Source organism: Corynebacterium breve, from assembly GCF_030252165.1.
In the GTDB taxonomy this organism is placed as follows: domain Bacteria; phylum Actinomycetota; class Actinomycetes; order Mycobacteriales; family Mycobacteriaceae; genus Corynebacterium; species Corynebacterium breve.
The window spans coordinates 2064572-2295257 of sequence record NZ_CP126969.1 but is presented as its reverse complement, the minus strand read 5'-3'; the positions used below and the strand labels follow the sequence as shown (position 1 = coordinate 2295257).

Sequence of the window (230686 nt, the reverse complement as noted above, 5' to 3'; positions counted from 1 at the left end):
TGGTGTCGTTGGATAGTGCTGGGGCGGTGTCGGAGAGTTCGTCGACGGTCATTTGAATGCCCGGTGCGATAGTCATGCGGGCTTTGTAATCGGCGTCGATGTCGCCTTCAACACGGTACGAAAGCTCCCACTCGCCCGCCCACGATTGGCCCGATTCCAAGGTCATCGTGGCATCGAACATGCCCGGCAAGCTTGGGGATTCTTCGACGGTGATCTCTGCGCCGTTGAGCTGATGCGTGCCTTGGGTCAAATCAAGAGTGTCTCCCTCGGGTCCGGCAATCATCGGAATGAGCTGACCTGGTTCAGTCCGGGTCAGTGGCACTGCAGAGAGACGTACCGGGCTGGTGGAATTGTCGAGAACGAACGAGAAGATATCGTTGACGGACTGTTGCTCTTCGGTTGTACCGGGAGCCGGAATCAAGGAGCGGAATGCATCGTAGAGCGCGACGGCATCGGTACCAGCATTGAAGAATGCGCCGTTGGCCGGAGCACCAGTGCATTCGTCGCCCTCCGCGATACTGCGCAAGAGCTCTTCGGGGGATTCGTCGTTACGCGGCAATAGGCCGACCGTGAAAATCTGTATGTTTGCGCGACGCAAGTCCGCGATTGGGCTGTCGGCAGAACAAATCGACTCGCGGGCGGTGCCGTCGGCGCTCGCATCGCCGGGAACAGTGAGCAAACCGTCGGTGAAGAACAAGACGACCTGGCAGGCGTTCGGATCCGAGTGCGCGCCGAAATCACGCAGTACGCCAGAAAAAGCGTCCTCGTACATGGTATAGCCATCGTTGTTGCGATCGCGGGCATCCTCCAGAGCTGCAGTGAGGTCTCCGGGATTGTTCTTCACGTTGACCCAGTCGCCGTAGGTCTCTGGATCAGAGCGGTAGCCTTCGCCGAAGCCGGCGAGTTTCACATTCACGTCCGCATCAAGGTCGGTGGCCATCAACGACAATTGCGAGACTAGGTCCAACGCGGAATCAACGCGAATATTCTCAGGGTCGGTAGGTTCGCCACCGCCACCGCCACGAAGCGAGCCAGACTCGTCCAGCACCACCATTACGTCAGCATTCTTGGTGTTCGCCACGCAAGAACCAAACTGCGCCAGGGCGTTCTCGCGCTGCATCGAACGTTCGCCGGGCTGTGCAGCAGCAAAGCCAGGAGCGACGATGACAGTCGCTGCGAGGGCGGCTGTGGCGATGCGCTTAAGCTGCTTGAAAGAAGTCATTGTTTTCCTCACGATCGCTAACCACCGAATGCTTTGCCAAACCAGAAAGCGATCTGAATCGCCGAAACAATCACGCCAATCACGCCCAAACCAAGTGCTGCGCGCACAACAAATGTTTGCAACGTATTGGAGATATAGAATGACTCCGCCTGCCTGCGCGTATCGATCAGTGTGTAGAAGCCAAGCAAGATAAACGTCAAGACACCCGCCAGGAACCACGCAGTGAGCGAGAGCCAAAGCCAAGCCGACTCAGTCGACGTAGAAGTAACGCCCGTGATGATCGTGAACACGATTCCCGCCACTGCAGTCAGTGCCGCGCCGAGAGCAGGCAACCACGGGCCAGCGGAAGCCGATAGAGCCGAGGTTGAGCCTGGTTGCGGAAAGCTGCTTTGCGACGAACCGTCAGGTACCCCGAAAGCTGGTACCCCAGTGCTTTGCGAGTCGGAAGGGAGGCTGAAGGGCGCGCCTGAAGACGAGACCGGTCCGGGTTGGCTCGGTGGTGGAGTAAACCCGCCATCGTGGTGGGGTTCTGGCGGGGTAAAAGGATTCGTCATCCAAGTCCTTCCTCGACGCGGTGTGCGCAAGAATCTAACGGCACGACGACACATGAAAACGGACTATTCTGGTGCCACTCCCTGTTGAGGTCAATAGCGGTTATGCATGTGAAGCCAAGACGAAGATAAGGCTAGTAGAGTTGCGCTTACATTTCTCTGGAAACTGTACTGGCGATCGCGTATGCAGGAGTTTTTCACCTCGTTTTCGCTTTGAAGTACCCCCGAAACGTATATCGAATCGGATTCGCGACCATCGAGCATGTTCAATTATGGCCCCGCGATGGGGGAATAACTTTTAACCAGGCGAAACTAAAGCTGAGTGGCTCGATCGCGCAACTCTTGCGCTGACTCCACCTCTTGCGCCATTTCAAGGTGTTCTGCGGCCTGTAGAAATAAACTCTTTGCGTTGGCTATTTGGCCAGCCCCTTCATTCAGCTCTGCGAGGCGGAATTTCAACCGATATACAGCCATGTGCTCGTTAAAGCCACTTTCAGTGGTGAGCGGCATCTTATGTAAGCCCTCGATGAGGATTCCCGCCTGGCGGGAAGGGTCCCCGGCCACTTCAAACAAATCCGAAAGCAAACGGATCGCCTTCTCGATTTCCCAATAGTCTTTCGCCTCCTCAGCAAACTTCAATGACTGTTGCGCGTGAGTGAACGATTTGGAAAAATCTTCCTGATTGAAAAAGATTTTGCCCATGCGATGAGCAGCAATTGAAAGTGAGACAGGGTCTGCGAGCCTCGATAGCGCCAGTTGAAGAGCTTTTAGCTCCTCTGCCTCGTCAACTTCGATCAAGTGGAGAGTGCGCACGAACTCAAAGAGGAGTTCCTGGATCAGGTCGTCGTCGTAAAGCTGTGTGATATCAGTGAACTCACCGTCTTCGTCAAACATTGCCCACATCACGGCGCTGGAGCTGATTGATTGTGCGCCTTTAGCATTGTCAAGTGCATAACGGCTGTCCCGCAGAGTAAACAAAAGTCGGATGTACACAGGGTATTCGGAACTGCGCATACTAATGTTGAGATTCGTGCTGAGCGCGTCGAAAAAGTCAATGACGTCTTCATGTCGATTGTTCTCATGGAGCGCTGAAACTGCCCTGTACATCTGCTCCCAAGTACCTTCTGGCAGAAACTCATTCCCGTAGTGAGTGGCCAAATGCAATGCAACAGTGTGATCGACGCGGGCGATCCGCGGATTGATGGACTGTGCAGTTTCTTGCAGCTGGAAAGCGATGCGGCTGAGGCTCTCCGACATTGCAGGTGCCCCACGTCGCGCAATGTAAATTGCCCTGTCAGCGAACACTTCGTAGCAAGGGTCAGTACTCGTTGCCAGGGATGACATCGAACCTAGCATTATCCCGCAACTGAGAGATGAAAAGGAGCGTTCTGCGACGCCATATCCCGCCAAGAGCTGAGCTGCCGTGGCCAACGAGTGCGGGTTGCCCGTGCGATGCCAATCACTGAATGCTTCGTCAACGTCGGGGAATCTACTGGGCGTTGTAGAAGCGAGAGAATCGTAGAGCTCCACGGATAGCTGGGAAAGTGGTGCTGCAGCGCTGGTCACAAAAGAACTCCGATCCGCTGGGATTTCTGAAATACGTTTCATTAGTTTAGCTCAGGTGTCCACAATATTTGCCCATATGAGGTGTATCACATTTGTGGTAATTTGCGCGCAAGAAGGGCCATGGACAACCTGGATACGAAAGCCTGCGATCTCCTAGCTCAAGCCATCAGCAGCGCACACCGCCGCGCCGGGAATCACGGTGGTCACCCCGACTTCTCTCGCTGAGCTTGACGACGATACCCTCGTCGTTTCCCTCGAAGAGCCGGCGTTGGCGTTGGTCGCGGCGGAGGTTGAAGGTGTTCGTCTGATCGACAATATGATCCTTGCTTAGACTTGCTTACGCAAAACCGTCTGGAAAACCAGACGCTTTTGTAGAAGCCAGCTAAGGTACCTGACATTCCCAAGCTTAGTTCAGGTGGGGTCGACCGCCGGACATCTGCATGCAAGCGAAGAGAGTATCATTCGGCGCGCTCCATGTCGGCAGCCTGGTTATTGAACCTTAGTAGGGCTGACGCGGTGGAATGGTACCAATAAAAGCACTGCCGAAATGGTGAATCCGTTATGGGCAAAAGGGAAATTCCTTGACACTTTACAACCGACGTGCTTGCCAGATTGTTCGCAAAAAGAGTCGTAACCATGATCGATACCTATCCGGTATCGGGTCGCATGAATAGGTATTTCTCTTTGAGTTCAGCTGTACGTAGCATCACACATCAAGAAATAGACGTAAGTCACAAAATGAAAATACCGTGTGGCGTGTCATAGGAGTTGGAGTTAGAGATGGACGCAGTTCTTAAGCAACTAGGAAAGATTCCCGGAGCGCTGATGGTGCTTCCGCTTTTCGCGGGCGCCCTTGTCAATACCTTTTACCCTCAGGCTCTTGAAATTGGAAGTTTCACGACTGCACTGTTTAAGGAGGGCGCTGCCGTACTGATCGCATTGTTCTTTGTTTCGGTTGGTTCACAAATAAGCATCAAGTCTGCGCTACCGTCGCTTGAAAAAGGGGTAATTTTAACTGTTTCTAAGTTTGCAATCGCAGTTGCCCTCGGATTGTTTGTTGCTTTCGTAATGCCGAATGGAACTTTATGGGGGCTGTTGCCCCTGGCGATCATTGCGGCGATGTCCAACTCCAATGGGTCACTCTATGTCGCTCTAACTTCGCAGTACGGTTCCAAGACGGATAAAGGAGCGATTTCTGTCCTGTCAGTGAATGACGGGCCATTTCTAACGATGGTGGCGCTAGGTGCAGCTGGTCTGGCTGAGTTTCCGCTGACAGCGTTGTTTGCTGCGGTGTTCCCAATGATCTTGGGATTCATTCTAGGAAATACATCGAGCTTGACGCGAGAGTTCCTAGCACCAGGTGAGAAATTGATTATCCCGTTTGTCGCGTTCGCGTTGGGTGCTGGGATCGATTTCCGCGTTCTGGTGACATCTGGTGCCATCGGCATTTTGCTCGGACTGGTGACAGTCGCAGTTTCTGGTGGCGTATGCGTACTTCTCGTCTATGTGTGGCATCGTGTTCGGCGACATCCACGACCTACTCGCAATGTCATATCGGGAGCTGCTGAATCTGCCGTCGCAGGAAACGCTATTGCGACACCGGCAGCGATCGCTTCGATCGACTCAACCTACTTAGCGATCCAGAATGAGGCAACGGCCCAGATTGCCGCTGCTGTTGTTGTAACCGCATTTGTTACCCCATTCTTGGTTTCCTGGCTTGCAGCGAAGCAGAAAACTATCGGGATCAGTGTGGAGGCAGAGAATTTGTATCACGATGATCGCGAACAGTTCGAGGAAATCCATTCTTTGGACCAAAGTCTTAACTCTGAAGATGTATTTGAAGGCAAGAAAACTCAAGTCGGCTCGCGGGCTGAGTCGCCAGTCTTCGACTAATTAAGTGTTGAATCCTTCTGGCAAAAGAAGGTTAATCAGAACTCGCATCGCTAGAACCCGCTATCACTCTTTGCATCAATGAGTCAATGTAGGAGTGAAGCGGGTTTTCTAGGCCTTTGCGCCAGGCTAACGCGAGATCTATAGAAGGCAAACCAGGCAGCTGTTGGTACACAAGCGAAGAATCGTTGAGCGGGTAGGCATATTCGGGAATGAATCCAATTCCGATTCCAGCAGTAACCAATGCAAGAAACGTTGACGTCTCTTGGACCTTTGTGATTCTGCGTGGAACGATTCGTCTAAAGATGCCGTCGGCGTCTAGAACCCTGGCGGCAGCCGTGCTTGACTCATACGCTACAAAATCCTCGCCTTGCAGATCTTTGAGTGTTGGCGATTTCCCACCAGTCAACAACCGGTGATGACGTGGCATCGCGAGTACGAATCGATCAGAACGTAATACTTTTGCTTCGATCAGGGGGTTTTCAGAAGGTAGGCGAACTACCGCAAAATCAAGTTCGCCATGAATCAAGGATCGCTCAACGTTTGGGGCAACCATTTCCCCATGTACCTCTATAGAAAGATGTGGCCTCTCTACTGATGCAACGCGAAGTACTTCGGGCATGATTTGATAGGAAGCTGTCCCAACGAATCCGATGCGTACTGAAATTGGTTCTTGTTGACCAAAAGTTGACAATGCAGTCTTCAAATCGTCTACTTCTCGAACAATTTGCTTCGCCCGTGGGAGGAGGAATGAACCCGCGGGTGTCAACGAAACTGACCGTGAACTTCGGTCAAACAAAGTCACTTCCAGTTCGCTTTCAAACTTCCTTATGGCGTTAGAAAGGGGCGGTTGAGACATGTGCAATCGCTGCGCCGCGTACCCGAAGTGGAGTTCTTCGGCGACGGCAATGAAGTATTGCAACTGGCGAAAATCCATTGTTAGTAATTCTATGTTCGAAGCTGGAGGATGCTAGCAATTACAAGCGGCCCGCGTCTTCTCTAGGTACGATTCGCACCATCCTAGAGCAGTGTAGCGTTCGTGAGTTTATTGAATCGACACGTAAAACCTTTAGCTGGAGTCTAACAGGAACCCAAATGTGTTTGTTGCTGTCAGTCCCAGCACGGAGTATGACGTTTGTGGCCTGCACGAAAGCAAAAGAGCTAGCAATTGCTGTTGTATTGGAAGTCATAGTGTTTGTATTTGTTCCAACCAGCAGGCTTCGCTACCGCAGCAGAGGGCGCGACCAGAAAATAAGCGCACCACCTGCGAGCATGGCAAGGAGTCCCATCATCAGTAAAGTGCCGGGGATGTATCCGGCATCCACGATCACTGCTCCCAGGGCGGAACCGGTAGCGATGCCCACCTGGTAGGTGACCACGTAGATCGATGAAGCACGGTCTTGGTTCTCGCTTCCGGCGTGCAAAAAATGGTCGTGGCCACTGTGGGGAGAGCGCCGTAGCCGATTCCGAAGACGGTGATCATGACACCGATCAGTACAACGGCCAGCGCACCCGAAACGCTAAATGCTGCGAAACCGAGAACCGCAGCGACGACCAGCATCACTGGCACGAAGACATTGAGTCTGATCATGCGGCGATCTACCAGGCGAGTCGCCACGAGAACTCCGACGATGCCGAAGGTGCCGAATGCTGCCAGACCAACCGGGACGAAGCTTGGGCCCGCCGAGACCTCGACGATGAGGCCGAGGAATGTATACGCGGCAAATGCGGCCGTGACAACCAGGCCGACGTAAATGGCAAGCGAGGGGAGAGCGCTTCGTCGAGAAGCTGTTTTGTCGCGCGAGGGTGAGATGAGCGCTGGCATCGTCGGCAAGCTCAAAAACAGCGCGGCAACGGCAACCGCAATGAGAATGCCAAGCAGCCATGTCGTCGTGCGCCACCCGAGGATTCCGCCGAAAAATGATGCCAGTGGTGAGCCGATAACCAGCGCCATCGTTGAGCCCAGGGACACTAGGCCGATTGCTTTTCCAGCTGAACCCGCCGGGGCGAGGCGTGCGGCCATGGCGTTGACCAGGGACCAAAATAGGCCGTGGGTAAGAGCCGCAGTGGCCCTAGCGACGACGAGCACCGCGTAGTTCGGGGCCGTGGCCTGCAGGACAATGCCTGCGAGCAGGAACCCCAGCGTGGCGATGAACAAAGGCTTGCGATTCCAGGTACGCGTGAAGTACATAATCGGGATGGTCACCACCGCAACGATGCCGGCATATACCGTCATGAGCAGGCCGATCTGCCCTTCGGTGACATTCAGATCGCGTGACATCGGGGTGATCAGGCCGACGGCGAACATCTCGAAAGTGACGTAAACAAACGCGGCGAAACCCATCGCGGTGAGCGGGAGAAATGGAAACTTTGTGTGGCGCACGCGCCCAACGGTACGATCTTTCAACGTGTGAGGCGAAAGGTAGCCGGTGAGTGTCGGCGATAACGCGGCAAAGATGTAATGTGTCTCGCCTCACATTATGGGTAGGATGGGGCCATGGACAACCTGGATACCAAAGCCCGCGACTTACTAGCCAAAGCCATCAACAGCGCGCACGGCCGCGCCGCCAAGATCATCATCAACGAGGGGCACCTCCGCCAGACTGCAATCGCGTTGGCAAAGGGCACGGAAACTTCCGAGCACAACGCACCAAAATGTGAATCAGTACTGGTTCTCATGGGTGAAATCGCGATCGGTGATGCCATCGTGGGTGAAGGCGAGTTCTTCGTGCCAGACGCAGACCGTCGCACGGTAACCGCCAACGAGCACTCAGTCTACTTACTCACCACTGTGGTTTAGGCGCTTGCTTATCGACGATGCCGCCTGCTTCGCAAAAGGACTCACACCCATGATGGTGTCTGCGCCGGGGCCATTGGCCTGGGAGAATCCGATGAGATAAAGCCCTTCGACCTTCGGTGCGTAGCCGTTGAGGAGGTGGCGCACGGGACCAACCGACGGGCGGAAACCGGTGCACCAGATGAGATGGTCGACGTCGAGCTCATCGAGGCTGTCCACCATCGGGGTGGCTTTCAAGCGGCCTTCATTGCGGGCTCGCAGCACCGGCGGAACCATCACGATATCTCCCAGGTTCTCCACGCCACCGGGGTCTGCTTCACCGCGGGAAATCGCCAGGTAGCGTTCGCGATTGCGTTTAAACAGCACTGAGCCGTCCACGTCATCGGGCATCCAGCGTGGCTCGTGGGTGGTCAGCCAGATGACATCTGCAACTTCGGTTAGTTCTGCCGCGATCTGTGCACCGGAGTTAGCACCGCCCACCACTGCCACCCGAGTCCCGCGGAAAGTGTCTTTGCCTGGGTAGTTTGCCGAATGCCACATCTGGCCTGTGATCGAACCCGGCACCGCAGGCACAAATGGGGACGACCAATTGCCGGTTGCCATCACTACGTTATCGGCTGTGTACACCTGCTTCTGCCCAGAGGACACCACGCCTGCTGTGACCTCGAAAAGCTCCCCGTTGTGGTCAACCTTGCTCACGTTCACCGGCCTGCGAATATCAAACTTATAGCGCTCTTCCCAGGCAGTAAAATAGTCAATCACATGGTCGCGAGGCGGAAAACCGTCATAGGCTGGCATCGGCATCCCGGGCAGGTTGGAAAACCCGGCGGAGGAAAACAACGTCAGCGATTCCCAATACTGTTGCCACGCGCCACCCGGGCCGAGCTGGTTGTCCAATAGCACTGGCTCGATGCCCAGTTTTCGCAAGTAGTACGCGGTGGCGAGACCGGCCTGACCAGCACCGACGATGACGGCTGGGAAATCACTCATACTGCAATGCTAGTCCAATTGGGGACCAATGCGATCGTCCGCGACCTGGTCCCGACACTTCGGGCCGATTGAGTACTATCTTTATCGTGCCTTTTCAACCTCAACCGTGGACTTCCCGGCACACCGGCAAGACCTATCCGACGATCACACAGTTCGACCGCACTCATCTCGCGGCTGTAGTACTGGTCATCATCGTGTCCGGAATCCTGGTTGTAACGGTGAAAAGATTGCCGAAATCAGTTGTGAAGTCCGCGCGTATGGTCGCCGGCGCCATAATGGGGATCCTCGTCGTGGCGTATTACTCGTATGTATTGCACCCATCGCGCATTGTGTGGGATGAGACCGCGCCATTCCACGTCAGTGATTGCCTCCGGGTGATCACTCCGCTCGCGGTGGCCACCGGCAACCCAACCGCCACCGGATTGTCGTACTACTGGGGCACGCTGCTGAACTCGATGGCGTTGCTTACCCCGGACATGGCGTACGTCCTCGACCGGCCCCGCCTTCAGGAACTCGCCTACTGGTACTTCCACGCGGTTGCGCTTGTGGCCCCGGTGGTCCTCACATTCGGCCTTGGCTACCGTCCAAGCTGGCGCGATTGGCGTATTACCTGCGGAATTAGTGTTGTGTGGGCTGTGTTTTCCGCCAATATGAATAAGCGCACCGGCGGGAACTACAGCTTCCTTGCCGGCAAACCGCGTGGTGTCTCCATCCTCGATTTCTTCGGCCCGTGGCCCGTGTACCTAATCATTTTGTCACCGGTCGTCGGCGCAATCTGGGCGGCGATGACGTGGGTGTGGCCTCAGAATCGTCGATAGGCAAGCTGCGCGATTGCGCTTGGCACGGCGTCCGCAATTTTGCTTGCCGACGACACCCCCGCCCCAAACTCCGTCTGCGCCGACAAATGGGCTGCTCGGGCGTGCACAGTGACAGCCTGGGACAACGAATACTGCGATGCTTTGGGAAACTCGGCTCCGGCGCGGGCCATGAATGCACCCATGAGTCCTGCGAGAACATCGCCGGACCCTGGTGTTGCGGCCCATGAGTTTCCGGCGTCGACGATATGGACGTGCGTCTGCACGTCATCGCAAGGCTGCTCGACAATGATGGTCGCGCGACCTTTGCGCAACACGGCGCACCCGAGATGCTGGGCCATTGCTTCGGTCTCCGCCAAGCGATCACCAGGAGCAAGACCGAGTGCTTCGCGCAGGCGGACGAACTCGCCGTCGTGCGGGGTGAGCACCGTGATTGCTTCACGACGAGTCAGCTGTTTCTGAAGCTCAGCACTTTCTGCGATCAGCGTGATGCCGTCGGCATCGATGAGCAGCGGCGTATCGCGAGCAAGCAACTCGGCCAGCTCGTCAGTGCGGTCGGTCCCGGCACCGGGGCCGAAGACCCAGGCTTGGACCTGGCCAGCGTCGGCAAGCGTTTCGGTGACCACTACCTCCGGGTGCGCGCGGACCACCTCAAGAGCTTGTGGGCCGACGTAACGCACCATCGCCGGGGTGGCGTTGACAGCACCTGCGGTCGCGAGGATCGCCGCGCCGGGATACTTGCCACTGCCAGCACGAATTCCGACGACTCCGCCGGTGTACTTATCATCGTGCGGGCCAGGTTCGTAGTGATTCACGTTCTCATGGCTCAGGGGCGAGATGCCGTCCGGCCAGGCGTGATCAGGAACGATCGCCCGCGAGCCCAGGTAGGCGAGCTCACCTTTGCCGAGGTTGCTGTGCAGTTCGTCGGAAAGTTTGTGCCCCGGGATTTCGATGTCCGACAGCAACTGGATGCCGCATTCTGGTGCGAGTGCGTGGGCACGGCGCCACCCACCGAATGTCACCGTGACGTCGGCTTCGACGTGTATGTCATAGGCTTCACCGGTGTCCGCGTTGACTCCGCTGGGCACATCGACGGACAGAATGTCCACGTACCAGGCCTTGAGCGCTTTGAGGACTTCGCCCACTTCTTCGCTGAGGCCGCCGCGGCCGCCGATGCCGGTGATTCCGTCGATTGCGAGCTTGTAGTGCCGGGGATCGATGGTGTCCGCAGTTGGGTTCTGCAAAAGCGTCTGGCCACCCAGACGGTTTTGCAGAAGCGAACCGTGATGACTCTCCCCCGAGGTCAGCCAAACATCTACCGGGTGGCCTGCCCGCGCCAACTCCGCGCCGGCGTATAAAGCGTCACCGCCGTTTCCGCCGCTACCAGCGAGAATAAGCACGCGGTTGCGGTCGTCGACGTGCTCGGAAACCCAATGCTCAGGCCATTCGAGCATTGCCTGGGCAACCTCGAAAACGGCATGAGCAGCGGACTGCATCAGCTGATCGGGAAACCCCTGTGCGTCAAGCAGTGGCTTTTCGGCGGCACGAATTTCGTCGGCAGTGAAGAGGTAGCTCATACCCCCGACACTAGCGTTGTTGGCACGACGGGCACCAGAACAAATTGCGCCCCTCCATCACCTTTTCCATGATCGGCGCCCCGCACACATAACACGGCAGCCCTGCACGTCGATACACGTACACTTCGCCACCGTGATCATCTTTGCGAGGTTCCCTTCCCATCGCCTCGGGCAGGTGCTCGTCGCGCACAGTGTCGATGCGCCCGCGTTCCACGCCGATGCGCATGAGGTGAACGAGGTCGGCCCAGATTTCGTCGAAAAGCTCAGTGCTTAACGACGACCCCGCCGCGAAAGGCGACACCCCCAAGCGAAAGAGTGTCTCTGCGCGGTAGATATTGCCCACGCCTGCGAAGTATTTCTGATCCATCAGGAGCGATCCGATACTGCGCTTGGAGCGCTTCACACGCGGCCACAATTCCGCAGGGCGGGCGTCAGCGCGAAGTGGATCTTCACCGGTACGATCCACGATCGCTTGCATTTCTGCGTCGGTGATGAGGCGACAGAATTGGGGGCCGCGCAAATTGGCGGCCTGCGTGTCGGTGGCGATGCGCAGTCGCATTTGTCCCCAATAGTCTTCCAGCGGCTCGAATCGGAGGGTGCCGATGAGACCGAGGTGGATGTAGACGATGTGCTCTGGGTGATCGATGTCAAAATCAACGAAGAGGTGCTTGCCAAAGGTCTCAGCGCGGGCGATGGAGTGTTCGTCGAGAAGCGCTGCTTCCGCGGCAAACCGCCCTTGCGGGCTGGTGACCTGCAGGTCTTTGCCGCGGAAGTCTTCGTTCAGCGTGTTGGCAAGGCGGTGGATGACGTGACCTTCAGGCATGAAGGTCAGTCTATCCATGCTGCCTAGTCTTGATGAATCGGCTCCGGCGTGACGACGATCCCGTCAGCGTCTGCGTAGACGAAGTGGTCCGGGTGGAATGTGATTCCACCGAACGAGACGGAAGCGTCCACGTGGCCAATGCCTTCCTTGGAGGATTTGCGCGGATTGGTGCCCAGCGCCTTCACGCCAAGGTCCATCTCGGCGACAGCTGCTGAGTCGCGGATCGCGCCGTGGATGATGACACCCGCCCAGCCGTTCTTCACTGCGGCTGCGGCGATCATGTCACCCATCAACGCGGTGTGTACGCTTCCGTAACCGTCCACGACGAGCACTCCACCAGGATTCGGGCTGTTGAGAATCTTCTTTACTAGCCCGTTGTCTTGGAAGCAGCTCACTGTGGTGATCGGGCCGCAAAAAGTGGTCTTGCCGCCGTAGTTGTTGAACTGAGTATCGCAGCTTTGGATGTTATCGCCGTACACGTCAGCGATATCAGCGGTTAGCATGCAGGATTCCATGAGTGTTCTCTTTCTGTGTGGAAAATGGCGAAAGGGAGGCTCGCGTTACCGCGACCTCCCTATCTGGCCTCTCTGGGCCCATCGTTAGACGGTGTCTAGTGAGAAACTAGAACTGGCCTTCCTCGGTGGAGCCCTTCAGTGCGGTGGTGGAGGAGTTTGGATCCACGGTGGTTGCAATGTTGTCGAAGTAGCCTGCACCAACCTCGCGCTGGTGCTTGACAGCGGTGAAGCCGCGCTCTTCTGCTGCCTTGAACTCGCGGTTCTGCAGGTCGACGAAGGAGGTCATGCCGTCGCGTGCGTAGCCGTAAGCCAGGTCGAACATGGAGTAGTTGAGTGCGTGGAAGCCAGCCAGGGTGATGAACTGGAAGGTGAAGCCCATTGCGCCGAGTTCCTTCTGGAACTTTGCGATCTCGTCTGCGTCGAGGTGTGCGGACCAGTTGAAGGATGGGGAGCAGTTGTAGGAGAGCAGCTGGTCTGGGAACTCAGACTTGACGCCCTCTGCGAACTTCTTCGCCAGCTCGAGGTCTGGGGTACCGGTCTCCATCCAGATCATGTCTGCGTATGGAGCGTAGGACTTCGCACGAGCGATGCAAGGCTCCAGGCCGTTCTGTACCTGGTAGTAGCCCTCTGCGGTGCGGTCGCCGGTGATGAATGGCTTGTCGCGCTCATCAACGTCGGAGGTGATCAGGGTTGCAGCCTCAGCGTCGGTACGAGCGATGATGACGGTTGGGGTGTTAGCAACGTCTGCTGCCAGGCGAGCGGAGGTCAGGGTGCGGATGTGCTGCTGGGTTGGGATCAGAACCTTGCCGCCGAGGTGGCCACACTTCTTCTCGGATGCGAGCTGGTCTTCCCAGTGGGTACCTGCTGCACCAGCGTTGATCATTGCCTTCTGCAGTTCGTATACGTTCAGTGCGCCACCGAAGCCAGCCTCACCGTCAGCAACGATTGGAACGAGCCAGTTGTCAACGGAGTCGTCGCCCTCGACGCGGGAGATCTCGTCTGCGCGAAGCAGTGCGTTGTTGATGCGGCGAACAACGTTAGGAACGGAGTTTGCTGGGTACAGGGACTGGTCTGGGTAGGTGTGGCCGGAAAGGTTTGCGTCACCAGCTACCTGCCAACCGGAGAGGTAAACAGCCTTCAGGCCACCGCGGACCTGCTGAACTGCCTGGTTACCGGTGAGTGCGCCCAGTGCGTTGATGTAGTGGCCGTCGCCCTTGGTTACTTCCTCCCAGAGGATTTCAGCGCCGCGACGTGCGAGGGTGTGCTCCTCGATGACCTGGCCCTGCAGTGCTTCAACCTGCTCTGCGGTGTAGTTGCGGGTGATGCCTTCCCAGCGTGGGTTGGTGTCCCAATCCTTCTGGATTTCTGCTGCGGTACGTGCCTGTCCGGTGGTGGTCATGGATTGTCCTTTCCTCAAGGGATTAAAGGGAGTATGTGTGAAGAATTACCCGTGATCGTTTCGTGTGAATCACGTCACGACCGTTGAGGTCTTGATAGCTAGTATCCACAGATGACCTAGGTCACGTCAATGATGTGGTGATGTTAGTTTTCGTGTGGGGGGATATGGCCATTTTTGCTAAGTTTGCGAAGAAATAAAAGGACTAGACCAGAATTAAATACGCTGTATATAGCGGTCTAGTTGCAGATTTAGCAAAGCTAGTAAGTATTACTTACAATTCTGCTACTTGAAATTCGGGCATCTTTCCACAGCGTTATGTGGGAGTTCGGGGGTGCCTGAACGTGGTGTGCGACTCGAATCATTTACCCCGTGACCCGCATCACTTAGTCTTGGGGCCATACCTCCCCAAGATTTCTTTCCGAAAGGACCCTGCAATGACTGCAATGAACCCGAATGGTTTCGAGGATCGCACCGAGCGTGTTGAAGCAGCTGGCCTCCAGGTAGCTCGCCCACTTTACGACTTTGTCAACGGCACCCTCTTGCCTGCGATCAACATCGAAGCCGAGGGCTTCTGGGCACAGTTCGCCCAGTACCTGAAGGATCTGACCCCGCGTAACCGCGAACTGCTGGCACGCCGCGACGAGCTGCAGACCACCCTGGACCAGCACTACCGCGACAACCCTGGCCAGCCAGATCCAGCAGAGCACGAGCAGTTCCTGCGCGAAATCGGCTACCTGGTCGAACGTCCTGAAGACACCCCGATCCGCACCACCAACGTCGACGAAGAGTTCTCCACCATCGCCGGCCCACAGCTGGTCGTTCCGATCACCAACGCACGTTTCGCGATCAACGCAGCGAACGCTCGCTGGGGCTCCCTCTACGATGCGCTCTACGCAACCGACGTCATCTCCGAGGAAGGCGGCGCCGAGCAGGGCAAGGGTTACAACCCAGTCCGCGGCGACCGCGTCATCGCTTGGTCTCGCACGCTTCTCGACGAAATCGCACGCCTGAATGGAACCTCCCACGCAAAGGTAGAGAAGTACGATGTCACCGACGGCACCCTCAAGGTCACCGTCGCTGGCGAGCAGTTCGAGCTGGAAGACCCAGAGAACTACGTTGGCTACCAGGGCGACATCGAGAACCCAACCGGCATCGTCCTGCGCCATCACGGCCTGCACGCGATCATCAAGATCGACCCAGAGCACCCAGTAGGCAAGACCGACAAGGCTGGCGTTTGCGACGTCATCCTCGAAGCAGCCGTCTCCGCCATCATGGACTTTGAAGACTCCGTTGCAGCAGTTGACGGCACCGACAAGACCCTGGGTTACCAGACCTGGTACGGCCTGAACACCGGCAACATCTCCGAGACCGTGACCAAGGGTGAGAAGACCTTTGAGCGCGTGCTTTCCGACGACGTCCGCTACAACGCAAAGGACGGCTCCGAAGGCCGCCTTCATGGTCGTTCCATGCTCCTGTGCCGCAACGTTGGCCACCTGATGACCAACCCAGCGATTCTGATCGACGGCGAAGAGGTCTTCGAAGGTCTCATGGACGCAGTCATCACCGTCGCCGCAGCACTGCCTGGCCTGGACATGGCCAACGAGCGCCGCAATTCCCGCACCGGCTCCATCTACATCGTGAAGCCAAAGCAGCACGGCCCAGAGGAAGTTGCCTTCACCAACGAGATCTTTGCCCGCGTGGAAAAGATCCTCGGCCTGGAGGAGTACACCGTCAAGGTCGGCGTCATGGACGAAGAGCGTCGCACCTCCGTCAACTTGGATGCCTGCATCGTTGAGGCTGCAGACCGCCTGGTATTCATCAACACCGGCTTCCTCGACCGCACCGGCGACGAGATCCACACCTCTATGCAGGCAGGCGCCATGGTTCGCAAGGCTGACATGCAGACCTCCCCATGGAAGCAGGCTTACGAGGATAACAACGTCGATGCTGGTCTGGCACACGCGCTGCCAGGAAAGGCACAGATTGGTAAGGGCATGTGGGCTGCAACCGAGCTCATGGCAGACATGGTGAAGACCAAGATCGGCCAGCCACGCGAAGGCGCAAACACCGCCTGGGTTCCTTCCCCAACCGGCGCAACCCTGCACGCAACCCACTACCACTTGGTCGATGTCGTCGGCGTCCAGGACAACCTGCGCTCCCAGGGCCGCCGCGAGCGTTTCCACGAGCTGCTCACCGTCCCAGTCTCCCCGGACACCAACTGGTCCGAGGCGGAGAAGCGCGAAGAGCTGGACAACAACTGCCAGTCCATCCTGGGCTATGTTGTCCGCTGGGTCGAACAGGGTGTCGGCTGCTCCAAGGTTCCAGACATTCACGACATCGACCTGATGGAAGACCGCGCAACCCTGCGTATCTCTTCCCAGCTGCTGGCTAACTGGATGACTCACGGCATCGTCAGCGAGCAGGATATCGTCGAGGCGCTGGAGCGTATGGCAGTAGTCGTCGATAAGCAGAACGAGGGCGATCCGTTCTACAAGCCAATGGCCGCTGACTTCGAAGCATCCATCGGTTTCCAGGCTGCGAAGGACCTGATCCTGAAGGGCACCGAGTCTCCATCTGGCTACACTGAGCCGATCCTGCACGCGCGTCGTCGCGAGTTCAAGCAGCGCGAAAACCTCGCGTAATTTGCGGCTTAATATTTACCCGGTCATGTGCGGTACTATGGCCGGGTAAATATTACCTGTAGTTGGGGAGGCCACTCGCCATGCCGCACCGCATCGGATTCGATCGGGAACGTTATATCCACATGCAATCCGAGCAGATCAACGCGCGACGCGCTGAGATTGGCGGCAAGCTCTACCTGGAGATGGGCGGCAAGCTTTTCGACGACTTCCATGCCTCCCGCGTCTTGCCCGGATTCACTCCGGATAACAAGATCGCCATGCTGGAGCGCATCAAAGACGATGTGGAAATCATCGTCTGCATCAATGCCCATGATCTGACCCGACAGAAGAAGCGGGCAGACTTGGGCATTACTTATGAAGACGATGTACTGCGCCTGGTCGATGTGTTCCGCGACCGCGGATTCCTAGTGAACAACGTCGTCATGACGCAGCTGGAAAGTGGCAACGAACAGGCCGAAGCGTTCATTGATCGCCTCAACCGTCTCGGGCTGACCACCGCACGCCACCACGTTATCCCTGGCTATCCCACCGACACCAAGCGCATCGTATCTGCGGACGGCTTCGGAGCCAACGACTACGTGGAAACCACTCGCGACGTTATCGTCATGACCGCGCCAGGACCCGGCTCCGGCAAGCTGGCCACCTGCCTCTCGCAGGTTTACCACGAGCACGAGCGCGGCATCCCTGCGGGTTACGCCAAATTTGAGACGTTTCCCATCTGGAACCTCCCCCTCGAGCATCCTGTCAACCTTGCCTACGAAGCTGCCACCGCAGACCTTGACGACATCAACGTCATCGACCCGTACCACCTCGCCGCGTACAACGAGCAGGTCACCAGCTACAATCGCGACGTCGAGGTATTCCCGCTACTCAAGGCGCTGCTAGAGAAGGTCACCGGCACCACCCCGTACCATTCTCCAACCGACATGGGCGTGAATATGGCGGGCCATTGCATCTCCGACGACTCCGCCTGTCGCGAGGCTGCACGTCAGGAGATCATCCGCCGCTACTTCAAAGCGCTTGTCGACGAGCGCCGCGAAGACACAGACGACACCGTCAGCTCCCGCATCGCCCTAGTCATGCAGAAAGCCGGCTGCACTGAGGACGAGCGACGCGTGATCGCCCCAGCGCGCGAGATCGCCGAGACCACCGGCCAACCGGGCGCAGCCCTGGAGCTTCCCGATGGCACGATCGTCACCGGCAAGACCTCCGAGCTGCTCGGTCCTTCCGCTGCGGTGTTGCTGAACGCGCTGAAGTACCTTGCCGGAATCGACAAGGAAACCCTCCTGCTTTCGCCGGAATCAATCGAGCCGATCCAGACGCTGAAGACCACCCACCTCGGTTCGTCGAACCCGCGCCTCCACACCGACGAGGTTCTCATTGCGCTGAGTGTCTCTGCAGCTCACAACGATGAGTCCCGCCAGGCGCTCGCGCAGCTGAAAACGCTTGCGGGCTGCGACGCGCACACCACCACCATCCTGGGAAGTGTCGACGAAGGCATCTTCCGCAACCTGGGCGTCCTAGTCACCTGTGATCCGCAGTACTGGCGAAAGCGTTTGTACCACAAGCGGTAAGGTGGAGTGCCATGGCAACCAGAATTGAACTTGTCGAGTTCATCGGTGGGCACTCCGTCCTCTTGGAGGCCGGCTCCACCGATGTCGAGGCCACCATCATCGATGCCGGCTACATCCCCAGCGGCTACTTCTGGGAGCGGGTCGCCGTCTGGCTCATCGAACGCGATGATGTCCCCGCCGAGCTCAGCCTCGAATGCTCCGCCAACCTCTTTTCCGCCAGCGGCTTGCAGGAGCCCGCGGAAAAACTGCGGGAAAAGCTTGTCACTCTCACCGCAGATTCGGCCGCGTTACGCTCGCTTATCGACGACGCCAAAGCCCACGATTTCACCCTCGAGTTTTAGCCGACAATTCTTCCTTCTAGCAGCTGTCGCCGCTTTTATTCAGGCGTACTGTGGATCTTGTCCTGATCCGGATTTTTGTAAAGTACGCCTCCTTACAAGGTGAGGCGAAGAGGAGATTGAGTTCAGTGTAAATCAATAACGTGGCAGTTCTCGGGGCGGGAGTCCTCGGTGCCCAGATCGCTTTCTGTACCGCACACGCGGGGTTCAACGTAGTGTCGTGGGACATCAGCGACGAGGCGTTGGCAGCAGCGAAGACTCGCTTCGAGGGGATCGCGCAGCAGTACAACGCCGAGATGCCTGAGGCCACCGATCAGGCGGTTGCGGACGCACTAAATCGCATCACTTTGACAACTGATCTGGAAGAAGCCGCAAAGCGGGCCGATCTTGTCATCGAGGCGGTTCCAGAGAACATCGACATCAAGCGCGACGTTTGGTCCAAGGTGGGAGCTGCGGCTCCAGAGCACACCATCTTTGCCACAAACACCTCCACGCTGCTGCCGAGCTCCTTTGCCGATGCTTGTGGATACCCAGAGCGGTTCTTGGCATTGCACTTTGCCAACCACATCTGGATTCAGAACACCGCTGAGGTCATGCCACATGCGGGTACACGTCCTGAGCTCGTTGACCAAGTAGCGGCGTTCGCCGAGCAGATCAAGATGGTTCCGATCCGCCTTCGCAAGGAACAGCCAGGCTACGTCCTGAACACCTTGCTAGTTCCATTCCTGCAGGCGGGCCAGTACCTCTTTGCCAATGGCGTTGCTGATCCGGCTGACATCGACATGAACTGGCGCAACTCCACCGGCGCTCCTTCTGGTCCATTCCAGATCATGGATCGCGTCGGTTTGCGCACCGTGCTGGCAGTGCGCAAATCTCACGGCGCGCCGTCGCAGCCGTGGGAGGAGACCTTTGTGAAGTTCCTTGAGGACAAGATTGCCGAAGGAAAGACCGGCGCCGAGGCGGGCGAGGGTTTCTACCGCTATGACGACAACGGCCGCATTATCGGCTAGTGGCAACCGTGATAGTAGGGAAGAGTCCTGCTAGGTACTAAGATTGCGAGTATGTCGCAATCCAAGATTCTTCTCTACTACCAGTTCCGCCCGATCCCTGATCCTGAGGCGGTACGACTGTGGCAGCGTGATCTGTGCGAGTCGCTCAACCTCTACGGTCGCATCTTGATCTCTGAGCACGGCATCAACGGAACCGTTGGTGGCGATATGGAAGATTGCAAGAAGTACGCCAAAAAGACCAAAGAGTATTTCCGGGGTATGGAGTACAAGTGGTCCGAGGGCGGTCGCGAGGACTTTCCCAAGCTCTCGGTCAAGGTGCGCGACGAAATCGTTGCCTTCAATGCCGCCGGCGAGCTCAAAGTTGACGAACACGGCGTGATGGGCGGAGGCCAGCACCTAAAGCCCGAGGAAGTCAACGAGCTCGTCGAAAAGTACGGCGACGAGGTCGTGTTTTTCGATGGCCGCAATGCGCGTGAGGCAGAGATCGGTAAGTTCAAAAATGCCGTGGTCCCCGATGTTGAGACCTCCCACGACTTCATCGCCGAGCTGGAATCCGGCAAATACGACTGGATGAAGGACAAGAAAGTCATCTCGTACTGCACCGGCGGCATCCGTTGCGAGATTCTCTCCGCGCTGATGAAGAACCGTGGATTTGAGGACGTCTACCAAATCGACGGCGGCATTGTCCGTTACGGCGAGAAATTCGGCAACAAGGGTTTGTGGGAGGGCTCGCTATTCATCTTCGACGGTCGCATGCACACCCAGTTCGGCGATCCAGATGACCCGAACTACATTCAGCTGGGCCATTGCGTCCACTGCGATGCGCCGACGAACCAGTTCCGTAACTGCAGCAACGAGCCACACCACCGCCAGCAATACCTGTCATGTGACGAGTGCTGGGAATCCAACCCTTACTGCAAGGACTGCTCAGACAAGATGGCGGAATCAACCAGCTAATTGGCCAGATCCGTGGCGATCATCCCGACAGTAGTGATCAGCCACATCATGGTGAAGGGCAAAAGGGGCAGCCAGAAAACGCCCATCCATGGCATCCAGCGCTCGTAGCGGTTCAGCTTGCGCACCATGATCACCGCACAGCCGAGCAGCGCCGCCACGGGTGGGATCGAAGTGAGCACGGCCCACCACATCCGCTGGGAACCGCTGCACAGCCAGGTTGCCTCGCCGGCGGTGCATAAGTCGCCACCTACTAGGCGGAAAACCAACGCCAGCACGCCTGCAAAAACCAGCGTGACGACGATCGACCACACCATATACTTGATCGCCTGGCGCGTCGAAGCTTGGTTGCGCTGCGCTACCTCCAGCGGATCTGGCTGGTCAGCTAACTCATCAAAGCTGGCAGGCTCCGGTCGAACACGATTGGAATAGTCGTACTCCGAGGAAAGATCATTCTCTGGGTGAGTCATGCCTCCACCTTAGGGCGTTGTCGCCGGCGAGATCATCACGGGGACGGGCACATGGCGCAAGAACTCGTTGGCGCTAGATCCGACGAAGACGCGTTCCAAAGTGCCCAGCGGTTGCGACGACATGCAGATCAGGTCGCCTTTCTTCCATTTCAGCGCGTCGACGGCGTTGGCCCAGCCCTTTCCGGCACCCACCTCGGTGATCACTTCGAGGGATTCATGCGCTGCGATCACGCGGTCCCGGGCGAGGTCGAGCATGCCCAATGCTTGCTCATGCCAATCGTCGATAAGCTCTGTTGCGATATCTCCACCCTTGCTCAGGGTGACCTCGCCGATTCCGGTCGGAGAAAATGCGATGATGCGTAGGGGAACTTCCAGGTAGGTTGCCAATTCGGAGGCGAACATGAGGCCGGGGGAGCTCTCGTTGCAGCGTTCGTCGACGAAAGCGAAGTTGACGCGGTTGATGCCCTTTTTAGAGAGCTTTACTTTGCGTGGTGCAAGCCCCAACGTGGTGGGGGAGGAGTGCATCAGCGCGTCGGCGGCCGATCCTGCGAGGAAGCGTCCTTTCGAAGCGGCGGCGTTTGATCCGACCAAGATGATGTCGGCGTCGAAACGCTCTGCTTCGTCGCTGAGCATTGTGGCTTCGTTTTGTCCGTCGGCAAGCGTCGAGAATTCCTTGGCCCAGTACTTGCGTGGCAGTTCCACCTGCTTAAGAGCATTTTCTACAGCGGAGGCGCAGGCCTGGGACTCCTTTTTATGCCACTTCTTGTATTTCTTGCCCAAGACACCGATCGACGCTGGCCACGGGCGAAGCAGCGTGGACACCACACGGACGCTGATGGGCAGGCTGCGCCCCAGCCACGCCGCAAACTCGAGCGCCTCGTTGTCGCCCGAATTCGTGTCTAGGGGGTTCCAGGCGACGAGGACGCGAAGGGGGACGCGAAAAGGCAGGGCGAATCGCTCGTTCTGCTCCTGAGGTAAAGCGCTTGGGTCAAGTGTCATAAGCTCTGCGAACTAGAGAAGTACAGTATGCACTCTCTATTATCACTGCTTACTCCGACTTATTTGAAATCTGTGCTGTGTTATAGGTCTCTGCCAGCGTGTTTATCACGTCGGCGAGTTCGTCGGCCTTGCGCAGGTTTTCGTCGTCAAGCGTGGCGATCATCTCGGCGAGAAAGCGGGTGCGCTCTTCGCCGACGCGCTTTAGTTCCTTTTCTCCCAGGGCGGTCAGTTCAACGCGTACGCCGCGACGATCCGTCTCCTCGCGGATTCGACGGACCAAATCGCGCTGCTCCAACTGGTGGAGGGCGTTTGAAGCTGTGGGCATGCGGATGCCCTCTTCCTGGGCAACCTGGCTAATACGTGACGGGCCGTTCTGATGCAGTCTGGCCATGATCGACAATTGCGGACCAGTCAGGTCCGACTGGTCCGCAATGCGGAAATAAGTCACGTAGAGCTTGGTCATCGACGGACGGATCCGTCGCGCGATATCCATGGGGTCAATGGTGTTCTCAGGGGTTGCCATGACACCCATTGTAGACATACTTCGCTAGGCGAAACTTAGCCTTGCGAGGAATTGATGTAAGCTTCCAGCTCGGCGCGAGCCTCCTCGTCGCCCATCTGAACTGGCGGGGACTTCATCAGGTATGCCGAAGCCGGCAGGATCGGGCCCGCATCGCCGTTGTCCAGTGCGATCTTGGCGGCACGCAGCGCATCAATGATGATGCCTGCGGAGTTCGGTGCGTCCCACACCTCAAGCTTGTACTCGAGGTTCAGCGGAACCTCGCCGAACGCGGTGCCCTCGAGGCGGACGTATGCCCATTTGCGGTCATCCAACCAGGCAACGTAGTCGGATGGGCCGATGTGTACGTTGCGGTCCTCCTTCTTGCCCGCCAGCGGGGAATCGTGGAGGTTGGAGGTGACAGCCTGGGTCTTGGAGATCTTCTTGGACTCAAGGCGATCGCGATCCAGCATGTTCATAAAGTCCATGTTGCCGCCGACGTTGAGCTGCATGGTGCGATCCAGGCGCACGCCACGGTCTTCGAAGAGCTTTGCCATGACGCGGTGGGTGATGGTCGCGCCAACCTGGCTCTTGATATCGTCGCCGACGATAGGGACTCCGGCGTCCTTAAACTTCTGTGCCCATTCTGGGTCGGAAGCGATGAAGACTGGCAAAGCGTTGACAAACGCGCACTGCGCGTCGATGGCTGCTTGGGCGTAGAACTTGTCAGCCTCCTCAGAACCTACCGGGAGGTAGGAGACCAAAACGTCGACCTTCTCGTCCTTGAGAACCTGGACAACGTCGACAGGCGCCGCCGGAGATTCCTCGATGGTCTGCAGGTAGTGGTAACCCAAGCCGTCCAGGGTTGGGCCACGCTGGACGGTAACGCCCGTGGTAGGGATGTCTGCGATCTTGATGGTGTTGTTCTCGCTGGCCTCGGTGGCCTCTGCGAGATCGACGCCGACCTTAGCGGCATCGACATCAAATGCCGCGACGAACTCAATGTCGTTGACATGGTAGTCACCGAATTGAACGTGCATCAGGCCGGGGACCTTCTCGTCCGCCGGGGTATTGCGGTAGAACTCGACACCCTGGATCAGCGAGGTTGCACAGTTTCCGACGCCAGCAATGGCGACACGAATTTTGCTCACTTGGGAAATCCCTTCAGCTAAAGAAATGAACAGGTGCGAGCCTAGGGATTCTGAACAGAAAAAGCCCGTCAGAAGTGGGGAAACCGTCTGGTTAATCGATCAAGTAGGATGGAAAGCCATGTTATTCTACGGTCAGCATGTATCCCACGAGTGGGAGCGAAGGAATCTCTTGCGCAACTTTGCCGCGGGCAGAATCAAACGCGCTGACATCTGCGATGCTGACTTCCTTCTAGTCACCGCGTCGGAATATCACGGTGAACCATCCCGTCGGCCGTGCCCTGTGTGTGAGAAGACGATGAATAACGTGCGATGGATTTATGGCGAGCAACTTGGTCGTCGTTCAGGCACCGCCCGCAGTGCAGAAGAAATCGAAACTATCGCAGCGGAGGCGGGGCCGATCACCGTGCATCGCGTCGAAGTCTGCCCGCATTGCCGCTGGAACCATTTGCTGGAAGAATCCGTCGCGCAGTGGCATCCCGGTCCGGGCAATAATACAGAAGAAAAGTATTAGTCAAACCGATTCCCTACTAAGGTATGAAGACAGTACTCTGCAGAGAGACAGATTCATTTCTGCGGAGATTAATTAACATGCAAAAATTCCCCAGGTACAGCTAGGAACTACTACGTGGCTGAGACAGATAACGAACAAGGCACCTCGCACTCTTCGAAGAACGCGAGCACCAAGCCGAAAGGCAAGCGCAAGGGATTCCGAGCCCTTTGGGCGACACTGGCCGTCATTGTGCTGCTCATGATTGCGATCCCGCTCGGCGCGTTTGGCTATGCCTACGTCAAGGTTGACGTGCCTGAACCAGGCGAGCTGCAGACCGCGCAGGTATCGACGATCTACGCATCCGACTCCGCAACCGAATTGGCGCGTCTGGTTCCTCCCGAGGGCAATCGTCGTCAAGTAACCCTTGATGCGATCCCGACGCACGTGCAGGACGCAGTCTTGGCAGCAGAAGACCGCGAGTTCTGGACCAACCAGGGCTTTTCCTTCACCGGCTTTACCCGCGCGGTTATTGGCCAGCTCACGGGCAATTCCTCGGCTGGTGGCGGATCGACGATTACGCAGCAGTACGTCAAGAACGCGTTGGTGGGTAACGAACACTCCTACGTGCGTAAGGCACGCGAGCTTGTGTACTCCGTCAAGATGACCAACGAGTGGTCCAAGGAAGAGATTCTTCAGGCATACCTGAACACCGTCTACTTCGGGCGCAACGCGTACGGCATTGAGGCAGCATCGCACGCTTACTACAACAAGCCAGCCAATGAGCTGAGCGTTGAAGAAGGAGCGCTGCTGGCAGCCTTGATTCAGCTCCCTAGCCAGCTTGATCCGTGGAGTGACCGCGAAGGCGCTGAGACCCGTTGGAACTACGTGCTCGATGGCATGGTCGACATGAAGGTCCTTGAAGAGGGGCAGCGCGCCGGGATGGCGTTTCCAGAGACGCGCGACCCGGCCGAGTACTCCGCCTACACCGAAGCAAGTGGCCCGAACGGCATGATCAAGAATCAGGTGATCCGGGAGCTTGAGCTGATCGGGATTACCGAAGAAGACGTGACCAACCGTGGTCTGCAGATTACGACCACGATTGACAACACCGTGCAGCAGGCGGCGATCGAAGCGTCCCATGACAACCTTTCACCGCTACAGGAGGATGCACGAGCGGCGGTGGTCGCGATTGAACCGGGCACCGGTGCAGTACGTGGTTACTACGGCGGCGACGATGCGAGCGGCTGGGACTACGCCGATGCAGCGCTGCAAACTGGTTCGACGTTCAAGATCTTCGGCCTTGCCGCGGCCTTGCAGCAAGGCATCCCGTTGGATACGTATTACTCTTCCGACCCAGTGACTTTGCCTGGCGATATCGAAGTGACTAACCACAACAACACCGGTGGTGGAAGCCAACCGATCTCGGAGGCGTTGAAGAGATCCTTCAATACCTCATTCATCCGTTTGCAGGACGACCTGACAAACGGTACTCAAGACACCGCCGATATGGCGCACGCGCTGGGTATCGCCCGCGAGTTGCCGGGTATCCCGGAGACCCTGACAGAAAATGGCGAGCAGCCTTATGAAGGCATCGTCTTAGGCCAGTACCAATCACGTGCGATTGACATGGCTACTGCAGTGGCAACCCTGACCAACCACGGCGTGTGGCATCCGACGCACTTCGTCGAAAAGGTAGAAACCGTTGACGGAGAAGTGCTGTACCAGTTCGATCCTGGCTACTCCGAGCGTCGCGTGAACTCGCAGGTTGCCGACGCGACGATCAACGCTATGGAGCCGATCGCGGCGTACTCCAACGGTGCCCTCGCGGGTGGTCGCTACTCTGCGGCGAAGACCGGTACGGCGCAGCTAGGTGATACCGGCTTGAACAAGGACACATGGATGGTGGGCTCGACCCCGCAGCTGGCGGTCGCTGTCTGGGTGGGTACTGCTGACAACACCACCGCCATCTTTAACGAGTGGGGTGGAAATATGTACGGCTCCGGCGCTCCGACGAAGATTTGGAAGAGTGTCTTGGACCGTTCCCTGGAGGGGCAGGAATTCATGAGCTTCCCGGATGCTCCACCAGTTACCTGGGGCGCAAGTTCCATGTCGTTCGGTGGGGGATACGTTCCACCAGCGACGACGTATGCCCCAGCACCAACTGCGCCGGCGCGACAATCGTCCTCTGCAGCACCTGCTCCTGTAGAACCGCCGGCCGAAGAGCCACCGGCCGAGGAACCGCCAGCAGAAGAACCAGCTCCGACCGAGGAACCGCCAGCAGAAGAACCAGCTCCGGCACCAGAGCCCGTTCCTGAGGTCCCGGAAGTTCCAGACATTCAGATCCCAGATCTTGACTTGCTGATTCCTAACGGAGGCGGGCTGTAGTGTCCTCCAATAAGGTGATCTGGCCACACCCAGCTAACCGTGTTCAACCTGCGCGCACCGAACCGATGGCGCAGGGTGTAGTGGAGTTTCTCGGTGGCCCCTTAGGCAGATTCGCCGAAGTGGGTCGTTCTCGGGTGTGGACTCCACTTCGTGCGCTCATCGCAATCGCGTGGGTCTTCGTGTCGTTCGGCGTCTTGAGCAAGGCGAACTGCGCGGGCGGCATCAAAACCGAGAATGGCATGGCTCTGAACTGGGCAGGAAACCGCCAGTACACCTCTTTCTGCTACAACGACATCACCCCGCTCTACGAGGGGCGCGGACTTAATGAGCCCGGCTTTGTCTATGCCTACTCCTGGACGGAGGGCGACCTCACCCGCTACATGGAGTACCCCGTGCTTGCCGGGCTTTTCCAAGGTGCAATGGGCTGGATTACCAGAAATACCTATGCGCTTGTCGACGATTTCCTCCCCGCAGCGGGCTGGTACTTCTATCTGACAGCACTGGTCTTGGCGATCATGTGGGTGTGTACCATCCGCATGGTGGCGGAACTAGCGGGCAACCGAATCTGGGATACCGTCTTGGTAGCCGCATCGCCACTTCTGATCGTCCACGCGTTTACCAACTGGGACATTCCGTCCATCATGTTGCTCACCGGCGCGCTCCTCGCTGCCCGCAACAAGCGCTACTGGCTGGCAGGTGTATTGATCGGTGCCGGAACCGCGGTGAAACTTTGGCCACTATTCGTCCTTGGCGCGTACCTCATTGTTGCGATCCGCCGCCGAAAGTTCATGCCTTTTGTCAAGATGCTCATCAGCGCGGTAGTGACCTGGTTGGTTGTCAATGTGCCCATTATGCTGACCTACCCTGATGCATGGCGCGAATTCACCCGACTAAACTCCGAACGCAGCTGGGAGTGGACCACGATCTACGCGGTGATTGCCCGCGCCACGGATTGGGCAGGGTTCGACGGCGGAGCAACCCCACCGGTCATCCTCAATAGTGTGTCATTCTTGCTGTTTGCAGGTTCGTGCCTGGCGATTTTCCTGCTCGGCTTACAAGCAAAGGACACTCCGCGAGTAGCAGAATTGCTCTTTCTGATCGTCGCCGCCTTTCTGCTGTTCAACAAGGTATGGAGCCCGCAGTACTCGTTGTGGTTGGTCATCCCAGCAGCGCTCGCGCTGCCTCGCTGGCGCCTGCTTTTCGCATGGATGACAGTTGACATGATGGTGTGGCCAATCCTGATGTGGCACATGATGGGCACCGACAACAAGGGTGCTCCAGGGGAACTGCTCAATCTCATCATCCTTGTTCGGGATGGCTTTATCATCGCGCTGGTCGTGCTCGTCGTCATGCAGATCCTGGGACGCATCCCAGACAAGGTGGCTGATGCACACTACGGCCACGACCCTCTACTGACCACCCCAGATGTGTGGGGGAAAAAGGACTCATCATGCTCACCGCAACAACCGTTCTCGGGATCATCTCCATCCTCATCTCCTTCGTCCTCTTTGCCACGACCTTCTACACCGTGATGAAAAAGGCGCCGTGGCAGGTGTCGGTGGCACTCGGCGTGGTGGCGTTCCTCTTCATGACGGTTATTCCGGTGACCTTGGCGGTATTTTTTGCGGTTCCGGAAGGCTCTCATTAGATAACCAATTGATGAAAGTTCATTAATTGTTCTTGATGTGATGTTTGGCCCCACCTAACGTGGATAGTGAAGAAACCAGTTATCCACCGAAAGGACCAACAACTCATGAAGCGTTTATTAGCACTCTCCGCAGCAACGATCCTTACCGCGACGGGCCTCGTCGCGTGCGGCGACGACGCATCTCAAACCGCCGAGAACGCCGGATCCGCAGTGGAAACCGCAACCAGCGTTGTCGCCTCTGAAGCGCAGGAAGCAGGCGACGCCGCGAGTTCCGCCGTCGACGATGCAACCGCGCAGAACGACGACAACCAAAACGACGACAAAAACGACGACCAGATGGAAGACAAGGCCGAGCAGGAGCTGCAGCAGTTCGCAGGCGCCGAGCCAGCCGAAGGCGTCCCTGGTGAGGTCTCCGGCTACACCGATTACGCCAAGCAGGAGCTTCAAAACGAAGGCGTAACAGAGGACGAGGTCACCCAGGTCGTTCAGGCGGCCAAGAACCAGGATCCGAACGCTGAAGTCGAGTGGGACGACAGCGGTTACTGGGAGATCGAGTTCAACGACATCGACGTGGACATCCGCCCAGATGGTGTCGTCCATGAGGTCGATCGCTAAAGAAAGATTGCTTTACGACGAATGCGTCGTCGACAAGCGCGAAATCGCTCCAGGCAACCAGCTTGGGGCGATTTTCTCCTGCTCAGCTCATGGGGTACTCTGGGGTGGTTGCTTGACGCAACGAACCCTCCTGCTATCACCACAGACGGTGATGGCCGAAACCAATAACAAGACCATAGGAGGTGATGAGGTCCGTGCGTCACTACGAAGTAATGATCATCCTTGACCCGCTACAGGATGAGCGCACCGTTGCCCCGTCCCTGGATAAGTATCTAGAGAACGTCCGCAAGGACAAGGGAACGGTAGAAAAGGTTGATGTGTGGGGTAAGCGCCGTCTTGCCTACCCGATCAACAAGAAGGACGAAGGCATCTACGCAGTAGTTAACCTCGTGTGCGAGGCTGACACCGTTGCAGAGCTCGACCGTGTTCTTAACCTGAGCGAGACCGTCCTGCGAACCAAGGTTCTGCGAACCGACAAGTAAGAACGGATACTGGTAGAACAGCCAGTAGAAGGCTCTGGGTCCCACAGATATCTTGAACGCAAGAATGTAAGAAAGGCGAAAGAACATGGCACAAGGAGATACTCCAATCACCGTCGTCGGCAACCTCGTTGCTGACCCTGAACTCCGCTTCACCCCGTCGGGTGCAGCAGTGGCAAATTTCCGTATCGCATCCACCCCACGCACTTTCAACCGAGAGAGCAACCAGTGGGAAGATGGCGAAGCTCTGTTCCTTACCTGCAACATTTGGCGTCAAGCAGCCGAGAACGTCGCGGAATCCCTGACAAAGGGCATGCGCGTTATCGTCAACGGTCGCTTGAAGCAGCGTTCGTACCAAACCCGCGAGGGTGAAAACCGCACCGTTTTCGAAGTCGAAGTCGACGAGGTAGGCCCTTCCCTGCGTTACGCATCAGCATCAGTTAACCGCAACCCACGTGAGGGTGGCTCTGGCGGCAACTGGGGCGGCGGAAACCAGGGCGGTGGCCAGCAGCAGTCGCAAGGCGGCTTTGGTGGCGGCGCGCAACAAGGTAACACCGGTGGCTTTGGTGGCGGACAGCAGTCCAACGCCGGCGGCTTCGGCGGCGGCCAGCCTCAGGGCGGCAACCAGCAGAACCAGCAGCCACAGAATGATCCGTGGAACTCCGCTCCACCCGCCGGAGGATTCGGCGGGGCAGACGACGAGCCTCCGTTCTAAAACGACATTTAAGTTCAACGAAGAATTCAACAGAAAGGTTAGGGATCATGAAGCTGATCCTCACCGCTGCCGTTGATAACCTTGGCGCTCCCGGCGAAATTGTCGAAGTCAAGGACGGCTACGGACGTAACTACCTGCTTCCACGCGGCCTGGCAATCGTTGCCACCCGTGGTGCTGAGAAGCAGATTCAGGGCATTCAGCGTGCCCAGGAGGCTCGTGCAGTGCGCGACCTCGACCATGCAAAGGAACTGCGCACCCAGCTTGATCAGCTGACTGGTGTGGCCGTCAAGGTTGCTACCTCCGATGAAGGCAAGCTGTTCGGCTCCGTGAAGGCAGCTGATATCGCAGACGCGATCGTTGCAGCTAACGGTCCTGCATTGGACAAGCGCATCATCGACCTGCCTAAGGGCTTGGTCAAGAAGACCGGTAACTACCAGGTCAAGGTCCAGCTCCACCCAGAGGTGGAGGCAAAGGTGAACTTCGCGGTCGAAGGCAAGTAACAACACTTTGCTTATCGACGACCCGTCGCGCCCAACCGGCCGATAGGTCCAACGACAACAGCTTAAGAGTAGGGTTCCACACATGTGAGGTGTGTGGAACCCTACTCTTTTTCTACGTTGCGCAAAACCGTCTGGAAAACCAGACGGTTTTGCAGAAGGTAACAAAAGTTAGGTTCTACCTGGGTCGGTGACGTCGACCATAAACTGGGCAATAGTTTCCGGATCGGCGAGGAAATCGCGAAGTGCCCGATACGCGGTAGTAGTCTCCAGTGTTGGTGTGGAGAAGGTAGCGTCGTCGTCAAGCTCGATGATGTGTGCATTGGGGAGTGCCAACAGAATCGGTGAATGTGTCACCATGATGACCTGCGCGCCGTCGCGGGTGATATCCGCGAGAAGCGCAAGTAAGGCCATTTGGCGTATCGCAGAGAGTCCCGATTCAGGTTCGTCGAGCAGGTAGAGCCCGTTTGCGTGGAATGTTTGCGCGATGTGCATCACCGATTCTCCATGCGACATATGGTGCAGGTTAGTGGCGTTGGGTGCGCTATTTCCGTACCGAGTGGCCATGGCGAAGTGGGACTCGCCTCTTAGGAAATATCCCTCTTTTGCGTGAAGTCCCAAAGTTACGGTTGCCAGTCCATATAGAGGATCGAACGGGCCAGCGCGATCGAAGCCGAGGGGACCGCCGATGAGATTGAACCCGTAGCTTCGGGCGATTCCCTCTAGAAGGGTTGATTTGCCGACACCGGCGTCGCCGGTGAAGATCGTGATCGGTGAGTTGAATTCGAAGGTGCCGATTCTTTTGAGGACTTGAACGGCCGGGACATCGTGAACCCAGCTAGGGATCTTGTGAGACGCCAGGGGTCGAGTGCGAAGTCGATACTGCGTAATAGCTCTCATTGATCATCTCCGAGGAGGTAGCGAATAGTTCCGTGAGGGTCGTCGATAAGTTCGCGGTGTGCAATCACTGCCTCGCATAAGTTGAACGCTGTGGCTTGAAGTCCATTCTCCACGGACAAGATGTGTGCTCCGGGGATTCCGAGTAGGACAGGAGAGTGAGTAGCCATGATGATTTGTGAACCGCCTTTGGCCAGGTGGTACAGGATTCCAAGGAGCTCTAGTTGCCGAAAAACTGACAAACCATCCTCGGGCTCGTCGAGGAAAAAGAGTCCCTGGGAACCAAGGCGATAACGGAAGACGCGCATTAGGGATTGGCCGTGGCTTAGCGTAGGCAAGTCATTCAGTGGGTCGATCATGGAGGCGTAAAAATTGGCGAGATTAAGAAAGGATTCGCCGCGCACAAAGAAGACATCCCGCGGGTTCTCTCGCCGAGTGCAGACCACATGTTGGGAGAGGGGTGAGTGGGATTCCGGGGTCGTCGAAAAGCGTGCATGTTTGCTCCCGCCTTCGGAGTTTGCTCCCATTGCTGCAGCGAGTGCCTCGACAACGGTGGATTTCCCAGTCCCGTTCTCGCCGGTGAAGATCGTGATCGGCTCCGTAAACTCTAGAGGCCGCTTGATGATTGTTTGCACGACAGGCAGTTTGCGTACGTAGGCCGGCAGGTTCTGGGGCTGGTCAATGCGTGCGCGGGTGAGGAACATAATCCCAGGATAGAAGCGTATGTGCAGAAGATGCTCGTTCTTGTGGATAAAAACCTTGTGTTCACCTTGAGTTAACCGATTTATCCGCAAAATAGGAGTTAGAAAAACGGTTCTTATGTTCCTAACATACGCACTGGTCTCAAGGTTATTCACCGTTTCCTTGGAACCTTTCACAACTAAGATAATCCTTCTACCTGCGGGAAGTGGAAAGATAGTAAGCTCGGGGACGGGGTTATCCACAAGTTATCCACAAGTGCGGGGCGACAGTACGATTGCGCGACCGGCATCCATGGAAGTTATCCACAGGCATCTGTGGAAAAGAGGATTTCTTAACCTATTTTCAGACCCGTTGGGCCACTGTGAACAGCGCTTGTGAATGGACTTTCGGGATCAGAACATGAGTATGATGAGCCGAGGAGAAAGGGGCTACACGATGTCTTCGACGGAGAATGCTGCAAGTTTTGATGATGGTTTTGTTCTGCCACCGGAACCGCCAGAGTCGCAGGAGAACGATTACGGACGCCGTGAAAGTTACCGCAAGAAGGACAACTTCAATCGTCAAGATAAGGAAATGCTGGAGTATCGGCAGCCTCCCCATGACCGCCAGGCTGAAATGGGCGTTCTCGGTTCGCTCCTGATGAGCCCGCAGACTGTTCTGGATGTCATTGAAGAGCTAGACGCCGAGGACTTTTACTTCCCTGCGCACCAGATGATCTATCAAGCTGTGCTGGACTTGTACTCGCAAGGGATCGAAGGTGACGCCGTGATCGTGGCGGGTCGCCTCGATGGCCTTAATCAATTGGAGCGCGTAGGTGGTGCTCCTTTCCTGCACACGTTGATGCATGACGTCCCAACCCCGGCGAATGCCCATTACTACGCAAAGATTGTGGCCGAAAAATCGGTCCTGCGGCAATTGGTCAACGCAGGCACACGAGTGGTGCAGATGGGCTATGACGGCACCGAGGGGATGGAGGTGGAGAATGTCGTCGACCGTGCACAGCAGGAAGTGTTCGCGGTGGCGCAGTCGCGTCAGACCGAGGATTATTCAAAGCTTTCCGACCTTTTGCAGCCAACAGTCACTGAGTTGACCAAGATTCAAAACGGCGGTGATGAGAACGGCGTGCCAACAGGCTTCGTCGACCTTGACAAGCTAACGAATGGCCTCCGCCCTGGCCAGATGATTATTATCGCGGCTCGCCCCGGTGTGGGTAAGTCAACACTCGCGCTGGACTTCATGCGCTCGGCTTCGATCCACCACGGCAAATCGTCGGTCATCTTCTCGCTGGAGATGGGTGGCACCGAGATCGTGATGCGCCTTCTTAGCGCGGAGACGGAGATTAAGCTCTCGTCGATGCGTGCAGGCACGATGGAAGAGGCGGAGTGGGAAAAGCTCACCACACGGTTGGGTGAAATCCAGGACGCACCGATCTTTATTGATGATTCACCGAACCTCACCATGATGGAGATCCGCTCGAAAGCGCGTCGCCTGAAGCAGCAGCACGGCCTGGACTTGGTCGTGCTCGACTATCTGCAGCTGATGAGCTCGGGCAAGAAGGTCGAGTCTCGACAGCAGGAGGTTTCGGAGTTCTCGCGTCAAATGAAGCTATTGGCCAAGGAGCTCGAGGTGCCGGTGATCGCCATTTCGCAGCTGAACCGTGGTCCTGAGTCGCGCAACGACAAGAAGCCTCAGCTGGCAGACCTTCGTGAGTCGGGCTCGCTGGAGCAGGACGCCGACATGGTGTTCCTGCTCTACCGCCCCGATTCGCAAGACCCTGACGACGAGCGCGCTGGCGAGGCCGACATCATCATCGCGAAGCACCGTGGTGGCCCAATCGGCACCGTCCCGGTGGCGCACCAGCTGCATTACTCACGCTTTGTCAACATGGCCCGGGGGTAGTGACCCAGATCACTTATCCACCCCCTTCAGTGACCGGCGACAATCCGGAATCTTAAGTTTTCCCAGGTCGCTGCTACCTATGTATCTAAATCGAGAGTTAGGTTTGCCTTACCAACGGTGCCACCCGCGCTTCTCGACCCTATTATTGGGAACAGAAAGAAGGGAGAATCACCGTGACTATTCGCTCGCTTAACGACGCATCCCCGGCATGTGCAACCACCATGGCACGTCTCGATGACTCCATCACCGTTGCCCACACCAACACCTCGACGATGCTGCTGAACATGCCGCGTTCGATCGATGAACTGGAAGAGGCAACTCAAAGCCAGGGATTTTTCACCAAGTTTAAGAACCTGTTCGCCTAATACCGCACACCTCGAGCTTATCGACGACCACCTGCCCAGGTAGTCGTCGATAAGCGTCTTTAATCCAGCACCTTTCCGCGTTGTTCCGGCAAGGTAAATGCAGCGAGTGCCGCGATTGCAAACGCACTTGCAAATACCGTGAACACTGCGGTTTGGCCGCCGAACACCAGAAGTGGTGGGACAACCAGTGGCGCGATGATCGAGCCCACGCGTCCGAACGCGGCAGCGGCACCAGTTCCGGTCGCGCGGATTTCGACAGGATAGAGCTCGGGGCCGATCGCGTACAGCGCGCCCCATGCGCCGAGGTTGAAAAACGAGAGCAGGCAACCGGCTGCGATGATCTGCCACTCGGCACCGGCCATGCCGTACAGGGCCGCTGATGCAGCGGAACCGACGAGGAAGGTCGCGAGCGTGATGCGACGCCCCCATACCTCGATAAGCCATGCCGCGATGGCGTATCCCGGCAGCTGAGCCAGCGTGATGATCAGCGTGAAAGTAAATGAGCGCACAAGCGTAAAACCCTGGTCGACAAGCAGCGACGGGATCCACGTGAACGCGCCGTAGTAAGACAGGGATACACCGAACCAGACGATCCAGAATGCCAGGGTGCGCTTCCACATCGCAGCCGACCAGATGCCACCATCCGGTAGGTTTTCCTCCTCGAGCGCTTCGGACTGGTCGTAATCCGCGGGATCCACGCCTTCCTCGAAGTCCTGAACGATGGCTTCGGCTTCGTCGTGGCGCCCCTTCGCCTCCAAGAAACGGACTGACTCCGGCATGTGCATCCGGACGTAGATCGCGTAGAACGCTGGTACAGCTCCCAATGCGAGGCCCCAGCGCCAGCCATTATCGCCCTCGGCCACGACAAACGTGCCGATCACCGCGGCGAGGATCCATCCCACTGCCCAGAAAGATTCCAGCCAAACGACCATGCGCCCACGCACCTTGCGCGGAGCGAACTCGCTCACCAAGGTCGAGGCAACGGGGAGTTCTGCTCCTAGGCCAAGGCCGGTGAAGAAGCGGAAGAGCATCAACACTGCGACCGAGCCTGCGAGCGCCGACGCGCCCGTTGCGATGCCGTAGATCAGGAGCGTCAAGGCGAATACGTGACGACGACCAATCTTGTCAGCCAGCAGGCCACCGAGTGAGGCGCCAATGGCCATGCCAACGAAGCCCACCGAGGCGATCCAGCTTGTCGTGGTCTTATCGAGCTCCCAATGGACGGCAAGAGCGGCGATGACAAACGACACCAGGCCGACGTCCATCGCGTCGAGTGCCCAACCGATGCCGGAGCCGACGAGGAGTTTCCTATGCATCTTTGTTACCGGCAGCCGGTCGAGGCGGTCGGTGCGGGAGAGCTCTTGGCTCTGTTGCTTTGCGGTCATGCTCAAGGATTATAAGCCGGTAATACTGACCTGTTTCCTTAGGTACATAGTTTTCGCCCCAGAGTCGATTACTGACGGAAGTTTCTCAACCTCAGGGAATTGGTCACAACAAATACGGACGAGAACGCCATCGCAATTCCAGCCAGCATCGGGTTCAACCAACCGATGGCCGCAACAGGGATGAGGACGACGTTGTAGGCGAATGCCCAGAACAGATTTCCTTTGATCGTGGACAAGGTCTTTCTTGACAGGCGAATCGCATCGCCCGCCGAGCGCAAGTCGTTGTTCATCAAGGTGATATCCGACGCCTCAATCGCCACATCGGTACCCGCACCCATCGCGAGGCCCAAGTCTGCAGTGGCTAAAGCGGCAGCGTCATTAACACCATCGCCAACCATCGCCACGTGCTTACCCTCTCCTTGTAGGGATGCGACAACAGACACCTTGTCTTCCGGCATGACCCCGGCAATCACGTGGTCGGGGGAGATTCCCACCTCCGCCGCCACAGCCTGCGCCGCGCCCCGATTATCTCCGGTGAGCAGATAAGGCGTCAGCCCCAGATTTTCAAACTGTGCCACCGCCTCGCGCGATGTTTCCTTTACGGTATCGCGCACGGTGATCACGCCGAGCACTTCGCTTTCCGACGACACCACCACCGGCGTCGCTCCCGATTCCTGAGCCGCGACGAATGCCTCCTGCAACTCGCCAAGCTCCTCTGTTGGGCGGCCCACGGTGATACGTTGGCCGTCAACCATGCCCGACACGCCTCGGCCGATCTCGTTACGGAAATCGTCGACAGAGGGGATCGTCGTCAAGCGCTCGGCGTGTTGCACAATTGCCTGCGCAATGGGGTGCTCCGAGCCTGCTTCGACAGCAGCGCCGAAGCGTAGTACGTCCTCCTCGGGGACGCCGGGAGCTGCAACAACACCTGCTACGCTCATTGTTCCCGTTGTAACGGTGCCGGTTTTATCCATCACGATGGTGTCTGCCTGGCGAGTCGATTCCAGCACTTCGGGGCCCTTAATCAGTAGGCCCATCTGTGCGCCCCGTCCAGTGCCGACAAGAATCGCGGTCGGGGTCGCAAGCCCCAGTGCGCAAGGGCACGCGATGATGAGAACTGCGACGGCCGCGGTAAACGCATGCGCTGCGCCATGGCCAATCCACAGGTGCACCAACAAAGTGATTATCGAAATGACAATCACCGTTGGGACGAAAACCGACGAAATCCTGTCCACGAGCCGCTCCACCGGTGCCTGACCTGCCTGGGCGTCTGCGACCAGGGTGGCCATTTGCGCCAGCGTGGTATCAGAGCCCACGCGCGTCGCCTCGACAATAAGGCGTCCCGAAGTGTTTAGCGTTGCGCCCGTGACGTGGGAGCCTTCGCTTACCTCAACGGGGATCGACTCCCCGGTTAGCATCGACTCGTCCACAGCCGATGCGCCGTTGATCACGCGCCCATCCGTGGCGATCTTTTCTCCAGGACGAACGATAAATTGGTCACCAACTTGGAGCTGCGAGATTGGCACGCGGACTTCCTTGCCGTTGCGAATCACGGCGGCGTCTTTGGCCCCCATGTTCAACAGATTGCGCAGTGCTTCCGATGATTGCCCCTTGGCCTTCGTCTCAAACCAACGACCGAGCAGCAGGAATGTGATGACCACCGCGGTGGTCTCGAAGTAGATCTCGTCCATTCCTGCACCCGATGGAAGCAGACTCATTTGCATCTTCATGCCCGTCATGCCCGCGTTGCCTAAGAATAGAGCCCACACGCTCCACCAATACGCCGCCGACGTACCCAGTGTGATGAGCGTATCCATCGTTGTCGCTCCGTGGCGCAGGTTGGCAAACGTTGCGCGGTGAAACGGCGCGCCACCATTGACGTACACCAGCGTTGTTGCCGCAAAAACCGCCCACTGCCAGTATGTGAACTGCAGCGCCGGGATCATCGAAATCAGCATGATCGGCACCGACAGAATCGCCGACCAGATCAGCTTGGATTTCAGCATGGCGGTGTCGCGTTCGCGGGCTTCGTCGATAAGCTCGTGCGCGCCCTTGTCGCTTGTCGACGATTCCCCCGCCCCTTCATCTTCACCAGAAGACAGGGCAAATGCGTCGTAGCCTGCGCCTTTCACTACGTCGATCAGGGCCTTTTCGTCGGTTGTAGTCGGATCGTAGGACACCGAGGCGGTTTCCGTTGAGTAGTTGACCGTTGCTTCCACGCCTTCTACCTTGTTCAGCTTCCGCTGGACGCGGTTTGAGCACGAGGTGCAGGTCATCCCGGTGACGCCGAGGTCAATATGGGAGCGTTGTGTGGTCAATGTTGTTCATCCTGTTCCAAGAAGGAATATACGGGTGGGGGGTATATTGGTTTGTTGAAAAAACCCTGGCCGAGTGGGCCAGGGTTTTCTGGTCTACTTCACCGTGTAGCCGGCTTCAGAGACAGCTTCGGCAACTTGCTCGTCGGTAAAGTTTTCGCCTGTAACGGTGACAGCGCCGGTGCTGTGGTCAGCGGTGACTTCGGTAACGCCAGCGATTTCGCCAATTTCTTCCTTGACGCTTGCTTCGCAGTGGCCGCAGGTCATGCCTTCAACGGTGTAGTTCTTGACTGCCATGGGGGTTCCTTTCGTTGGGTGATCTACCCCCAGGCTATACCCCCTAGGGGTATCAGGTCAAGGGGCCTAGTCGTCCAGAAGCGAAAAACCTGCAGACTCCACAGCATCTTCGATCAGTGCGTCGCTGAAGCCTTCGCCGGTGACCCTGACGCGACCAGTAGTGGCATCTACCTCGACGCCCTGGGTGCCAGGAACCTCGTTGATCTCATTGACCAGTTTTTGGGCATCATCCTCGTTGGTGATGTTTGCTACACGGTAATTCTTGGTCATTTCGGTCACTCCTGAAAAACAAATATCAATGCGGGAATAAGATTCTCCCCTGTAGGGTTGTGCACCACGAGGGGATAAAACCATAAACGGTTTATTCTACAAACATTACAAAAGTTAGGAAGCAAAATGGCAACGATCGATGTAACGGAAGATACTTTTGAGCAGACCGTCACTGCCGACGGCATTGTCATCGTCGACGCATGGGCTGAATGGTGTGGTCCGTGCAAGCAGTTCGCGTCAACCTTTGAAAAGGTGTCCGAGGAGCACGAGGACGTCACCTTTGCGAAGCTGAACACCGAGGAGCAGCAGCAGCTGGCTGCAGCGTTGCAGATCCAGGCCATCCCGACGTTGATGGCTTTCCGCGACGGGATCATGGTTTACCGTGAAGCCGGCGCGCTCCCGCCGGCAGCTTTTAGCAGCCTTGTCGAGCAGGTCAAGGCGCTTGATATGGACGACGTTCGTCGCCAGATCGCGGAACAGAACGACCAGCAGTAAAACAGTTTACGCCGAAACTCACCCCCTGATCGGGGTGAGTTTTCTGTTTCTGTGGCTAGTTGACAGTCCGACCGGTTGGAGACTACGGCATGAAACTCTGTGCATAAGTAAACTGATCGTGAAACTTTCATTAAGCGGATCTTCGTAACGGAAAGCAGGACTGAACTAACTATGGCAAATCCTTTCGGCAAGGGTTGGAAGTACCTCATGGCCTCTTTCGATCAAAAGATCGATGAGAACGCCGACCCAAAGGTCCAGATTCAGCAGGCCGTTAATGCAGCGAAAGAGCAGCACCAGCAGATCACCCGTCAGGCGGCGAACGTGATCGGCAACAAGAAGCAGCTCGAGATGCAGATGGACCGCTTGCAAAAGTCGCAGGAAGACCACCAAAACAAGGCTCGTACTGCCATCCAGGCTGCGGACGAAGCAGCTGCCGCGGGCGATACCGCCAAGGCTGCGCAATTCAACAACACTGCTGAGGTCTTCTCTTCCCAGCTTGTAGCTATCGAGCAGGAACTTGAGAACACCAAGTCCATGTACCAGCAGGCGGCAGAGGCAGCAGATCAGGCGCAGCGCCAGCAGCAGGAATCCGAAGCTCGCCTCAAGGGCCAGCTCGCCGAGGTGGACAAATTGCTGTCTCAGGCCGACCAGGCCTCGATGCAGCAAAAGACCACCGAGGCGATGGATACCATCGGTCAGTTCCAAACCGACGACTCTGTTCCAACCCTCGATGGTATCCGCGACAAGATCGAGCGCCGCTACGCTGATGCTCTTGGCCAGCAGGAACTCCTTGGAAACACCGTGAGTGACCGGATGGCTGAGATCACCACCGCGGGCACCGACATGAAGGCTTCCGCGAAGCTCGACGAGATCCGCGCTTCCATGCGCGGCACCGGTGAACTGACCGCCGGTGAATCCGCGGACCAGGACTCAGATGCAGACCTCGAAGAGGTCGACGCAGTGGTGGATGAGGCAGACACTGCAGACGCAGCTGACGCTGCTGACGGCAAATAGGCCAATGAAAAACACCGAGTACCTGCTTAAAGGTGCTCGGTGTTTTTGCTTTTCTAGAACCCGCGACGAACGTTGATCAGCACGGCCCGGATCCCGGAGTGGAAGCCGTCACGCAGATTCACTCGTTGACTTTCGCTGAGCGTGTACTCGTGCATGGTTTCACAGGCAAACTGCAGTAGCGGGCGGTCGATCTCAGGAGGCAGCCCACCTCCGGACAACATGTGCGCCTTATCGCGCTGTTCGGCCGACGCGGCGTTGTCATACCACCAGGTTGCGTACTGTTGACCGACGTCGAATGGTGTTTGGAAATTCGATGAAGTCCAGACTTCCTCCGGTAGTGGAACATAGCGCGAGCGCAGCTTTCGACGCGGAGCCATCATCGACGGCTTTGGTGCTGAAGGCTTAGGGGCACTGGACCTCGACGGCATTTCGGCCGGCGTGCGGGGGGCTTCCACGATGTCATCAGCAGCGGATTCAATGTCAGCTTCCGCGTGAGTCGGCGTGGCGGGCAAGCAGTCCGAGGGCGTAGAAGGCGCCGCGGACGCTTCCGGTTTAGGTCGTTCCTCCGCCGCGGGTGCCTCAACCGTTGTAGTTGGTTCGTCGGCTGGAGGCTGCTCCGCTGCTCGTTCTTTCGATCCTGACTGCTCGGCACCGGGTTGCTCAGCACTGGGTTGCTCGGCCGGCGGCATAAACGGTGCATGAGTCGATCCCAACGGTTGTGGAACCGCAGTCATCCCCGGATCCTCGTCGATCGGCTCGGCGTCGTCGATTGGGCGCTCGCGAATCGTCGGTGGCAGCGGCCCCTCAAGAATCTGCAGCTGCATGGCGTCGGCAAAGTCCTCGCGAGGGTCCAGAATTGTCGTGGTGTCGCAGGCGTGGCGCAGCGCGGACGACATCGAATCCCAACCAAAACCGTAAAGATGGACGCGAACCCCGTTGTTCGTCGCCTCTTCGACACCAGGAATCATGTCGGCATCGCCGGAAACTAGGACAAAGTCCGAAAACTGTCCGCGCATTGCATTGACGACGATATCGGTAACCAACCGCGTATCTACGCCTTTTTGAGTGCGTCGCTCACCCCATTCGATGAGCTGACCTGCACGAAGCTGCACGCCGTCGCAAGTGCGTAGCGCTCGCTGGTATCTATGTGGCCCCGACTCGGGTATGCCGTCGTACCAGTACTGCCGATGGATAGGTTGATGGAGTTGTTGGCTGATCATTGTGCCGAGGTTGTTTACTACCTCCGGCAAATCGATTTCTAATTGAGAGCGAGCTCCCGTTTCCCACGAGTTGTAAAAGCTCGCAAGCAGGTAAGACGTGTCAACAAAGACAATTGTGCGTTCAAGCATGGCTCCTAAATTCCGTATCTTTTCGTTCTAACTAATCTTTACTCCCTCTAGTTTGCCTGACAACCATCTTTCACGTCGAGGTTGGGGTCCTAGAGGTCAATCTGTCCTACCTGACACAACGCTTGTGCTGGACAAATCGTTCCCTCCTGTTATATGGTTAGTTACACGAGTAGCTAACCGACTAAGGTGGGATATGGACAACGAAGCAGAGCCGCTCTTCCGGCAAATCGCCACGCTCGTCGAAGACTCCATCGTCGATGGCAATCTGAATGCCGGCGAACAGGCGCCTTCCACGAACGAACTCGCCAAATTTCACGAAATTAACCCTGCCACCGCCCGAAAAGGCCTCAACCTTCTTGTCGATCAAGGCGTCCTAGAAAAACGCCGCGGCATCGGCATGTTTGTCGCCGACAATGCCCGACAGGTGATCGTCGACAAGCGAAGCGAAGAATTCGCTGGTAGTTACATCGCGCCGCTTATCGACGAGGCCCTGCGCCTGGGGTATGACCGCACTGTATTGCACGACCTGATCAACCGCGTAGCCGAAAGCCGAGGAATGTACCGATGATTCACACACGACAACTGACCAAGAAATTTTCCAACCGCACGGTGCTCAATGGTGTTGACCTCGACATTGCACAAGGGGGTATCCATGGCCTCGTCGGGCGCAACGGCGTGGGCAAGTCGACGCTGCTCTCGCTTATCGCAGGACAGCTCAAGCCTACGAGCGGCGAGCTCACGGTCTTCGGCGAGAAGCCCTTCGATCGAGCTTCAGTGATGGACCGCGTGGCGCTTACCGGCGTCGATGTCACCTATCCCAGCAGGTGGCGTATGCGCGACATCTTGACCGCCGCCAGTCTCCGCTACCCAGGGTGGGACGAGGTGGGCGCCGAGCAGCTCATCACGGACTTTGCCCTAGAAGACTCGCTTCACACTGGATACGGCACTTTGTCGCGGGGTCAGCGCGCCATGGTCGGCATTATCGTCGGTCTTGCTTCCAGTGCCGAGCTCACGCTTCTCGATGAACCCTACGTCGGGTTAGACACCCACAACCGTGATGTGTTTTACCGGCACTTGCTCGCGATGCGTGACAGTCACCGCACGTTTGTCGTAGCTACGCACCACATCCATGAGTCTTCCAAGGTACTGGATTCCGTCATTATCCTAGGTCGCGACGGGACGGTGAAGTACCAATACACTGCCGACGAACTTTCTGATTCTTATGTTCTCGCGACGGGTGTCGTGCCCGAGGCGCCAGGTGTCCTCGCGCGTCAAGAGTCCCATGGAACCGAACGTGCCTTGGTCCCGCGTGGGCTCATTGAGAACTTGGGACCTGGGGTTCGCACCGAGACCGCCGACATGAGCCGAGTTATCGAGGCTCTCTTGGAGGAAAGCTAAAATGACCCATTTAACTAGTGGTTTTGCCCTGTGGAAATTGCAGTTTTTCGAGCGTTGGTGGTGGCTCAATCTGCTGTGGATCCTCGGATTCCCGGTGTTGGCCTGGGGTCTTTGCTCATTGTGGCCCACTATTGGCCCAGTAATCGCAGCCATCCTTATCGTCCCCTCTACCGTCGGCCTGCTAGGTGGCGATTCGGAGACGTTTAGAAGTTTCGGCATGAACTCGCGCCGCGCCTTCCGGCAGCAGGCATACCTCGTCATCCCGGTCGTGCTGCTTACTGCGCTTGCGTTGGTTCTGCTTTCACCCGGACTAGGCGGAGCGCTCGGAGCGACAACAGCGGCGATTGCGGGCGTGCTTGTCGTCAGGTCCGCTGATCCTCGCACCGAAAAGAAGCTTTACGACGAAGCGCTCGCAACGTTCGGCACACGTGGATCATTGGAATTCCGCCTGATGTGGCGCGGGGCCTTGATCGCAGCGATCTTGGTAGGCGTATCAAACGCAATTATCATTCCGTTATGCCACTATTGGGGCCTTGGTCAGTGGCAGGGAATCGTCGCCACCTTCCCAGTCTTTGTGTTATGGATTTATCTGTCCGTTAACGTGGCCGGCGGGACTGGCTCATTGCGTACATTTCAATCGCTGGGACTGCGTCGCCGGGTGTGGGTCAGGCAAGCAGTGGCGACTGCAGTGGTCGCGAACCTGCTCCCGCTCCTCGTGGTTGTTGCTTTGTGGCTGATGTTCGCACCAGCTGACTTTGACGTATTCAGTGCTGCGCTCGGGATGGGGTTGGTTTCGGCAGTAGGTGTTGGCCTAGGCGTATGTGCGATCGGCATGGGCGAGCGTGGCTACTTCTTCACGTTCTTACTGGTGATTCTTGTCTGGGGTGGGGTGCGCGACATTTTTGCCAGCGGGCACATACACGGCTCCGCACAATTGCTAGTGATTGCTGCCGTAGTCGCGGGAGGAATGGTGCTTGGAACAATTGCGACTTCGCTGTTGCTCTTGGGGAAGACGAATCCAACCCGTACGGCCCGGAGCAGTTTCTTCGGCGTCTAGTGGCCCCTTGAAACAGCTGCTGGCCTGGGGATTTGTGTTGTTGGTTGGTTGTGTGTAACTTTATGTGAGTCAGCGAGACCGACAACGCCCCGCCGAGATGTACCGAGTGTATCGGGTCTGGTGAGATGGTGGTCAGGAAAACTACCGCTGGTCAATCAAAATTGTGATGTTTCTGGTTCTGCGTGTTTGTGGGGCTGGGGGTGTTGCGGGCTGCCTTCCGTGAGGTTAACCGTGGGTTAATTGTGGTGGGTGTGTCAATGTTGTGTGAGAACTCGATAGTGTGCCAATGTACTTTTGTTTGTGGATTGGTGTGTGGCTTTTGTGTGTGCCGGCTGCGTGATCCTGTTGTGGGGTTGTGTGGTGGGTGTGTGCCGGTGATGCGTGCTTTTTCGTGGGGTGCGTGTTGTTTTTTGATAGCGGTACAAGATGCATGATTGTTGCGGACTGGTTTGTGAATGAAGACATTTTATTTTTGTTTTTGTTGATGGACTTTTTAGTTTGTTGATGATTGTTTGCTGGCCCTTTGTTTTGTTCCTCGTCAAGGGATGGGGGTCAGTGTTGTTTTGTAATTTTTTGGACAATTGGCGAATGATATTTTTTGTTGTTTGTCAGTGTTGTTTTGGTTGGGTTTTCGGGCTTTTTGCTTGATGTTTCTTCTGAAATGTTTTTGTGGAGAGTTTGATCCTGGCTCAGGATGAACGCTGGCGGCGTGCTTAACACATGCAAGTCGAACGGAAAGGCCCTGCTTGCAGGGTACTCGAGTGGCGAACGGGTGAGTAACACGTGGGTTATCTGCCCTGTACTTCGGGATAAGCTTGGGAAACTGGGTCTAATACCGGATATTCACGTAAGTGGAAAGCTTTTGCGGTACGGGATGAGCTTGCGGCCTATCAGCTTGTTGGTGGGGTAATGGCCTACCAAGGCGTCGACGGGTAGCCGGCCTGAGAGGGTGTACGGCCACATTGGGACTGAGATACGGCCCAGACTCCTACGGGAGGCAGCAGTGGGGAATATTGCACAATGGGCGGAAGCCTGATGCAGCGACGCCGCGTGGGGGATGACGGCCTTCGGGTTGTAAACTCCTTTCGCTAGGGACGAAGCGTAAGTGACGGTACCTAGATAAGAAGCACCGGCTAACTACGTGCCAGCAGCCGCGGTAATACGTAGGGTGCGAGCGTTGTCCGGAATTACTGGGCGTAAAGAGCTCGTAGGTGGTTTGTCGCGTCGTCTGTGGAAGTCCGGGGCTTAACTCCGGGAGTGCAGGCGATACGGGCATAACTTGAGTGCTGTAGGGGAGACTGGAATTCCTGGTGTAGCGGTGAAATGCGCAGATATCAGGAGGAACACCGATGGCGAAGGCAGGTCTCTGGGCAGTGACTGACGCTGAGGAGCGAAAGCATGGGTAGCGAACAGGATTAGATACCCTGGTAGTCCATGCTGTAAACGGTGGGCGCTAGGTGTGAGGGACTTCCACGTTTCTTGTGCCGTAGCTAACGCATTAAGCGCCCCGCCTGGGGAGTACGGCCGCAAGGCTAAAACTCAAAGGAATTGACGGGGGCCCGCACAAGCGGCGGAGCATGTGGATTAATTCGATGCAACGCGAAGAACCTTACCTGGGCTTGACATATATGAGATCGCCATAGAGATATGGTTTCCCTTGTGGCTTGTATACAGGTGGTGCATGGTTGTCGTCAGCTCGTGTCGTGAGATGTTGGGTTAAGTCCCGCAACGAGCGCAACCCTTGTCTTATGTTGCCAGCACGTGATGGTGGGGACTCATGAGAGACTGCCGGGGTTAACTCGGAGGAAGGTGGGGATGACGTCAAATCATCATGCCCCTTATGTCCAGGGCTTCACACATGCTACAATGGTCGGTACAGCGCGTTGCGACACTGTGAGGTGGAGCTAATCGCACAAAGCCGGCCTCAGTTCGGATTGGGGTCTGCAACTCGACCCCATGAAGTCGGAGTCGCTAGTAATCGCAGATCAGCATTGCTGCGGTGAATACGTTCCCGGGCCTTGTACACACCGCCCGTCACGTCATGAAAGTTGGTAACACCCGAAGCCAGTGGCCTATCCTTGTGAGGGAGCTGTCGAAGGTGGGATCGGCGATTGGGACGAAGTCGTAACAAGGTAGCCGTACCGGAAGGTGCGGCTGGATCACCTCCTTTCTAAGGAGTTTGTTTTTTCCATCAACAGTTGTTGGTGAAGGCAGTTAAGTGACCGGATGTGTTGCTGCTGTGTTTTTTTAAAAAATCCGGGTGGAGGCATACCGATACGCGTTGTTGTGTGTTCGGGTGCATGCTGGGTTAGATGTCTTTCCATGAATGTGCATGCTGCGGTGTTGTGTCGTGGTGTGGGGTATGTTGGTGCGCTGTTGGGTGTCTGGGGCAGCATTGTCCTTGTGTGTGACTGTCATGTCGTGGGGTGATCGTGTTGTGTGGTTGCTTCCGTGTGGTGGTTGTGTTGTGTGAGAACTGTATAGTGGACGCGAGCATCTTTATTCTTTTTTGTGTTTTTTGTTTGTTGTGTTCATCCATTGACTGTTTGTTGGTGGTTGTGTGTGTTTTTTATGGGCACATGGTGGATGCCTTGGCATGCTAAGCCGATGAAGGACGTGTGAGGCTGCGTTATGCCTCGGGGAGTTGCCAACTAAGCGTTGATCCGAGGATGTCCGAATGGGGAAACCCAGCACCAGTTATGTGGTGTTACCTGCCGGTGAATTCATAGTCGGTGTGGGGGTGACGCGGGGAAGTGAAACATCTCAGTACCCGTAGGAAGAGAAAATAATGTAATGATTCTGCTAGTAGCGGCGAGCGAACGTGGATGATGGCTAAACCGTATGCGTGTGATACCTGACAGGGGTTGCGTGTGTGGTGTTGTGGGATGCAACTGTTCAGGGCTGTTGACCTGGAGCGTGCGCGAAGCGTTAGTGGAAGTGGTCTGGGATGGCCTACGGAACAAGGTGAGAGTCCTGTACATGAAGGCGTGGTTGTGTGTGTTGTTGTTGTCCCGAGTAGCAGCGGGCTCGTGGAATCTGCTGTGAATCTGCCGGGACCACCCGGTAAGCCTGAATACTTAGTGTGACCGATAGCGGATAGTACCGTGAGGGAATGGTGAAAAGTACCCCGGGAGGGGAGTGAAATAGTTCCTGAAACCGTGTGTTTACAATCCGTCAGAGCACTTCTTATGTGCGATGGCGTGCCTTTTGAAGAATGAGCCTGCGAGTCAGCGGCATGTCGCGAGGTTAACCCGTGTGGGGTAGTCGTAGCGAAAGCGAATACTAAATTTGTGTGTTTCAGTGGCATGTCCTGGACCCGAAGCGGGGTGATCTACCCATGGCCAGTGTGAAGCAGAGGTAAGACTTTGTGGAGGCGCGAACCCACTTAGGTTGAAAACTGAGGGGATGAGTTGTGGGTAGGGGTGAAAGGCCAATCAAACTCCGTGATAGCTGGTTCTCCCCGAAATGCATTTAGGTGCAGCGTTGTGTTAGCTTGCCGGAGGTAGAGCTACTGGTTGGTTGAGCGGGACTATTATCTTAGCAATGTCAGCCAAACTCCGAATGCCGGTGAAGTGTTGCATGGCAGTGAGACTGCGGGGGATAAGCTTCGTAGTCGAGAGGGAAACAGCCCAGATCGCCGGTTAAGGCCCCTAAGGGTGTACTAAGTGGAAAAGGATGTGGGATCGCGAAGACAGCCAGGAGGTTGGCTTAGAAGCAGCCATCCTTGAAAGAGTGCGTAATAGCTCACTGGTCGAGTGGTTCTGCGCCGACAATGTAGTGGGGCTCAAGTACACCGCCGAAGCCGCGGCAATATTTTGTATTGGGTAGGGGAGCGTCGTGCATGGGGTGAAGCATTACCGTGAGGGGGTGTGGACTGTGTGCGAGTGAGAATGCAGGCATGAGTAACGAGTGGTAAGTGAGAATCTTATCCGCCGAATGACTAAGGGTTCCTGGGTCAAGTTCGTCTTCCCAGGGTGAGTCGGGTCCTAAGGCGAGGCCGACAGGCGTAGTCGATGGTTAACGGGTTGATATTCCCGTACCCGTTCATGTGCGTTCAAGAGTGAGGCAGTGATACTAACTACCCATAATCTGATCATGTGCCTTCGGGTGTGTGGTTGGTGCGTGCGTAGGGCCTGATCTGTAGTAGTTCAGTGATGGGGTGACGCAGGAAGGTAGCCGAGCCACCTAATGGTGTGTGGTGTAAGCGTGTGGCACGAGTGCTTGGTAAATCCGGTGCTTTTTTGTGTGAGGCGTGATGCGTAGCCCTTTGGGGTGATGTTGGTGATCCTATGCTGTCGAGAAAAGCCTCTAGCGAGTGCGTGGACGGCCCGTACCCTAAACCGACACAGGTAGTCAGGTAGAGAATACTAAGGCGGTCGGGTGAACTGTGGTTAAGGAACTCGGCAAAATGCCCCCGTAACTTCGGGAGAAGGGGGACCATCGCATGTGATCAGATTTTCTTTGTTGAGCGTGTGGTGGTCGCAGAGAATAGAGGGAAGCGACTGTTTATCAAAAACACAGGTCCGTGCGAAGACGTTGAAGTTGATGTATACGGACTGACGCCTGCCCGGTGCTGGAAGGTTAAGAGGACCTGTTAGGACTTTGTGTTCGAAGCGGAGAATTTAAGCCCCAGTAAACGGCGGTGGTAACTATAACCATCCTAAGGTAGCGAAATTCCTTGTCGGGTAAGTTCCGACCTGCACGAATGGCGTAACGACTTCCCTGCTGTCTCAACCACAGGCCCGGTGAAATTGCAGTACGAGTAAAGATGCTCGTTTCGCGCGGCAGGACGAAAAGACCCCGGGACCTTCACTATAGCTTGGTATTGGTGTTCGATGCGGTTTGTGTAGGATAGGTGGGAGACTGTGAAGCGGCCACGCTAGTGGTGGTGGAGTCGTTGTTGAAATACCACTCTGACTGTATTGGATACCTGAACCTTGGCCCATGATCTGGGTTGGGGACAGTGCCTGGTGGGTAGTTTAACTGGGGCGGTTGCCTCCTAAAATGTAACGGAGGCGCCCAAAGGTTCCCTCAGCCTGGTTGGCAATCAGGTGGTGAGTGTAAGTGCACAAGGGAGCTTGACTGCGAGACTGACAGGTCGAGCAGGGACGAAAGTCGGGACTAGTGATCCGGCACCTACTTGTGGATGTGGTGTCGCTCAACGGATAAAAGGTACCCCGGGGATAACAGGCTGATCTTCCCCAAGAGTCCATATCGACGGGATGGTTTGGCACCTCGATGTCGGCTCGTCGCATCCTGGGGCTGGAGTAGGTCCCAAGGGTTGGGCTGTTCGCCCATTAAAGCGGCACGCGAGCTGGGTTCAGAACGTCGTGAGACAGTTCGGTCTCTATCCGCCGCGCGCGTTGAAACTTGAAGAAGGCTGTCCCTAGTACGAGAGGACCGGGACGGACGTACCTCTGGTGTGCCAGTTGTCCTACCAAGGGCATAGCTGGTTGGCTACGTACGGGAGGGATAACCGCTGAAAGCATCTAAGCGGGAAGCCTGTTTTGAGATGAGGTTTCTTTTGAGGTTCCCTAGAGACTATGGGGTTGATAGGCCAGATCTGGAAGCATCGTAAGGTGTGGAGGTGACTGGTACTAATATGCCGACAAACACATACCCGCACTTTTGTGTGTGGTGATGCAGCGAAAAAATATTGTTTGATCACTGATTAGGTTTGGTGTTCGCGTCCACTGTGCAGTGTCTGACACAATACGTGTCAGGCGCATCTAAATGATTATGTGCATGGCATGCACCGCGTTGTGTGGTGTGTGTTGTGTGGTCCACTTGTTCGCTGGATTGATCGATGTGCCGTTTTTAGGTGTGTCGGTGGTTGATGGCGGCGGGGAAACGCCCGGTCCCATTCCGAACCCGGAAGCTAAGCCCGCCCGCGCTGATGGTACTGCACCTGGGAGGGTGTGGGAGAGTAAGTTACCGCCGGCCTATATGTAAATAGGATAATTGAATAGTGTTTGTGTGTGGAGGGTATGTTCTTCCCACACCCCGTGTGAGCGCCCCTGCTGTGTGTGGTGGGTGCTTGGGGGTGTGGGGGGAATGTGCCCTCCTTTTTCTTGTCGTGGTGCCCGGGTGGTGTGGTGGTGAACAATGATGCACGTTTTACCACCTGCCGGGGTACCGACACCACCTGAAACGGGCACCACTGTACGGTGGTAGCGGTCAAAGGGGGGCACGGTGTCTGAACAGTCATGCACGTTTTACCACCTGCCGGGGTACCGACACCACCTGAAACGGGCACCGTTGTACGGGTGCGGTCACCGCAAAGAACCACCACCCCCACACACCTCAGGAATCGGTAGTCCAGAGAACCCGGTGGTGTGGAAACTGCGCGGCTGCCCGCTTAGAGGATCGACAAAGGCTAGAGAAACTGAGCTCAGGCACATCGGCACGCTGTAGTCCTCGTCACCGAATGGACGTACTTCTGGGTAGACGGGATCCCCCAGGATCGGCACGCCGGCAGCAAGCATCTGTATGCGAAGTTGGTGTGTCTTACCCGTAATTGGCTGCAATATATATCGCGCCAAGCGTCCGGACGGGGCGTGAACTGAGAACGGTGATGGGTCGACCTCGTCAACAGCCAGCACGTTGGTAAATGAGTTTGGTTCAGCATCCCGCACCAATGTCGCAGCGATTTCGCCGTGTTCCTTTGCAATATGGTGTTCCCATCGGGCGGGCAAGTCGAGTCGTCGATAAGCGGCGATGGCCTCGTACAACTTGTGCACCTGTCGATGTGCGAACAGCTCTTGGTAGGCACCACGGATTTCGCGCCGCTTAGTCATCAGTAGTAGGCCGCTGGTCATGCGGTCGAGCCGGTGCGCTGGCGTCAGTTCCTCGTTGCCGGTGGCGCGGCGCAGTCGCACGACGGCGGTTTCGGTGATGTGTGCGGCTCGGGGCATGGTGGCCAAGAAGGGCGGCTTATGGGCAACCAGGATGTCAGAATCTTCATAAACGATGGAGATTTCGTAGGGAACGTGCTTCTCGGGGGCGGGACGTCGGTAGAAAAACACATCGGTCTCCGGGGCCACCACACTTTCGGGGGTAAGTGGCGTGCCGTCGCGAAGAACGACTTCACCGGCGGCAAAGCGGCGCAGGACGGCATCTGCGTCGTCATCCGGGTGGCGATGGCGCTGGGTGCTGACCAGATGCGCGATAAAGTCGCCGGCTAAGACGCTCGAACCCTGCGGGACGCGCGCCCGTGTGGCCCCGAGTCCGTCGCGCGGTGGGAGGGGCAGATTCGGTGTGGACTTTTTCCTGTTCATACTTCGTACTAACTTATTCGTCATGAACTTTGACGCAATCATTGACCAAGCAGTTGCCTTTTCTTCCAACGGAATTGGCGCGACCATCAAGGATGTTTTCGCAGTCCTCTACACCATTTTCTTCCCTTCCAATTCTGAAGCAGCCTTCCCAATCGAGATTCCTGCATAACTGGTACTAACCAGCACACTGGCGTGTCATGACGCGCTACACTGGAACATGTACAAAGTGATAATCCGCACGCAAATGAAAGGGCGTTCGTGATGACCAAGGAAGACATTGTTGTCGTAGCAGTCGACGGTTCAGATGCCTCCAATAATGCTGTTCGATGGGCGGCAAATACCGCTAACAAGCGGGGCATTCCATTGCGCTTGGCATCCAGCTACACGATGCCACAGTTCCTCTACGCCGAGGGCATGGTTCCGCCGCAGGAGCTTTTCGACGACTTGCAGAACGAGACCATGGAGAAGATCGAAGCGGCGCGCGGAATCGCGCACGAGGTAGCGCCTGAGATCAAGATCGGTCACACGATCGCAGAGGGTTCTCCGATCGACATGCTCCTGGAAATGTCCAAGGATGTCAGCATGATCGTGATGGGTTCGCGTGGTCTAGGCGGTCTATCCGGCATGGTTCTTGGTTCTGTTTCCGCAGCTGTGGTTTCCCACGCTGAGTGCCCAGTTGTTGTTGTCCGCGAGGACAACCCAGTTGACGAGACCACAAAGTACGGTCCGGTCATCGTCGGCGTGGACGGCTCTGATGTCTCGCAGCGCGCGACGGAGGTAGCTTTTGCAGAGGCAGATGCCCGCGGTTCCGAGCTCGTCGCGGTCCACACCTGGATGGACATGCAGGTCCAGGCTTCGATGGCCGGTCTTGCTGCAGCGCAGGAGCAGTGGGAGATCGTCGAGAAGGAGCAGTCCGAGATGCTTGCAGAGCGTCTGGCGCCTCTCGTCGAGAAGTACCCTAACGTTCAGGTGAAGAAGGTTATTTCCCGCGATCGCCCTGTGCGCACTCTGGTGGAGCAGGCTGAGGGAGCTCAGCTGCTGGTCACCGGTTCTCACGGGCGTGGTGGCTTCAAGGGAATGCTCCTGGGATCGACTTCCCGCGCACTGTTGCAGTCTGCGCCTTGCCCAATGATGGTTGTTCGACCAGTTTCGGCTTAACGACGACCTCGTAGCCTGAAGTTTCGGCTTAAATTCGCCCGTGCCACATTTTGTTGGCTCGGGCGAATTATGCTTTGAACTGCGATGATTCAGAGTATGCGAAAAGCGTTATAGTTTGTTGCCGTTTTGTAATGGTTTCAATGCGTTTCCATTTGCATAATCGGTAGTGCACCAAAAACGTTCGCCTCTGTGCAAGACAATAAACGGAAAGCAGGATTACTACTATGTGGACAATTATTTTTTGGCTGATTATTGGTGGCCTCGCTGGCTGGATCGCTTCGATGATTATGGGCAAGAACGCTCAGATGGGCATGCTCGCTAACATCATCGTTGGTGTCATTGGTGCGGTTATCGGTGGCTGGATCGTCAGCCAATTCGGCAGTGACCCGAACGCAAACTGGCTATGGAGCCTGATCGTCGCAACTCTTGGCGCGGTGATCCTACTGTGGATCGTCAGCCTCTTCACCAAGACTAAGACCAAGTAAACTATCTAAATGACTCGCGAGGAGCCTCAGAGAGAAATCTCTGAGGCTCCTCGCTTTCTGCTGCCTCGGGCTTCGTGGGATGGGGCGCAGACGGTAGGGTAGCAATCATGGACTTTGCCGCATATCGCCAGCAGCTTCGCATCGCAGAGGTGTGCAAGCGCTCAGGTGATGTCGTCGGTTGCGAAAAGGCCTTGGGGGAGTTTTTGCAACTGGCGTATCCGACAGCTGACTCTTTGTACATGGTCGACCACAAAGATGTGTACGACGATATTGCGAAGGCGATTACCGAGCTCATCAAGCTATTGTTGGGGCGGCAAGAATATGCTGGGGCGGCCGTGGAAGCAGGGCGCGTCGTCGGATTCTTCTCAGGTCACAATGCCCGACTTGCTCAAATGAGTCCTAAGGTTCGTGCAGAAATGTTGAGCACTGTCGCGCGGGCAACGCGCGAACACACGCTGCGCGCTCAGTTATTCGGTGCAGCATCAGTGGATTTTGCATCCTTGTCGGAATTGACCGAGGCAGCACGGGCGAAACTCGGGCAATCCGCCGGTTTGTTTGCGGCCCGGGACTATCGTCACGCCCATGATTGTGCGCTCGAGGCGAGAAGAATGGCACAGCAAGCGGATAGCGCGGAAGTAGAGGCACAGTCAGTGCGGATGCTCTCGGAGACCTTCCTCGCAGCGAAAGACACCCAAGGCTCTCTCGGAGTGATCCTGGAATATCTCAACGCGCCGAAGGAACTGGTTACGGACAAATCAGCAATTCGATCTCGGGCGGAGTTGACTGAGACGCTGGGCGCGCGCTACCTATCACAGGGAGACAGAGCTTCGGCGCGCGCAGCCTTTTCCAACGCAGCTGGGCTGTACGCGCGGTGTGGCGAGACCGCGAAGGCCAATGCTCTGCTGCGTCAGCGTCGATAGCGATCTAGATAAGTGGAACTCCGTGGGCGTCGCGGTTGTACTGGCCGGCACCGAGCAGGATCATGATGAATTCGACAAATGCCCAAATTCCGGTGATCATCAGCATGATGAAGCCGATGAAGATGATCGCAGTGATCAGGCCGATGACCGAAATCGAGAGCTGAGCGATCGCCTTGCTGTTGTAACCAAGATAGAAGTTGTGCACGCCGAAGGAACCAAGGAAGAACGCAAGCACAGCGGCGACAATCTTGTTCTTTGGCTGAGATGGAAGTCCCGCAGCATTGTAGGCCGCGTACATCGGCTGTGGTTGTTGCGCTGGAACGTTAGCGAACTGCTGCGGCTGCCCATATTGAGGCTGTGCAAACTGCGAGTCGAATTGAGGCTGCTCAAACGACGGCCGAGCCGAAGGCTGGTTACCCTGCTGGTAGGAAGGGTTCGGGTCGAACGGGTTGTAATCGTAGTTGCTGTTGTTGGGGGTAGTCATGTGTCTCCTTACTCCGCCACAAGGTATCACTCCTGAATCAGTACCCCCATTAAACCACTGATCTTCCGAAATCGGGCTTTGGTGGGCTCCATGCTGGTGTGAACGAACCGGTTTGTCTATATTGATAGATGGAGTCTACTTGGAAAGGACGTTGGCCCAACCGTGAGCACATCAGGAGCTTCAGACGGCAAGCGAAAGCCTGCTTCTCGACGACGCAACCGCCCGAGTCCGCGTCAGCGACTGTTGGAATCAGCAACCAAACTCTTTTCCAGTGAGGGCATCCGAGTCATTGGCATCGACCGCATTCTGCGGGAAGCAGATGTGGCTAAGGCGTCGTTGTATTCACTCTTTGGGTCAAAGGACAACCTCGTCATTGCTTACGTGGAAAATCTTGACCAGCAGTACCGCGAAAATTGGCAGTCCCGTACAGCAACCATGTCGGATGCGGACGAAAAGATCTTGGCGTTTTTTGATATCGCCATCGAAGAAGAACCAAAGAAGGATTTCCGCGGGTCGCACTTTCTAAACGCCGCTAACGAGTACCCGCGACCGGAAACAGAATCGGAAGAGGGCATCGTCAAGGCCTGCCTCGAGCAGCGACGCTGGATGCACCAGACGATTACGGACTTGCTTAATAGGAAGAACGGCTACCCGTCAGCAAACCAAGCGAATCAGATCCTGATTTTCTTGGACGGCGGACTTTCCGGCGCACAGTTGGTGCGCGATGTTACTCCGTTGGTCACCGCGCGCGACCTCGCCAAGCAGTTGCTTGGCGAGCCGCCGGCTGACTATTCCATCTGATCGTCGTTAAGCTTCTTTTGCTGGCGCTCTTCGCGGGCTTTCTTGATCGCTTCCGCGCGGACCCTGGTTTTCTCCTTGGCGATGGCCTTCTTGCGCGCCTTTTCCTCTAGCTTTGCCGCCTGCTCGGCTTCTTTCTCGGCCTTGAGCTCGCGGCGAATGTCTCCAGCAGATCCCGGTTTGACCAGCGCCGCTGCTTGGCGTTGGCGACGAGAGCGTTTCTGCTCCTTCATCGCTCGACGTTCGGCGAAGAATGCTTCCTTACTTTGCGCTGCATAGTCGAGGTGCTCCTGGTCCAGCGGGAACTTCTTCACTGCTGCGAACCACATGATCAAGGTCTGTGCGGCGGTCCAGAGGTTGTTGCATACCCAGTAGAAAATCAGCGCGACGGGGATCGGGCCGGTTGCACCGATCATGAGCAGCATAAATGGGGTGAAAAACGCCATACTGACAAGAAACTTGTGGGCGCCACGCGCGGCCGCCTGGGTCCAGTCGATCTGAGACTTGGAGCGTGCGATGGAGACAATCATATTGGCGGTGGTAAAGACGATGGCGGTGAGCAGCAGTTTGTAGGCAACTTGATTGACCTCTTCGGAGGTCGTTCCTAGGGCAGCAAACTGATCGTCGGTCATGGCGATAAAAGCAGGCAGTGGCACGCCGAAAAGTTCTGCTTGGCGGAACTGGTCCAATTCCTCTGCGGAGAGAACGCCGACGGTGGGGCCCTGACCTGGCTGTGGAACCGCGAGCCACAGCAACAGACGGTACAGACCGAGGAACATCGGAACCTGGATCAGTAAGGGCACACAACCGGCGGCGAGGTTATAGCCGTAACGCTTCTGCAACTCCTTGAGTTCTTGGCGCTCGGCGGCGACGTCCTCGGGGGACGTTGCCTCGGCGTACTTTTCCGTGATGGCGGCCCGTTCGGGACGCATGAGGATGCCAATGCGGCCGGACTTGGTCATTGTCCAGGTAAAAGGGACCAAGATGGTTCGGATAGTCACCACGAGAAGCACGATCGATAGGACCCAGGCAGCAGAGTTATCCATGCCGAAGACAGAGGCGGTAAGCCAATGCCAGAACTTCATGACTACAGAAACCGGCAGGACAAATGCATTGAGCATGGGCCGATACTCCTTCTATCTGAGGGTGTGGCGTTACGTGCCATTTCAGTTAATGTTAGAGCATGGCTCATCTTCAGCAGCTGGCACGTAGGCCGGTGTCGATTACCCATGTGCTAGGCGAAATTCTTTTGACCGTGGGTGTGATTATTTTACTTTTCGCTTACTACGAGGCGTTCTGGACAAACGTGAAGTCCAACCAACTCCAGGCCGAAGCATCGACCAACCTGGACGAGCAGTGGGAAAAGGAACGGGTGAACCCTCGCGCCAAGCACATGCCAGAGCTTGGAGAAGCGTTCGCGCGCATGTACATCCCAGCGTTTGGTTCCGATTTCAACTTCGCCATCGTTGAGGGCACCTCCGATGCCGATCTGCTGGCTGGTCCGGGCCGCTACGTTGATTCGCAAATGCCTGGTGAGCCGGGTAACTTCGCTGTCGCAGGCCACCGTGTAGGCAAAGGCGCGCCCTTCAACGATCTGGGAAATCTCCAGGCATGCGATGCCATCATTGTTGAAACTGCCACGCAGTGGGTGACCTACCGTGTGCTGCCGATCGAGTCGACAGATGGTTCGTCGAGAAGCGCTGCGGTGCAAAGTTGCCTGACACCAGAACAGTCGCAGCGCGTGGCGGAAGGTGACTATGCGCAGGTGAGCGGACGTCACATCACACTGCCAGGCAATATCAGCGTGATTGATCCGATTCCTGGCACCCAGCCGCCAGCTGACGAGGCCGGGCTCGCGACCCTGGAAAGTCTGCTGACTTTGACCACCTGTCACCCGCAGTTTTCCAACGCAGAGCGCATGATCGTGCACGCGATGGAGACGGAAGTGATGGACAAATCGGCGGGCCGCCCGCCAGCGTTTGAGGAAACGATCTAAATGTACGGAGCTTTTTGGCGCATGCTGCCAGGCCCTTGGCCGGTAAAGCTAATCATTACATTGATTGTGCTGGTCGCAGTTTTCTTCCTACTCATGGAAGTCGTGTTTCCGTGGGTGTCCACTTTGATGCCATACAACGAGGTCGCGGTCTAGCTACAGACCCAGGTTGGTGATCGTCTCCTCGGCGATCAACTCTGCTTTGAGCGACTGCTCCTGGTTGGTCAGAACCACGACTGCGATGTCGCCCTTGGATACGGCGTAGACCGCGCCCTCGGTATCGGGAATCACCCCCACCACCAGCGCGTCCTCCCATCCATCCTGCGGGGGAGTCGGCCGGGTCGGTGATGTCGATTGGCGTGTAATGGTCGACTACCGCGGTGGCCTCGTCCTCAGAGGGCATGTGGCGCACGAGGACCTGCAACTGCGGCGCTTCCGGATAGGACCAGTACACGCAGGCAGGGGTGTCAAAGCGCGGGTCCACGCCTACGCCGGTGACGCGCTGGCCGTTGGTTGTCTCGACCCAAGCAGTCTCAAGGTACGGGCACTCTTCCCAGCCGTTGCGGTCGGTGGCTGGCTCGGGGCGCGCGTCAAAAGGTAGCCCCTGGTCGGTGGTCGGCGCTGCGGCGCTTTGCGACGACCCCGACGCCACGGATTCTGCTGCGGAATTGTTGGGGCCGGTGGTGTCGTCGTTAAGCTGACAACCAACGAGGACTGCTGCCGAAACGGTCACAATGAGGGGCAGGGTGACCTTGCTGGGTAGGCTCGGAATCATGAGTTCTACCCTAGCTACCTTGCAGCGGGACGTTGCCGATCTGCCCTACCAACGGGCATTTGATGGCGCGATTCACGCGCTGACGGTCACGCTGCTCACTGTGTCCGCGTTCGCTGCGGTGGGTTACACGCTGGAGCGCGCGGCGATTCACCTGATTCTGACTGCGCTGTTTGCCTTTGTGTATTTCTTTGGGCGCTACAACCAGGCGCGGTGGGTCGAGGCGGGCAAGATACTGTGGGTCTTTATTCTCACCGCGGTGTGGATCATGGATCTGCTGGTCTCCCCGGTCTCGATCTATTGGGTCTTCAGCCTGTTCTTCTTGTACCTGCGGGTGATGGACGATTGGCGTGGCCTGGTCAGCATCGCTTTTGGCCTCGGCGTGTCGATCTTGGTGCAGCTCCCGGGCAAGATCACCCTCGGTGGCGTGATGGGGCCGGCGGTTTCAGCGGGCGTTGTGATCGCGATTCATTATTCCTACCGCACGATTTCGCGGATTTCTGCGGAGCGAGAGGTGTTGATCCAAGAGCTGGTCTCCACTCAAGACAAGTTGGCGCACACCGAGCGTGCGGCCGGGGTTGCCCAGGAGCGTCAACGCTTGGCGCACGAAATCCATGACACTGTTGCGCAGGGACTTTCGAGTATTCAGATGCTGCTCAATGTGGCCGAACGGGACCTGAAGAACACGGGGCTTAGCGACGAACAGCTGGCCCAGCCGTTACACCGCATGGAGCTGGCTCGTGAGTCAGCGGCGGACAGTCTGGCGGAAACACGCGCGATGATCGCAGCGTTGACCCCAGCTCAATTAACCGACCACTCGCTGGTGGAAGCACTGGAGCGTATTGCAGAGAGCTTCAGCGAAAGCGGCGGAGTCGATATTTCTGTTGAGACTGACGGCGAGCCCCAGCAGCTTCCCATGCGGGTCGAGGCGGGGCTGCTTCGGATCGCGCAGGGGGCCACTGGCAACGTAGTCAAGCACGCCGAGGCGACCCGTGCGCGAATAACCTTGACATTTAGTTCTGATGAGGTGCGCCTGGATATCGTCGATAACGGCAAGGGCTTTGACCCGGAAGCGTTGGCTGAACAGCCGACCGGCCTGGGCCACATTGGATTGGATGCGATGCGCACTCGCGCGGAGGAACTCGGCGGAGAACTTGTGGTGGAATCCACACCGGGTGGGCCGACCGCATTGTCTGTGGCGCTCCCTGTCACGACTATTGTGGAAGAACCGGGTAATATCATCCGAAAGACGGAGGAGGATTAATGATCCGTGTTCTGCTTGCCGACGACCATCAGATCGTCAGGCTCGGGCTTCGCGCGGTGCTTGACGAAGCCGACGACATCATTGTCGTGGGCGAAGTTGCAACGGCCGAAGGTGCCATCGCGACGGCACAGGCTGGTGGTATCGACGTGATCCTGATGGATCTGCGCTTCGGTGCGGGTGCGGAAGGTGCGCGGGTAACGACGGGTGCCGAGGCCACTGCGATGATTCGTTCGACGATGGAGAACCCGCCGAAGGTCCTTGTTGTGACAAACTATGACACGGACGCGGACATTCTTGGGGCGATCGAGGCCGGAGCGGTGGGGTACCTTTTGAAGGATGCGCCGCCGGAGCAGCTGCTTTCGGCCGTGCGGTCTGCGGCCAAGGGTGATGCTGTCATGAGCCCGATTGTGCGTGATCGCTTGGAGATGCGTGACAAGGCCCCGCGCTCCTCGCTGACACCGCGGGAGCTGGAGGTTTTGCAACTGGTGGCGGGTGGATCGTCGAACCGTGAGATCGGCCAAGAGCTGATGCTGTCAGAGGCGACGGTGAAGAGCCACCTAGTACATATCTACGACAAGCTAGGTGTGCGTTCGCGCACTTCGGCGGTGGCGGCCGCTCGTGAGCAGGGCGTGCTGTAGCGCATTAGCGCCGCGACCCTCTGCCGGATGAAAAATACCGCCCTATGCGACGTGCATAGGGCGGTATTTGTTCTACGTAGCAGGCGGTATTAGGCGTGAGCCTCGTTGTACGCGTCGATGATCGCGAAAGGGATCTTGCCACGGTGAGCGATGGCCATGCCCTGGGACTGTGCCCACTTGCGTACCTCGCGTGGATTGACCCGACGAGCAACATCCGAAGGTGCCTGGCGCGCAGCCTTGATGAACGGCGCTAGGGTCTCGTGGAACTCCTGCGCATTTTCTTTAGACAAATCAAGAACGTAGTCGTTTCCGTCCATGCTGAAGCGGATGACGTGCAGCTCTTCTGCCTCGATAGGCGTGTTGTCTAGATCATCGTAGTACTGGGTAATTTCACGGCGAGCCATGCTGTTTTCTCCTGATTTTGTTTTTATGCACGTTTCTCAATGGGGTGAACCGTGTCTTTATACAGTGAGATGTTCTGATGCCTCTTTGTTGCGCACTGTGGAGTGACCTTGCTTTGGGAAAGCATGGCTCCTGTTCTTCCGAATAGTGCCGGAAGCATTTAACTTCTCATACCTTGATTATTCTAATCCAGAATGAAGAAATAGAAAATGTTGACATGTTTACTTCTTGAATTTCGAGCATAAGAAACTAAAGTTCCTAGTCTATTTGTGGACCTAGTGAAAGATTGGCGAACAGTGGCTATGTGTGATTCTTGCCGCCATATCCGCAAAAGTGGGTCCCCGGCAACGTAATCTAGTCCAGCTAGTGGAACTATCCGTTTCAAAATGGCTTTAGTGTGAGATGTCTATAGTGGAATTTCTTAGGCTAATGGCATATAGATTAAAGCCTTTAGTAAGGAAAGTAGAAGGCGTATACACCCCCTTTTCGGGGTGTATACGCCTCGGGGGACTCGGTTAAGCCTTGATCTTGTCCTGGATCTGCGCGGTCAGAGACTTGATGTCACGTTCAATCGCGGCGTGTGCGCGACGGCGCTGCTCTGGTGCCATGTACTCAGCATTATCAGTTGCGGTAGACAGCTCCTTGAGACGGTCATCGGCATCGCGCTTGAAACCGGAAGGAAGCTGCGAAGAAGCGTCGAGGGAATTGCGTACACCTTCGATGCGTGCCTTCAGCTCTGCGCCATGGCCTGCGTACTGTGCCATCTGCTCAGGGGTAACGCCGACCTTGGAAGCCTTTTGGGTCAGGCCCTGCTCCTGCAGTGCGGTGATGCCACGGTAAATCAGTGGAAGGAGAACCGGTAGCGCAACGCGAAGCGCACCAACCCAGCGGTTCATGGTCTTTGCGTTAATGCGACCTTCCTGGATCTTCTTCAGCTCGTTCTTCGCAAGCTTGTCCTCGTGCTTGCGCTGCTTCTTCATCGCGTTCTTCTCTTCTTTAACCAGGCGCTTTTCTGCCTGATCGAGCAGCTTTTCGCGCTTGAGGTCGAGCTTTGCCGCTTCCTTTGCCTCTTGCTTCGCGCGCTTCTTTGCGGCAGCGATTTCAGCTTTGGTCTTAGCGCGTGACTTACGGATCGATTCGAACAGGCCCATCGTTTCGTCTCCTCATGTTCATTACCGGTTTACTGATTCAACCTTACCGATGAATTGCGATTAGGATTAGGCCCCGACGTGGAACCTCGCAAAAATTCTGCTACCAGCGCCTTGTATGCGGTCAAAGCAGCCGACCTAGTAGGCTGCCGCTACCGCCTGCGCCAACGCGTTGAGCATCCCGAAGTAGGTCCCACCAGCGAAGGCGTAGCGCGGATTTCCCGTGTGCAGGCTGCCCGCGAGAAAGTCATGTCGCTCCTGCCGCAGCGCCCCGCCATCGGTGACGGCAGGCGCCGCGCTTTTCGACGAACAGACCTCACCGGGCCGGACACCGAACTAGCTACCTTGGAGGCCTTGTTCGACCAAGACCATGTGATTACGGGTGCGCAACTTTCCGGCTGGGTCGACGGTGCTTACGTGACAAGCGAGATTGATGTACTTGTGCGCCAGGAGGACGGGACCTACCTGCCCGTGATGATCTCCAATCACCGAGTTGCGCGGCCGAGTGCCACATCAACGATGCGCTACATCGCCACCCACCGCCTCGGCCTGGGGCAGGCGCTGGAGGCCCGGGCGCAACAGCGCCACCACACCATTGACGGTTACCGAGCCGCGCTGGCCCACCTGTTGCTTGATCAGATGGGCTTGGGGTGCCCCGAGGCCGCCGTGATCGGTCAGGAGCGCGAACGTGCGTATCTTGCGGCAGTTGCCCCATATGTCGAAGCGGTGCGCGAGGCCCTAGTGCAACCCACTCCGACGGAGCCACGCCGTTTGAAGCAGTGCGCGACGTGCCGATTCTGGACGTTGTGCGAGCCGGAGCTGCGCGCTGTTGACGAAATCTCTCTTGTCTTTCCCGGCGAACGCGCCCGCGTCTTCCGTGACAAAGGTATTCACACAGTCCAGGGGGCCATCGCTGCCGGCATTGGTGAACCTTCTGCTGTCGCTCGCGCGTGGCGCGATGGGGTGCCAGTGCTCTCCCGAGTCGAAACGACCAGTGCCCCGCGAGCAGACGTAGAAATTGATATCGACATGGAGGCCTACCTCGATCAAGGCGCCTATTTGTGGGGCGCTTACGACGGCATCGAGTATCGCGCTTTTGTCCTCTGGGATGAGGTCGGCGGAGAGGTCGAGGCCCAGAATTTCGCCGAGTTTTGGACCTGGCTGATGGATCGTCGACAAGCTGCTTATGACGCGGGCCAAACCTTCGCGGCGTACTGCTATGCAGCGGGTGGGGAGAACCACTGGTTGTTGTCGTCGGCAAGACGCTTCGGCGTGGTCTCTGAGGCCGAGATCAAAGCGTTTATCGCCTCCGATGAGTGGATCGACATCTTTGCCTACGTGCGCAAACAGTTCGTCGGACCGGACGGTTTGGGGCTCAAAGTAGTGGCTCCGGTCGCAGGTTACGACTGGGAGGACGACATAGACGGCGAAGCATCGATTGCTTTACGACGAGCCGGCCGCCTCGGCGACCTAGCTGCGCGGGAGATGCTGCTGCGCTACAACGAAGACGATTGCCGTGCAACCAGGGCCGTGCGCGAGTTCTTGGATGCGAACGCCCCGGGAGTGCCACGGATCTAGCGTCGTGTGCTCAGCGCCAGTGCTGCGGCTACGGCGATCAAAACAGCGACCATCGCTGCGAGGACTCCGATGAAGCCGGTCCAGGAGAGATGCTCGAATGCGCTACCGGTTGCCGCACCAATAACGGAAGAACCGACGTAGTAAAACAGCAGATACATGCTGGATGCTTCGGCGCGGTGCTTTTTCACCACTTGCCCCACCCAGCCGGATGCGGTGGAGTGCATGGCGAAGAAACTGGCGGTGAAAATGAAAAGGCCGATCAAGGTGATGATCAGGTTTCCTGACATGCACGCCACGACACCCAGCAGCATGAGCGCGGCGCCACCCAACACGACTCGACCTCGCCCAAAGGCGCGGATGAAGTTGCCGGCTTGGGCAGACGACCATGTGCCGGAAAGGTACATGATGAACACCAATCCGATCATGGATGGGGTGAGTCCGAAGTGGTCCACCATGCGGAATCCAAAGAAGTTATACAAAGAGACGAACACGCCCATCCCTAGGAACGCTGTGGTGAAAAGTGCCAGCAGGCGAGGGTTGGAAAGGTGTCCTGCCATTGCCCTGAGTTCGCCGGAGAGGCTGATGTTCTTCGGGGTGAAGTTGCGCTGGCGGGGAAGCAATAGTGCCATGATGATGGCAAAGCCGAGAGCCACAGAGCCACTGATGACAAGGGACCAGCGCCAGGTGGTGAGCTCGAGCAGGCCAGCGGGAATTAGTCGGCCTGTGAGCCCGCCGATGGTGTTGCCTGCGATATACAGGCCCATCGCGCCGGGCAGATCATCGGAATGAATTTCTTCGGAGAGCCACGCCATCGCCACCGCCGGGGTGCCGGCGATCATCGCGCCTTGCAGGGCGCGCATGGCGATGAGCTGACCGGCGTCCTGGGCGAGAGGCAGCATAAGGCCGAGTGTTGTCGCGAGCAATGCCGAGATGATCAGTACCCGTCCACGCCCAAACTTCTCCGACAGGATGGAAAACGGCACGATGAAGATGGCTAACGCTCCGGTGGTCGCCGATACAGTCATGGCGGCTTCGGTAGGTGAGATGCCTAGGTCGTCGACAAGCGTGGGCAGCAGCGCCTGTGTGGCGTAGAGCGCGTTGAAGATTGCAAGGCCAACGGCCAACATGGCGATTGTCGCTCGTTTGTAGGCTACTGATCCTTTGCGCATGGAGTCCATCATGGCTGACCGTTAGTGATGTGTAAAATGCGCGGTTTCGCGCGATCTGATTCAATTGGTGCATGACACCGGTTGACCTCGAAGGATTTCTGCTCGTCGCGAAGCTGGGGCACCTCACCGCCGCTGCTGAGCGACTCCACGTGCCACAGCCCACACTGTCGCGCCGAGTGCAGCGAGTAGAAAAACATGTTGGTGCTGAGTTGTTTGACCGGGTGGGCGGGCGCATGGAACTTAATGGTCGAGGCAGGGCCTTCGTCCCTCGCGCTGAAGCGGTGCTCACCGAACTCGCCGCTGGGCGCACCCAAGTTGCACGCCTCATGGACCCCGAACAAGGCACAGTGCGACTTGATTTCATGCACTCGTTAGGCACCTGGATGGTCCCCGACCTGCTGCGGGACTACCGCGCCGAGCATCCGCACGTCGAGTTTGTACTGCACCAGGGCCCCGGCCGCTACCTGGCCGAGCGCGTGTTTGCCGACCACTCCGACCTTGCGCTTATCGGTCCTCGGCCTAACGACGACCGGTTGGGTTGGTTACCACTGGCGACGCAGCGGCTGGCTGTCGCTTTTTCCGCCGAGCACCCCCTGGCCAGCGCTGAGCCGATTCGCTTGGCCGATGCTGCCGACGAGCCGTGGGTCGGCATGCTGCCTGGTTACGGTACTCGCACGCTTCTCGACGATCTCGTCGCCACCGCGGGCTTTACTCCCAAGTTCGTCTTTGAATCCATGGAGCTAACCACCGTAGCGGGGCTGGTATCTGCAGGCCTTGGGGTGGCATTACTGCCTCTGGATGATCCTTATCTAGCCGTGTCCGGGGTTGTGCTGCGCGCAATCGACCCGCCGGCGTTTCGTGAATTGGGGTTGGTGTGGCGTCGTGAAGCATCGTCGGCGCCACCCGTGGATCAGTTTCGGAAGTTTGTCGCGTCGAGGATGCCGTCGGTGTAGAGCCGGATTCGGGTCACTGGTGTTGTACGACGACGCTGCCAAGGATAGGTGTCGCGCAGGGCTTCTACCGGACGGTTCAACGTGATTGTTGTGTCGGTGCCGTGCGTGCCACCTAACGTTAGGGTGTTGTTGTCAATGTTGACCTGCTCCGCAAAAGTGCGCTCCTTGGTTACCGCCTTGATCAGCTCTGACGGAACTTTGGCGAAGATCTTGCGACCGCGCCGGAGCACAAGTTGGTCGCCGACGTACGAAGGGCGGATCCGTTCGGCTGCGATGAGCGCCCAGATCATCACGACTGAGTACACCGCGATCACTAGTGCGATAATGCGGATCAACCGCTGGCTAATCAAGAAATCCACAGCGATCGCTTCGAGGACGACGGCTGCAGTAAGTGCAGTCATGAACTGGATTCTGCCTGGCTGGTGAGGAAGCGGAGTTGCATGCTCGGGGATGAGTAGCTGTCCCCGTGTCCAGCGGATGAGATCCGTCCATAGTCCAAGCTCCCATTGCAATAAGCGAATCGCCGGATGGTGGCGTACAAGTTTAAACATCGCCGGTGAGGGCCTTGAATGCTTGAACTTGGGCGCCGCGCAGTGGAATCTCGTTAAGAGTGAGAGGCAAATCACTTTCGCTTAGAGTGTCGAAGATCCCCCGCAGTAAACCGTTCGGTAAGAGGCTCTGTAGAGTGGCGACTTCATCCGTCAAATGCGTTGCGTCGCCGAGTTGCTCCCATACTGCGATGAACTCACGCGTTGCTGCGATGCAATCCGGATCAGCGAGGTTCAAACGCAGCTGATCCCAAGTCTGCTGCGACGCAACACCTGTTAATGCCATTACATCGAAGCTTGCTAATTCACCGTGGACGTAGTCGGAATCGCCAAATGTGGCGAGGATCCCTTCACGGACATCGGTAGGAGTCCCGGCGGGGTTCTCTTGCAGTGCGATCAATTTTGTGCGCTGCAGTTCTAGTCGGGCGAGTTGGTCGTCGATAAGCGAAATAGCTTCGGACAACGCGGTGGGGGAGTTTAGCCGGGACAAAGGCACCCCGGCATCGACGAGGATTCGGGCGCGCAGGACCGCCGCGACATCATGGAGCGAGTAATCGCGGTAGCTGTTGGAGAGCCGGGCGGGTTCAGGGACCGCGCCGCTGTTGTGCATGTGGCGGATAGCGCGTACAGAGCAGTCGGCAGCGCGGGCAACATCAGAGATTCGCATGCTTAAATCATGAACCATGACGCGGTGCGAGGGTCAAGTGCGTGAGATAGGATTGCGTCATGCTGATTTCGGAAGCGCTGGCGGAGCGTGCGGAAGCAAACAATCGTCTAAGTCAACTGAAAGGCCGTCTCGCAACTGTTGCACGAGTGCAAGAGGGCGACGCGCCTGACGAAAATCCGCAAGCGCTTCTCGACGAGGCAGAGCGTTTGCTAGCGCGTATCGAAGAGCTCGTGCGTCGGATTAATTTAACCAACGCGCAAGTAATGGTCGGGGAGATGACTATGACCGAAGCACTCGCGCAGCGAGACCATTTGTTGGCAAAGCGTCGGTTGTTGACGGAGTTCGCCGATCGAGCGGCTGCGCGCCAAGATCGATATACAGTGAGTGAAGTTAAGTACGTGGCTACCGTGGACATCCGGGCTTTGCGCTCCCGAGCTGACGAAGCATCGAAGCGCTACCGCGAACTTGATCTTCTCATTCAGCAGGTGAATTGGTCGACGCAGCTACTGTAGTTTAGTTAAAAGTTGGTAGCCAGCTAAATCTTTGCGTGTGTGACGCTGGATCCCACAGTTCAAAGGGACACTTGGCATCCGAAGTGGCGATGGCGGATGAGGCAGTTCGAGTCTGCCTCTCTTTACCTAATCCTCGCCTGCATCGGGTACATGTAATGCAGAGAAATCTGTGAATCGCGAATAATTCACTACCAAGCACAGGGAGTTTTAGCTGGTGAGGGTGGGTTGTGGGACTTTTATCGAATTAGCGCACAAAAATGTTTCTAAAATGCTTGTGTTAGGTAACCCTAACCTATATGCTCGTGTTAGCGCATGGACGTTTCTCACTGTGCGTGATCCTTGAAGTGAAGTGCAGGCTCAAAGCATCTCCAGTGCGAGTCGCGAAAACACCGCCTTAATCTGTCGAAGGCGGTGTTTTTGTTTTTCGGGGAGCTTTTTGGCGGCTCGCGGACAAATCCCGAACTCCAGAACCCGAACGCCCTGGATGAAAATCGGGCAAGGTCTTCTCGGTCCAGGGCGTTCGGCATTTAGCATTCGGGATTTGGATCGAAGCGTTCTGGGTTTGGTTCCGCTTACTTTGCACCCACTGTGTGGATGTCTGATTGTTGATAGTAGATGTCTTCCTTCTCCTGAGGGGTGATGTAGCCCAAGGATTCGTGAAGGCGCTGGTTGTTCCACCAGCGAACCCACCGTAGGGTTGCCAGTTCGACTTCCCCGACCGGATACCCACGGCCGGTGTGGGTAGATCATCTCCGTCTTGTACAACCCGTTAACGGTCTCAGCCAAAGCGTTGTCGTAGGAGTCGCCCACAGTGCCAACCGAAGGGTCGATCCCAGCGCCGACCGGAGCCTCGCTGTATCGGACGGAGACGTATTGTGATCCGCGGTCACTGTGGGGAATGAAGCTTTCGGCCCGCAGGCCTCCGGCATTGTATAAGGCGTGCTCGAAAGCCTCCAGTGGCAGTACCACCGCACCGCCCACAGAATGATCTCACGAGGAAAATGACGACTCGAGAAGATACCCATGGCCCTGATTATTTCACGCCGGTCTTCCCACTGCCCCAACTTTGCAACAGCACCGAAAAATGAAGAAAAGGAGCCCGGCCTCCTCGCTGGATTTTCCAGGGAACCGTTCCATCACGGTGGACCAGGCCGAAGGGGACGGACACATTCCAGAGTGGCGGCATCGTGGCGTCCTCGTCCGTCTGTGCAAGAGATAGACGAGGGCGCCGCGATGTCAGGCGGGGTGCCGGGGATTGCTATGCTCCAGCGGTTTCCAGCTGGCGGTGGTTCGGGTGCGGGTTCTCCTCCCCTTTAGCCTGCTGAGCAGTTTTTTCATCGCCCTTGAGGTGGAGCACAGCTGTTAGAGCGTCGCGCAGCGCTGCGGTGGGATCGTCCACCAGGCGTGCCTCACGGTAGGCAACGTGGTTGTCGGGACGGACCAGCAGGCAGCCGTCGTCGGCGATCTCACGTAGGCGAGCCCAGTCACCGTAGGTGTCGGTGTAGTCCTGATCTGGGCCGATGCGGTAAGCGGGTATGTCGATTCCCAGCTCGGCGGCGAGCTCCGCGGCTGCCTCGACCCAGGCGTGGCCGTTGGTGCCGGTGAGGATGGTGAAGTGCCCACCGCCGGCGAGATCCAAGGTGGAGACCTTCGGAGCGAACGGGTTCTTGGGGCTCAGCCACGCGTGTGGCAGTCGGGCCCCGGGGTGGGTGGTTGGCTGGTAGTGCAGTTCCGGGTCGGTGTCCTGGGTCGGCCACGGGGTGCCGTCGGAAACCACCGCACTCGATTCGTAGCGCTGGCCCATCTCCACGCCCAAGGCATTGAATTCGTAGTCTTTGATCTTCAACGCCTTGTGCAGCGCCTGTCGTCGTCGTTCCCCCTCCTCGGTGGGTTGCTTGCGCACGTCCATGGCCGCCTGCATGGCCTCATCGTCATCGGCCGGGTCGATGCCCAGTGCATCAAGGACGTGGCTGAACTCAGAGATGGACTTGTTCGCCCTGCGAACGATTTGCTTGGCCACGGGCACTCGCTCGTCCTGGTAAGAGTTGATGAGCTCCTCACCGGCCTGACCTTTGAGAATCATGGCCAACTTCCAGGCGAGGTTGTAGGAGTCCTGGATAGAGGTGTTCGACCCTAGGCCGTTGCTCGGCGGGTGGCGGTGCACGGCGTCCCCGACACACAGCACCCGACCCTTCATGTTCTCGGTGGCGTAGGTATCGTTGACCGTCCATAGTGACCAGTGCCGGATGTTGATTTCTAGGTCAGGGATGCCCACCAGGTTGCGCACGATGTCGGCGGCCTTGGCGTCATCCATCTCCGGCGGGGGCTGGTTGATGTCATAACCCCAGGTGACCAGCCATTCGTTCCATGGACGCACCATGCGTACCAAGCCGAGACCGATGCCTCCGACCGCGGCTCCGGGTTGAAGGACCCAGTACAGAGAGGACTGTCGGTCCTGGCAGTACTCGGTTAGATCCATGTCGCAGTGGATGTTCATGGACCCGTCGACTCCCATCTGTCCGTCCATGGGAAGCTCGAGATCGGCAGCAATCTGGGAACGGCCACCATCGGCGCCGATGAGGTACTTGGAGTGCACGGTGTAGGTCTGCCCGGTCAACCGGTCACGCACCACGGTGTACACGCCCTGGGCGTCCTGGGTGTGGGAGACGTACTCGGTCTTCCAGCGGAAGACGGCCCCACGTTCCATGGCATTGCGCACCAAGATTGGCTCGAAGTGGGTCTGGGGCAGATCGCAGTTCAGCGACGGGGAGGCGGCGATGTACTCGCCCTCTCGGTCCGGTCCGGTGCCCCAGGAGTGGACGCGTCCGAATTCTTCGCCGTTGATGGCGGTGCAGAAGACGGTCTCGCCGATCATATGGTGGGGCACCTCGGCGGCCTTGATCTGGTCCTCGATGCCTATGTCCCGCATGATCTCCACGGTGCGCTGGTTGGTGATGTGCGCCCGCGGGGTGTGGGCAGTATTGGAGTATTTGCTGACCACCAGGCACTCAATGCCGTAGGTAGCCAGGAACAGCGCTGCGGAAGAACCGGCGGGACCGGAACCGACGACGAGCACGTCGGTGGTCAAGTCAGCGGAAGTGGTGGTCATGATAATCAATTCTCCTCAGACAGGGGATGGGCGGGGGCGAGCACGATATCGAAACGGGTCTTCGTCCAGGCCTGATCGCTTAGATCGCGACCATTAGGTGTCGGGGTGCCGACGGGTTGCTCTTCGAAGCGCTTGATCAGCGAGTCCTTGACCCCGAAGACAGAGTCACCGATCTCCAGCTGTGGGTCGTCTTCGACGAAGATGTGGGTGACTAAGGTGCGCAGATTTTCAGCGGTGACCATAAAGTGCAGGTGTGCAGCACGGACCGGAGAACGTCCGACAGCGGCGAGCATCTGGCCGACAGGGCCGTCGTGCGGGATGGGATACGGCACCGGTGTCAGTCCCCAGAACCGGTATTCCCCGCGCTCATTGGTATATAGGTGCGCCCGGGCGGAGGTACGATCGTCGCCGTATTGCACGTCGTAGAAGCCGTCTTCATCGCACTCCCACACCTCGATCCGCGCGTTGGGCACGGGGTTGCCGTCAGTGTCGGTGACGGTGCCCTCGATCCAGGCAGGCTGTCCCTTGGCGCCGAAGGAGATGTCGCCGCCGAGTTCGACGTGCGGTGCGTCGTCGACGAAGAAGGGGCCGAAGACGGTGGCTTCGGTGGCGTCCTTGTACGCCTCGTTGTTCACTGCGATCGTCTGCATGGAGGCGCCCAGGGTGTCGGAGAGCAGCACGAACTCCTGGCGCTTGTCGTCGGTGATATGCCCGACCTTGGTGAGGAAGTCGATCGCGTAATTCCACTCCTCCTCGGTGAGGCGGACGTCGCGGATGAAGTTGTGCAGGTGCACCGTCAGGGACTGCATGATTTGTTTCAGACGGGGGTTGTCGCAGTTGTCGAAGGAGGAGACGACCCGGTCGACGAGGTCATCCTCCACACGGCGCTGCGTCTCGGAGACACGGGAGGGGTGAAGTGTCTGGGTCATTGGGTTCTTCCTTCTACGAATTCGTTGATACGGGCCGGGTCATCGCCGTGGAAGGCGGCGGTGATCAGGGCGGTGATGTTGTCGTGCGTAGCGTGCATTGGGTTACCGGCCGGCACCGCGGCGAGCACCCGGTCGACGGCCTCGGCGATGCCCTCTTCAGGCATACCCAGCTCGGCCAGGGAGCTTGGGGCGCCGATGTCCTGGTAGAGACGGTTGAGTTCGGTGATGGCGTCGTCGCTTCCCAGTGCCTGAGCCAATTCCTCGGCGATCTCGGGGACTGCGGGCAGGTTCAGGGCGGTGACGTAACGCAGGACCACGGCGTGAGTTTCGGCGTGCGGCAGGTTGAAGGTGCCGCCCAGCACATGGCAGATCTTGTGGTGCAATCCCGAGCCTGCGGAAGCGAACGCCACCCCGGAGAGGTAGCAGCCGTAGAGCGCCTGTTCCCGGGCCTCTTGTCCGCCATCGGCAGCCAGTGCCCGCAGCGCTTTGGCCAGTGCACGGGCCGACTCTAGGCTCAGGGCCCGGTTAATCGGGTCTGTTTTCGGCGCCCAGAGCGAATCCACGCAGTGGGCCATGGCGTTGAGCCCGGAGGCGATCGCCATGTCCTGCGGCAAGGTGGCCACCAGATCGGCGTCATAGACCACGACCCTCGGCAACACGAGCGGATCGATACCGGTGGTCTTGGTGCGTTCCTCGGTGATTCCCCACACTGGGGTGGCTTCGGAAGCCGCATAAGTGGTGGGCACCGCGATGATCGGCAACGACGTCTCTAGCGCTACCGCCTTTGCTAGGCCGGTCGCTGAGCCACCGCCGATGGAGATCACTCCGTCCGCATTCGCGTCTCGGGCAGCAGCGGTCGCGGCGTCGGCAATCTCTCGCGGCACGTGCTGCACCGCGTCCCGCCAGTGTTCGGCCGGAGAAAGTGCCGTCGCCAGTTTGTCGGCCACCTCATGGGTGCCTTCGGTGGAGATGAGCATCGCCCTGCTCATTCCCAGTTGCTCAGCCTCACTGAGCACTCGCTCAATGACCCGCCCACTGTCGAGCACCACTCGCTGGGGGAGAGTTTCATGGATAAATCTTAAGGAGCTCATTTTTCTGTTCTTTCCGCGCACCCATCCTGGATGAGGATCTCGGTTGCGCCATCAACTGATTGTGGATTCAAGCGCATTCGGTGCGCTCGGTCGTCGCTTCTGTCAGATTGCGGTAGTCGCCCGAACCGGTTGGGTAGCGGCGTCCTTGGCAAAGTCGTTGATTCGCTTTGTGACCAGGTCGATAGCTTCAGCGCTGCCCGGCAGGACGTTGACCATGGAAAAGAAGGTATGCATTTGGCCTTTCCACCGGTGATGTTCCACGGTGACGCCGGCCGCCTGCAGGGCGTGGGCGTAGGCCTCGCCCTCGTCACGAAGCACATCGTGTTCGGCGGTGATGACCAGCGCTGGGGGGAGATCGGTCAAGGACTGAGCGTTAATGGGGGTCGCCACCGGATTAGTGCGCTGGGCTGCGTCCGGAAGGTATTGATCCCAGAACCACTGCATCGCTTCGAGGGTGACCGTTGTCTGGTTCTCCGGGGCGAGGTAGGAGTCGCGGGTGAAGTCGGCGTCGGTGACCGGACAGACGAGGATCTGCGCCTGCACCGCGGGCCCGCCTTCGTCGCGGGCCCGTTGTGCAACGACCGCGGCCAGATTCGCTCCGGCGCTGTCACCGGCCACAATGAGAGGCAGCGTCTTCTCGCTCTGTTGCGCAACGTTGTCTCGTGCCCATCGCAGTCCGGCCCAGGCGTCCTCGATCGGGATGGGGAAAGGGTGCTCCGGGGCTTTGCGGTATTCCACCAACACCACGGCCGCACCGGACTTTTCGGCCAGCTGTCGTCCCAAGGTGTCGTAGCCTGCGAGGTTTTCCAGTACCCACCCGCCACCGTGGTAGTACACGACCACGGAGGTCGGGGAGGGTGAAGGTGTCAGGACGCGCACGGTGAATTCCCCGCCGTCTTGGCCGGTGATCCGGTGGTCGCGGGCCTCGTGCATCTGCGGGCCTGGGCCGTAAAGCTCCTCGAGACCGGAGGTGGCCTCGCGTGCTTCAGGGGCGGATAGCTCCCAGAGCGGGCGGTCGCCGGCGTTATCCGCCGCGGCGGTAAGAAAGGCACTCGTGGCTTCATCTAATGACATGGGGGTCTCCTAGCTTCACGCAATCATGTGGGGGATGGGCTCGTACCGGCACTTAGTCGGTGAGATGGACGAAGCTCGTCGATTACAGCTCGTGCCACGTCCGGTCGCAGTAGACCAGCGGGGCAGGTTCTGCGGAGGTATCGACGTGGGTTTCCACCAGTTCGATGGCTGCCAGGGTGGATCCGTTGATGTCGATGGAACCGACGATCTTTCCACGCATCCAGACGCGGGAATTGACCAAGTACGGTTCTCCCGACGGCAGTCGGTCCCACCGGGAGGTGTCGCCGAAGCGGTCGGCGCCTGGGGTGGCAAACAGCTGCGCCAGCTCGAGCTGTTCGCTCCCGAGGAGATGGACGACCACGTGTTCCGCGGCGCGGATCTTCTCAGCGGAGCGGGACAGGACCGAGAGGTTGAGCGCGATCGTCGGGGGGTCAGCGGAGACGCTGCTGACGCTGGTGGCGGTCAGGCCGACCGGCCCGCTCCCGTCGTCGGCGGTAATGATGGCCACCCCGGCGGGGTGTGTGCGGAAGGCATTGCGGAAATCCTGGGAGATTTCTTCGGGCAGGGTGTTGGTGGTCATCGGATACGTGACAGTCATGGGTCTGACCTTTCTTGCTGGGTGGCTACTTAGGACGAGGCGGGTTCTGCGAGGTCGAAGAAGTTCCAGTGGGCATCAGGGGAGGCCAAGCCGGCGAGGTACTTGCCCACCTGCTGCAGGACGACGGGGCCGCTGGTGACGTGGCCGGTGCCGACGTGCAGGTCGCGGAAGGTGCGCTGCAGATCACCACGTCGTGCGAGGGCAGTCGCAGTCCACAGGTGCACCGTCTGGCTGACGTCGTGAGCGGACCACGTGCTGTTATTGAGCACGAGACGGGTCAGGGTCTCCTGCTCCATAGTCAATTTTTCGCCGGCGTCGAGGGCGCGCTCGTTGTCCGCCCACACATCCATCGCCCAGGAGCGGGCAGAGCGCATCCGGGCCTCGGCCTTGGCGTACTCGGCGTGGAACTGGTCGGTATTGGTGGATGCACCAGGCCGGCCCTTTCGCTTGGCTGCGTGTGCCTGCATTTCATCGAGGAAGCGTCGACCGACGCCGAGCGCCCAGCCGGTGTGGCAGATGCCGGACATCAGGGCCAGGCCGATTTTATACAGCGCTCCGCCGGCCAGGGGGTCGGTCGTGTTGGGCTCGTAGACGTAGGCGTCCGGAACAAACACGTTCTCGCACGAGTAGTCGATGCTGCCGCTGGCGCGTAGGCCGAGCACGTCCCAGTTGCCGTCCAAGCTGGCCTTGTCCCGGGGGAAGTGCACCATCATGACGCGGCCGCTCTCTTCGTCAATGGCGCCGGTGTGAATCCAGTTGGCGTGCAGCATGCCCGAGCCGAAAAACCAGTTACCGGTGATGTTGTAGCCACCGTCAACACGTTCTGCTTTGCCGAAACGGGTGCCCTGGCCGGCCACCAGCGCGTGGTCCCCGTTTTCCGGGAACAGCTCCCGCTGCGCCTCCTCCGGCAGATAGGCAGCGGTGGTGCCGGAGATCATTTGCAGCACCATGAGCACCCAGCCGGAGGCCGGGTCGGCCCGGGAAACTTTCTCTAGGACGGCGATCGTCTGGGTGGGCTTAAGCTCATAGCCGCCAAGCTCCTCCGGGATGCCGACCTTGAAGGCACCGACGTCTTTCAGCGCCTGGAAGCTTTCGTCGCTCAGGTGCCCCAGCTCCTCGTTTTTCTCGCCATTGGCCTTGAGCAGGTCGGTGATTTCATCGAGGCGGGACATGAGAGCTTCAAACTCATGTCCTGGGTTGAGTCCGGTGCGGTTCGGGGTCTGCAGGGTCGTGGTCATGGTCTTCCTTGTCGCTCGGTGTGATGGTGTTCACACAATATAAGCTGGGTCACAAGGCTTGCCCTATCGATCTAGTGAACACCCCTCTCGGTTCCCTGCACACTGTGCACTTGACCACAGTGCTAGATTTATGTGTCATGGAGCACAAGTCGTGGTTGGGCGGGGTAGGAATCGGGGCAAGCCGCCGGGAGAACCTCGACGCCTGGAGCGAGAGGGTGGGCAACGATGTCATGCCGTTCCGGTTCACGACCCAGGACAGCAGTGTATTTCAGGGCGCTTTTGAAGCAGCCAACTTTCTCAGCGTCAGCGTCTTCTCCATGGACACTGGAGACCACGTCGCCGAGCGCACCGCCGAGCATGTCAGCAATGAGGACGACGAGTACGTCATCGTCACATTCCAGGTCGGCGGCATGCTGAAGGTCACCCAGAACGAAAAACAAGTTCAGCTGGCTCCCGGCCAGATCGGCTTGTATCTATCCAGCAAGCCAGCCCAGCTCGAGTGCTACGGCAATTATCAAAGCCGTAGTGTGCGCATTCCGATCGATCGACTCAACACCAAACCACAACGATGGAAAGAGCTTGGAGCATTGGCATTTGAGGGAAACCAAGGTCTAGCACCGCCGGTCTTGAGCTTCCTGGCGGGGTTGTCCCCCGTAGAACCCACGCTCACGTCCTCGGCCCGGGCGGCAGTAGCCAACCACCTTGTCGGCTTGATTGAGGCAATGCTGGCGGACCTGCATTTAGCTGAGGATGATCCCCTTCAGCCGCCTACTGCAGAGTTACTAGATCAGTGCCTTACTTTTATTGAGGAAAATCTTCCGGACCCCCGCCTTAATCCGCAGATGGTGGCGGAGTCCGCCCACATTTCCACCCGTTACCTGCACCAGATTTTCAAGAAATCAGGAATGACCTGCGCCAACTACATCCGGGTGCGACGCGTGGAGAGGGTGAGAGCAGATCTGGCGCTGGAAGAGTTTGCCCTGGTGTCAATCGAAAAGCTTCTTCAACGGTGGGGTGTACAGAACCCGTCACACTTCGGACAGGTCTTCAAACGCATCGAAGGATGCACTCCTACCGAGTTTCGCCGGAAAGCCCTCGGATCCCGCGACGGACTCTAGAAAGTGCGGGCGCACGCTTACTTTCTGCGCCCCTGCCGCGCATCTTCCGATCGTTGTGTACTGCGACTCTTGAGATATGGTGCTGTTGCAAAGTCGGGCGGATAGTCGTGAAGACTCCGTCTTTCATCCTCTGGTGGTCGTTGAGGGCCGACGTTCTCAGGCAGTCTCGAAGGTGCTGTTGCAAAGTTGGGGCAGTAGGAAGAGCGACGTGAAATAATCACAGCCATGGGTATCTTCTCCGGTCGTCATTTCCCCCGTGACATCATTCTGTGGGCAGTGCGCAGGTACTGCCGCTACGGGGTGAGCTGACCTAAGATCTGGAGGAAATGATGACTTCAGCGGGGCGTGCAGGTCGATCACACCACGATTCTCACCGCTGGGTGCAGAAATACGCCCCTGAGCTGGATAAGCACACTCGGTGGTACCGGCAGGTACCTGACTGGCAGGCCAGTTCCTGGCGGGTGGATGAGACCTATATCCGGGTCGGCGGGAAGTGGTGCTATCTCTATCGGGCGATCACCGCCGGTGGGTATACCCTGGACTTTTACCTCTCCCCGAAGCGTAACGTCGCGGCGGCGAAGCGTTTCCTGGCTAAGACGCTGCGATCGAATACGACAGCCGGGTCCCCGCGGGTGATTAGCACTGACAAAGCGCCAGCCCTGGCCAAGGCGATTGTCGAGTTGAAGTCAGAGGGGATCTGTCCGCCAACAGTGGAACACCGGCAGGTGAAATACCTCAATAACGTGCTGGAAGGTGACCACGGTCGATTAAAGCGGATCCTCGGGCCGAAAGGTGCATTTAAGAACCGGACATCTGCATATCGGACGTTGAAAGGGATGGAGGCGATGCACTCATTGCGGAAAGGGCAAGGCACGATGTTTGCCTACGGGCAACCGAACCCGGACGCGGTGATCGTCAACCGGGTCTTCGAGACGGCCTGAGAACGCCCACACGCAGCGGCCATCAGGGAATGAGAAACTGAGTCTTCGCTGCTCTCCGCCCAACTTTGCAACAGCACCGCCAATCGCATAGGTAACAGGTTAAGGAATTTTACCAGCCAAAGTCCCAGTCTCTTGATCCCCAGATCCTTCGGTATTAACTCACCCAGACTTCCGGAACCGCGGGTGTAAAAACAAGCATTGCTAGAAAGCAGTGTTTTCGTGGCAGTCTCGCGTCTTTGACTGTAGTGATTCCATATCTCGTCTGCAATGAAAGTCAGCTATGCAGCTCACTAAAACAACCGGGGATAGAGAGTCATCGGTTCGTCTCGGAGTCTGCAGATGCCCCGAATCTTCTCCGCCCGGTGGAGGCAAGACGTTGCCCTTAAAAGCACTCACCGAACGCGTTAAGGCCTACAGCACTCTCATCCTGGTCAAGAGCGGATTAGGTAAAGTCACGCATAGTCACGAATACAAATGGGCTAGACGAAAGCTGGCAGGAACTCCTAGCGAGGGTAGAAAACTTCCTCGACTATATTTGCATTTACGCAAGGTTGGAAAAGAGGCCCTGGCCACACGGGACGAGCTCCGAAGGGGTCGTTGGAGCTACTCCGATTCGGTGGTTAAGGCGGGGTGCGCGGTACCATTCGCAGGCGGGTATTGGCAGGTGAAGGTGGGGATGAGGATTTTAGCTTAGAACGCAGAAACCGCCGCTGGACGTGGGTCCTGCGGCGGTTTGGTTTTCGAGCTTAAAAAGAAGTCTTACTTCTTCGCTGCAGCAAAACGCTCTGCAACGTCCTCCCAGTTGAAGACGTTCCAGACTGCCTTGACATAGTCAGCCTTAACGTTCTTGTACTGCAGGTAGAAAGCGTGCTCCCACATATCAAGCATCAGAAGTGGGGTGAAGTTCACGGAGATGTTGCCCTGCTGGTCGGTCAGCTGCTGGATAAGCAGACGACCTGCGATGTGGTCGTAACCAAGAACAGCCCAGCCGGAGCCCTGCAGGCCAAGCGCAACTGCGTTGAACTGTGCCTGGAACTTCTCAAAGGAGCCGAAGTCCTTGTTGATAGCCTCTGCAAGCTCGCCGGTTGGCTCGCCGCCACCGTTAGGGGACAGGTTCTTCCAGAAGATGGAGTGGTTGGTGTGGCCACCCAGGTTGAACGCAAGGTTCTTGGAGAATGCGCGGATCTTGTCTGCGTTTGCCTCACCGTTGCGCTCTGCCTCAAGTGCCTCGAGAGCAGCGTTTGCGCCAGCAACGTAGTTTGCGTGGTGCTTGGTGTGGTGTAGCTCCATGATCTCAGCGGAGATGTGTGGCTCAAGAGCGTCGTATGCGTAGTCGAGTTCTGGAAGTTCGTAAACAGCCATGTTCTAAAACCTTTCGATTGGGGACGTTGTGGACCCCATGATAGGCGGATTTGAAAATTTCGCCACCATTTATTGCTGACGGGTCAACGACGGGGGTGCTCGGGAATAAACTTGGATGATCTGGCGTTATAGGGGGCATGTCGTGGATCTTTGCGCGTACTCCTGAACTCGTCAGCCCAGACCGGGCCCTCCCTGGGCGCGACCAGCCCGTTCTGGCCCATCCTCGCCCGCACGCCGTCCTGGGCACCCCGATCACTGGCCCGTGGAATGAGTCACAAAACCGCGTCGTCGTCGGCATCGGCTGCTTTTGGGGTGCCGAAAGAATGTATTGGGAAACCGACGGTGTCGAATCCACCTCGGTCGGTTACGCCGGTGGCGAGACCCAAAACCCCACTTACCGCGAAGTGTGCAGCGGCATGACCAACCACGTCGAAGTCGTCGAAGTGGTCTACGACCCGGCCCGCATTGCTTTGAAGGACATCGTCCGCATGGCCCTAGAATCGCACGATCCTACCCAGGGATTCCGCCAAGGAAATGACGTAGGTACCCAGTACCGCTCCGCCTTCTACACCGATACGCCAGAGGAAGCTGCACAGATTCAGGAATGGGTCGAAAGCTACGCTGCCTTGCTTAGCGACGAAGGCTTCGGCCAGGTCACCACCGAAATCCGTAGCGGCGTCGACTACTTCCTTGCTGAAGACGAGCACCAACAGTATCTGCATAAAGTTCCCAACGGCTACTGCCCTCATCACTCCACGGGTGTGGCCTGCAACATCTGATCGTCGTTAAGCTGCTGCGTGTGTGAGTTCATGGAGCACTTGGTCGATGAACGCGTCCGGATCCGCCAAGAGATCCTGCGGGTGGTAACGCAGCACGCGAAACCCCTGATTGGTGAGCTGTTTCTCGCGGTGGCGCTCGCGGATGATGGTGTCGTTGGTGTTGTAATTTTCCTCACCATCTATCTCGATGATGAGTCGGTTTTCGAAGCACATGTCCACCCGCGCCTTGCCGATCTGCTTTTGCAATGTGTAGCCCCCGATGCCTGCTTCAATCAGCAACGCGCGGGCGTAGCTTTCAAAAGGTGAATCCGACCGACGAGTGGCGGCTGCGATGCATCGTTTCGCAGTGTGGGAACCTTTGCGTTTGCCCATCTGTGCGAGCTCTCGTCGCAGCTCTTGCTTGGTGTAGCCACGACGGAGGAGATCGTCGCAGGCCACGAGCCCTTCGCGGAACCCGTGCAATCTGGCAATATCCAATGCTGTGCGAATCGGATGGGTGGTTCGCACCGGCCCGATCTGGCGTATCTCATCCCCGTCCAGCGTCGAACGGCGGTAGATCGTTCCCTTCGGCCACTTCTTTTTAGCAGGCAAATGTCCTGAGGGAAGAATTAGCTCCACTGGCTCATCGCCCCTGGTGATTACCCACATTCCAAGAATCCTGGCTGCAGACCTTCCTGCAAGAACAGCCTGATTTGTATTGCAGCCGTGTGCAAAAGCGGTTACCCAGCGGCGGTGGTGCATTTTGAGGCCTGCAAATAGTTCGCGTGAAATGACCCAGCATGATGCAAGGCGAATTAACTCACCATCGCTGACCCGTTTCCATACATCACGGTTGGAATTGGGCACTGCGCGGAGATTGATGAGCGAGTGGGCAAGACGGCTATAGACATCCTTATTGTTCATGACCTTTTAGACCCCGGTAGCGGTGGAAAGGTTCCCCGGGGAGGAAGAAAACGGTAGAAGGTCCGCGATCCCTGTACCGCGCTGACTCACCAGGACTAGCCAAGTGCGAGTATGTCATCTTGACCAACAAGCAATACGTCGCCTGCCTGGTCGTTGTCGTCGATAAGCCCGGCACCAGTGGCGGGCACCCCTAACCTGGACGGATACGTTAAAATCGTCACCAGCGCGTTAATTGATCGGGGCACCGGGCCGGCCTGGGTAGGTATTAACCCAACCTGAGGCGGCCTGGGTTGGTCGGAGACTAGATTTTACCCTAGGAGGACGATCAGCATGGCACGACCCAGCAAGTACGACACCGCCACCCAACAACGCGCGGTACGCATGTACTTCGAACGTCTCGAAGACGGCGACATCTCCAAAGCAGCCGCCCGCCGAGAAATCGGCGAACTACTCGGCGTAAAGGAATCCACCCTGCGCAACTGGGTCCGAAAACAAGAACAACAGGAACAAGCACCCCAGCCCGGCTCCCTGTCCTACGAGCAGCTCCAGGCTGCCTACGAGGAGCAGGCCAAGGAAGTCGCCAAACTGCGACGAGCCAATGACATCCTCAAGACGGCGTCAGCTTTTTTCGCCCAGGCGGAGCTCGACCGCAAACTTCGGTAGTCGTGGATTTCATCCGCACCTACCGGAACCGCTTCGGGGTCGAGTCAATCTGCGAGACCTTGACTGCCCACGGCATCGCGATTGCCCCGAGCACCTTTTACGCCCACCAGTCCCGCGGCTTCGGCCCCACCGACGCCGAGTTGGATGAGGCCTACGCCGCCCACCGCATCTACCGATTGTGGGAGGACAACCGCAAGGTCTATGGCCGGCGCAAGCTCTGGAAAGCAGCCATCCGTGACGGCATGCTTATTGGTCGTGACCAGGTGGAACGACTGATGAAGATCACCGGTATTCGTGGTGTGTCCCGCGGGATGCACCGCAAGAAGACGACCGTGGCCAATCCTGCGCACCGCCGGCACCCAGACCTGGTGGACCGTCGGTGGACCTACCCCTGGCATCCGGATCAGTGGTGGATCGCGGACTTCACCTACGCCTGGACCAGGGAGGGCTTTTGTTACGTCGCCTTCATCGTCGACGCCTACTCGCGGCAGGTCCTCGGCTGGGTGGTCACCACCGTCATGGACACCAGGATGGTGCTCATGGCCCTGGAACACGCGTTGTTCAGCCGCAAACGCACCCGCATGGATTTCACCGCCACCGGCATCGTTCACCATTCGGACGCTGGGGTCCAGTACACGTCGCTGGCGTTTACCGACGCGCTGGCAGACGCCGGACTCCAGGGCTCGATCGGCTCGGTCGGTGATGCCTTGGACAACGCGATGATGGAGTCGACGATCGGACTGTACAAAACTGAGCTCATCGACCTCGACCCCGCACGCACATGGAGGGATGCCCGGGAGATCGAAACGGAAACGGCATCCTGGATCTATTGGTATAATCACCAGCGTCTGCACTCGTCGATCGGTGACGTTCCCCCGATCGAATACGAGCAGGACTACGAGGACATCAACACCGCACGAAAAGCCCAGTAAGGCTTTTGCCCGTAGTCTCCACAAAACTCAGGCCGATTCAGTCCTTGTCATTGTCGATCAACCCAACAACATCGGCCGGCTGACCGTCGCAGTCGCCCAAACAATGGGCGCTGAGGTTCGCTACCTCCCCGGGCTTGCGATGCGGCAGCTCTCTCGCATCCACGTCGGCAACTCCAAGACCGATGTGCGCGACGCCTACGTCATTGCCCATGCCGGTCGTAACCTCCCGGATGCCCTGCGCAGCGTCGACCGAGTCGAAGAAGTCTTCATCCAGCTAAAAGTCCTCAACGGTATCGACGAAGACCTCGCGAGGGCCTACACACGTCTGATTAACCAGATGCGCTCCGCGCTCGTGGGAACCCATCCTGCATTCGAACATGTCCTACGCGGGCAAATGATTCACCGAAAGTGGATCCTCCACCTACTTGCGAAATACGGTGGTCCCACCAAGATTCGACGCGTCGGTAAAGCTCGCCTAGCAGCCTTCGCACGCAGTCACAGGGCACGCAATCCTGAGCCTGTCATCGATGCCATGCTTGCGGCCATCCACGCACAGACCGTGACCATTGCCGGCGCAGAATACGCCGAACTTGGCGTAGCAATGTCCGCCAAAGATGCACTGGCCAAGCTAGAACATCGCAAGGAAATCGAGGCCCAAGTACTCGAGCTCATTCAGGACATTCCTCAAACCGAGATTCTTTTGTCCATGCCCGGCATCGGCCCGCGTAGTGCCGCACAGATCCTCATGACTGTTGGCGATATGTCCGACTTCCCTGATGCAGCGCACCTAGCGTCCTATGCAGGCCTGTCGCCGCGGACGAATCAGTCGGGAACGTCCATCATGTCGAATTCACCCAACCGGGCCGGCAACAAAAAATTAAAGAACGCCCTATGGCAATCGTCTTTTGCATCGATCAGATTCCACGAGCGTTCCCGGCAATTCTATGAACGAAAACGCAAAGAAGGCAAAAGGCACAACGCCGCAGTCGTTGCACTCGCACGCCGACGCCTTAACGTCCTCTTCGCCATGATGCGTAGCGGCGAGTGCTACCGAGACATCTCCACAGTCCAGGAGACCGCAGCAGCCTAGAACCATCAGAACCGCACCTCAAGCCGATTGCGCAGGAAGCCCAGTCGGCCCCTCAGCGTGCCCGAAAACAACATCGCCGAAGTAAAACAGAAGCCCTTCACACCCCCAACAATCTCACCCACGGAGTTGACAACCTATATAGGAACACCCCCAGGTGTCGTGCAAGACGCCTAACAACCGCACAGAAAACTGGTTACCGCAGGCACCACTCCTTGCACCTGCGGCAATCCATTAGTGGTGGCATTCGTTATCTGCGGCTTCTTCTGCCTCCTTACGCGCGATCAGCTCGTCGAGGTCGCGAATCTGTTGGAGCTTGATGGCGATCAGCTCGTCCAGGCTGTAGCTGGGGGTGTCGCCCTCGCCGTCGGCGGAGTCGGTCTCGGTGGATTCTTCGTCGGTGTCCTCGAAGGCATCCTCCTCGTACTCGGCAGGCACCCAATCGATACCACTCTCGCGGCCCGCGGGGACGTCGATCCAATAGCCCTTATTAGGGTCGGTGTAGAACTCGTCCTCCGGAGAAAGCTCGTCGGTGATGAAGTACTTGCGCGGACTGTCCTGGATTAGGGTGCAGCCGGTGATGCGGCGGATGTTTCCTGCCCGGACGTAGCCTTTGGTGGTGGGCACGAGGTAGGCGTTTGTCTCGACGAGAAAGTCAGCGTTTGCGTCGGAGACGGACCACGCGCCTTCATATCCGCCGCGTTGGGTTTCCTCGTCGAGGTCGTCGTGGTTGGCGTAGTCGAAACCGCTGTACTCGCGAAGCTTCTTCCCGTAGACGTCGAATACTGGGTTGAGGCATTGCTCAACGAGGCTGACCCGGAAGACGGGGGCATCGAGTTCGAGATCGTCGTAGTCGGGGATGTAGGTGGTGTTGTCCGCAAAGTCTTCGACCTGCTCTCGCGAGAGAAGGATTCGGGTGCCTGACGGGTTGAGGTTGTCGAGCACTCCCGTTTTTACGAGCATGGTCACTTTTGGTGCGGTGATAGAGGGGCGGCCCCCTGTCTGCTCTTCGAATCTGTCGGAGAGCAAGGCGGCTGCTGCTTTGGCAGTGATGGGGGTGTGCTTCGAGGTGATAATGCCGGACATGGCCGACTCCTTTCAAGGATAGGCTTCAACCTCACTTTTGTGAGGTTATGTTAGTGCGAAAGAGATTGAAACCCCGTTTCGCACTAACGCCTATTCTATACATATCCATTACATTGTCAAGCACATTGTGAAGTACTTGTTCAGGACATATTTATGTCATATTTCATGGAATCATTTTTTCTTTCCTGAGTGGGTTGTGGAGCGTCGTACAACCTCAGCTTTGGGAATTCCCACCTCTACCCAACTCCTTGTGTGTTCAACCTGTTCCGGAGTGAGAGCCCTTCTGCTTCCCTTGTATGCGTCGCGCTTTTGGCTTCAGCGATTCCTCCGCTTGACGCTCTTTGACGATGGATCATTCAAACTTGGTAACACTGCCCAGGAGTCCAAGCATGAGCTTGGCGACGGGGTCGAGCGGGGAGGAGTGGGTTTGCACTTCGCTTAGGAACTTCACTGACATGAAGTGCCTCAGGTTTTGTTCCGTTTGAGTAGATAGGAAAATCTGGACTATACCCAAAATAATTTGATCAGGATACGAAGGACTATGTCATCCATCTCGTAGAAGACCGCATCTTGACGGAGAACCTCTCGATACAAGCTGCATGTCAGCTTGTTACACCAAATTCGGGATTTCTTGACACACCGCTCGGCAGTAAACCCAGCACGCACACCGGGAGAGAAACATTGCCGAACGTATACCTGCAGACCTAGCGGCTGAAAATACCAAGCTACGGCGTGAAGTTCAGCAACTTCGCGACACCAACGAGTTGTTGAAAGCCGCATCAGCTTGTTTCACGTCGGAACCAGACCCCAAACATCGGAAATGATCCGATTCATCGATGAACACCGGGATCGCTTCACTGTCGAGTTCGTCTGCACGACGTTGAACAATCATCACGAAGGGAGGCTTCATCACCTCCCGCGGGTACCGCCAACACAAAGCACGCGGGCATAGTGCCCGCCGCCTTCGTCACGCTGCCCTGGTGGAGCATATTCGCGAAGTGCACGCCGACAATTACGGCGTCTACGGTGTGCGGAAGATGCAGCACGCACTTCGCCGTAAAGGAATTACCGTCGGCCGTGAGCAGACTGCCAAGCTGATCCGCCTGGCAGGACTGTCCAGTAAAGACAAAGGTAGTGCTCCTGTCACAACTGGTAAACCTAAAGGGCCAAATCTTCACCCGGACTTGGTCAACCGCGACTTCAAAGCACCAGCACCGAACAAGTTGTGGGTGGCAGACATTACTTACGTGCACACTCGATAAGGCTTCGTGTACACCGCTTTCGTGACTGATGTGTACTCCCGCAGGATCGTCGGATGGACGCTATCCGATTCGATGCGGACCGAAGCGTTGACACTACAGGCACTCAACCAAGCGATTGTGCGCGCCAAGGAAACCGTAGGATTAATTCACCATTCAGATCACGGCTCACAAAACGTCAGCATTGTTTACAACGAGCGGCTTGCCGAACATGGAATTGCTTCTTCTACCGGGACAGTCGGTGACTCTTATAACATTGCCTTGGCCGAAAACGTCAACGGTTCATACAAGAATGAGCTGATTCATACCAGAGTACGGTCCGACGTTGTCGAGGTAGAGATCACGACGTTCGAGTGGGTGAACTAGTGGAATGACTCAAGACTCCACCAAAGTCTCGACTATCGCACACCGGCGGACGTTAAGTCAGAGTTGTGGATGAGTAGCCCAGAGCAAGAAATAATGAACATTAAAGCACAAGCCTAGGAACAAAACCCAGGGCACTTCAAGATCCCCTTCCTCCCGGAAGGGGGAACCATATATTGCTTACGGTATGAGACCCCTAGGTGGGATACTCCCCTGTTTCTTTAAGGGTCGCCACGTGCCGGGCAACTGTAGCCCTGGAAAGTCCTGTCTCTTCTGGGATCTCTCCAGGTGGGTAACGCATTGGTCTCTAGCCAGTAGTTAGTAATAAATTGTCCGACTCGCTGCCGATTGCTGATCCCCTCAACTATTTTCGTCTATGCGTTTTCAAGTTTCTTACGTTGTTCAGTGGCATATTTACCGTTGAGGTCTGTTTCCAGCGTTGTGCGGACTTCTTCCCTCCTCTGCGGCCTTATGCGCGCGTTGCTTGCTGCTCGTGACGTAGCCACGTACGCGCCGTGCCATGGTCTGACGGGTCGCGCGCATCGGAGGTAACTCATTACCGAGTTTGTGAGCGACGTTGTAGGCGTGCTCGTAGACGTCAATGATCGCGGCATCGGTCATGCGTTGGCCCTGGGCGTGCAGCCGGTGAGCTGTCTTAAGTGCATGCCGGAATGCAGTCTCATCACGTGTTGCGCGGGCCTAGCCCTGGCCAATCCAATAGATCCGTACACCTTGGATAAGTTCTGAGTCGTAGACTTCGAGCTTGCCGCTGATTTCAGCTTCAACACCGCCAGCAAAGGCTTTAAGTGCTTGCGCTTCTTCGCGATATGTCTTAACCGCGTTGATGAACTCACGCCCACTTGTGAACTGCTGGCGTGGGGTCGGACGGTACCCGGGTTGTCCGGCCAGTTCTCTGACCTGATCGATGACGTCTCCTAGTCGTATATCGCGGTGATGCTGGCAATACCAGCGGTACGCATGGGGGTTGTCTCCATCGTAGAAAGGTGACCGCCTAAACCGGTGGGCAAAGTGCGGGTCATGGTCCAGCAGTTCGCCCAGTGCCCGGGTGGTAGCTGCCAGCAGCTTCATGTGTGGCGAATGGCCAGACTCGTCGGCGTAGACAGGATCGATGAGCCAGATCATCTGGCATTTCCCGTTGGTTGAATCGGCCTGAGTTTTGTGGAGACTACGGGCAAAAGCCTTACTGGGCTTTTCGTGCGGTGTTGATGTCCTCGTAGTCCTGCTCGTATTCGATCGGGGGAACGTCACCGATCGACGAGTGCAGACGCTGGTGATTATACCAATAGATCCAGGATGCCGTTTCCGTTTCGATCTCCCGGGCATCCCTCCATGTGCGTGCGGGGTCGAGGTCGATGAGCTCAGTTTTGTACAGTCCGATCGTCGACTCCATCATCGCGTTGTCCAAGGCATCACCGACCGAGCCGATCGAGCCCTGGAGTCCGGCGTCTGCCAGCGCGTCGGTAAACGCCAGCGACGTGTACTGGACCCCAGCGTCCGAATGGTGAACGATGCCGGTGGCGGTGAAATCCATGCGGGTGCGTTTGCGGCTGAACAACGCGTGTTCCAGGGCCATGAGCACCATCCTGGTGTCCATGACGGTGGTGACCACCCAGCCGAGGACCTGCCGCGAGTAGGCGTCGACGATGAAGGCGACGTAACAAAAGCCCTCCCTGGTCCAGGCGTAGGTGAAGTCCGCGATCCACCACTGATCCGGATGCCAGGGGTAGGTCCACCGACGGTCCACCAGGTCTGGGTGCCGGCGGTGCGCAGGATTGGCCACGGTCGTCTTCTTGCGGTGCATCCCGCGGGACACACCACGAATACCGGTGATCTTCATCAGTCGTTCCACCTGGTCACGACCAATAAGCATGCCGTCACGGATGGCTGCTTTCCAGAGCTTGCGCCGGCCATAGACCTTGCGGTTGTCCTCCCACAATCGGTAGATGCGGTGGGCGGCGTAGGCCTCATCCAACTCGGCGTCGGTGGGGCCGAAGCCGCGGGACTGGTGGGCGTAAAAGGTGCTCGGGGCAATCGCGATGCCGTGGGCAGTCAAGGTCTCGCAGATTGACTCGACCCCGAAGCGGTTCCGGTAGGTGCGGATGAAATCCACGACTACCGAAGTTTGCGGTCGAGCTCCGCCTGGGCGAAAAAGCTGACGCCGTCTTGAGGATGTCATTGGCTCGTCGCAGTTTGGCGACTTCCTTGGCCTGCTCCTCGTAGGCAGCCTGGAGCTGCTCGTAGGACAGGGAGCCGGGCTGGGGTGCTTGTTCCTGTTGTTCTTGTTTTCGGACCCAGTTGCGCAGGGTGGATTCCTTTACGCCGAGTAGTTCGCCGATTTCTCGGCGGGCGGCTGCTTTGGAGATGTCGCCGTCTTCGAGACGTTCGAAGTACATGCGTACCGCGCGTTGTTGGGTGGCGGTGTCGTACTTGCTGGGTCGTGCCATGCTGATCGTCCTCCTAGGGTAAAATCTAGTCTCCGACCAACCCAGGCCGCCTCAGACCGAGGCGTTGTCGGCGAGGAATTGGCCGAAGATCTTGCGTAGCGAGCCTTCATGCTGGTTGATGCGTTTGGACAGGACTTGACTGCCCTGCGGATCGAGGACGCAGGCGTGGTGGAAGTATTTGCCGAGGTCCACGCCAATGACGAAGTCATAGGCCATGGGTGTGTGCCTCCTAGCGATGAATTAGAAGTTGGGTTATTTAAGTTTCATCGCTGGGGTTGTCGGACATACTTGCGCTGGCATCCACATTACTGTGAGACCTCATGCCGCCTGGGCCGGGTCAGGTTCCTATTAGCAGTTTGAGTATGTCACTGTCTTCGGCGACATCACCCCCCGGATCATTTTCAGACAGGGACAGGAATAAGCCATACCGAAGCCAGCGACTAGTTCCACTGTCCTTTCGGATGGCGGGAACGGACATAAACATAGCCCGCCCAATCGGGTGGACAGGCTATGTATCTTCGGCGCCCTGGGGTGGAACTGCTAACAACGTAATGGGAAGAGCTCTCCACCCAAGTGCCTCGACATTGAGTGTCTATCAAGGGTCTTTTCCCAGCATTCAGTCACGAACCGTCCCGTTGTCGTGGACCGGGCGACGGTGCGTTTATTGGCAGTCCCGGACCCTACGCGTTCACTCATTGTCTTATTCGGCCAACGAGCTGCAGTAGCCTTGGACGAGAATCGTCCGGTTTTCGCAGACCCACTACCGATTTGCGAGCCTGGGTTTAACACCCTTTTGGTGAAGGTAAGTGGTACGTGGTTGCAGCACATGCGCCCCTACAGGGGCCAGTCAGTACTTGTATTAATCGTTGCACCTTCTGCTTTAGCGTCAGAAGGTTTGGGACGTTCGTCCCACGTGTGGCCGCAACCGCGGTTGACACAATTGCCGAAATAGACAACAAACAACGAGCCACACTCGGCACCTAAGGTGCAAGCAGGCAGCAATCCACCCACGAAACCGGTTGCAGAACCACCACTGGCTAGCCCTAGACCACAAAAGCATCCAAACACAGACAAGCGTCGCATAATACTGCCCCTTCAATGCATGGGGTTGCCCGCAAATCGTGGACAGTTAGTTAAGCTGCATTCTCCGTGGCAGCGGTCGCTGCCTGGTGGTAGGCGTTCTCGAAGTCGACCGGGGGTTGGTTGCCGATCGAGGAGTGCCGGCGCCGCCGGTTGTAGAAGATCTCGATCCACCGGGCGACGGCCTGGCGGGCCTCATCCCGGGTCTTCCACTTCCGTCGGTCGTAGAACTCGGTCTTCAACGTTGACCAGAAGGATTCGGCCATCGCGTTATCGAAGCAGACTCCCGTGCGCCCCATCGACTGATCGATCCCCATCTCCTGGCATACCTGGTAGAGCTGATCACTGGTGAACTGGGTTCCCCGGTCTGCGTGGAACACCAGGCCCTCGGGGACGTCCCCGCGTAGAGTGTGGGCCATGCGCAGGGCACGCTCTACGAGGTCGGTGGTCTGCGTGGAATCCATCGCCCATCCGAGCACGCGTCGCGAGCAACCGTCGCGCACCGCACACAGGTACAACCAGCCCTCACCGGTGCGCAGATAGGTGATATCAGACATCCACACCCGGTTGAGTTCACCGGTATCAAAGAGCCGTTTGACCCGGTCAGGGATGGAATGCGTGGGCTTTCCGGGGATAGTGGTCACCGGCTCCCAGGACCGGGGGCTGATCCCTTCGATCCCGAGCCGGCGCATCGCCTTGGCCACGGTCTTGCGGTCCACCATGATGCCGTCGTCGTGCAGGTCCATGGTGATCCGCGGTGCCCCGTAGGTCTGGTCCGAGTCGTTCCAGAACTTCAAAATCTTCTTGTCGAGTTCCCGTTGCCAGAGCTCCTTCGGGTCCAGACCCCGAGCCTTCTTGTCCTGCTGGCCGGCCCACTTGTAGTACCCGGACCGGGAGACCTTGAGTAGTCGGGCCATGCGGGCAATGCTGTAGTTCGCCTTCTCCTGTCCCATCAACTGGAAGCACTCTACTTTCGATGCTTCGACGCGAAGAACGCTGCTGCTTTTCCCAGAAACTCATTGTCCATCTTGAGCTCCGCGATTTCCTTGCGCAGCTGGTCGAGTTCAGCACGCTCATCAGCATCCAGATCCGCTGCCGGACCATCGCCGGTGCGTTCGCGTTCCTTCTTTACCCACCGACCCAGCAGTGTGGCGCCCAAGTTCAACTCGCGGGCGACTTCCGCGATCGGCCGACCGGTGTCGATGACCAGCCGGGCGGCTTCCTGCCGGTACTCCGGGGTGTACTTCTTCCTCGTGCTCATGGTGGTAGACATCCTTCCTGACGGGCCGGTGGCCCATCCTCATCAGGTGTCCACTCCTCGAGGGTAACCCCAATGCAAGCTGCTATGCGGCAGCGGGTGCCACTGTTGCATAGCAACTTGCACTTTTATGCGAAAGAAAACCATTGAAGGGATAATTTGTGAATAAAATAAAGACCTTGCCATCGATGACGTCTGTAAGGCCATTATTCTTTTTGCAATGTGAGAATCATCTATTCATCGTTTTCCCACGGTTCCCGGGGTGTTCTTCTTTCCCCCAAAAAAACTTTGAGGACCCCCAGCGGTTATGATCCGGTTCTTCGGCTAGTTGTAAATTAGGGATTCTTGTCGTGGCGAAGTAGTCAGAAAATGGGGCGGTTTCCTGGTGTAGTCTTTGCTCTGGATTCCATTCCATTACTCCAACGGTATGCCATTTGGTGTATCACAGAATAAGAGAAGAGAGGTCTTTATAACAATTGAGCTCAATTAATTCTGCGAGTGTACATTCCGCGAACACCCTATCCTCAAACAGCCTAATCTGGACAATTAGATCCAGAACATCTTCTGTAGAAGAAGACTCGTGGCCAATACCTAGCTCCCAAATAGGAACAGGGCAGAAAGTCCGCGATCCCGAAACCCCCGTGAAAAGGTGAGGATCGCCGTTCATGGTTTTCCATGTGAAAACCAGACGCAGGTGCAACGCACACGACCGCACGCGCAACCACGACGAAACCAGAAACCCCATCTATCTGTAACCCATCGTTTACCTGCGTGAACATTGCTTAACAAGCCTGGCAAGATTGACAGATTAGAGCCACAATGCAGTTGTGCAAGAGGCAAAGACACAGTTCACGCGTCGCGCCGTTATGCGATCTTCGGTGATCGTCGGCGCAGCTGCTGTGGTGCCTACCTCGCAAAACACGGCTCAGCTGGTCGGTGCCGCCCGTGCCAACGACGCGACGCATTCCCAGCCGGAGGCCTACGCCGCGCACGAGCACCGTACCTTCATGCATGGCGTGGCTTCGGGCGACCCACTACCAGCGACGGTTATGCTGTGGACGCGCATTACGCCAACGCCGGAAGCAGTGCCGGGTTCGGGCCTAGGCGAGCCGGTGGAAGTGTCCTGGGAAATTGCCCTTGATCAGGAATTTACCAGCACTATCCGCGCGGGACACACGGTCACCACAGCGGAACACGACCACACCGTCAACGTTGATCCATTTGGGCTCGAACCGGACACGACCTACTTCTACCGCTTCCATGCGCTCGGCGAAACATCCCGACTCGGCAAAACCCGTACCGCTCCCGCGGCGGATGCGACTCCGGAGAAGCTGACTCTCGCCGTTTGCTCTTGTGCCAATTACGAAGCGGGCTATTTCCAGGCCTATTCGGACATTGCACAGCGTGGTTGGGATGACGAACTTGACATTGTCGTGCACATGGGTGATTACATTTACGAGTACGCATCGGGCGAATACGCCGGCAAATTCGGAGTCGTGCGCCCGCACTCACCGCGCCACGAGATTCGTACGCTCAGCGACTATCGCACCCGCTACGGCGCTTATCGACGAGACACTGCGCTCCAAGACGCACACGCCGCGCTTCCGTGGGTGGTGACCTGGGACGATCACGAGATCGCCGACGATTCCTGGGAGGGTGGTTCCAAGAATCACGCTACGGCGGATGGCGATTGGGGCAGTCGTCGAGACGCAGCGATGCAGGCCTACTTGGAATGGCTTCCGATTCGTGGAACTGCGCCGTCGCGTGGGGGCCATATTTACCGCAGCTTGAGCTTTGGCACGCTGGCCGATATCCACATGCTCGACCTCCGCTCGTACCGCAGCGAGCCGGGATTCTTTAACCCGGCACGCGCCGGGAATAAGAAACGCACGATCATGGGCTCTGAGCAGTTTCAGTGGCTCCAAGGCAGGCTGGAAACGTCACGTGCGACATGGGATCTGATCGGTACTTCGGTGATGATGGCACCGCTGGACCTGAAGCCCCTGGAAAACTCGGTGGCGAAACCGCTGGCGGAGATGGTCGGACTTGATCTAGCGGGTACGCCGGTGAACTTGGACCAGTGGGACGGCTACGTCGCTGACCGCGAACGGCTTCTGGCCAACCTTGACGGAAAAACGATGTTCCTCACCGGAGATATCCACTCGGAGTGGGCGAACCAGATTGAGCACGAAGGTCGGGTGGTTGCTGCGGAGATGGTGTGTTCGTCGGTAAGCGCGCCGAATATCGATGACATCCTGCAGACACCACCGGATTCAGCACTTTCACGTACAGCGGAAGGTGTGGTGCGCGCGCACAACCCGCACATCAAGCACGTGGATCTGGATGCGCACGGCTACGCGATCGCTGAGATTACGTCCGAGCAGTGCCAGATGACGTGGCTGCGGGTGGATGATGTGACGGTTGCGGGTTCCCCTGTACAGATGGGGCCGAAAATGAGTTTTGACGGTAGCGTCTTGGCCTGAACAATTTCTGGTCGCGGACACGTTTGATGTCGCGCCGGATCCAGCGCGCGATCCGGCGGGCATGGGCCGGGGTGAGCTCGATATCGAGAACGGCAGCCCAGTACGCGATGGTCTCGTCGTGGTATGCGTGGCCGTGGGCTCCAGGGAAATCCAGTGAGTTCACTTGGTCGAGTCCGACCTGCCAGCCGGTGATGAACGGCACCCAGCGCAGTCCTTGGAAGACATCCAGCTGTTGGGCTTCGGGTGCGGGCACGCCACGAGATCCAGGCTCGCGCAGCCAGTCGGGTTCCCGCAGGAAGAGGTCCCAGTCCCACCACACGACGGGGTCGGAGGCGTGCTGTGCAAAGATCACGCGCGGGGAGTTCCACTGGTGGCGGTAGGAGTCGCCGGCGTAGTCATAGTGCAAGTGCGCAGGCGTGGCAACGAATCGCACGTTGCGCCCGCCATCGATCAGCGGGAGGCGTTCCGGCGAACCTGCTTCGCGACGACGCGTTAGCCGCGCGTGCATGCGGGTGAAACCGGGAGCGCCAGTGAACACTGCGCCGTCGACAATGTCGAGGAGCTCCTCGTACGTAGCGAATGAGTCGGCAATACCGTAGGCGCCAAGTGATTCACCTGCGACATAGAGTTTGGGGCGGTCGCCCTCGGGGAGCTCGTCGATACGCGCGCGCACAGCTTTGATCAGCGCCTTCGACGCTGCAACGGGGCTGGTGCGGTCAACGACGTACGACAACGCCGACGGCATGAACGAGTACTGGATGCCGACGATGGCGCAGTTGCCACGGGTGAGGAACTCGAAAGATGAGGTGGAGAAATCGTTGAGCCAGCCGGTCCCTGCACTGGTCATGATAGCGATGGCGGGTCGTCGAAAAGCGCCGGTGCGTTCCATTTCGGCGAGGACGAGGTTGACCTGATCCTCGGTGGTGCGGCCTTCGATGCGCCCGGCGAAAATGCGGATCGGTTCCGTCGATTCTTCGCCGATGACGATGTGGATGTCGCTCTTGCGAGGACCGGCGGAAAGCAAGGCACGGCCCTGTCTGCCGACATTGTCCCAACTCTCCAGAGATTCCCGTGAGGCGGAGCGTTCCGGTTCACGGGGCCGGCGCGCACCGGGGAAAACCTGCTGGTTCAGTAGCTCAGCCTTCTTGGATGCGTTGGACAACCAGCGACGAATGAGCATCCGGTCGGTGGTGAAATACACCGCCGTGCCCACTGCAATCAACGCTGCTGGCCAGCTGATCACCGGAGGGAGCCAGCGGCGTAGTTGGTGATTCGTGCGGTCGATCCAATTTTGCAGCGCCTCGCCGAGCAGCAGGATCACGCCGTAACCTGCGGTTCCAACGACCGCCCCGACGAATGGACCGTTGAAGTTAACGTAGCGGGGTAGTTCCACCAGTTCCACCTGGGTGCGATGTCGCGTCGGGGCACGCAAGGCAACGACACCGGTGACCACTCCGAGGACAACGTGGCCGACAGCGTTGAAAGTCTGCAGATTCTTGAGCGTTGGCCCGCGACCCGTAGTACGACGGATCTTGCGGAGAAGAAAGCGCACGCCAGTGCCTACCGCATGGCCGAAACCCTGACAAATAGCGACGTTGGCCGCGGTGACCCACCATTTGCGGGGCAGCAGCGAGGGCGAGATTGCCCACCACGTGGCAACTTCGGCACCGAGAATGCCGGCGCCCAAGTTTTGGGGCAGTCTGCGCAGGCCACGCATGCGAACACCAGGGGTAAGGTCTGCGTACACCTCGAGTCCGAACTGTGCGACTTGCAACGCCGAACGCATCGCGGTGATTGCGATGCGTTGACCAGTCTTCATGTGGGCCATTTTGGCAGAAATGCGCCAGCGGTGCAGGACATGGAAACATAACAACAACGCAAGTTGTCTTCATACCATGCGAGGCCTGAGGAAGTGCGCAATAATTTTGGCGGACGAACCATTCAGCCTCACACAGCTCAGAATTTTTGCCAGACTAAAACCAGTTTCAAACTAGGAAGCGTCAATTCATGAAGAATCTTGTGGGAAATAAAGTTGTTCTCGTCGGTGCGGGCGACGTCGGTGTTGCGTATGCCTTTGCATTGGTCAATCAGGGAATTGTCGATCATCTCGCGATCATCGATATCAATGCGAAGAAAACTCGCGGACATGTGATGGACCTCAATCACGGTGTGGTTTGGGCGCCGTCTGCCACTACGGTTTCAGAGGGAACGTATGAGGACTGCAAAGACGCGACGATTGTCGTAATTTGCGCTGGCATTCCGCAGAAGCCGGGCGAGACGCGCCTGCAGCTGGTGGAAAAGAACCTTGCCGTGATGAAGGACGTGGTTGATAAAACGATGGCTGCGGGCTTCGACGGCATCTTCCTCGTTGCAACGAATCCCGTAGACATTCTCTCCTACGGCGTATGGCGCTACTCAGGTTATGATGCCAGCCGAGTCATCGGCTCGGGCACGATTCTGGACTCGGCACGCTACCGCTTTATGCTCGGCGAATTGGCGGGTGTTTCTCCCATGTCGATTCACGCCTACATCATCGGCGAGCACGGCGACTCGGAACTGCCCGTGGTTTCATCCGGCACCGTCGCGGGTGTGTCCATGCGTCGCCAGATGGATAAAGACGCCGGCTTTACCCAGCGCATCGAGAAAATCTTTGAGGAGACCCGCGATGCTGCGTACGAGATCATCGACGCAAAGGGGTCGACGTCGTATGGCATCGGCATGGGGTTGGCGCGCATGACCCGAGCCATTATCCACAACCAGGGAGTGGCCTTGCCCGTTTCAGTGCTGCTTAACGGCGAATACGGCGAGGAAGACATCTATATCGGTACCCCTGCGGTGTTGGACCGTTCCGGAGTCCGGCGGGTGGTCGAGCTGGAACTCGACGATCACGAGAAGGAACGGTTCGCGCATTCCGTCGACACGCTGCGCGCCGTACAGCAGCTGCACTTTTAGCCGGTAGGTGGTGGCTCGCTACGGTCTGCGAGTTTTCGGAAAGCAATGCACAATAGAGATCACATCTGTGTGCGAGGAGAATTGACTAATGCAAGAGTTCGTTAAAGAGCTGATCACTCAGCTCGACACCGTGATTTCCAACGTAGAGAAAGAAGCGGAACATCAGGCCGAAGCGATTGACAAGGTTGCCGAAACCCACGCGGACGGCGCGCGCAACCTGGTGCATTACACCGCTTTGCGAAACCAGGAGCTGCGCAAGCTGCAGGCAGGTTTGTCGTCGGTTGGCGCAACCCGCTTGACGACGACCGAGCCAGCCGTTCTGGCTCGTCTCGAAGCAGCGCACAACGTGTTGGATGCATACGCTGGCAACGAACTGACGTACCCGGCGAAGACGATCTCAGATGCATTCGCGCGCGCCGACGATATTCTTGAAGAGCACGCGGATGCTCTCTTCGGTCCAACGTCTGAGGAGACTCACTCGCGCATCATGGTGACCTTGCCTGCCGAAGCCGCAGATGACTTCGAACTGGTGAAGGGCTTCGCTGAGGCCGGCATGGAACTCGCGCGCATCAACTGCGCACATGACGGCCTCGAGGCCTGGGAACGCATGATTGCGAATGTCCACGAGGCCGCTAGCGCGGTCGGCCGCGAGATTCGCGTCGCGATGGACCTTGCTGGTCCAAAGGTTCGCACCGGTGAAATCGAACCGGGGCCAGCTGTCAACCGTGCTCGCGTGACGCGCACGGCCGCTGGCGAAGTAACCAGCCCGGCAAAGCTGTATTTGTCGGCGATCGGTTCTGAGGTGCCGACTCCCCCAGAGGAACCAGGTCGTCCAGGCGTCAACCTGCAGGTAGACCCTGCCTGGCTGGAAAATATCGAGGTTGGCTCCGTCATCTCCCTGCGCGATAACCGGAACTCGAAGCGTCGTTTCACTGTGCGTGATGTTCGCGAAGATGGCTTGGTCATCGCACACGGGAATCAAAACGCCTACATTGCAAACACGACGATGTTGGAGCACAACTGGGAACGCACCCGCGTTTCCGGTGTTGAGCCGATCGAGGTCAGGATTCGTCTGCACGCCGGCGATTGCCTGGTGCTCACAACCTCGCAGGAACCGGCGAAGGTCATCGAAGGCCAGACCACGACCATTGGCTGCACCGCTCCCGAGGCAGTGACTGCACTCGAAGTTGGCCACAACGTGCTTTTCGACGATGGCTCCATCGCAGCGGTGGTCGTCGAAAAGCGAAAAAATGGCGAGCACGACGAAGCGGTACTTGAGGTAACCCGCGCGGGTGCGAACGGTGTGAACCTGGCGGCCTACAAGGGCATTAACCTGCCTGACACAGACATTCCGTTGCCAAGTTTGACCGACGAGGACCTCGCAGCGTTTGAGTTCGTCGCGCACAATGCGGATATTGCGAACGTCTCATTCATTCGCACCGCCGCCGATGTGGCAAACGTGCTGGAGAACCTCGAGCGCATTGCCAATGAGGCTCCGGAGAAGGCCGACAGAATTCGCAATCTGGGAATTGTGTTGAAGATTGAGACGATCCCGGCGTACGAGCAGCTGGCAAGTGTCCTTCTGGAAGGCATGCGTCATCCGAAACTGGGCATCATGGTTGCACGTGGCGACCTTGCCGTCGAGCTTGGTTTCGCGCGTATGGCCGAGGTACCTCGCTTGATCATGCAGATGGCTGAGGCTGCACACGTGCCAGTCATTATGGCGACTCAGATTCTGGAAAACCTAGCCAAGACCGGCCTCCCATCCCGCGCCGAGATGACTGACGCGGGCTACGCGCTGCGTGCCGAGTGCGTGATGCTGAACAAGGGCCCACACATCACCGACGCGATTCGCATTCTCGAAGAGATGTCGTCGCGTTTGGGCCGTTCCCAGAGGAAGAACCGTCAGATGTTGCGTCGTATCGGTAGCTGGGAAAACGCACTGTGAAGATCGTCGCTCACCGCGGATACTCAGGCAAATACCCTGAACTGACCCATCGCGCCTTCGACGAGGCACTGAAACTGCCAATTGACGGTGTTGAATGCGATGTGCGGTTAACACGAGATGGTCGCCTCGTCGTCCAGCACGACAAAACCATCGACCGCACCTCGGATGGCACCGGTTTGGTCGCGAAAATGGACTTCGAGGAGCTGCGACAATTCAACGTCGGCACCGAAGATGACCCCCAGCGCATCTTGCTTCTCGACGAGCTCCTGGAGCTCATGCAGGATTATCCTGATAAAGAGCTCTATCTGGAAACGAAGCACCCTTCGCGGTTTGGTCCTGAGGTGGAGGAGCAGGTGGCGGTGCGGTTGCGATACGCAGGGTTGCACGAGGACCCCCGGATCAATCTGATTTCGTTCTCGCACGCGGCGATGCGTCGTTTTGCTCGTCTGCTTCCCGCTCTTGATTGCTACTACTTGGTTGATCCCCGCGACGCACGCTGGAATCGAAACCATATCTTCTTCTCTAAGCCAGCCGGTGTGGGGCCTTCCATTACGCAAGCGAAGGCCGACCCAGTCCTTGTCGGTTTGCGCGGCATGAACACCTACATGTGGACCGTGGATGATCCGGACGACATGATCTGGTGCCGCGACAACGGTGTAGATGTGATGGCGACCAACCTTCCCGAACTGGCGCTGGAGACGTTGCGGTAGATTAGGGCCCATGGCCAAAAAGAACCGTAAGAATGAACAGCTCCCTGAAGGCATGAGTCGCCGTCAGGCAAAGCTGGCTGCCCGCGCCGCGGAGCGCGAAGCGCTGCAGAAGGATCCTCGCCCGTACGCAGGTCTTGTCGCAGAAGCTGACCTTGTCGCCCTGCAGGAGTTTGTTCCTTCCGCAGTCGCGTCCCTCGAGGTCAAAGGCACCCCAGTAAACATTGTGACCGTGCTGCCAGGTGCAGTTGCGGCCATGGTGCGTGACGACGACGATGCGCGTTTCGTCGCACTGCAAACCCAGGCTCGTTCCCAGAATCCGGGTCGCGACCTTGCGTTCGCATTGAACTGGGTTCTTGAGGCGAAGCCAGGCGACTCGCTGTCTTCCGGTGTTGCCGACGGCACCCAGCCAAAGATCACCGAGTTGATCGAAGCAGATGCCACGTTGGAGATTTCCGAGTACGACGATTTCAACTGGTGGTTCTCCAACGCCTCCGGCATGCCACTGGAAATCCAGCAGATGCTGCAGCGCGCGAACGATTCTGTCATTCCTTCCCGCCAGGTGGAGAAGGATTTGCCGGGATCGATCTGGTGGGTCAACCCGGGTGGTGGAAAAGCACACATCCGTTGGATCCGTACCGAGGACAATGAGACCGACATGCTCAACGCATTGGCTCGAATCGGTGCGCGTGGTGAGCTGAACTTGGGCGAAGGCACCAAGTTTGCAGGAGCCTTCCGCACCCACGGTGTCGTCGTTCCTGTTTTCGATCTTGATCCAGAGGTTGAACACGACTCCTACGGCGACGCGTTGCAGGCGTTGAACGATGCCATCGAAAAAGAGTACGCAAACGATGCGCAACTGTCTGCCGAAGAGCGCCGACAATTAGAAAACATTAAGTCTCGCCAGGTGACAATCTAGTTATTCGTGTGATGTCAGCCACTGGAGTTCCGTGCTGTTATGCGGGGCCCGGTGGCTTTTTCCTTGTCAGGGTGTAGAGCATACCTATCTGCATTCTGTTCGTGAAGAGTTGTTTCTCTGCTATCCAGTTGTTAAGAATCGCGTAACTTTGCATTCTTAGGATTAGCTGTCATGTCCACGTTGATTCCAGCGGTGACTGAAAAGCCAAAAGTTAATGAAGAATACGCGCAGCAGAAAAAGGCGCGTGGATCCATTGACTGGAAGCAGTTCGGTCTCGCTATGCTGCTCGTCGGTCCGAACCTTATCCTGCTCGCGGTTTTTACCTACCGCCCTCTCCTTGACAATATCCGGTTGAGTTTTTACCACTGGAATATTTCGTCTACCCGTCAGACCTTCATCGGTTTCCAGAACTACATCGAGTGGTTCACAGCTGATGACACGGCCAGAGTTGTTTTCAACACCGTGGTTTTCACCCTCGCAGCGGTTGTCGGCTCGATGGTGATCGGCTTAGCTCTGGCGCTACTCCTCGATCAGAAACTCTTTGGTCGCGGCGCAGTTCGATCGATGGTGTTCGCACCCTATGTCATTGCAGGCGCAGCCATTGGTGTGGCTTTCCAGTTTGTTTTCGACCCAAACTACGGCTTGATCCAGTACTTCCTCAACTTGATCAACGTTGATGTTCCGAACTTCTACCAAAACTCCAACTGGGCGTTGTTCATGGTTACGACAACCTACATTTGGAAAAATGTCGGCTACGTCTTCGTGATTTACCTTGCCGCGTTGCAGGGTCGTCGAGAAGATCTTGATGAAGCCGCCGAGATCGACGGAACCTCGGCTACGCGTCGTTTCTTCCGCGTACTCATGCCACAGCTTCGTGGCACCACGTTCTTCCTGTCGATCACCGTGCTGCTCAATTCTTTCCAAGTCTTCGACATCATCAACGCAATGACCAAGGGCGGGCCGTTCGGTTACGGCACCTCCACGATGGTGTTCCAGGTTTACCAAGAAACATTCGTTAACGGACGTGCAGGTTACGGTGCCGCCGTGGCGACGATCATGTTCCTCGTCGTCTTGGTTGTCACTGCCATCCAGGTCCGCTTCCAAGAGAAGGGGAATGAATAATGACTGCACCTGAACGCGCTCTTCCACCAGTACCCGGCACTCAAGGTGATGGCGAACCAACAATCACCGACAAACAGCGCAATCGTAAAGGCGCTGGAGTAGAGCACTCGTCTGTCTGGTCAAAAGCTCTCGGCTACATCGCACTAGTTGTGACAGTGCTCGTCATCATGGTTCCGATGTATTTCATCGTCATCACGTCGTTGAAGACATACAGTGACATTTACGCTGACCCGATCTCTTTTTGGCCTAACCCTGTAGAGGTAGGTAACTACATTCGTGTCCTTGAAGTCTCTGGCTTCCTGGAGTACTTCCGTAACTCCATGATCATCACCACTGTGCTGACGATCATTGAAGTCACCTTGGGTGTGCTGAGTGCTTACGGCTTCGCATTCCTTCGCTTCCCGGGAAGAAACGTACTGTTCCTCCTGGTGATCGCAACTTTGATGGTGCCGAACCAGATCACCATTATTTCCAACTACGCGCTGATCGCGGAAATGGGTCTGCGCAACACCTACATGGGTGTCATCCTGCCGCTCGCGGCAGTGGCATTCGGCACCTACCTGATGCGCAACCACTTCCTCTCCTTGCCAAAGGAGATCATGGAAGCAGCATCCATGGACGGCGCCGGTTTCTGGACCACCTTGTTCAAGGTAGTGCTGCCAATGTCATGGCCGACGCTGTCGGCGTTTATCTTGATCACCGTCGTCGGTGAATGGAACCAGTACCTCTGGCCATTCCTCATCACCGATACTGCTGCAACCGCACCGCTGCCGGTTGGCCTGACCCGACTGCAAGACGCAGAAGGTCTGACCAACTGGGGTCCAGTGATGGCAGGCACCGTCCTCACAACCGTCCCAATGTTGCTCGTGTTCTTGCTCTTGCAGAAGAACATGATCAAGGGCCTGACCGCTGGTGCGGTCAAGGGATAGTGTCACCCACCCCGTCAGCTCACCAATTTTCCCACCCCACCGCCTTACTGAAAAGGACATCATCATGAACCCGCTCAACATTGAACTCTCTCGTCGTCACGCACTGGGCCTCGGCGCAGTTGCAGCATCCTCCGTCGCACTGACCGCTTGCGCAGGCTCCGGCGGCGGCAGCTCCGCAAAGGATGACGGCTCCCCACTGAAATTCTGGTCCAACCACCCTGGCTCCTCCCAGGACATCGAGAAAGAAATCATCGAAGCGTGGAACAAGGACAACGAGGATGCGCAGGTTGAGCTCATCACCGGCGGCTCAAACTATGAAGAACTCGGCCAAAAGTTCAACGCGGCTCTTTCCGGTGGTGAATTGCCGGACCTGATCGTTGCTTCCGACGTCACCTGGTTCAACTTCGCACTGAACGAGCAGACCACCAACCTCGACGACCTCTGGGAAGAAGCCGGTGTCGACCCAGACACCATCGTCGACACCCTGCGTGAGGACTACGCGTACGAGGGTGGACACTACGGCGTTCCTTACTGCCGCTCCACCTGCTTGATGTACTGGAACACCGACATACTGGCAGAATCTGGCCTGCCGACCGACCGCGGTCCAGAGACCTGGGAAGAGTTTGCAGAGTGGGCACCAAAGATCAAGGAAGTAATCGGCGACAAGCCAGTTGTCGTCATCCCTGACGGCTCCAACTACCTTGACTGGTACTTCCAGGGCATGGTTTGGGCATTTGGTGGCGCTTACTCGCAAGAGTGGGAGCCTACCTTCACCGAAGACGCAACTATCAAGGCTGGAGAATTCCTGCAGCAGCAGGTCAAGCTTGGCCACTTCGAGATCTCCACCGACCCAACAGTTGCATTCGGCAACGGCAACTCTGCGGCATTGTTGCAGTCCACCGGTTCCCTCGGTGGTCTGACCGAAACCGCTAGCGTCGAATTCATCACTACCTTCCTGCCTGGTCCGGGCCCATCCTGCCCAACCGGCGGTGCTGGCGTTGCGATCCCATCTGGCATCGCCGACGACCGCAAGGTCAAGGCCCTGAAATTCATCGACTTCCTGACCAACACCGAGAACACCATTAAGTTCTCCCAGGCAACTGGCTACATGCCAATGCGTAAGGATGCCGTTGAGCACCCAGACGAGGTTGCCTACCTGGAAGAGAACCCAAACGCAAAGACCGCCTTGGACCAGCTGGAACAGAACACCCAGCCACAGGACTACGCTCGCGTCTTCGTTCCTGGTGGTGGCCAGCGCGTCGGTGCTGCGCTCGATCGCATCGCCATCGCACAGGAAGACGTCAAGACCGTCTTCGAGGATCTGGCTAAGGAAACCCAGGATGTCATCGATCGTGACATCCAGCCGCTGCTCTAAGCGGAATCAGCACACCCCCTCTGAAAGGACAGTGAAGCTTTCATGGCAACTGTAGAATTTCGCCAGGCGTCCAGGATCTACGATCCAGAGCGCCCACCAGCGGTAAGCCGTGTCAACCTTGATATTGCAGACGGGGAGTTCCTCGTCCTCGTCGGACCTTCCGGTTGCGGTAAGTCAACAACTTTGCGCATGCTCGCCGGGTTGGAGCCTATCGACGAGGGCCAAATCTTCATCGACGGCAAGGATGTCACCGAAACCCGCGCTCGTGACCGTGACGTGGCAATGGTGTTCCAGTCGTACGCTTTGTACCCAAACATGACCGCACGCCAGAACATGGCCTTCGCGTTGGAAAACAAGAAGGTAGACAAGGCGACTATCGACGAGCGCGTCGCATTTGCCACCAAGATGCTCGAACTTGAGGATCTCATCGACAAGAAGCCGGCGGCGATGTCCGGTGGCCAGCGTCAGCGTGTGGCCATGGGGCGTGCAATCGTGCGCCAGCCAAAGGTCTTCCTCATGGACGAGCCACTGTCCAACCTGGATGCCAAGCTCCGTGTGTCCACCCGAGCACAAATCGCTGCTCTCCAGCGTGAATTGGGCACCACCACCGTGTACGTCACCCACGACCAGACCGAGGCAATGACCTTGGGCGATCGCGTCTGCGTACTCAAGAGTGGCATCCTTCAGCAGGTCGACAGCCCAGCGGTACTCTACGAAAATCCAGGCAACACCTTCGTGGCAACCTTCATCGGCTCCCCGTCGATGTCGCTGCTCGACGGAATTGCAGTGGAAAACGGCCGCGCGGTCCTCGGTGAGGGCCACACTCTTGACCTCGGCATGACCTCTGAACAGGCTGCAAAAGTGAAGGGCGACAAGGTCATCATCGGTGTGCGTCCAGAGAACTGGGAGATCGTAGCGATCAACAGTGACGCGCCGTTGGACACACCGTCTGTTCCGCTTGAGGTCGCGTTGGTTGAGCACTTGGGTTCCGAGCAGTACGCGTACTGCCACCCGATCATGACTGCGGATTCTCCAGTTACTGTCCGCGGCGAGCGCATCACCGTGCGCGCGCCTAAGGGCACCCTGGATCAGGGCGATACCATCCGTGTCCGCCCGGTTCCAGGCAGCGTGGTCTTCTTCGACCCGGAGACCGAAATCAACCTGAATTACCTGTAGTTCTGGCGTGTAGCGTACATCCCGAACGACAAAACCCGAACGCCCTGGATGCGAGAACTCGTTACGAGTTTCTATCCAGGGCGTTCGGGCTTTGCAATTCGGGTTTTGCCGTGGAACCCGCCGAACCCGCCGAACCCGCCAATGCCGCCGATCTAGCGCAATGAGGCGAAGAGTTCCTCGGCCGCGTACTCGTCCCAGAGCACCACGTTGCCCACAGATGTGTCCATGAAGCCACCGACAGGGACAGTCTCCGAGTTGTTGTCGCCCGCGAAGGCGAAGACCAAGCGCAACAGGTGCCAAATGTGGTCGCCGTCGCCCACCTGGAACATCGCCACGCTGCTAAACAGCAGGGAGATGCTGCGGATTGGGTTCGCCAGCACGCTGGCCGAAGTGACCTTGGACATCAACGCGCCCATGAACTCGCGCTGGCGAGCAACACGGTCGATGTCGCCCTGCGGAGTGGCACGGGTACGCACGTAGCCGAGGGCGGTGGCACCGTCCATGTTTTGGCAACCAGCCTGCACGTCTAATGCCGCGAGAGGGTCCTGGATGGGGTACTCGGGACATAGTTCGACACCGCCGATGGCATCGACAACGCCCGCTAGACCACCCATGCCGATCTCAGCGTAGTGGTCGATGCGCAGCCCGGTTTCCTGTTCCACGGTGGTGGCCAGCAACTTCGGGCCGCCGTAGGCAAAGGATGCGTTGATCTTGTCTTCGCCGTAACCAGGGATACTTACCAGCGAGTCACGCGGGATCGACACCAAGGTGGGCGTGCCCGTAGTTGGGATGTGCATGATCATGATGGTGTCGGTACGGCTCGGTCCTACTTCGCCGCCGGTTCCTAGGCGTTCGACGTCTTCGTCGCTAAGCCCTTGGCGGGAGTCGGAGCCCACGAGCAGCCAGTTGGTTCCAGCTGTGTTCGCGATTGGTTCGTCGGGGAATGCGTCGACGCGCGTGAGGCGTGCGTCGGCGAGTAGGACTGCCACGATGCCGAGAACCAGAATGGTCGCGATGATCATCGTGAAGCCCGACATGCAGCCCCCACGGCGGCGACGTCGAGGCGCTCGTCGGCGGGGTGCCTGTCGTTCGGTGATGTGCATTGGCACGGGTTCCGGCTGTGGCGCAGGTGCTTGACGACGACCCGGCTGCTCGTAAGACGGGCGCGGTTGCTGGGAGGAGTACGGGGTACGGCGGGGCTCATACGCTGGGCGCCGCGGTGGCATTTGTTGGCGCGGGCGGTCGGTGCGTGGCCGTTCGGTGCGGGGGAGGTCCATGCGGGTGGATTCGTCGTAACGCGGGCGCTGTGGTTGCGAAGGACGGGACGGGCGGCGGTGGACGGGGCGCCCGTAGCGATCGACGAGGGGTTTGCCGTCTGCCCCGCGGACGATGTCGTCGGAGTTGTCGCGGGGTGTGGGGAAGCGTGGATCGCTAGACATGGTTTTTATCCTAGCCCTAGGCGTGTGACAGTTGGGACTGTTGGTGTTGAAGCGAGCTTAAAGCCCAAGCCAAGAAAGATCTAACACCAAATAGCCAACAAACGCGACGGCATCGATCAGGAAGTGCGCGATAATCAGGGGCCAGATCTTGCCCGTGCGGTGGTAATAATAGCCAAACACGACACCCATCACGATATTGCCAAAGCCCGCCGAGACACCCTGGTACAGGTGGTAGGAGCCGCGCAGCACACTCGATGCGGCGATCGCAGCCGCTGGCGACCAACGAAGTTGCTTCAATCGAGTGATCAGCCACATGACTACGACGACTTCTTCGCCAAATGCGTTGGCGGCGCTCCACAGCAGCAAAACGGGGATCTGCGCGGCCTCGGTGGTGGGGATGACTTCCTTTGACAAACCCATCTGTAGCGCGAGCAGATATAGCCCCAAACCAGGGATGCCGATCAGGGCGGCAAGGCATGCACCCCAACCCCAGTCGGGAAGACGCAGGCGCGGCAAAGTGGCCTCTAGTAAGAACAACGCCAGGAGGCCCCAAGCAAACAGGGTCGCTGCGCTGGTCAGTTGGAGGGCGAAGTCGAGCCAGGCGCTCGTCGATAAGCGTGAGTTGAGCGTGACATCTTGGTCGTTGAGGGCATCGGCGGCGAGGAGATCGTTGACAAGTCGCAGGGTCGAACGCACACCGCTCATGCCGAATGTAATGGTGAGAACAAGGAGGATCTCTTTTGAAATGCGACTCACGCCCACCACTGTAGGGTAGAACCCATGACAACTGTTGCGTACCTTGGACCAGCCGGAACCTTCACGGAAGAGGCTTTGTGGAAGTTTCGCGACCAGGGTGCGTTCGGGCAGGGGGAGGTCACCGCGTTGCCGGCCGAGTCCCCCTCGGAGGCGCTGAACCTGATTCGTACTGGCGAGGCGCAGTTCGCGGTTGTGGCGATCGAGAACTCCGTGGATGGTGCGGTCACGTCGACGACCGACGCGCTGATCGAGGCCCCGGGCGTGCAGATTTATGACGAACTTGAGCTGTCGATCTCTTTTGCGATCATGACCCGCCCGGGTGCGCAGCTAACCGATGTGAGGCGTTTTTCCACCCACCCCGTAGCCCAGCGCCAAGTGCGCGACTGGGTAGCGAATAACATTCCGCAGGTCAGCTTCACAGCCGCATCATCGAACGCGGCGGCGGCCAAGGCTGTGGCCGACGGTGAGGCGGATGTCGCGGCCGCACCGCTGCGCGCGGCAGACTTGTTCGGGCTGGAAGTCCACGCGCAAGGCATTGCCGATATGGCCACGGCACAGACTCGCTTCATTGTCGTGGGACCTACGGGAAAGCCCACTCCGCGCACGGGCAAGGACCGCTCCTTTGTCGTCTTCGATCTACCCAACGAGCCAGGCACATTGGTCGGTGCCCTGCAGGAGTTCGCGTTCCGTGGTGTGAACATGTCACGCATTGAGTCTCGCCCAACAAGAAAGACGGCGAGGACATATAATTTCTACGTTGACCTTGTAGGCCATATCGATGACGCACCACTTGCCGAAGCTCTTCGCAACCTGTGGCTGCGCGCCAACTCCGTGACTTTCCTCGGTTCCTGGCCTGCCGCCGCCGGGGAAGAACGCGAAAAGGCCCTAGCTCACGACATTGCCCGCCTCGAAGCCGCCACGAACTGGGTAAAGGATGCCCAAGAAGGACGCTGACTGACATGCTCGTACTCCTGCGCCACGGACAAACCCACTCCAACGTCAAACGCGCACTGGACACCAAACTGCCGGGCGCAGCGCTGACCGAACTTGGCCAGCAGCAATCGCGCGACGTTGGTCCAGAGATCATGGATCTGTACGCCCCAGAGCGCATCGTCACCAGTGAGGCCCTCCGCGCGCGCCAGACCGGGCACCACGCGTTCGGCTCGCTTTTCGACGACATCCCGGCCATCGCGGGACTGCATGAAATCGCAGCCGGCGTGCATGAAATGGCTACACACGACGAAGCGCTGATCGAATACCACGAGGTAGTGCACCAGTTCTTCACCGGCGACACCAACGCGATGCTGACCGGCGGCGAGAACCTAGAGACGTTCCTCGATCGGTACCGCACCGGCGTGGAACCGCTTCTTGAGCACACCTCAGTAGTGGTCAGTCATGGCTCCGCGATTCGTACTTTCGCGGCGCGCGCAACCAACGTTGATCCGAAGTTTGCCCAGCGTGCGATCCTGCACAACTGCCGTTTTGTAGTGCTCAACCCCGTGGGCGAATTCGGTCAGTGGGAATTGGTGCGCTGGGGCGACGAAGAGCTCTAGCCCCAACCCAAGCGGTGGAGGTCTTCTTCTTCGAGTCCGAAGTAGTGACCGACTTCGTGAAAAACTGTGGTTTTCACTTCACGACGAAGCTCCTGCTCATCCAAGCACACCCGTTCCAGAGCGTCCTTGTAGATGAAGATGGCATCGGGTAGGAAACCCGAGTGGTTCGCGTGCTGCTCAGGTAGCGGGACACCCTCGAAGAGGCCCAGCAGCGTTGGATTGTCCTCGTTGTAGGCCCGCGCGAGCACGACCACGTTGGTCATGTTGCGCGCGAACTGCTCGGGGAGCTCGTCGAGGGCGTCGTCGATAAGCGACTCGAAAAATTCATCGCTTACGGGGTTCATCATGGTGCTTAGTTTTCGCGGATCGGGTCGCGTTCTGGTTGCTCTGCCGGCTTTTCGCCGTCGATGGTGAACCCGTCGCGACCTGCTGTAGCGCTACCCTTTAGCGAAGAGAAACCGCCGTCATTGTTGGCGTGGACCAGGCCACAGTTCACGGTGCGGCTGCCACCTTCCCAGCGCTCCGCCGGAAGTGTTCCCCAATAAGGCTGCAAGGTGGACTGATAGAGGTTTTCCTCGCCGCCTAGGAACTCGATTGCTGCGTCGGTGCAGACATCTTTAAGGTGCTCGTCCTGATCCTCGATGCTTGGGGTGCTGTCCGGGAATACTGGGGCGAGATTTTCCACCCGAGTGACCTCGATGGCGTGGTCTTCCCCGCAGTCCACGGTTTGGACGACGTTGGAAGAATCGGCGACAACACATTCGCCGGGCTCGGCGTAGTTGGCTTGATCCTGTTCTACCGCGCGGCCCTCATTGAGCTGCGGGGTGCCAGTGGAGTCGGTGACTTGGAGGCCACACAACATGGTGCGGTCGCCCTGTTCCCAGGCGGCTGCGGGAGGAAGGATCGGGGCGATGGAGTACTTGCCCACTGAGTCGTAGCGGCCGTCAAGGTAACGGATCGTCGGCGTGTGGCAGAGCTCCTCGCGCAGCTGGGCCTGACGTGTTTGGGTTGGCATGTCGGCGTCGCGGCCGAACTCACTGGTGGGGTAGGTGCCTAGGTCTTCGCGCACGCTGACCTCAAAGCGGTGCTCAGTATCGCAGCTGGTTTGTTCGAAGTTGCTTACTTCACCGTCGTCGTCGATGTCCCACGTTAGGCAGGAACCTTTGTCGGCTGTGGTAAACGGCGCGATCGGCTCGGCCGAAGTAGTGTCTGAATCAGCTGCTGGATCCGTGATTTGCGACGCCTGCGTGGTTGAGTCGCCGGGCTCGTCGGAAAAGTAGTAGAAAGAACCCACGGCGACGGTCCCTGCAAGTGCTGCAATCAGCAGGGCGCGCACGCCTGCGGGGGAACGCCAAGTAGATGTGGAAGACATAATGTCCTAACTCTAGTCCAGTTCTCGTGTAACTCTGGTAGTCAACCGGTACCTATCGGTGCGGTATACCGATGCGCATAACTCAACAGGCTTGTCCCCGGAGCGCGCAAACCTCACAATGTGCAAGAGGGGACTACCGGGGGAAACGTCCAACAACGCGGCTTGAGAATCACTTGCGGCAACAGCTGTCACGGTTTGATCGGCCTCTGTGACAGGCAGTCCGTAATTCTTTTCTAGGAGCGTATACACAGAATTGTATACGTCGTTTTCCAGCAGGTCGGGAGTGAAATGTCCGTTATACCAGGCGTCATCAATGGAATAGGGCTCACCATCACCGAGGCGGAGGCGTCGCAAATGGATGTGCTGTGCGGTGGATTGAGAGCGGAAGAAGTTGACCACGTCATCCGGCGCGGTATCGCGTGCGGAAAGAAGAATCTTCGATGTCGCATCGACCTTCTGGGCGCGCATTTCGTCGGAAAACGATGCAAGGTGAAGGCGACTGACCAAGGGGTTCGGTGCAACGAACGTGCCTTTGCCCCTGACACGACGGAGCTTTCCCGCTGCGACAAGATCGCCGATGGCGCGACGAACGGTGATGCGTGAAACGCTGAATTGCTCTTCGAGGACGCGCTCGCCGGGGAGCAATTCGCCTGGTTTCAGGGTGGTATCGCACAGTTCTTCCAAGATCGCACGTAATTGCGCGTGCTTAGGCTCTGGGCCCTCCGTGATCGTCCTTGTGCTCGTCGACAGGCGTGAAGCCGTCGCAGCAGTCTCTGCCTCGCGGTCCATACGCACCATCCTACTCTGGTGGTCATAACCAGCGCGACGTTTCCTTGTGAAAGGCCGAGGAAAGACGGGGTCTCACCAAAACTGTGACGGCTTCCCGGTAGGCTTATTGATTGTGATTGATCTGAAGATGCTCCGCGAAAATCCCGACGTTGTCCGCGCTTCCCAGATGAACCGTGGCCAGGACCCAAGTCTCGTCGACAAGCTGCTTGAAGCCGACGAGGCGCGTCGCCAAGCGATCCAAACTGCCGACGAACTCCGAGGCGAACAAAAGGCATTTGGCAAGAAGATTGGCCAGGCGACCCCGGAAGAGCGACCAGCGCTGCTGGAAGGCTCCAACGAGCTAAAGTCAAAGGTCAAGACTGCCGAGGAGGAGCAAAAGGCTGCCGAGGACCGCGTCCAGGAGCTGCAGTACCAGATCGACAACGTCGTTGAGGGGGCCCTCCCGGAGGCGAAGATGACTTCGTCGTGTTGGAGCACGTCGGCGAAGTTCCAGAGTTCGACTTCGAGCCAAAGGATCACCTCGACCTAGGCGAGTCCCTCGGATTAATCGACATGAAGCGTGGCACCAAGGTCGGCGGCGCTCGTTTCTACTACCTCACCGGTGACGGCGCGTGGATGCAGCTTGCGATGCTGACTCTCGCTGCGCAGAAGGCGCGCGAGGCCGGTTTCAAGCTGATGATCCCGCCTGTGCTCGTGCGGCCAGAGATTATGCAGGGTACCGGCTTCCTTGGCGATCACTCGGAAGAGGTGTACTTCCTCGAACGCGACGACATGTACCTGGTGGGTACCTCCGAGGTGGCTCTGGCGGGCTACCACAAAGATGAAATCGTGGATCTGTCTGACGGCCCGCTGCTGTACGCCGGCTGGTCCTCCTGCTTCCGCCGAGAGGCAGGTTCTTACGGCAAGGACACCCGCGGTATTTTGCGCGTGCACCAGTTTGACAAGCTGGAAATGTTTGTTTACTGCAAGCCCGAGGAAGCAGAAGAGATGCACCAGAAGCTGCTGGGACTTGAGCGCGAGATGCTGGCCTCAGTCGAGGTTCCATACCGCATCATTGACGTTGCAGGTGGAGACCTTGGATCCTCCGCTGCCCGCAAGTTCGATACCGAGGCGTGGGTGCCAACCCAGGAGACCTACCGCGAACTCACCTCTACTTCTAACTGCACCACGTTTCAGGGTCGCCGCCTGAACACGCGCTACCGCGATGAGGAGGGAAAGACCCAGACCGTGGCTACTTTGAACGGCACCCTGGCTACTACCCGCTGGTTGGTTGCGATCTTGGAGAACAATCAGCAAGCCGACGGCTCTGTCGTCGTCCCTGAGGCGCTGCGCGCATTCATGGGCAAAGACGTGATCACCCCGGTGAAGTAGATGGAATACCGCATCGCAGCAGGTCAGTTCCAGGTACCTGCAGACCTCGAGGAATTTCCACTTCACCCGACGGAATCGAAAGAGCGCTTTTACCAGTGGGTGATCGGCCGGCTCAAGGGCCTGCTGCGCCTACAAAAAGTACAGGTAACGTGCTACGGCGCGGAGCACATTCCTGCAGAATCTGGTGCGATCATCGCGATGAACCACACCGGCTACTACGACTTCATGTTCGGTGAAGTCGCCCCGCACATCCGCGGAAAGCGGCTGCTACGCTTCATGGCGAAGAGGGAAGTTTTCGATGTTCCGGTCCTAGGCAACATCATGAACTCGATGTGGCACATCCCAGTCGATCGTTCGGCCGGTGGCTCCAGCGTCGATGCTGCTGTCGAGCGCATCTATCGGGGCCAACTCGTCGGCATTTTCCCCGAAGCAACCATCTCTCGGTCCTTTGAACTGGCAAACTTTAAAAACGGTGCCGCACGCATTGCACAGCAGGCCGATGCGCCACTGATTCCGATGGTCACGTGGGGCTCCCAACGCTTCTGGACAAAAGGCCGCGAAAAGGAGCTGGGACGCAATGGCTACCCAGTGATCATTCGCCTAGGCGAACCAGTGGACACAACTGGCACATCCGATGAAGTCATCGCCCGCTTGAAGGCAGCGATGCAGGTGCTTCTCGACGACGTCCGCGCTGAGTACAACGAGCGCTTCGGCCCGTTCGAACCCGGCATGGACTGGATGCCAGCCTCGATGGGTGGCACCGCACCAACTCTCGAAGAAGCAGATGACATCAACCGCCGCGTGAAAGCCGAGAAAATCGAGAAGAAGAAAGCGAAAGAAGCGCGCAAGATTAACAGACGTGCCGATAGGGCACTGAAAAAGGACGTGACCTAAATGACTCCCCGCCTGATTGCCAGCGATATCGACGGAACCTTTCTGGATTCCCACGATCGAGTGACACCGAGGTTGCGCGACGCAGTAATGCGCGCGGTTCACTCCGGTGCCCATTTCGCACTGGCAACCGGGCGCCCACACCGCTGGGTTTTCCCGGTGATAGATCAGCTGCCGATTCGTCCGATGTGTATCTGCGCCAACGGGGCAGTGTTATACGACCCGTCTGAGGACAAGGTTCTCACCGCCCACACCCTCGACCCAGACGTGATGGCGCGGATCGCTGACATCGCACAGCACGTCTACGAACCACATGGGGGAGTGGCCTTTGGCGCGGAACGGGTTGGCCAATCAGCGTTTGACCCCGAAGAAGAAGCGTTTGTTACCACCCCGAACTACTCCACCGAGGTGTGGTCCGAAGGCCACGGTGTGCAGCCTTTGCACGAGTTGGTCGCGCAGCCCGCGGTGAAGATGATCCTGCGCAACCTGGCTATTTCATCTGCGGAGATGTTCGACCTCATCGCAGACGAGATCGACCCTGAGGAAGCGCACGTTACCTACTCGATGAACGATGGCCTGCTGGAAATCGCCGCGCCGGGTATCAACAAGGCCACGGGAGTCTCGACCCTGGCGGCGCAGCTCGGCGTAGAGCAGCAAGATGTGGCAACTTTCGGAGATATGCCTAACGACATCGAAATGCTCGCGTGGGCCGGAACCGGAATCGCAATGTCTAACGCCGCGCCACTTGTCCAAGAAGTGGCAGATTTCGTGACCACCTCGAACGACGATTTCGGCGTTGCACTCGTGCTAGAAAAGTGGTTTTAGCAGCTACATGAGCGGGCCTTGCTGCGCGATCATCTGCTGCCAGAAGCCCCATTCGTCGGCAGCGCGGGCCTGATCAAGGTAGCCATGTGGCCCGAGGACGCGACCGTCGTCAAAAAATAGCGCCCCGTGCCCGCTGGCGCCGTGGCGCATCACGGGGACTAGGTTCAGCCCGTCAAAGGACAACGGCGAATTCGGGCGCACGTCGCCACCTGCAATTGCAATGAGGGTCGGCGCAATGTCGATGAGTGAGGTCAGTTCGTTGCACACACCGGATTCAGCAACGCCGGGCCAGTAGATTGAGAATCTTCCCGTTAGCTCCGCACAGCACACTACCTGATCAAGGGGCGGGCACTCGGTGATCTCTTCGAGCTCGATGATCTCAAGATCGGCCAGGATATCGTCGACACGCGTCGTTGCGCCACGCTGCGGATACTGGCCAGTCAACACAGACAGGCGGTTCGCGCGGTAGTCCGCCCCGATGGCGTGAGAGTTCTCAAAAACGAGGCCGGGGAGTGGGACACCGGGACGCGTTCCTGTGATCAAAAGCATAAATGTAACAATAAGGGCTATGACTCTCATCGCCGCGATTGACCAAGGTACCACCTCCACTCGATGTGTGATCACGGACCTCACTGGCACCGTGTTGGCGCAGGCGCAGTTCGAGCACAAGCAGATCATGCCCCGCGAAGGCTGGGTGGAGCACGACCCGAAGGAGCTATGGCGCAATGTTCGCCGCGCGGTCTCTGCGGCGATGGTCGCGATCGATGTGTCCGCCGAAAAGATCTCAGCGCTGGGAGTGACCAACCAGCGCGAAACAGCCATCGTTTGGGACAAAAGCACCGGTGAGCCGGTGTACAACGCGATTGTCTGGCAAGACACGCGTACCGGCGACCGTGACAAAGACCAAGCGAGGTATCTCGAACGCACCGGCCTGTTGGCCAACTCATACCCGGCGGGGCCGAAATGGGCCTGGATCCTGGACAACGTCGAGGGCGCCCGCGAACGCGCAGAACGTGGTGAGTTGCTTGCCGGCACGATAGACACTTGGCTCATCTGGCACTTGACCGGCGGTGCGCTTAACGACGAAGGCAGCGAGGCTGTGCACGTCACCGACGTCACCAACGCCTCGCGCACCTTGCTCATGGACATCCACACGTGCCAATGGGATGTAGAGCTTTGCGACGAACTCGGAGTCCCCATCAGCATGCTCCCCGAAATTCGTCCCTCGATCGGTGAGGTTGGGCGTGTGCGCCACCGTGGCACACTCGCCGGGGTTCCTATCACCGGAGTGCTGGGTGATCAACAGGCGGCGCTGTTCGGCCAAAACTGCCTGACACCCGGTAGCGGCAAGATGACCTACGGCACTGGGTTGTTTATGCTGCTAAACACCGGTGACACCCCGCAAGTGTCGCGCAACGGAATGCTCACCACCGTTGCCTACCAGAAGGAAAATGAGCCCCCGGTGTATGCCATCGAAGGGTCTGTGGCAGTCGGTGGATCGCTCATCCAGTGGTTGCGCGACCAACTTGGGATCCTTTCGACCGCTGCCGAGTCGGAGAAGCTGGCGGCCCAAGTGTCAGACTCAGCTGGAGTCACTATTGTGCCCGCATTCTCTGGGCTCTTCGCACCACGCTGGCGCCCCGATGCTCGCGGGGTGATTACGGGGCTGACGCGCTTCGTCGACAAGCGACACATCGCTCGCTCCGCCCTGGAAGCCACGTGCCTGCAGACCCTCGAAGTCACTCGGGCGATGGAGGCCGATAGCGGAATCAAGCTGGAAAGCTTGCGGGTTGATGGCGGTATGACGGAAAATAACCTGCTGATGCAGATGCAGGCGGACCTGATCGGGGCGCAGGTGACGCGCCCAGATAACGCCGAAACGACGGTGATGGGTGCTGCCAGCGCGGCCGCCGTCGGGGCAGGGCTGATCGACGAGCCGTTGTCGCTTGGCGACGAAACCACCTGGGAAAGCAAAATGGCCGGCCCCGACCGGGACCGGCTCATTGCTCAGTGGGAGGACGCTGTCGCGCGCTCCTACGACTTGGCGTAGTACTTAGTCAATACGCTCTAGTCGATCTGGATATCGACGGAGTGGGTGTTGGCGTTGTAAGAAATGCTGCCTCCCTGGAAGTCGACGCGCATGTCGCCGTTGTTCGCCGCGTACTCGTCGGCAACGGGCATGCCCAGTGGGCCGAGGTCGAGGCCCTGCTGCAACCAGGCATCGGCGATCTTTCCAACGAGTGCAAAGGTTTCGCCATTCGCGTTGCGCACTCCGATGCCGTTGTCGAAGAAAGCGTACTCTGCGCCACCGACGCCAGCCGCGGTGCCATTGGACGTGCCCAGGAGTGGTTCGAGGGTGTTCCACCAGCCGGCAGCCTCGTCGTTGCCCGTGACTTGGAGGATGGTGCCGACGTATGGGGTGAGTTTGCCCACGGTGAGGCCAGGGAGAATCTCAACATCAGCGACGGTCTTTGCGCCGCCAGGGATGAGGTTGTTCGATGCGGCAAGGGTAATCGCGAGCGCAGCGACGGATCCCGCTGCGGCGGCTACGGCCTCAGGCTCGCCAGCGAGCAAGCCGCTGATGGAGCTGGTGTCGGCAGCGTTCTCGTCCTTGGTCACGGTAGTGGTGGTGCCATCATCCGTGGTCGTGGTCTCGGTATTTTTTCCAGGGGTGACCGATGGGAGATCGACGATCGGGTTGGAACCGGTATCGGTCTGCTCCGGAGCCTCGACGTCGGTGCCGTTGGACACTGCGGTGTACTTCTTCTTCGCAATCGCGCGGATCTGATCCATCTGGCCGTACAGGTTGTCGCCCGGGCACTGGTTGTAGTGGAAGTCGCGGTGCGCGTTGATGCGCGGGAAGGTATCGCCCTGGCCCGCGCTGTAGCGGCTGCCCTTGAAGTCGAAGTCTGCAGTCAGGGAGGTGCTGCCGGTGGGATCGAAACCAGCCACCGCCGAGCGCCAGCCAGCCATATTGCCCAGCGCCTCGATCGATGCCTGGGTTGGAGTAGCGGTCTGGTAGTTACCCAGAACGGAGATGCCCCAGGTGTTCTGGTTGAATCCGCCAACGTGAGCGCCCTGAACGGCACGGTCGAGTCCGCCGTAGCGACCTTCGTAAACATTGCCGTACTTGTCCACCATGGCGTTGTAGCCTACGTCGCCCCAGCCAAGTGTGCGTGCGTGATAGTCGTAAATACCACGGACGATACCCGGAGCCTGGGACTCGGAGTAGTTGTTGGAACCAGCGGTGTGGTGGACGGTGATCGCCTCGACAGGCTCGTTGTAGTACGGGCCTCCGCTGCGGATGCCTTCGTTTGCGCCCCAGCCAGCACGAGTGATGACGTTGGGCATGCCCTCGTAGTTCATCGGAGCGATGGCGTCAGCGGTGCCGGTGCCGCCGTCCATGAGGACAACACTGAAGTCCTCTGCGGTGGAAGCGGCTGGTGTAGCTTCTTGTGCTGCATCAACGACGTCGGCGACAGGAGCGATATCGCCGTGGTTTGTCGGCAGTGGGAGAGAGCCTGCTGCTGGCTTTGCAACCGGTGCTTCTTCGGCAGGTGCTTCTTCTGCCGAGACGTCCGCAGCGGGTGCCTCCGCTGCCGGTGCATCCGCTGCTGGGACGTCCGCTACTTCTGGGGCGGCGTCAAGACCAGGGGTGACCAGATCGACGTTGCCCATAGACACCTGAACCTTCGTGGTTGGTTCGATGTAGATCAGCTCGGTGCCGTTCTTGGTCGCGCCATCTACTTCGTATACCTGGTCCAGTTCGAACCATTCACTCCAAGAGCCATCTGCGCGGGCGGCGCGGACGAATGCGTTGACGTCCTTGTTGCCTTCCCATGTCAGGGCGAACATTGAGAACTCAGTGTCCTGGGTGAATTGTTTGACGGTGCGGTCCGTTTCACTGCCATCGCCCTGGGTGGCAACTGCGGGGTCGTCGATGACCACGGATTCGCCAGCCGATAGGGACATGGTGGTCTCTTGGACGGCGATGCCGCCTTGACCTTCGGTTTGGGTTTTCATGACGTAATTTCCACCGAAGACGGCGGTCACTACGAGAGCTGCAGCCACGAGGACAGCCAAGATGGGATTGGCCGTGGTCGTGGACCTTGACAGTCGGCGTCGTTGAATCACGGAAATGCTCCTGAGAATTATGTTGCTAGTGGTATTGCAATAGACCAAAGTGTAGTTTAGAGCATTTCTGTGATTATTGTTAGATGTGGGGCAAAAAGTTAGCCGCGAGTTTACTTTGGCCAGTTTTTCCGAATCCGCATCCGTGAATTGAGCCAATAAACTGTGAGATTCATTCGACCTTGCACCACGCGCCACCAAAACCAGTAAGAAAACGTTAAGTCGGATAGCCTTGGTGCCATGACTTATGACCTCATTGTTGTTGGATCTGGCTTCTTTGGACTCACCGTTGCGGAGCAGGCGGCGAGCGAGCTAGGAAAGAAAGTTCTCGTCGTCGAAAAGCGAGAGCACATCGGCGGAAATGCCTACTCGGAGGCGGAGCCGGAGACCGGAATTGAGGTGCATAAGTACGGTGCTCACCTGTTTCACACCTCCAACGATCGCGTGTGGGAGTACGTCAACCGCTTCACGGATTTCACCGACTACCAGCACCGCGTTTTCGCCATGCACGACGGCAATGCCTACCAGTTTCCAATGGGACTCGGCCTAATTAACCAGTTCTTCGGAAAGTACTACTCGCCGGACGAGGCGCGCAAGCTCATTGAAGAACAGCGCGAAGGCATGGACCCGGCGGATGCAAAGAACCTGGAAGAACGTGGCATTGCGCTGATTGGCAAGCCACTCTACGAGGCCTTTGTCAAGCATTACACCGCAAAGCAGTGGCAGACCGATCCGACCGAGTTGCCAGCGTCGATCATCTCCCGACTGCCTGTCCGCTACACCTTTAATAACCGCTACTTCAACGATAAGTACGAGGGTCTTCCGGTCGAGGGCTACACCAAGTGGCTAGAGAACATGGTCAAGTCCGACTTGATCGACGTGCAGCTCAACACCGACTGGTTCGAGGTGCGTGACCAGTACGAGGGCATCCCCGTCGTCTACACCGGGCCACTTGACCGCTACTTCGACTATGCCGAGGGCCACCTGGGCTGGCGCACCCTTGACTTCGACATGGAGGTGCTCACCGATACCGGTGACTTCCAGGGCACCCCGGTGATGAACTACAACGACGCGGACGTCCCTTACACCCGCATCCACGAATTCCGTCACTTCCACCCAGAGCGCGACTACCCAACCGACAAGACGGTTATCGTCAAGGAGTACTCCCGTTTCGCCGAGGGCGACGACGAGGTCTACTACCCAATCAACACCCCAGAAGACCGCGAAAAGCTCGTTGCTTATCGACGACTCGCCGCCGCGGAATCCGCCGTGAACAAGGTGTTGTTTGGTGGACGTCTGGGCACCTACCAGTACCTAGATATGCATATGGCGATCGGTGCTGCGCTGTCGTTGTTTGACAACCACCTGCGCCCATACTTTGAAAACGGCGAGCCAATCAACCAGGAACGCGGCCACTAGTCGCAAGAATTGGCCCCTCAAAGGTGAATCCAGCAAGGCGATGTTCGTCTTGCTGGATTCACCTTTTCGTGTGCGGTGGTTATCGGAAGGGGGGGGCAAGTTTGGGGGAGTGTCCTACTTGCCACACATTGCACCACGGCTGTAAGGTTAACGGTAGGTTAACAAAGGGGTAACTAGAGGTTGCTTCCAGACGAAAGGTATTACCGTGACCGCCATTTTTGCAGATCGCTTCAGCATTGTTCGCGAGGATCTCCACCGCCGCTTCGGTGGTTCGGTCGAGGCGCGCGAAATCGATCGCGTTGTCGATGAAACCATCCAGGCGCACACCGAAACCTCGACAGTGGACGAGTTTCTGCCGGTGCTCGTCGAGCGTGAGGCTCGCGCCGTGCTATTTGAAATGGGCGTCAAGCGTCCTGAGGTTCTATTTGCCTCGAAGAACAACGCGGCGCGCGCACAGTTGGCAATGGCGTATCTGCGCCACCTGGCGGGTGACAAGATTTACGCGCGCAGCGTCGCAGTTGAATCGCAAATTGATGTCGACCCGCTGGTCCTGCAGGTCCTTGAAGAGCGTGGCATCTCTACAAACGCCTTGTACCTCAAGGAAGATGTGGCGCGCACTGCCCACCGTGCCGATGTCATCGTCCTGCTGGGCGTCGATGAAACGCCAGACATGCCTGGCAAGCGCTATGAGAAGTGGGACTTGAAGCACCCGCGCGACCTGGAACAGGTGCGCTCCGCTGCGGATTTCGTCGAAAGTAAAGTTCGAGAACTGATCCGCGACCTCGGCGTGGAGTTGTAATCCACATCAAACCCACACGGGCCCTGCCATGGCGGCGGGGCCCGTGTGCGTTCTTGTGGCCCAAGATGAACGGAAAGTGAACTTCATTCCACGTGAAAGATATGTTTAATCGCCCTGCGTATGGCCGCATTTCCGGCTTTCCGCAGGTCAATGGTTGACATCCACCAACTAAAAGCGCTAAGGTTAACGCTAGGTTAACAAATGAACGTTAAGTAAACAGAAAGGAGCTCACCCAATGAGCATCACATCGATTGTGAACCTCTTCACTGGAAACACTGCGCGCAAACACGCCGACGCGGGGATGAATTCCCACCAGATCCAGGAAGCTCAGCGCCGCGAGGCCGAGCGCCTGAAGGCTTGGTCGCAGATGGCAGCCAGCCTGCACCGCAACTAACTCAATCAACACATGGCAACCAGAAACACTCAATGAAAGGAGGATGCCATGACCGTAATTAATACAATCCGAAAAGACCTCTATACTCGCTTCGCTCACGCAATCGATACCGATGTGATTGACGGAGTGCTTGATGCAGCCCTTGACGAACACAATGAAAATGCCCGGGTGAAAGAATTTGTCCCCGTGCTTGCGGCGCGTGATGCACGCAATGAGCTAACCCTTTATGCGGCACCGGCCCTGCACATTGAGTTCGCCTCGCGCTCTAATCGCACCTTGGCCCGAGCCGCGGCGGCAATCGCCCGCCAGCTCTCCGGCCGACGAGTCAACGCAACCGTGGCACCTGCCCACCCAGAAAACTGCCTTGACGAAAAGATCGAGTGGGTGATGGACGAACGCTCTCTCAGCGCCCCTGCGGGCGAGCGTGCAGAGCGCCGTACACTGCGCACCCCTGATGTCGTGGTGTACCTCGGCGCAGACGAGGCTGAAGACCGTGCTGCACGCCGAGCTGAATTCTGGAACGTCCCAAGCGCCGACGGCATGAGCGTGGAACAGGTCCGTGAGCTTCTCGACGACCTCACCGCGCGCATCCAGTCCATGCTCGAAGAAAACAACATCCCAACTGCTCACGCCCCACTTGCTGCGTAAACTCTCGCTGAAATGCGCGCCAACTCAGCGCCTCGGGGTCGGGACGCACTACTCTGGAAGCTCAAGAGTGTCCCGACACCGAAAGTGAGAACCGTGAACGCCGTGAAAGCCGTGGATGTGCTCCAACGTGTGCTGCTGCCCCGTAAAGGTGAGCCACATGATGTGCGCATGCTCTACCTGATCGAGGCAGAACAGAACAAAGAACGCCTCACCTGGCCAGACCGCACCCAAGTTACGGTGCCGGCCGGGGCCGAGGTTTCTTTCCAGACCTACTTCAACGCTTTTCCAGCCGCCTACTGGCGCCGCTGGTCGCAGTTGGAGCAGGTCATTTTGTCTTTGGACGTTCAGGGGGAAGCAACCATCTCCGTTTACCGCTCCAAGGTCGACGGCACCCGCGTATCCGTGGTCAACGTGGACGCATCCAACGAACTGGTAGAAATCCCGCTGTCGCTGAAAAACTTCGAAGACGGTGGCTGGCTCTGGTTTGACGTCACCGCAGAAAGCTTGACGACGATTGCCAACGCGGGTTGGTGCTCACCAGTCGAGCCTGGGCCGCAGGCCATGCCTGATGGCACGGAGGTAGGCCCCTTTGAAAAGAAGGTCGCCGTTGGCATCCCTACCTTCAACCGCCCACGCGACGCAGTCAACGCCCTGCATGCTTTGGCTGAAGACCCACAGGTCCTAGAAGCAATCACCGATGTCTTGATGCCGGATCAGGGCAATCAGCATCCAGCTGATGAGCCGGACTTTGCTGAAGCCGCATCCAACCTAGGCGAGCGCCTGGCAATCTTCCCGCAAGGCAACCTCGGTGGATCCGGCGGCTACTCCCGCATCATGTATGAGGCAGTCACCAGTACCGACGCCCCATTCATCCTGTACATGGACGATGACATCGCCATCGAACCGGACTCTATTTTGCGAGCAGTCCAAGCAGCCCGCTACGCCAAGAGCCCGATCCTCGTCGGCGGCCAGATGCTGAACCTGCAGGACCGCTCCCAGCTGCGCACCTCCGGTGAGGCAGTGGGCAAGCACGATTTCATGTGGACCGCCGCACCGCACGCTGTGTACGACCATGACTTTGCCAAGTACCCGTTGGGCTACCTTGGCGATCCGAGAGACGCGAAGAACCCAGATGCGATCAATTCGCGCAACCTGCACCGCCGCATCGACGTGGACTACAACGGCTGGTGGATGAACCTGTTCCCACGCGTTGTCGCGGAGAAGATGGGCCAGCCACTGCCACTGTTTATCAAGTGGGACGACACTGAGTACGCCCTGCGTGCGCAGCGCGCTGGATTCCCCACTGTGACCTGGCCTGGCGCCGCGATCTGGCACATGGCGTGGGCAGACAAGGACGACGCGATCGACTGGCAGGCATACTTCCACCTGCGCAACCGCCTCATCGTTGCAGCGATGTACCACGACGGTGACGTCGACGGCATCTTAAAGTCGATGATGAAGTCGACCTACAAGCACATTATGTGCATGGAGTACTCCACCATGGCGATTCAGATCGAAGCCATCAAGGATTTCCTTGCAGGTCCAGACCAGCTTTTCGACGTCCTCGAGTCCTCCCTGCCGCGCATCCAGAAGGTGCGCCAGAACTACTCGGACGCTGTCATCATTGACTCCGCCTCCGAGCTCCCAGCCGCGACAGGTGCACCGGGGGTTCCTACCCGCAACATTGGCGGACGCCTGGCCAAGATCAAGAAGCTCCCATGGGCAGCGAAGAGCCTGAAGCACCTGCTGCAGAAGGAAGACCGCGCGCATTGGGAGGCTCCACAGCTTAACCTCACACCAGACGAGGCTCGCTGGTTCGCCCTCTCGCGTGTAGATTCCGCGACCGTGTCCACCGCAGGCGGTACCGGTGTTGCCTTTAGAAAGCGCGACCGTGACCTTGCAAAGGACCTGTTGAACCAGACGAGGGATCTGCACAAGCAGATCAAGGAGAACTGGGACGAGCTGAAAGCTACGTACCGCTCCGCGCAAGATGAGCTAGTCAGCCGTGACAACTGGAAGAAGATTTTTGATGAGCAAGCGTGAAGCTGATGTCTTGGTAGCCATCCAAGACAAGCTTTTCGACGTCCCAGGCGTCTTGCTTACCGCGCGAGGCCTGTCTCACTTTGGCGAGCACGCTCTGGGGTGGATGGGTCTTTCTGCGGCGGGGGCAGTCGTCGATAAGCAACAAAGCCGCAAGTGGCTAGCGCTGGGAGCTGGTGCGTTTACCGCGCATGCGGCTTCAGTTGTGCTGAAGCGAGTGGTGCGGCGGAAGCGGCCGACGGATCCGCGGATCCGAATCGGCGTGGGCACCCCGTCGAAGCTTTCATTCCCGTCGTCGCATGCGACAAGCACCACAGCCGCGATGGTCTCGCTAGCAGACATCACAGGGTCTAAAGTGCCGTATATTGGTATCCCTGTGATGATGTTGTCGCGGATGGTTCTCGGGGTGCACTATCCCACCGATACCGTTGCTGGCGCAGCGCTTGGAGCTGCGTGCGCGCGTGCCGCGATACAAATTGAGAGGACAACGGCGTGAGCGAACACCAAGAAGAGCCCTTCCTAAAATCCGAACCGCACACTGAGGGCGTTGACTACAACCGTAAACGGCAACCACCGAAAAACCTTGCCGATGCAATGATCAAGGGCCTGCGCCCGAAGCAGTGGGTCAAAAACGTCTTAGTCATTGCGGCGCCACTCGCCGCGGGCCTTGATGCTTTCACCACTCGAACTCTGATCGACGTCGCTTTGGCCTTCGTCGTCTTCTGCCTAGCGGCATCCTCGATCTACCTGGTCAATGACGCCCGCGATGTGGAATCCGACCGCGAGCACCCGACCAAGCGGTTCCGTCCAATCGCCTCCGGCATGCTTCCTATCGGCCTGGCCTACGCGATGGCGATCGTGCTCATCATCGCTGCGATCGGCGTCTCCCTGTTTGCAACTTCTGGTGTAGCGCTGGCAACCGTAGCGGCCTCCTACATTGCGCTGCAATTGGGATACTGCTTCGGTTGGAAACACATTCCGGTGATCGATATCGCTCTGGTGTCCTCCGGTTTCATGCTGCGTGCGATGGCCGGTGGCGTAGCTGCGGGAATCACGCTTTCTCAGTGGTTCCTGCTGGTTGCGGCGTTCGGCTCGCTGTTTATGGCATCGGGCAAGCGCTACGCAGAGCTGCTGCTTTCGGAGCGGACCGGCGCGAAGATCCGCAAGGCATTGGAGGGCTACACCCCGACATACCTGCGCTTCGTGTGGACCATGTCGGCAACTGCCGTGGTGATGAGCTACTCACTGTGGGCCTTTGAGCTATCAAACTCCGTCGACGGTGGCGCATCGATTTGGTACCAGATCTCGCTGGTGCCGTTCGTGATCGCGATCATGCGCTACGCCGCTGACGTTGACCGTGGCCAGGGTGGTGCACCTGACGAGATCGCCTTGCAAGATCGCGTGCTGCAAATCCTCGCGGTCGCGTGGCTGCTGTGCATCGTCGTCGCCGTGTACGTTATTCCGGCACTTGGTTAAACCTAGACACTTGGTTAAACCTAGGCACTTGGCTACTGCCATGTGGTGAAATTTCTACAGCAACTCACCTGCGGTAACATCAACCGCATGACAAAAGACACCCGCATTTCGCTGATCATCTCCGCGACTATAGCGGGTGTCTTTGCGTTTTACGGTGGATGGCAACGGCGCTGGATCAGCGATGATGGCCTCATCGTGTTGCGCACCGTACGCAATATCATGGCTGGAAACGGACCAGTGTTTAATGCTGGCGAGCGCGTGGAGGCCAACACGTCCACCCTGTGGCAGTACTTGATCACGGCGGTCGCATGGATTACCCGCGCGCCTTTAGAAGACATCGCCATGTGGCTCGCTTTGATTCTCACCACGCTGGCGGCAGTGGTTGCGGTGGTAGCTTCGGCACGCTTCTGGGGTGGGGCAGTGCTGCCCTTTGGCGTGCTGATTTACTTTGCGCTGCCACCGGCTCGTGACTTCGCTACATCCGGACTCGAGTGGGGTCTGTCATTGGCGTGGATTGCCATCTGGTGGGCTCTGTTGGTCGGTTGGGCACAGCCCGGCGGGAAGCGCGCCTCTTTTCCGGTGGGGTATTGGCTCGCATTCTGGTCGGGCCTGTCGTGGCTCGTGCGTCCGGAACTCGCGCTCTACGGCGGGCTGACGGGCATAGTCTTGATCGCTTACGCCTGGAAGCAGCCAAAGGAAATTGCCGGAATCCTTGCTTTCGCCTTGCCAGTACCTGCTGCCTATCAGATTTTCCGAATGGGCTACTACGGGCTCTTGACGCCGCACACCGCGGTAGCCAAATCTGCCAGCGATTCCGAATGGGCTGCGGGATTCGGCTACGCATGGGACCTGCTGCAACCATACGCGCTGTATCTTCCGCTGCTCGTCGCTATTGGGGTGGCCGTGTGGCTTGGAGTCAGCCGACAGGGCCGCGATCGCACCATCATGATCTTGGTGTACGCCGTCGCTTGGATCCATGTGCTCTATGTATTGCGCGTGGGCGGCGACTTCATGCACGGACGCATGTGGCTGTTGCCGTTGTTTGCCATGTTGCTGCCGTTGATGGCGATCCCGCTCAATCGAGTCACTGTAGCGGTGGTGGCCGCCGTGGCGGTGTGGTCGACGGTAGTCATCGTTCGCGCGCATCCCATTGATTGGGAGGTCTACGAAACCGAGCCGCTCAACATTGTCGACGAGCGCGAGTTTTGGTCTAACGCAACCTACCGCGAGCAGGGCCAGCCGCCCCGGTATGCGTCTGACTTCTTGACCTCCAAGAATCTTGGACCCGACTGGCACGGGCGCCTTGCCCTAGCTCAGGAAGAGAACGCAGGCCAGCTCGCCCAGATCATCTTGAGCGCTGAGCCGGAGATGTATTCCTGGATCACCGTGCCACGCACCCAGGCGGAGACCGATCTGCAGGGCCTTGACCCAACTTTGTACTTGATCAATCTGGGTATGACCAGTATGAATGCAGATCTAGACATCAGGGTGCTGGATACGGTGGGCTTAGCGACGCCCCTTGCGGCCAGGATGCCGCGCGATCCGGAAGGTCGAATCGGCCACGACAAGCACTTGGACCTAGCGTGGCAGGCGGCGGATTCTGCTACCGATCTAGACCAGCTGCCGGAGTGGTACGACAAAAAAGAAGCGAAGCAGGCTCGTGCGGCTCTGCGTACCCCGGAGATAGCAGAACTTATGGCTTCATATCGTGAGCCGATGAATCCGCGCCGTTTCTTGAAGAACATTAAATTCTCATTGACTGCTGGCAGAACCTTGGAGCTCGACGAGGATCCTGCAAAATACCTGGACACAGCGACGCTCGAAGCTATTGAAAATGGGATGGATCCCGGATTGACGGGTCAACAAATCGCCTGGCTGGCGCCATAGCCGACATCTTGATAACGTATCCGTAACGCTTTGCTTGTAACGAACTGGTAACTCCCCGCGATTACCTTCGTGACACCGAAATGTGCAGAAATCTGCGCAGCAAACGATCGAGAAACGTTCGAGGAGAATAATGTTCGCATTAACAATGGTGCGTCGCCGTATCGTCGCCCTGATCACCGCGATCGCTACCGCCGCAGCACTGATGGTTGTCGGCACAGGAACCGCACAGGCTGCACCTCGCGATTGGCTGCGCCCTGACGCAACCGGTACCTGCGATTGGGATTCAGTCGGCTTCTGGGTCCAGCGCTGTGATGTCTGGTCCGAGGCTTCCGGCTACAACATCACCGTTCAGATCCAGCCAGCTATCCGTGGTGGTAACGCAGGCTTCTACCTGCTGGATGGCCTGCGCGCTACCAACTACACCAACGCTTGGGTTCATGACGTAAACGCGGCACAGACCTACAAGGACTCCAACATCACCCTGGTTATGCCAGTCGGTGGCGCAGGTTCCTTCTACGCTGACTGGCGTGGACCAGCCACCTTCGATGTTGACAATCCAATCAACTACAAGTGGGAAACCTTCCTGACCTCCGAGCTGCCTGCTTACCTTGAGCAGCACTTCGGCGTCGCACGCGACAACAACTCGATTGCTGGCCTGTCCATGGGTGGTACCGCTGCTTTGAACCTCGCGTCCAAGCACCCAGATCAGTTCCGTCAGGCACTGAGCTACTCCGGCTACCTGACCACCACCATGCCTGGCGCACAGACCCTGCTGCGTCTCGCACTCCTGGATGCGGGCGGCTTCAACATCAACGCGATGTACGGTTCCCTGGTTTCGCCAACTCGCTTTGAGAACGATCCGTACTACAACATGGATGGCCTGAAGAACACTGACGTGTACATCTCTGCGGCATCCGGTATCCCTGCCCGCGAGGATGCCAACATCCAGCTGAACCACAAGATGAACGGCATTATCCTCGAGGCAATCTCGAAGATGTCCACCCAGATGTGGGCTGCGAAGGCAAAGGGTTCCGGCATCGCTGTGACCGAGAACTACCCGGGCACCGGTATCCACAACTGGAACCAGTTCGGCTGGCAGCTTCAGCAGACCCAGCCACGTGTCCTGAACACCATGAACGCTTGGTAAGTCTTGCTTGAGCCTCATGGCTCACCAGAAAATGACAGCCCTCGGCATCTGCCGGGGGCTGTCATCGTTTTCGGATAATAAACACACCCGAAACGGAGTGTCACTTCACAAAGTCTCAAGTTCAACTTAAACTTGAGGTGATCGTGATTGCAGATGTATAACAAATGCAATCATTGAACCGACATAGTAATCAGAAAATTTCACATGTATTACCGCCACGCCAGTCGTCGTTAAGCGCAGCCCGAGGGAGGGGAACCCGCGGGAGAGTCGCTGACAACCGGCGGGTTATTGATGCATCGTTGTTCGCAGTCGCAACTACTTTTAGGACAGGATCTCATGCGCTCTTTTGTTTCTCGTTCCCCGCGCACGGCTTCCCGCCGCGCATGGCTCACCGCCGTCGCAATCCCAACCGCACTCATCATGGGAATCTCCGCTGCTCCAGCCGGTGCACAGGATCTGAGCTCCATCCCGGGCTCAAGCCTCTCCGACGGCTTCAAGCCGGGAACTCCGCAGCAGCGCACCCCGATCGATACCGAATACAAGCCACAAATCGAAGGCCTGCCAGAAGGCGTAGAGGTTGACCGTATCGAGTGGTTGACCAATCGTCGTGTAGCAGTATTCATCAAGTCCGCGGCCATGCCGCAGGAACTCATCCAAGTCCAGATCCTCTTGGCGCGCGACTGGCACTCCAACCCAACTGCGGACTTCCCAGAAGTGTGGGCACTCGACGGCCTGCGAGCGCGTGACGACGAAAGCGGCTGGACCATCGAGACCAACATCGAGCAGTTCTACGCTGACAAGAACGTCAACGTGATCCTGCCTGTCGGTGGCGAGTCGTCCTTCTACGCAGACTGGCAAAAGCCGGACAACGGCAAGCACTACATGTGGGAATCCTTCCTGACCAAGGAACTCGTGCCAATTCTGGACAATGAGTTCCGCTCCAACGGCAAGCGCGCAATCCTCGGTATCTCCATGGGTGGCACCGCAGCAGTCAATCTTGCCGAGCGCAACCCTGCACTGTTTGATTTTGTCGGTTCTTTCTCCGGCTACCTCGACACCACCTCGACTGGTATGCCTGAAGCAATCAAGGCTGCCCAGCTCGATGCAGGCGGCTACAAATCCGACGCAATGTGGGGTCCTGCCGGGTCTCAGGCTTGGATCGATCACGATCCAAAGCTCGGGGTGGAAACGCTCAAAGGTAAGACTGTGTATGTTTCCGCCGGCAACGGCAAGGACGACTTTGGCACCCCAGGTTCCGTGGCCAAGGGCGCTGCGAACCCAGCGGGCGTGGGACTTGAGGTTATCTCTCGCATGTCCACCGCTACTTTTGAGGATTACGCGCGTAAGGCCGGTCTTGAGGTCATCGCGAAGTACCGTCCTTCCGGCGTTCACTCGTGGGAGTACTGGCAGTTCGAGATGGCACAAGCATGGCCATACATCGCAAACTCCCTGGCCCTGTCCGAGGCTGACCGCGGCGCGGACTGCGAGCCAGTTGGCGCGATCGCCGAAGCAACCAAGGCCGGGATCATCGGTACCTGCCTGAACAATGAGTATGGCGTAGCCGAAGGAGCGGGTAAGGCGCAGGACTTCCGCGACGGCACCGCCTTCTGGTCGCCAGAGACCGGCGCGCAGCCATTGTTCGGCTCCATCCTGGCTAAGTACAACGAGCTTGGCGGACCTGCTGGTTGGCTCGGTTTCCCGAAGACCGGAGAAACCAAGACTCCAGACGGCAAAGGCCGCTACGTTCACTTTGAAAATGGCTCCATCTACTGGACCGCAAACACCGGTGCCTACGCGATCCCAGGTGACATGTTCACCGAGTGGGGCAAGAACGGCTACGAAAATGGCGATTTGAAGTACCCAACCGGCGAAGCAGTCAAGATTGGCGAGGGCTACGTCCAGCCATTCCAGGGCGGATTCCTCACCCGCAACCCTGACGGCTCCTACAACGTCGTCCACGGCGGCATCGCAGCGAAGTACGGCGAGATGAACACCGCACGCAGCAACCTCGGATACCCAACTTCCAACGAGAAGCAGATCAAGGGTGGCGCGTACCAGGAGTTTGAGAAGGGCAATATCTACTGGTCCCAGAAGACCGACGCTCACGTGATCTACTACGGCGACATCTTCAACAAGTGGGGCGAGAGCAAGTGGGAGCAGGGCCCACTGGGCTACCCAACCACTGACATGACCGAGATCCCAACCGGCGGAACTACTATCGATTTTGAGGGCGGCCGTATCTACCAGATGAACGGTGTCGTCAGCGAAGAGAGGAACTAAGTACCGTGCGAAAACTGCTAGCCAGCACCGTTGCGCTGGCGGCGGGGCTCGCCCTCGCTGCTTGCGGTGGTGCCACTGTTGAAAGCGCAGATGTGACTGCGACCTCGTCGCCAGCTTCCGTGACTGCGTCTCCGACGACCACTTCAAAGAAGGAGACCACCTCTAGCGCTCAGCCTGTCGTACCTGGCGACCAGCCGGAAGACTTAGGCGCACGCGAAGTCGACGAAGTCCCTGAGCCGAGTGCAGGATATGCACCTGAAGAACAGGAATTTCTCGATCAAGTCACAGACAACAAGGTTAAGGTCGACGGAGTAGAAGACCAGCTTATCGGCACCGCTCGCACCATCTGTGGGGGCGATGCTGTAACTCGTGACGCGGTTGCCGGACAGCTCATCGAACAGGGTCGCACCGACCTTGAATACGACGAAGTAGTACAGCTTATCGACGACGCCGCGCACGACCATATTTGTTAAAGGAGGACGCGCGCAATGCGTAAATCCCTCACCGTCGCCGCAGTTGTCATCGTTTTGGCCGTCATCGGTTTAGGTGCGTTTCAATACTTCAATGCTTCCACCGAGGGGTCACTAGTACCTGGGGAACCCGAGGTACCCGAGATTGCCGAGGAACTGGCACAGCCTGACTGGTGCCCGGACGTGGAGTTCATCTCCGCGCCGGGTTCTTGGGAGTCGTCGGCTGAGGATGACCCCATCAACCCACAGGCCAACCAGTGGAGCTACATGCTCTCCATCACTAAGCCGCTGCAGGAGGCGTACACCCCTGACCACGTCAAGGTGTGGACGTTGCCGTACACCGCGCAGTTTAAGAACATCAACTCGAAAGAGGAGATGAGCTACGACGACTCGCGCAACGAGGGTGCCTCCAAACTCAAGGGCGAGCTTGGTTACATGCATGAGACGTGCCCCGGCACAAAGTACATCATTGCCGGGTTCTCCCAGGGTGCGGTTATCGTCGGTGACGTTGCGTCTGAGATCGGCCAAGGCCACGGAGTGATTCCTGCCGACAAGGTCATGGGAGCAATCATGGTTGCAGATGGCCGCCGTGAAAATGGTGTTGGCGTAAATCCTGGTAACCCAGTGTCGGGCGTTGGCGCCGAAATCGCGCTCGAACCACTAGAGCGTCTGGTGCAGACTGTAGTACCGGGCGCGTCAATGCGCGGTGTGCGTGAAGGCGGATTCGGAGAGCTGCAGGACCGCGCCTTCCAAATCTGCGCGCCGGGAGATTCTATTTGTGATGCCCCCTACGACGTAGGAAACGCGTTGGAAAGAGCCCATGAGATGGTGGGTGGCAATGACCTGCACTCCATGTACGCCACCAATCCTGACGTGATCCCGGGAACGACTACGACCCAGTGGATCATTGATTGGTCAAGAAACGCCATCGACACCATGTAACAATTCTGTGCCGTGCGCAAGATAAAGTTGTTAGTGTTTACTAAACAAACTATCTTCGGCACCAACTACACCAAAGGAAACCTATGGACCTGTCTAAGCTCATCGCCCAGTTCTTCGGCGAGGACGGATCAATCCAACTTGCGCCGCAGCTGACCCTGGCCGGCATGGCGGAAATGCTCTACATGGGCGACCTGCAACTCGGTGGCGGTGATCGCCACTGCATGCGTTTCTGGGACTACTCCGAAAGCCGCGAAGGAACCGCTGTCGATTTCACCCGTACTGAGATCAACACTCGGATCAAGGCTGTGGCTGCCCGCCTGCAGCAGGTGGGCAAAATGGGAGACCGCGTAGCTATCCTGGCCGGCAACTCCCCGGAGTACCTGTTCGGATTCATCGGCGCGTTGTACGCGGGCCAGGTTCCGGTTCCCCTCTATGACCCAGAGGAGCCAGGACACGGCGATCACCTAAAGTCCGTCCTCGGTGATGCAGGTGCCAAGACCGTTTTGACCAACACCATCTCGGCGGGCACCGTCCGCGAGTATTTCGCAGAGCTCCCAGCACGACAGCGCCCCCGCATCGTGGCCGTGGATTCGCTGCCGGACTCGTTGGCAGAATCGTTTACCAACCCGTCTGCTACTGCCGAAGGCCAAATGGCTGCGATGATGCAGACCACCATGCCGATCGACAGCACCGCGTTCTTGCAGTACACCTCCGGCTCCACCCGCAACCCGGCAGGCGTCGAGCTGACCAACCGCTCCATCTTGACCAACGTTTTGCAGATGTGGACCGGTGCCCAGATCAAGATGCCGCTGCGACTTCCGATGTGGCTGCCGATGCACCACGACATGGGCATTATTCTCTCGCTCTTCGTCACAATCTTGGGCCTGGAATTCGAGTTGATGACACCGCGCGATTTCGTGCAACAGCCAAAGCGCTGGGTGGACCAGCTAGCAAAGCGCGACACCGACGAGGGCAAGAGCATCTACACCGTAGTTCCTAACTTCGCGCTCGAATTGGCCGCTCGCTACGGCAAGCCAGAAGAGGGCGAAACGCCTGACTTCTCCCATGTCGATGGCATCATCATCGGGTCCGAGCCGGTCACTCAGTCGGCGGTAGAGATTTTTGCCGAGACTTTCGGCCCATACGGACTCAAGCGCGAGAGCCTGCGCCCAAGCTACGGACTGGCAGAGGCATCCCTGCTGCTTTCCACCCCGCAGAAGCCGGAGCGCCCGATCTTCACCTCCTTTGACCGCGATCAGCTCGCGGAAGGAAAGGCCGTTCCCGCGGAAGGCGGCGTCGTCTTCGCCTCCAATGGTCAGCCGGTGGACAACCTGTTTTTCACCATCGTCGATCCAGAAACCAAGGCCGAGCTGCCTGACGGCGTCATCGGTGAGCTCTGGGCCCACGGTGAAAACAATGCGGTCGGCTACCTCGGGCGCGAGAAAGAAACACAGGAGACGTTCCGCAACAGCATCGGCGAGCTGCTTGGCGACGATACCCGCGTCGCAGGAGCACCCGCCGACGGGTGGATGGCTACGGGCGACCTTGGCACCATGATCGATGGCGAGGTGTATATCACCGGGCGCCTGAAAGATCTGGTAGTTATCGCGGGCCGTAACCACTACCCGCAGGACATTGAAGCGACTGTGAGCGAGGCTTCCGAGCATGTCCGCCCAGACTCCATCGCCGCGTTCGCTGTTCCAGGTGCCGACGTTGAAAGGCTTGTCATCTTCGTCGAGCGTGCCGACGACGCCTCCGCCGATGGTGATGCAGCCGCAGAACAGGCAATCCGCGAGGCAGTAACCAACGTCCACGGTATCGCGCCGGAAGTTGTGCGTTTCTACGCTCCAAATGAGATCGCGCGTTCGTCGTCGGGCAAGATCGCCCGCCGTGTGAACCAGAAGAACTTCTTGGCAGAGTAGATTAGAAATTAGCCGGAGCAGGTAGTCCATATGCCGGACTACCTGCTTTCATTCTGGCTGAAAAGCCTCGGAATGGCATGATAAAACCTCGGTCATGGCGTATGAGAAACGATTGATTGACGTGATAAGTTCTAGAGTATGGCAATGCTTGACGTGGCGATCGTAGTGCTCGAGGGAAGAAACATTCGTGGATTAGCGAATGATGTCCACGAGCTTCGCCTTTCGCGTCTCTTGACCAATTCGGAAGCCGATCAAACCGCCACCGCTCAGCGGATGCAGGAAGTGTCTGCGCGCCTTGTCAATATCGATGAGCCAATCCGCTGGCATGATTATGCGTGGGTGGCAGGACTCTTCGGCATCTTGGGCTTCTCTGTTCCCGGGGCAGCAGGTCTCCTCCTCGGGGCCACGGCAGTGGTGTTCCTCCTGTTTGCCTACGGGGCGATTAATCGTGAGCACGAATATGGGCAGCTTAAATTTCACGTCACAGCGCTTGCCGACGAGATCTTCGCGGACATGGAATCTGTGGAAAAGCAGAGAAAGAATCCGCGTTTGAGTGAACAGATCGAAACGTTTCGAGATTACTACTCAGAAGCGGAAACTCTTGCCGGTCAAGTTTCTATTCTGACCCGCATGGAGCAAGCCGTACCGTTTCGGGTTTAGGATACTATCAGCTTTCTTCTTAGCGTGGCCTTATGGCGCTGGGGTGAAACGAAGTGAGACAATGGGGCGATACAGCCAAAAGCCTATAAAATAATGTGTTTCCCGCATACCCGCGATATGGAAGGACTTGACCGCTTCTATGACTGATAGCGCGCGCCCTCAACATCTGACCGAAGATGAGCTGTCCGAATGGATGCTCAACTGGGTCTCCGAAGCAACGGGCGTTGACATCGCCGGGCTCGACGTGAACACACCGCTCGAGTCCTTCGGCCTAGCATCTCGCGACGCAGTGGTCCTTTCCGGTGAGCTGGAAAACCTCGTGGGACGACGACTCGATCCCACCATCGCCTACGAGTACCCAACGATCGCCGCCTTGGCCAAGCAACTGGTGCATGGGGCAGAGGAGTCGTCGACAAGGCCAAAGCGTGAATACGCAACACGCTTGACGACGACCCCTGGCACCCACGACATCGCGATCGTCGGGCGAGCTGGGCGCTTTCCAAAGGCGGACAACGTCGATGAATTCTGGACGATGCTCGCCGAAGGCCGCGGCGCAACGGGCCCGCTTCCAGAGGGGCGCTGGTCGGAATTTGCTAACGACCCGGTGATGAGCCGCAAAATGAAGGAACAAAACACCCAGGGTGGCTACCTGGAACGCATCGACACCTTTGACAATGAGTTCTTTGGCCTGTCGCCGCTGGAAGCCACCAACATGGATCCGCAGCAGCGCATCATGCTGGAACTGACTTGGGAGGCGCTGGAAGACGCACACATCCCGGCGAACTCTTTGCGGGGGAGTCCGTGGGCGTGTTCTTGGGGTCCAGCAACAACGACTACGGCATGCTGATTACCGCTGATCCGGCTGAGGCGCACCCGTATGCGCTGACGGGCACCGCGAGCTCGATTATTCCGAACCGTATTTCTTATGCTTTCGACTTCCGCGGGCCTTCGGTCAGTGTGGATACCGCGTGTTCCTCCTCGCTCGTTGCCGTACACCATGCCGTGCGTGCGCTGCGCGACGGCGAGGCAGACGTTGCCGTATCCGGTGGCGTGAACATTTTGGCCAACCCGTTCGTGTCTACCGCTTTTGGCGAACTTGGCGTGATCAGCCCAACCGGCGTGATCCACGCTTTCTCCGACGATGCTGATGGTTTTGTACGCGCAGACGCCGCCGGAGTGGTCATCCTGAAGCGTGTCGACGATGCCCTACGCGACGGCGACAATATCCTCGGTGTGATCAAGGGATCGGCAACCAACTCCGACGGACACTCCAACGGTATTACCGCGCCGAACCCTGACGCACAGGTGGACGTGCTGCGCCGCGCCTATGCTGACGCGGGCATCGACCCGACCACCGTCGATTACGTCGAAGCGCACGGCACCGGCACCATCCTCGGCGATCCGATCGAGGCAGGCGCGCTCGGAGAAGTACTGGGAGAGGGACGCGAATTTACCAAGCCGATCCTGCTCGGCTCCGCGAAGTCGAACATCGGCCACTCCGAATCGGCTGCGGGTGCCGTCGCGTTGATCAAGGTCATCGAAGCACTTGGCCACGACACGATCCCACCATCGATCAACTTCTCCGAACCCAACCGCTACATCGACTTTGACCAAGAGCGTCTCGAGGTTGTCGAGGATGCCCGCGAATGGCCGCGCTACTCTGGCCGTCGCATCGCAGGTATCTCCGGCTTTGGCTTCGGCGGCACCAACGCGCATATCGTCGTGGCTGACCTCGACCCGTCCGAGTACACCGCCCAGCACATCGAGGCACCTGCCGAACTGGCGGATGCTGACCAGCCGAACGCAGTCGCACTTCCAATCAGCGGTTTGCTTCCGTCTCGTCGTAAAGCAAGCGCCGCGACGCTGGCAGACTTCCTCGAAGAACTTGCCAACGAAGACCTAGTCCCCGTCGCACGCTCGCTTGCGTGCCGCAACCACGGCCGCTCCCGCGCAGTTGTGCAGGCCGACAACATCGCTGACGCGGTCAAGCGCCTGCGCCAGGTGGCGGACGGCAAGGTCTCCGTGGGTATTACCGTGGCTGATTCGCCATCCACGGCAGGGCCCGTGTTCGTGTACTCCGGCTTTGGTTCGCAGCACCGCAAGATGGTCAAGCAGCTGATCGAAACCTCTCCGTTCTTCCTTGCACGCATGGAAGAGCTGGACAAGATCGTTGACTTTGAAGCTGGCTGGTCCATGCTCGACATCGTGCGTGACGACGAACAGACCTACGACACCGAAACCGCCCAGGTGACCATCACCGCGATCCAGATCGCGCTCACTGACCTCTTAGCGCAGATGGGGATCACGCCGTCCGCCGTCACCGCCATGAGCATGGGCGAGCTCGCAGCAGGCTACGCAACCGGTGGTATCTCCGCCGAGGATGCGCTGCTGATCGCCTGCCACCGTGCGCGTCTGATGGGCGAGGGCGAGGCAATGATCGCCGGGACCGAAAACGAAGGCGCCATGGCAGTTGTCGAGCTCACCCGCGAGGCACTGGACGAGTTCGTCGAACAGCACGAAGAGGCCGCAGGCGTCGAGCCTGCCGTGTACGCCGGGCCGGGCATGACCACCGTGGGTGGCCCAGGCAAGGCTGTTGACTTCGTCGTCGAGACCTTGGACCAAGAAGGTAAATTCGCCCGCAAGATGAAGGTCAGGGGCGCAGGGCATACCTCTGCACTGGATCCGATTATGGGGGATTTGGCCGCCGAGATCGCAGGAATCCAAGCACGCCCGATCACGATTCCGCTCTTTAGTTCGGTGGAACGCGGAGTGACCTTCCAGCCTGGCGAGGTAGTGCACACCGACGAGTACTTCCTGAAGATGACGCGCCAGCCGGTCTACTTCCAAGACGCAGTGGAGGCCGCTTTCGCAGCCGGCCATATGACCCTTGTCGAAGTCTGCCCGAACCCAGTTGCCATCATGGGCATGATGAACACCGCGTTTTCCGTGGGCAAGCCAGACGCGCAGCTGCTGTACACACTGAAGCGCAAAGTCGACGAGGTCGAGTCCCTGCGCGAACTGGCCTCGAAGATGTATGTGATGGGCCAGCCTGTCGACTTCTCCGCCTTCTACGGCGACGGCGAGATCATCAGCGCACCGTTTACCCCGTTCAACCGTTCCTCGCACTGGACCGCGGCGCGTCCGAGCTCCGGCGCATCCGCAGCGCTTCCGGGCACACGCATCCCGCTCCCAGACGGCAAAATCGCTTTTGGCGCACAGGCCGATCAGGTTTTCAGCCCGTACCAGTTGGTCGAGGCTGCCGCCGAAGCGGTCGAGCCAGGTGCGCAGGTCGTTGGTGTGGAAGAGCGCGGGGCACTGCCAGCGTCGGGCGACATCACCACGATCGCCGAGAAGTCACTTGGTGGCGTGAGCATCAAGATCTACGCAGAAGACACCCTCGTGGCTGAAGGATTCGCCGCGAACCCGTCGCTGCTGTACGCCCCGCTTACCGACGCCGGCGTGACCGAAATCGACGCCTCCCACGATGCCCCTGCACCAGCAAGCTTTGTCGACGACAGCGTGGACGAAATCCGCTGGGACCCAGCTAGTGGCGAGTCCGTCGAGGACCGGCTGCGCGGCATCGTCTCCGAATCCATGGGCTACGACGTCGACGACCTCCCGCTCGAGCTGCCGCTGATCGATCTCGGCCTAGATTCGCTGATGGGCATGCGCATTAAGAACCGCGTGGAAAACGACTTCCAGATCCCACCGCTCAACGTACAGGCGCTACGTGACGCATCCGTTGCCGACGTCATCGCGATGGTGGAAGAGGCTGTTGCCGGTCTCGAGGCTTCTGCAGCAGTTGCGGCGGCCGAGGCTGCAGAGGGTGCTGAGGCTGCTGAGCCTGTCGCACCGGCGCAGCCCGCGGAGCCCACCAAGAAGGCTTCCGGCCAGGGCGTAGGCGTAGCTCCCCGCGACGCATCCGAGCGCATGGTCTTCGGCGCGTGGGCGAAGCACACTGGTGCCGCTGCTGCTGGCGTGACCAGCGAGCTGCCTACCATCACCGATGAGCAAGCCGAGCAGATCGCGGCGCACCTTACCGAGCGCTCAGGCATCGAAGTCACCGCAGCCGAGGTCAAGGAAGCTGAGACCCTCGAACCACTGTCCAACCGCGTCCGCGAAGGACTCGAAACCACAGTCGAAGGTAACATCCGCGTCCTGCGCGAGCGCACTGACGACGACGCACCAAGCGTTTTCATGTTCCACCCAGCAGGTGGCACGACGGTGGTTTACGAGCCACTAACTCGTCGACTAGCAAGCAACCTGCCGGTCTACGGCGTGGAACGACTCGAAGGCTCCCTCGAAGAGCGTGCGGCAGAGTACGTCTCAGACATCGTGCGTCTGTCCGCCGGCAAGCCCATCGTCTTAGGCGGCTGGTCCTTCGGCGGAGCGCTGGCCTACGAGGTAGCGCACCAGCTGCAAGACACAGACGTTGAGATCGAATACATCGCGCTGCTGGACACCACCCAGCCACGCGAGCCGATCCCCGACACCTTGGAAGAAACCAAGGCACGCTGGCAGCGCTACGCGGATTTCGCGTCGGCCACCTATGGCCTGGACTTTGAAGTGCCGTTCGAGTTACTGGAGACCGCCGGTGAAGACGCCCTCATGGGAATGCTCTCCCACGTGCTGGCCACCACCGATGCTTCCGAGCACGGTCTTGCGGCCGGGGTTCTGGAGCACCAGCGCGCAAGTTTCGTTGACAACCAGATCCTGGGCAAGATCAGCTTTGAACGCTGGGCCGATGTTGACGTTCCTGTGCTGCTCTTCCGCTCTGAGCGCATGCACGACGGCGCAATCACCCTGGAACCGCGCTACGCGGACATCGCCGAAGACGGCAACTGGGGCCAGATCGTGCGCGATCTGACCATCGTTGCGCTACCGGGCGACCACCTGGCAGTGCCGGACGAGCCGGCGATCGGTATCGTCGGCAAGCATATGAACGAGTGGATTGAAAGGCTGAATTAAGGTGACTACCGCCGAAAAACTCGCAGACCTGCGCGCCCGCCTCGAAACCGCACAGGACCCCGGCTCGGAGCGTGCGCGAAAGAAGCGCGACGACGAGGGCCGCACCACGCCACGCGAGCGCATTAACGCGCTGCTCGACGACGACTCCTTCGTCGAAGTCGGCGCCCTGGCGCGGACCCCCGGCGATCCCGACGCCGTGTACTCCGATGGCGTTGTCACCGGCTACGGTCGTATTGATGGTCGCCCTGTGGCGATCTACGCCCATGACAAGACCGTCTACGGTGGCTCGGTCGGCGTGACCTTTGGCCGCAAGGTTGTCGAGGTCATGGAGATGGCCATCAAGATCGGCTGCCCAATCATCGGCATCCAGGACTCCGGCGGCGCGCGTATCCAAGACGCGGTGACCTCGCTGGCCATGTACTCCGAGATCGCGCGTCGCCAGCTCCCGCAGTCGGGGCGCGCTCCGCAGATCTCAATCATGCTGGGCAAGTCCGCTGGTGGCGCGGTATACGCACCGGTGACCACGGACTTTGTTGTCGCGGTTGAAGACCAGTCGGAGATGTATGTGACCGGCCCCGCCGTGATCCGCGAGGTAACCGGCGAAAACATCACCTCCGCCGAGCTCGGCGGCGCGCTGCAGCAGGAGCAAAACGGTAACATCCAGGCGGTGGTGGGCAGTGAGGAGGAAGCCTTCGACTACGTCCGCGACTTGCTCGGACACCTGCCGACCTCTGCTTTCGACGAAGGCCCGGTTGTGTGGGCGCCCGCCGATGACGAGCTTGATGACGCTCACCTAGACGAATTCATGCCCGACGACACCAATGCCGGCTACGACATGATGGACCTCCTCGTCCAGCTCGGCGACGACGAGGACCTTGTCGAGATTCAGGCCAATTACGCCCAAAACCTGATCTGTGCCTTTGGTCGCATCGACGGTCGCACAGTAGGTTTCGTCGCGAGTAACCCGATGCACTACGCCGGCTGCATCGACGCGGACGCCGCTGACAAGGGCGCTCGCTTCATCCGCACCTGCGACGCCTACAACATCCCTATCGTCTTCGTCGTGGACACACCCGGCTACCTGCCAGGTGTGGACCAGGAAAAGGCCGGTCTGATCCACCGCGGTGCGAAGCTTGCGTTCGCCGTGGTCGAAGCAACGGTGCCCAAGGTGACGCTCATCGTGCGCAAGGCTTACGGCGGTGCCTACGCGGTGATGGGGTCGAAGAACCTCACCGGCGATATCAACCTGGCCTGGCCTACCGCGCAGATCGCTGTGATGGGCTCGGCGGCTGCCGTCGTCATGATCCAGGGCAAGCAGCTCGCTCAGATCGAGGACCCTGACCAGCGCGCATACATGAAAAAGGTGTTCATGGACTTCTACGATGAAAACATGACATCCCCGTACGTCGCAGCCGAACGCGGCTACATCGACGCGATGATCCAGCCGTCTGAGTCTCGACTCGCTTTACGACGAGCTCTGCGCCAACTGTCCACCAAGGACGAGAAGGATCTGCCGAAGAAGCACACGATCGCGCCGCTGTAGGTTGTCCACCCACAACCCGAACGGCAAAACCCGAACGCCCTGGATGCGGACCGCTGCTCGCGGCTTCTATCCAGGGCGTTCGGCATTTGCGATTCGGGTTGTAGCAGTGACGGGTAGCGTGGCAAGTGACATTAGGAGGAATCATGCGCATCACGATCCAGCCCGGAGACATTACCCGCATCACGGCAGACGCAGTGGTCAACGCGGCCAACTCGTCGCTACTCGGCGGCCTCGGCGTCGACGGTGCGATCCACCGCGTAGGTGGGCCGAGCATCCTCGCAGAGTGCAAGCACTTGCGTGCGACCACGCTCCCCGAGGGGCTTCCCGCAGGACAGGCGGTGGCAACCACGGCCGGAGATCTGCCCGCTCGGTGGGTCATCCACACGGTCGGACCGGTGTACAGCACCGACGAGGACCGCTCGGCGACGCTCGCGTCGGCCTATGCAGAGTCGCTCAAGCTGGCGTCAGAGCTTGGCGCGAACTCGGTGGCTTTTCCCCTCATTTCGGCCGGAGCGTACGGGTGGCCGCTGGCAGACGCAGCGCGCATCGCCGTCGACACGGTTCGCAGGGCCGACTTCGGCGGGGAAGTGATACTCGTCCCCTTCGGGGAGGAAGCGACTCAGGCGCTACTTCTTGCGAGCGATCAGTGAGGCGATTCCGCGCCAGCCGAACATCAGCAGTGCGGACATCACGCTGGCCACGATGATAAATGACCAGTGAGGGAACGCGGAATTGCGCATTCCCCAAATCGTCAGGCCGACGATTACGGTGACCAGCCAGATCACAACAGCGCGACCTTTGGCGATCTTGGTCAGCTCCGCAATGAGCCAGCCCGCACCCACGCCGATGACAAAAGGCCACAGCGTGGAGAGAAAGCCCATGAAGTTGAAGGGCATCTCGTCGGACTGGTGCGCCATGCGAGCCAGCACGGCGAAGACGGAAATAGCTACTAGGTCAAGACTAAAAGCAGTGGTTTTCTTCACGCTCTTAGCTTAGCGCGAAGAGGAGAGTGCTCGATCGAGAATAGCTGCTTGGTCGAGGGAATAGTGATCAACACCGTTTGGGTATTCTTCGATGACGTCGTAGCCGCGCTGGCGGTAGAATTCGGCGCCACTCTGGGCCGCTTCGAGCGCATTGAAGCGCTGGTTGAACTGGGAGCCGTCATCGTTAGCGCCCGTGACAAAGTACAGGGTGCCCACAGTGTCAGGCTCGTTTGCCTCATCGCGCAGTGAAGTTTCTGCCGGGGCGTTTCCGCCACCCTTCATAACTACCTGGTTCTGAGCAAGCTCTGGGTAGCTTGGGATGATCGTTGCGCCGAGAATTTCTGCGCCACCGGAGTAGCCGGACCAAACTACATCCTCGACAGCAAGGCCGAACTCAGGGAGCAGTTCATCGGTAACCAGGCTTTCCAGCCAGGAAGCGTTAACGGAAGAATTTTCCCACCAGGTCGGGTGGCCAGCGTAGTCAGGGGTGCGAGGTGCAACCAGAACTGCGTTGTGCTTCTTTGCAATCGCGGCGTAGTCGTCGAGGCGGTAGGAAGGGTCGTCGTACTCGTAGGCACCGTCACCGTGCAGGCGGACGATGAGGCGCACCGGCTTGTTGAAATCTACGTCCTCCGCATAGAGGCGGTAAGGGCTAGACAGGCCGTGCGCTGAGAACGTGTCGACGCGGTTGGTAGGCGTAGGTGAAACTGCTTGAACGGGTTCTGGTGATTCCACGGGGGTCTCCGCCGCAGGGGGACCAAAGAATGGAATGCCGAAGGCGAACAGCAGGCTGAACAGCTGAAAACGAGAGAGAAAGGAAACCACGTGTGTTGACAATAATGGGTTTCTCAGTATTAGTCGAACGGAGCGTGTTCTTGGCGCCCGAGCATGAACCCCTTTCTGGCGTATGCGAAGAGGAACACGATCCAGCCGACCGCTGAGATGAAGATGAATGAAATCAGGCGGTAGACCAAGGTTGCGGCGGTGGCGTCGACAAGCGTCATGCCCGATGCGACTAGCGCGCCCGCGGTCAGTGCCTCAACGGTACCCACCCCTCCGGGGGTGATCTGGGCGGAGCCGGCGAGCTTTGCCATGACGTAGCCCAGCGCCACACCCATGACGGTGGTGTGGCTCGTCCCGGCGGTGAGCCCAGGCGCGGACCCCGTGACCGCCCAGACCGAGAAATAGAGTGTTGCTACATCAAAAAGCCGATTGAGCAACGAGTGCGTCGAGGCTCCGAGGAATGCTTGAGGAGTCATGCGCACTGTCGCGAGTTGGTCGATGACCTTGATTGCGTTACGACGAATGCATTGTGGCCAACTCGCTGCCCAGGCGCGCAGTTTCTCGGGATGGGTGGTTACCCAGTACACCACGGTCATCAACACGATCGAAGCGACCAGGGACGAAAACAGTGTGGGGAGGGAGAGGTCGGCCCCGAGGAAGAGTACGGCAGCGATGCCGATGAGAACGAGCCACATCGTTGAGATGATTGACGAGACTACAAGGAACCAGCCGCACAAACCCAGGGTTGCTCCCCAGGACCTTTGGACACGATAGGTGAGCCAGGCAGAAAAGGCCGGACCCCCAGGAATGGTCGTTGACCAGGCGTTAGATGCGATGGTGATGGCGACGGTGTCTTTCGTCGATACGCGAAGGGTGTTTCCGCTATTCATCAGCAGACGCATCACCTCGGCCATAGCAACTAGTGAACTCACGGCGGTGAAGGCGCCGGCGACGAGCGGCAGCGGATCGGCTTCGAGCAAGGTAGAAAAAGCCTGGCCGAGAAACGGGAGCTGGTCCCGGAATGCGAAGATAAGCGCAATGAGTAGGACCAGGGGTGCTAGCCATTGCAGCCACGCCTTGGGGGTGAGCTTCACTTGTCCTGCTCGATGCGTTTAAGTAGCTCGGAAAACGGGATGAGATCGCGGTCCTCGGAGACGCTGACCCCCGAACGAGCATGTGTTTCTGTGAGCACGACCTTTTCGATCGGGGTGTCATGCGCAGCTAGTTGGCGGACCGGTGCCGTCTCTTGGCCGTCGCCGATCTTGGAGTAAAGGGTCTTCACCCAGCCTGGTGCCCACCAGTTGTCCTCGCGCAGGAAGTGCATAACGGCAGGAACCAGGAGCATACGGATCAGCGTGGCATCGAGGGCGAGTGAGAAGATCATGCCGAAGGAGATGTACTTCATCATGACGATCTCAGAAAGTGCGAAAGCTGCCGCGACGACAATCATGATTAATGCTGCGGCAGTAATGATCGAACCGGTGTGGGCCGTGCCGTACTTAATGGCGTTGTCGGTGGCCGCGCCCTTGTCGCGGGCCTCCACCATGCGCGAGACAAGGAAGACCTCGTAGTCCGTCGATAGGCCGTAGAGGATGGCGATGATGAGGACAACAATGGGGCTCATCAGGGGACCCGGGGTGAAGTTGAATAGGTCGGCACCGAAGCCGTCGACGAACAAAAGGGTGAGGAATCCAAGGGTTGCGCCCAGGCCGAGGGCGTTCATGATGACGGCCTTGATTGGCAAGATCAGTGAGCCAAAGAGCAACGCCATAAGAATGAAGGTGGCGAGCACCATGTAGAGAGACATCCACGGCAACTTGTCCATGAGCGCCTCGATGGATTCAACCTCCATCGCAGGAGTGCCCGAGATGTAGACGCCGACGCCGTCGGGAGCCTCAATGCTGCGTAGCTGCTCGATGACCTCCTCCCCGTTGTTGCGGTCCGCAAGGGCGGCGGAGAGAACTGTTGTGCCGTCTTGCGTGGCAGTCGAAGGCGCAAGTGGGGATGCCAGTCCGGTGACCTGACGGGTTTGCATGACGACGTCGACAAGCTGTTCGTTGGAAGCGTTGGTTACTACGAGCTTGATCGGATCGGTACTGAACTCGGGAAACTGCTCGTTGAAGTTGTCCTGTGCTTGACGGGTGTCATTGGTTTCGGGCAGGTAGGTCTCGTTGATCCCGCCGAAGGTGATGCCTGCTACCGGCAGGGTGAGCAGGATCAGTCCGCCAGCAACAACCAGGATTGTTTGTTTGGAGTGCTTCATGGCCCAAGCCGGGATGCGGAACCAGATGGAGTCCTCGATGCGGCGGCCTCGTCGAGAAGTGCGACGCACGGACCACTTGTCGATATTCGGCCCGAGGAGGGCGAACAGCGCTGGAAGCACCGCAACGGAAATCACTGCGGCCAAGATGACTGCGCTGATCGCGCCGTAGGCTACCGACTTGAGAAAGGCCTGCGGGAACATCAAAAGACCCGAGAGGGCGACGCCGACCATCAGCGCGGAGAAGAACACCGTCTTGCCGGCCGTGGCAGTAGTTACAGCCACGGCCTCTTCGAGCGGGGTGCCCTTGTCCATTTCCTCGCGGAAACGCGAGACCATGAAAAGCCCGTAGTCGATTGCCAAACCAAGGCCCAGCAGCGTGATCACCGACTGGGAAAAGATGTTGACCTGGAAAAAGGAAGCAAGAATCGAGAGGAAGGACAGTGAGCCGATGATGGATAGGATGCCGACGATCAGCGGCATCGCAGCTGCGACAACGCCGCCGAAGACGAAGAGCAAGATGATCGAAACCAGGACTACGCCGAGCAATTCGGCGCGCTTGATGTCGTCCGCCATTCCTTGGTCCAAGGCATCCGCGATGGCTGTGGCTCCCGCTACTTGGACGGTCGCGCCGCTAGGCAATTCGATGGACTTGGCGGCTTCTTCAAGCTCGCGGTAGTCCTTGAGAGTTTGTTCGCCGTCCCCGGCGAGACCGATCGTCGCAAATGCGTATTGCTGATCAGCGGAGATTTGCTGCTGATTCGGGGAGGCAAAGTAGCTTGTGACGTGGTCGATGCTGGTGGCGTAGTCCTGCTGAAGGCCCTGGATCGCCTGGTTGGCGGCGTCGAATACCTCGGGGTCAGTTACCTTCTGCCCATCGGCGGCCTTGACCAAAAGGATGACATCGCCGGAATTGTCGCGACCGAAAGTCTCTTGCTCAATGGCCGTTGCGGTGGTCGAGTCCGCGCCGGGATCCTCCCAGCCTTCTTGGGACATGCGCTCGCCGAGCTTGGACCCAAAGAAGATTTGGAGAAGCAAGATGATGACAACAATGACCAGTGGAATGATGCGACGATGCCGGAAGGCATAATGCCCCCACGTGTAAAACAATGTTGCCTCCTGCGGTTATTGCTGGCGCGTGTTGTGTAGCAGAGCCGTAAGCGGACGAAATGGCTGGAGCCATGCGCCCTCTTCCGGCAGGTGATCCAGGTTGATGCGCGGCAATGGTTCGCGGAAAACACCCGGGATGTCCTCTAAGTCTACGAAGTCGATTGACTCGGAAGCTACAGCCCAACTGGCGTGTTCGTGAAATCCTATGACTGTTCCAGGGATTCCGGAAGTAACAAGTTCCTCAAGGATCGCCTGGAAATTCTGCCCGTCAGCAGATGCGACGACGACGCCCTTGAGCACTCCTTCGTCCCAGCGACGACGGATGTGCGCGATCATGTCGGGATCGACGTCGGAGTCCTCGTCAGATTTTGGCTTGGCGAAAACGGCGAAGCCGACATTGCGCAGCGCCTCTACCCAAGGGCGGACTACATCGGCGCCACCGGGGGTGACGTTGGTGAAGACGGTTGCCTCTGGCTCGATCTTTTGACCGGCGGTGTCGCTTAACTTTTGAGCTCGGTCAATGAGCCAGCGGCCTACAGCGTCAAAGCGAGGTCGGTACGCGGCGGTAGGACGACCACCGAGGATCGCCCCAAGTCCCATGTCCAGGTTGGGGGCGTCCCACACCAGCAACAAAGAGTCTGGGCCGTGTTCGGCGCCTGGGGTGTAAGGGTGGGTGATTTCGTGCAAATCAGTCATAAAAGTTACTCGCTTTTGCGTTTCCGCCACAGGTATTCCTTGATCACGTGATCTTTGTCCAAGCCCTTGCCTTCGAACTTGGTGATTACCTGTCGGTCGGTGAGGATGGGGCAGGATTCCCATGGCCATCCCATGTATTCCAATTGTGGTTCTACTTCGACTAGTTCGTCTATCCAGCTAGCGTAGTCAGCGTGATCGGTAGCGACATGCAAAACGCCACCGGGCTTCAAGCGAGAGGCAAAGAGATTGAGCGGGCCGGACTGAATGATCCGGCGCTTGTTGTGGCGTGCCTTTGGCCATGGGTCTGGGAAGAACACACGTATGCCGTCCAGGGATTCAGGGGCAAACATGCGGGCGAGCACCTCGATGCCGTCCCCACGAATCATGCGCACGTTTTCAATGTCATCGCGAACAACTGCGCCGAGGAGTTTGGCTAGGCCCGGCTTGTAAAGCTCGACCGCGATGATGTTGTGGTCGGCTTCTAGGGGCGCCATCGCAGCGGTAGACGTGCCTGTTCCCGAGCCGATTTCGACGATGGTTGGGTGCCCAGCCCTGCCGAACCATTCGTCGAGGTTGAGGAGCTCGTCGTTAAGCATGGTGCCTAGGCGTGGCCAGTGGTCGTCGAAAAGCTTTTCCTGATTTTCGGTGAGCGTGCCGCGGCGGAAGCTCACGGCTCCCAGGCGCGGGTAGTCGAGGCCGTCGTTGAATTCGGTCTGCATGGGACGGCCTGCGGGCAACTCGCCGGTGCCCTCGCGGGGAGTGGCCTGTACCGGCTGTTCATCCTGGGGGGAGGATTCGGACGTTAAATCGGAACTATTCATCACCATCTCATTGTCCACGTGACATGCGGGAATGCCAAACCGACCTGAGCGTTTCTGCAGGTAGCGTAAACCTGTCCGCAAATACCCCCGTTTAGGTGGAGGGGTCTGCACTCTTGGGGCGGAATGTGGACTTGACGGTTCACTATTAGTTTTGGAGAGGCGATTTCCTGGACGTTGCTCCCAGTGGGGTCGAACGGTTTTTCGCGGAAGAACCTAATTTAGTGACGTAAATCCAGGGGCGATGGGGGAGGGGGTGGGTAAGTGGCTTTGGTCACCTAGCATTGCAAACGGGTGTGTTTGCAAAGTTTACACACCCCCAAATCGGGGTGGTTTGTTGATGGTGGAAAGTGCCAAGGGTCACAATTGTGCGGGCTGAGACGTGGTTTACCTCACTGGTTATGACATTGCATCAAAGATGTGATGTTAAAGGCGGGCACCCCCGGTGCTGACCTTGGATAATCTGGTGGATGAAGACTCCCCGCCTGTGAGTAGAGATAGTCAGGAGAATAGATGACCACCGCAATTAAAGGCCTGGTTGGTGAGGCACCAACCCGCAATGAACAGCTCATCACATGGATTAACGAAGCTGTTGAACTTTTCCAGCCGAAAGATGTGGTCTTTGTCGACGGGTCCCAAGAAGAATGGGACCATATGGCAGCAGAGCTCGTTGAGAAGGGCACGCTGATCAAGCTGAACGAGGAGAAGCGACCAAACAGCTTCTTGGCTCGCTCGAACCCTTCCGACGTAGCTCGTGTTGAGTCCCGTACCTTCATCTCCACTGAGAAGGAAGAGGACGCTGGCCCAACCAACAACTGGATGGCGCCGGAATCCCTGAAGGCAGAGATGCGCGAGCACTACAACGGCTCCATGAAGGGACGCACGATGTACGTCGTGCCGTTCTGCATGGGCCCTATCAGTGATCCAGACCCCAAGCTCGGTGTCCAGCTGACTGACTCAGCCTACGTTGTTATGTCGATGCGCATCATGACCCGCATGGGCCAGGAAGCACTGGACAAGATTGGCGACGATGGTTACTTCGTCCCTTGCCTCCACTCCGTGGGTGCACCTCTGGAAGAGGGCCAGGAAGATGTCGAATGGCCATGCAACGACACCAAGTACATCTCCCAGTTCCCTGAGACCAAGGAAATTTGGTCCTACGGTTCCGGCTACGGTGGCAACGCGATCTTGGCCAAGAAGTGCTACGCATTGCGTATCGCTTCCGTCATGGCAAAGGAAGAGGGCTGGATGGCGGAGCACATGCTCATCCTGAAGCTCACCAGCCCAGAAGGTAAGGCGTACCACGTTGCAGGCGCATTCCCATCCGCGTGTGGCAAGACCAACCTTGCAATGATTACTCCGACCATTGACGGCTGGTCCGCAGAGGTCGTCGGCGATGACATCGCTTGGCTGCACCTGCGCGAAGACGGACTCTACGCAGTGAACCCAGAGAACGGTTTCTTCGGCGTTGCGCCAGGCACCAACTACGCATCCAACCCAATCGCGATGCGCACCATGGAGCCAGGTAACACGCTATTCACCAACGTTGCGCTTACCGACGACGGCGATGTCTGGTGGGAGGGCATGGACGGAGACGCTCCTGCTCACCTAATCGATTGGCAGGGCAATGACTGGACTCCGGACTCCGCGGCAAACGCTGCGCACCCGAACTCCCGTTACTGCGTAGGCATTGCACAGTGCCCAACTGCGGCACCGGAGTACGACGACTGGAAGGGTGTCAAGCTTGACGCGATCCTCTTCGGTGGTCGCCGTCCGGACACTGTCCCACTGGTAACACAGTCCCACGACTGGCAGCACGGCACCCTGATCGGCGCGATGCTCGCATCCGGCCAGACTGCTGCTTCCGTCGAGGCAAAGGTTGGTTCCCTGCGACACGACCCAATGGCGATGCTGCCATTCATCGGCTACAACGTGGGCGACTACATGCAGAACTGGCTCGACATGGGCGAGAAGGGCGGAGACCTGCTGCCGGCCATCTTCTTGGTCAACTGGTTCCGTCGCGGTGAAGATGGTCGCTTCCTGTGGCCTGGCTTCGGCGATAACTCCCGAGTTCTGAAGTGGATCGTTGATCGTATCGAAGGCAAGGTTGAGGCAAACGAAACTGTTGTCGGCTACACCGCTCGCGCTGAGGATCTAGACATGACTGGCCTGGACGAAACTCCAATGGCGGATGTTGAAGAGGCGCTGTTCCCAGACCCAGAGCTGTGGAAGAACGAAGTTGCAGAGGCTGAAACCTACCTCAAGAGCTTGGGTGATCGCGTCCCAGCTGCTATCTTTGAGGAACTGGAGAAGCTGCGTGCGCGCGTTGAGGCTGCTGTGAAGTAAACCAGCTACCCCTGAACCCCTGTCCCATTCTGTGGGATGGGGGTTCTTTTATTAAATTGTCCTAAATGTATTTAATTGTACTGCCTGGGGATTTTCTTATTTGACAACTTCCCGGAGGGTGGGATAGATCCTTTTTATGCAGGCTAGAAGCCGTGTTCGGGGTGTAATTATGGACTGATGGATAGCATTTTTCCTGTCAAGTTTTATAGAATGGGAAAGGAAGTTCTAAGGAAGGGCAAGGGATGTCATTACAGGAACATGATCAGCCAGTAAACTCCGTTGTGGCGCAGGCCGCAGACGTAGTCGACCCCAAAGAACCCCGCGCAAGCTTTAATCGTTGGCTCTGGGCTATTGGACTCCTCATCTTGTTCCTGGTTGTTGTACTCGGCATGTCCCTAGACCACTTGATCAACGTAGTGAACACCGGTCCGCTATAAGGCAGCGCCGCTATCAGGCAGATTTCCGGAGAACCAGAACGAGGTTCGACGTAAGAAACTCCCGCAGCACCGGAATCCTTACAATCCACCACGCCCACGACGGATGATAGCGAGGAAATGCAGCGACGAGTTCAGCGTCGTGTGCTGCAGTTGCCCAGCGCAACCCGTCGGTACACGACACATCAAAAAGGCTCTCCCCGTAGACATTCTTCGGCGGGCGCCCGTGCTTCTTCGTGTACCGGTCGCGGGCGAATTCCCCGCCAACGTAGTGCTGCCACAGCCCCGTTTCGTGCCCCCCGAAAGGCCCGAGCCATACGGTATAGCAAATTACCACGATTCCGCCCGGGCGTGCCACGCGAATCATGTCTTGGCCCATTTCCCAGGGAGTGGGTGTGTGTTCGACAACGTTGGAGGAGTACACGATGTCGAACGTGTCATCGGGAAAAGGCAGGTGTGCGCCATCTCCTCGAACTGCGCCAAAACCACTTAATCCAGCGGCCGCCATCTCGCCAGCATCGGGCTCAACTCCGATGTACCACGCGCCACGCGAATCGAACTCGTTGGCAAAATAGCCCGGGCCCCCTCCGACATCGAGCACGCGCGCGCCAGCAAGAGCTGGGCCGCCGACATCAGTGGTGATGGCGTCTAGTAATCGCGCGGTGTCCAACGCTAAACCACCATAAAACTCGTCGGGAAGAGTCTGCTCGAGTGGAAACGAGCGAAGCAACCCAATGGATCGGGCAAAGGTTGCTAGGCGTCGGGTGGTGGGAAGGTTCACAATGTTCCAAGGTAGCATCGGTGAAATAATGAAGATCCTTCTGATGTGCTGGCGCGATCTGACCCACCCTCAAGGCGGTGGCTCGGAACGCTATTTGGAGCGTGTTGGCGAATATCTTGCTGCCCAAGGCCACCAAATTATCTACCGCACCGCCAGTCATACCGATGCGCCCCGTACCAGCGTGCGCAACGGCATCAAATACGAGCGCGTTGGCGGAAAGTTCACTGTGTACCCCTGGGGTCTTTTCGCCGTCCTCCGCCATCGTCCGGACATCGTGATTGACACTCAAAACGGCATTCCATTCTTTGCCAAGCTTGTGACCAAGAAGCCGGTTATTTTGCTCACCCACCATTGCCACCGTGAGCAATGGCCGGTCGCAGGCCCCGTCCTAGCGCGTCTGGGCTGGTGGCTGGAATCCGTTCTGGCCCCGCGGGTCTACCGCGGATCGCAGTACGTCACAGTTTCGGAGGCATCGGCGGACGACTTGATTGTACTCGGCGTTAACGAGGCCGAGATCCAGATCATCGAAAACGGCGTGGACCCACTGCCCGAAAAAACGCCCTTGCTTGTCGACGACGGCCTGATCCATCTGGTCACCCTCTCGCGTCTAGTGCCGCATAAGCACATCGAAGATGCGATGGACACAGTCGCCTCGCTCGATGGTGTCGTCCTCGATGTCATCGGCTCGGGCTGGTGGGAGGATCAGTTGCGCGCCTACGCCGCGCCACTCGGAGACAAGGTGGTTTTTCACGGCCAAGTCACCGAGGATTACAAGCACGCTTTGCTGCAACGAGCCGACATTCACCTCATGCCAAGTGCTAAGGAGGGCTGGGGATTGGCAGTGATCGAGGCTGCTCAGCACGGTGTTCCGTCGATCGGTTATCGCACCGCAGGCGGCCTGTGCGATTCCATCCGCGACGGTGAAACCGGAGTGCTCGTCGACACGCGGGGGCAGTTAGTGCATGCCACCCGAGAGCTCATCGAGGACCCAGAGAGGCGGCGCATCTTAGGCGAGAATGCACGGAAGTGGGCCACGCAGTTTTCCTGGGAGAAAACAGGTGCACGGTTTGCAGAGCTTATCGACGACGTCGTGGCCCGTCAGAAGATGCACGACCAATAAGACCAAGGAGCGGGGTAATGGCCCAAAGCACAAGCAATGCGATCCCGGCGGGATCGCGGGGTCGGGCAGGTGCACCCGTGTCTTCCACGGTGCCATCCGGGTGCACGATGAGGCCGATGCCGTAAGCCTGCGGATCGTCAAGGCCGTCTTGGTATCGCAGTGAGTCCTCGTCTAAGACCACACCGTCAACGCGGAGACCGCCGGCTTCGACAACGTTCATTGCCTTGGTCGCGGGATCGACAACCGGGATGCCATCGGTACGCTGTATCAACGCGGGACGGTCGATGAAGTACACATCGCGCCCCTGATGGTCCACTGCCGGGACCGACACCTCCACAGGCGACAAGACGGACATCGCCCGTGGCGCGTCCGGGGTCTGGAGGAAAGCCAATACCAAGGCGATTGCGGCCCACCGGCGGGACAAAGCACCAGCAGCGGCAACGTATGCGGGAATGGCCAACATGACCCATTTTTGCCCGTCGCGAAGAAGACCGGCGCCCGGCACATGCTCGATCAACCACCCCATCGCACCAGGGGCAAGCCAGGAGAACACCGCGATGCCGAACCCAAGCGCGGCAAGGAGCAGGAAAGAGGCAGGAATTCGTCGATAAGCGGTGGCCAGCAGGGCGAAAAGCACAACGCCGAAGATGGCGAAACCGGCATCGCGCGAAGGCGGCACGGCATCACCGTTCCACAGCCCGCCAAGGCCTAGCAAAGCGCCTAGCGTGCCGACAAGTCCCTCTGCTCGCGGCGCAAATGCCTCCGCCGAGGCGGCGGCAGAGCGTCCGGCGTCGGGGTGGAGCATCCCGGTGATGATCCACGGGGAGCACGACACCGCGCCGGCAAGTGCGACGATGGGGCGCCGATTGGTAACAAAGGCAGTCGCTGTAGCAGCTAGCCCGCCGGTCGGTGTCAGCGATGCGCCCCAGAGTGCGATGATCTGCCAACCCGTGCGCTTGCTTTGCCCGGCCGCGGCAATCGCAGGAAGCAGCCAGGCAGCCATGACAAGGGACCAGTGACCTTGCAGCAGTCGTTCGATGACGAAGGGGTTGGCCACACTGATCGTCATTGCAGCTGCCTGCGCCACAACGTGTGGGCCAGCGAGGCGCGTCGCCGCAAACGCGCTCACAGCGGCGGAGACGATAAGCATGATGCGTACAGTCCATGTGGCCGGCGGGGGCAAGAGCGCCAGCACCGCATCTTGAGGGACATTGCGGCCAGGGAGATCGCCGAACCCCAAGGACGAGTGAGTGAGGTAAGGGTCGTGGAGAACAACCATGTCCCGCAACGCGAATTCCCCTGGCCCTGCAAGAGGCCACAACAATGCCCCGATGAGGACGGTGCCCCAGGCTACTAGGAATGCGCGTTGCATAAACGGAGATTAAGCCTCTGCTTTGGCAATCGCCCGGCGCCTACAGATCAAAAGGGCGACGAAAACGGCAATAGCGATGAAGGCGACAACTCCGGCGATCCAGGCGAACACCTGGAGAGCGCGCAGTTCGAGCATTTTCGGCCGAGCAAGATCCAGCTGTGATGCCTTGGTGGTCTCATCGAAACGGTAATCGGCCTCAAACATGACCCGGTTGATGTTGCGCATGTTTTCGTCGGCAAGCGTCTTGGCATCGAGATCGCTCGGGGCAAAGTAGATGTGAACGTAGTTCGACTGGTCCAGGACTGTTCCGGTTTTCGGTTCGACGAAGAACGACCGTTTGACGTGGTAGAAAGGCACCATCGTTAGCTGCTGGTCGGGGAGGTAGCCGAAGTACTGCATCTCCTCCTCCGAGTAGTAGCGCTGTGCCGGGCCCTTGGTGAACTCGTTGAAGCGTTCTGCAGTAGCGGCATCTACGTCAAGCATCATTTGGAACAGTTCTGGGACCGAGCGCTCGGCGATGGCCGCGAGTTCTTCCTGGTTGGGGTTTTCCATCGTCGCTGTTGCGATGGCGGTGAATAAATTCGTCGGGTCAGTCTCGGCGGAGTACTCGTAGGTACGGATTCCTTCGACATCCTTGGTGCCAACATAATCCAGCGATACTGGAACAGAGATCAGCTGGTCGGAGTACAGGTAGGAGCGACGTTCTGGCGCAAAGGGGAAGAAAGGCTGCAATCCCTCCTGCACGTGCGGGGCAACGCGCACGCCGGTGCCCAAAGCGGGAACCGAGACGGTCTTTTTCGCCACAGGGTCTGCCACAGGGTAGGCAGAGTCGCGGTTCAGACGCTGGTGATCGGCCATCTCCGCAACGGGAACGCCCTTCACGGAAACCTGTACTAGCGAGTCCACGTTTGTCTCCATGAACTTATCCGCAGTTGATGTCGTCGTCGTGCGCTTTGACGTCGAAGGCCCTGTCGCCTGGTAACAGCTGGCGGTGATCTCTTCCGGAATCAGACAATGTGGCTCGGGCGTGGGGGCACCACCGTTTCCAGCGGGGACGGTCGCGGTGGGATCTAGAATGATGGCTTCTTGTGCGACCATCGTCGTGTGGTATTCCTTGCCCTGCGGGATCATCTTCATGCCAAAGATGATCACTGGTGGCAACAGATTGCCAACAAGAATCGCGACGAGGGCCACGATTGCTGCGGTGATCATTGCGCGCCGATTCTTCCCTAGGTCTATGCCGGGTGTGATGTCGCAGGTCGGCTGAGTCATGCGTCCCGGCTCCTTCTACTAGAATCGTCCAAAATACAGAGTTTCATTATGACAGGTGGGTACAAAGTCAATCGCAGCACATACCTCGGCGAGCTTGAAGGCCTGCGCGCAGTCGCAGCTTTGGGCATCGTCGTCACGCATGTGGCTTTTCAAACCGCCACGGATTCTGCTCTGTTCGCACGCTTTGATTACTTTGTTGCTGTATTTTTTGCGCTGAGCGCGTTTTTGCTAGCGCGTGGTGGTCATCGGAAACTTTACCCTTACATTATCAAGCGAACGGCGCGTATCGCGCCCGCTTACTTAGCATGCGTGGGCATCGTACTGGTGGCACTGCCCGAAGCTGGGTCGGTTTCGCTCGGCCAGGCCGCAGCTAACCTCGCAATGCTGCAGATCTATGTTCCCGATGGGCTCATTGCTGGATTGACGCAGCTGTGGTCGCTGTGCGTCGAGGTTGCCTTCTACCTAGTGCTGCCTTTGTACCTAGCCCTTGGCAGAAAGGGGCGTCTGGTCGCGCTCGTGGCGGGCATCATCGTCGGTTTTGCTTGGCCGTGGCTGCCCTTTGTGCGGGACTCCATCGAAATATTCAACGTTAACCTACAAATCTGGCCCATGTCCTACGCCTCGTGGTTCGCAGTGGGGCTTGTATGCGCGGAACTCGAGGGGCGCGTATCACCTCTAGTGCAACGGGTCCTCCGCGCCCGGTGGGTCTATTGGATAGCTGCGCTTACGGTCGCATGGCTCGCAGGGCAGGAGTACGTTGGTCCCCTCGGATTGGAGCATCCTTCACCGCTGGAATTTAACATCCGCATCTTGTTGGGCGCCGTTTTTTGTGCGCTGATCGTAGTGCCGTACGCATTAGCACCGAGCCAAGGTGTCCTCGGCGGAGAGGTCATGCGGACTCTAGGCACGTGGTCGTATTCCATCTTCCTGTGGCACGTAGCGGTGTTGACAGTGGTGTTCCCGCTGCTTGGGATTCCAATGTTTAGCGGATACTTCTTCGCTGTTTTGGCAGCGACGGTGGTGCTAAGCATCGCCGTTTCCTACATTTCCTACGAACTTGTCGAGCGTCCCGGCGCGCGCTGGATCCAACGTGTCGGCGGGGCTAGACACACCAGCGCTGCGCAGCCAGCGACGACCATAGCGACGGAATTTCCCGCGTAGTCCGCCGTAGGCCACGGCGCACGAGCCAGCCATAAGCCCATGAACGTGAGCATGCCTCCGGCAAGCGCCCACGGCGGAATCAAGGTGTACCGGCGAATCCCCCAGGCGATCACCGCGCCAATTACGCCGGGGATCCCACCGATTAGCACAACTGTGATCAACGGAATTACCCACGGCGAGGCGGGCACTGGACGGTATTGCTGATCGCGCCGGGTCCGCCAGGCGAAAAGTGCCACGAGCAGCCCGAGGATTCCGGCTATCCCGCCACCGATCAGGCTCGCACGGTAAGCCGCATTTCCCGCAAAGCTAAACTCCACCGGCCCGCTGACGTTGGGCGGAATTACGAAAGCAGCGTGCCCTGCATCGATGCGGGTGAGCTGGAGCTCTACGTCGCCGATTGAGGCGCGCATCCCCTCGATATAGCCACGCCCGGTGAGCAAGGTTTGCTCGCTTGTCGACGACTCCACCCGCCCCGTAAACGGCTCCCAACCAGCAGAAGGGATGCTCTTTTCCAGCGTGATCATTTCGACCTTGGTGTCGATCACGTGCTCACCGGCGGGCAGTTCGACAGGGCCCGCCTCGTAGTCTTCGCCATCAATGGTTGCTGGGGCGGACAGCTCCCACGTCGCGTCATCGTGGGTGGTGAATGCGCGCTGGAGCCACTCGGTTTCCGGTAGCAGGCGCTGGAAAAGGAAAACTTCGGCGTCAGGGGAGGTGTCCGGCACGGTGACGATGCGTTTGACTCCACTGTCAAGCTCTGCCACACCGACGGGCTCGGTGAACTCGATACGCACGGTGTCGCCGGGCACGCGGACTGTGCGTGGCGAGTAGCTTGATAGCGAGACCTCGCGGTCGAAATCACCGCTGATCACGCGCACCTTCGTCGTGTTGGTCACGGTGAGAGTGAATTCTTCGCCTTCCACGGTGGACTCGATCCAGCCGGTATCGCCTGGCTGAGGCCACCAGGCCGTGCGCGTGTTTCCGTCGAATGCTGCCGTGAGCGAGCGCGCGGGGTCGGCGCCTCCAAAACTCGAAGCGTCAGAGGCCGAGCTTGACGCGCTCGCACTACCTCCTGTTTCCACCACCGAAGTGCGCGGGCCTGTCGACGGGTAGTCCGGCACCTTATTGTGAATGTCCGCCCCCTCCGACATGTCCCGTAAATGCGCTGACGATGCAGAATCCAGGGTGCCGTAGTTGCGCACGGCCAATGCCGGAGTGTCGGTGACAATCTGCGCGTCTTGCGAGACCAGCTGACGCGGAGAATATCCATAAATACTGTCCAACAGCGCCAACGCTTCTCCGCCACCTGCGACGGTGACGGGCTTGCCGGAGGTGACCATCATGTCCGCCTTGGGATCTAGCAAATACACGTCTACCTTGCCAAAGGTGTGCTTTTCGCCGGGAAGCTCGCCTTCGAAATCAATCTTTTCTAGATCATGGCGCACGATGACCGCGCCCACGCCAATGGAGCGCAGCGCCTCAGCGCCGTCCTCAGCATCCTCGTGAAGTGCAGCCAGCACGCCGTCCAGACCACGGATTGCCTCTGGGTCGATGAGTGGCACGGCGTCGCGCACCGCGAATGGAGTTTCGGAAAGCGCTTGAATGGGTTCGTCGCGAGTCCAGCCCCACGTTTGTCGCGCAAACGACGTTTCGGGCAACACCAAGGTCCGTGTACCAGGCGCATGCTTATCGACGAACTCCGTCGCCTCATACCAGTAAGCCGGGATCTCCTCCCAGGTGCCCTGAGGCGCCAGACGCAGACTCCACGCCGGAGCCGTGGCGGCGAGCACCACGAGGCCAAGGGCGACGAGTGCGGGAGGGCGAGAACGAATCCGGGAGACCAAGTGCCCCACGCCAAGCACCAAAGGGAGACGCACTACGGGGTCTAGCTTGTGCAGATTGCGGAATGGGGCCAGTTGGTCGTCGAAAAGCGACAGCACAGGTGCTGAAAGCGGACCGTGGCTTAACCCCATCACAAGAACCCCGAGACACAAAAGGGCGATGAGATAGCCGCGCCACGGCATGGACTGGGACGCGAGCCCGACGAATCCGAAGGCTGCGACGGCCATCGTTGCGAGGATAAACAAAGGCTCGGCGACGAGGAGGTTGCCGGCGACGCGCTCAGTCTCAACAAACGGTGTCCAGCTGGTGGTGCCACGGAAAATCTCGGCAAGGTTGAACCAGTAGGTGGTGGTGTGGGAAGACTCGATGAAGTCGGTGAACGGTGGGGAGTAGCGCCCCAGGACAAGCAGCGGGCCAATCCACCAGGCGGAGACGACCGCACAGCCCGCCAGCCACTGGGCTAGGGCGGGCCAGGCCCGACGGTAGAGAAGGAGGACCCCAGCGGGGATGCAGGCCATCAGGGTGGCGGTGGCGTTAACCGCACCCATCAACGCCACCGGTGCCACCGCCGCGAGTGCGTGGCGCCAAGTGAGACGCTGCGAGACTAACGGAATTAAAGTCCACGGAACCAATGCAACGGGCCAGGCCTCCGAGGAAATCGCAGTGAGTGTGGTCAGGATACGCGGGCTCAGCGCGTACAGGATGGCCGGGATCATGCCTGGGAGAGACATGCGCCGAGCGAGCATCAAAGTACCGGAAAAGGCCACGCCCATCACGACGGTCCACCAGATGCGTTGGGCAACCCAGTCGGGCAAGGGATCGGTAAGCACAAAGAACAGGCCCTGTGGGAAAAGATACCCGTAGGCCTGGTTCTGAATTTGACCGAGTGTGAAGTTGTCGGTGTAGGCACTCGTCGCCTGGGTGAGAAAGCCCAGTGGGTCAAGAGCTAAGTCGAGCTTGGTGTCGGCGGCGGTGCGGCCGGGCTGCTGAAGAAAAGCAAGGATTGCGAAACAGAGCCAGCCGGCAAGGTGGCCCCGAAAACCTTGCGTGGCGCTAGGAACGCGAGCCGTACTCAGGGCCACCAAGGACAGCCTGGTCAGCCGGTACAGCGTTGCCGTGCGGGACGGTGGACTGCCCCGAGAACGCAGCGATGCCGAGTACGCCGACAACGCCCAGTGCGATACCGACGACAGCGCTCGCTAACACGGGGCCGGCGGCGCGGCGTGGCAGAGAAGCGGTGCTTGTGGTCATAACGGTCACCTTAGCAGCTAGCCTTGATTATTCGGAACGACAAACACGGGGCAGTGGGCGTTTTGTACGACGTTTTCTGCCGTTGAGGAGTTGAACCAGCTGCGCACGCCGGAAATCCCGCGGGTGCCGGAGACGATCACATCGACGTTGAGCTCCTTGGCGGCCTCGACGATCGCTTGGCCCACAGTGGAATTGATCTCGACGACGTGAGCGTGGGCGGAAAGACCGAGGGACTCCGCTAGCGCGATGCCCTTGCGGCAGGTTTCCAGTGCGTAGTCGTAGGCTGGATCGTCCTCTTGGGCGATCGTCGGCTGGTGGCTGCCGGTGAAACTGACTGCACGTGCGGTGGTGCGCGCCGCGGGCTCCCACGCCGTGATGATCTCCACTTTTTGCGCATTGAGTAGGGCCGTTGCCGCGCGCAGAGCGTCTTCAGCTATGTCGGAACCGTCATAGGCGATTAGCATCGAGGTGGTCATGTGCCCCAGCATAGTAAGGGAGCAACACAAACGATATTGTTGCGAGCACGAGAATCGACAGCACAAGAATCGATGAAGGAGCCCCCATGAAACGAACCCGAGTACTAGGTGCGTTTGTTGCTGTCGCGCTCCTTTCTGCGTGCACGCCTGAGACGGCAGAAGAGACCACCGATACTCAGAGCCCGGGAGAAAGTGCTACTTCGGACGTGAATGAGTCGTCGTCAGTGGTGGGATCGAGCACGGTGGAGTCGTCGACAAGCGAAGAGGCGGAAGCGCCGGAGCTGCGCGAGCAGGTGGCGAGCCTGATGGTTGTTGGCGTGACCGACTATGATTCTGCACTTGCCGCCCTGGAGTTGGGGGTTGGCGGAATTATCGTTCCAAGCTGGGCAGATAGTGCGTTATTTACCGAAGATGGGCGCAATATTCATGCGTTGCGTGAGCAGGTGGGCAGGCCATTTACGGTGTCGATCGATTTCGAGGGCGGTCGGGTGCAGCGTCACACCAACGTGTTCGGCGAGTTCCCTTCGCCGCGCGATATGGCCGCCATGTCGCCGGAAGAGGTCCGCGCGATGGCCCATGACATCGGCACTCGTTTGAAGGAGCAAGGCGTCACGGTGGATTACGCGCCGTTGCTCGATGTAGACATTGCTGGTCTTGAGATCATGGGTGATCGTGCATTCGGCACCGATCCCGACACCGTTGCGACCTATGCCGTCGCCTTCGCACAAGGGCTTGTGGATGCTGGTGTCACCCCGACCTTCAAACATTTCCCGGGCCACGGTCAGGCGAGTGCAGATACGCACTTAGCAACGGCTGTGACACCTCACCTAGACCAACTCAAGGAGCTAGACCTTCTCCCATACGGTGAGGCTTTGCCCGCGGTGCCAGAGGCCAGCGTGATGATGGGGCACATGGTTGTTCCTGGTCTGGGGGAAACGCCGTCGACGATCAACCCAGCGGCGTATGAGTTGCTTCGCTCTGGCGACTACCCGGGCGGTAGTCCTTTCGCAGGTGCAATTGTGACAGACGATCTCTCGGGCATGCGCGCTATTACCGATCACATGTCTACGCCTGGGGCGGTGTCGGCGGCGATTGCTGCGGGCGCGGACCAGGCCTTGTGGTCCTCCGGTGACAGCGTGGCGGAGGCCATCGATACCCTAGTGAAAGAAGTTGAAGCAGGAAACATTTCGCAGTCCCGAATCGATGAAGCAGCCAAGAGGGTTGAACAGCAGCACAGTTTCTCTGCTTTAAACTAGGAACTTTGGCCTGTGGAGGGATAATCTAGTGAACGTGAGCGATACGAAGTCCTCTGGCGCGAAAAAGCTTGGCAAGATCACTGCGATTGCGGTGCTTGCCATTTTTGCCGTTCTTGGTGGTATTTACGGTGCTGACCTTGCGATGAACCGCGACGCGGTGCCTCGAGGCACCACCGTCGGCGGAATCGAGATCGGCGGCATGAAACACGATGAGGCCGTACGCACCCTCGAAGAGCAGCTTGGCGACGAAGCAGGTGCTCCCGTCACCGTGACCGCAGGTGAGCTGACCTCTGACATCGTTCCCGCTCAGGCTGGACTCGGTATTGACTGGGAGGCCACTGTAGCGGCCGCCGGCGAGGAATCGATGAATCCCATCTCCCGTCTGCGCGGACTGTTCTCGTCCAAGGAAGTCGACGTAGTCCCTACCGTGGACGAGGCTGCACTAGCGCCCGAGCTCGACCGCGTTGTTGGTGAACTGAGCACTGATCCCGTCGATGGCTCTGTGGCACTTGAGGCTGGCGACGTGAAGATCACAGATCCCGTTTTGGGGCAGACGGTAAACCGCGACGAGCTCAACACGCGGGTGTCCACCGGTTGGCTCAACCCGTCGGGCGTGACAGTAGAGCCGGAAGAAGTCCAGCCAGCGATTACCGAGGACAAGCTCAAGGAAGTTGCCGATGGGCCTGCAGCCAAGGCCATTTCCGGCCCGCTGAAGGTGGAAGGCCGTGACGATGTGGTCGCCGAGATTCCGGTCGAGCGCATCGGCGAGTTTGTCACTTTTAACAACGTCGAGGGCAACATCGAGACGGTGGTCAATCCGGAAGGCGCGCAAGCTATTTTCGACGAAGGGCTGGCCAGCACCGAAGTTGAGATGAAGAACGCGTCATACAACTCCGATGGCTCCGTGAACCCGAGCGCAGACGGTTCCGCGGTGGACTGGGAAAAGACCATGGCTGATTTCGAGGGCCGCGTTATCGGTGAAGGTGAAAGGACCTGGGAAGCGGCTTATGAGGACGTTGCCGCGACCTTCACCACCGAGATGGCTGAAAGCGCTACCTACGACCAGGTTGTCGGCGAGTTCACTACCAAGGGATACTCCGAGGCCTCTGGTAAGAACATCGCCATCGTGGCGGGCATGGTCAACGGTGCAGTTGTCGGCCCTGGTGAGACGTTCTCGCTGAACGGTCACACCGGACCTCGTGGCACTGCGCAGGGCTTCGTGGAAAGCGGCATCATCATCGACGGTCGCGCGGGCGAGGCAGTTGGCGGCGGTATCTCGCAGTTTGCGACGACACTGTACAACGCTGCGTACTTCGCCGGCATGACCGATGTCGCGCATACGCCGCACTCGTATTACATCTCCCGCTACCCAGCCGGCCGCGAAGCGACTGTCTACGAGGGTGCGATCGACCTGAAGTTTAAGAACGACTCCAACCGCCCAGTACGCATCGATGCCTCGGCTGGCGGTGGATCCGTCACCGTTCGCCTGATGGGTGTCAAGACTGTCGAGGTTGAATCGGTCAATGGCGGACGTTGGGATGAGACCGAGCCGGACGAGCGCGAAATGACCGGCGACAAGTGCATCCCTTCCAGCGGCAACCCTGGCTTTACCACCTCGGATACCCGCATCATCCGCGACCTGAACGGCAAGGAAATCTCTCGCGAGACCCAGACCACGGTCTACGATCCCCAGCCGATTGTGACCTGCTCTTAGACAAAAATTCGATCAAGGTGATAATCCAGTAGATCGAAAGTCTCCTCGACGGTGCGATAGCCAGCGAGGATTGGGCCCGGATCAAGAAGCAACCACGCAAAGTGGGCTTCCTTGGCCGGGTCTATGTCTTTTGTAAGTTCGCCATTCGCTTGGGCCTTGCTGAAGAGTTCGGTGAGTACCTCGATCAGTTTCTTGGGGCTCGCTGCTGTTTGCTTGCGCAGATGGTCGTCGTGAAGCGATGCTAGGTAAAACGCGGCTCCGGCCCCGGCGAGCAACTTGTTTTCATCGGTCGTGGGCAAATAGGTACGCGCGGCGGCAGTGACCATGTCGCGTGCAGAGTCAGTTTGGGGGATAGCGAGGAATTGGTCGCGCCGCCGGCGGGCGAGCAGCCCAACGGCATGACGTAGCATATCGTCGCGCGTAGGGAAGTAGTGCTGCACAGTGCCCGGAGAACAGCCCGATTGCTTGGCGACGCCCCGCACGCTCACCGCTTCCACGCCGTGTTCGGAGGCGATGCGCAACATCGCCAAGGCCAGCTCATCGCGACGCGCATTGTGATCAACAACTATCGGCATGTCCTGCTCCATTTCGCTTACACTGGTAATCATACAGTTGTATGACAAAACGGAGCGGGTCATGAGAGTGTGGAAGAAGGTCATCATCGCCATAGCCGCGCTTGTCGGTGTGGCCGCCCTCGTTGGGGGTTATTACGTGTGGAACAACGTCACTTGGAACCAGCGGCTCGACGCGAGAGTAGCGGGCGCGGGATTCGTCGAAAAGCAGGCAACAGTCGATGGTGTCACGCTGAACTTTGGCGAGAACCCGGCATCCGCGGGCAAGCCGGTGCTTGTCCTGCTGCACGGACAGGGCGGCGCATGGCAGAGCTACCACTCGGTGCTTCGTGGGCTAGCTCAAGAGTTTCACGTCTTCGCAATCGACGTGCCGGGACATGGGAAGTCTGATCGCTGGCAGGGGCATTACACCGCGGTGGAGTTGGGCGACTTAGTGGCTCACTTCGCAAACGACGTAATCGGTGCGCCCGTATTCGTCTCCGGGCACTCGTCCGGTGGCCACATCGCTGCCACCTTTGCCGCAAACCACCCGGAGCAAGTGCGCGGGGTCCTGTTTGAGGATCCGCCGTTTTTCACCACCGAACTCCCGCGCGCCAAAGAGACCTGGAACTGGCAGGACTTAGCCAGCGCCGCAAACAGCTTTATTGATTCCAACGAGAGCGATTGGCCCGGCTACTACTGGGAGCACCAGTTGATGTGGAAGTTCTTTGGCCCCGATGCCGGCCGAATCATCAATGACGGGCTGCGTTACCACGAAAAGCACCCCGATCAGCCGATCAGGGTGTGGTATTTGCCGGGCATCATGGCGGAGTATGCGCGATACTCCATCGATTACGATCCCTACTTTGGTCTGGCATTCTATGACGGCTCGTGGAACCAAGGTTTCGACCAGGAGGCCACGCTGCGAGCTATCGAAGCGCCTGTGATTTACGTGCGCGCCAAAGAGGTGCTTGGCGACGATGGCGTTCTCCAAGCGGCCGCGTCATACGACGAAGCCCGGCGAGCACTTGAGTGCTTGCCGGGCGCAAAGTTCGTGGAGGCGGATACGAGCCACAACTACCACGGAGACAAACCAGGGGAGTTTGTCGATCTAACGGTTAGCCTGTTGAACGAGCAGTATTAGAGCGAAATACCGTGAGCTGCGAACCATGGCTGTGGGTCAACCGCGCCGGAGCCCGCAGGGTGGTACTCGAAGTGTAGGTGGGAGCCGGTAGAGAATCCGCGAGAACCCATGCCTGCGATGTACTGGCCGGCTTCGACACGCTGGCCGACGGATACCGAGAGGGTCTCCATGTGGCCGTAGATGGTCATGGAGCCATCGTCATGCTGGATGCGGATCCAGTTGCCATAACCGGATGCAGGGCCGGAGTCGATGACCGTGCCCGCCATGGCTGCGAGGATTGGAGTGCCAACAGAGTTGGCGATGTCGATGCCGCGGTGCATCGTGCCCCAGCGTGGGCCGTAGCCGGATGTAAAGGCGCCCTCGGCTGGCTTGACCACGGTTGCGCCGGTGATGGAGCTAGCGCCAGCGACCGAGGAGAGGGACGATCCCGCAGCAGCTTCTGCTGCTGCAGCGGCCTCAGCCTCGGCGGCAGCAGCCGCTTCGGAGGCGATGCGGTTAGCTTCGGCCTGTGCAGCCTCTGCGCGCTCGGTGTCGTACTCAACAGCCTTGGTGAGCTGATCGGAGAGGTTTTCCACCGGCTTGTACTCGTTGATCGTCAAGATCTGCGGGGCGACGGCCTCTTCGGCTTCGATCTGAGTGGCTGCCTCTGCAGGTGCAGCCTCTGCGTCGTTCACCAGATCGAGATTGTCCTTAACGTCGGACTTTGGCTGAGCCTGATCCTGCAAGGTAGCTGCAGCTGCACCGCCAATGCCGGCGGTGGAGACGGTACTGGCAAGTGCTGCAATAACTGCTACGCGACCCTTGGTTGGGCCTGGTTTGCGGTGTCGACCACCAGAGCGGCGATGGTTGCTGCACATAATGCCTCTATCCTGCAAGTACGGTGTTGGTATAACTACGGCTGAACGGAATTAAACGTTACCTTAATATGAGATAAGGATGTTATCAACTCGTAGCCTGACAGTAGTTTGATTGTAAGTCTCTTTGCAACTCCTGAGCTGCATTTACATTCCATTGGTGGCGAGTTGCCAGATTTTGTTGTGAATCTGCCACTTGCCTGAGAAACTAAAACCGAACAGGGAACATTCCCTGTCCGGTTTACGTGTTTTTCCAGCTTCTGGGAGGGTTTACTGCGGGTATTCCAAAGGCTGGTTGAAGGCGTATGGGAAAAAGCCGACGTGTCCGTAGTAGAGCGTGAGGCCGAGGAAAACCCACGCCATGCCGAAGAACCACACAAGAACGGTGAACACGCGGCCGACGGTCTTGTTGGTCAGCGCGAACGGGGACAGGATTGCTGCGATTCCGGTACCCACGTACATCGAGAAGACCATCAAAGGTTCAATCATGCTTCCTGCCATGAGTCGTGCCACCGGCTCGATCTCTGGCGGTCGCCACTGGCCAAAGTGCAGTCCGGCGATGCCGAAGAGGACCAAGCCAAAGCCGCCTGCTGCCGCGATGTAGAGCAACGGGCGCAGGGTTGCAACAAGGTCAAGCTCGCGCAGGCCCTTTTCAGCCTTCTCTTCGGCACGGATAATCGCGATGCCCGCGATGAAGGTAAGAAGGCCGTAGAAGGCAGCAGGCTCACCGAATGTGACGTTATCTACGGCACAGCAGAATGCGCCCTCGATCTGTTCGAGGGGCCAGGTCAGCATCATGTGTAGGCCAGAAATTCCGAGGAAGGCGCCGAGGAAGACGAAGCCCCAGCCCCAGCCAGAGATGGAACGTCCCTTGTTTGCCGCGACGGTGCGGGCGAAGGTAGGGATCAGGATCATAATCAGGCCTACAACAAGACCCATGGTCGTGTTGTAGGTGATTCCTTGCATCAACATTGTTGTCTACTCCTTCTCTGCCAAAATGGTTTGGCGAATAGACATCAGGGCAATGCTGCCGGCAAAGGCGATCACCCATGTAAGTACGGCGATATCTTCGCCGACGTAGCTGTCTGCCAAGAGCCAGATGATGTATCCGACGATGGAGCCAACTGCTAGGAGGGCTAACGTGAGTTTCGAGAGCAGGCCGGGCCACTTGCCCGGCGCGGTCTCATCGGATTCGGGCGCCCAGGCGCTGAAATCTTGAGTCGTAGTCATTTTCAACTTTCTTCCCTTTGGCGGGGATAGAAGCGAGATTCACGGTTATTGGGAAATTTGAAAGACTGGCCTATTTTGATAGGCGGGCGCTTAGTTTCCCCGGAATAGGTTAGTGCTTATCTTTGGGGTGTCGAAGTCTTGCGGATATAGGGGCGCAATTATCGACGAAAACCGAGGTGACATCATTCCGGCGTAACCTTAATGGGGGTGATGTCAACAACTTTGAGGGGGCGTCGCAAAGCAAAAAGCCCCGCAGAAAGCGGAGCTGATGTGGAGCCGGCGACGATGTTGTCCGTCAGGACATAGTTGACACTTTCACCCTGCAGTTTTGTCCATGACAGTTGACAGATCAGTCAGGACATTGTTGACACCTACAGGCTTGATAATGAGCCATGAGCTACAACAACCCAAACCTGGCGATCGTGAAAGCCATCACCGAGCAAAAAATGTCTGTCTCCGAAGCATCTCGATACTTTCAACGCTCCCGACAATGGATCTACACCCTCCTAAAACGCTACGAAACAGGAGGGCCGGAAGCAGTACTTCCGCAATCGACTGCCCCACGCTCAAGCCCGAATAAAACTTCCGTTGCCATCGTCACGGCCATAGTTTCCATTCGCACAGAACTCACCGCCAAAGGCGCTGACAATGGGCCAGACACGATCGCATGGGTCTTAAGCCAACGAGGAATGCATGCCCCAGCGGAATCTACGATCAGGCGGATACTTCACCAACAGGGATTGATAACTCCACAACCTGCCAAGCGTCCGAAATCCTCACTACGACGCTTTGAAGCAACCTTGCCGAATGAGTGCTGGCAAGCAGATGTGACATACCTACGACTATGCAATGGCCGTGATGTCGAAGTTCTCGACTTCCTTGACGATCATTCCCGCTACCTGCTTTATCTTGTGGCCTACCCACGGGTGTACGGCCCTACAGTCGTGCGAGCGATCAGCACCATTACCGCAGAGTATGGGCTCCCACAATCGACACTGACCGATAATGGACTAATTTTTACTGCCCGACTTGCCGGGGCAAAGGGAGGTAAAAACGGGTTTGAAAAGTTCCTAGAAAACAACAGCATCAAACAGAAAAACGGACGTGTTGCCCATCCTCAGACCCAAGGAAAAATCGAACGTTTCCACCAAACACTCAAAAAATGGATCCGCGCGCGGCCGCCTGCCCAAACAATCCCTGAACTACAAAAACAACTCGATGAGTTTCGGCACTGGTATAACCACGAACGCTGTCACCGAGCACTAGGACGCAACACTCCACATCAGGCATACATCGCCTTGCCTAAAGCAGGACCTCAACCTCTTGTTACCGATGACCACCGCATCCGCAATGACAAGGTCGACCCAGCCGGCCGGATTACTCTGCGATTCGCCGGAGAAATGCGCTACCTAGGGATCGGACGAGCACACGCAGGAACACGCACACTAACAGTTATCACCGGCACCCGCGCAATGACATCCAATGCAGACACTGGCGAAGTCATCGCCGAACACCACATCGACACCGGGCGTCGTTACCAACCCAACTTGATCAAGAACACTCAAACCCGAACAACAGAAACACCGTGAGACAAGAACACTGTTCTCACCTCACGGTGCTACCTGTCAACCATGTCGCGACTGATCGTGTCAACGATGTCCCGACTGATCACATGGAGCCGGCGACGAGAATCGAACTCGCACTCTCAGCTTGGGAAGCTGATGTTCTACCACTAAACTACGCCGGCAATGCGGGAAAGTTTAGCACTCGGGCCTCTGTAGTTAGAAAACGCCCCTGACGTAGACTGGTACCCGTGATTCTGTCTGACCATGATATCCGCGATGCCATCAACGAAGGCCGCCTCGGCATCGAGCCGTACGATGCCGCCCTCGTCCAACCGTCCAGCGTCGATGTGTGCCTGGACAAATTCTTCCGCGTGTTCAACAACTCTCGCTACACGCACATCGACCCCAAACTGGAGATGGAAGACCTGACCACCGAGGTCGAGGTAACCGAGGGAGAGCCGTTTGTCCTGCACCCAGGGGAATTCGTTCTGGCGGCGACATTTGAAAAATTCACCCTGCCCAACGACTTGGCAGGACGACTGGAAGGCAAAAGCTCGCTCGGACGCCTCGGCCTACTGACTCATTCCACGGCCGGCTTTATTGATCCGGGTTTCTCTGGACACATCACCCTGGAGCTATCCAACGTGTCAAACCTCCCCATCACCCTGTGGCCGGGAATGAAAGTGGGGCAGATGGCATTTTTCAAGCTCAGCTCCCCGGCGGAGGTCCCGTACGGAACCGGCGCATTGGGCTCCAAGTACCAAGGTCAGCGCGGTCCGACCCCATCGAAGTACTACCTGAACTTTCGCTAACCACCGCGGGTGTACCCACATCGTAGATTTTTGATGTGAACCCGCACGAAAAGCCCTCCCGTTGTTTAGCCTAGGGGGACTAAAGGCCCAGTATCCCTAGTATTCAGCACAATCAGGAGGACGCCTCATGGACGGCAAAGTTTTCTACTCATGGTCAGCCCAAGAACAACTTAATCCCGTGGAGGTTGTCACCGGCGAAGGCGCAACCTTCACCGACGCGCAGGGAAAGAGCTACCTCGACTTTTCCTCGCAGCTGGTCTACCTCAACCTGGGACACCAGCACCCACGACTGATTCAAGCCATCAAGGATCAGGCAGACACATTAACGACGATCCAGCCAGCGTTTAAGAACTCCACCCGTGATGAGCTTGCGCGACTGATCATCGAAGCAGCTCCAGGCGAGCGTTACAGCTCCGTCTTCTTTACCAACGGTGGTGCGGAAGCAACCGAAAACGCAGTGCGCATGGCGCGCGCATACACCGGCCGCCGAAAGGTCATGTCCGCGTACCGCTCCTACCACGGTGCAACACCGACCGCGATCGACCTAACAGGTGAGCCACGTCGCTGGAAGAACGAGCCAACCGATGCCGGCGTCCTGCACTTCTTTGGCCCGTACGCGTACCGTTCGCCGTTCTGGTCGTCGTCGGAAAGCGAAGAGTGCGAGCGCGCTCTGGCGCACCTTGAGCAGCAGATCATCCTCGAAGGCGCAGACACCATCGCCGCCTTGATCATGGAGACTGTCGTTGGCACCAACGGCGTTCTTGTACCTCCGAAGGGCTACCTGCCGGGCGTGCGCGCACTGTGTGACAAGTACGGCATCGTGTACATTGCCGACGAGGTCATGGTCGGTTTCGGTCGCACCGGCACCATGTTCGCCGTAGAAAACTTCGACGTCGAACCTGATCTGATCACCTTTGCCAAGGGCGTGAACTCCGGATACGTGCCACTCGGCGGCGTGATCATGTCGCGCGAGATCGCGAAGACGTGGGATGAGATTCCATACCACGGTGGTCTGACCTATTCGGGCCACCCGATGGGCTGCGCGCCGGGCGTGGAAACCTTTGCGGTTTTCGAGGAGGAGAAAATCCTCGAGCGCACCCGCGACCTAGGTGAGCGGGTTGTTCGTCCTCGTCTGGAGGCGATGAAGGAGAAGTACAAGGTCATCGGCGATGTCCGTGGTCTGGGTCTGTTCTGGGCGATCGAGTTTGTCAAAGACCGCGAGACTCGTGAGCCACTGGTGCCGTTTAATGCGAAGGGCGATGCTGCCGCGCCAATGAATGCGTTTGCGGCGTACTGCAAGGAAAACGGCGTCTGGCCGATGGTCAACGCAAACCGTGCGCATGTTGCCCCACCGCTGATCATCACAGAAGAAGACCTTAACCGTGGTCTCGACGTCTATGAGCAGGCGATTGCCCAGCTCTAGACTATGAACGTTATCCCCAGGGAGGGCCAGACGGACACTCCCCTGGGGATATTTGTTTGCGTCTTTTGCTCGCACTGCCAAAATGCGGGAAACGCGTAATAATGAACTTTATGCGTATGACGGTGATTGGCACGGGCTACCTCGGTGCGACACATGCTGCCTGCATGGCAGAACTTGGTCACGAGGTCCTCGGCGTAGATGTTGATAAGTCCAAAATTGAGCAGCTTGCCGCGGGTAAGGTGCCATTCTACGAGCCGGGACTGCCCGAGGTGCTCGAACGCAACCTGGCTTCCGGTCGCTTGGATTTCACCACCGATTACCAGCGCGTAGCAGATTTTGCCAACGTGCACTTCCTTGGCGTGGGCACCCCGCAACAGCACGGCTCCTACGCGGCTGATGTCACCTACGTCAATGCAGTCATAGACTCCCTGGTTCCGTTGCTTGAAGGTGACCACATCATCTTCGGTAAGTCCACAGTCCCGGTAGGTACTGCCCAGGAGCTACAAAAGCGCGCCGATGCGCTGTGCAAGGAAGGCACCACCGTAGAGATCGCATGGAACCCTGAATTCCTGCGTGAAGGCTACGCGGTCAAGGACACCATCGAGCCCGACCGCATCGTGCTTGGAGTACGCGAAGGCTCGCGTGCCGACGAGGTCGCACGCGAAGTTTACAAGCAGTCCATCGACAGTGGAACGCCCTTCCTCGTCATGGATCTACCAACCGCTGAGCTGGTCAAAGTTTCTGCCAACGCGTTCTTGGCAACGAAGATCTCCTTTATTAACGCCGTCTCCGAGGTGTGCGAGATCGCAGGTGGAGACGTCACCATGCTTGCCGACGCCATCGGGTTCGACGAGCGCATCGGGCGCAAGTTCCTCGGCGCCGGCCTTGGTTTCGGTGGCGGCTGCCTGCCGAAAGATATCCGCGCATTCATGGCGCGCGCCGGTGAGCTCGGTGCAGACCAAGCGTTGACCTTCCTGCGCGAGGTGGACGCAATCAACATGCGACGCCGCGACCGCGTAGTCGAACTATCTCGCGAAATCCTCGGCGGTGTTTTGGGCCGCCGCATCACCGTTCTTGGTGCTGCGTTTAAGCCAAACTCCGACGATGTGCGCGACTCGCCGGCCTTGGCTGTCGCGGGTCAGCTGAGCCTAGCCGGCGCGGCTGTCAGTGTCTACGACCCAGAGGCGATGGGCAACGCGGCCAAGGTGTTCCCAACTTTGGATTACGCAGAGTCCGTCGATGCAGCCTTGGAAGGTGCCGAGCTGGTCATCTTGGCCACGGAGTGGCAAGAATTCCGCAACCTCGATCCGGTACATGTGGGCGAGCTTGTTGCAGACAAGCGCATCATCGACGGCCGCAACGTGTTAGATGTTGCCGCATGGCAAGGCGCGGGCTGGGAGATGTGGGCGCTAGGCCGCTCGCTGTAAAACATCCTTAGGTTAGAGTTGTCCTCATGAGTGTTGGGCGCGCCTTTGTGGCATTCGATCTAGACCAAGTACCGCATGGGGACATCCAGGATTTTCTGCACTGGTTTGACCAAGCTGCCGAATTCGACGACGATTCCAACGCCACCATCCCCGAGCTCACCCGCTGGTACGACGCCTTGCACTCGAAGTACCAGCCGACCGCGGGTTGGGACGGAACCAGTTACTTTGTGGCCCGTGATTTTGTTTGGGCGCGCATCAACGTTGATGGCGCAGAAGAAAACGCCCGCCAGCTCGCTCGTGACTTGGGTGTTGGTTTCTACATCACTGGGGATATGCAGATTCAAGTCGAGCTGCCGGACGGGCGCATCGTCGAATAGTTTCTACTGGCGGTAGTTGACCAGGAAGTTTCCTAGGCGTTCGATCGCGTTTTCCAGCTGTGATGCCCACGGCAAAGTGACCAAACGGAAGTGGTCCGGGGTGGGGTAGTTAAACCCGGTGCCCTGGACAAGAAGGATCTTCTCCGAGCGCAAAATGTCCAACATGAGCTTGGAATCGTCGTGAATGTCGTAAACGCTTGGGTCCAACTTAGGGAACGCGTACAACGCACCCTTGGGCTCTACGACGGATACTCCTGGGATCTCGCGGAGCTTCTCCACGGCAATGTTGCGCTGCTTCAACAGGCGACCTTCCTTGCCGGTAAGACCATAGATCGACTGCTTGCCGCCGAGGGCCACCTGGATCGCGTGCTGGCCCGGAACGTTGGGGCATAGACGGGTTCCGGCGAGGAGCTCAAGGCCTTCAAGGAATCCTTTGGCGTAGCGCTTCGGGCCGGTAATAACGATCCAACCAGCACGATAGCCCGCGACACGGTACGCCTTAGACAGACCGTTGAAGGTCACAGTAACAACGTCTGGGGCGACCTCTGCCATCGAAATGTGCTCTGCGCCGTCGTAAAGGATGCGGTCGTAGATCTCGTCGGCGAGGATCATCAGATCGTTTTCGCGCGCGATGTCCGCAATGCCCTCGAGGATCTCGCGCGAGTACACGGCACCCGTCGGATTATTCGGGTTAATCACGACAATTGCTTTAGTCTTTTCGTTGACCTTAGAGCGAATATCTTCAAGCGACGGGTTCCAGTCATCTTCCTCATCGCACATGTAGTGCACGGGGGTGCCACCAGCCAGAGAGGTTGCTGCCGTCCACAGCGGGTAGTCAGGCGCTGGGATGAGAACCTCATCGCCGTCGTCGAGAAGTGCCTGCGTCACCATCGAAATCAACTCGGAGACACCGTTGCCTAGGTAGACATCGTCGACATCGAAGGAGGGGAAGTCCTCGATGAGCTCGTAGCGAGTCACGACAGCGCGACGAGCGGGAATGATGCCCTTCGAGGTGGAGTAGCCCTGGGATGTTGGAAGTGCGGCGATCATGTCGCGCATGATGACGTCTGGGGCGTCGAATCCGAAAATCGCAGGGTTGCCAGTGTTGAGCTTGAGGATGCTGTGTCCGTCTAGCTCCATGCGCTCGGCTTCCGCGGTGACCTCGCCACGAATGTCGTAGGCCACGCCGTGGAGTTTCTTCGACTCGTTGAAATGGCGACGTGGTCGACGAGGACGCTTGACCGGGGTTGGTTCTACCGTGGATTCTTCTGACTTGGACATAGCGGCTATTGTGCCACCTCACTTGCCCGTATGGCTACTTTTTGTCAGATTCCTTCCACTTGTCTAGGGCGCGCTGCGCCAAACTGACGGCCTCTCCGGTCAGTTGGTTCATTTGTTGACGACGCTCGGCTTTCTGCTGAGCCACCTCCAGCGCCTGCGCCGCCTGGATCTCGCGGAACCGTTGACGCTCCAACTGGCGCGGGCTCGGCGCGTACCACTTCTCTGGGCCAATCTTCATGATGTAGAGCAGGATAAAAACCGTTGGGATGACGAGTAGTGGAATGATTCCTCCACCGGTCATGCCCATGGTTGTCATCAGGATTCCCAGTCCGCTGGAGCCGACTACAGAAAGGCCAAACAGCCCCAAGCGGGTTTTCTGCCCTCGTTCGTGCGTTTCTGCAATCTCGTTTGCGCTGTAGAGCACCATCTCGTTGCCAATAGCAGGCGATTGCGGGATGTCGCGAAATAGCGGCTCAAGCTGCCCGCAAGTTTCTGCCTTGAGTACTGCTTCGACGCGGTTTTCATACTCGATGAATGTCAGCCGGCCTTCCGCAAGTGCACGACCGAGCGCCGACATCGCGTCGGATCGCTCGTTGTCGCTGAGCCGCATGTGCGGATTGAAAGGCTTATATGGCTGGGTCACGTTTCCAATTATAGCGCTGCGCGTTTGGGTTGTTGTCGGGGAATCCTAGCTTTACGACGATTCCTATGCTTCCGGAATCTCTGGTGGAGGCGGAGGGGTCACCGGCGGTGCTGGGGGCGCTGCTGGCGCAGGAGGGGTCGGAGCTGCGGGGGCAGCTGGGGCAGCTGGGGCAGCTGGAGCTGCTGGGGTTCCCGCTGGAGCACTAGGCGCACCTGGAGCAGCCGGCGCACCTGGAGCAGCCGGCGCACCTGGAGCAGCCGGCGCACCTGGAACGCTTGGAACCGTAGGGGCAGGGGGAGTCGGCACAGGCTGGGTCGGCACCGGTGGAGTGGCCGAAACGACCGGAGGGACCATCGGGGCAGGTGGTTCGGCAGGCGATGTCGGAGCTGCCTTCGTCGAGCCGCCCTGTGCTGTTGGCTTTTCCTTGGTTGGGGCGAACTCCATGGTGGCACGCGTAGGACTCACAAATGCCTTGTCCTGCGGGGCGGGGAGGGAGTCGTCGATAAGCACGGAGTCGCGCAGCATGACGGCAACATCCCGAATGTTCGCATCAGAGCTAAGGGCTTTGACCCCGCCGGAGAACATGTTTGTGCAGAACGGACAGGCGGTGGCGATCTCGGCAGCACCGGTGTCGAGAGCTTGTTCCGTGCGGAATTCATTGATGCGCTGGCCGATGGTCTCTTCCATGAACATGCGAGCACCGCCGGCGCCACAGCAGAAAGCCTCATCGCGGTTGTTGTCCATCTCGGTGAGGGTGACACCGGTCGATTCCAGTAGCTCGCGAGGCGGATCGAAAACCTTATTGTGACGGCCAAGGAAGCAAGGGTCATGGTAGGTAATCGGCGCGCGGTTTTCGGAAGTGCGCGGCACAGGGGTGACGCGACCGTCGCGGACAAGGCGGTTCAGCAGCTGCGTGTGGTGGAATACATCGAAGTGGCCATCGAAATCGGGGTATTCATTCCGGATGGTGTTGAAGCAGTGCGGGCAAGTCGTGATGATCTTGCGCTGGCCTTGGGGAACACCATCGAATACGTCATTGAATGTCTCAACGTTCTGGGTGGCCTGCATTTGGAACAGGTACTCATTACCGGCGCGACGTGCTGGGTCGCCCGTGCAAGTTTCGCCTGTGGACAACACTCCGTACTTCACACCTGCGGTCTCGAGGAGTTCGACGACAGCTCGAGTGGTGCGCTTTCCCGCATCGTCGTACGCGCCGGCACAGCCGACCCAGAAGAGGTACTCGGTGTCGGAGAAATCGGTGAGGTCTTCGCCAACCACAGGAACTTCAAGACCGTCGCGGCGGGCATCATCCACCCAGGATGCGCGCTCGGAATTGTTGCGGCCCCACGGGTTTCCCTTGGTTTCGATGTTCTTGAACAAGCTGGTGAGTTCGGATGGGAAGTCTGATTCTGCGAGGACCTTGAAGCGGCGTAGGTCTGCGATGTGATCGATATGCTCAATGTCCACAGGGCACTGGTCCACACATGCTCCACAGTTGGTGCATGACCACAGGACGTCTGGGTCGATTTCGTTGGCTAGTGCAAGGACATCAACACCGGCGTGGGAGTCGTAGTTGTCCAGTGCAGAATCGCGCAGATCCATGACGAACTTTTTGGGGCTCAGGGGCTTGCCGGTATTCCACGCAGGGCAGAGTTCTTGGCAGCGGCCGCACTCGGTGCATGCCGTGGAATCGAGAAGCATCTTCCAGCTGCCTGGTGTGGTCGCGTCTTCGTCGTCAAGGTTTGGTGTTGGGACAGCTCCCAGAGCCTTTTCGCCGGAAGGGTTGCGCTGGAAAAAGATCGCGAAAAAGGCCATGAAGCGGTGCCACGCGACACCCCACGTAAGGTTATATGCCACCAGCACGAGGAATGCAAGACCCGAGAGCAGCTTGATCAGCGCGAACGTAGACACTAGCTCAGGGGACGCAGGGAGAAGCTTGGCTAGGTGGATCGTAAAAAAGTCCACCCACGCAGAGCCACCACCGTAGGTCGCGATCTTGGAGGCCTTGACAAGGAGCATGCCAGCGCCTTCGATAAGCACAATGACTTCGATGACGCGTGCCGCTTTGGTTTGCGAGTTGAAGAATCGACTGCCACGTTCTGTGTCGCCAAGGCGCGTGCGAACGATCATCAGGAACACGATTGCGAGAACCGTTGCTAGCCCCAAGATTTCTTCTACCAGGTGGTATGCAGGCCAGTCGGAAATGACAGGCCACCCGCCTGCCGGGTTGAAGGTTTGAAGGTAGGCCTCAAACCACACGATCACGCCGCCTAGGAAGCCGACCATGACGGCCCAGTGTGCGGCATTGACAAAAGGCTTGCCCTTAAAGTGGGTATGCCCAAAGATCTCGACGATCACTCGACCCAGGCGTTGACCGATCTTGTCGGTGCGCGGCTGATGCGTCGCCTTGCCAGACCTGACGAAGCCAAACATGCGCAGCGCGCGGTAGAGGAAGTACGCCCACGCAGGGAGCGACGCGAGCACGCCGATCCAGCCTAAAACGGTGGTCATTCAATCTCCTTGAAAGTGCAGCTTGAGGATTCGTTGTCCAGCCTAGAGGGTCACCACGACATTCAAGGATTCAGCATTCAAATTGGGCTCGATCAGAGACGATGTTTTGCCACAACTTGCTCGAAGACTCTGTGAAGCATTTCCAACTCCTGGTCTTCTCGCGCACGTCGGCTGGCTTCGTTTAACTCGCCTCGGACTTGTCGCCAATCAAGGATCCAACCTGCATCGGCGGAAACGCGTGACCAAAAATGTCGTTGAGTTCGCCCATTGCCTTCTCTGAATGGGTGAATCCAATTAAGCAGATCGTAGAAGTGGGTTAGTTCGCTGATGAACTCCGAACGGACCGCTATGCGGAGATTGTTCTTGTCAGACAGCTGTTGGGCAAGGTTTCTGAGGAACAGGTCGATTTTACGATATGGAGCGAAATGTTCACCCTCGTCTCGCTTCATATCGATATTTCGAAACTTGCCGGCCCAGGGATACACATCTTGAAATAAGTGGAAATGAATCGCGCCGATTTCTCGGGCATCGCGGCTAGCAGGAAGCAGGTCATCACCTGAATCCATGAGCTGGATTATGCGAGCATGGACCAAGTCCGCTTCCGCTTCAGCGAGCCGTGCGGAAGATTCGATGCCGAGCAGGTTCTTCAACACCGTGGTGCCTGGAATGAGATACGGATCGTGCACAGAGAAAGTCTCTAGCTAAGTCCGAAGCGAGCTCGAGTCATCGAGACTAGTTCGTCAGCGGTAATTTCGCCTGCCACATAGGATTTCGTGTCGTTCGTGTGATCGGGACTAGGCAAAAGGCCCTCTAGGTACAAGGAATGAGTAGCTTGTTTAGCTAAGCTTGCGCGCGTTTCTTGAGAGTGCATCTGTCTATCCGTTCTATCTCAGGTGCTGCTTTCACGAGTGATTCAGCTCTGGGGTGCCACAATCCTACGCCAGGTACGAAGCCGGAACAATCTTCAACACTGCCCACGCAGATTAGTCGTCTTCCGCGAACTGGCTCTGGTGCAGCCGCCAGTACGCGCCCTCGGCGTGGATCAGCTCGGCGTGAGTGCCCTGCTCGACAATGCGGCCGTTTTCCATCACCAGGATCAAGTCGGCGTCGCGGATCGTCGATAAGCGGTGTGCGATGACAAAGGATGTGCGGTCGGATTGCAGCGCCGCCATCGCCTTCTGCACCAAGACTTCGGTGCGGGTATCCACAGACGATGTTGCTTCGTCGAGAATCAACAGCGCAGGCTGGGACAGGAAGGCACGCGCAATGGTGATCAGCTGGCGCTCGCCGACAGAGAGAGCACCGCCGTCTTGGTCGATCTTGGTTTCGTAGCCTTCCGGCAGCGCGTGGACAAAGCGATCAACATAGGTGGCTTTCGCGGCCGCGATGACTTCATCGTCGGTGGCATCGAGGCGGCCGTAGCGGATGTTGTCCATGATGGTTCCCTCGAACAGCACTGCATCCTGGAGCACCATGCCCACCTGGGAGCGCAGCTCGGTGCGCGACATCGCGGCGGTATCCACCCCGTCAAGCAGGATCTGTCCAGAGTCGATTTCGTAGAAACGCATGATCAAATTCACCAGGGTTGTCTTGCCGGCGCCGGTCGGGCCGACGATCGCAGCGGTCTGACCAGGCTCGACGCGCAGGTTCAGATCCTGGATCAGCTCGGCGTCTTCGGAGTAGGAGAAGTCCACGTTGCGGAATTCCACCAGTCCTTGAGCTCGACCCTCAACAAGGTCATGCTCCGTGTCTGCGCTTTGCTCCTCGGCATCGAGGAACTCAAAAACTCGCTCCGCGGAAGCCACACCGGACTGCACCATCTGCATCATCCCGCCGAGCTCGGCAAGCGGCTGGTTGAACTGACGCGAGTACTGGATAAACGCGGTCGCCGCGCCCAAGGTCATGTTGCCGTTGGCCACGCGCAGGCCACCCAGAACAGCGATCGCCACGTAAGACAGGTACGAAATGAACTGCATGATCGGCATCATCAGGCCAGACAAGAACTGCGCCATGGACGACGACTGGTAGAGGTCGTCATTGCGCTCGTCGAAAAGCTTCGCAGCGGTGTCGTGGCGACCGAAGATGGTGATCACCTCGTGGCCTGAAAAGGTTTCCTCGATATGCCCGTTGAGCATGCCGGTAGATTTCCACTGCTTCTTAAACTGCGCCTGCGACCGGGAGCCGATGAGGCCGATGACCACGCCAGTGAGTGGAATTGCCAGAAGTGCGACCAGGGTCAGCTCCCACGAAACGGAGAACATCATGATGGTAATGCCGATCACCATCAGCAGCGACTGCACCGCCTGCGACAGCGATTGCTGCAGTGCTTGCTGCACGTTGTCCACATCGTTGGTGGTGCGCGAGAGGATATCGCCGCGCTGGCGGGTGTCAAAGTAGCTCAGCGGAAGGCGGTGGAGCTTTGCCTCGACGTCGACGCGCAGGCGGTACACGACCTTCATCACGAAGCGGTTCAGCATAAAGCCTTGTAGCCACATCAGTACCGCCGAGCCGACGTACAACCCGATCACGATGGCGATGAGCTGGCCCAAGCGCGTGAAGTCGATGCCCGCGCCGGGGATAAGCTCCATTGCGGTAAGCATGTCGGCAAAAGTGTCATCGCCACTGGCGCGCAGCCCTTGGATGATTTGATCTTTTGTCACGCCTGCGGGCATCTGGCTCGACACCGCGCCGGAGAAGATGACGTCCATCGCGCGCCCCATAACGCGCGGTGCGTACACGTTGAGCGCCACGCTGAAAGCCACTGCGAGCAGCAGAATTGCCATGCCGAGCTTGTATGGACTCAGCAGCCCCACCATGCGCTTGGCCGACGGCCAGAAGTTTTTCGCCGTGCGCGGGGCGCCGCCACCGTGGAAGCCGGCGTCGCCAACTTTCTCTTGCAGTTCCAGGATTTCTTCGTCGGTAAGTTCTACATCCTTGGCCATTACCGCACCTCCTCGGTGATCTGAGATGCAACGATCTCTTGGTAGGTAGGTGAGGATTCCAGCAGCTCATCGTGCGTACCTCGCGCGACAATCGAGCCCTTTTCCATCACCAGAATCTGATCGGCATTCACAATCGACGACACACGCTGCGCCACAATAATCACCGTCGCATCGGTCGTCCGCGGTTTCAGTGCCTCGCGCAGGTTCGCGTCGGTGATCACGTCGAGCGCGGAGAAAGAATCATCAAACAAATACACCGCAGGCTTTGCGACGAGCGCCCGCGCAATACACAGCCGCTGCCTTTGCCCGCCGGAAACGTTGGTGCCTCCTTGCGAAATCGGCATATCCAAGCCTTCGTCGCTGTTGCGCACGAAGTGAGCCTGAGCGATGTCGAGCGCATCCCAAAGCTCCACGTCCGTGGCTTCTGGGTCGGCGATCCTTAAGTTGGACGCCACCGTGCCGGAGAACAGGTACGGCTTCTGCGGAACCATGGACACGCGGTCCACGATGTCGGCGCGGGCCATATCGGCGACGTTGGTGTCGTCGATAAGTACTGCTCCTGACGTCGGGGCGTAAAGGCGCGGAATCAGGTTGAGCAGAGTAGATTTGCCGGAGCCGGTGGAGCCGATAATCGCAGTGACGGTGCCAGGGCGTGCGGTGAGGGTTGCGCCGTTGAGCACAGGTGCTTCCGCGCCGGGGTAGGTAAACGAGACGTCGTCGAGCGAGACAATTCCAGTGCGCTTGGCGGGAGTGGTGGTCTGGGCACTCTCGCGCATGGAGGGTTCGCGGTCCATGAGCTCGTCTATGCGGCGGGCGCAGACGAGCGCGCGGGGGAACATCATCGCCATGAAAGCGCCCATCATCACCGAGGCCAGAATCTGCAGCAGATACTGCAAGAACGCGGTGAGCGAGCCGACCTCGACAAGCCCATCGTTGACGCGGTGGCCGCCGAACCACAGCACCGCGCCGGTGGCCACGTTGAGTACCAGCATGATGATCGGGAACATCAGCACGAAGCGGTTACCGATCTTCACACTGAGCCTGGTCAGATCAACATTGGCTGTGTCGAAACGGTCGGTTTCGTAAGGCTCGCGGGTGAACGCGCGGACCACGCGGATGCCGGTGATCTGCTCGCGAAGCACACCGTTGATGCGGTCGATCTTCTTCTGCATCGCCTGAAATAGCGGCATGAGCGCGGCAATCAGGCCACCCACGATGATGAGGAGCACCAGCACCGAAACGCCGACGAGCCAGGACAAGCCAGGATCCTCGCGCACCGCCATGATCACGCCGCCGACCATCATGATCGGCACAGCGACCATGAAGTTGAGGAACATCAAAAAGGTCATCTGGACCTGCTGCACGTCATTGGTGCCACGCGTGATCAGCGTCGCCGTGCCGAAATGGTTGATGTCCTCGGCACTGTATCGGGTGACGCGGCCGAAGACTCGCTCGCGGATGTCGCGGCCCACGCCCATCGCCGTGTGCGCGCCGAACCATACCGCGATTCCTGCCGTAATAACCTGCACAAACGCCACGGCCAGCATGATCCAGCCGATGCGCCAGATGAATGGGACGTCGCCTTGGGCTACGCCTTCGTCGATAATGCGTGCGTTCAGCGACGGCAGATACAACGTGGCGGCTGTGCTGAGGGTTTGCAGAATAATGATCGCGATAATCGCGCCGGTGTACGGACGCGAATGTTTGCTTACAAGGCGAACGAGCTCCACGCCTGGCTCCTTTGATAGGAGATAAATATGACGTAGCTACAATAGCAGGCCTGGCAGCGCACAAAGACTGCCGTTTGTCGCTGCTGAGAGGGTATCAGCAGCCCATAAACGGCAGCCATTGTTCGCTTGTCGACGACTACTCGTAACGCAAAGCCTCGATCGGGTCTAGTTTCGCGGCCTTCGCGGCGGGGTAATACCCGAAGAACAAACCGATGCCCAGGGAAAAGGCCAGTGCGATCAAAACACCGCTGACCGGCGGAAGACCAGCCGCTCCGAACGCCGCCGAGCCCGCGTATCCCAGCAACCCGCCCAGCGCGACACCGATCACGCCGCCGAGAAGACAGACCATCATTGCCTCGACCACGAACTGCTGTTTGATCGCTCCGCGGGTGGCCCCCAACGCCTTGCGGATGCCAATTTCGCGGGTTCGTTCGGTCACAGACACCAGCATGATGTTCATCACACCTATGCCGCCGACCAGCAAAGAAATACCGGCGATCGCGGAGACTGCCATCGATATGTTGTTGATCACGTCATTGACCTGCTGCATGTCGTTGGAAAAGTCGGTAACGGCAGCTTCGGCTTCTTCGTCGCCCTCGTAGGCGATCTCAAAGAACTTCTCTAGCTGGCTGCGCACGACGTTCGCGTCGACTTCCGGCGCGGGGCGGAAGGAGACGCGCGCGAACCCTTCAGGCAAGTCTTCCAATTCACGGACGACCGGGTAGGGCAAATACGCGCGCGATAGAGGATCCTCGTATGCCATGATGCCCTCGCCCGAGCTGGAGCTGTACACACCAACGACGGAGATCGGGGTTTCGTAGTCAGGTGCCGCGAAGCGCAGCTCGGAGCCAAGTGCTCGTTCGGTATCGCCACTGAAGAGCTCGTCGACGGCTTTCTCCGAGATCACCCCGACCGCCCGTGAGCTCTCCACATCCTCGGCATCTATGCCACGACCAGCGACGATCTTGATATCCGAGTAGGGCAGCGAGTTCTCGTTCACGCCCTCGATGTAGGTGAGCGAGGTCGTGTCGGTGTCGGATGTCCCCACCGAGAGATCGCCCGAAGTGAAGTCGCCCTCAAACATGGAATACCCGGCCAGATTGTCGCCCAGGGTGTCCGTGGCTTGATCTAACATCTCTTCGGTGATCAGCGATTCCGGGTAATCTTCTGGCTTGAAGCTGGTCATGTATGGGTTGTCGGTGTCTTCGTCGCGCTGCTGCACGCTCACCGCAATGTCAGCCGCACCGAGGTTGGCTAAGCCGTCTACCGTTTGTGTTCGCAGCGCCGAGCCGATCGTCAGAATCGCGATCACCGAGGCAATACCTATGATCACGCCCAGCAAAGTCAGCAGCGAGCGCATTTTGTTTGCCCGCAGGCTGGAGGCGGCTAGGCGGAGGGATTCTGTGAAGTTCATGGTCGCTCCTCGCTTTCGAATAGGCCGTCTCGCATGGTCAAGACGCGATCGGTTTCCGCTGCTAGTTCCGGGTTGTGGGTGATCAGCACGATGGTGGTGCCAGCGGCGTTGAGCTCGTGGAACAAATCCATCACCATGCGCCCGGTGGCGGTATCGAGGGCGCCTGTGGGTTCGTCGGCAAGTATCAGCGAGGGCTCATTGGCCATCGCCCGCGCAATAGCGACGCGCTGTTTCTGGCCGCCGGAAAGCTCGGAAGGGTCGTGTCCCATGCGCTCGCCCATACCCATTTTGGCCAACAGGTCCTCGGCGCGAGCCGTGCGAGTGCCCGCGGGAACTCCGGCGTACATCATCGGCATCTCCACATTGCGTAGCGACGACATCCTGGGCACCAAGTTAAAGTTCTGGAACACAAAGCCGATGTTCTGGGACCGCAGCTCCGCCAGCTCCTCGTCGTTGGCGTCCAGCACATCCAGGTCGCCCAGGGTGTAAGTGCCGGTGGAAGGCCGATCGAGAAGCCCGATGATGTTCATCAGCGTTGACTTGCCCGAGCCCGACATACCCACGATGGAGACGAACTCCCCGTCCTCGATGGTGAGATCCACGCCGTGGAGCACCGTCAGCTCATTTTCTGTGCCCTGGTTGAAAGTCTTGGTGATGCCTTGCATATCAACAATGCGCATCTCTACATCCCCTGCTCTGCGTCGACAACCATGACAGGCTTGCCCACGAGTTCGCGGTAGGTCGCTGCGCGGTCAAGCACCTTGCCCTCTAGGTTGTCGCTGGTCACGGTGACGTAGAAGTTGTCGCGTGCACCCAGTTCTACTTCTTGCTTCTCGACGACTGTTTGGCCCTCGGGGTCGTCGACAAGCGTTAGGACATGTGATGTGCCGTCTTCTTCGGTAAGGATTGCGTCGCGAGGCACTGCGATGGTGGCCAGCGACTCATCGAGGATGACCTGGGCTTTCGCGGTGGAGCCGATGCGCAGGTCCGCGGTGTCGCCTTCGACGATGATCTCGATCGGGAAGGTCACGTCTGGGCTCGGTGCGGGTGCGTCCGTCATGGAAGGCTGCTCCGCGATCGGGGAAATGGTGTTGACCGCGCCGGTGAACTCCTTGTCGCCGGTGGTAGCGGTGGTGAAGCGGACTTTCTGGCCGGTGGTGACCTTGGCTACGTCTTCTTCTTTGATGCTGCCCTTGATGACCAGGCGGGAGTCGTCGGCGATCGTCATGATCGCGCCCGCCGCCGGAGCGCCGACCTGCGATTGGATTTCCGCCACGATGCCGTTGATTGGTGCGGTCAGCACGGAAGCGTTCTTGTCAGCGTAGGAGTTATCCACGGCGGTTTGCAGCGCTGTGGTGTCTTCTTCGCCTGCGGCCTTCGCTGCTGCTAGGGCGGCTTCGTCAGTTTGGATCTGGCGGTTGACCTGCGTGGTGTCTAGGCGGGCGACGGTCTGGTACTGCTGGACTTTGTCGCCGACCTCGACTGAGATCTCGGCGATCGGCGCCGGCTGCATGGTGTAAACGTCTTCGGTGACCGCAGAGGAGACCTTGCCATTCACAGTGACGGAGGTGGTGATGTCGCGGGGTGTGACTTCGTGGACATCACCGGTGGCGACGACATCTTGTGTGTCAGATGGCTTGTTCAAGAACCAGGCCACGCCGGCGCCGATCAGCGCCAGGATGATCAGGGCGGTGATGATCAGTTTGCCGCGCTTCTTCTTTTTCTTGGCGGGTTTAGCCAGTGATTTGGTTTCGGATTCTTGACTTGCCATGTCCTTCGAACTCCCTCAGTTTCAGTTATCGATTCTGCACCTAGTTAACAGTGCGGCGAGGGTTGGAGCAACCAGAATAGTGTCACTACCTGCTTGTTGTGGCCCCGGTTAGGGCCAGGGGAAACCCTGAGGAAGACCCTGAAAATGGCTGTGAAGGCGCAGGGAGGGAGGCGGTCGAAAGATCAGGGTGCGCTGGCGAGGTTTTCGTACAAACGCTGCCGTTTGTCGGTGTCTGAGTGGGCGCCGAGGCGATAAAACGGCAGCCATTGTGCGGTTTCGACAAAATGATTCCCCGCACCCCTAGAAAAGGAGCACGGGGAACTGGGGAGGAGCTAGAAGCTGCTCAGGCCCAACGCGCCGAGGAAGCGCTTGAGCATGTTGATGAGGCGCTGGAAAATGGAGTCCTTCGCAGGAGCCTCAACTGGGCTGTCTGTCTCGGAGCCCTCAACGGTGAAGGTCAGCGTCTCGGTGTAGACATTGCCGTTCACGTCGGTCGCGGTGACCTCGGCGGTGTGCTCACCGGCGGCGAGGTCCTCGGGCAGGTCGAGGGTCCACAGGCTGGAGGTTTGTTCCGCCACGGAACCGCCGTGAACAAGCTGCTCCTGGACCGCGGCTGGGTCGGAGTATTCAACGCCGCGCAGAACATCCTCGCCCGCCATGTCCTGGGTGCGCTTCGCCTCAACGGCGGCGGCGCCGTCGATGGAGACCTCAACTACGTCACCGGAGCCGCCGAACCAGAAGTTGGTGGTCAGCCAGGTCTCGGCGAGGTCTGCCTGGGAAATCGTCAATGGGTTCTCCAGTGGCTGAGCCTTGCCACCGTTTTCGCGATTCTCCGCGAACCAATCACGGTACGCCGGGGTGTTCAGGCCAAGTCCCAGCTGGGTGGACTGGTCTTCGCCGGAAACGGTGAAGAAAGATGAGATGTCGGAGCCGTTGACGTCGAGGGTCATCACGCCAGGGCGGGAACCGTCACGCGCGATTGCGGTTGGGAAACCCTTGTCAGTCATGCGACCGTTGTACCAGTCGCCGGAGATCGCACCCGCGATAACGTGGTCAAATGGCAGTTCGTCCATACCGAACAGGTCCTTCCAGCCCTTGAGGCTGTCGCCCTTACGCATGTTGGACAGTGCGTGGGTGTGGCCTGCGACGTGGATCGCATCGCGACCTTCGAGCAGAGCGTGGACCTCGTTGACCTGCTTGATCTGGTGCTGGTCCAGGGCACTATCGACGAACGACACCAGACCGATGTGCGATGCGATCACAACGACTTTGTCGTCAGGAGTGTTGGCGATGTCCTGACGGAGCCACGCCATCTGATCGTCGGTAAGCGAAGAGCGGTAGCCCTTGCCGTCTGGCTGCGGGTATTCGACCGACTCCAGCGCGATGACGTGGGCGTTTCCTACGTCGTAGGAGTAGTAGGCGGGGCCGAACTCGCGTCGGAAGGTGTCAAACTTGTGGGTCTCGTCTGGGGCGTCGAAGTCAAGATCGTGGTTGCCTGGCAGCATGCGCGCCGGGCCGTTGAGCTCGGAGGTCATGGAGCGCACGCCCTCGTAGAGGGCTAGATCGTCGCCCACGACGTCGCCGACGAACAACACGCCACAGGATGCGTAGTCATCGCGTGCTGCGAGGTCTGCAAACGCGCCCTTGCGTGCATATTCGACCTCGTCGGTGTTGTATGGCTGGATATCGCCGCCGATGATGCAGCGCTGGTCCTGCGCGGCGGTGGCTTCTGATGCCGCGAGTGGGAAATTGACCATCTCTGGCAGTGGGCCGGTTGGCGCGATGCCACCGTACTTCAGATCCGGGGAGCCTTCCGGGGAGTGGTTGTAGAAGAACTGCGCGATGTTGTTCTCGTCAACAGGGACTTGATAACCAGCTGGCTGGGTAATGAACACGGTAGTGTTCGGCTCGACGGTGATCTCGTAGCGGCCTTCAGCGTCGGTGGTGACGATCTCCTTGCCGTTGGATACGGAGACGCCTTCGATGCCGGGCTCGTTGGAGTCGTGGATGGAGTTCTTGTTCTGGTCGTCGAAGACAACACCTTCGAGGACATTGTCAGCGGGTGCCTCTTCGATTACCTCGGGGCCGCCGACGTATGCGTCGGATCCGGCGATTGGCTCTGCATGGGCAAATGGTGCAACTGTAAGGGTGCTGGCGAGGGAAATCGCAGCAAGAATTCCGATCTTGCGGGTTGGGAAAGTCATGGTGGCTCTTTCTTTTGTGCGCATGACCTCGGGCGCATGGGGACCAGATCATGCGTGCGTGCGGGAAGCGCTGGCAAGTAGCGCTGGCCCCAACCTTAGAGAAAGATATGTATATATAGTCAACATCGAGTGAAAGATCCAGACAACTTTAGGTTAAGACGCATGAAGTGGAACTTGACGCACAAACGGCAGCCGTTGTGCGAACCGCTGACTGGTCCGTGTTCCGAAGGATCGCCAGACATGCAGGGGAGCGCCGCACTGGCTTAACGACGATCCCGCCGCCGACCACAAAACGAACAATGGCTACCGTTTGTGGGGTCCGGGCACCACGGAAATCCCCACAAACGGCAGCCATTGTGCGAAAGCGACGGAAGGCCGGCCAAGGACGCTACGAAACTACAGGTACGCCGCGGGCGTGCTCGACCATTTCCTCCCACTCGACGATCTTTTTGCGCTCGCGACCAAGGATCTCGCAGCCCTCGCCGGCGCGGCGCTCGGCGTCATCAAGGCGGTACCAGCCCTCCCATGTCGTGTATGGGATCTCGCGGGATTCCAGCAGGTCAACGATGGCGGAGGGGTCGTCGTACTTGCGCGGGGAGAGTTTGCCGGCCAGGGCGTCGTCGATAAGTAGGTCGGTGGTTTCCTTGGCGTCGGACTTGGTGTTGCCGATGAGTCCGACGGGGCCGCGCTTGATCCAGCCGGTGACGTAGAGGCCGGCGTCTACCTTGCCGCGGTCGCTCGGGATGACATTGCGCTCATGGTCGAATGGCACTCCCTCGACGGGCTCGCTGCGGTAACCGATCGCGTGATAGACCGCCTGAACTGGCCAGTCGGTGAATTCGCCGGTGCCGACGACCGCGCCTGTCCCGTCGTACTCCTGGCGTTCGGTACGTAGGCCGACGATGCTTTCTCCGTCGACGAGGACCTCCACGGGTTCCTCGAAGAAGTGGATGTGCAGGGTGTGGGGCGCGTCCTTCGGTTCGCGGATCGCGTATTGCTCTAGCACCTGGCAGTTTAGGTCGAGCGACTTGTCGGAGCGGCGCGCCGCGGTGGACTGCTCGTCGTAGTCGATGTCCTCGGGTGAGACGACGACGTTGATGGTGTCGGAAAGGTCCAGTTCCTTGAGCTCTTTCGGCGTGAATTTCGCCTGCGCAGGGCCGCGTCGGCCGAACATGTGCACCTCTTCCGCCTGGTTTTTGCTTAGCGACGAATACACGTTGTCGGGGATCTCGGTGACCAAGAGTTCGTCGCCAGTTTTGGCCAGGATGCGGGCGATATCTAGGCCGACGTTGCCTACGCCGATGACGGCGACTTGGCGCGCGGAGAGGTCCCAGTCGCGTTCGAAGCGTGGGTTGCCGTCGTAGAACCCGACGAATTCGCCGGCACCGATGGAGTGCTCGCCGCCGGGGATGGTCAGGGGGCGGTCGCGGACGGCGCCGGTGGAGATGACGATGGCGTCGTAGTAGTCCTGGAGTTCGTCGATGGTGATGTCTTCGCCGACGGTGATGTTGCCAAGGAGGCGTAAGCGTGGCTTGTCTAGCACGTTGTGCAGGGATTTTACGATGCCCTTGATGCGCGGGTGGTCGGGGGCGACACCGTAGCGGATGAGGCCGAACGGTGCTGGCATCTGCTCGAAGAGGTCGACGTAGATGTCGTGTTCTTCGTTGCGGATGAGAAGGTCGGACGCGTAGATGCCGGCTGGGCCGGCGCCGATGACGGCAACTCGCAAGGACATTTCAGTGATTCCTTTCAAACTAGACTGAATGGTCTGTAAAGTTAGCAGGGGAACGGTCACTTGCCAAGCATTCCCTGAAATTAAATTCACCGCACGTGGGCGCATGATTTAACATTCATGCAGATAAAACGCCCGAGATATGCCATTTTCGGCCGGCAAAACCTCCCCCCTATTGCGGTAGACAGTTTGGTCTGGTTACCTTTCGTTCAACACTTTAGACAAGTTCTAGGAATAGACAGAGCAGTCCATTAGGAGCCTTTCCATGACTACCGTCACCGAACGCAAGCCCCGCGCCAAGAAGCCCGAGGGACAGTGGAAGATCGACGGCAACACGCCACTGAACCATGACGAGGAGGTCAAGCAGGTTGAACCCGTACTGCAGGTGAAGCAGCGCGTGATCGATACATACTCTAAGGAGGGATTCGACTCGATCCCCGCCGATGACCTTGCACCGCGCTTCAAGTGGCTCGGTATGTATACGCAGCGCAAGCAGAACCTGGGCGGCGAGCACACCGGCAAGGACAACTCCGAACTGCAGGACAAGTTCTTTATGATGCGCATCCGCTTCGACGGCGGCCGCTGCACCACCGAGCAGGCCCGCGCGGTGGGTGAAATCTCGCGCGACTGGGCGCGTTCCACCATCGACCTCACCGACCGCCAAAACATCCAGCTGCACTGGGTTGAAATCGAGAATGTGCCGGCGATCTGGGAAAAGCTGGAATCTGTCGGACTCAATACCTGGGACGGCTGCGGCGACGTCCCCCGCGTGATCCTGGGCTCCCCGGTAGCAGGCATCGCCAAGGACGAGATTATCGATGCCACCCCGGCCATCGAGGAAATCACCAACGATTACGTCCTGCGCGACGAAAACCAGAACCTGCCGCGCAAGTTCAAGTCTTCGATCTCCGGCAACGCCCGCCAGGACGTCACCCACGAGATCCAGGACCTCGCCTTCCAAGCAGTTGAGCACCCTGAACTGGGTCCCGGTTTCCAGGTCTTTGTCGGCGGTGGCTTGTCGACGAACCCCATGCTCGCCCAATCCCTCGGCGCCTTTGCCACCTTGGAGCAGGTCCCAGAGGTATGGAACGCCGTTGTCGGAATCTTCCGCGACTATGGTTTCCGCCGCCTGCGCAACCGCGCTCGCCTGAAGTTCCTCGTCGCCCAATGGGGTGCCGAGAAGTTCCGCCAGGTCCTCGAAGACGAGTACCTCGGCTATAAGCTGCCCGATGGCCCAAACCCGCCAGAGAATCCGATCTCACGCGATCACATCGGCCTGCACGAGCAAAAGGACGGCAACTTCTACCTTGGCGTGAAGCCAACCTTGGGCCACCTGTCTGGCGAGCAGCTCATCGCGGTGGCCGACCTCGCGGAATCCTATGGGCTGACCCGTCTGCGCTTCACCCCATTCAAAGAGCTGCTGTTGCTCGACATTCCAAAGGACAAGGTTGATAGCCTTACCGCCGATCTCGATTCGATGGGCCTGTACTCCAAGCCCAGCGAGTTCCGTCGCGGCCTGCTGTCGTGCACCGGCTTGGAGTACTGCAAGCTCGCGCATGTGACCACCAAGTCTCGCGCCATCGAGCTTGCCGACGAGCTGGAGGAGCGCTTTACCGACCTCGACTCGCCAATCACCATCGCGCTCAATGGCTGCCCGAACGCGTGTGCCCGAACCCAGATCGCAGACATCGGATTGAAGGGCCAGACCGTCACTGACGAGGAGGGCAACCGCGTCGAAGGCTTCCAGGTTCACCTGGGCGGCACCCTCGGTGATGGAGCCAACTTCGGTCGCAAGATCCGAGGACACAAGGTACTTTCCTCAGAGCTCACTGACTACGTCACTCGCGTGGTGCAGAACTACGTGGACAAGCGCGACGAAGGCGAGTTGTTCCGCGACTGGCTCATCCGCGCCGAAGAGGAGGACATCAAGTGAGCTTCCGCCGGGCACCCAACCCCAACAGAAACCACCCAGCGCATTGCCCCTACTGCGCGGGAGAGGATCTGTATCCCAATGAAGAAACCGACTTCGCCTGGAAATGCCACGAGTGCCTGCGCATTTTTGAGGTCAAGTATTACGGCCAAGACGATCCAGACACCCCACCGCAGCCAGCGAAATCCACCGAGCAGGCATATCAGGAATCCTTAGCCCGCCGCGGACACGACCACGTACTCAGAACAGGAGCGACGCAATGAACCTCCTCGGAGCCAGCGGAACCTACCGCGATCCCGAAGAAAGCCCCGCGGGAGTCACCACGACAGCTCCGCTTGACGACGACACCCTGCGTGCAAACCAAGAGCTCGTCGATAAGCATGCGGACGCGCTGTACAACGAAACTGCCGAAAACATTCTGGACTGGGCGCACACTCACGCGCCTGGTGCCCTCGCGGTGACGCTGAGCATGGAGAACACTGTGCTAGCCGAACTGGCAAAGGACCACTTGCCGGATGCAGACTTCCTGTTTCTCGATACCGGTTATCACTTCAAGGAGACCCTGGAGGTGGCCGATCAGGTTGAGGCGCGGTACCCGAAGCAGACGCTCGTACGTGCCACTCCGACGTTGACCAGGGCCGAGCAGGACGAGACCTACGGACTCAACCTGTATCTGACCAATCCGACTGCGTGCTGCCGCATGCGCAAGGTGGAACCGCTGGCCGTGAACCTATCGCCCTATGCGGGGTGGGTCACTGGCCTGCGTCGCGCTGACGGGCCGACGAGGGCGCAGGCACCGGCGTTGAGCTTGGACGCGACGGGCAGGCTGAAGATCTCGCCGATCATCACCTGGTCGCTGGAGGATACGGAGCGCTACATCGAAGAGCGCGACCTCATCATCCACCCCTTGACCAAGCATGGATACCCATCAATCGGGTGCGAAACATGCACGCTTCCGGTGGCCGAGGGCGAGGACCCACGCGCCGGACGATGGGCAGGACAAAACAAGACAGAATGCGGGCTTCACTCATGACACAGCTTTCACCACACCTTCAAGATTTAGAGAACGAATCGATTCACATCCTGCGTGAGGTAGCGGGGCAGTTCGATAAGATCGGCCTGCTTTTCTCCGGCGGCAAGGACTCCTGCGTCGTCTTCGAACTAGCGCGCCGCGCGTTCGCGCCTGCGGCGATGCCGATCGAGCTGCTACACGTGGACACTGGGCATAACTTCCCCGAGGTCATCGAGTTCCGCGACCGGCTCGTCGCCGAGACCGGAGCGCGACTGCGCGTGGCCGAGGTCCAGGATTGGATCGACCGTGGCGATCTTGTCGAGCGCCCCGACGGCACGCGCAATCCGCTACAAACCGTGCCACTGGTGGAGACGATCGCAGACGCCGGCTACGACGCCGTCCTCGGTGGTGCACGCCGCGACGAGGAACGCGCCCGCGCCAAGGAACGCGTCTTTTCGGTTCGCGACAGCTTCGGCGGCTGGGACCCTCGCCGCCAACGCCCTGAGCTGTGGGATTTGTACAACGGCGAAAAGCTGCCGGGGGAGAACATTCGCGTCTTTCCCATTTCCAACTGGACTGAAACTGACGTCTGGGAGTACATCGGTGCCCGCAACATCGAACTGCCGGACATCTACTTCGCCCACGACCGCGAGGTGTTCAACCGCGATGGAATGTGGCTGACCCCTGGCGAATGGGGTGGGCCGAAGGAATCAGAGGACATCGTCGTGAAGCATGTGCGCTACCGCACTGTTGGCGATATGAGCTGCACTGGTGCTGTCGAATCCGACGCCACCACCATTGAAGAGGTACTTGCAGAGATCGCAACCTCAACGCTGACCGAGCGCGGCGCCACGCGTGCCGACGACCGCCTGAGCGAATCCGCCATGGAAGACCGCAAGAAAGAGGGTTACTTCTGATGCATGACCTATCCTCCAACCACCCATTTGCCGATAGGCAAACGCTGCGCCTGTGCACCGCGGGCTCCGTTGACGACGGAAAATCCACCTTTGTCGGTCGCCTGCTGCACGACACAAAGTCAGTCCTAGCGGACCAGTTGGCTAGCGTCGAGCAGACTTCCGCCGACCGTGGCTTCGATGGTCTTGATCTGTCCCTACTGGTTGACGGCCTGCGTGCCGAGCGTGAGCAGGGCATCACCATCGACGTTGCTTATCGGTATTTCGCTACCGACAAGCGCACCTTCATCCTCGCGGACACCCCGGGTCACGTGCAGTACACCCGCAACACGGTTACGGGCATGTCCACCTCGCAGGTTGTCGTTTTGCTTATCGACGCCCGCCACGGCGTCGTCGAGCAAACCGTGCGGCACCTCAACGTGGCAGCGCTCTTGGGCGTAAAAACCGTCATTCTGGCCGTGAACAAGATCGACCTGGTGAATTTCTCCGAGGACGTATTCAACACCATCCGCGATGAATTCCTTACGCGGGCCGGTGAACTGGGCATTTCCGACGCGCGCGTGGTCCCGATCTCCGCGCTACGAGGCGACAACGTCGTCGAGCCTTCCGAGAACATGCCGTGGTACCAGGGCCAGACGGTTTTGCAGATGCTCGAAGAAGTCCCTGTCCACTCTGGCCGCGCCTTGGACCTCGATTTCCGATTCCCGATCCAATACGTGCTGCGCGAACACGCTTCCGATTATCGCGCCTACGCTGGTCGAATCACAGCCGGCAGCATCTCTGTGGGGGATGGAATTAGCGCGCCATATGGACGAACAACCACCGTCACGCATATCGACAGCTCTGATGGTGAAGTTCACAAGGCGCAGGCCGGCGACTCGGTGGCACTCCGGCTTGCCGACGATATCGACCTCGTCCGTGGCGATCTGCTCGCCGGCGGAACTAGGCCCGAGCCGGTACGCGAATTCGCTGCCACGGTAGTCGGCCTGACCGAGAAGAACATCGCGCCGGGGCAGGCGGTCAAAATCCGCTACGGCACTTCCCTGACCCGGGGTCGTGTGGCCGGTGTGGAGCGCATCGTGGACATCGATGGCAAGAACAACATCGAGGCCCCGGAGCACTTCGGCCGCAACGACATCGCGCACGTCAGCATCCAGGTGGCCAATGAGTTGCCAGTAGAGGATTACCAAGCGCGTGGTGCGGTGGGCAACTTCCTCGTCATCGATCAGGCAAGCGGAAACACGTTGGCGGCGGGGCTCGTCGGTAAGCGCCTGACATCATGACAGCGCTGATCACCCTGTCCCACGGCTCGCGCCACTCCGAAGCCGCCGACGGAATCCGGGCGTTGACCGTGGCCGCTGCCAAGCGGTTGGGAGTGGACGCGGTGGAGTCCCACCTTGACTTCACCGAGCCCACCTTGAGCGATGCCGCTGTGGCCCTGGCTCAAGCAGGCCACAGCCACGCCATCGTGGTGCCGTTGCTGTTCACCGATGCTTTCCACGCGAAAGTGGACGTGCCACACGCGCTCACCCAGGCGGAAGAGATCTCGGGGATTTCACTGAGCCTCGCAGCCACTCTCGGTCAGGGCGACGACACCGCACGGATACTGGCCACGCGAGTCCGCCAGGATGCGCCCGCAGGGGCCACCGTGGTGTTGTACCCCGTGGGCACCTCTGACACCACGGGCGCGCAAGCCACCGAAGACCTTGCCCAGCGGGTTGGGGAACTAGCAGGATTCCAGGTGCGCGTGGTGCCAGCGACAGGCACGGGCGACAACCGCGGTGCGGCAGGGCTTAGGGCGGTGGCAGAAGCCTCCGAAAACATGCACCTATTACCCTTGTTCGTCACGCACGGCACCTTGCTGGACAGCGCCGTACTTACGGTGCGTGAGCTGATGGACGACACAGGTGTCGTCGTCACACACTCAGCGCCACTGCTGCTGGATTTGGCTCCTTTGGTGGCGCGCCGCTACCGCGAGGCTGTGTCATCGCTGGTCAGCGTAGGGCGGTAACTCATGACTACGCTAATCCTGATTGCAGTGGCGGGCCTTGCCGCCCAGCTTGTCGATGGCGGACTGGGCATGGGCTTCGGCGCCACTTCGACAACCATTCTGATTCTTCTTGCGGGTCTTGGCCCTGCTCAGGCATCTGCTGTAGTGCACGCTGCCGAGCTAGGCACCACCTTGGCCAGCGGGCTGAGCCATTGGCGGTTGGGTAACGTGAACTGGCGCGTCGTCGCGGCGATCGGAATCCCCGGCGGTGTAGGGGCCTTTCTTGGCGCTACATTCCTGTCGACAATGTCCACAGAGGCGGCGCGCCCCATCATGTCGGCGGTGTTGGTCGCGATCGGGCTGAACTTGATGCTGCGCTTTTCGCGCGGTCTGACCCAGCGCACGCTGCGCCCGAAACCACACTCGAAGGGGTTCCTGGGCGGGCTCGGCTTTGTTGGTGGGTTCATCGATGCAACCGGCGGCGGAGGATGGGGTCCGGTGACCACGTCCACGCTGTTGAGCGCAGGCCGAGAGGAGCCACGCCGCATCGTCGGCACGGTAAATACGGCGGAATTCGTGGTTACTTCGGCTGCGACCTTGGGGTTTGTGCTCGGAATGTGGGACGACCTCCTTTCCAACCTGGCGGCGGTGATCGCACTCCTTGTGGGCGGGGTGATCGCGGCTCCGGTCGCCGCGTGGATCGTATCGCGCCTGAATCCCATCCTGCTCGGCGGGATCGTTGGCACGCTGATTGTGCTGTTGAACCTGCCTGTTGTTTTGAACTTTGCCTCCGTGCCTCATGCTTGGATCGCGCAAGCCGTGGTCTTGGTATCCGGGGTGGCGTTGTCAGGGACGGGTGTATATCGTGCCCGCAGGAACTCAAAAACTGCTGCGCAAGCCGAACAAAATCCTACGAAGTCGATTAGCGTAGAACCTCAACCGATAGAAAGCTAGAGAACATTGCTTACCTTCATCTTGATTGGCCTTGCAGGCTTTGCCGCCCAGCTTGTCGACGGCGGACTGGGCATGGGCTTCGGCATCACGTCGACCACCATCTTGATCGCCCTGGCAGGCCTCGGGCCCGCCCAGGCGGTCGCAGCCGTGAACGCCGCGCAGCTGGGCACCACTTTCGCCGCGGGCGTGAGCCACTGGCGCTTTGGCAACGTGAATTGGAAAGCGGCTCTGAAACTCGGCATCCCGGGCATGGTGTTGTCATTCATCGGTGCGACCGTGCTGTCGAACCTGTCGGTGGAAGCCGCGCGACCGCTCACCGGCATCATCCTCATGGGCCTTGGCATCCACCTGGTAATGCGATTCTCCCGTGGCCGCGCGCCGAAGAAGACCACGACGAAGGAACCATCCGGCGGTCTGCTGTTCGGTCTGGGGTCGGTCGGCGGATTCCTGTCCTCGACAGGTGGTGGCGGCTGGGGCCCAGTCACGATGTCCACACTGCTGACCATGGGACGCAGCGAGCCTCGCCGCATCGTCGGCACGGTATCGGCTTCTGAATTCTTGGTGTCGATCGGTGGTACCGCAGGCTTCGTCGTCAGTATGTGGGACCAGCTGGTAGAAAACGCGATGATCATTCTGGCGCTGCTCATCGGTGGTGTAGTAGCGGCACCGATCGCAGCTTTTGCTGTCTCGCGTTTGAATCCTTACCTGCTGGGCGGGCTTGTCGGCACGATGCTCGTGGTGTTGAACATCCCTGCCGTATTTGGTCCGTTGGATCTGTCGGAAACCGTATTGTGGATTATCCGCGCTGCAGTTCTGATCGTCGGATTCACCGTGACCATCGTCGGAGCGCGCCGCGCGCGGGAAAAGGCGCACGAAGTAGAGATTGTTGAAGCAGTTGATCCTGACAGGGAACGAGCCACCGAATCGGTGCATAACAGCGTCTAGACACAGTGCACGTCGATTATATTTAGTTGCCAGAAAGTGTTTATGTATATAGGAGTTTCTTGGCAATTGCTTGTAATTGGTTACTTTCCGTTGGTTTAGAGTCAATCCATTGTTAACGTGGCTCTTGTAAGTTTTCGTATCACATGAAAGGAAAGAAAACATGCTAGAAACTTCTTCCAACGTCATTGCAGTTCTTGTCAACGCTCTTGGTGAGCTCCTGCAGTTCCCATTCGAGGTTGTCGGAGCACTCTCCTCCGTAATCTAAGAATTGCTACGAAACACCCCGCCGAGTCCTCCTCGGTGGGGTTTTCTTCTGCCCGAAGCGCTTGCGAGGTAAAGCACCGCCTGGACTTGCTCTAGACTTACTGCGCATGAGCATTTTGATCGTTGCGGCGGTGCGCGCAGAAGCTGCGCGAATTACAAATCACGAGGTACTCATTACCGGAGTGGGCACCGTGCCTGCGGCGATCGCACTTACTCGTCGTTTAGCAACGGGTCCGCGGCCCGAGCGCATCGTCAACGTAGGTACCGCCGGAGCGCTTCACGATGCCCACGCGGGCGTCTACGAAATCACCGCAATCAAGAAGCATGACTTTGATTCGGCGGCTGTCGAGGGCATCACCACGCCCGTCTTCCCGCGCTGGTTCACCCTGCCCGTCACAGGTGCGTTGCCCACCGCGAATCTGGTCACCGGCGACACCTTTGTCAATGACTCCGCCCTCCGAGACCGCCTGGCTGCTGAAGCCCAGCTGGTGGACATGGAAGCCTACGCCCTGGCCGCCGCAGCAGCTACTTTCGACGTGCCCTTTACGGCGCTGAAACAGATCTCCGATTCCGCTGATGAGTCCGCAATGGAACATTGGGTGCCATCTCTTGAGCGCGCCGCCCAAGAGTTGGCCGACGCGCTCGCAATGATTACTTCCTAGTTAGTTGCTTCTGCAGTTTCCTCTTCCGCAGGGGCTTTCGCTTTACGACGACCCATCGAGCGCAAGTGTTCGCGCACCGCGTTGAACGCCTCCTGCGAGCTCAATGTCGATCCCCGCTGGGTGGAAAGCTGGATGTCGTCGGCAGTAATTTCGCCGGAACGAAGCGACACCATCTCAGCGTGGTAACGCAGCCACACAGCGGCGACAGCGGCGACTGGAACTGCCAAGAAAGCGCCGAGGATGCCGAATAGCGTAGAACCCACGGCCACGGAGAGCAGCACAATTGCTGCGTGAAGGCCCATGGCCTTCGACTGAAGCAGTGGCTGCAAGACATTGCCCTCGATCTGCTGGACAGCGATGATCAGGACCAAGACGATGACCGCAGACGTAAACCCTTGTGAGACCAATGCGATGATCACCGCTAACGCTCCTGCAGAAAACGCACCGATAATCGGGATAAAGCCCGCGAAGAAGGTGATTACAGCAAGAGCGAGCGCCAGTGGAATCTGCAAGATAACCAGACCGATACCGATGAAGAACGCATCGACAAAGGACACCAATGCCTGGGTGCGGATGAACCCGGCGAGAGTGTTCCACGAACGCATCGAAACCTCGGTGATGTGGAATCCTGCCTTTTCGCCAACATACTTGCGCACCCACGGCAGGAATCCGTCGCCATCTTTAAGGAAGAAGAATACGAGGACCAGCATCAAGACCACCGTGGTGGCGATGCTCGTGGCAGCGGAGACACCCGACATGACACCCGACGCGATGTTGGAAGCCTGGCCCGAGACGAAATCTTGGAGCTCGCTAATCGCCTTATCGATCTGCGTTGTGTCAATCTTGATCGGCCCGGTTTCTAGGTAGCGCAGGATTTGCTCGATGCCGGCCTCTGCTTGCACCGCAAGATCCTTTGACTGGCGCGCGATAGTCGGCGCCATTGCAGCGAAGATGCCGAAGATGATGCCGAAGAATCCGACAATCACCAGCAATACCGCCAGCGCGGCAGGAATTTTGCGGTTGCGTAGGAATCGCACCGCAGGCCAAAGCACGGTGGCAAAGATCAGCGCCAGCATCGCTGGGAGGAGTCCAACCCAGATGTAACCAAGGAGGTGCCATAGGATGAATGCGGCTACCGCGACGATGATAAAGCGTAGGGCCCAGCCGGCGATTGACTTGGCATCGTGTGCCAGGATTGTGGAACGGTCGATCATCTCGTCGGACGTGCCTAAGCCGGTGTCGCCCACGGCTGTGGAACCAGCAAGCTCTTGTGGATCGCTATCCACAACTTCGGAAAGGGAATCGTGCAGGTCTTTTTCAGTCACAATTGACCATAGTGCCAGATGAATGGTGCCAAAACCTGAGCGTGCGCTGCAAATTGTCTTCCCATCCATGAAGATAGGTACATGCATGTGACCGCGTTGAGCACCGTCCCTCCCGCTGACCCGCGGTTTTCCCGTTGCGCGCCCGAACGAGTGGCCGAACTGATCGGGATGCTCGCCGATGCAGGATTGACCGTCACCAGCCCGAATATTTCCACGACGCATCCCCTTGCGCGTTTGGTCACGAGAGTCGCCGCAATCTACGAGTACGAGCGCTCTAACGCCTACACTGCGTCCCAGCTCGCCGAGTTTTCTTCGCTTGCCGACGAAGGGCCCGTCGTCTTTCAAATTGGCAACGGGCCCCTGCGCAATGTCGATGGCGAAAACCTCCAAGCCCCCGGGATGGAGGTCAAACTGCCGGTGGCCGCGGATGCTTATCGGCGCAGGTATTCGTCGATAAGCGCGCTGAGCCAACAGGGACTGGATGTGGATAGTTCTGTGCCTCCGGTGATTGGTGCGGCGGAGGCTGTGCTGCGGCCCGCGGGCGAGATCGAACGGATGCAGCGTGCGCACGCAACGGTGGGGCACATCGCGGCCGAATTGGCTTTGGGGGAGGCGCCGGAAACTGATGATGTGGTGGCGGTGGACCGCGCGCTATTGACGGTGCGGGAAAAGCAGTTCCTGCAGGACGTGGGGAGTCTGCTGGTGCCGGGAAGAAAATTCGAGATGAGCGAGGCGCTCCAAGAAAGAGCTTGGTTGCATCTGGAGTCGGTTGCGGCTGCGGAAGCTCTTGCTTGGGCGATTGGAAACGCGGAGGTTCCGGAGGGGCGACTGCGTGCGATTTCCTGCGAGCCAGTGGCATGGATGATGGGTGCGCCCGCGACTGGGAATGCTGTGGTGCGCTCGCTAGAAGACATCCTCGACGCCTTTGACTTAAACCATTTGGTGCATCACTCCGCGCCCGATTGGGTGGGTTCGGAAGGTGCGCGCATGGCGGCCGGGTGGAACCGCGCGCTTGGATGGGCACTGTGGCCGAAGGGTGAATGGGGTCAAAGTGAGCGGGTTATTTAGCTATTCGGGCTTTCCACGGTAAAGAGTTAGTAACGGTTTCTGCGCATCCCGAATCGTTTTGACCTGCGCAAATCAATGAAGTTGAGTCTGTGTGGAATAACTTTGAGGCCGCTAAAGTTATATGAGTTGAGTGTATCGGACTCAAGGTGTTTGACTCCCTGTGTTACAGTGGTTTCAGAAGTTGAGCCGATGGCAATCAACTTAAAACAAGCATCAATCTAAACAGGAGGAAACATTATGGGACGCGCAGTAGGTATTGACCTTGGTACCACGAACTCGGTTGTATCGGTTCTGGAAGGTGGCGAGCCAGTAGTTATCGCCAACTCCGAGGGTGCACGCACCACCCCGTCTGTCGTTGCGTTTGCAAAAAACGGCGAAATTCTTGTTGGACAGTCGGCAAAGAACCAGGCTGTTACCAACGTTGACCGCACCATCCGCTCCGTCAAGCGCCACATGGGCACCGACTGGAGCACCGAAATCGATGGCAAGAAGTACACCCCACAGGAAATCTCTGCACGCACGCTGATGAAGCTGAAGCGCGACGCTGAGACCTACCTGGGCGACGAAGTGACCGACGCGGTGATCACCGTGCCTGCGTACTTCGAGGACGCACAGCGCCAGGCAACCAAGGAAGCTGGCCAGATCGCAGGCCTCAACGTTCTGCGTATTGTCAACGAGCCAACCGCAGCTGCCCTAGCATACGGCCTGGAAAAGGGCGAGAAGGAACAGACCATCCTCGTCTTCGACCTTGGTGGCGGCACCTTCGACGTCTCCCTACTTGAGATCGGCGACGGCGTCGTCGAGGTTCTGGCAACCGCAGGTGACAACGAGCTCGGTGGCGACGACTGGGATCAGCGCATCGTTGACTGGCTCGTAGAGAAGTTCAAGTCTGCCAACGGCATCGACCTGACCAAGGACAAGATGGCTCTGCAGCGTCTTCGTGAGGCAGCAGAGAAGGCAAAGATTGAGCTTTCTTCCTCCCAGCAGGCATCCATCAACCTGCCTTACATCACCGTCGACTCCGAAAAGAACCCACTGTTCTTGGATGAGACCCTGACCCGCACCGAGTTCCAGAAGATCACTTCTGACCTGCTCGAGCGCACCAAGGCTCCGTTCAACCAGGTGATCAAGGACGCAGGTATGGGCGTCAACGACATTGACCACGTAGTCATGGTCGGTGGCTCCACCCGTATGCCAGCTGTGACCGACATGGTCAAGGACCTCACCGGCGGCAAGGAACCAAACAAGGGCGTCAACCCAGACGAGGTTGTTGCACTTGGTGCAGCACTGCAGGCTGGTGTCCTGCGCGGCGACGTCAAGGACGTCCTGCTTCTCGACGTCACCCCGCTCTCCCTGGGTATTGAGACCAAGGGTGGCGTGATGACCAAGCTGATCGAGCGCAACACCACCATCCCAACCAAGCGTTCCGAGACCTTCACCACCGCGGAAGACAACCAGCCTTCCGTACAGATCCAGGTTTTCCAGGGCGAGCGTGAAATGGCTTCTGCGAACACCCTGCTTGGCTCCTTCGAGCTCGGCGGCATCGCACCAGCTCCACGTGGCATCCCACAGATCGAGGTCACCTTCGACATCGACGCCAACGGCATCGTCTCCGTTTCTGCGAAGGACAAGGGCACCGGCAAGGAAAACACGATCACCATCCAGGACGGCTCCAAGCTGTCTCAGGAAGAGATCGATCGCATGATCAAGGATGCTGAGGAGCACGCTGCAGAGGATAAGGCACGTCGCGAGGAGCAGGAAACCCGCAACAACGCCGAATCCATGGCCTACCAGACTCGTAAGTTCCTGGAGGAGAACTCTGACAAGGTCTCCGAGGACATCAAGGAGAAGGTCACCGCAGCAGCAGACAAGGTCGACGAAGCGCTGAAGGGCGACGACATCGAGGCCATCAAGACCGCTGTTGAGGAGCTTTCCACCGAGTCCCAGGAGATGGGCAAGGCAATCTACGAGGCTGAGGCAAACACCGGTGCAACCCAGGCTGAGCCAGGTGCGGATGCAGCTGCCGACGACAATGTTGTCGACGCTGAGGTAGTCGAAGAGGAAGACACCAAGGACGGTGACTCCAAGTAATGACTACCAACAATCCAATGCCGGACGACCCGGGCAACCCGGAGAACACCGACACCGAAGGCATTACCCCGGAGCAGGCAGAAGGCCTTGCCGACGAGGCGCAGCAGGCTCAAGAAGTCGAGATTGACCCCGAGCTCGAAGCGGAAATCGACGAAGCACTCGCTGATATCGAACCCGACGTAGACGGCAACGGCGAAATCTCCGACCTTGAGGCCCAGCTAGCTGAGCGCACCGAGGATCTGCAGCGTGTTTCCGCGGAATACGCCAACTATCGACGACGTACCGAGCGCGAGCGCGGCGAGATCGTCGACAATGCAAAGGCAAAGGTTGTCACCCAACTGCTGCCACTGCTTGATGATCTTGATCTGGCGAAGCAGCACGGCGACCTCGAAGAGGGCCCGCTCCGGGCTTTCGCTGACAAGCTGATCGCAATCTTGCAGGGCCAGAAGCTTGAAGAGTTCGGCACTGAAGGTGAAGATTTCGATCCAGAGATCCACGAGGCAGTCCAAGACTTGTCGACTGGTGAGGACAAAGCCCTAGGCACTGTGCTGCGTAAGGGCTACCGCCTAGGCGACCGTCTGATTCGCAACGCAATGGTGATCATCGCTGATCCTGTCGCGGGCGCGGGCGAGGGCTCCACGGCGGAATCCTCCGAGGCGAGCGAGTAACAATGCGCAAGGTGATGGCCGGGGCAAGGCAAGAGTGCTTTACCCCGGCCATTGCTGGCAAGCTACAACTTCATAGATTTAGCGATCTTTAAACAAAAATACTTAGTCATATTAGTTAGAGATTTTCCACAGAAAGGAGGAGGTGTCCCGTGGCGATGAACCGTGAATGGGCAGATAAGGACTATTACGCGGACCTAGGGGTCTCCTCGTCCGCATCGGCAGACGAAATTAAGAAGGCATATCGCAAGCTCGCACGAGCAAACCACCCCGACAGTAATCCGGGGGATACCAAAGCGGAGGAGCGCTTCAAAAAAGTTGCCGAGGCGTACGACGTTCTGGGCGACGCGAAGACCAGGAAAGAGTACGACCAGCTGAAATCCATGATCGGAAAGGGAGGTCTAGGGGGATTCCCCGGTGGGTTTCGCCACACGACGGCGGAAGACTTCGACATCTCCGACATCTTCGGATCGGGAACCGGATCCGGTGGAGGATTTTCTGAGGACAGCGGTTTTGGTGACATCTTCGGCGGCATCTTTAATCGTGGCGGCGGTGCTGGCAGGGCAGCTCGGCCGACGCGGGGGGCCGACGTCGAAACGCACATTACGCTAGATTTCCGCGAAGCAGCCAAGGGCACGACCATCCCTCTCGAGCTCTCCGGTAACGCCCCATGTACTACCTGTCACGGCTCCGGGTCCCGATCAGGACAACCGAAGAAGTGTACCGAGTGCCAGGGCAGCGGCTTCGTCAGCGAGCAAAAGGGCGCATTCGGCATGTCGCGTCCGTGCGCAAAGTGCTCCGGTAGCGGGCAGTTTATCGACGACCCGTGCGGCACGTGCGCAGGCTCCGGCACAGTGCATCGCACTCGGTCGATTACCGTGCGCATCCCCGCTGGCGTGATCGATGGCCAAAAGGTTCGACTTGCTGGCCAAGGTGAAGCGGGCCCGAACGGCACCCCCGCCGGTGATCTCTTTGTCTCGGTGACGGTTCGCCCAGACAAGGTATTCACCCGCACTGGCGATGACTTGGAAGTGACTGTACCCGTCGCCTTCTCTGAGCTTGCGTTGGGGGGAACGATCACCGTGCCTACCTTGGACAACCACGTCAAGGTCAAGGTGCCCGCTGGTACGCCGAATGGTCGCACGTTGCGTGTGCGTGGCCGCGGGGTGCCGAAGAAGTCGGGCAACGCTGGCGACCTTTTGGTCACCGTGGAAGTGCAAGTACCAAAGGATCTTGATCCCGCTGCGACAACAGCTTTGCGAACCTATGCTCAGGCTGAGAAGGATTCAGGTTTCGATCCTCGCGCCGGGTGGGCGGGAGCAAGGTAAGAAAAGCAGGGAGGTGAAACCACAATGGCTGATCAGAAGCAGAAAAAGGAAGAGTTCTACGTCATCTCGGTGGCAGCAGAACTCACAGGAATGCACGCCCAGACGCTGCGGACCTACGACCGGCTCGGCTTGGTATCGCCTGCGCGAACCTCAGGAGGTGGACGCCGCTATTCGCGTCGCGACATCTCTCTCTTGCGGCGGATCCAGCAACTCTCGCAAGAAGAGGGTGTAAACCTTGCCGGTATCAAGACGATCATCGAACTCACCGACGAAATCGAAGACCTGCAAAGCCGCCTCGAGTACGCGGAGGAAGAAAACCGTGAGCTGAAACAGAAGCTCTCTAGCGGGCCTCGACCAGGCGGCGAGCTCGTCCACGTTCCACGGTCTACCGCCGTGGTGATGTGGAACCCTCGTCGCGGGCGCGGGAGTCGTCGAAACGGGCAAGGCTAGCCGGGAATTAGTTTCCGGGGGTAGGGCGCGGTGTACGTCAAAATGACGTGCACCGCGCCCTTTAGTTTTGTGAAGCTTGTTAGCTTCCCCCTTGGCACAAAACTTAGCAGATGTGACGTGGATTACTGATAGGTTGGTGCACACACCCGTAGCAGAAAGGAATCCGCGATGACCGTTTACGCAAACCCGGGAACCGACGGCTCGATTGTCCATTACGAGTCCCGATACGACAACTACATTGGTGGCCAGTGGGTTCCACCAGTTGATGGAGAGTACTTTGACAACATCTCGCCGGTGAATGGAGAGGTGTTTTGCCACGTGGCGCGCGGCACCGCGGCAGATATTGAACTCGCTCTCGATGCAGCGCACAAGGCTGCCCCAGCATGGGGAAAGACCTCTCCGGCGGAGCGAGCTCTCGTACTTCACAGGATTGCAGATCGCATGGAGGAACACCTAGAAGAGATCGCAGTCGCCGAAACCTGGGATAACGGTAAGGCTGTGCGCGAAACACTTGCCGCCGATATTCCGCTCGCCATCGATCACTTCCGCTATTTCGCCGGCGCCATCCGAGCGCAGGAAGGCCGGCTTTCGCAAATCGACGACGACACAGTTGCCTACCACTTCAACGAGCCACTCGGAGTAGTCGGCCAGATCATCCCATGGAACTTTCCGCTCTTGATGGCCACTTGGAAGCTCGCGCCCGCCCTAGCTGCAGGCGACACCGTAGTGATGAAGCCGGCTGAACAGACCCCTGCTTCGATCCTCTATCTCATGAACATCATTGGCGATCTCATCCCAGATGGCGTTGTCAACATTGTCAACGGCTTTGGCGATGAGGCTGGAGCTGCACTTTCCGGTTCAAATCGCATTGCCAAGATCGCATTTACCGGATCGACCGCGGTGGGCAAGATCATCAACAAGGCAGCTGCTGACAAGATCATTCCCGTCACACTCGAACTCGGTGGAAAATCCCCGTCGATCTTTTTCGATGACGTCCTATCCAAAGACGATGCCTTCCGTCAGAAGGCGATCGAAGGCTTCGCGATGTTTGCGCTGAACCAGGGTGAAATTTGCACCTGCCCTTCCCGCGCACTTGTACATGAATCCATTGCGGAAGAATTCCTCGAGCTCGGTGTCAAGCGTGTTCAAAGCATCAAGGTGGGCAACCCCCTAGACACCGAAACAATGATGGGCGCACAGGCATCGCAGGAGCAGTTGGATAAGATCTCCGGGTACCTTGAACTCGGCCCGCAGGAGGGCGCGCAAACGCTGACCGGTGGAAAGGTCAACAAGATCGAAGGCCTAGAGAAGGGCTTTTACATCGAGCCGACAGTGTTCAAGGGTGACAACTCGATGCGAATCTTCCAAGAAGAGATTTTCGGTCCGGTCCTGTCCGTAGCTACCTTCAAGGACTTTGATGAGGCCATCGCAATCGCCAACGACACCAACTATGGCCTGGGCGCTGGTGTGTGGTCACGCGATGGCAACACCGCTTACCGCGCCGGTCGAGCGATCCAAGCAGGCCGCGTGTGGGTGAATCAGTATCATTCGTACCCAGCGCACGCAGCATTTGGCGGTTACAAGGAATCGGGCATCGGACGCGAAAACCACCTGATGATGCTGTCGCACTACCAGCAGACCAAAAACCTGCTGGTCTCCTACGCTGAGAACGAAACCGGGCTGTTCTAACGAAGCTTATTGGCCTCGATACTGGCCGCCGCGCCGATGTTGCGTACATTGGCGCGGGCTAGTTCGACCATATTGCCCAACCCACCGCTGAGGACTGTCTTCACCGCTGAAGTGGAAAAGCCCTTCATCATGTCCCAGGTGATGTCCGGCGGAAGCGACAAAGCGTCGGGGTCCGTCACCATGTCAACCAGCGCGGGGCCGGGGTGCGCCAGTGCGAGTTTGATGGTTTTCTCCAACTCGGCAGGGTTCTCCACGCGGTAGGACTTGATGCCCACGGCCTGAACGATCGCCGCAAAATCCACCTGTTCGTGGTCCGTGCCAAATTCCTGCAGGCCCGCCACCATCATTTCGAGTTTGACCATGCCCAACGACGAGTTGTTAAAAACCATGATTTTCACCGGAAGATCGTGAAGCTTGACTGTTAACAGCTCGGAGAGCAGCATGCTCAAGCCACCATCGCCAGAAAACGAAATGACCTGGCGGTTGCGGTCGGCAGATTGGGCGCCGATTGCCTGTGGCAGTGCATTGGCCATAGTCCCGTGTTTGAATGAGCCAATCTCTTCGCGCTTTCCGTTTGGGGTGATGTAGCGAGCGGCCCAGACATTGCACATGCCGGTATCCACTGTAAAAATGGCGTCGTCGGCGGCTAGGTCGTCGATAAGCCCGGCAGCGAATTCGGGATGAATCGGCTTAATTTTCGTCGGGTTCTTCTCGGTGTATGCATCGATAACGTGTTCCAGTGCAGAAGCGTGGGCTTTGAGTTGCTTGTCTAGGAAGGAACGGTCGGTCTTTTCGTCGATGTGGGGCAGAATGTTTTCGATGACGCTGGCTACATCGCCGACGACGGGATAGCGAACCGTCGTGCGCCTACCGATGTGTGTGGCATCGATGTCGATCTGCGCCACATTCTTGGTCGGCAACCAGTCGTTGTATGGGAAATCGGTGCCCACCAAAATGAGCAGGTCAGCCTCGGTGCTCGCGTCGTGGCAGGCACCGTAGCCCAACAAGCCCGACATACCCACATCAAAGGGATTGTCATATTGGATGTGCATCTTGCCGCCAAAGGCGTGTCCGATGGGGGACTTGATCTTTTCCGCCAGCGCCAATACCTGTTCGCGGGCATTCTTCACGCCTGCGCCGCAGAATAACGTGACGGAATCGGCCTCATTGATCGCTTGTACCAGTGCGGCGGCCTCGGCGGGGTCAGGGAATACGCGGCGGTCGGTGCCACGCGCGATCACGGAATCGAATACGCCACCGTCGACGGCCTCTTCTTCGAAAACGTCACCCGGAATAACGGCGACGGATACGCCTTGGCCCGCCATTGTGGATTGGATGGCATTGTGAATGACGCGGGCACCTTGCTCAGCGGAGTGGGTCACCTCGCAGTAGCCGGAGCACTCCTGGAAAATCTGCTGGGGGTGCGTCTCCTGGAAAAAGTCCGAGCCGATTTGCAGGCTTGGAATGTGTGAGGCGATGGCGAGCACGCGAGCTCCGTTACGGTGCGCATCGTAAAGCCCCTGAATTAAGTGAGTGTTGCCGGGGCCGCACGAGGCAGCACACACGGCAAGCTCACCCGTGACCAAAGATTCGGCACCGGCAGCGAAGGCGGCGGCCTCCTCGTTTCTCACATGGACCCACTCGATGGAGCTTGCGTGGATGGCGTCCGAAAATGGGTTGAGGGAGTCTCCGACAAGGCCGAAGATGCGTTTGACTCCGAGTTCTTCAAGCTTAGCGACGATCTGCTGGGCGAAATTCATGGTCATATTCACGCTCCTTTATCGAATTGGTGCCCATGATACGTGTAACCACGGCGACACGTCGTGGGCTTTAAGCACTCATGCGGGCAAGCAGTTCCAAGATGCGCGGGTGGGACCAATGTGAGCTGTGGCCAACAGACGGCAAGACGATGGTCTCGTCTGCGCCGAAGAATAGCGAGCGCGGGTTGGCACCGTGAATTGCTCCGTGATCGCCTCGAGTCACACGAATTGGGTCGAGCGCGGCATCCACCACAGTTACTCGTGGACTGGAACCGTACAGGTGCAGCTGTGACACGTGTGCCGCGGGAACGCCAGGAGAAGCCATCAGCACTAGGTTGTCAGCGAATAGGCCGTGGGCGCGCGCGGATTCCGTTGCGACCACCGTGCCGTAGCTATGTGCCACGACATTCTTTCTTGCGTCGGGAAAGCGCTCGTGCAAGGTTGCTTGAAAGTCGGAAAGGTCGTCGGCACCTTGGTGCGCAAACCGCGAAAGCGCGCCGGGCGGAATGACACTATCTGGTGCGGTGTACCCCAGCCATACCACCGTGGGAGCGCCAGAAGCATCGGAGAACCTTTGGCCTCGGTCCAAATAACCGGCAAGACTTGACTCCCGTGATGAACCAACCCCCGCCACCATCGTCGTGATGGCCCGTGGATGCAGCCGGTCTACATCCTCGGGAGACGTGCCAAGCAGGACGGTGATACCTCCAGAGCCAGATTCAAGTACGACCCCGTTGTAGCTTTCGATCAGGCCACGGTGCTCGTCGCTAAGCTTTACGGAATTCCTCTGGTGGATATCAGAGAGGGAATCATCCGGATGGAGGTACAGTCTGTCAAGGATAGGCTGGGAAACGTGCTGGCAGTGTTGCAGAATGAGCGTGGCTAGCTGCGCGTCGAGGCGACGTCGCTCCAACTGCATCAAGGCAACAAACGCCGGAGTTTCGGAAGAGAAGCCGGCTAGCGTCGAGGCAGCTTCGATCGCTCTTGTGAGGAAATTCTCGGCGATGCCGGCAAGCTGGAGCACCGGAATGACTGCGTTGATCTCGTCGACAATGGACGTGAGCTGTTCAGCCAAACCACTGAATCGCTGCATCGCGGAATCGGCCGCGGGTCCATCAAATCCGTCTTCACGCAGCACACTTACCGCGAAGCGGAGCTGGGCTGCACGGGTGGTGGTTGCGCCGGTGACTTCACCTAAGACGCCGGCTGCCTCGGCGAAAGGTTGCGGGGATGGGGCTGTCACTTCAAGTCCTCGGCGAACTCGTGATCGAGCCGATCAGCGTCATCCAAGAATGCGGAGACATCCTGGGCATGGAGCTCGGCGCGGTTAGAGGCAGCGTTGATGCGTTCGAGCCAGCTGGTAGCAGCGGTGCTGAATGCAACCGCCGACAGCGTGCCGGAGAGCGGATTGGTTGCGGTGAGATCGTCGATAAGCGGAATCGCCGCACGGATCTTCTTGGCAGTGGATGGAGAAAAGGAAAGATGACTCATGCAGATCAGGATGCACAACTTTGGCTAAGGGTGGATGTGGCGCTGCAAAAATCTGTGGATAGTTTGCCCGTTCCCACATATCCTGTGGATATGCGTATCGGACTCGTGCAAATCACCACCGGAAGCAATAAGCTGGAGAATTTGGCTCACGCCGAAAAGGCGATTCGTCGCGCGGCCGAGCAAGGCGCACGTTTGATCGTGTGCCCGGAGGCGACATCGCAGGCCTTTGGTTCAGGAAGGCTGGATGAGCAGGCAGAAGACCTCGACGGGGAGTTTTCTACAGGGCTCAAGAAGCTTGCCGACCAGCTCGGCGTGGTCATTGTCGCAGGTATGTTCCGACCGGCGGACACCCAAGGCAAGATCAATCGCGTGTTCAACACCGCGCTGATCACCGGAGCAGGGCTACACATGGGCTACGACAAAATTCACACTTACGATGCTTTCAAATACAAGGAATCAGACACGGTAAAGCCAGGCACCGAGCTGGTGACTTTTGAACTCGACGGCGTGAAAATAGGCGTTGCCACCTGTTTCGATATTCGGTTCCCAGAGCAGTTCAAGGAGCTCGCGCGCCGCGGGGCACAGATGATCGTGGTTCCTACGAGCTGGGCCGATGGGCCAGGAAAACTTGATCAGTGGCGGATTCTTTCGGCGGCGCGTGCGCTGGATTCCACTGCATTCGTGGCAGCGGCGGGGCAAGCGCGTCCGGGTGGCTTTGACAACGCCGGGGAGGAAAGCGGGCCGACGGGTCTGGGACATTCCACCGTGGTGACCCCGTTTGGCAATCGGATCGCTGAGGCAGGTTACGAAGAAGACGTGATTGTTGCCGAGCTCGACTTGGAGCTGGTCGAACAGGCGCGAGAATCGTTGCCGGTGCTTTAAAAGGGGTCGTCTTCGCGTGCCCACATATCGTGGCCATGTGGAGAGCAGAGACGGATGTCTTCGTTTGGCGCCCCTGCATCTAAGAGGGCTAAGTGGATGGGTTCGATAGCATCATCTGGACCGGCGATGAGAATCTCGCGGTCCCACCACAATCCGGCGCCGGATAAAAGAATTTCGACCGGGACGGTGACGGGGGTGATCCCTGCTGTAGTCGGTGGGTTTTCGATGCTAGCGGGACCATCAACGACAGGTGTCACGGTAAGCCAGTCGTTAGCCTGTGCGAGGGCAGCAAAGGTGGTGAGCTCGTATAACCCTGCGGGTGAGTCGGCAGTAATCATGAGATGGACGTTGGGGCGTTCAGACTGAGCGAGCAGGTCGAACACCAGGGACTTCATGATGGAAAGTCCGGTGCCTGCGCAGATGAGGAGCTTGTCGCGCCCTTCTGTGGATGTGATGCCTGTGCGCGGGGACCCAATGGTCCAGTAGTCGCCCACGCTCGCAGGAACCTTTTGTGGCACATGAAATTCAAGATGGCCAAAGGGATTTGGCGGGAGGGCCGGAGCAAGACACATCCAGCCGCCTTGTTGTTCAGAAGGCTTTACGGGAACTAGGTCGCCCGCGGAGTAATCCACCGGCGTACCTGCCTCTAGTTTGAGTACCTTTACTTCCTCGCCGTGGTTTTCAATGTGGGTGATGTGCGCGGCGTAGGCCGGCGGGATTCCTTTGAGCTCATCTTCCGAGGTTGCGATACTGAGCTCAGAACACACCAATCCGATGAGGCGGACAACGTGATTGATAGTCTCTTGGGGAAGATCGTCTCCGACTGTTTCAACGAAAGCGTCGCCCAGCAGCAAACCAAAAAGGTCGTAGATATCTGACGGGAAGCCGTGCCGACGGTGGTCACGTGCGAGGGTATGGATTTGGGCGATGACGTCGTCGCAAAGCAGGCCGTTTTCGTCGGCATTTTCTAGGACCCAGGCAAGGGCGCGGGGGAGCTGGGTGTGAGCGCGTCCCATGTCTGCGGGGAAAAGCTGGCGAGTCTCCGGTATGGCCTCGAAAAGGCGTCCGTGAACTTCACTGCTGAGAGTGCTCCCGCGTTCACGGATCAGCTGTCCCACATCATCGAGCTGTACCATGTCGATGATCTTAGACGATGATGTATCACCTGTCGTATACTTGCAGGGTTATGTAATTTCGTAACCCGAGACTAACCCTTCCGTATTGGGGATCCACCCAAGCTCAGGTGCGACATGTTCTGCAAAGGCCTGCAGGATTTTCACGTTGATGTCCACGCCCATGGTATTCGGAATGGTGAGCAGCAACGTGTCCGCCACCTCGATCGCTGGGTCGGCCTTGAGCTGCTCGATGAGCTTGTCTGGCTCCGCTGCGTAGGAACGGCCGAAAGTGACCGGCACGCCTTCGCCCAAAGAGCCGATCTGGTCGTTTTCGGTGGCCTGGGTGCCAAAGCGGAGGCGCGTCTCTTCATCGACGATCGGGAAGATCGAACGCGAAACCGACACGCGCGGGTTGTTCCAATCGTGGCCCGCCTCCTTCCACGCGTTGCGGAAGGTGTCGATCTGGCTGCGCTGAACCTCGCCAAGTGAGCGTCCGTCTGCCTCTGACACCAACGTTGAGCTCATCAGGTTCACGCCGTCGTGTGCGGCTTGGATTGCCGAAGAGTTGGAGCCGGAGCCCCAGAAGATTCTCTTATGCAGCTCGGACGAGTGTGGAAGAACCGGCAGCGGTGCGCCACTTTTGTACATGCGCGGGTACTGGCGCTCTTGGGGTGCTGCCTGGGCCATGCCGTATCCCTGGATCGCATGCATGAACCGTTCGAACTTCTCTCGCGCCATGTCTGCGCCATTCTCGGCCTCGGCCGTGTAGCCGAAGGCCTCCCACCCCTTTTCTGCTGGTTCCGGTGATCCTCGCGAGACGCCCAGGGCTGTGCGCCCATCGGACAGAAGATCAAGCGCCGCGGCCTCTTCGGCGAGGTAGAGTGGAGTTTCGTAGCGCATGTCGCGGTTGCAACACCCGTTCACGTAAGCTTGGCTGCATGGTCGAACTGGTAGCGCTGAGGAAGACGAACGAGGTGGCCGCGTACGTCCGCGCCTCGATGGACCGCAAGGGCGACCGCTGGACGGTCGATACGCAGCTGAGGAAGATCAGGGCGCTGGCCGAGGCCAAGGACTGGAACGTCGTCGAGGTCTACGAGGACAACGCGGTGTCGGCGACGAAGAAGCGCCGCGCTGGCACCCGCTGGGCCGAGATGCTGGACGACGCCCGCGCGGGCCGGTTCTCGATGGTGGTCGCCGTGGACATGGACCGGCTGCTGCGCAGCACGAAGGACCTCAACACGCTGATCGATCTCGGCCTGCGGGTCGTCACCGTGGACGGCGAGATCGACCTTTCGACGGCAGACGGTGAGTTCCGGGCCACGATGCTCGCCGCGCTGGCCCGGTTCGAGGCGCGACGCAAGGCCGAGCGACAGATCAGATCGAACGAGCGCCGACGTGCCGAGGGTATTCCCACGTCCGCCTGGAAGGCATTCGGCTGGACGAGAGAAGGTGAACTGATCGAGGAGGAGGCTGACGCGGTTCGGCGGGCCTTCGACGCGTTCCTCGGCGAGCCGTCGCTGTCGATCCGGCGAATCCGCGAGGATCTGAACAGTGCCGGTCACCTCACCGCCCGCGGGTCGGAGTTCTCCGTCGATGCCGTGCGCTACCTCCTGGCGAACCCGCTCTACGCTGGTTTCATCAAGCACTACGCCTCCGGCGAGCTGTACCCGGTGCAGGGCGAGGCGTTCCCGCCCATCGTCGGGGAGCAGACGTGGCGGGCTGCGGTGTCGAAGCTGGAGGACAACGTGCGGAGGTCGGCGAGGCAGGGCAACCAGCCGAAGTACCTCCTGTCCACGATCGGCCTCTGTGGGAAGTGCGGCGCGACGCTCGTCTCGGGGACAAATAGCCGCAAGCAGCCGACGTACCGCTGTGGCGAGCAGTTCCACCTCACCCGCCAGCGCGAGCCCGTCGATGCGATGGTCACCGAGGCGGTGCTCACGCGCCTGTCGTCCGTGGACGTGCACGACCTCGTGATGCCGCAGGAGGACGACGGGCCGGATCGCGAGGAACTGCTGACCGAGCGGAGCGCCCTGGTCGAGCGTGTGAAAGAGCTGAGCCCGCTGCTGCGCGACATCCATCAGCCGGTCCTGGAGATCACCGCGGCGATCAACGACGTGAAGGCCCGCATCGATGAGATCGACACGGAGCTGCTGGACCGCTCGGTGTCGGTGGCGGCGAAGCTGCTGGCGGGCGTGGAGGAGGCGGTCGGCACCGCGGAGCGTCGTGAGGTCGTCGAGTCGAAGTGGAAGGCGTTGGACATGGACCGTCGCCGGATGCTCGTGGACGAGCTGGTGACGGTGACCATCGAGCCCATAATGCCGGGTCACGTGAAGTTCGACCCCGATCTCGTGCGGATCGAGCCGAGAAGCGACTGACTCATGACTCGACTCGTCATTGCAATGGTGAGTCGAGTCATGGGAGAATGGTTGCAGACAAGAAGATCCCACCGGGGCCGCGACTTAGAAGCGCGGGGTTCTGCTCCCGGATGAGTAGCCGGTCAAACAGCCCAATTACCGTGGCGGGGAACCGGAAGATACTCATGTCTGAGGACTTCCGATGTCTGTCGTTATCGACGTTCCCCGCGCATCTGCGCTTGACCGCCCTGGTCTCGACCAGGCCTCGACTCCCGTTCCGCATGCTGATGGGCTCGATCCCGTCATCGCCGCCCGCGCCGCCGGTCGCCGAGCCGGTGAGCGTCTGGCTCTCACTCCGCTGACGCCGCGACAGCGCGCCGCCGTCGCCGCCGTGATGGGCGGTGGTCGCTGATGAGTGCGAACTCCGCCGCCTTCGATCACCTGACCGGCTTCCGCTGGCGTCAGGGCGACCCCGCCCTCGCCGACTCCGAGGCTCGTCTCTACGACCTCGGTGTGCTCCGTTCCGTGCTGGAGGAGTCCGTCGAGATCGCCGTCGCCGACGCCCGCGCCGATGGGGTGACCTGGGCGAAGATCGGCGACGCCCTCGGCGTCACGCACCAGGCCGTCATCAAGCGCTACAGCAAGGGCGGTGCCCGATGAGCACCACCGACCGCACCAGCGCCCTCGTGTCCGCCGACCTGACCCCGCCCGGAGGGCCTGACCTGGCACCCGCCGCAGGCGGGCTGCCCGTCGTCATGACGGTTCGCAACTCCCGTTCGCACCCCAAGAGTTTCGGGAGCCTTATTCGTTCCTACGGGCGCGGCAAGGGCTTGTCGATTGCCGCGCCTTGCAACAACATGCCTGGTCAGGAGCCGGTTCCGGTCTCGCGCAGTCGTGTGACCTCGCGCGATCATTTGGGGTCTCATTTGGGGGTCAATAGGGGGTCATTTAAGGCGCCGCATGCTCCTTACGATGTCGCTGGCGGTGGTCGTCGTGGCTAAGCAGGAGAACAACCCCACGAGCATCGGCCTCGCGCAGCAGCTCGATCCGTCGTACTGGACTTGGGCCGCCGATGATCCGAGCGGTGCCGCACTGCTCCAGCAGGGAGCCGGGGCGATCTTGTCGTACCTGGTCGAGCGACTCGAGGCCATCGGCTGCGAGGTCATCGAGGCCTACGGCATCGTGCACGACAGGGATGAGCGCGAGGTCTGGAGCGACGCGGAGAAGGCTCTGGTGGTCGAGCCAAAGCCCGATCACCTGCACGCGGTCATCAAGTTCGCGAGCCGTGCGAAGAGCGCACCGCTGGATCGGCTCGCGTTCGGCATCGGCGTCGAGCCGCAGTACGTCGAGAAGCCGGGGCGCGGTCGGTATGCGTTCGACAACATGCTGTCGTACCTGACGCACGTGAAGTACGCGGACAAGCATCAGTACGCGCCCTCGGAGGTCGCCACGGTGCGCGGGCCGGATTACCTCGGGATCGACGCCCAGCGCCGGGAGACGTGGCTCAAGGGTCGTGCCCACGTGAAAAAGAAGGTCGTCGCGGAGAACTTCGAGGACATGCGCGAGCGCGTGCTCCAGGGCGAGATCACGCGGGATCAGATCATGCTCACCGATGGGCTGTTCGACATCTACTCGCGGCATCAGCGGGAGATCGACGACGCGCTGTCGGCCTACGGCCAGCGCCGCGCGTACCGGGCGGCGGCGAAGCTGCGCGCCGGTGCTTTCTCGACGCACGTGGTGTTTGTCCATGGGGATGCTGGGATCGGCAAGACCCGGTTCGCCACGGACTTCATCACCGAGGCGATCAATGCGGCGAACGCGCACGGCGAGCGGTGGCAGGTCTACCGGGCCGCGACGGGGAATCCGCTTGATGACTGGCGAGGCGAGGAGGTGCTGCTGCTGGACGATCTGCGGGCCTCGGCGATGGACGCGAACGACTGGTTGCTGCTGCTCGATCCGTACAACGCTTCGCCTGCGAAGGCTCGGTACAAGAACAAGGGCGAGGTGGCTCCGCGCCTCATCGTCATGACGGCGACGATCGAGCCCGTCGAGTTCTTCTACTACGCCCGCCAGAAGGGCAATGTGGACGAGGCGCTGGACCAGTTCATCCGCCGCCTGGCCTCGGTCGTGAAGGTCTTCCGCGCCGATGACATCAACCGCTACCTCGTGCAGCACATCGGGAAGATCGAGCCCTACGAATGGCACCAGTGCAGCGTTCCGGTCGCCGCGCACACGCCCGGCATGTACGGCAACGCCTACCACCAGAACGCCGGGTCGCGGGAACTGACCTACGGTCCGGAGACCTCGGCGGAACACGACGCGGACGGCGCGGTCGCTGAGCTGCTGGGCGGGCTCGCGGTGCGGAGCCCGGACGTGCCGCTGGCACTGATCGGAGGTGCCGCATGAGCGCCGACAGCACCGTACTCCAGGGGGTCGAGGGGGCCGGAGGCCCCTCGCAAGCAGGGCTGGAGGACACGAGCGTCAGCGATGTGTCCGACAGGCCTACTGCTTGCCACTCTGGCGTACAGGTGGAGCAGCAGACCGACTCCCAGGTGAACACCGGTCGGGCTGATGCGGAGGCTGTGCGCCAGAGTCACGGCGGCGCGAAGCGTCGTCGTGGGGGCCGCGCGAAGCTCGATACCGACTTCGGAGAGGCCACGCTCGCGGCGCTTCGCACTCGTGCGAAGCGGCTCGGGCTGGCTCCGAGCACGTGGGTGCGGGCCGTCGTCCGGGATGCCCTCCACGCCTCTCGGAGCGAGGAACTGGACGCCGCCGTGGCCGCGCACCTGCTCGGGGTCGAGGCGCGCGCGCAGGTGTCGGCGGACGCGCGCGAGCTGGCCGCGCAGATCCGCCCGCTGGCGATCAACGTCAACGACCTGGACCGCCGGGCGCGGGCTGGTGAGTCGGTGGCGCTGTCGGCGGAGGTGCCCGAGCTGATCGAGCTGCTGCGCGAGGTCCGCGCCCTGCTCGGTGATCGGACGGCCTCGTGAGCACGACGCACTACAGCCCGAGCACGAGCGCCGCCGACACGGAGCGCTATATCCGTGGCAAGGAGGACGAGCGGGGCGTCGCGATCACGTGCGATGTGCCGGGAGGCCCCGGCTCGTTCTCGGCGCGCGCTCGGGCGCTCATGCAGAACACGACGCGCGAGGTCGAGGCGCTGCACTACCGCCAGTCGTTCAGCGACGAGGAGTTCGACCCGAAGAACCCCGAACACGTGCAGCGGGTGAACGATCTGGGCTACCAGCTCGCGAAGAAGATGCACCCGGATTCCGACTGCCTCGTCGTCAGTCATGTGGATGGGCGGGGAAAGAAGCCGCACAATCATATTTTGGTTCTCAATCACAACAACCGCACGGGAAAGGCGCTCTCGGACTACCGCACATTCCACGACCGCAAGGCCGGGAACCAGAAGGGCGTCCAGTCGGCGAACGACGAGCTGATGCGCGAGCACGGGCTCTCGGTCGTGAAGCGGCTGGGGCACGCGCCGAAGGACTGGGAGCTGCGCCGCGAGGACTTCGCCGAGGGGTCGCTCGACCGCGAGATGGGCGACCGGATGAGCGCGGCGCTGGCCGATCCCCGCGCGGTGGACAAGGCCGGTCTCGAAGCGGTGATCGAGGAGCAGAGCCAGCAACTCGGCGATGACGGGGATCGGGTGCCGCGGATGCGTCTGCACAGCCCGGTCAGCAAGAAGGGTAAGCGTGCCGGTCAGGAGACCTGGACGCTCTACATCGAGGACCGCCGCGGCGAGTCCAGGCGTGCTGAGCGCCGCAAGCGCACGAGCGCTCTCTCGGCGGACTTCACCCCGGAGGGCGCGCAGGCGTTCTTCGACTACCACCAGCAGCAGAAGGAGCAGGAACATGAGCGCAGCACTCGACAGGCTGAAGCAGCAGAACGGGCCCGTGCAGTCGCAGCAGCAGCTCGGCAGTCCGGAGACGATGGAGCTGTTGACCTCGATCCTCGCCGCCGTCGAGGCGCAGAATACGAGGATCGCCACGCTGACCGAGCAGCAGAAGAAGCTCGCGGGGTTCGTGAAGGTCATGGACGAGGAGACGACGAGGCGACTGGAGCGGATCACAGCCCCGGCGTCGACCTCCTCGCCCTCCAGCGACGTGTCCGCGAGGATCGCGAGTATCGAGAGCAGGCAGAACGAGATCGCGAGCACGCTCGGCGAGTTCGCGCAGAGTCTCAACGGCGAGAACTTGAACGCCGCGTCGCGGACCTTGGTCGCGGAGGCGCAGAAGAATCGCGCGGCTACGGCCTCGGCGATTGAGGGTCTGAAGGTGCAGGCCACAGCGAACCAGAAGCTCGTGAGCCAGGTCGGCGGCGCGGTGCAGCGGATCGAGAAGCGCACCGAGGAGCGGGTCGAGAAGGCCGTCGAGCAGGTCTCCGGGGAGGCCACCGCCACGATGACCGCGAATCTCGACGCCTCGAACGAGCGGGCCGAGCGGATCATCGCTGCCACGGCGAAGCTGGAGGCCCGTCAGCTCTGGTCGGCTGCCGCCGCGATGTGCCTCGTACTCCTGCCGGTGACCGTGGTCGTCGCTGGGCTCTGGATGGCCGTAGCCGGGCTCATCACGGGCGCTCAGTGGGCGCTGGACGTGAACGGGACTGTGTGGCTCGGGATCGGACGCTGGCTCGTGGTCGCGATAGGCCTCGTTGCGTCCGGCTACGGGCTGTTCGCCTCCGTCCGCTGGATTACAAGCCTGGTGGAGATGTGGAAGAGCCGCGGGATGCCGAAGTGGCCCCGGTGGAAGAAGTAGGTGCAACTCTACGCCGCTGCTTTTTCAGCAGCGGCGTAGAGTCGATCTCTTTCCTGCTATTCGGCCTGCGGCTGCATCGCAGTGTTAGCCGGCGACCGGGAGATGACCAAGGCACCGATGACCAACCCGGCGACGGCGAGCACCGCAGCGATCACGAAGGGATCGCCGGCGTGCAGGGCCGGGGCGAACCCGAGGCCCACGTACACGGCCACGCCACTGGCTCCTCCGAGCTGGTCCGCCGCTCGCTGGACGCCCGATGCGATCCCGGCATCCTCGTCGGTGGTCCCGCTGACCGCGATGTACTGCAGACCCACGAGTCCGAATCCCATTCCTGCCGCGATCAGCAGCATCGCAGGGAGCAGCCACGCTGCCCCACCGCCCAGGACCGCCACAAGCGCGACCACCGCCATCGCGCCCGCAGCAGCCGTGAGCCCGACCAGAACGCAGGCGCGTGCGCCCCAGCGCCCCAGCAGCCGTGGAACAAGCACCGAGGCCGCGATCAGCGCTACGGCCAGGGGCAGCATCGTGAGACCTGCCCCCAGCGGACCGATCTCCAGCCTCTCCTGCAGGTAGAAGGTGAACAGCAGGAAGGAAGTCGACAACGCGCCGCTGAGCAGCATCGTCGTCAGGTTCGCTCGCAGCCGCGCGCGGTCCGCGAAGAAGGCCAGCGGAACCAGCGGGTTCTGCGACTTCGACTCGACCCACACGAACCCGACGGCGGCTAGCACCGAGCCGACCAGCGCGGCCACGCTCACCCACGGATTTGTCCCAGGCTCGCCGGCCTCGACCGCGGCGTAGACGAACAGCAGCGGGCAGGCCGTCAGCAGGAGTGATCCCGGAAGGTCCAGACGGACCCGTTCACGAGACCGAGACCGGTCTGCCGGGACCAGTACGAGCGCGGCCACGATCACGACCAGGATGAACGGAACCGAGATTAGGAAGATCCACCGCCAGCCCAGATGAGCGGTGATGATCCCCGAAAGGGCGAACCCGAGCACCAGTCCGCAGCTGGCCACTGCGGCCCACACGCTCAAGGCGCGCGACCGGCGCGGCCCCTCGGGGAAGAGCAGCACGATGGTCGCCATCGCCGCGGGCAGCGCGATGGCCTCGCCTGCTCCCTGGAGCAGGCGCGCGGCAACCAGGACCGGGAACGAGGGTGCCAGGCCCGCCAGCAGTGATGCCGCGCCGAAGAGGGTCGTGCCGACCAGTAGTGTGCGGCGGCGGCCCAGAAGGTCACCGAGTCGTCCGCCGAGCATCAGCAGCCCGCCACCGGTGATGGTGTAACCGACCACGACCCACGTCAGGGAGTGACCCTCGACGCCGAAGTCCGCGCCGATTGAGGGCAGCGCAATGTTGACCACGGTCACGTCGACCGCGATGAAGAACTGCAGCATGGACATCGCGCATAGCACGAGCCATACGCGCACAGGAACGGGACTGAGCCCGCGGGTAGAAGAGGAAATGCCTGAAAGCATCGATTGCTCCTTCGCTCTGAAGAGTTTCGAGCAGCACAAAGGGCCGCTCCGGATGGTTCACGAGGCGACTGGACGTTCCAGGAGGTAAGTGGTGTGAGGAGGACGTCCCGCCGCTAGCGGGAGGTCCTGGTCACTGCCGCGCAGGCGGCAGAGCACGAAGATGCTGACATGTTGACGATTGTACTGCCCGGGGCCCGTGACTGCGAATCTGAGTGGGCCGGGTCCAGGCCACCCCTGTGGTTGCCGACTCCAAGTACCAAGCGAGCGAGGCGGCACACGCGCCAAGATGGTGCCGCGCTCACGCGTGACCCATGGCTCAATACTTGTCATGGAGAGTCACCAGTGTCGCAACCTATACATGCGCTAGCGCATATCAATGACGCCTGTGCCCACTTCGATGTGCTTTGTAGCGCCAACGATGGCTCCCAGTAGCGGCATCGGCGACGCACCCTGTGGTGCAAAGTGGTGCACGCGGAACGACGCATTATTCACGCCGATCTCGTCAGCTGCCTTCGCTATCTCTAGATGGTTTTTAAGGACCTTGCCGCCGAAGCTTCTCCTTGGCCACCAAATGCATAATGCCCAAAACTTAAGAATCCAAAAGCCTTCATCTTCTTCTCCTTCGTGTTAGTGATATATCAACAAGGGTAGTCAAGATTACGGTTTGATGCCGCGGTGCTCATGCAGGGCGCCAGGTTGTTACCCGGGCCAGAGTGTGTCACTCTGGCCAAATGGGCGATGATTCAGCGGTGACGATCCGAGCCGCAAAAGGCGCGACCGAATATCCCGAACTCGTCGCAATTTGGCGAAGCGCCGTCCGCGCAACCCATGATTTTCTTACTGAAGAGGACTTCAAACGCATCGAAGGGAATCTCGCAGCTATGTATTTTCCCGCAGTATCGCTCATTGTTGCGGAGTTGAACGGGAAGCCGGTCGGATTCGCAGGAATCGCAGAGGGCAATCTTGAAATGCTCTTTATCGAAAACGTGGCGCGCGGTAGGGGAATTGGCACACGACTTCTGCATGAGGCGATTTCAAACCACGGCGTTACCACGGTGGACGTGAACGAGCAAAACGGCGGAGCCTGCGCCTTTTATCGCAGTCGCGGATTTGTGCAAGTCGGGCGCGATGAACTTGATGGCGACGGGTGCCCTTACCCGACGCTTCATTTGAAGCTCAGTTCACTATTGGCCGGATAGGGGAACGATTTGACTGCTTGACCGTACGGAATTGGTCAAGATCCCCCGTATCGGTGTGATTTGCCGATTTGAATCAAAGGTCTAGAAGTGGTTGCAAGGTGCCCAAACGACGGTTAATGAAAGATATATTCAATATTAGGGAATTGTGCTGGCGATCACATTGTTCCTTTTGTTAGTTTTGGGACACCAACAATTTGATACTTGAAAGGTAACTCAAATGACCAACTCTTTGCCCGAAAATTTCACCGCAGCAGTTGTTGATGAATTTGGTCCCGTTGTAAATGTTAGGGAATATAAACTCCCAGAGCTGGGAATGAATGAAGCACTTGTAAAGCTTCACGCGTCGGGAATCTGTCACACGGATCTTCACGCGGCCGAAGGCGATTGGCCGGTTAAACCAGAGCCACCGTTTGTGCCGGGGCACGAAGGTGTTGGCGAGGTGGTTGCTCTTGGTCCTGGAACGCATCCAGTTGAAGTGGGGGACATTGTTGGGAATGCATGGCTCTGGTCTGCGTGTGGAGAGTGTGACCTGTGCCTATCTGGACAAGAAACTCTATGCCCTTCGGCGCAATACGGTGGGTATACAAAAGATGGCTCGTTTGGTGAGTACATGCTGGTGGATACTCGTTTTGCGGCTCGCATTCCCGAGGGGCTGACCCTGTAGAAGTTGCCCCGATCCTTTGCGCAGGGGTTACAGTTTACAAAGGTTTGAAGCGTACCGAAGCGCGTCCGGGGCAGTTTGTTGTAATCTCCGGTATCGGTGGGCTGGGGCATATTGCCGTTCAGTATGCGGTTGCCATGGGATTGCGAGTAATTGCTGTAGATATTGCAGAGGATAAGCTCGAGCTGGCTAAGAAGCACGGTGCAGAGCATGTCATCAATGCAAAGGACAGTGACCCTGCCGATGCTGTGCAGGAGTTTACAGATGGCGGCGCCCATGGAGTTCTGGTTACAGCGGTTCATCCAAAGGCATTTGGACAAGCGATTGGGATGGCTCGCCGAGCTGGCACCATCGTGTTCTTAGGGTTGCCGCCTGGTGATTTCCCGGCTCCGATTTTTGATATTGTCCTCAAGGGTCTAACTATTCGAGGATCTCTCGTAGGAACCCGCCTCGATATGCAAGAAGCGCTTGATTTCTATGCGCGTGGACAGATCAAACCAACGGTCGGAACGTGTGCGCTTGAGGATGTTAACCAGGTGTTCGACGACATGCGTGCGGGTGCAATCGACGGCCGGATGTCGATTCGCTACTGACTAAGCAGTCGTGCCGCAGCCCTGCCTGCCAATCGGCCGGCTCGGTTGGCACCTACGGTAGACGCGGTCGATCCGTAGCCGGCAAGCAGCACACGTGGGTTTCTGGCAGGTGTCACCTCGTCGGCCATGGTGATGCCGCCACCTGGCTCGCGAAGTTGCAGCGGTGCCAGATGGGGAAGGTGCGCCCGAAATCCCGTGTTCCAAAAAATGACGTCTACATCGATCTCATGTCCAGCAGGGAAAGGCGACCAAGACTCAGGCACAACAAGATTGCTTGTCGACGAATCACTGGCCCCGAAACGCACGCCAGTCGAGTTGATCTCGTTGAACATGCCCCGCGAAACTAGCGCTCCTGATTCAACGCCGGCCAGGTAATCGTCGATAAGCGGAATGCCTGTATTGGCTACCACCGAAGCCGGGAGCTTCCCTGCGAATGTGTTCTCGCGGACGCGTTTTTCCACGTTGAGGCCCCAATCGCTGTCGCCGAAACCGTCGACGAACTGTGGCGGGCGCCGCGTGGCCCAGATCGTTTCGGTGACGCTTTCGAGCTCAAGGAGGAATTGCACCGCGGACAGGCCACCGCCGACAACCAGGGTCCTCTTGCCTGCGAAGTCTTCCTTTCGGCGGTAGTGCTTCGTGTGAAGCTGCTGCCCTGCGAACTTGTTGATCCCGGGGATATACGGAATATAGGGGCTGTCCCACGTACCTGTCGCGTTGATGACGACCTCGGCGGTGAATTGTTCTCCCGATTCGAGCGTGACTGTAAGAGGCCCGGTAAAAGGCCCGGTGCCCGTGACTTGGGCTACGCGCGCCGGGCGGTGGACGGGGAGGTCGAAGTTTTGTTCATAGGCTCCGTAGTACTTGGCGACGACCTCACTCGCGGGGACCGTCGGGTCGGGGCGGTCGAGAGGCAGTCCGGGAAGGTCGGCGATACCGTGCGATTTTCCTAATGTTAGAGAGTCCCAGCGATGTCTCCAGGCTCCGCCGGGACCGTCGTTGGCATCCAGGATTAGGAAATTGGTAATTCCTCGGCGCTGCACTTCGTGGGCTGCCGCAAGTCCCGCTTGGCCTGCGCCGATGATGATGACTGGATACTCTGTTGGTGACATGTCACCTATTGTACCTTGCGGGAAAGTACCGCAGACTCCGTGTTTTCTGTTTAAATAGCTGCAATACACATCACATTTTCCTGTATTTATGATTCGAAAGGCTGCACATGGAGTACACGCCATATGATCTTTTGATTGACTTCGGCTGGATTTCGTTGCTGTTGATCGTTGGAAACGTCCTACGAAACCGCATCCACCTCCTGCAACAGCTGCTGCTTCCCGCCCCGATTACTGCGGGCCTCATTGGACTTGTTCTTGGCCCCGAGGTGCTGGGCTGGATCAACTTCTCCGACCAAATCGGCACCTACACCACACTTCTGATCGCGGTTGTTTTCGCGTCGATGGCGTACTCGATGGATCTGGGCGGCTCGGTGGCTAAGGGGGCCCGCAACATGTGGGCCTTCTCTACCACCATGTTCATGTTCCAATGGGGCCTTTTCATCCTGATCGGCATCTTCTTGTTCAAGCCGCTGTTTGGCACCGAAGACTGGTTTGGCATGATGCTCCCAGTTGGCTTCGTCGGTGGTTTCGGTACTGCTGCGGCGGTGGGCTCGTCTCTAGAGGGAGTCGGTGCCGAGGCGGCATCCTCCCTCGGCTTCACTTCCGCTACCGTAGGCACCCTTGTCGCCATTATCGGCGGCGTTATCGTAGCTAACTGGGGTATTCGCACCGGACGCGCTTCGCAGCTGGCAGGAGAATTGCCCGAGGAGCTGCGCAAAGGATATATCGAGAAGGAAGACGATCGTCCTTCCATTGGTAAGGCCACCACGAACCCATCCGCGATCGAACCGTTGGCCCTGCACGGTGGGTTCATCGTATTCAGTGTCCTAATTGCGTATCTGGTGAACCAGTTTATTGGGAACCAATTTGAAAATGTCTCGATCCCGCTGTTCGCCATGTCCTTTGTCATCGGTTTGCTCGGGCGCCTGGTGCTAAATCTGTTCAAGCGCCCGAATTACTTGGACCGAGAAACCGTCACGACGATTTCGGGTGCAGCAACCGACTACTTGATTGCCTTCGGCATTGCATCCATCGTCCCGGCAGCCGTGGCGCAGTACTGGCTCGAACTGCTGATCCTGTTCGCACTGGGTACCGTCTTCTGTCTCTTCTACCTCTTTGTTATGGCGCCAATGTTCTTTGGCAAGAAGTGGCTCGAGCGCGGCATCTTCGGTTGGGGCTGGGCAACCGCGGCCGTGGCCACAGGTATTGCGCTGCTGAAAATGGTTGACCCGAAGCTGCGTTCCGGCACACTCAATGAGTACGGCGTGGCATATGTCGGTTTCGCACCGTTCGAGATTGGAATGACGATCATGGCGCCAATTGCTGTCATCGCAGGTTTCACGGGTGGGTTCGGTTGGATTTCGTTTGCCATTGCGGCAGTGATTACCATCGCTGCCTTCGCGCTGAAGTGGGTTCCGGTCAAGGGTGAGACCGCAGGGCGAGCCGGCTCCGTTGGTGGAGCGCGATAGATAAATGTGGCCAGTCGCTTTGACGCAAGGCCACTTATCGCCGAAGATCTAGTTTGGCGTATCAGTACCTATATAAGGTGCTGAAGCACCGTTGCACATCGTGTAACGGTGCGCTTTCTTTTCACAATGCGTTTTCATATTGCGCTGAGTAGCATTTCCTTTTTCGCCTTCGCGCGCCGAACTAGAACTACCCAAGGAGCCGTGGGGCATGTCTTCGCCTGAACACTCTGACCAGAATTCCACTGCGCACGCTCAAATGAGCGGCGAGACCATTGCCTTAATCGCGGTGCTCGTGATGACGACTTTCGTCATGATGCTCAACGAAACGGCTCTTGCCGTCGCACTTCCCAACATCATGCACGAGTTCAACGTGGCCGCCGCCACCGCGCAGTGGTTGCTTACAGGCGTGATGCTGACCATGGCGATCATGATGCCTTTAACCGGGTGGATTTTGGACCGTTTCTCCACGCGTAGAGTGTATTTCTTCGCGGTGGTAGCTTTCTTGCTGGGTTCTGCAGTAGCTGCGCTGTCTCCGACTTTCGGAATCATGCTGCTGGGCCGTGTGCTTCAAGCAATGGGCACAGCGGTGGTGATCCCCCTGCAGATGACGGTGGTCATGACAGTGGTTCCGCCGAAACGGCGAGGCACCGTCATGGGCGTGATCGCCATTGTTATGGCGGTGGGGCCAGCACTCGGCCCGACGTTTGCTGGTGCGGTTATGGCGGTGACATCATGGCACATCGTTTTCTGGGTGATGGCAGTCCTAGTCATCATTCCCGGTCTCGTCGGCGTGTGGAAACTGCGCAACGTCGGTGAGCTGAAACAATCCCCGCTCGACGTGCTTTCCGTTGTTCTCTCGGTATTCGCGTTCGGCGGAATAGTCTATGGGCTTGGATCTGTGGGCATCATGCTAGAAGGTGGCCCCGAGGCAACGGTTGCTATCGCCATGAGCGTTCTCGGTGTCGTCGGGTTGGTTCTGTTTATCTGGCGCCAGCTTGCACTTGGTTCAAAGGGGACCGCCTTACTCAACTTGCAACCGCTGAAGATCCGCAACTTTGTCATTGCGCTGGTTGTGATCGTTTTGTACCAAGGCTCAATGCTGGGCATGTACAACACGTTGCCATTGTTTCTCCAAGGTGCTTTGCTGACGACGGCTCTGGTCGCGGGCCTAGCCAGCCTTCCGGGCGGCATCGTCGAGACGATTTTCTCGCCGCTCGCGGGGGCGTTGTATGACCGGATCGGGCCCCGTCCTTTGGTTATTCCCGGAACGGTGATCTGTTCTGCCTCGATGTGGTGGATGGCGACGGTGGATCACACGACATCCGTTACGACCGTCGCCGTGATGTACGCCGTATTTTCAGTGGGGCTGGCAATGACGTTGACCCCATTGATGACTACCGCGATGAGTTCTCTTTCAGGAGATGTTTATAGCCATGGTTCGGCGATCTTGAATACGTTGTTGCAGTTAGCGGGTGCTGCGGGAACGGCATTGATGATTGCCAATTATGAACTCGTCAGCGTCGCCGGAGGGGGCAGTGTTGAGGCCCAGGGTCGAGGTGGTGCCACCACATTCATGCTCTGTGCGGTCGTCTTGACGGTAGCTACCGTGGTAACTCTTTTCCTTCAACGCCCAGAGGAAGCGCGAGAAACGAATATCGTGGAAGTGACAGACCCGCGGTAGGAGTGGTAGCCCGCCAGCAAGGTTGAGTGCCTTCGGCTAAACTTTTTTGTACTTGAGTGGAACAGACTCAACTCCTTAAGCGTTATGGATAGTGACAAAGAAAAACTAGCGAAAGGAACACTCACATGAGCTCGTTCAACCCAACTACAAAGACGCAGGAGGCGCTGCAGCAAGCACTGCAGAAAGCCAGCGCAAACGGCAACCCTGATATTCGACCCGCCCACCTGCTGAACGCGATCCTGACCCAAGAGGAAGGCATCGCAGCACCGGTGCTACGTGCCACCGGCGTCGACCCAGACACTGTGGCCAAGGAGGCCCTGGAGCTCGTCGATAGTTATCCGAAGGCAGACGGTCAGAACATGGCCAACCCGAACTTCAACCGGGACGGCCTGAACGTCTTGAACTCGGCCCAAGAGCTTGCAGGAGAGCTTGGCGACGAATTCGTGTCCACCGAAGTTCTCTTGGCGGCTATCGCTCGTGGCAAGGACGATGCGGCGGAGTTGCTGCAGAAGCGCGGCGCGACCTACGACGCTATTAAGCAGGCCTTCCCGTCTGTGCGTGGACATCAGAAGGTAACCACTCAGGACCCTGAGGGCCAGTTCCAGGCGCTGGAGAAGTACTCCACCGACCTCACTGCGAAGGCACGCGAGGGCAAGATCGATCCGGTCATCGGCCGTGATCAAGAGATCCGCCGCGTGGTCCAGGTGCTGAGCCGTCGGACGAAGAACAACCCAGTGCTCATCGGTGAGCCTGGCGTGGGTAAGACCGCCATCGTCGAAGGTCTTGCGCGGCGAATCGTCGCAGGTGACGTTCCGGAGTCGCTTAAGGGCAAGACGCTGATTTCGCTCGACCTTTCCGCGATGGTTGCAGGCGCGAAGTACCGCGGTGAGTTCGAAGAGCGCCTTAAGGCTGTTCTCGACGAGATTAAGAGTTCCGATGGTCAGATCATCACCTTTATCGATGAGCTGCACACCATCGTTGGCGCTGGTGCATCCGGCGAGGGCGCGATGGATGCAGGCAATATGATTAAGCCGATGCTGGCTCGTGGTGAGCTCCGCTTGGTCGGTGCAACCACGCTTGACGAATATCGCCAGTACATCGAAAAGGATGCCGCACTGGAGCGTCGCTTCCAGCAGGTCTACGTTGGTGAGCCAAGCGTGGAGGACACGATCGGTATCCTCCGCGGCCTAAAGGAACGCTACGAGGTCCACCACGGCATCCGTATCCAGGACTCCGCCCTGGTGGCAGCGGCAGAACTGTCGAATCGCTACATCTCCAACCGCTTCCTGCCAGACAAGGCGATCGACTTGGTCGACGAAGCGGGCTCGCGGCTGCGCATGGAAATCGACTCGTCGCCACAAGAAATCGACGAACTTGAGCGCGTTGTCCGACGCCTCGAAATCGAAGAGATCGCACTGGCGAAAGAATCAGATATTGCTTCCAAGAACCGTCTAGATAAGCTGCGCCAAGAGCTTGCCGACGAACGCGAGAAGCTCGGCGAGCTCAAAGCCCGGTGGGCGAACGAGAAGGGCGAGATCGACAAGGTTCAGGCTGCAAAGGAAGAGCTGGAGCAGCTGCGCAACGAGTCCGAAATCGCCGAGCGCGAAGGCGACTACGCGCGAGTGTCTGAGCTGCGTTATGGGCGCATCCCGGAACTGGAAGAGCAGGTTGCCCAGGCGGAGACGGAGTCGTCGTCACGCGGGAATACCATGCTTGCCGAGGAAGTCACCCCTGATGTGATCGCCGACGTGGTCAGTGCGTGGACTGGTATCCCTGCGGGCAAGATGATGCAGGGTGAAACCGAAAAGCTGCTGAACATGGAAGGTGAATTGGGCAAGCGCGTTGTCGGACAGACCGAGGCAGTCACTGCTGTTTCGGATGCCGTGCGACGCTCCCGCGCGGGCATTGCCGATCCGAACCGACCAATTGGTTCGTTCCTATTCCTTGGACCTACCGGTGTGGGTAAGACTGAGCTTGCGAAGTCCCTCGCAGAGTTTCTCTTCGACGACGAGCAGGCAATGGTCCGTATCGATATGTCTGAGTATGGCGAGAAGCACTCCGTCTCGCGCCTAGTCGGTGCCCCTCCGGGATACGTTGGTTACGATGCAGGTGGTCAGCTGACTGAGGCGGTTCGTCGTCGCCCTTATACGCTTGTGCTTTTCGACGAGGTGGAAAAGGCGCACCCTGACGTGTTCGACGTGCTCCTGCAGGTGCTCGATGAGGGGCGCCTGACCGACGGGCAGGGCCGCACCGTTGATTTCCGTAACACGGTGATCATCCTGACGTCCAACCTGGGTGCGGGTGGTACTCGCGACGAGATCATGGAGGCTGTGAAGCGTGCGTTCAAGCCGGAGTTTATTAACCGTTTGGACGACGTGGTTGTCTTCGACCCACTGTCTGCTGAACAGTTGGTAGGAATCGTCGATATTCAGCTGGGAGCTCTTGCGGAACGCCTGGCGGAGCGTCGCCTCGAGCTCGATGTCTCGGATGCTGCCAAGGCGTGGCTTGCGGATCGTGGCTACGACCCTGCGTATGGCGCACGACCATTGCGTCGCCTCATCCAGCAGTCGATTGGCGACCGCTTGGCCAAAGCGCTGCTTGCTGGTGACATCCGCGACGGCGACATCGTTCACGTCGATGTTGCGGACGGGGAGAAGCCCTGACTGTCGCCTCACAGTAACGGCTAATCTTTCGCGATTTTCTTCCTGCAGCAAGTAGGCGGGTCAGACGAAAACATCGTCTGACCCGCCCTTTTTGTCTTTGCTGATTTTAAGAGTGGAAAGTGCCGCTAAGCATCTACTTAACGTGGGAACTTATCCGATTTTGCGTATTTCCTGTGAAAGTAAATCGGGAAATGGGCAGGTCATGGTGCATGGGGGTAAAGAGGTGGGGAGCGATGCTTAACTATTTAAAGCGGATTCTCAGGACTGTGTTAATATCGCTGTAAACCTTTCCTGAGAATGAACTTGAATGAGTCTCATTCCCGCTGGAGCGAGGTTTGTTTCCGTACAAGCATGCTGCCGTATTTCGGCGCGTAACTGAGACGACGAACGGCATGTGCCGTTCTTGATGGAGAGAAATGATTACGAAAATGAGAAGAATAATGGCCATGATCATGGCTGTTATCCTTGCCACGGTTGCAATGCCGTCGGCAGCACATGCAGTTCAGGTTGAAGGAACCTATATCGGCGTCGACGACGCCGGAGCTTGGGGCAAGCACCCTTGGTCCACACAGGGCGGCAACTTCCAGATTCCGCTGACCGTGCACAATGAGCGGGGCGCGAGCGCAGACGCCCAGGTGGCGTATTGCTTTAACGCATCAAAGTACTACCCAAGTAAAAGCTCAGTTGAAAGTGGTTTGCGCTACACCAAGCACTATGGCGAGTCGCTAACCGGTTACGCTGATACTCCAGCTGGTGGCGACATTGATCAAGCCATCCTTGATGTAATTTACAATGGCTACCCGAAGAATGCTTCTGGACTGCAGGGCAAGCTGGGCCTGACTGACGAAGAATTCCGCTACGCAACTCAGGCTGCAGTTTGGTACTACACCGACAGTAAGGGCAGCTACTCCTTCTTGAGCCAGCGTATGAACTCTAAGATTGTTGAAGCGTACGTTACCCTGACCCGCCAGTCGGGTGCACGTCATGAGCTGATCGGCGTTGACCTGTCGAACGCGACGCTGAACATTTACGAGCCTTCGAACTACTACAACGCGACCAATTTCCAGAATCTGATCACCGCTGAGTTCGTTAACCCTGACAGTGGCGAGACCATCACTGAAGTACCTACTACTCAGGTCACCACCACACTTCCAGCAATCACCGAAACTGAAGTGACCACCGCTCCAGCAGTGACTGAGACCGTCACCGAAACTCCAACTACCACGGTAACCGACACCGAAGTTATTGAAACTCGTGTAACTGAGACCACCACCTCGACTCTCCCTGCTGAGACCGAGACCGTAGTTACCACCGCTCCAGTCGTAACCGTGACCGAGACTTCCGAGGTCACCCCAGTTACCGAAACCACCATCATCGATGGCGGAACCGTGACCGAGTCCACCACCCTTCCAGAGGTTACCGAGACCACTGAGGTTGACGGCGGCACCACCGTAGTGACCACCACTCGTGAGCCAGTAGTGGAGACCACTGAGGTTGACGGCGGCACCACCGTGGTTACCACCACCCGTGAGCCAGTAGTGGAGACCACTGAGGTTGATGGCGGCACCACCGTAGTGACCACTACCCGTGAGCCTGTTATCGAGACCGAGTGGGAGAACCCAACCACCACGGTTACCGAGACTGCTGAAACCGTTACTGTCACCGAAACCCCAGGTATCGTGACCGAAACCGTGACCCCAGAGCCAGTTACCACCACCGTTACCACCGCTCCTGAGCAGGTAACCGAGGTTGTTCCAGCTCCTTGGATTGGCACCAATGCACACGACAAGGACGGCGGCAAGGACGACAAGGTCCTCGACGCTGATGGCGGCACTGTTGTTGACACTGTTATCTACGTAGGCCTGACTCCTGGCAAGGAGTACACCATGAAGGGCGAGCTCGTAGACAAGGATGCAGAGGGCGCAAGCACCGGCATCACCGCCGAGAAGACCTTCACCCCTGAGAAGGCTGAAGGCTCCGTCAAGCTTGAGTTCAAGGTTCCTGCAGAGCACGAGGGTAAGACCCTGGTTGTGTTTGAAGAACTGAGCCTGGACGGCGAAGTTGTTGCTGAGCACAAGAACCTGGACTCCGTGAACCAGACCATTGTTGTTGGCGAGAACACCCCGCTGATCAAGACCAACGCGAAGGACAAAGCAGACAACGACCGCTTCATGGATGCCGAAGGTGGCACTGTGGTTGACACCGTCGACTACGTTGGTCTCAAGTCCGGCGACAGCTACACCATGAAGGGTGAGCTGATGGACGTTCAGACCGGCGAAGGCACTGGCATCACAGCAGACAAGGAATTCACCGCAGACAAGTCCAAGGGCTCCGTTGATCTAGAGTTCACGGTTCCTGCGGGTTACGAGGGCAAGACCCTGGTTGTATTCGAGCGCCTCTACGATGCAAACGGCGAGCTCGTCGCTGAGCACGTTGATCGCGAGGACATCAAGCAGACCGTACTTGTTAAGAAGACTGGCACCTGCGAGGACAAGGGCGATGAGTCCGAGGATTGCGTTCCAGCTCCTACTTGCGACACTGACGGCTCCAGCGATGGTTCCTCCAACTGTGGCGTGATCGGTAGCTCCGTTTCACCATGGTGGCTGCTGGTTCCAGTTGCTCTGCTCGGCCTGATCGGCGTCGGTGGCCTGGGTTCATCTGACGGCGGATCCTCTGATGGTGGATCTTCCGATGGTGGTTCCTCCGACGGCAACGCTCCAGCTCCAGCACCAGCACCAGAAGCTGGTAACGGTGGGGAAGGCAACGGTGGCGTAGGAAACGGCACTGTTCCATCCGGCGACACCACGCCAGAAGAGAACGCACAGCCTGGCAACGGAGCCACGCCTGGTGAAAACACCAAGCCTGGCACCACTCAGTCTGATGCGATCGAAGGCGCAGGCGGCGGACTGGCTAACACCGGTGCAAACGTCTGGATGGTTGGCATCGCAGCAATGCTGATGATCGCAGCAGGTGGCGCGCTGATGATTCGTCGCCGCAAGGAAGCATAAGTAAGTAATCAGCCTGAGAGCTGAATGATGAGTGGGGCCCTACAAATGTAGGGCCCCACTCATTATTTCTTTATGTACGCATTTGATCGATAGGGCTCTATTTCTAAACAACTCCTAGCCTTAGTTATCCCATGCGGTAACCGTCCCACCATGTATGGGGTGTGAATCTGCTGACTGTGAATGAGATTAATGCGTCTCGCGGTTAATGCGTGGGGCTATGGGGGGATGGATGGCGAACGTTGCTCGCGCCATGGTATTGCAAGTCTAGAAGTTGCGAGTAGCATATCGATTCCACATATTCGCTGATAGCGTTCACTTCCTGTCACTATTTTTTGAATTGCAGGGGATCTTTTTGTGGCGTACTGAGTTGGGGAGAATAGACAATCATTCCTCAAATTTCCT

The 230686-nt window shown here is 58.5% G+C and carries 194 protein-coding genes, 1 tRNA gene, 3 rRNA genes, 12 pseudogenes and 2 other annotated features (1 of these 212 only partly in view); of the genes and pseudogenes, 118 read left to right on the top strand and 92 right to left on the bottom strand.

Annotation, left to right across the window (positions count from 1 at the left end):
• The 3 genes from QP027_RS11070 to QP027_RS11060 form a co-directional block, all read right to left on the bottom strand.
• Positions 1 to 1222, bottom strand: the 5' end (the start) of a protein-coding gene (locus QP027_RS11070; protein WP_284824825.1) for a vWA domain-containing protein. It extends 1439 nt beyond the left edge of the window; only the first 1222 of its 2661 coding nucleotides appear in the window; the start codon lies at positions 1220 to 1222; its stop codon lies beyond the left edge, outside the window.
• Positions 1223 to 1239: 17 nt separating this feature from the next.
• Positions 1240 to 1776 (bottom strand): hypothetical protein, encoded by a 537-nt coding sequence (locus QP027_RS11065; RefSeq protein ID WP_284824824.1) that lies wholly within the window; start codon positions 1774 to 1776, stop codon positions 1240 to 1242.
• A gap of 309 nt (positions 1777 to 2085) precedes the next feature.
• Entirely contained in the window at positions 2086 to 3030 is a 945-nt protein-coding gene (locus QP027_RS11060; RefSeq protein WP_284824822.1) for a hypothetical protein, read from the bottom strand.
• 508 nt (positions 3031 to 3538) lie between these two features.
• Between QP027_RS11060 and QP027_RS11055 the strand changes: the two genes are divergently transcribed.
• Both QP027_RS11055 and QP027_RS11050 read left to right on the top strand, forming a co-directional pair.
• Positions 3539 to 3670: a hypothetical protein gene (locus tag QP027_RS11055; RefSeq protein WP_284824821.1), complete on the top strand. Its 132-nt coding sequence runs from the start codon at positions 3539 to 3541 to the stop codon at positions 3668 to 3670.
• 449 nt (positions 3671 to 4119) lie between these two features.
• Positions 4120 to 5232: a 2-keto-3-deoxygluconate permease gene (locus QP027_RS11050; RefSeq protein ID WP_284824819.1), complete on the top strand. Its 1113-nt coding sequence runs from the start codon at positions 4120 to 4122 to the stop codon at positions 5230 to 5232.
• A 31-nt stretch (positions 5233 to 5263) separates the two neighbouring features.
• Here QP027_RS11050 and QP027_RS11045 read toward each other — a convergent pair whose 3' ends face one another.
• Positions 5264 to 6166: a LysR family transcriptional regulator gene (locus QP027_RS11045; RefSeq protein ID WP_284824817.1), complete on the bottom strand. Its 903-nt coding sequence runs from the start codon at positions 6164 to 6166 to the stop codon at positions 5264 to 5266.
• Positions 6167 to 6452: 286 nt separating this feature from the next.
• Positions 6453 to 7573 (bottom strand): annotated as a pseudogene (locus QP027_RS11040) (MFS transporter).
• Positions 7574 to 7726: 153 nt separating this feature from the next.
• Here QP027_RS11040 and QP027_RS11035 point away from each other — a divergent pair.
• The gene (locus tag QP027_RS11035) at positions 7727 to 8029 is read left to right on the top strand and encodes a cupin domain-containing protein (protein WP_284824815.1); all 303 of its coding nucleotides are present in this window, start codon (positions 7727 to 7729) and stop codon (positions 8027 to 8029) included.
• On the opposite strand, the gene QP027_RS11030 is transcribed toward QP027_RS11035, so the two are convergent.
• Positions 8009 to 9016 (bottom strand): NAD(P)-binding domain-containing protein, encoded by a 1008-nt coding sequence (locus tag QP027_RS11030; RefSeq protein ID WP_284824813.1) that lies wholly within the window; start codon positions 9014 to 9016, stop codon positions 8009 to 8011. The genes QP027_RS11035 and QP027_RS11030 overlap by 21 nt on opposite strands.
• Before the next feature lie 86 nt (positions 9017 to 9102).
• On the opposite strand from QP027_RS11030, the gene QP027_RS11025 reads away from it, so the two are divergent.
• The gene (locus QP027_RS11025; RefSeq protein ID WP_284824811.1) at positions 9103 to 9834 is read left to right on the top strand and encodes a YwaF family protein; all 732 of its coding nucleotides are present in this window, start codon (positions 9103 to 9105) and stop codon (positions 9832 to 9834) included.
• Here the strand turns inward: QP027_RS11025 and QP027_RS11020 are convergent.
• From QP027_RS11020 to aceA, 4 genes are all read right to left on the bottom strand, one after another.
• Complete coding sequence (locus tag QP027_RS11020) at positions 9819 to 11408, bottom strand: NAD(P)H-hydrate dehydratase (RefSeq protein ID WP_284824809.1); 1590 nt, start codon at positions 11406 to 11408, stop codon at positions 9819 to 9821. The genes QP027_RS11025 and QP027_RS11020 overlap by 16 nt on opposite strands.
• A gap of 10 nt (positions 11409 to 11418) precedes the next feature.
• Complete coding sequence (locus QP027_RS11015) at positions 11419 to 12231, bottom strand: Fpg/Nei family DNA glycosylase (protein WP_284827037.1); 813 nt, start codon at positions 12229 to 12231, stop codon at positions 11419 to 11421.
• Positions 12232 to 12254: 23 nt separating this feature from the next.
• Positions 12255 to 12734, bottom strand: a complete 480-nt coding sequence (rraA, locus tag QP027_RS11010; protein WP_284824807.1) for a ribonuclease E activity regulator RraA — start codon at positions 12732 to 12734, stop codon at positions 12255 to 12257.
• A 118-nt stretch (positions 12735 to 12852) separates the two neighbouring features.
• On the bottom strand, positions 12853 to 14145 hold the full coding sequence (aceA, locus tag QP027_RS11005) for an isocitrate lyase (protein WP_284824806.1): 1293 nt from the start codon (positions 14143 to 14145) through the stop codon (positions 12853 to 12855).
• 434 nt (positions 14146 to 14579) lie between these two features.
• Here aceA and glcB point away from each other — a divergent pair, with 434 nt between their 5' ends.
• The 5 genes from glcB (at position 14580) to trhO (ending at position 20666) form a co-directional block, all read left to right on the top strand.
• A complete protein-coding gene (glcB, locus tag QP027_RS11000; protein ID WP_284824803.1) occupies positions 14580 to 16787 on the top strand; it encodes a malate synthase G in 2208 nt (735 codons plus the stop codon).
• Positions 16788 to 16867: 80 nt separating this feature from the next.
• Positions 16868 to 18361, top strand: coding sequence for a DUF1846 domain-containing protein (locus QP027_RS10995; protein WP_284824801.1), 1494 nt, complete (start codon positions 16868 to 16870; stop codon positions 18359 to 18361).
• An 11-nt stretch (positions 18362 to 18372) separates the two neighbouring features.
• On the top strand, positions 18373 to 18702 hold the full coding sequence (locus QP027_RS10990; protein WP_284824799.1) for a hypothetical protein: 330 nt from the start codon (positions 18373 to 18375) through the stop codon (positions 18700 to 18702).
• 131 nt (positions 18703 to 18833) lie between these two features.
• Positions 18834 to 19709 carry a 3-hydroxyacyl-CoA dehydrogenase gene (locus QP027_RS10985; protein WP_284827036.1) on the top strand — a complete coding sequence of 292 codons (876 nt, stop codon included), beginning with the start codon at positions 18834 to 18836 and terminating at the stop codon, positions 19707 to 19709.
• A 51-nt stretch (positions 19710 to 19760) separates the two neighbouring features.
• Positions 19761 to 20666 (top strand): oxygen-dependent tRNA uridine(34) hydroxylase TrhO, encoded by a 906-nt coding sequence (gene trhO, locus QP027_RS10980; RefSeq protein WP_284824798.1) that lies wholly within the window; start codon positions 19761 to 19763, stop codon positions 20664 to 20666.
• On the opposite strand, the gene QP027_RS10975 is transcribed toward trhO, so the two are convergent.
• Genes QP027_RS10975 through QP027_RS10960 form a run of 4 tightly spaced genes read right to left on the bottom strand, consistent with a single transcriptional unit; the run spans position 20663 to position 23782 of the window.
• Positions 20663 to 21133 (bottom strand): hypothetical protein, encoded by a 471-nt coding sequence (locus QP027_RS10975; RefSeq protein WP_284824797.1) that lies wholly within the window; start codon positions 21131 to 21133, stop codon positions 20663 to 20665. The genes trhO and QP027_RS10975 overlap by 4 nt on opposite strands.
• 9 nt (positions 21134 to 21142) lie before the next feature.
• On the bottom strand, positions 21143 to 22132 hold the full coding sequence (locus QP027_RS10970; RefSeq protein ID WP_284824795.1) for a universal stress protein: 990 nt from the start codon (positions 22130 to 22132) through the stop codon (positions 21143 to 21145).
• Positions 22133 to 22181: 49 nt separating this feature from the next.
• Complete coding sequence (locus QP027_RS10965; protein ID WP_284824793.1) at positions 22182 to 22655, bottom strand: MarR family winged helix-turn-helix transcriptional regulator; 474 nt, start codon at positions 22653 to 22655, stop codon at positions 22182 to 22184.
• 35 nt (positions 22656 to 22690) lie between these two features.
• Positions 22691 to 23782 carry an inositol-3-phosphate synthase gene (locus tag QP027_RS10960; RefSeq protein ID WP_284824792.1) on the bottom strand — a complete coding sequence of 364 codons (1092 nt, stop codon included), beginning with the start codon at positions 23780 to 23782 and terminating at the stop codon, positions 22691 to 22693.
• 118 nt (positions 23783 to 23900) lie between these two features.
• On the opposite strand from QP027_RS10960, the gene QP027_RS10955 reads away from it, so the two are divergent.
• The 7 genes from QP027_RS10955 to rplI all read left to right on the top strand — a co-directional run bounded on the left by QP027_RS10955 (position 23901) and on the right by rplI (position 30614).
• Positions 23901 to 24293, top strand: coding sequence for a DUF5318 family protein (locus tag QP027_RS10955; RefSeq protein ID WP_284824790.1), 393 nt, complete (start codon positions 23901 to 23903; stop codon positions 24291 to 24293).
• Between the two features lie 114 nt (positions 24294 to 24407).
• Positions 24408 to 26657 (top strand): transglycosylase domain-containing protein, encoded by a 2250-nt coding sequence (locus tag QP027_RS10950; protein ID WP_432418593.1) that lies wholly within the window; start codon positions 24408 to 24410, stop codon positions 26655 to 26657.
• A 65-nt stretch (positions 26658 to 26722) separates the two neighbouring features.
• Positions 26723 to 28189 carry a glycosyltransferase family 87 protein gene (locus QP027_RS10945; RefSeq protein WP_284827033.1) on the top strand — a complete coding sequence of 489 codons (1467 nt, stop codon included), beginning with the start codon at positions 26723 to 26725 and terminating at the stop codon, positions 28187 to 28189.
• A 221-nt stretch (positions 28190 to 28410) separates the two neighbouring features.
• Positions 28411 to 28920, top strand: coding sequence for a hypothetical protein (locus QP027_RS10940; RefSeq protein WP_284824788.1), 510 nt, complete (start codon positions 28411 to 28413; stop codon positions 28918 to 28920).
• Positions 28921 to 29105: 185 nt separating this feature from the next.
• Entirely contained in the window at positions 29106 to 29402 is a 297-nt protein-coding gene (gene rpsF / locus QP027_RS10935) for a 30S ribosomal protein S6 (protein WP_284824786.1), read from the top strand.
• An 85-nt stretch (positions 29403 to 29487) separates the two neighbouring features.
• Positions 29488 to 30114 carry a single-stranded DNA-binding protein gene (locus tag QP027_RS10930; RefSeq protein ID WP_284824784.1) on the top strand — a complete coding sequence of 209 codons (627 nt, stop codon included), beginning with the start codon at positions 29488 to 29490 and terminating at the stop codon, positions 30112 to 30114.
• A 47-nt stretch (positions 30115 to 30161) separates the two neighbouring features.
• Complete coding sequence (gene rplI, locus QP027_RS10925) at positions 30162 to 30614, top strand: 50S ribosomal protein L9 (RefSeq protein WP_284824783.1); 453 nt, start codon at positions 30162 to 30164, stop codon at positions 30612 to 30614.
• 168 nt (positions 30615 to 30782) lie between these two features.
• Here the strand turns inward: rplI and QP027_RS10920 are convergent, their stop codons facing one another.
• Together QP027_RS10920 and QP027_RS10915 are read right to left on the bottom strand one after the other, a co-directional pair.
• Positions 30783 to 31511, bottom strand: coding sequence for an AAA family ATPase (locus QP027_RS10920; protein WP_284824782.1), 729 nt, complete (start codon positions 31509 to 31511; stop codon positions 30783 to 30785).
• Positions 31508 to 32212, bottom strand: coding sequence for an AAA family ATPase (locus tag QP027_RS10915; protein ID WP_284824780.1), 705 nt, complete (start codon positions 32210 to 32212; stop codon positions 31508 to 31510). Before QP027_RS10915 ends, QP027_RS10920 begins: the two co-directional genes overlap by 4 nt.
• Positions 32213 to 32645: 433 nt before the next feature.
• Between QP027_RS10915 and dnaB the strand changes: the two genes are divergently transcribed.
• Both dnaB and QP027_RS10905 read left to right on the top strand, forming a co-directional pair.
• Complete coding sequence (gene dnaB / locus QP027_RS10910) at positions 32646 to 34109, top strand: replicative DNA helicase (protein ID WP_284824778.1); 1464 nt, start codon at positions 32646 to 32648, stop codon at positions 34107 to 34109.
• A gap of 173 nt (positions 34110 to 34282) precedes the next feature.
• Complete coding sequence (locus QP027_RS10905) at positions 34283 to 34474, top strand: hypothetical protein (protein WP_284824776.1); 192 nt, start codon at positions 34283 to 34285, stop codon at positions 34472 to 34474.
• A gap of 59 nt (positions 34475 to 34533) precedes the next feature.
• On the opposite strand, the gene QP027_RS10900 is transcribed toward QP027_RS10905, so the two are convergent.
• From QP027_RS10900 to QP027_RS10885, 4 genes are all read right to left on the bottom strand, one after another.
• Positions 34534 to 35859 (bottom strand): MFS transporter, encoded by a 1326-nt coding sequence (locus QP027_RS10900; protein WP_284824774.1) that lies wholly within the window; start codon positions 35857 to 35859, stop codon positions 34534 to 34536.
• A gap of 68 nt (positions 35860 to 35927) precedes the next feature.
• On the bottom strand, positions 35928 to 38135 hold the full coding sequence (locus tag QP027_RS10895) for a heavy metal translocating P-type ATPase (protein ID WP_284827031.1): 2208 nt from the start codon (positions 38133 to 38135) through the stop codon (positions 35928 to 35930).
• Between the two features lie 135 nt (positions 38136 to 38270).
• Positions 38271 to 38471: a heavy-metal-associated domain-containing protein gene (locus tag QP027_RS10890; protein WP_284824772.1), complete on the bottom strand. Its 201-nt coding sequence runs from the start codon at positions 38469 to 38471 to the stop codon at positions 38271 to 38273.
• A gap of 66 nt (positions 38472 to 38537) precedes the next feature.
• Entirely contained in the window at positions 38538 to 38741 is a 204-nt protein-coding gene (locus QP027_RS10885) for a heavy-metal-associated domain-containing protein (protein WP_284824770.1), read from the bottom strand.
• A gap of 93 nt (positions 38742 to 38834) precedes the next feature.
• Here QP027_RS10885 and trxA point away from each other — a divergent pair, with 93 nt between their 5' ends.
• Together trxA and QP027_RS10875 are read left to right on the top strand one after the other, a co-directional pair.
• Positions 38835 to 39236 carry a thioredoxin gene (trxA, locus tag QP027_RS10880; RefSeq protein WP_349293193.1) on the top strand — a complete coding sequence of 134 codons (402 nt, stop codon included), beginning with the start codon at positions 38835 to 38837 and terminating at the stop codon, positions 39234 to 39236.
• A 171-nt stretch (positions 39237 to 39407) separates the two neighbouring features.
• Positions 39408 to 40250, top strand: a complete 843-nt coding sequence (locus tag QP027_RS10875; RefSeq protein WP_284824766.1) for a PspA/IM30 family protein — start codon at positions 39408 to 39410, stop codon at positions 40248 to 40250.
• Positions 40251 to 40303: 53 nt separating this feature from the next.
• Here QP027_RS10875 and QP027_RS10870 read toward each other — a convergent pair whose 3' ends face one another.
• On the bottom strand, positions 40304 to 41599 hold the full coding sequence (locus QP027_RS10870; protein WP_284824765.1) for an NYN domain-containing protein: 1296 nt from the start codon (positions 41597 to 41599) through the stop codon (positions 40304 to 40306).
• A gap of 193 nt (positions 41600 to 41792) precedes the next feature.
• Between QP027_RS10870 and QP027_RS10865 the strand changes: the two genes are divergently transcribed.
• The 6 genes from QP027_RS10865 to rrf all read left to right on the top strand — a co-directional run bounded on the left by QP027_RS10865 (position 41793) and on the right by rrf (position 49997).
• Positions 41793 to 42167: a GntR family transcriptional regulator gene (locus tag QP027_RS10865; protein WP_284824763.1), complete on the top strand. Its 375-nt coding sequence runs from the start codon at positions 41793 to 41795 to the stop codon at positions 42165 to 42167.
• Positions 42164 to 42997 carry an ATP-binding cassette domain-containing protein gene (locus QP027_RS10860; RefSeq protein ID WP_284824762.1) on the top strand — a complete coding sequence of 278 codons (834 nt, stop codon included), beginning with the start codon at positions 42164 to 42166 and terminating at the stop codon, positions 42995 to 42997. Before QP027_RS10865 ends, QP027_RS10860 begins: the two co-directional genes overlap by 4 nt.
• A 1-nt stretch (position 42998) precedes the next feature.
• A complete protein-coding gene (locus QP027_RS10855) occupies positions 42999 to 44054 on the top strand; it encodes a hypothetical protein (protein ID WP_284824760.1) in 1056 nt (351 codons plus the stop codon).
• Between the two features lie 666 nt (positions 44055 to 44720).
• Positions 44721 to 46224, top strand: a 16S ribosomal RNA gene (locus QP027_RS10850).
• Between the two features lie 388 nt (positions 46225 to 46612).
• Positions 46613 to 49676: ribosomal RNA gene (locus QP027_RS10845) — 23S ribosomal RNA — on the top strand.
• 203 nt (positions 49677 to 49879) lie between these two features.
• Positions 49880 to 49997: ribosomal RNA gene (gene rrf, locus QP027_RS10840) — 5S ribosomal RNA — on the top strand.
• The 16S, 23S and 5S rRNA genes sit together here, the layout of an rRNA operon.
• A gap of 329 nt (positions 49998 to 50326) precedes the next feature.
• On the opposite strand, the gene QP027_RS10835 is transcribed toward rrf, so the two are convergent.
• Entirely contained in the window at positions 50327 to 51418 is a 1092-nt protein-coding gene (locus QP027_RS10835; protein ID WP_284824759.1) for a pseudouridine synthase, read from the bottom strand.
• Here QP027_RS10835 and QP027_RS10830 point away from each other — a divergent pair.
• From QP027_RS10830 to QP027_RS10815, 4 genes are all read left to right on the top strand, one after another.
• The gene (locus tag QP027_RS10830; protein ID WP_284824758.1) at positions 51354 to 51500 is read left to right on the top strand and encodes a hypothetical protein; all 147 of its coding nucleotides are present in this window, start codon (positions 51354 to 51356) and stop codon (positions 51498 to 51500) included. The two genes, QP027_RS10835 and QP027_RS10830, sit on opposite strands and share 65 nt — an antisense overlap.
• 92 nt (positions 51501 to 51592) lie before the next feature.
• Entirely contained in the window at positions 51593 to 52489 is an 897-nt protein-coding gene (locus QP027_RS10825; protein ID WP_284824757.1) for a universal stress protein, read from the top strand.
• Positions 52490 to 52713: 224 nt separating this feature from the next.
• Positions 52714 to 52974, top strand: a complete 261-nt coding sequence (locus QP027_RS10820) for a GlsB/YeaQ/YmgE family stress response membrane protein (RefSeq protein ID WP_284824755.1) — start codon at positions 52714 to 52716, stop codon at positions 52972 to 52974.
• Between the two features lie 107 nt (positions 52975 to 53081).
• Positions 53082 to 53894, top strand: a complete 813-nt coding sequence (locus QP027_RS10815; protein ID WP_284824753.1) for a hypothetical protein — start codon at positions 53082 to 53084, stop codon at positions 53892 to 53894.
• 4 nt (positions 53895 to 53898) lie between these two features.
• On the opposite strand, the gene QP027_RS10810 is transcribed toward QP027_RS10815, so the two are convergent.
• The gene (locus QP027_RS10810) at positions 53899 to 54378 is read right to left on the bottom strand and encodes a TM2 domain-containing protein (RefSeq protein WP_284824751.1); all 480 of its coding nucleotides are present in this window, start codon (positions 54376 to 54378) and stop codon (positions 53899 to 53901) included.
• Between the two features lie 162 nt (positions 54379 to 54540).
• On the opposite strand from QP027_RS10810, the gene QP027_RS10805 reads away from it, so the two are divergent.
• The gene (locus QP027_RS10805; protein WP_284824749.1) at positions 54541 to 55179 is read left to right on the top strand and encodes a TetR/AcrR family transcriptional regulator; all 639 of its coding nucleotides are present in this window, start codon (positions 54541 to 54543) and stop codon (positions 55177 to 55179) included.
• Here QP027_RS10805 and yidC read toward each other — a convergent pair.
• Entirely contained in the window at positions 55167 to 56297 is a 1131-nt protein-coding gene (gene yidC / locus QP027_RS10800) for a membrane protein insertase YidC (RefSeq protein WP_284824747.1), read from the bottom strand. The genes QP027_RS10805 and yidC overlap by 13 nt on opposite strands.
• 62 nt (positions 56298 to 56359) lie before the next feature.
• Between yidC and QP027_RS10795 the strand changes: the two genes are divergently transcribed.
• Positions 56360 to 57172, top strand: coding sequence for a class E sortase (locus QP027_RS10795; protein ID WP_284824745.1), 813 nt, complete (start codon positions 56360 to 56362; stop codon positions 57170 to 57172).
• 153 nt (positions 57173 to 57325) lie between these two features.
• Here QP027_RS10795 and QP027_RS10790 read toward each other — a convergent pair.
• Positions 57326 to 57944 (bottom strand): annotated as a pseudogene (locus tag QP027_RS10790) (DUF2020 domain-containing protein).
• On the opposite strand from QP027_RS10790, the gene QP027_RS10785 reads away from it, so the two are divergent.
• Both QP027_RS10785 and QP027_RS10780 read left to right on the top strand, forming a co-directional pair.
• Positions 57943 to 59205 carry a sensor histidine kinase gene (locus QP027_RS10785; protein ID WP_284824742.1) on the top strand — a complete coding sequence of 421 codons (1263 nt, stop codon included), beginning with the start codon at positions 57943 to 57945 and terminating at the stop codon, positions 59203 to 59205. The pseudogene QP027_RS10790 and the gene QP027_RS10785 sit on opposite strands and share 2 nt — an antisense overlap.
• On the top strand, positions 59205 to 59843 hold the full coding sequence (locus QP027_RS10780) for a response regulator transcription factor (protein WP_284824740.1): 639 nt from the start codon (positions 59205 to 59207) through the stop codon (positions 59841 to 59843). Before QP027_RS10785 ends, QP027_RS10780 begins: the two co-directional genes overlap by 1 nt.
• Before the next feature lie 89 nt (positions 59844 to 59932).
• On the opposite strand, the gene QP027_RS10775 is transcribed toward QP027_RS10780, so the two are convergent.
• On the bottom strand, positions 59933 to 60247 hold the full coding sequence (locus QP027_RS10775; RefSeq protein ID WP_284824738.1) for a histone-like nucleoid-structuring protein Lsr2: 315 nt from the start codon (positions 60245 to 60247) through the stop codon (positions 59933 to 59935).
• Positions 60248 to 60760: 513 nt separating this feature from the next.
• Positions 60761 to 61396 (bottom strand): DUF6474 family protein, encoded by a 636-nt coding sequence (locus QP027_RS10770; RefSeq protein WP_284824736.1) that lies wholly within the window; start codon positions 61394 to 61396, stop codon positions 60761 to 60763.
• Between the two features lie 78 nt (positions 61397 to 61474).
• Here QP027_RS10770 and QP027_RS10765 point away from each other — a divergent pair, with 78 nt between their 5' ends.
• Positions 61475 to 62971 carry a TM0106 family RecB-like putative nuclease gene (locus QP027_RS10765; RefSeq protein ID WP_284824734.1) on the top strand — a complete coding sequence of 499 codons (1497 nt, stop codon included), beginning with the start codon at positions 61475 to 61477 and terminating at the stop codon, positions 62969 to 62971.
• On the opposite strand, the gene QP027_RS10760 is transcribed toward QP027_RS10765, so the two are convergent.
• A complete protein-coding gene (locus QP027_RS10760) occupies positions 62968 to 64140 on the bottom strand; it encodes an MFS transporter (RefSeq protein ID WP_284824732.1) in 1173 nt (390 codons plus the stop codon). The genes QP027_RS10765 and QP027_RS10760 overlap by 4 nt on opposite strands.
• Before the next feature lie 71 nt (positions 64141 to 64211).
• Between QP027_RS10760 and QP027_RS10755 the strand changes: the two genes are divergently transcribed.
• Positions 64212 to 65093 (top strand): LysR family transcriptional regulator, encoded by an 882-nt coding sequence (locus QP027_RS10755; protein WP_284824730.1) that lies wholly within the window; start codon positions 64212 to 64214, stop codon positions 65091 to 65093.
• Here QP027_RS10755 and QP027_RS10750 read toward each other — a convergent pair.
• Together QP027_RS10750 and QP027_RS10745 are read right to left on the bottom strand one after the other, a co-directional pair.
• Positions 65051 to 65494, bottom strand: coding sequence for a hypothetical protein (locus tag QP027_RS10750; RefSeq protein ID WP_284824728.1), 444 nt, complete (start codon positions 65492 to 65494; stop codon positions 65051 to 65053). The genes QP027_RS10755 and QP027_RS10750 overlap by 43 nt on opposite strands.
• 142 nt (positions 65495 to 65636) lie before the next feature.
• Entirely contained in the window at positions 65637 to 66308 is a 672-nt protein-coding gene (locus tag QP027_RS10745) for a MerR family transcriptional regulator (RefSeq protein WP_284824726.1), read from the bottom strand.
• A 59-nt stretch (positions 66309 to 66367) separates the two neighbouring features.
• On the opposite strand from QP027_RS10745, the gene QP027_RS10740 reads away from it, so the two are divergent.
• A complete protein-coding gene (locus tag QP027_RS10740) occupies positions 66368 to 66820 on the top strand; it encodes a DIP1984 family protein (protein WP_284824725.1) in 453 nt (150 codons plus the stop codon).
• 572 nt (positions 66821 to 67392) lie between these two features.
• Here the strand turns inward: QP027_RS10740 and QP027_RS10735 are convergent.
• From QP027_RS10735 to QP027_RS10700, 8 genes and pseudogenes are all read right to left on the bottom strand, one after another.
• Positions 67393 to 67777 (bottom strand): annotated as a pseudogene (locus tag QP027_RS10735) (integrase core domain-containing protein); the annotation flags it as partial.
• Positions 67765 to 67845 (bottom strand): annotated as a pseudogene (locus QP027_RS10730) (IS6 family transposase); the annotation flags it as partial. The pseudogenes QP027_RS10730 and QP027_RS10735, both read right to left, overlap by 13 nt.
• A gap of 233 nt (positions 67846 to 68078) precedes the next feature.
• Entirely contained in the window at positions 68079 to 69929 is a 1851-nt protein-coding gene (locus QP027_RS10725) for an FAD-dependent oxidoreductase (RefSeq protein WP_284824723.1), read from the bottom strand.
• Between the two features lie 5 nt (positions 69930 to 69934).
• Entirely contained in the window at positions 69935 to 70858 is a 924-nt protein-coding gene (locus tag QP027_RS10720) for a dioxygenase (protein WP_284824721.1), read from the bottom strand.
• Positions 70855 to 71949: a maleylacetate reductase gene (locus QP027_RS10715; protein WP_284827029.1), complete on the bottom strand. Its 1095-nt coding sequence runs from the start codon at positions 71947 to 71949 to the stop codon at positions 70855 to 70857. The genes QP027_RS10720 and QP027_RS10715 overlap by 4 nt, the downstream gene beginning before the upstream one ends.
• Before the next feature lie 102 nt (positions 71950 to 72051).
• The gene (locus QP027_RS10710) at positions 72052 to 73023 is read right to left on the bottom strand and encodes an alpha/beta hydrolase (protein ID WP_284824719.1); all 972 of its coding nucleotides are present in this window, start codon (positions 73021 to 73023) and stop codon (positions 72052 to 72054) included.
• A gap of 82 nt (positions 73024 to 73105) precedes the next feature.
• Positions 73106 to 73621, bottom strand: a complete 516-nt coding sequence (locus tag QP027_RS10705) for a flavin reductase family protein (RefSeq protein WP_284824717.1) — start codon at positions 73619 to 73621, stop codon at positions 73106 to 73108.
• 29 nt (positions 73622 to 73650) lie between these two features.
• A complete protein-coding gene (locus QP027_RS10700) occupies positions 73651 to 74859 on the bottom strand; it encodes an acyl-CoA dehydrogenase family protein (RefSeq protein WP_284824715.1) in 1209 nt (402 codons plus the stop codon).
• 137 nt (positions 74860 to 74996) lie between these two features.
• Between QP027_RS10700 and QP027_RS10695 the strand changes: the two genes are divergently transcribed.
• Both QP027_RS10695 and QP027_RS10690 read left to right on the top strand, forming a co-directional pair.
• Positions 74997 to 75977 carry an AraC-like ligand-binding domain-containing protein gene (locus QP027_RS10695; protein WP_284824713.1) on the top strand — a complete coding sequence of 327 codons (981 nt, stop codon included), beginning with the start codon at positions 74997 to 74999 and terminating at the stop codon, positions 75975 to 75977.
• Positions 75978 to 76202: 225 nt separating this feature from the next.
• A pseudogene (locus QP027_RS10690) lies at positions 76203 to 76918 on the top strand (IS6 family transposase).
• A 759-nt stretch (positions 76919 to 77677) separates the two neighbouring features.
• Here the strand turns inward: QP027_RS10690 and QP027_RS10685 are convergent.
• Positions 77678 to 78280 carry a superoxide dismutase gene (locus tag QP027_RS10685; protein ID WP_284824711.1) on the bottom strand — a complete coding sequence of 201 codons (603 nt, stop codon included), beginning with the start codon at positions 78278 to 78280 and terminating at the stop codon, positions 77678 to 77680.
• A 137-nt stretch (positions 78281 to 78417) separates the two neighbouring features.
• Here QP027_RS10685 and msrA point away from each other — a divergent pair, with 137 nt between their 5' ends.
• Positions 78418 to 79059 carry a peptide-methionine (S)-S-oxide reductase MsrA gene (gene msrA / locus QP027_RS10680; protein WP_284824709.1) on the top strand — a complete coding sequence of 214 codons (642 nt, stop codon included), beginning with the start codon at positions 78418 to 78420 and terminating at the stop codon, positions 79057 to 79059.
• A gap of 6 nt (positions 79060 to 79065) precedes the next feature.
• Here msrA and QP027_RS10675 read toward each other — a convergent pair whose 3' ends face one another.
• Positions 79066 to 79962 (bottom strand): endonuclease domain-containing protein, encoded by an 897-nt coding sequence (locus tag QP027_RS10675; protein ID WP_284824708.1) that lies wholly within the window; start codon positions 79960 to 79962, stop codon positions 79066 to 79068.
• Positions 79963 to 80292: 330 nt separating this feature from the next.
• Between QP027_RS10675 and QP027_RS10670 the strand changes: the two genes are divergently transcribed.
• Both QP027_RS10670 and QP027_RS10665 read left to right on the top strand, forming a co-directional pair.
• Positions 80293 to 81557 (top strand): IS3 family transposase gene (locus QP027_RS10670; protein ID WP_284824707.1). Its coding sequence is split into 2 segments (ribosomal slippage): positions 80293 to 80584 and positions 80584 to 81557, totalling 1266 coding nucleotides; the frame shifts between segments, so codons are not numbered across the junction.
• Positions 80583 to 80714, top strand: a sequence feature (AL1L pseudoknot). Its footprint overlaps the gene before it by 132 nt.
• A gap of 1 nt (position 81558) precedes the next feature.
• Positions 81559 to 82647 (top strand): annotated as a pseudogene (locus QP027_RS10665) (IS110 family RNA-guided transposase); the annotation flags it as partial.
• A gap of 231 nt (positions 82648 to 82878) precedes the next feature.
• On the opposite strand, the gene QP027_RS10660 reads toward QP027_RS10665, so the two are convergent.
• Entirely contained in the window at positions 82879 to 83730 is an 852-nt protein-coding gene (locus QP027_RS10660) for a hypothetical protein (protein ID WP_284824705.1), read from the bottom strand.
• Positions 83731 to 84710: 980 nt separating this feature from the next.
• Between QP027_RS10660 and QP027_RS10655 the strand changes: the two genes are divergently transcribed.
• A complete protein-coding gene (locus QP027_RS10655) occupies positions 84711 to 84992 on the top strand; it encodes an IS3 family transposase (RefSeq protein WP_284824703.1) in 282 nt (93 codons plus the stop codon).
• 21 nt (positions 84993 to 85013) lie between these two features.
• Complete coding sequence (locus QP027_RS10650) at positions 85014 to 85355, top strand: DDE-type integrase/transposase/recombinase (RefSeq protein ID WP_432418592.1); 342 nt, start codon at positions 85014 to 85016, stop codon at positions 85353 to 85355.
• A 193-nt stretch (positions 85356 to 85548) separates the two neighbouring features.
• Here QP027_RS10650 and QP027_RS12365 read toward each other — a convergent pair whose 3' ends face one another.
• The 5 genes and pseudogenes from QP027_RS12365 to QP027_RS10630 form a co-directional block, all read right to left on the bottom strand.
• A complete protein-coding gene (locus QP027_RS12365; RefSeq protein WP_432418591.1) occupies positions 85549 to 85653 on the bottom strand; it encodes a helix-turn-helix domain-containing protein in 105 nt (34 codons plus the stop codon).
• Positions 85654 to 86051: 398 nt separating this feature from the next.
• Positions 86052 to 86495, bottom strand: coding sequence for a replication initiation protein (locus QP027_RS10645; protein WP_284824700.1), 444 nt, complete (start codon positions 86493 to 86495; stop codon positions 86052 to 86054).
• 58 nt (positions 86496 to 86553) lie between these two features.
• A protein-coding gene (locus QP027_RS10640) for an IS3 family transposase (protein ID WP_284824699.1) occupies positions 86554 to 87817 on the bottom strand; the annotation gives its coding sequence in 2 pieces (ribosomal slippage) (positions 86554 to 87523 and positions 87522 to 87817; 1266 coding nt in all).
• Positions 87397 to 87527: a sequence feature (AL1L pseudoknot), on the bottom strand. It overlaps the preceding gene by 131 nt.
• A gap of 54 nt (positions 87818 to 87871) precedes the next feature.
• A pseudogene (locus QP027_RS10635) lies at positions 87872 to 88033 on the bottom strand (IS110 family transposase); the annotation flags it as partial.
• 917 nt (positions 88034 to 88950) lie between these two features.
• Positions 88951 to 90170 (bottom strand): IS3 family transposase gene (locus QP027_RS10630; RefSeq protein WP_284824697.1). Its coding sequence is split into 2 segments (ribosomal slippage): positions 88951 to 89909 and positions 89909 to 90170, totalling 1221 coding nucleotides; the frame shifts between segments, so codons are not numbered across the junction.
• An 812-nt stretch (positions 90171 to 90982) separates the two neighbouring features.
• Between QP027_RS10630 and QP027_RS10625 the strand changes: the two genes are divergently transcribed.
• Positions 90983 to 92638 carry an alkaline phosphatase D family protein gene (locus QP027_RS10625; RefSeq protein WP_349293166.1) on the top strand — a complete coding sequence of 552 codons (1656 nt, stop codon included), beginning with the start codon at positions 90983 to 90985 and terminating at the stop codon, positions 92636 to 92638.
• Here QP027_RS10625 and QP027_RS10620 read toward each other — a convergent pair.
• The gene (locus tag QP027_RS10620) at positions 92526 to 94457 is read right to left on the bottom strand and encodes an alpha/beta-hydrolase family protein (protein ID WP_284824695.1); all 1932 of its coding nucleotides are present in this window, start codon (positions 94455 to 94457) and stop codon (positions 92526 to 92528) included. The two genes, QP027_RS10625 and QP027_RS10620, sit on opposite strands and share 113 nt — an antisense overlap.
• Before the next feature lie 188 nt (positions 94458 to 94645).
• On the opposite strand from QP027_RS10620, the gene QP027_RS10615 reads away from it, so the two are divergent.
• The 8 genes from QP027_RS10615 (at position 94646) to QP027_RS10580 (ending at position 103766) form a co-directional block, all read left to right on the top strand.
• Positions 94646 to 95590 (top strand): L-lactate dehydrogenase, encoded by a 945-nt coding sequence (locus QP027_RS10615; RefSeq protein WP_284824693.1) that lies wholly within the window; start codon positions 94646 to 94648, stop codon positions 95588 to 95590.
• Positions 95591 to 95678: 88 nt separating this feature from the next.
• Positions 95679 to 97538 carry a pyruvate kinase gene (locus tag QP027_RS10610; protein ID WP_284824691.1) on the top strand — a complete coding sequence of 620 codons (1860 nt, stop codon included), beginning with the start codon at positions 95679 to 95681 and terminating at the stop codon, positions 97536 to 97538.
• Positions 97535 to 98248 (top strand): glycerophosphodiester phosphodiesterase family protein, encoded by a 714-nt coding sequence (locus tag QP027_RS10605; RefSeq protein WP_284824689.1) that lies wholly within the window; start codon positions 97535 to 97537, stop codon positions 98246 to 98248. Before QP027_RS10610 ends, QP027_RS10605 begins: the two co-directional genes overlap by 4 nt.
• Positions 98249 to 98258: 10 nt before the next feature.
• The gene (locus tag QP027_RS10600) at positions 98259 to 99164 is read left to right on the top strand and encodes a DUF5926 family protein (protein ID WP_284824688.1); all 906 of its coding nucleotides are present in this window, start codon (positions 98259 to 98261) and stop codon (positions 99162 to 99164) included.
• A 171-nt stretch (positions 99165 to 99335) separates the two neighbouring features.
• Complete coding sequence (locus QP027_RS10595; RefSeq protein ID WP_284824687.1) at positions 99336 to 100286, top strand: carbohydrate ABC transporter permease; 951 nt, start codon at positions 99336 to 99338, stop codon at positions 100284 to 100286.
• Entirely contained in the window at positions 100286 to 101215 is a 930-nt protein-coding gene (locus QP027_RS10590; protein WP_284824685.1) for a carbohydrate ABC transporter permease, read from the top strand. The genes QP027_RS10595 and QP027_RS10590 overlap by 1 nt, the downstream gene beginning before the upstream one ends.
• Positions 101216 to 101279: 64 nt before the next feature.
• Positions 101280 to 102590: an ABC transporter substrate-binding protein gene (locus tag QP027_RS10585; RefSeq protein ID WP_284824683.1), complete on the top strand. Its 1311-nt coding sequence runs from the start codon at positions 101280 to 101282 to the stop codon at positions 102588 to 102590.
• 42 nt (positions 102591 to 102632) lie between these two features.
• Positions 102633 to 103766, top strand: coding sequence for an ABC transporter ATP-binding protein (locus QP027_RS10580; RefSeq protein WP_284824681.1), 1134 nt, complete (start codon positions 102633 to 102635; stop codon positions 103764 to 103766).
• Positions 103767 to 103918: 152 nt separating this feature from the next.
• Here QP027_RS10580 and QP027_RS10575 read toward each other — a convergent pair whose 3' ends face one another.
• A complete protein-coding gene (locus QP027_RS10575; protein ID WP_284824680.1) occupies positions 103919 to 105205 on the bottom strand; it encodes an LCP family protein in 1287 nt (428 codons plus the stop codon).
• A 57-nt stretch (positions 105206 to 105262) separates the two neighbouring features.
• Positions 105263 to 105910, bottom strand: coding sequence for a CPBP family intramembrane glutamic endopeptidase (locus QP027_RS10570; RefSeq protein WP_432418633.1), 648 nt, complete (start codon positions 105908 to 105910; stop codon positions 105263 to 105265).
• Between the two features lie 75 nt (positions 105911 to 105985).
• Here QP027_RS10570 and pheA point away from each other — a divergent pair, with 75 nt between their 5' ends.
• Both pheA and QP027_RS10560 read left to right on the top strand, forming a co-directional pair.
• Complete coding sequence (gene pheA / locus QP027_RS10565; protein WP_284824676.1) at positions 105986 to 106915, top strand: prephenate dehydratase; 930 nt, start codon at positions 105986 to 105988, stop codon at positions 106913 to 106915.
• A 5-nt stretch (positions 106916 to 106920) separates the two neighbouring features.
• A complete protein-coding gene (locus QP027_RS10560; protein ID WP_284824675.1) occupies positions 106921 to 107514 on the top strand; it encodes a histidine phosphatase family protein in 594 nt (197 codons plus the stop codon).
• Here the strand turns inward: QP027_RS10560 and QP027_RS10555 are convergent.
• The 3 genes from QP027_RS10555 to QP027_RS10545 are packed head-to-tail and all read right to left on the bottom strand — an operon-like array spanning position 107511 to position 109675.
• Positions 107511 to 107858 (bottom strand): metallopeptidase family protein, encoded by a 348-nt coding sequence (locus tag QP027_RS10555; RefSeq protein WP_284827024.1) that lies wholly within the window; start codon positions 107856 to 107858, stop codon positions 107511 to 107513. The two genes, QP027_RS10560 and QP027_RS10555, sit on opposite strands and share 4 nt — an antisense overlap.
• Positions 107859 to 107866: 8 nt before the next feature.
• On the bottom strand, positions 107867 to 108886 hold the full coding sequence (locus QP027_RS10550) for a septum formation family protein (protein WP_284824673.1): 1020 nt from the start codon (positions 108884 to 108886) through the stop codon (positions 107867 to 107869).
• Between the two features lie 12 nt (positions 108887 to 108898).
• Positions 108899 to 109675, bottom strand: coding sequence for a GntR family transcriptional regulator (locus QP027_RS10545; RefSeq protein WP_284824671.1), 777 nt, complete (start codon positions 109673 to 109675; stop codon positions 108899 to 108901).
• A gap of 112 nt (positions 109676 to 109787) precedes the next feature.
• Between QP027_RS10545 and serS the strand changes: the two are divergent.
• The 3 genes and pseudogenes from serS (at position 109788) to QP027_RS10530 (ending at position 112762) form a co-directional block, all read left to right on the top strand.
• Positions 109788 to 111046, top strand: a pseudogene (gene serS / locus QP027_RS10540) (serine--tRNA ligase).
• Positions 111047 to 111940 (top strand): lysophospholipid acyltransferase family protein, encoded by an 894-nt coding sequence (locus QP027_RS10535; protein WP_284824669.1) that lies wholly within the window; start codon positions 111047 to 111049, stop codon positions 111938 to 111940.
• Complete coding sequence (locus QP027_RS10530; protein WP_284824667.1) at positions 111941 to 112762, top strand: HAD family hydrolase; 822 nt, start codon at positions 111941 to 111943, stop codon at positions 112760 to 112762.
• Positions 112763 to 112765: 3 nt separating this feature from the next.
• On the opposite strand, the gene QP027_RS10525 is transcribed toward QP027_RS10530, so the two are convergent.
• On the bottom strand, positions 112766 to 113311 hold the full coding sequence (locus QP027_RS10525) for a hypothetical protein (protein ID WP_284824665.1): 546 nt from the start codon (positions 113309 to 113311) through the stop codon (positions 112766 to 112768).
• A gap of 19 nt (positions 113312 to 113330) precedes the next feature.
• Between QP027_RS10525 and glpK the strand changes: the two genes are divergently transcribed.
• Entirely contained in the window at positions 113331 to 114812 is a 1482-nt protein-coding gene (gene glpK, locus QP027_RS10520) for a glycerol kinase GlpK (RefSeq protein ID WP_284824663.1), read from the top strand.
• A 17-nt stretch (positions 114813 to 114829) separates the two neighbouring features.
• Here glpK and QP027_RS10515 read toward each other — a convergent pair whose 3' ends face one another.
• The gene (locus QP027_RS10515) at positions 114830 to 116896 is read right to left on the bottom strand and encodes an N-acetylmuramoyl-L-alanine amidase (RefSeq protein WP_284824661.1); all 2067 of its coding nucleotides are present in this window, start codon (positions 116894 to 116896) and stop codon (positions 114830 to 114832) included.
• Between the two features lie 237 nt (positions 116897 to 117133).
• Between QP027_RS10515 and glf the strand changes: the two genes are divergently transcribed.
• The 18 genes and pseudogenes from glf to QP027_RS10430 all read left to right on the top strand — a co-directional run bounded on the left by glf (position 117134) and on the right by QP027_RS10430 (position 140138).
• A complete protein-coding gene (gene glf / locus QP027_RS10510) occupies positions 117134 to 118312 on the top strand; it encodes a UDP-galactopyranose mutase (RefSeq protein ID WP_284824660.1) in 1179 nt (392 codons plus the stop codon).
• A gap of 205 nt (positions 118313 to 118517) precedes the next feature.
• Positions 118518 to 119111 carry a three-helix bundle dimerization domain-containing protein gene (locus QP027_RS10505; protein ID WP_284824659.1) on the top strand — a complete coding sequence of 198 codons (594 nt, stop codon included), beginning with the start codon at positions 118518 to 118520 and terminating at the stop codon, positions 119109 to 119111.
• Between the two features lie 235 nt (positions 119112 to 119346).
• Positions 119347 to 119505, top strand: coding sequence for a hypothetical protein (locus QP027_RS10500; RefSeq protein WP_284824657.1), 159 nt, complete (start codon positions 119347 to 119349; stop codon positions 119503 to 119505).
• Positions 119506 to 119553: 48 nt separating this feature from the next.
• Positions 119554 to 120153: a three-helix bundle dimerization domain-containing protein gene (locus QP027_RS10495; RefSeq protein ID WP_284824654.1), complete on the top strand. Its 600-nt coding sequence runs from the start codon at positions 119554 to 119556 to the stop codon at positions 120151 to 120153.
• 102 nt (positions 120154 to 120255) lie between these two features.
• Entirely contained in the window at positions 120256 to 122196 is a 1941-nt protein-coding gene (locus QP027_RS10490) for a glycosyltransferase (protein WP_284827022.1), read from the top strand.
• Positions 122183 to 122689: a phosphatase PAP2 family protein gene (locus QP027_RS10485; RefSeq protein WP_284824652.1), complete on the top strand. Its 507-nt coding sequence runs from the start codon at positions 122183 to 122185 to the stop codon at positions 122687 to 122689. The genes QP027_RS10490 and QP027_RS10485 overlap by 14 nt, the downstream gene beginning before the upstream one ends.
• Complete coding sequence (locus tag QP027_RS10480) at positions 122686 to 123669, top strand: decaprenyl-phosphate phosphoribosyltransferase (protein WP_284824651.1); 984 nt, start codon at positions 122686 to 122688, stop codon at positions 123667 to 123669. The genes QP027_RS10485 and QP027_RS10480 overlap by 4 nt, the downstream gene beginning before the upstream one ends.
• Positions 123670 to 123756: 87 nt before the next feature.
• Positions 123757 to 125556: an arabinofuranosyltransferase AftB family protein gene (locus QP027_RS10475; protein ID WP_284824648.1), complete on the top strand. Its 1800-nt coding sequence runs from the start codon at positions 123757 to 123759 to the stop codon at positions 125554 to 125556.
• A gap of 130 nt (positions 125557 to 125686) precedes the next feature.
• A complete protein-coding gene (locus tag QP027_RS10470) occupies positions 125687 to 126703 on the top strand; it encodes an alpha/beta hydrolase (RefSeq protein WP_284824647.1) in 1017 nt (338 codons plus the stop codon).
• Positions 126704 to 127039: 336 nt separating this feature from the next.
• Positions 127040 to 128983 (top strand): alpha/beta hydrolase-fold protein, encoded by a 1944-nt coding sequence (locus QP027_RS10465; protein ID WP_284824646.1) that lies wholly within the window; start codon positions 127040 to 127042, stop codon positions 128981 to 128983.
• Positions 128984 to 128988: 5 nt separating this feature from the next.
• Entirely contained in the window at positions 128989 to 129456 is a 468-nt protein-coding gene (locus QP027_RS10460; RefSeq protein WP_284824645.1) for a DUF732 domain-containing protein, read from the top strand.
• 15 nt (positions 129457 to 129471) lie between these two features.
• Complete coding sequence (locus tag QP027_RS10455; protein ID WP_284824644.1) at positions 129472 to 130395, top strand: cutinase family protein; 924 nt, start codon at positions 129472 to 129474, stop codon at positions 130393 to 130395.
• An 83-nt stretch (positions 130396 to 130478) separates the two neighbouring features.
• Positions 130479 to 132317: a FadD32-like long-chain-fatty-acid--AMP ligase gene (locus QP027_RS10450; protein WP_284824643.1), complete on the top strand. Its 1839-nt coding sequence runs from the start codon at positions 130479 to 130481 to the stop codon at positions 132315 to 132317.
• A 138-nt stretch (positions 132318 to 132455) separates the two neighbouring features.
• Positions 132456 to 132977, top strand: a complete 522-nt coding sequence (locus QP027_RS10445; protein WP_284824642.1) for a hypothetical protein — start codon at positions 132456 to 132458, stop codon at positions 132975 to 132977.
• 139 nt (positions 132978 to 133116) lie between these two features.
• Positions 133117 to 134880: pseudogene (locus QP027_RS12360) on the top strand (beta-ketoacyl synthase N-terminal-like domain-containing protein).
• 200 nt (positions 134881 to 135080) lie between these two features.
• Positions 135081 to 137945, top strand: coding sequence for an acyltransferase domain-containing protein (locus QP027_RS12355; RefSeq protein ID WP_432418632.1), 2865 nt, complete (start codon positions 135081 to 135083; stop codon positions 137943 to 137945).
• Position 137946: 1 nt separating this feature from the next.
• Positions 137947 to 139488: an acyl-CoA carboxylase subunit beta gene (locus tag QP027_RS10435; protein WP_284824641.1), complete on the top strand. Its 1542-nt coding sequence runs from the start codon at positions 137947 to 137949 to the stop codon at positions 139486 to 139488.
• Positions 139489 to 139631: 143 nt separating this feature from the next.
• Positions 139632 to 140138 (top strand): O-acetyl-ADP-ribose deacetylase, encoded by a 507-nt coding sequence (locus tag QP027_RS10430; RefSeq protein ID WP_284824640.1) that lies wholly within the window; start codon positions 139632 to 139634, stop codon positions 140136 to 140138.
• Here QP027_RS10430 and QP027_RS10425 read toward each other — a convergent pair.
• From QP027_RS10425 to trmB, 6 genes are read right to left on the bottom strand one after another with little or no spacing between them, the layout of a single operon-like run.
• Complete coding sequence (locus tag QP027_RS10425; RefSeq protein ID WP_284824639.1) at positions 140115 to 140471, bottom strand: DUF3054 domain-containing protein; 357 nt, start codon at positions 140469 to 140471, stop codon at positions 140115 to 140117. The two genes, QP027_RS10430 and QP027_RS10425, sit on opposite strands and share 24 nt — an antisense overlap.
• Positions 140472 to 140480: 9 nt before the next feature.
• Positions 140481 to 141296, bottom strand: coding sequence for an alpha/beta hydrolase (locus tag QP027_RS10420; RefSeq protein WP_284824638.1), 816 nt, complete (start codon positions 141294 to 141296; stop codon positions 140481 to 140483).
• A gap of 29 nt (positions 141297 to 141325) precedes the next feature.
• Entirely contained in the window at positions 141326 to 142348 is a 1023-nt protein-coding gene (locus QP027_RS10415; protein WP_284824637.1) for a lysylphosphatidylglycerol synthase transmembrane domain-containing protein, read from the bottom strand.
• Entirely contained in the window at positions 142345 to 144624 is a 2280-nt protein-coding gene (locus QP027_RS10410; RefSeq protein ID WP_284824636.1) for an MMPL family transporter, read from the bottom strand. Before QP027_RS10410 ends, QP027_RS10415 begins: the two co-directional genes overlap by 4 nt.
• 15 nt (positions 144625 to 144639) lie before the next feature.
• Positions 144640 to 145320: an NYN domain-containing protein gene (locus QP027_RS10405; protein ID WP_284824635.1), complete on the bottom strand. Its 681-nt coding sequence runs from the start codon at positions 145318 to 145320 to the stop codon at positions 144640 to 144642.
• 5 nt (positions 145321 to 145325) lie between these two features.
• Positions 145326 to 146039, bottom strand: a complete 714-nt coding sequence (gene trmB / locus QP027_RS10400; protein WP_284827021.1) for a tRNA (guanosine(46)-N7)-methyltransferase TrmB — start codon at positions 146037 to 146039, stop codon at positions 145326 to 145328.
• Between the two features lie 612 nt (positions 146040 to 146651).
• Here trmB and QP027_RS10395 point away from each other — a divergent pair.
• Complete coding sequence (locus QP027_RS10395; protein WP_284824634.1) at positions 146652 to 148484, top strand: phosphoenolpyruvate carboxykinase (GTP); 1833 nt, start codon at positions 146652 to 146654, stop codon at positions 148482 to 148484.
• Between the two features lie 242 nt (positions 148485 to 148726).
• The gene (locus QP027_RS10390) at positions 148727 to 148921 is read left to right on the top strand and encodes a hypothetical protein (protein WP_284824633.1); all 195 of its coding nucleotides are present in this window, start codon (positions 148727 to 148729) and stop codon (positions 148919 to 148921) included.
• Between the two features lie 13 nt (positions 148922 to 148934).
• Here the strand turns inward: QP027_RS10390 and QP027_RS10385 are convergent, their stop codons facing one another.
• Positions 148935 to 149717, bottom strand: coding sequence for a class I SAM-dependent methyltransferase (locus QP027_RS10385; RefSeq protein WP_284824632.1), 783 nt, complete (start codon positions 149715 to 149717; stop codon positions 148935 to 148937).
• 10 nt (positions 149718 to 149727) lie between these two features.
• Here QP027_RS10385 and QP027_RS10380 point away from each other — a divergent pair, with 10 nt between their 5' ends.
• Complete coding sequence (locus QP027_RS10380; protein WP_284824631.1) at positions 149728 to 150819, top strand: glycosyltransferase family 4 protein; 1092 nt, start codon at positions 149728 to 149730, stop codon at positions 150817 to 150819.
• Here the strand turns inward: QP027_RS10380 and QP027_RS10375 are convergent.
• Both QP027_RS10375 and QP027_RS10370 read right to left on the bottom strand, forming a co-directional pair.
• A complete protein-coding gene (locus QP027_RS10375; protein WP_284824630.1) occupies positions 150776 to 152191 on the bottom strand; it encodes an MmpA family trehalose lipid delivery protein in 1416 nt (471 codons plus the stop codon). The two genes, QP027_RS10380 and QP027_RS10375, sit on opposite strands and share 44 nt — an antisense overlap.
• A gap of 9 nt (positions 152192 to 152200) precedes the next feature.
• Positions 152201 to 153463: a porin PorA family protein gene (locus QP027_RS10370; protein WP_284824629.1), complete on the bottom strand. Its 1263-nt coding sequence runs from the start codon at positions 153461 to 153463 to the stop codon at positions 152201 to 152203.
• A 48-nt stretch (positions 153464 to 153511) separates the two neighbouring features.
• Here QP027_RS10370 and QP027_RS10365 point away from each other — a divergent pair, with 48 nt between their 5' ends.
• Positions 153512 to 154624 (top strand): acyltransferase family protein, encoded by a 1113-nt coding sequence (locus QP027_RS10365; RefSeq protein WP_284824628.1) that lies wholly within the window; start codon positions 153512 to 153514, stop codon positions 154622 to 154624.
• Here QP027_RS10365 and QP027_RS10360 read toward each other — a convergent pair.
• The 3 genes from QP027_RS10360 to QP027_RS10350 are packed head-to-tail and all read right to left on the bottom strand — an operon-like array spanning position 154513 to position 158193.
• The gene (locus tag QP027_RS10360; RefSeq protein WP_284824627.1) at positions 154513 to 157548 is read right to left on the bottom strand and encodes an alpha-(1->3)-arabinofuranosyltransferase domain-containing protein; all 3036 of its coding nucleotides are present in this window, start codon (positions 157546 to 157548) and stop codon (positions 154513 to 154515) included. The two genes, QP027_RS10365 and QP027_RS10360, sit on opposite strands and share 112 nt — an antisense overlap.
• Entirely contained in the window at positions 157520 to 157717 is a 198-nt protein-coding gene (locus QP027_RS10355) for a DUF2613 domain-containing protein (protein WP_284824626.1), read from the bottom strand. The genes QP027_RS10360 and QP027_RS10355 overlap by 29 nt, the downstream gene beginning before the upstream one ends.
• A gap of 17 nt (positions 157718 to 157734) precedes the next feature.
• Positions 157735 to 158193, bottom strand: coding sequence for a universal stress protein (locus QP027_RS10350; RefSeq protein ID WP_284824625.1), 459 nt, complete (start codon positions 158191 to 158193; stop codon positions 157735 to 157737).
• Positions 158194 to 158279: 86 nt separating this feature from the next.
• Between QP027_RS10350 and QP027_RS10345 the strand changes: the two genes are divergently transcribed.
• Both QP027_RS10345 and QP027_RS10340 read left to right on the top strand, forming a co-directional pair.
• The gene (locus QP027_RS10345; protein WP_284824624.1) at positions 158280 to 159449 is read left to right on the top strand and encodes a glycoside hydrolase family 3 N-terminal domain-containing protein; all 1170 of its coding nucleotides are present in this window, start codon (positions 158280 to 158282) and stop codon (positions 159447 to 159449) included.
• A gap of 142 nt (positions 159450 to 159591) precedes the next feature.
• Positions 159592 to 161163 (top strand): VanW family protein, encoded by a 1572-nt coding sequence (locus tag QP027_RS10340; RefSeq protein WP_284827019.1) that lies wholly within the window; start codon positions 159592 to 159594, stop codon positions 161161 to 161163.
• Here the strand turns inward: QP027_RS10340 and QP027_RS10335 are convergent.
• Positions 161160 to 161738, bottom strand: a complete 579-nt coding sequence (locus QP027_RS10335; RefSeq protein ID WP_284824623.1) for a TetR/AcrR family transcriptional regulator — start codon at positions 161736 to 161738, stop codon at positions 161160 to 161162. The two genes, QP027_RS10340 and QP027_RS10335, sit on opposite strands and share 4 nt — an antisense overlap.
• Positions 161739 to 161799: 61 nt before the next feature.
• Between QP027_RS10335 and QP027_RS10330 the strand changes: the two genes are divergently transcribed.
• Positions 161800 to 162858: an alpha/beta fold hydrolase gene (locus QP027_RS10330; RefSeq protein ID WP_284824622.1), complete on the top strand. Its 1059-nt coding sequence runs from the start codon at positions 161800 to 161802 to the stop codon at positions 162856 to 162858.
• Here the strand turns inward: QP027_RS10330 and QP027_RS10325 are convergent.
• The 3 genes from QP027_RS10325 to QP027_RS10315 all read right to left on the bottom strand — a co-directional run bounded on the left by QP027_RS10325 (position 162855) and on the right by QP027_RS10315 (position 164942).
• A complete protein-coding gene (locus QP027_RS10325) occupies positions 162855 to 163718 on the bottom strand; it encodes a M23 family metallopeptidase (RefSeq protein ID WP_432418631.1) in 864 nt (287 codons plus the stop codon). The genes QP027_RS10330 and QP027_RS10325 overlap by 4 nt on opposite strands.
• A 264-nt stretch (positions 163719 to 163982) precedes the next feature.
• Positions 163983 to 164684 carry a DUF981 family protein gene (locus tag QP027_RS10320; protein ID WP_284824619.1) on the bottom strand — a complete coding sequence of 234 codons (702 nt, stop codon included), beginning with the start codon at positions 164682 to 164684 and terminating at the stop codon, positions 163983 to 163985.
• 6 nt (positions 164685 to 164690) lie between these two features.
• The gene (locus QP027_RS10315; protein ID WP_284824617.1) at positions 164691 to 164942 is read right to left on the bottom strand and encodes a hypothetical protein; all 252 of its coding nucleotides are present in this window, start codon (positions 164940 to 164942) and stop codon (positions 164691 to 164693) included.
• Positions 164943 to 165334: 392 nt separating this feature from the next.
• Here QP027_RS10315 and QP027_RS10310 point away from each other — a divergent pair, with 392 nt between their 5' ends.
• Entirely contained in the window at positions 165335 to 166531 is a 1197-nt protein-coding gene (locus QP027_RS10310) for an IS481 family transposase (RefSeq protein ID WP_284824615.1), read from the top strand.
• Positions 166532 to 166615: 84 nt separating this feature from the next.
• Here the strand turns inward: QP027_RS10310 and QP027_RS10305 are convergent.
• Positions 166616 to 166689: transfer RNA gene (locus QP027_RS10305), tRNA-Gly, on the bottom strand.
• Between the two features lie 66 nt (positions 166690 to 166755).
• On the opposite strand from QP027_RS10305, the gene dcd reads away from it, so the two are divergent.
• From dcd to QP027_RS10285, 4 genes are all read left to right on the top strand, one after another.
• Positions 166756 to 167319: a dCTP deaminase gene (gene dcd / locus QP027_RS10300; RefSeq protein ID WP_284824613.1), complete on the top strand. Its 564-nt coding sequence runs from the start codon at positions 166756 to 166758 to the stop codon at positions 167317 to 167319.
• A 127-nt stretch (positions 167320 to 167446) separates the two neighbouring features.
• Complete coding sequence (locus QP027_RS10295; RefSeq protein ID WP_284824611.1) at positions 167447 to 168742, top strand: aminotransferase class III-fold pyridoxal phosphate-dependent enzyme; 1296 nt, start codon at positions 167447 to 167449, stop codon at positions 168740 to 168742.
• A 110-nt stretch (positions 168743 to 168852) separates the two neighbouring features.
• Positions 168853 to 170169: a UDP-glucose dehydrogenase family protein gene (locus QP027_RS10290; protein WP_284827017.1), complete on the top strand. Its 1317-nt coding sequence runs from the start codon at positions 168853 to 168855 to the stop codon at positions 170167 to 170169.
• A 26-nt stretch (positions 170170 to 170195) separates the two neighbouring features.
• Positions 170196 to 170546, top strand: a complete 351-nt coding sequence (locus QP027_RS10285) for a hypothetical protein (RefSeq protein ID WP_284824609.1) — start codon at positions 170196 to 170198, stop codon at positions 170544 to 170546.
• Between the two features lie 3 nt (positions 170547 to 170549).
• On the opposite strand, the gene QP027_RS10280 is transcribed toward QP027_RS10285, so the two are convergent.
• From QP027_RS10280 to QP027_RS10225, 12 genes are all read right to left on the bottom strand, one after another.
• The gene (locus tag QP027_RS10280) at positions 170550 to 171827 is read right to left on the bottom strand and encodes a pyridoxal phosphate-dependent aminotransferase (RefSeq protein WP_284824608.1); all 1278 of its coding nucleotides are present in this window, start codon (positions 171825 to 171827) and stop codon (positions 170550 to 170552) included.
• Between the two features lie 34 nt (positions 171828 to 171861).
• Positions 171862 to 172470 (bottom strand): DUF1707 SHOCT-like domain-containing protein, encoded by a 609-nt coding sequence (locus tag QP027_RS10275; RefSeq protein WP_284824607.1) that lies wholly within the window; start codon positions 172468 to 172470, stop codon positions 171862 to 171864.
• Between the two features lie 63 nt (positions 172471 to 172533).
• A complete protein-coding gene (locus tag QP027_RS10270; protein ID WP_284824604.1) occupies positions 172534 to 174981 on the bottom strand; it encodes a (Fe-S)-binding protein in 2448 nt (815 codons plus the stop codon).
• Between the two features lie 92 nt (positions 174982 to 175073).
• The gene (locus tag QP027_RS10265; RefSeq protein ID WP_284824602.1) at positions 175074 to 175667 is read right to left on the bottom strand and encodes a Fic/DOC family protein; all 594 of its coding nucleotides are present in this window, start codon (positions 175665 to 175667) and stop codon (positions 175074 to 175076) included.
• Between the two features lie 11 nt (positions 175668 to 175678).
• Entirely contained in the window at positions 175679 to 175852 is a 174-nt protein-coding gene (locus QP027_RS10260; RefSeq protein ID WP_284824600.1) for an antitoxin VbhA family protein, read from the bottom strand.
• Positions 175853 to 175964: 112 nt separating this feature from the next.
• Positions 175965 to 177923 carry an ABC transporter ATP-binding protein gene (locus QP027_RS10255; RefSeq protein ID WP_284824598.1) on the bottom strand — a complete coding sequence of 653 codons (1959 nt, stop codon included), beginning with the start codon at positions 177921 to 177923 and terminating at the stop codon, positions 175965 to 175967.
• Positions 177923 to 179653 (bottom strand): ABC transporter ATP-binding protein, encoded by a 1731-nt coding sequence (locus QP027_RS10250; protein WP_284824597.1) that lies wholly within the window; start codon positions 179651 to 179653, stop codon positions 177923 to 177925. Before QP027_RS10250 ends, QP027_RS10255 begins: the two co-directional genes overlap by 1 nt.
• Positions 179654 to 179789: 136 nt before the next feature.
• The gene (locus QP027_RS10245) at positions 179790 to 181067 is read right to left on the bottom strand and encodes an ABC transporter permease (protein WP_284824596.1); all 1278 of its coding nucleotides are present in this window, start codon (positions 181065 to 181067) and stop codon (positions 179790 to 179792) included.
• Positions 181064 to 181747, bottom strand: coding sequence for an ABC transporter ATP-binding protein (locus QP027_RS10240; RefSeq protein WP_284824593.1), 684 nt, complete (start codon positions 181745 to 181747; stop codon positions 181064 to 181066). Before QP027_RS10240 ends, QP027_RS10245 begins: the two co-directional genes overlap by 4 nt.
• 2 nt (positions 181748 to 181749) lie before the next feature.
• Positions 181750 to 182838: an efflux RND transporter periplasmic adaptor subunit gene (locus tag QP027_RS10235; RefSeq protein ID WP_284824591.1), complete on the bottom strand. Its 1089-nt coding sequence runs from the start codon at positions 182836 to 182838 to the stop codon at positions 181750 to 181752.
• 332 nt (positions 182839 to 183170) lie between these two features.
• Complete coding sequence (locus tag QP027_RS10230; RefSeq protein ID WP_284824588.1) at positions 183171 to 185042, bottom strand: calcineurin-like phosphoesterase C-terminal domain-containing protein; 1872 nt, start codon at positions 185040 to 185042, stop codon at positions 183171 to 183173.
• 388 nt (positions 185043 to 185430) lie between these two features.
• Entirely contained in the window at positions 185431 to 186777 is a 1347-nt protein-coding gene (locus QP027_RS10225; RefSeq protein WP_284824586.1) for an FAD-dependent oxidoreductase, read from the bottom strand.
• 262 nt (positions 186778 to 187039) lie between these two features.
• Here QP027_RS10225 and QP027_RS10220 point away from each other — a divergent pair, with 262 nt between their 5' ends.
• The 9 genes from QP027_RS10220 (at position 187040) to QP027_RS10180 (ending at position 195445) form a co-directional block, all read left to right on the top strand.
• Positions 187040 to 188707: a nitrite/sulfite reductase gene (locus QP027_RS10220; protein ID WP_284824584.1), complete on the top strand. Its 1668-nt coding sequence runs from the start codon at positions 187040 to 187042 to the stop codon at positions 188705 to 188707.
• Positions 188704 to 188967, top strand: coding sequence for a hypothetical protein (locus tag QP027_RS10215; RefSeq protein ID WP_284824582.1), 264 nt, complete (start codon positions 188704 to 188706; stop codon positions 188965 to 188967). The genes QP027_RS10220 and QP027_RS10215 overlap by 4 nt, the downstream gene beginning before the upstream one ends.
• Entirely contained in the window at positions 188964 to 189737 is a 774-nt protein-coding gene (locus tag QP027_RS10210) for a phosphoadenylyl-sulfate reductase (protein ID WP_284824581.1), read from the top strand. Before QP027_RS10215 ends, QP027_RS10210 begins: the two co-directional genes overlap by 4 nt.
• The gene (gene cysD, locus QP027_RS10205; RefSeq protein WP_284824579.1) at positions 189734 to 190633 is read left to right on the top strand and encodes a sulfate adenylyltransferase subunit CysD; all 900 of its coding nucleotides are present in this window, start codon (positions 189734 to 189736) and stop codon (positions 190631 to 190633) included. Before QP027_RS10210 ends, cysD begins: the two co-directional genes overlap by 4 nt.
• Positions 190633 to 191913, top strand: coding sequence for a sulfate adenylyltransferase subunit 1 (locus QP027_RS10200; protein ID WP_284824577.1), 1281 nt, complete (start codon positions 190633 to 190635; stop codon positions 191911 to 191913). The genes cysD and QP027_RS10200 overlap by 1 nt, the downstream gene beginning before the upstream one ends.
• Positions 191910 to 192641, top strand: coding sequence for a sirohydrochlorin chelatase (locus QP027_RS10195; protein WP_284824575.1), 732 nt, complete (start codon positions 191910 to 191912; stop codon positions 192639 to 192641). The genes QP027_RS10200 and QP027_RS10195 overlap by 4 nt, the downstream gene beginning before the upstream one ends.
• A gap of 3 nt (positions 192642 to 192644) precedes the next feature.
• Complete coding sequence (locus QP027_RS10190; protein ID WP_284824573.1) at positions 192645 to 193574, top strand: sulfite exporter TauE/SafE family protein; 930 nt, start codon at positions 192645 to 192647, stop codon at positions 193572 to 193574.
• 6 nt (positions 193575 to 193580) lie between these two features.
• Positions 193581 to 194519, top strand: coding sequence for a sulfite exporter TauE/SafE family protein (locus QP027_RS10185; RefSeq protein ID WP_284824571.1), 939 nt, complete (start codon positions 193581 to 193583; stop codon positions 194517 to 194519).
• Positions 194520 to 194890: 371 nt separating this feature from the next.
• Positions 194891 to 195445 (top strand): nucleosidase, encoded by a 555-nt coding sequence (locus QP027_RS10180; RefSeq protein WP_284824570.1) that lies wholly within the window; start codon positions 194891 to 194893, stop codon positions 195443 to 195445.
• Here QP027_RS10180 and QP027_RS10175 read toward each other — a convergent pair.
• On the bottom strand, positions 195442 to 196770 hold the full coding sequence (locus QP027_RS10175; protein WP_284824568.1) for an AI-2E family transporter: 1329 nt from the start codon (positions 196768 to 196770) through the stop codon (positions 195442 to 195444). The genes QP027_RS10180 and QP027_RS10175 overlap by 4 nt on opposite strands.
• Before the next feature lie 81 nt (positions 196771 to 196851).
• Between QP027_RS10175 and QP027_RS10170 the strand changes: the two genes are divergently transcribed.
• From QP027_RS10170 to exaC, 6 genes are all read left to right on the top strand, one after another.
• The gene (locus tag QP027_RS10170) at positions 196852 to 197838 is read left to right on the top strand and encodes a DUF4272 domain-containing protein (protein ID WP_284824566.1); all 987 of its coding nucleotides are present in this window, start codon (positions 196852 to 196854) and stop codon (positions 197836 to 197838) included.
• Between the two features lie 237 nt (positions 197839 to 198075).
• The gene (dnaK, locus tag QP027_RS10165; RefSeq protein WP_284824564.1) at positions 198076 to 199929 is read left to right on the top strand and encodes a molecular chaperone DnaK; all 1854 of its coding nucleotides are present in this window, start codon (positions 198076 to 198078) and stop codon (positions 199927 to 199929) included.
• Positions 199929 to 200597, top strand: a complete 669-nt coding sequence (gene grpE / locus QP027_RS10160) for a nucleotide exchange factor GrpE (RefSeq protein WP_284824562.1) — start codon at positions 199929 to 199931, stop codon at positions 200595 to 200597. The genes dnaK and grpE overlap by 1 nt, the downstream gene beginning before the upstream one ends.
• Before the next feature lie 149 nt (positions 200598 to 200746).
• Complete coding sequence (dnaJ, locus tag QP027_RS10155; RefSeq protein ID WP_284824560.1) at positions 200747 to 201922, top strand: molecular chaperone DnaJ; 1176 nt, start codon at positions 200747 to 200749, stop codon at positions 201920 to 201922.
• A 24-nt stretch (positions 201923 to 201946) separates the two neighbouring features.
• Positions 201947 to 202372: a heat shock protein transcriptional repressor HspR gene (locus QP027_RS10150; RefSeq protein WP_284824557.1), complete on the top strand. Its 426-nt coding sequence runs from the start codon at positions 201947 to 201949 to the stop codon at positions 202370 to 202372.
• Positions 202373 to 202540: 168 nt separating this feature from the next.
• On the top strand, positions 202541 to 204061 hold the full coding sequence (exaC, locus tag QP027_RS10145) for an acetaldehyde dehydrogenase ExaC (protein WP_284824555.1): 1521 nt from the start codon (positions 202541 to 202543) through the stop codon (positions 204059 to 204061).
• Here the strand turns inward: exaC and QP027_RS10140 are convergent.
• The 3 genes from QP027_RS10140 to QP027_RS10130 form a co-directional block, all read right to left on the bottom strand.
• Positions 204058 to 205827, bottom strand: coding sequence for a pyruvate dehydrogenase (locus QP027_RS10140; RefSeq protein WP_284824552.1), 1770 nt, complete (start codon positions 205825 to 205827; stop codon positions 204058 to 204060). The two genes, exaC and QP027_RS10140, sit on opposite strands and share 4 nt — an antisense overlap.
• 64 nt (positions 205828 to 205891) lie before the next feature.
• Positions 205892 to 207064 carry an alpha/beta hydrolase gene (locus QP027_RS10135; RefSeq protein WP_284824551.1) on the bottom strand — a complete coding sequence of 391 codons (1173 nt, stop codon included), beginning with the start codon at positions 207062 to 207064 and terminating at the stop codon, positions 205892 to 205894.
• Positions 207061 to 207312: a hypothetical protein gene (locus QP027_RS10130; protein WP_284824549.1), complete on the bottom strand. Its 252-nt coding sequence runs from the start codon at positions 207310 to 207312 to the stop codon at positions 207061 to 207063. The genes QP027_RS10135 and QP027_RS10130 overlap by 4 nt, the downstream gene beginning before the upstream one ends.
• Positions 207313 to 207402: 90 nt before the next feature.
• Between QP027_RS10130 and QP027_RS10125 the strand changes: the two genes are divergently transcribed.
• On the top strand, positions 207403 to 208194 hold the full coding sequence (locus QP027_RS10125; protein ID WP_284824547.1) for a carbon-nitrogen hydrolase family protein: 792 nt from the start codon (positions 207403 to 207405) through the stop codon (positions 208192 to 208194).
• Here QP027_RS10125 and QP027_RS10120 read toward each other — a convergent pair.
• Together QP027_RS10120 and QP027_RS10115 are read right to left on the bottom strand one after the other, a co-directional pair.
• Entirely contained in the window at positions 208191 to 209330 is a 1140-nt protein-coding gene (locus QP027_RS10120) for a hypothetical protein (RefSeq protein ID WP_284824545.1), read from the bottom strand. The two genes, QP027_RS10125 and QP027_RS10120, sit on opposite strands and share 4 nt — an antisense overlap.
• Before the next feature lie 48 nt (positions 209331 to 209378).
• Positions 209379 to 210212: pseudogene (locus QP027_RS10115) on the bottom strand (LLM class flavin-dependent oxidoreductase); the annotation flags it as partial.
• Positions 210213 to 210247: 35 nt separating this feature from the next.
• Here QP027_RS10115 and QP027_RS10110 point away from each other — a divergent pair.
• The 7 genes from QP027_RS10110 (at position 210248) to QP027_RS10080 (ending at position 216426) form a co-directional block, all read left to right on the top strand.
• Entirely contained in the window at positions 210248 to 211684 is a 1437-nt protein-coding gene (locus QP027_RS10110) for a recombinase family protein (RefSeq protein WP_284824543.1), read from the top strand.
• A 181-nt stretch (positions 211685 to 211865) separates the two neighbouring features.
• Positions 211866 to 212075 (top strand): hypothetical protein, encoded by a 210-nt coding sequence (locus QP027_RS10105; protein WP_284824541.1) that lies wholly within the window; start codon positions 211866 to 211868, stop codon positions 212073 to 212075.
• Positions 212075 to 212323, top strand: a complete 249-nt coding sequence (locus QP027_RS10100) for a hypothetical protein (protein WP_122943847.1) — start codon at positions 212075 to 212077, stop codon at positions 212321 to 212323. Before QP027_RS10105 ends, QP027_RS10100 begins: the two co-directional genes overlap by 1 nt.
• 300 nt (positions 212324 to 212623) lie before the next feature.
• On the top strand, positions 212624 to 214069 hold the full coding sequence (locus QP027_RS10095) for a Rep family protein (RefSeq protein WP_284824539.1): 1446 nt from the start codon (positions 212624 to 212626) through the stop codon (positions 214067 to 214069).
• Entirely contained in the window at positions 214066 to 214653 is a 588-nt protein-coding gene (locus tag QP027_RS10090; protein ID WP_122943845.1) for a hypothetical protein, read from the top strand. The genes QP027_RS10095 and QP027_RS10090 overlap by 4 nt, the downstream gene beginning before the upstream one ends.
• A complete protein-coding gene (locus QP027_RS10085) occupies positions 214650 to 215936 on the top strand; it encodes a relaxase/mobilization nuclease domain-containing protein (RefSeq protein WP_122943844.1) in 1287 nt (428 codons plus the stop codon). Before QP027_RS10090 ends, QP027_RS10085 begins: the two co-directional genes overlap by 4 nt.
• On the top strand, positions 215866 to 216426 hold the full coding sequence (locus tag QP027_RS10080) for a hypothetical protein (protein ID WP_284824536.1): 561 nt from the start codon (positions 215866 to 215868) through the stop codon (positions 216424 to 216426). Before QP027_RS10085 ends, QP027_RS10080 begins: the two co-directional genes overlap by 71 nt.
• A gap of 56 nt (positions 216427 to 216482) precedes the next feature.
• On the opposite strand, the gene QP027_RS10075 is transcribed toward QP027_RS10080, so the two are convergent.
• Both QP027_RS10075 and QP027_RS10070 read right to left on the bottom strand, forming a co-directional pair.
• Positions 216483 to 217901: an MFS transporter gene (locus QP027_RS10075; RefSeq protein ID WP_284824534.1), complete on the bottom strand. Its 1419-nt coding sequence runs from the start codon at positions 217899 to 217901 to the stop codon at positions 216483 to 216485.
• 366 nt (positions 217902 to 218267) lie between these two features.
• Positions 218268 to 218512, bottom strand: a pseudogene (locus tag QP027_RS10070) (LLM class flavin-dependent oxidoreductase); the annotation flags it as partial.
• A 120-nt stretch (positions 218513 to 218632) separates the two neighbouring features.
• Between QP027_RS10070 and QP027_RS10065 the strand changes: the two are divergent.
• Together QP027_RS10065 and adhP are read left to right on the top strand one after the other, a co-directional pair.
• Positions 218633 to 219100, top strand: coding sequence for a GNAT family N-acetyltransferase (locus QP027_RS10065; protein ID WP_284824532.1), 468 nt, complete (start codon positions 218633 to 218635; stop codon positions 219098 to 219100).
• A gap of 217 nt (positions 219101 to 219317) precedes the next feature.
• Positions 219318 to 220354: pseudogene (adhP, locus tag QP027_RS10060) on the top strand (alcohol dehydrogenase AdhP).
• On the opposite strand, the gene QP027_RS10055 reads toward adhP, so the two are convergent.
• Complete coding sequence (locus QP027_RS10055) at positions 220348 to 221463, bottom strand: NAD(P)-binding domain-containing protein (protein ID WP_284824530.1); 1116 nt, start codon at positions 221461 to 221463, stop codon at positions 220348 to 220350. The pseudogene adhP and the gene QP027_RS10055 overlap by 7 nt on opposite strands.
• Positions 221464 to 221570: 107 nt before the next feature.
• On the opposite strand from QP027_RS10055, the gene QP027_RS10050 reads away from it, so the two are divergent.
• The 4 genes from QP027_RS10050 (at position 221571) to QP027_RS10035 (ending at position 230284) form a co-directional block, all read left to right on the top strand.
• Positions 221571 to 222932, top strand: coding sequence for a sodium/glutamate symporter (locus tag QP027_RS10050; RefSeq protein WP_284824528.1), 1362 nt, complete (start codon positions 221571 to 221573; stop codon positions 222930 to 222932).
• A 208-nt stretch (positions 222933 to 223140) separates the two neighbouring features.
• Positions 223141 to 224613 carry an MDR family MFS transporter gene (locus tag QP027_RS10045; protein ID WP_284824526.1) on the top strand — a complete coding sequence of 491 codons (1473 nt, stop codon included), beginning with the start codon at positions 223141 to 223143 and terminating at the stop codon, positions 224611 to 224613.
• 125 nt (positions 224614 to 224738) lie between these two features.
• Positions 224739 to 227276: an ATP-dependent chaperone ClpB gene (clpB, locus tag QP027_RS10040; protein WP_284824524.1), complete on the top strand. Its 2538-nt coding sequence runs from the start codon at positions 224739 to 224741 to the stop codon at positions 227274 to 227276.
• 446 nt (positions 227277 to 227722) lie between these two features.
• Positions 227723 to 230284, top strand: a complete 2562-nt coding sequence (locus QP027_RS10035; protein WP_284824522.1) for a VaFE repeat-containing surface-anchored protein — start codon at positions 227723 to 227725, stop codon at positions 230282 to 230284.
• The last annotated feature ends 402 nt before the right edge of the window (positions 230285 to 230686 follow it).

What these genes read in the sequence shown, in the direction of transcription:
- QP027_RS11065 (WP_284824824.1), bottom strand. Translation starts at nt 1,776, where the DNA reads ATGACGAATCCTTTTACCCCGCCAGAACCCCACCACGATGGCGGGTTT.
- QP027_RS11060 (WP_284824822.1), bottom strand. Translation starts at nt 3,030, where the DNA reads ATGTCGGAGAGCCTCAGCCGCATCGCTTTCCAGCTGCAAGAAACTGCA.
- QP027_RS11050 (WP_284824819.1), top strand. Translation starts at nt 4,120, where the DNA reads ATGGACGCAGTTCTTAAGCAACTAGGAAAGATTCCCGGAGCGCTGATG.
- QP027_RS11045 (WP_284824817.1), bottom strand. Translation starts at nt 6,166, where the DNA reads ATGGATTTTCGCCAGTTGCAATACTTCATTGCCGTCGCCGAAGAACTC.
- QP027_RS11035 (WP_284824815.1), top strand. Translation starts at nt 7,727, where the DNA reads ATGGACAACCTGGATACCAAAGCCCGCGACTTACTAGCCAAAGCCATC.
- QP027_RS11030 (WP_284824813.1), bottom strand. Translation starts at nt 9,016, where the DNA reads ATGAGTGATTTCCCAGCCGTCATCGTCGGTGCTGGTCAGGCCGGTCTC.
- QP027_RS11020 (WP_284824809.1), bottom strand. Translation starts at nt 11,408, where the DNA reads ATGAGCTACCTCTTCACTGCCGACGAAATTCGTGCCGCCGAAAAGCCA.
- QP027_RS11015 (WP_284827037.1), bottom strand. Translation starts at nt 12,231, where the DNA reads ATGCCTGAAGGTCACGTCATCCACCGCCTTGCCAACACGCTGAACGAA.
- rraA (WP_284824807.1), bottom strand. Translation starts at nt 12,734, where the DNA reads ATGCTAACCGCTGATATCGCTGACGTGTACGGCGATAACATCCAAAGC.
- aceA (WP_284824806.1), bottom strand. Translation starts at nt 14,145, where the DNA reads ATGACCACCACCGGACAGGCACGTACCGCAGCAGAAATCCAGAAGGAT.
- glcB (WP_284824803.1), top strand. Translation starts at nt 14,580, where the DNA reads ATGACTGCAATGAACCCGAATGGTTTCGAGGATCGCACCGAGCGTGTT.
- QP027_RS10995 (WP_284824801.1), top strand. Translation starts at nt 16,868, where the DNA reads ATGCCGCACCGCATCGGATTCGATCGGGAACGTTATATCCACATGCAA.
- QP027_RS10990 (WP_284824799.1), top strand. Translation starts at nt 18,373, where the DNA reads ATGGCAACCAGAATTGAACTTGTCGAGTTCATCGGTGGGCACTCCGTC.
- trhO (WP_284824798.1), top strand. Translation starts at nt 19,761, where the DNA reads ATGTCGCAATCCAAGATTCTTCTCTACTACCAGTTCCGCCCGATCCCT.
- QP027_RS10975 (WP_284824797.1), bottom strand. Translation starts at nt 21,133, where the DNA reads ATGACTCACCCAGAGAATGATCTTTCCTCGGAGTACGACTATTCCAAT.
- QP027_RS10970 (WP_284824795.1), bottom strand. Translation starts at nt 22,132, where the DNA reads ATGACACTTGACCCAAGCGCTTTACCTCAGGAGCAGAACGAGCGATTC.
- QP027_RS10965 (WP_284824793.1), bottom strand. Translation starts at nt 22,655, where the DNA reads ATGGCAACCCCTGAGAACACCATTGACCCCATGGATATCGCGCGACGG.
- QP027_RS10955 (WP_284824790.1), top strand. Translation starts at nt 23,901, where the DNA reads ATGTTATTCTACGGTCAGCATGTATCCCACGAGTGGGAGCGAAGGAAT.
- QP027_RS10945 (WP_284827033.1), top strand. Translation starts at nt 26,723, where the DNA reads ATGGCGCAGGGTGTAGTGGAGTTTCTCGGTGGCCCCTTAGGCAGATTC.
- QP027_RS10940 (WP_284824788.1), top strand. Translation starts at nt 28,411, where the DNA reads ATGAAGCGTTTATTAGCACTCTCCGCAGCAACGATCCTTACCGCGACG.
- rpsF (WP_284824786.1), top strand. Translation starts at nt 29,106, where the DNA reads ATGAGGTCCGTGCGTCACTACGAAGTAATGATCATCCTTGACCCGCTA.
- QP027_RS10930 (WP_284824784.1), top strand. Translation starts at nt 29,488, where the DNA reads ATGGCACAAGGAGATACTCCAATCACCGTCGTCGGCAACCTCGTTGCT.
- rplI (WP_284824783.1), top strand. Translation starts at nt 30,162, where the DNA reads ATGAAGCTGATCCTCACCGCTGCCGTTGATAACCTTGGCGCTCCCGGC.
- QP027_RS10920 (WP_284824782.1), bottom strand. Translation starts at nt 31,511, where the DNA reads ATGAGAGCTATTACGCAGTATCGACTTCGCACTCGACCCCTGGCGTCT.
- QP027_RS10915 (WP_284824780.1), bottom strand. Translation starts at nt 32,212, where the DNA reads ATGTTCCTCACCCGCGCACGCATTGACCAGCCCCAGAACCTGCCGGCC.
- dnaB (WP_284824778.1), top strand. Translation starts at nt 32,646, where the DNA reads ATGTCTTCGACGGAGAATGCTGCAAGTTTTGATGATGGTTTTGTTCTG.
- QP027_RS10900 (WP_284824774.1), bottom strand. Translation starts at nt 35,859, where the DNA reads ATGACCGCAAAGCAACAGAGCCAAGAGCTCTCCCGCACCGACCGCCTC.
- QP027_RS10895 (WP_284827031.1), bottom strand. Translation starts at nt 38,135, where the DNA reads ATGACCTGCACCTCGTGCTCAAACCGCGTCCAGCGGAAGCTGAACAAG.
- QP027_RS10890 (WP_284824772.1), bottom strand. Translation starts at nt 38,471, where the DNA reads ATGGCAGTCAAGAACTACACCGTTGAAGGCATGACCTGCGGCCACTGC.
- QP027_RS10885 (WP_284824770.1), bottom strand. Translation starts at nt 38,741, where the DNA reads ATGACCAAGAATTACCGTGTAGCAAACATCACCAACGAGGATGATGCC.
- QP027_RS10875 (WP_284824766.1), top strand. Translation starts at nt 39,408, where the DNA reads ATGGCAAATCCTTTCGGCAAGGGTTGGAAGTACCTCATGGCCTCTTTC.
- QP027_RS10870 (WP_284824765.1), bottom strand. Translation starts at nt 41,599, where the DNA reads ATGCTTGAACGCACAATTGTCTTTGTTGACACGTCTTACCTGCTTGCG.
- QP027_RS10865 (WP_284824763.1), top strand. Translation starts at nt 41,793, where the DNA reads ATGGACAACGAAGCAGAGCCGCTCTTCCGGCAAATCGCCACGCTCGTC.
- QP027_RS10860 (WP_284824762.1), top strand. Translation starts at nt 42,164, where the DNA reads ATGATTCACACACGACAACTGACCAAGAAATTTTCCAACCGCACGGTG.
- QP027_RS10855 (WP_284824760.1), top strand. Translation starts at nt 42,999, where the DNA reads ATGACCCATTTAACTAGTGGTTTTGCCCTGTGGAAATTGCAGTTTTTC.
- QP027_RS10830 (WP_284824758.1), top strand. Translation starts at nt 51,354, where the DNA reads ATGAACTTTGACGCAATCATTGACCAAGCAGTTGCCTTTTCTTCCAAC.
- QP027_RS10835 (WP_284824759.1), bottom strand. Translation starts at nt 51,418, where the DNA reads ATGGTCGCGCCAATTCCGTTGGAAGAAAAGGCAACTGCTTGGTCAATG.
- QP027_RS10825 (WP_284824757.1), top strand. Translation starts at nt 51,593, where the DNA reads ATGACCAAGGAAGACATTGTTGTCGTAGCAGTCGACGGTTCAGATGCC.
- QP027_RS10820 (WP_284824755.1), top strand. Translation starts at nt 52,714, where the DNA reads ATGTGGACAATTATTTTTTGGCTGATTATTGGTGGCCTCGCTGGCTGG.
- QP027_RS10815 (WP_284824753.1), top strand. Translation starts at nt 53,082, where the DNA reads ATGGACTTTGCCGCATATCGCCAGCAGCTTCGCATCGCAGAGGTGTGC.
- QP027_RS10810 (WP_284824751.1), bottom strand. Translation starts at nt 54,378, where the DNA reads ATGACTACCCCCAACAACAGCAACTACGATTACAACCCGTTCGACCCG.
- yidC (WP_284824747.1), bottom strand. Translation starts at nt 56,297, where the DNA reads ATGCTCAATGCATTTGTCCTGCCGGTTTCTGTAGTCATGAAGTTCTGG.
- QP027_RS10795 (WP_284824745.1), top strand. Translation starts at nt 56,360, where the DNA reads ATGGCTCATCTTCAGCAGCTGGCACGTAGGCCGGTGTCGATTACCCAT.
- QP027_RS10785 (WP_284824742.1), top strand. Translation starts at nt 57,943, where the DNA reads ATGAGTTCTACCCTAGCTACCTTGCAGCGGGACGTTGCCGATCTGCCC.
- QP027_RS10780 (WP_284824740.1), top strand. Translation starts at nt 59,205, where the DNA reads ATGATCCGTGTTCTGCTTGCCGACGACCATCAGATCGTCAGGCTCGGG.
- QP027_RS10775 (WP_284824738.1), bottom strand. Translation starts at nt 60,247, where the DNA reads ATGGCTCGCCGTGAAATTACCCAGTACTACGATGATCTAGACAACACG.
- QP027_RS10770 (WP_284824736.1), bottom strand. Translation starts at nt 61,396, where the DNA reads ATGGGCCTGTTCGAATCGATCCGTAAGTCACGCGCTAAGACCAAAGCT.
- QP027_RS10760 (WP_284824732.1), bottom strand. Translation starts at nt 64,140, where the DNA reads ATGCGCAAAGGATCAGTAGCCTACAAACGAGCGACAATCGCCATGTTG.
- QP027_RS10755 (WP_284824730.1), top strand. Translation starts at nt 64,212, where the DNA reads ATGACACCGGTTGACCTCGAAGGATTTCTGCTCGTCGCGAAGCTGGGG.
- QP027_RS10750 (WP_284824728.1), bottom strand. Translation starts at nt 65,494, where the DNA reads ATGACTGCACTTACTGCAGCCGTCGTCCTCGAAGCGATCGCTGTGGAT.
- QP027_RS10745 (WP_284824726.1), bottom strand. Translation starts at nt 66,308, where the DNA reads ATGCGAATCTCTGATGTTGCCCGCGCTGCCGACTGCTCTGTACGCGCT.
- QP027_RS10740 (WP_284824725.1), top strand. Translation starts at nt 66,368, where the DNA reads ATGCTGATTTCGGAAGCGCTGGCGGAGCGTGCGGAAGCAAACAATCGT.
- QP027_RS10725 (WP_284824723.1), bottom strand. Translation starts at nt 69,929, where the DNA reads ATGACCACCACTTCCGCTGACTTGACCACCGACGTGCTCGTCGTCGGT.
- QP027_RS10720 (WP_284824721.1), bottom strand. Translation starts at nt 70,858, where the DNA reads ATGACCCAGACACTTCACCCCTCCCGTGTCTCCGAGACGCAGCGCCGT.
- QP027_RS10715 (WP_284827029.1), bottom strand. Translation starts at nt 71,949, where the DNA reads ATGAGCTCCTTAAGATTTATCCATGAAACTCTCCCCCAGCGAGTGGTG.
- QP027_RS10710 (WP_284824719.1), bottom strand. Translation starts at nt 73,023, where the DNA reads ATGTCATTAGATGAAGCCACGAGTGCCTTTCTTACCGCCGCGGCGGAT.
- QP027_RS10705 (WP_284824717.1), bottom strand. Translation starts at nt 73,621, where the DNA reads ATGACTGTCACGTATCCGATGACCACCAACACCCTGCCCGAAGAAATC.
- QP027_RS10700 (WP_284824715.1), bottom strand. Translation starts at nt 74,859, where the DNA reads ATGACCACGACCCTGCAGACCCCGAACCGCACCGGACTCAACCCAGGA.
- QP027_RS10695 (WP_284824713.1), top strand. Translation starts at nt 74,997, where the DNA reads ATGGAGCACAAGTCGTGGTTGGGCGGGGTAGGAATCGGGGCAAGCCGC.
- QP027_RS10685 (WP_284824711.1), bottom strand. Translation starts at nt 78,280, where the DNA reads ATGGCTGTTTACGAACTTCCAGAACTCGACTACGCATACGACGCTCTT.
- msrA (WP_284824709.1), top strand. Translation starts at nt 78,418, where the DNA reads ATGTCGTGGATCTTTGCGCGTACTCCTGAACTCGTCAGCCCAGACCGG.
- QP027_RS10675 (WP_284824708.1), bottom strand. Translation starts at nt 79,962, where the DNA reads ATGAACAATAAGGATGTCTATAGCCGTCTTGCCCACTCGCTCATCAAT.
- QP027_RS10660 (WP_284824705.1), bottom strand. Translation starts at nt 83,730, where the DNA reads ATGTCCGGCATTATCACCTCGAAGCACACCCCCATCACTGCCAAAGCA.
- QP027_RS12365 (WP_432418591.1), bottom strand. Translation starts at nt 85,653, where the DNA reads ATGCGTTACCCACCTGGAGAGATCCCAGAAGAGACAGGACTTTCCAGG.
- QP027_RS10645 (WP_284824700.1), bottom strand. Translation starts at nt 86,495, where the DNA reads ATGATCTGGCTCATCGATCCTGTCTACGCCGACGAGTCTGGCCATTCG.
- QP027_RS10620 (WP_284824695.1), bottom strand. Translation starts at nt 94,457, where the DNA reads ATGAAGACTGGTCAACGCATCGCAATCACCGCGATGCGTTCGGCGTTG.
- QP027_RS10615 (WP_284824693.1), top strand. Translation starts at nt 94,646, where the DNA reads ATGAAGAATCTTGTGGGAAATAAAGTTGTTCTCGTCGGTGCGGGCGAC.
- QP027_RS10610 (WP_284824691.1), top strand. Translation starts at nt 95,679, where the DNA reads ATGCAAGAGTTCGTTAAAGAGCTGATCACTCAGCTCGACACCGTGATT.
- QP027_RS10600 (WP_284824688.1), top strand. Translation starts at nt 98,259, where the DNA reads ATGGCCAAAAAGAACCGTAAGAATGAACAGCTCCCTGAAGGCATGAGT.
- QP027_RS10595 (WP_284824687.1), top strand. Translation starts at nt 99,336, where the DNA reads ATGTCCACGTTGATTCCAGCGGTGACTGAAAAGCCAAAAGTTAATGAA.
- QP027_RS10590 (WP_284824685.1), top strand. Translation starts at nt 100,286, where the DNA reads ATGACTGCACCTGAACGCGCTCTTCCACCAGTACCCGGCACTCAAGGT.
- QP027_RS10585 (WP_284824683.1), top strand. Translation starts at nt 101,280, where the DNA reads ATGAACCCGCTCAACATTGAACTCTCTCGTCGTCACGCACTGGGCCTC.
- QP027_RS10580 (WP_284824681.1), top strand. Translation starts at nt 102,633, where the DNA reads ATGGCAACTGTAGAATTTCGCCAGGCGTCCAGGATCTACGATCCAGAG.
- QP027_RS10575 (WP_284824680.1), bottom strand. Translation starts at nt 105,205, where the DNA reads ATGTCTAGCGATCCACGCTTCCCCACACCCCGCGACAACTCCGACGAC.
- QP027_RS10570 (WP_432418633.1), bottom strand. Translation starts at nt 105,910, where the DNA reads ATGAGCGGTGTGCGTTCGACCCTGCGACTTGTCAACGATCTCCTCGCC.
- pheA (WP_284824676.1), top strand. Translation starts at nt 105,986, where the DNA reads ATGACAACTGTTGCGTACCTTGGACCAGCCGGAACCTTCACGGAAGAG.
- QP027_RS10560 (WP_284824675.1), top strand. Translation starts at nt 106,921, where the DNA reads ATGCTCGTACTCCTGCGCCACGGACAAACCCACTCCAACGTCAAACGC.
- QP027_RS10555 (WP_284827024.1), bottom strand. Translation starts at nt 107,858, where the DNA reads ATGAACCCCGTAAGCGATGAATTTTTCGAGTCGCTTATCGACGACGCC.
- QP027_RS10550 (WP_284824673.1), bottom strand. Translation starts at nt 108,886, where the DNA reads ATGTCTTCCACATCTACTTGGCGTTCCCCCGCAGGCGTGCGCGCCCTG.
- QP027_RS10545 (WP_284824671.1), bottom strand. Translation starts at nt 109,675, where the DNA reads ATGGACCGCGAGGCAGAGACTGCTGCGACGGCTTCACGCCTGTCGACG.
- QP027_RS10535 (WP_284824669.1), top strand. Translation starts at nt 111,047, where the DNA reads ATGGAATACCGCATCGCAGCAGGTCAGTTCCAGGTACCTGCAGACCTC.
- QP027_RS10530 (WP_284824667.1), top strand. Translation starts at nt 111,941, where the DNA reads ATGACTCCCCGCCTGATTGCCAGCGATATCGACGGAACCTTTCTGGAT.
- QP027_RS10525 (WP_284824665.1), bottom strand. Translation starts at nt 113,311, where the DNA reads ATGCTTTTGATCACAGGAACGCGTCCCGGTGTCCCACTCCCCGGCCTC.
- glpK (WP_284824663.1), top strand. Translation starts at nt 113,331, where the DNA reads ATGACTCTCATCGCCGCGATTGACCAAGGTACCACCTCCACTCGATGT.
- glf (WP_284824660.1), top strand. Translation starts at nt 117,134, where the DNA reads ATGACTTATGACCTCATTGTTGTTGGATCTGGCTTCTTTGGACTCACC.
- QP027_RS10500 (WP_284824657.1), top strand. Translation starts at nt 119,347, where the DNA reads ATGAGCATCACATCGATTGTGAACCTCTTCACTGGAAACACTGCGCGC.
- QP027_RS10495 (WP_284824654.1), top strand. Translation starts at nt 119,554, where the DNA reads ATGACCGTAATTAATACAATCCGAAAAGACCTCTATACTCGCTTCGCT.
- QP027_RS10485 (WP_284824652.1), top strand. Translation starts at nt 122,183, where the DNA reads ATGAGCAAGCGTGAAGCTGATGTCTTGGTAGCCATCCAAGACAAGCTT.
- QP027_RS10475 (WP_284824648.1), top strand. Translation starts at nt 123,757, where the DNA reads ATGACAAAAGACACCCGCATTTCGCTGATCATCTCCGCGACTATAGCG.
- QP027_RS10470 (WP_284824647.1), top strand. Translation starts at nt 125,687, where the DNA reads ATGTTCGCATTAACAATGGTGCGTCGCCGTATCGTCGCCCTGATCACC.
- QP027_RS10465 (WP_284824646.1), top strand. Translation starts at nt 127,040, where the DNA reads ATGCGCTCTTTTGTTTCTCGTTCCCCGCGCACGGCTTCCCGCCGCGCA.
- QP027_RS10455 (WP_284824644.1), top strand. Translation starts at nt 129,472, where the DNA reads ATGCGTAAATCCCTCACCGTCGCCGCAGTTGTCATCGTTTTGGCCGTC.
- QP027_RS10450 (WP_284824643.1), top strand. Translation starts at nt 130,479, where the DNA reads ATGGACCTGTCTAAGCTCATCGCCCAGTTCTTCGGCGAGGACGGATCA.
- QP027_RS10445 (WP_284824642.1), top strand. Translation starts at nt 132,456, where the DNA reads ATGGCAATGCTTGACGTGGCGATCGTAGTGCTCGAGGGAAGAAACATT.
- QP027_RS12355 (WP_432418632.1), top strand. Translation starts at nt 135,081, where the DNA reads ATGGTCAAGCAGCTGATCGAAACCTCTCCGTTCTTCCTTGCACGCATG.
- QP027_RS10430 (WP_284824640.1), top strand. Translation starts at nt 139,632, where the DNA reads ATGCGCATCACGATCCAGCCCGGAGACATTACCCGCATCACGGCAGAC.
- QP027_RS10405 (WP_284824635.1), bottom strand. Translation starts at nt 145,320, where the DNA reads ATGACTGATTTGCACGAAATCACCCACCCTTACACCCCAGGCGCCGAA.
- trmB (WP_284827021.1), bottom strand. Translation starts at nt 146,039, where the DNA reads ATGCAGACCGAATTCAACGACGGCCTCGACTACCCGCGCCTGGGAGCC.
- QP027_RS10395 (WP_284824634.1), top strand. Translation starts at nt 146,652, where the DNA reads ATGACCACCGCAATTAAAGGCCTGGTTGGTGAGGCACCAACCCGCAAT.
- QP027_RS10390 (WP_284824633.1), top strand. Translation starts at nt 148,727, where the DNA reads ATGTCATTACAGGAACATGATCAGCCAGTAAACTCCGTTGTGGCGCAG.
- QP027_RS10385 (WP_284824632.1), bottom strand. Translation starts at nt 149,717, where the DNA reads ATGCTACCTTGGAACATTGTGAACCTTCCCACCACCCGACGCCTAGCA.
- QP027_RS10380 (WP_284824631.1), top strand. Translation starts at nt 149,728, where the DNA reads ATGAAGATCCTTCTGATGTGCTGGCGCGATCTGACCCACCCTCAAGGC.
- QP027_RS10375 (WP_284824630.1), bottom strand. Translation starts at nt 152,191, where the DNA reads ATGCAACGCGCATTCCTAGTAGCCTGGGGCACCGTCCTCATCGGGGCA.
- QP027_RS10370 (WP_284824629.1), bottom strand. Translation starts at nt 153,463, where the DNA reads ATGACTCAGCCGACCTGCGACATCACACCCGGCATAGACCTAGGGAAG.
- QP027_RS10365 (WP_284824628.1), top strand. Translation starts at nt 153,512, where the DNA reads ATGACAGGTGGGTACAAAGTCAATCGCAGCACATACCTCGGCGAGCTT.
- QP027_RS10355 (WP_284824626.1), bottom strand. Translation starts at nt 157,717, where the DNA reads ATGACCACAAGCACCGCTTCTCTGCCACGCCGCGCCGCCGGCCCCGTG.
- QP027_RS10350 (WP_284824625.1), bottom strand. Translation starts at nt 158,193, where the DNA reads ATGACCACCTCGATGCTAATCGCCTATGACGGTTCCGACATAGCTGAA.
- QP027_RS10345 (WP_284824624.1), top strand. Translation starts at nt 158,280, where the DNA reads ATGAAACGAACCCGAGTACTAGGTGCGTTTGTTGCTGTCGCGCTCCTT.
- QP027_RS10340 (WP_284827019.1), top strand. Translation starts at nt 159,592, where the DNA reads ATGAACCGCGACGCGGTGCCTCGAGGCACCACCGTCGGCGGAATCGAG.
- QP027_RS10335 (WP_284824623.1), bottom strand. Translation starts at nt 161,738, where the DNA reads ATGCCGATAGTTGTTGATCACAATGCGCGTCGCGATGAGCTGGCCTTG.
- QP027_RS10330 (WP_284824622.1), top strand. Translation starts at nt 161,800, where the DNA reads ATGAGAGTGTGGAAGAAGGTCATCATCGCCATAGCCGCGCTTGTCGGT.
- QP027_RS10320 (WP_284824619.1), bottom strand. Translation starts at nt 164,684, where the DNA reads ATGTTGATGCAAGGAATCACCTACAACACGACCATGGGTCTTGTTGTA.
- QP027_RS10315 (WP_284824617.1), bottom strand. Translation starts at nt 164,942, where the DNA reads ATGACTACGACTCAAGATTTCAGCGCCTGGGCGCCCGAATCCGATGAG.
- QP027_RS10310 (WP_284824615.1), top strand. Translation starts at nt 165,335, where the DNA reads ATGAGCTACAACAACCCAAACCTGGCGATCGTGAAAGCCATCACCGAG.
- QP027_RS10295 (WP_284824611.1), top strand. Translation starts at nt 167,447, where the DNA reads ATGGACGGCAAAGTTTTCTACTCATGGTCAGCCCAAGAACAACTTAAT.
- QP027_RS10290 (WP_284827017.1), top strand. Translation starts at nt 168,853, where the DNA reads ATGCGTATGACGGTGATTGGCACGGGCTACCTCGGTGCGACACATGCT.
- QP027_RS10285 (WP_284824609.1), top strand. Translation starts at nt 170,196, where the DNA reads ATGAGTGTTGGGCGCGCCTTTGTGGCATTCGATCTAGACCAAGTACCG.
- QP027_RS10280 (WP_284824608.1), bottom strand. Translation starts at nt 171,827, where the DNA reads ATGTCCAAGTCAGAAGAATCCACGGTAGAACCAACCCCGGTCAAGCGT.
- QP027_RS10270 (WP_284824604.1), bottom strand. Translation starts at nt 174,981, where the DNA reads ATGACCACCGTTTTAGGCTGGATCGGCGTGCTCGCGTCGCTCCCTGCG.
- QP027_RS10260 (WP_284824600.1), bottom strand. Translation starts at nt 175,852, where the DNA reads ATGCACTCTCAAGAAACGCGCGCAAGCTTAGCTAAACAAGCTACTCAT.
- QP027_RS10255 (WP_284824598.1), bottom strand. Translation starts at nt 177,923, where the DNA reads ATGGCCAAGGATGTAGAACTTACCGACGAAGAAATCCTGGAACTGCAA.
- QP027_RS10245 (WP_284824596.1), bottom strand. Translation starts at nt 181,067, where the DNA reads ATGAACTTCACAGAATCCCTCCGCCTAGCCGCCTCCAGCCTGCGGGCA.
- QP027_RS10240 (WP_284824593.1), bottom strand. Translation starts at nt 181,747, where the DNA reads ATGCGCATTGTTGATATGCAAGGCATCACCAAGACTTTCAACCAGGGC.
- QP027_RS10235 (WP_284824591.1), bottom strand. Translation starts at nt 182,838, where the DNA reads ATGGCAAGTCAAGAATCCGAAACCAAATCACTGGCTAAACCCGCCAAG.
- QP027_RS10230 (WP_284824588.1), bottom strand. Translation starts at nt 185,042, where the DNA reads ATGACTTTCCCAACCCGCAAGATCGGAATTCTTGCTGCGATTTCCCTC.
- QP027_RS10225 (WP_284824586.1), bottom strand. Translation starts at nt 186,777, where the DNA reads ATGTCCTTGCGAGTTGCCGTCATCGGCGCCGGCCCAGCCGGCATCTAC.
- QP027_RS10220 (WP_284824584.1), top strand. Translation starts at nt 187,040, where the DNA reads ATGACTACCGTCACCGAACGCAAGCCCCGCGCCAAGAAGCCCGAGGGA.
- QP027_RS10210 (WP_284824581.1), top strand. Translation starts at nt 188,964, where the DNA reads ATGAACCTCCTCGGAGCCAGCGGAACCTACCGCGATCCCGAAGAAAGC.
- cysD (WP_284824579.1), top strand. Translation starts at nt 189,734, where the DNA reads ATGACACAGCTTTCACCACACCTTCAAGATTTAGAGAACGAATCGATT.
- QP027_RS10200 (WP_284824577.1), top strand. Translation starts at nt 190,633, where the DNA reads ATGCATGACCTATCCTCCAACCACCCATTTGCCGATAGGCAAACGCTG.
- QP027_RS10195 (WP_284824575.1), top strand. Translation starts at nt 191,910, where the DNA reads ATGACAGCGCTGATCACCCTGTCCCACGGCTCGCGCCACTCCGAAGCC.
- QP027_RS10190 (WP_284824573.1), top strand. Translation starts at nt 192,645, where the DNA reads ATGACTACGCTAATCCTGATTGCAGTGGCGGGCCTTGCCGCCCAGCTT.
- QP027_RS10180 (WP_284824570.1), top strand. Translation starts at nt 194,891, where the DNA reads ATGAGCATTTTGATCGTTGCGGCGGTGCGCGCAGAAGCTGCGCGAATT.
- QP027_RS10170 (WP_284824566.1), top strand. Translation starts at nt 196,852, where the DNA reads ATGCATGTGACCGCGTTGAGCACCGTCCCTCCCGCTGACCCGCGGTTT.
- dnaK (WP_284824564.1), top strand. Translation starts at nt 198,076, where the DNA reads ATGGGACGCGCAGTAGGTATTGACCTTGGTACCACGAACTCGGTTGTA.
- grpE (WP_284824562.1), top strand. Translation starts at nt 199,929, where the DNA reads ATGACTACCAACAATCCAATGCCGGACGACCCGGGCAACCCGGAGAAC.
- QP027_RS10150 (WP_284824557.1), top strand. Translation starts at nt 201,947, where the DNA reads ATGGCTGATCAGAAGCAGAAAAAGGAAGAGTTCTACGTCATCTCGGTG.
- exaC (WP_284824555.1), top strand. Translation starts at nt 202,541, where the DNA reads ATGACCGTTTACGCAAACCCGGGAACCGACGGCTCGATTGTCCATTAC.
- QP027_RS10140 (WP_284824552.1), bottom strand. Translation starts at nt 205,827, where the DNA reads ATGACCATGAATTTCGCCCAGCAGATCGTCGCTAAGCTTGAAGAACTC.
- QP027_RS10130 (WP_284824549.1), bottom strand. Translation starts at nt 207,312, where the DNA reads ATGAGTCATCTTTCCTTTTCTCCATCCACTGCCAAGAAGATCCGTGCG.
- QP027_RS10125 (WP_284824547.1), top strand. Translation starts at nt 207,403, where the DNA reads ATGCGTATCGGACTCGTGCAAATCACCACCGGAAGCAATAAGCTGGAG.
- QP027_RS10120 (WP_284824545.1), bottom strand. Translation starts at nt 209,330, where the DNA reads ATGGTACAGCTCGATGATGTGGGACAGCTGATCCGTGAACGCGGGAGC.
- QP027_RS10110 (WP_284824543.1), top strand. Translation starts at nt 210,248, where the DNA reads ATGGTCGAACTGGTAGCGCTGAGGAAGACGAACGAGGTGGCCGCGTAC.
- QP027_RS10105 (WP_284824541.1), top strand. Translation starts at nt 211,866, where the DNA reads ATGTCTGTCGTTATCGACGTTCCCCGCGCATCTGCGCTTGACCGCCCT.
- QP027_RS10100 (WP_122943847.1), top strand. Translation starts at nt 212,075, where the DNA reads ATGAGTGCGAACTCCGCCGCCTTCGATCACCTGACCGGCTTCCGCTGG.
- QP027_RS10095 (WP_284824539.1), top strand. Translation starts at nt 212,624, where the DNA reads ATGCTCCTTACGATGTCGCTGGCGGTGGTCGTCGTGGCTAAGCAGGAG.
- QP027_RS10090 (WP_122943845.1), top strand. Translation starts at nt 214,066, where the DNA reads ATGAGCGCCGACAGCACCGTACTCCAGGGGGTCGAGGGGGCCGGAGGC.
- QP027_RS10075 (WP_284824534.1), bottom strand. Translation starts at nt 217,901, where the DNA reads ATGCTTTCAGGCATTTCCTCTTCTACCCGCGGGCTCAGTCCCGTTCCT.
- QP027_RS10065 (WP_284824532.1), top strand. Translation starts at nt 218,633, where the DNA reads ATGGGCGATGATTCAGCGGTGACGATCCGAGCCGCAAAAGGCGCGACC.
- QP027_RS10055 (WP_284824530.1), bottom strand. Translation starts at nt 221,463, where the DNA reads ATGTCACCAACAGAGTATCCAGTCATCATCATCGGCGCAGGCCAAGCG.
- QP027_RS10050 (WP_284824528.1), top strand. Translation starts at nt 221,571, where the DNA reads ATGGAGTACACGCCATATGATCTTTTGATTGACTTCGGCTGGATTTCG.
- QP027_RS10045 (WP_284824526.1), top strand. Translation starts at nt 223,141, where the DNA reads ATGTCTTCGCCTGAACACTCTGACCAGAATTCCACTGCGCACGCTCAA.
- clpB (WP_284824524.1), top strand. Translation starts at nt 224,739, where the DNA reads ATGAGCTCGTTCAACCCAACTACAAAGACGCAGGAGGCGCTGCAGCAA.
- QP027_RS10035 (WP_284824522.1), top strand. Translation starts at nt 227,723, where the DNA reads ATGATCATGGCTGTTATCCTTGCCACGGTTGCAATGCCGTCGGCAGCA.